194 protein-coding genes, 11 tRNA genes, 1 other RNA gene and 2 pseudogenes (2 of these 208 only partly in view) are annotated in these 230,686 nt (G+C 69.7%); 148 read left to right on the top strand and 60 right to left on the bottom strand.

Annotated features, from left to right (window positions below; all coding sequences use genetic code 11):
- The 10 genes in view from OXI49_01770 to OXI49_01725 are tightly spaced (at most 32 nt apart) and all read left to right on the top strand, a layout consistent with a single transcriptional unit that may run on beyond the window.
- Positions 1 to 634: the 3' portion of a rod shape-determining protein gene (locus OXI49_01770; GenBank protein ID MDE2689211.1), read on the top strand. Its footprint begins 383 nt before the window's first position; the window shows 634 of its 1,017 coding nt (coding positions 384-1,017); its start codon lies beyond the left edge, outside the window; its stop codon occupies positions 632 to 634.
- 15 nt (positions 635 to 649) lie between these two features.
- A complete protein-coding gene (gene mreC, locus OXI49_01765) occupies positions 650 to 1,489 on the top strand; it encodes a rod shape-determining protein MreC (protein ID MDE2689210.1) in 840 nt (279 codons plus the stop codon).
- Positions 1,473 to 1,985 (top strand): rod shape-determining protein MreD, encoded by a 513-nt coding sequence (gene mreD / locus OXI49_01760; GenBank protein ID MDE2689209.1) that lies wholly within the window; start codon positions 1,473 to 1,475, stop codon positions 1,983 to 1,985. The genes mreC and mreD overlap by 17 nt, the downstream gene beginning before the upstream one ends.
- 16 nt (positions 1,986 to 2,001) lie before the next feature.
- Positions 2,002 to 3,798 (top strand): penicillin-binding protein 2, encoded by a 1,797-nt coding sequence (mrdA, locus tag OXI49_01755; GenBank protein MDE2689208.1) that lies wholly within the window; start codon positions 2,002 to 2,004, stop codon positions 3,796 to 3,798.
- Entirely contained in the window at positions 3,779 to 4,894 is a 1,116-nt protein-coding gene (rodA, locus tag OXI49_01750; GenBank protein ID MDE2689207.1) for a rod shape-determining protein RodA, read from the top strand. The genes mrdA and rodA overlap by 20 nt, the downstream gene beginning before the upstream one ends.
- Before the next feature lie 32 nt (positions 4,895 to 4,926).
- Entirely contained in the window at positions 4,927 to 6,393 is a 1,467-nt protein-coding gene (locus OXI49_01745) for an Rne/Rng family ribonuclease (protein ID MDE2689206.1), read from the top strand.
- Positions 6,390 to 8,621 carry a hypothetical protein gene (locus tag OXI49_01740; protein MDE2689205.1) on the top strand — a complete coding sequence of 744 codons (2,232 nt, stop codon included), beginning with the start codon at positions 6,390 to 6,392 and terminating at the stop codon, positions 8,619 to 8,621. Before OXI49_01745 ends, OXI49_01740 begins: the two co-directional genes overlap by 4 nt.
- 13 nt (positions 8,622 to 8,634) lie before the next feature.
- Positions 8,635 to 9,435: an ABC transporter permease gene (locus OXI49_01735; GenBank protein MDE2689204.1), complete on the top strand. Its 801-nt coding sequence runs from the start codon at positions 8,635 to 8,637 to the stop codon at positions 9,433 to 9,435.
- A 1-nt stretch (position 9,436) separates the two neighbouring features.
- Complete coding sequence (locus OXI49_01730) at positions 9,437 to 10,777, top strand: ABC transporter ATP-binding protein (GenBank protein MDE2689203.1); 1,341 nt, start codon at positions 9,437 to 9,439, stop codon at positions 10,775 to 10,777.
- Complete coding sequence (locus OXI49_01725) at positions 10,774 to 11,088, top strand: DUF3467 domain-containing protein (protein MDE2689202.1); 315 nt, start codon at positions 10,774 to 10,776, stop codon at positions 11,086 to 11,088. Before OXI49_01730 ends, OXI49_01725 begins: the two co-directional genes overlap by 4 nt.
- A gap of 166 nt (positions 11,089 to 11,254) precedes the next feature.
- On the opposite strand, the gene OXI49_01720 is transcribed toward OXI49_01725, so the two are convergent.
- The 4 genes from OXI49_01720 to OXI49_01705 all read right to left on the bottom strand — a co-directional run bounded on the left by OXI49_01720 (position 11,255) and on the right by OXI49_01705 (position 14,643).
- Positions 11,255 to 13,036 carry a long-chain fatty acid--CoA ligase gene (locus OXI49_01720; protein ID MDE2689201.1) on the bottom strand — a complete coding sequence of 594 codons (1,782 nt, stop codon included), beginning with the start codon at positions 13,034 to 13,036 and terminating at the stop codon, positions 11,255 to 11,257.
- A gap of 16 nt (positions 13,037 to 13,052) precedes the next feature.
- Complete coding sequence (locus tag OXI49_01715) at positions 13,053 to 13,730, bottom strand: YggS family pyridoxal phosphate-dependent enzyme (GenBank protein ID MDE2689200.1); 678 nt, start codon at positions 13,728 to 13,730, stop codon at positions 13,053 to 13,055.
- 41 nt (positions 13,731 to 13,771) lie between these two features.
- Entirely contained in the window at positions 13,772 to 14,512 is a 741-nt protein-coding gene (locus OXI49_01710) for a hypothetical protein (protein ID MDE2689199.1), read from the bottom strand.
- A gap of 58 nt (positions 14,513 to 14,570) precedes the next feature.
- A tRNA-Ile gene (locus OXI49_01705) sits at positions 14,571 to 14,643 on the bottom strand.
- A 122-nt stretch (positions 14,644 to 14,765) separates the two neighbouring features.
- On the opposite strand from OXI49_01705, the gene OXI49_01700 reads away from it, so the two are divergent.
- From OXI49_01700 to OXI49_01660, 9 genes are all read left to right on the top strand, one after another.
- Positions 14,766 to 15,557 carry a hypothetical protein gene (locus tag OXI49_01700; protein MDE2689198.1) on the top strand — a complete coding sequence of 264 codons (792 nt, stop codon included), beginning with the start codon at positions 14,766 to 14,768 and terminating at the stop codon, positions 15,555 to 15,557.
- Positions 15,558 to 15,689: 132 nt separating this feature from the next.
- Entirely contained in the window at positions 15,690 to 15,899 is a 210-nt protein-coding gene (gene rpsU, locus OXI49_01695) for a 30S ribosomal protein S21 (GenBank protein ID MDE2689197.1), read from the top strand.
- Positions 15,900 to 15,957: 58 nt separating this feature from the next.
- A complete protein-coding gene (locus OXI49_01690; protein MDE2689196.1) occupies positions 15,958 to 18,519 on the top strand; it encodes a Smr/MutS family protein in 2,562 nt (853 codons plus the stop codon).
- 246 nt (positions 18,520 to 18,765) lie between these two features.
- A complete protein-coding gene (gene dnaG, locus OXI49_01685) occupies positions 18,766 to 20,562 on the top strand; it encodes a DNA primase (protein MDE2689195.1) in 1,797 nt (598 codons plus the stop codon).
- A gap of 9 nt (positions 20,563 to 20,571) precedes the next feature.
- A complete protein-coding gene (gene rpoD, locus OXI49_01680) occupies positions 20,572 to 22,296 on the top strand; it encodes an RNA polymerase sigma factor RpoD (protein MDE2689194.1) in 1,725 nt (574 codons plus the stop codon).
- Between the two features lie 102 nt (positions 22,297 to 22,398).
- Positions 22,399 to 22,473: transfer RNA gene (locus OXI49_01675), tRNA-Asn, on the top strand.
- A gap of 65 nt (positions 22,474 to 22,538) precedes the next feature.
- Positions 22,539 to 24,128 (top strand): phosphoenolpyruvate carboxykinase (ATP), encoded by a 1,590-nt coding sequence (pckA, locus tag OXI49_01670; GenBank protein MDE2689193.1) that lies wholly within the window; start codon positions 22,539 to 22,541, stop codon positions 24,126 to 24,128.
- Between the two features lie 18 nt (positions 24,129 to 24,146).
- Positions 24,147 to 26,090 (top strand): acetate--CoA ligase, encoded by a 1,944-nt coding sequence (acs, locus tag OXI49_01665; protein MDE2689192.1) that lies wholly within the window; start codon positions 24,147 to 24,149, stop codon positions 26,088 to 26,090.
- 51 nt (positions 26,091 to 26,141) lie between these two features.
- Positions 26,142 to 27,245 carry an AI-2E family transporter gene (locus OXI49_01660; GenBank protein MDE2689191.1) on the top strand — a complete coding sequence of 368 codons (1,104 nt, stop codon included), beginning with the start codon at positions 26,142 to 26,144 and terminating at the stop codon, positions 27,243 to 27,245.
- Positions 27,246 to 27,254: 9 nt separating this feature from the next.
- On the opposite strand, the gene OXI49_01655 is transcribed toward OXI49_01660, so the two are convergent.
- Complete coding sequence (locus OXI49_01655) at positions 27,255 to 28,001, bottom strand: 3-oxo-5-alpha-steroid 4-dehydrogenase (protein MDE2689190.1); 747 nt, start codon at positions 27,999 to 28,001, stop codon at positions 27,255 to 27,257.
- A gap of 236 nt (positions 28,002 to 28,237) precedes the next feature.
- On the opposite strand from OXI49_01655, the gene OXI49_01650 reads away from it, so the two are divergent.
- The 11 genes from OXI49_01650 to OXI49_01600 all read left to right on the top strand — a co-directional run bounded on the left by OXI49_01650 (position 28,238) and on the right by OXI49_01600 (position 39,137).
- Positions 28,238 to 28,714 (top strand): SUF system Fe-S cluster assembly regulator, encoded by a 477-nt coding sequence (locus OXI49_01650; protein ID MDE2689189.1) that lies wholly within the window; start codon positions 28,238 to 28,240, stop codon positions 28,712 to 28,714.
- Positions 28,714 to 30,162: a Fe-S cluster assembly protein SufB gene (gene sufB / locus OXI49_01645; GenBank protein ID MDE2689188.1), complete on the top strand. Its 1,449-nt coding sequence runs from the start codon at positions 28,714 to 28,716 to the stop codon at positions 30,160 to 30,162. The genes OXI49_01650 and sufB overlap by 1 nt, the downstream gene beginning before the upstream one ends.
- Positions 30,163 to 30,232: 70 nt before the next feature.
- The gene (sufC, locus tag OXI49_01640) at positions 30,233 to 30,988 is read left to right on the top strand and encodes a Fe-S cluster assembly ATPase SufC (protein MDE2689187.1); all 756 of its coding nucleotides are present in this window, start codon (positions 30,233 to 30,235) and stop codon (positions 30,986 to 30,988) included.
- A gap of 12 nt (positions 30,989 to 31,000) precedes the next feature.
- Entirely contained in the window at positions 31,001 to 32,371 is a 1,371-nt protein-coding gene (gene sufD / locus OXI49_01635; GenBank protein MDE2689186.1) for a Fe-S cluster assembly protein SufD, read from the top strand.
- Between the two features lie 4 nt (positions 32,372 to 32,375).
- Positions 32,376 to 33,656: a cysteine desulfurase gene (locus OXI49_01630; protein ID MDE2689185.1), complete on the top strand. Its 1,281-nt coding sequence runs from the start codon at positions 32,376 to 32,378 to the stop codon at positions 33,654 to 33,656.
- Positions 33,657 to 33,682: 26 nt separating this feature from the next.
- Positions 33,683 to 34,135 carry an SUF system NifU family Fe-S cluster assembly protein gene (locus OXI49_01625; GenBank protein MDE2689184.1) on the top strand — a complete coding sequence of 151 codons (453 nt, stop codon included), beginning with the start codon at positions 33,683 to 33,685 and terminating at the stop codon, positions 34,133 to 34,135.
- Between the two features lie 29 nt (positions 34,136 to 34,164).
- A complete protein-coding gene (locus OXI49_01620; GenBank protein MDE2689183.1) occupies positions 34,165 to 34,506 on the top strand; it encodes an SUF system Fe-S cluster assembly protein in 342 nt (113 codons plus the stop codon).
- A complete protein-coding gene (locus tag OXI49_01615) occupies positions 34,506 to 35,027 on the top strand; it encodes a sulfur transferase domain-containing protein (GenBank protein MDE2689182.1) in 522 nt (173 codons plus the stop codon). Before OXI49_01620 ends, OXI49_01615 begins: the two co-directional genes overlap by 1 nt.
- A gap of 77 nt (positions 35,028 to 35,104) precedes the next feature.
- Positions 35,105 to 35,887, top strand: a complete 783-nt coding sequence (locus OXI49_01610) for a hypothetical protein (protein ID MDE2689181.1) — start codon at positions 35,105 to 35,107, stop codon at positions 35,885 to 35,887.
- Positions 35,888 to 35,975: 88 nt separating this feature from the next.
- On the top strand, positions 35,976 to 38,018 hold the full coding sequence (tkt, locus tag OXI49_01605; GenBank protein MDE2689180.1) for a transketolase: 2,043 nt from the start codon (positions 35,976 to 35,978) through the stop codon (positions 38,016 to 38,018).
- A gap of 51 nt (positions 38,019 to 38,069) precedes the next feature.
- Positions 38,070 to 39,137: an alpha/beta hydrolase gene (locus tag OXI49_01600; protein MDE2689179.1), complete on the top strand. Its 1,068-nt coding sequence runs from the start codon at positions 38,070 to 38,072 to the stop codon at positions 39,135 to 39,137.
- A 9-nt stretch (positions 39,138 to 39,146) separates the two neighbouring features.
- Here the strand turns inward: OXI49_01600 and OXI49_01595 are convergent, their stop codons facing one another.
- Together OXI49_01595 and OXI49_01590 are read right to left on the bottom strand one after the other, a co-directional pair.
- The gene (locus tag OXI49_01595) at positions 39,147 to 40,304 is read right to left on the bottom strand and encodes an ATP-binding protein (GenBank protein ID MDE2689178.1); all 1,158 of its coding nucleotides are present in this window, start codon (positions 40,302 to 40,304) and stop codon (positions 39,147 to 39,149) included.
- 89 nt (positions 40,305 to 40,393) lie between these two features.
- The gene (locus OXI49_01590; protein ID MDE2689177.1) at positions 40,394 to 42,427 is read right to left on the bottom strand and encodes a PQQ-binding-like beta-propeller repeat protein; all 2,034 of its coding nucleotides are present in this window, start codon (positions 42,425 to 42,427) and stop codon (positions 40,394 to 40,396) included.
- Positions 42,428 to 42,526: 99 nt separating this feature from the next.
- Here OXI49_01590 and OXI49_01585 point away from each other — a divergent pair, with 99 nt between their 5' ends.
- Positions 42,527 to 43,924, top strand: a complete 1,398-nt coding sequence (locus OXI49_01585) for a sulfatase-like hydrolase/transferase (GenBank protein MDE2689176.1) — start codon at positions 42,527 to 42,529, stop codon at positions 43,922 to 43,924.
- A 71-nt stretch (positions 43,925 to 43,995) separates the two neighbouring features.
- Here OXI49_01585 and OXI49_01580 read toward each other — a convergent pair whose 3' ends face one another.
- Positions 43,996 to 45,372, bottom strand: coding sequence for a serine hydrolase (locus OXI49_01580; GenBank protein MDE2689175.1), 1,377 nt, complete (start codon positions 45,370 to 45,372; stop codon positions 43,996 to 43,998).
- 39 nt (positions 45,373 to 45,411) lie between these two features.
- Between OXI49_01580 and OXI49_01575 the strand changes: the two genes are divergently transcribed.
- The gene (locus tag OXI49_01575) at positions 45,412 to 47,451 is read left to right on the top strand and encodes a DUF3604 domain-containing protein (GenBank protein ID MDE2689174.1); all 2,040 of its coding nucleotides are present in this window, start codon (positions 45,412 to 45,414) and stop codon (positions 47,449 to 47,451) included.
- Positions 47,452 to 47,522: 71 nt separating this feature from the next.
- Entirely contained in the window at positions 47,523 to 48,815 is a 1,293-nt protein-coding gene (locus tag OXI49_01570; GenBank protein ID MDE2689173.1) for a PepSY-associated TM helix domain-containing protein, read from the top strand.
- Here the strand turns inward: OXI49_01570 and OXI49_01565 are convergent.
- Positions 48,803 to 48,878 (bottom strand) — tRNA-Lys (locus OXI49_01565). The two genes, OXI49_01570 and OXI49_01565, sit on opposite strands and share 13 nt — an antisense overlap.
- A 16-nt stretch (positions 48,879 to 48,894) precedes the next feature.
- Positions 48,895 to 50,241 (bottom strand): adenylosuccinate synthase, encoded by a 1,347-nt coding sequence (locus tag OXI49_01560; GenBank protein ID MDE2689172.1) that lies wholly within the window; start codon positions 50,239 to 50,241, stop codon positions 48,895 to 48,897.
- Positions 50,242 to 50,333: 92 nt separating this feature from the next.
- Between OXI49_01560 and OXI49_01555 the strand changes: the two genes are divergently transcribed.
- Both OXI49_01555 and OXI49_01550 read left to right on the top strand, forming a co-directional pair.
- A complete protein-coding gene (locus tag OXI49_01555) occupies positions 50,334 to 52,157 on the top strand; it encodes an alkaline phosphatase family protein (protein ID MDE2689171.1) in 1,824 nt (607 codons plus the stop codon).
- Positions 52,158 to 52,237: 80 nt separating this feature from the next.
- A complete protein-coding gene (locus OXI49_01550) occupies positions 52,238 to 53,557 on the top strand; it encodes a DUF4910 domain-containing protein (GenBank protein ID MDE2689170.1) in 1,320 nt (439 codons plus the stop codon).
- A gap of 7 nt (positions 53,558 to 53,564) precedes the next feature.
- Here OXI49_01550 and OXI49_01545 read toward each other — a convergent pair whose 3' ends face one another.
- Together OXI49_01545 and OXI49_01540 are read right to left on the bottom strand one after the other, a co-directional pair.
- Entirely contained in the window at positions 53,565 to 55,892 is a 2,328-nt protein-coding gene (locus OXI49_01545; protein MDE2689169.1) for a glycosyltransferase 87 family protein, read from the bottom strand.
- Entirely contained in the window at positions 55,889 to 56,944 is a 1,056-nt protein-coding gene (locus OXI49_01540) for a hypothetical protein (GenBank protein ID MDE2689168.1), read from the bottom strand. The genes OXI49_01545 and OXI49_01540 overlap by 4 nt, the downstream gene beginning before the upstream one ends.
- Positions 56,945 to 57,007: 63 nt before the next feature.
- Between OXI49_01540 and OXI49_01535 the strand changes: the two genes are divergently transcribed.
- A complete protein-coding gene (locus OXI49_01535) occupies positions 57,008 to 57,709 on the top strand; it encodes an SDR family NAD(P)-dependent oxidoreductase (protein MDE2689167.1) in 702 nt (233 codons plus the stop codon).
- A gap of 14 nt (positions 57,710 to 57,723) precedes the next feature.
- On the opposite strand, the gene OXI49_01530 is transcribed toward OXI49_01535, so the two are convergent.
- Positions 57,724 to 59,193 (bottom strand): sulfatase, encoded by a 1,470-nt coding sequence (locus OXI49_01530; protein ID MDE2689166.1) that lies wholly within the window; start codon positions 59,191 to 59,193, stop codon positions 57,724 to 57,726.
- A 75-nt stretch (positions 59,194 to 59,268) separates the two neighbouring features.
- The gene (locus OXI49_01525) at positions 59,269 to 60,621 is read right to left on the bottom strand and encodes a hypothetical protein (protein ID MDE2689165.1); all 1,353 of its coding nucleotides are present in this window, start codon (positions 60,619 to 60,621) and stop codon (positions 59,269 to 59,271) included.
- 145 nt (positions 60,622 to 60,766) lie between these two features.
- Here OXI49_01525 and OXI49_01520 point away from each other — a divergent pair, with 145 nt between their 5' ends.
- From OXI49_01520 to aat, 3 genes are read left to right on the top strand one after another with little or no spacing between them, the layout of a single operon-like run.
- A complete protein-coding gene (locus OXI49_01520) occupies positions 60,767 to 61,945 on the top strand; it encodes a GDSL-type esterase/lipase family protein (GenBank protein MDE2689164.1) in 1,179 nt (392 codons plus the stop codon).
- A gap of 12 nt (positions 61,946 to 61,957) precedes the next feature.
- Positions 61,958 to 63,022 carry a redox-regulated ATPase YchF gene (gene ychF, locus OXI49_01515; GenBank protein MDE2689163.1) on the top strand — a complete coding sequence of 355 codons (1,065 nt, stop codon included), beginning with the start codon at positions 61,958 to 61,960 and terminating at the stop codon, positions 63,020 to 63,022.
- A 10-nt stretch (positions 63,023 to 63,032) separates the two neighbouring features.
- Entirely contained in the window at positions 63,033 to 63,728 is a 696-nt protein-coding gene (gene aat, locus OXI49_01510) for a leucyl/phenylalanyl-tRNA--protein transferase (GenBank protein MDE2689162.1), read from the top strand.
- On the opposite strand, the gene OXI49_01505 is transcribed toward aat, so the two are convergent.
- Complete coding sequence (locus OXI49_01505; protein ID MDE2689161.1) at positions 63,696 to 64,709, bottom strand: winged helix-turn-helix domain-containing protein; 1,014 nt, start codon at positions 64,707 to 64,709, stop codon at positions 63,696 to 63,698. The genes aat and OXI49_01505 overlap by 33 nt on opposite strands.
- Positions 64,710 to 65,824: 1,115 nt before the next feature.
- Positions 65,825 to 65,900, bottom strand: a tRNA-Phe gene (locus tag OXI49_01500).
- Between the two features lie 104 nt (positions 65,901 to 66,004).
- Here OXI49_01500 and purH point away from each other — a divergent pair.
- Complete coding sequence (gene purH, locus OXI49_01495; GenBank protein ID MDE2689160.1) at positions 66,005 to 67,618, top strand: bifunctional phosphoribosylaminoimidazolecarboxamide formyltransferase/IMP cyclohydrolase; 1,614 nt, start codon at positions 66,005 to 66,007, stop codon at positions 67,616 to 67,618.
- Positions 67,619 to 67,694: 76 nt separating this feature from the next.
- The gene (locus tag OXI49_01490; GenBank protein MDE2689159.1) at positions 67,695 to 68,345 is read left to right on the top strand and encodes an outer membrane lipoprotein carrier protein LolA; all 651 of its coding nucleotides are present in this window, start codon (positions 67,695 to 67,697) and stop codon (positions 68,343 to 68,345) included.
- An 18-nt stretch (positions 68,346 to 68,363) separates the two neighbouring features.
- Here the strand turns inward: OXI49_01490 and OXI49_01485 are convergent, their stop codons facing one another.
- Positions 68,364 to 69,266: a hypothetical protein gene (locus OXI49_01485; protein MDE2689158.1), complete on the bottom strand. Its 903-nt coding sequence runs from the start codon at positions 69,264 to 69,266 to the stop codon at positions 68,364 to 68,366.
- An 88-nt stretch (positions 69,267 to 69,354) separates the two neighbouring features.
- Between OXI49_01485 and kdsB the strand changes: the two genes are divergently transcribed.
- The 5 genes from kdsB (at position 69,355) to OXI49_01460 (ending at position 74,279) form a co-directional block, all read left to right on the top strand.
- Positions 69,355 to 70,131 carry a 3-deoxy-manno-octulosonate cytidylyltransferase gene (gene kdsB, locus OXI49_01480; GenBank protein ID MDE2689157.1) on the top strand — a complete coding sequence of 259 codons (777 nt, stop codon included), beginning with the start codon at positions 69,355 to 69,357 and terminating at the stop codon, positions 70,129 to 70,131.
- A 23-nt stretch (positions 70,132 to 70,154) separates the two neighbouring features.
- Positions 70,155 to 71,837: a CTP synthase gene (locus OXI49_01475; protein ID MDE2689156.1), complete on the top strand. Its 1,683-nt coding sequence runs from the start codon at positions 70,155 to 70,157 to the stop codon at positions 71,835 to 71,837.
- A 7-nt stretch (positions 71,838 to 71,844) separates the two neighbouring features.
- Positions 71,845 to 72,681: a 3-deoxy-8-phosphooctulonate synthase gene (kdsA, locus tag OXI49_01470; protein ID MDE2689155.1), complete on the top strand. Its 837-nt coding sequence runs from the start codon at positions 71,845 to 71,847 to the stop codon at positions 72,679 to 72,681.
- A complete protein-coding gene (locus tag OXI49_01465; GenBank protein MDE2689154.1) occupies positions 72,678 to 73,709 on the top strand; it encodes a KpsF/GutQ family sugar-phosphate isomerase in 1,032 nt (343 codons plus the stop codon). The genes kdsA and OXI49_01465 overlap by 4 nt, the downstream gene beginning before the upstream one ends.
- A gap of 75 nt (positions 73,710 to 73,784) precedes the next feature.
- Complete coding sequence (locus tag OXI49_01460) at positions 73,785 to 74,279, top strand: HAD family hydrolase (GenBank protein ID MDE2689153.1); 495 nt, start codon at positions 73,785 to 73,787, stop codon at positions 74,277 to 74,279.
- Positions 74,280 to 74,516: 237 nt separating this feature from the next.
- On the opposite strand, the gene tatC is transcribed toward OXI49_01460, so the two are convergent.
- A complete protein-coding gene (gene tatC / locus OXI49_01455; GenBank protein ID MDE2689152.1) occupies positions 74,517 to 75,368 on the bottom strand; it encodes a twin-arginine translocase subunit TatC in 852 nt (283 codons plus the stop codon).
- On the bottom strand, positions 75,352 to 75,648 hold the full coding sequence (locus tag OXI49_01450) for a twin-arginine translocase TatA/TatE family subunit (protein ID MDE2689151.1): 297 nt from the start codon (positions 75,646 to 75,648) through the stop codon (positions 75,352 to 75,354). Before OXI49_01450 ends, tatC begins: the two co-directional genes overlap by 17 nt.
- Positions 75,649 to 75,707: 59 nt before the next feature.
- On the opposite strand from OXI49_01450, the gene OXI49_01445 reads away from it, so the two are divergent.
- The gene (locus OXI49_01445; protein ID MDE2689150.1) at positions 75,708 to 77,357 is read left to right on the top strand and encodes a S41 family peptidase; all 1,650 of its coding nucleotides are present in this window, start codon (positions 75,708 to 75,710) and stop codon (positions 77,355 to 77,357) included.
- A gap of 42 nt (positions 77,358 to 77,399) precedes the next feature.
- On the opposite strand, the gene OXI49_01440 is transcribed toward OXI49_01445, so the two are convergent.
- Complete coding sequence (locus OXI49_01440) at positions 77,400 to 77,999, bottom strand: superoxide dismutase (GenBank protein MDE2689149.1); 600 nt, start codon at positions 77,997 to 77,999, stop codon at positions 77,400 to 77,402.
- 147 nt (positions 78,000 to 78,146) lie between these two features.
- On the opposite strand from OXI49_01440, the gene OXI49_01435 reads away from it, so the two are divergent.
- From OXI49_01435 to OXI49_01380, 12 genes are all read left to right on the top strand, one after another.
- Positions 78,147 to 78,221: transfer RNA gene (locus OXI49_01435), tRNA-Val, on the top strand.
- Between the two features lie 105 nt (positions 78,222 to 78,326).
- Positions 78,327 to 78,403: transfer RNA gene (locus OXI49_01430), tRNA-Asp, on the top strand.
- A gap of 49 nt (positions 78,404 to 78,452) precedes the next feature.
- Positions 78,453 to 78,608 (top strand): 50S ribosomal protein L33, encoded by a 156-nt coding sequence (rpmG, locus tag OXI49_01425; protein MDE2689148.1) that lies wholly within the window; start codon positions 78,453 to 78,455, stop codon positions 78,606 to 78,608.
- Between the two features lie 187 nt (positions 78,609 to 78,795).
- On the top strand, positions 78,796 to 79,485 hold the full coding sequence (locus OXI49_01420) for a hypothetical protein (GenBank protein MDE2689147.1): 690 nt from the start codon (positions 78,796 to 78,798) through the stop codon (positions 79,483 to 79,485).
- A gap of 67 nt (positions 79,486 to 79,552) precedes the next feature.
- Positions 79,553 to 79,924, top strand: coding sequence for a metalloregulator ArsR/SmtB family transcription factor (locus OXI49_01415; protein MDE2689146.1), 372 nt, complete (start codon positions 79,553 to 79,555; stop codon positions 79,922 to 79,924).
- A 56-nt stretch (positions 79,925 to 79,980) separates the two neighbouring features.
- Positions 79,981 to 80,057, top strand: a tRNA-Met gene (locus OXI49_01410).
- A 21-nt stretch (positions 80,058 to 80,078) separates the two neighbouring features.
- Entirely contained in the window at positions 80,079 to 81,125 is a 1,047-nt protein-coding gene (gene tilS, locus OXI49_01405) for a tRNA lysidine(34) synthetase TilS (GenBank protein MDE2689145.1), read from the top strand.
- 91 nt (positions 81,126 to 81,216) lie between these two features.
- Positions 81,217 to 83,220, top strand: a complete 2,004-nt coding sequence (gene ftsH, locus OXI49_01400; protein ID MDE2689144.1) for an ATP-dependent zinc metalloprotease FtsH — start codon at positions 81,217 to 81,219, stop codon at positions 83,218 to 83,220.
- Between the two features lie 52 nt (positions 83,221 to 83,272).
- On the top strand, positions 83,273 to 84,055 hold the full coding sequence (gene cdaA / locus OXI49_01395; protein ID MDE2689143.1) for a diadenylate cyclase CdaA: 783 nt from the start codon (positions 83,273 to 83,275) through the stop codon (positions 84,053 to 84,055).
- Positions 84,052 to 84,777, top strand: a complete 726-nt coding sequence (locus OXI49_01390) for a CdaR family protein (GenBank protein ID MDE2689142.1) — start codon at positions 84,052 to 84,054, stop codon at positions 84,775 to 84,777. Before cdaA ends, OXI49_01390 begins: the two co-directional genes overlap by 4 nt.
- Positions 84,774 to 86,222: a phosphoglucosamine mutase gene (locus OXI49_01385; GenBank protein MDE2689141.1), complete on the top strand. Its 1,449-nt coding sequence runs from the start codon at positions 84,774 to 84,776 to the stop codon at positions 86,220 to 86,222. The genes OXI49_01390 and OXI49_01385 overlap by 4 nt, the downstream gene beginning before the upstream one ends.
- A gap of 39 nt (positions 86,223 to 86,261) precedes the next feature.
- The gene (locus tag OXI49_01380; protein ID MDE2689140.1) at positions 86,262 to 86,981 is read left to right on the top strand and encodes a pyridoxine 5'-phosphate synthase; all 720 of its coding nucleotides are present in this window, start codon (positions 86,262 to 86,264) and stop codon (positions 86,979 to 86,981) included.
- Positions 86,982 to 86,983: 2 nt separating this feature from the next.
- Here the strand turns inward: OXI49_01380 and OXI49_01375 are convergent, their stop codons facing one another.
- Positions 86,984 to 88,369 (bottom strand): sigma-54 dependent transcriptional regulator, encoded by a 1,386-nt coding sequence (locus OXI49_01375; protein ID MDE2689139.1) that lies wholly within the window; start codon positions 88,367 to 88,369, stop codon positions 86,984 to 86,986.
- Positions 88,370 to 88,378: 9 nt separating this feature from the next.
- Positions 88,379 to 90,412 carry an NAD-dependent DNA ligase LigA gene (gene ligA, locus OXI49_01370; protein MDE2689138.1) on the bottom strand — a complete coding sequence of 678 codons (2,034 nt, stop codon included), beginning with the start codon at positions 90,410 to 90,412 and terminating at the stop codon, positions 88,379 to 88,381.
- Positions 90,413 to 90,462: 50 nt separating this feature from the next.
- Between ligA and OXI49_01365 the strand changes: the two genes are divergently transcribed.
- The 11 genes from OXI49_01365 to ilvD all read left to right on the top strand — a co-directional run bounded on the left by OXI49_01365 (position 90,463) and on the right by ilvD (position 109,997).
- Positions 90,463 to 92,361, top strand: coding sequence for an ABC transporter ATP-binding protein (locus tag OXI49_01365; GenBank protein MDE2689137.1), 1,899 nt, complete (start codon positions 90,463 to 90,465; stop codon positions 92,359 to 92,361).
- A gap of 36 nt (positions 92,362 to 92,397) precedes the next feature.
- Entirely contained in the window at positions 92,398 to 93,066 is a 669-nt protein-coding gene (locus tag OXI49_01360) for a DUF374 domain-containing protein (protein MDE2689136.1), read from the top strand.
- Positions 93,067 to 93,378: 312 nt separating this feature from the next.
- Complete coding sequence (locus tag OXI49_01355) at positions 93,379 to 95,739, top strand: fibronectin type III domain-containing protein (GenBank protein ID MDE2689135.1); 2,361 nt, start codon at positions 93,379 to 93,381, stop codon at positions 95,737 to 95,739.
- A 92-nt stretch (positions 95,740 to 95,831) separates the two neighbouring features.
- On the top strand, positions 95,832 to 98,264 hold the full coding sequence (locus tag OXI49_01350) for a fibronectin type III domain-containing protein (GenBank protein ID MDE2689134.1): 2,433 nt from the start codon (positions 95,832 to 95,834) through the stop codon (positions 98,262 to 98,264).
- 167 nt (positions 98,265 to 98,431) lie between these two features.
- Positions 98,432 to 99,727, top strand: coding sequence for a hypothetical protein (locus tag OXI49_01345; protein ID MDE2689133.1), 1,296 nt, complete (start codon positions 98,432 to 98,434; stop codon positions 99,725 to 99,727).
- Positions 99,728 to 99,912: 185 nt separating this feature from the next.
- On the top strand, positions 99,913 to 101,118 hold the full coding sequence (locus OXI49_01340; GenBank protein MDE2689132.1) for a hypothetical protein: 1,206 nt from the start codon (positions 99,913 to 99,915) through the stop codon (positions 101,116 to 101,118).
- The gene (locus OXI49_01335; GenBank protein ID MDE2689131.1) at positions 101,106 to 102,875 is read left to right on the top strand and encodes a hypothetical protein; all 1,770 of its coding nucleotides are present in this window, start codon (positions 101,106 to 101,108) and stop codon (positions 102,873 to 102,875) included. Before OXI49_01340 ends, OXI49_01335 begins: the two co-directional genes overlap by 13 nt.
- A 93-nt stretch (positions 102,876 to 102,968) precedes the next feature.
- On the top strand, positions 102,969 to 104,138 hold the full coding sequence (locus OXI49_01330) for a glycosyltransferase (protein MDE2689130.1): 1,170 nt from the start codon (positions 102,969 to 102,971) through the stop codon (positions 104,136 to 104,138).
- Entirely contained in the window at positions 104,135 to 106,123 is a 1,989-nt protein-coding gene (locus tag OXI49_01325) for a radical SAM protein (protein ID MDE2689129.1), read from the top strand. The genes OXI49_01330 and OXI49_01325 overlap by 4 nt, the downstream gene beginning before the upstream one ends.
- Before the next feature lie 3 nt (positions 106,124 to 106,126).
- Positions 106,127 to 108,250, top strand: a complete 2,124-nt coding sequence (locus tag OXI49_01320; protein MDE2689128.1) for an aldo/keto reductase — start codon at positions 106,127 to 106,129, stop codon at positions 108,248 to 108,250.
- Positions 108,251 to 108,320: 70 nt separating this feature from the next.
- Complete coding sequence (gene ilvD, locus OXI49_01315) at positions 108,321 to 109,997, top strand: dihydroxy-acid dehydratase (protein MDE2689127.1); 1,677 nt, start codon at positions 108,321 to 108,323, stop codon at positions 109,995 to 109,997.
- A 154-nt stretch (positions 109,998 to 110,151) separates the two neighbouring features.
- Here ilvD and OXI49_01310 read toward each other — a convergent pair whose 3' ends face one another.
- Complete coding sequence (locus OXI49_01310) at positions 110,152 to 110,757, bottom strand: transposase (GenBank protein MDE2689126.1); 606 nt, start codon at positions 110,755 to 110,757, stop codon at positions 110,152 to 110,154.
- 211 nt (positions 110,758 to 110,968) lie between these two features.
- Positions 110,969 to 112,081, bottom strand: a complete 1,113-nt coding sequence (locus OXI49_01305) for a protein kinase (protein MDE2689125.1) — start codon at positions 112,079 to 112,081, stop codon at positions 110,969 to 110,971.
- A gap of 115 nt (positions 112,082 to 112,196) precedes the next feature.
- On the opposite strand from OXI49_01305, the gene OXI49_01300 reads away from it, so the two are divergent.
- Positions 112,197 to 112,541 carry a hypothetical protein gene (locus tag OXI49_01300; protein MDE2689124.1) on the top strand — a complete coding sequence of 115 codons (345 nt, stop codon included), beginning with the start codon at positions 112,197 to 112,199 and terminating at the stop codon, positions 112,539 to 112,541.
- A gap of 80 nt (positions 112,542 to 112,621) precedes the next feature.
- On the opposite strand, the gene OXI49_01295 is transcribed toward OXI49_01300, so the two are convergent.
- On the bottom strand, positions 112,622 to 114,355 hold the full coding sequence (locus OXI49_01295) for a VWA domain-containing protein (GenBank protein MDE2689123.1): 1,734 nt from the start codon (positions 114,353 to 114,355) through the stop codon (positions 112,622 to 112,624).
- Positions 114,356 to 114,429: 74 nt separating this feature from the next.
- Here OXI49_01295 and OXI49_01290 point away from each other — a divergent pair, with 74 nt between their 5' ends.
- Positions 114,430 to 116,424 carry a prolyl oligopeptidase family serine peptidase gene (locus tag OXI49_01290; protein MDE2689122.1) on the top strand — a complete coding sequence of 665 codons (1,995 nt, stop codon included), beginning with the start codon at positions 114,430 to 114,432 and terminating at the stop codon, positions 116,422 to 116,424.
- Positions 116,425 to 116,433: 9 nt separating this feature from the next.
- Here the strand turns inward: OXI49_01290 and OXI49_01285 are convergent, their stop codons facing one another.
- Entirely contained in the window at positions 116,434 to 116,769 is a 336-nt protein-coding gene (locus OXI49_01285) for an SCP2 sterol-binding domain-containing protein (GenBank protein MDE2689121.1), read from the bottom strand.
- A 133-nt stretch (positions 116,770 to 116,902) separates the two neighbouring features.
- On the opposite strand from OXI49_01285, the gene OXI49_01280 reads away from it, so the two are divergent.
- The 11 genes from OXI49_01280 (at position 116,903) to OXI49_01230 (ending at position 129,676) form a co-directional block, all read left to right on the top strand.
- Positions 116,903 to 118,084 carry a DUF2235 domain-containing protein gene (locus OXI49_01280; protein ID MDE2689120.1) on the top strand — a complete coding sequence of 394 codons (1,182 nt, stop codon included), beginning with the start codon at positions 116,903 to 116,905 and terminating at the stop codon, positions 118,082 to 118,084.
- Between the two features lie 447 nt (positions 118,085 to 118,531).
- On the top strand, positions 118,532 to 119,710 hold the full coding sequence (locus OXI49_01275) for a hypothetical protein (GenBank protein MDE2689119.1): 1,179 nt from the start codon (positions 118,532 to 118,534) through the stop codon (positions 119,708 to 119,710).
- A 197-nt stretch (positions 119,711 to 119,907) separates the two neighbouring features.
- Positions 119,908 to 121,047, top strand: a complete 1,140-nt coding sequence (locus OXI49_01270) for a hypothetical protein (protein MDE2689118.1) — start codon at positions 119,908 to 119,910, stop codon at positions 121,045 to 121,047.
- A 29-nt stretch (positions 121,048 to 121,076) separates the two neighbouring features.
- Entirely contained in the window at positions 121,077 to 122,120 is a 1,044-nt protein-coding gene (locus tag OXI49_01265; GenBank protein MDE2689117.1) for a hypothetical protein, read from the top strand.
- Between the two features lie 226 nt (positions 122,121 to 122,346).
- A complete protein-coding gene (locus tag OXI49_01260; GenBank protein MDE2689116.1) occupies positions 122,347 to 122,955 on the top strand; it encodes a hypothetical protein in 609 nt (202 codons plus the stop codon).
- A gap of 19 nt (positions 122,956 to 122,974) precedes the next feature.
- Entirely contained in the window at positions 122,975 to 123,370 is a 396-nt protein-coding gene (locus tag OXI49_01255; GenBank protein MDE2689115.1) for a hypothetical protein, read from the top strand.
- Positions 123,371 to 123,468: 98 nt separating this feature from the next.
- Positions 123,469 to 124,641 (top strand): ATP-binding protein, encoded by a 1,173-nt coding sequence (locus tag OXI49_01250; GenBank protein MDE2689114.1) that lies wholly within the window; start codon positions 123,469 to 123,471, stop codon positions 124,639 to 124,641.
- Positions 124,641 to 125,699: a hypothetical protein gene (locus tag OXI49_01245; protein ID MDE2689113.1), complete on the top strand. Its 1,059-nt coding sequence runs from the start codon at positions 124,641 to 124,643 to the stop codon at positions 125,697 to 125,699. The genes OXI49_01250 and OXI49_01245 overlap by 1 nt, the downstream gene beginning before the upstream one ends.
- A gap of 49 nt (positions 125,700 to 125,748) precedes the next feature.
- Entirely contained in the window at positions 125,749 to 127,833 is a 2,085-nt protein-coding gene (locus OXI49_01240; protein ID MDE2689112.1) for a PKD domain-containing protein, read from the top strand.
- A gap of 7 nt (positions 127,834 to 127,840) precedes the next feature.
- Positions 127,841 to 128,632, top strand: coding sequence for an ABC transporter permease (locus OXI49_01235; protein ID MDE2689111.1), 792 nt, complete (start codon positions 127,841 to 127,843; stop codon positions 128,630 to 128,632).
- Positions 128,633 to 129,676: a glycosyltransferase family 2 protein gene (locus OXI49_01230; GenBank protein ID MDE2689110.1), complete on the top strand. Its 1,044-nt coding sequence runs from the start codon at positions 128,633 to 128,635 to the stop codon at positions 129,674 to 129,676.
- Here the strand turns inward: OXI49_01230 and OXI49_01225 are convergent.
- Complete coding sequence (locus OXI49_01225; GenBank protein MDE2689109.1) at positions 129,673 to 131,016, bottom strand: GNAT family N-acetyltransferase; 1,344 nt, start codon at positions 131,014 to 131,016, stop codon at positions 129,673 to 129,675. The two genes, OXI49_01230 and OXI49_01225, sit on opposite strands and share 4 nt — an antisense overlap.
- A gap of 92 nt (positions 131,017 to 131,108) precedes the next feature.
- Here OXI49_01225 and OXI49_01220 point away from each other — a divergent pair, with 92 nt between their 5' ends.
- The 3 genes from OXI49_01220 to OXI49_01210 are packed head-to-tail and all read left to right on the top strand — an operon-like array spanning position 131,109 to position 133,306.
- Positions 131,109 to 131,624, top strand: a complete 516-nt coding sequence (locus OXI49_01220; protein ID MDE2689108.1) for a macro domain-containing protein — start codon at positions 131,109 to 131,111, stop codon at positions 131,622 to 131,624.
- The gene (locus tag OXI49_01215; GenBank protein MDE2689107.1) at positions 131,625 to 132,041 is read left to right on the top strand and encodes a hypothetical protein; all 417 of its coding nucleotides are present in this window, start codon (positions 131,625 to 131,627) and stop codon (positions 132,039 to 132,041) included.
- An 11-nt stretch (positions 132,042 to 132,052) separates the two neighbouring features.
- Positions 132,053 to 133,306, top strand: coding sequence for a 2,3-bisphosphoglycerate-independent phosphoglycerate mutase (locus OXI49_01210; GenBank protein MDE2689106.1), 1,254 nt, complete (start codon positions 132,053 to 132,055; stop codon positions 133,304 to 133,306).
- 155 nt (positions 133,307 to 133,461) lie between these two features.
- Here the strand turns inward: OXI49_01210 and OXI49_01205 are convergent, their stop codons facing one another.
- The 4 genes from OXI49_01205 to OXI49_01190 form a co-directional block, all read right to left on the bottom strand.
- Positions 133,462 to 133,986, bottom strand: coding sequence for a hypothetical protein (locus OXI49_01205; protein ID MDE2689105.1), 525 nt, complete (start codon positions 133,984 to 133,986; stop codon positions 133,462 to 133,464).
- A 136-nt stretch (positions 133,987 to 134,122) separates the two neighbouring features.
- A complete protein-coding gene (locus OXI49_01200) occupies positions 134,123 to 134,731 on the bottom strand; it encodes a Maf family protein (GenBank protein MDE2689104.1) in 609 nt (202 codons plus the stop codon).
- Positions 134,728 to 137,364 carry a VWA domain-containing protein gene (locus tag OXI49_01195; GenBank protein ID MDE2689103.1) on the bottom strand — a complete coding sequence of 879 codons (2,637 nt, stop codon included), beginning with the start codon at positions 137,362 to 137,364 and terminating at the stop codon, positions 134,728 to 134,730. The genes OXI49_01200 and OXI49_01195 overlap by 4 nt, the downstream gene beginning before the upstream one ends.
- Positions 137,361 to 139,931: a VWA domain-containing protein gene (locus OXI49_01190; protein ID MDE2689102.1), complete on the bottom strand. Its 2,571-nt coding sequence runs from the start codon at positions 139,929 to 139,931 to the stop codon at positions 137,361 to 137,363. The genes OXI49_01195 and OXI49_01190 overlap by 4 nt, the downstream gene beginning before the upstream one ends.
- Before the next feature lie 66 nt (positions 139,932 to 139,997).
- Between OXI49_01190 and OXI49_01185 the strand changes: the two genes are divergently transcribed.
- On the top strand, positions 139,998 to 141,161 hold the full coding sequence (locus OXI49_01185) for a cysteine desulfurase family protein (protein MDE2689101.1): 1,164 nt from the start codon (positions 139,998 to 140,000) through the stop codon (positions 141,159 to 141,161).
- Positions 141,158 to 142,249: a tRNA 2-thiouridine(34) synthase MnmA gene (gene mnmA, locus OXI49_01180; protein MDE2689100.1), complete on the top strand. Its 1,092-nt coding sequence runs from the start codon at positions 141,158 to 141,160 to the stop codon at positions 142,247 to 142,249. The genes OXI49_01185 and mnmA overlap by 4 nt, the downstream gene beginning before the upstream one ends.
- On the opposite strand, the gene rsmI is transcribed toward mnmA, so the two are convergent.
- Positions 142,246 to 142,977, bottom strand: a complete 732-nt coding sequence (rsmI, locus tag OXI49_01175; protein ID MDE2689099.1) for a 16S rRNA (cytidine(1402)-2'-O)-methyltransferase — start codon at positions 142,975 to 142,977, stop codon at positions 142,246 to 142,248. The two genes, mnmA and rsmI, sit on opposite strands and share 4 nt — an antisense overlap.
- Positions 142,974 to 145,232 (bottom strand): lytic transglycosylase domain-containing protein, encoded by a 2,259-nt coding sequence (locus OXI49_01170; protein ID MDE2689098.1) that lies wholly within the window; start codon positions 145,230 to 145,232, stop codon positions 142,974 to 142,976. The genes rsmI and OXI49_01170 overlap by 4 nt, the downstream gene beginning before the upstream one ends.
- Positions 145,233 to 145,310: 78 nt before the next feature.
- On the opposite strand from OXI49_01170, the gene prfA reads away from it, so the two are divergent.
- Entirely contained in the window at positions 145,311 to 146,396 is a 1,086-nt protein-coding gene (gene prfA / locus OXI49_01165; GenBank protein MDE2689097.1) for a peptide chain release factor 1, read from the top strand.
- A 30-nt stretch (positions 146,397 to 146,426) separates the two neighbouring features.
- Positions 146,427 to 147,293: a peptide chain release factor N(5)-glutamine methyltransferase gene (prmC, locus tag OXI49_01160; protein MDE2689096.1), complete on the top strand. Its 867-nt coding sequence runs from the start codon at positions 146,427 to 146,429 to the stop codon at positions 147,291 to 147,293.
- On the opposite strand, the gene OXI49_01155 is transcribed toward prmC, so the two are convergent.
- Positions 147,294 to 149,636 (bottom strand): response regulator, encoded by a 2,343-nt coding sequence (locus OXI49_01155; protein MDE2689095.1) that lies wholly within the window; start codon positions 149,634 to 149,636, stop codon positions 147,294 to 147,296.
- Between the two features lie 100 nt (positions 149,637 to 149,736).
- Between OXI49_01155 and OXI49_01150 the strand changes: the two genes are divergently transcribed.
- The 7 genes and pseudogenes from OXI49_01150 (at position 149,737) to OXI49_01120 (ending at position 157,167) form a co-directional block, all read left to right on the top strand.
- Positions 149,737 to 150,981 carry a thiol-disulfide isomerase gene (locus OXI49_01150; GenBank protein MDE2689094.1) on the top strand — a complete coding sequence of 415 codons (1,245 nt, stop codon included), beginning with the start codon at positions 149,737 to 149,739 and terminating at the stop codon, positions 150,979 to 150,981.
- Between the two features lie 221 nt (positions 150,982 to 151,202).
- Positions 151,203 to 151,343: pseudogene (locus OXI49_01145) on the top strand (amidohydrolase family protein).
- Positions 151,344 to 151,367: 24 nt separating this feature from the next.
- On the top strand, positions 151,368 to 153,425 hold the full coding sequence (locus OXI49_01140; GenBank protein ID MDE2689093.1) for a S9 family peptidase: 2,058 nt from the start codon (positions 151,368 to 151,370) through the stop codon (positions 153,423 to 153,425).
- 59 nt (positions 153,426 to 153,484) lie between these two features.
- Positions 153,485 to 154,906, top strand: a complete 1,422-nt coding sequence (gene hydA / locus OXI49_01135) for a dihydropyrimidinase (GenBank protein MDE2689092.1) — start codon at positions 153,485 to 153,487, stop codon at positions 154,904 to 154,906.
- A gap of 8 nt (positions 154,907 to 154,914) precedes the next feature.
- A complete protein-coding gene (locus OXI49_01130; protein MDE2689091.1) occupies positions 154,915 to 155,796 on the top strand; it encodes an acyltransferase in 882 nt (293 codons plus the stop codon).
- A 101-nt stretch (positions 155,797 to 155,897) separates the two neighbouring features.
- Positions 155,898 to 156,335, top strand: coding sequence for a hypothetical protein (locus OXI49_01125; GenBank protein MDE2689090.1), 438 nt, complete (start codon positions 155,898 to 155,900; stop codon positions 156,333 to 156,335).
- Positions 156,336 to 156,522: 187 nt separating this feature from the next.
- Positions 156,523 to 157,167: a hypothetical protein gene (locus OXI49_01120; protein MDE2689089.1), complete on the top strand. Its 645-nt coding sequence runs from the start codon at positions 156,523 to 156,525 to the stop codon at positions 157,165 to 157,167.
- Here the strand turns inward: OXI49_01120 and OXI49_01115 are convergent.
- A complete protein-coding gene (locus OXI49_01115) occupies positions 157,164 to 158,543 on the bottom strand; it encodes a sigma-54 dependent transcriptional regulator (protein ID MDE2689088.1) in 1,380 nt (459 codons plus the stop codon). The genes OXI49_01120 and OXI49_01115 overlap by 4 nt on opposite strands.
- The gene (locus OXI49_01110) at positions 158,540 to 161,359 is read right to left on the bottom strand and encodes an ATP-binding protein (protein ID MDE2689087.1); all 2,820 of its coding nucleotides are present in this window, start codon (positions 161,357 to 161,359) and stop codon (positions 158,540 to 158,542) included. The genes OXI49_01115 and OXI49_01110 overlap by 4 nt, the downstream gene beginning before the upstream one ends.
- A 306-nt stretch (positions 161,360 to 161,665) precedes the next feature.
- Here OXI49_01110 and OXI49_01105 point away from each other — a divergent pair, with 306 nt between their 5' ends.
- On the top strand, positions 161,666 to 161,881 hold the full coding sequence (locus OXI49_01105; protein ID MDE2689086.1) for a hypothetical protein: 216 nt from the start codon (positions 161,666 to 161,668) through the stop codon (positions 161,879 to 161,881).
- A 44-nt stretch (positions 161,882 to 161,925) separates the two neighbouring features.
- On the opposite strand, the gene OXI49_01100 is transcribed toward OXI49_01105, so the two are convergent.
- Together OXI49_01100 and OXI49_01095 are read right to left on the bottom strand one after the other, a co-directional pair.
- A complete protein-coding gene (locus tag OXI49_01100; protein ID MDE2689085.1) occupies positions 161,926 to 164,001 on the bottom strand; it encodes a carboxypeptidase-like regulatory domain-containing protein in 2,076 nt (691 codons plus the stop codon).
- Positions 164,002 to 164,028: 27 nt separating this feature from the next.
- Positions 164,029 to 164,763 (bottom strand): phosphoribosyltransferase family protein, encoded by a 735-nt coding sequence (locus OXI49_01095; GenBank protein ID MDE2689084.1) that lies wholly within the window; start codon positions 164,761 to 164,763, stop codon positions 164,029 to 164,031.
- A gap of 66 nt (positions 164,764 to 164,829) precedes the next feature.
- Here OXI49_01095 and OXI49_01090 point away from each other — a divergent pair, with 66 nt between their 5' ends.
- On the top strand, positions 164,830 to 165,381 hold the full coding sequence (locus OXI49_01090) for a hypothetical protein (GenBank protein ID MDE2689083.1): 552 nt from the start codon (positions 164,830 to 164,832) through the stop codon (positions 165,379 to 165,381).
- A 32-nt stretch (positions 165,382 to 165,413) separates the two neighbouring features.
- Positions 165,414 to 165,489 (top strand) — tRNA-Ala (locus OXI49_01085).
- A gap of 26 nt (positions 165,490 to 165,515) precedes the next feature.
- Here the strand turns inward: OXI49_01085 and OXI49_01080 are convergent.
- Positions 165,516 to 166,115, bottom strand: coding sequence for a hypothetical protein (locus tag OXI49_01080; GenBank protein ID MDE2689082.1), 600 nt, complete (start codon positions 166,113 to 166,115; stop codon positions 165,516 to 165,518).
- Between the two features lie 53 nt (positions 166,116 to 166,168).
- Here OXI49_01080 and OXI49_01075 point away from each other — a divergent pair.
- The 3 genes from OXI49_01075 to OXI49_01065 all read left to right on the top strand — a co-directional run bounded on the left by OXI49_01075 (position 166,169) and on the right by OXI49_01065 (position 168,721).
- A tRNA-Sec gene (locus OXI49_01075) sits at positions 166,169 to 166,268 on the top strand.
- A gap of 102 nt (positions 166,269 to 166,370) precedes the next feature.
- Complete coding sequence (locus OXI49_01070) at positions 166,371 to 167,951, top strand: cytochrome c (protein ID MDE2689081.1); 1,581 nt, start codon at positions 166,371 to 166,373, stop codon at positions 167,949 to 167,951.
- Between the two features lie 83 nt (positions 167,952 to 168,034).
- Complete coding sequence (locus OXI49_01065; protein MDE2689080.1) at positions 168,035 to 168,721, top strand: YIP1 family protein; 687 nt, start codon at positions 168,035 to 168,037, stop codon at positions 168,719 to 168,721.
- Between the two features lie 51 nt (positions 168,722 to 168,772).
- On the opposite strand, the gene OXI49_01060 is transcribed toward OXI49_01065, so the two are convergent.
- Genes OXI49_01060 through OXI49_01045 form a run of 4 tightly spaced genes read right to left on the bottom strand, consistent with a single transcriptional unit; the run spans position 168,773 to position 172,269 of the window.
- Positions 168,773 to 169,099 carry a zinc ribbon domain-containing protein gene (locus OXI49_01060; GenBank protein ID MDE2689079.1) on the bottom strand — a complete coding sequence of 109 codons (327 nt, stop codon included), beginning with the start codon at positions 169,097 to 169,099 and terminating at the stop codon, positions 168,773 to 168,775.
- 57 nt (positions 169,100 to 169,156) lie between these two features.
- The gene (locus tag OXI49_01055; protein MDE2689078.1) at positions 169,157 to 170,365 is read right to left on the bottom strand and encodes a molybdopterin molybdotransferase MoeA; all 1,209 of its coding nucleotides are present in this window, start codon (positions 170,363 to 170,365) and stop codon (positions 169,157 to 169,159) included.
- A 47-nt stretch (positions 170,366 to 170,412) separates the two neighbouring features.
- The gene (locus OXI49_01050) at positions 170,413 to 171,555 is read right to left on the bottom strand and encodes a type II secretion system F family protein (GenBank protein ID MDE2689077.1); all 1,143 of its coding nucleotides are present in this window, start codon (positions 171,553 to 171,555) and stop codon (positions 170,413 to 170,415) included.
- 45 nt (positions 171,556 to 171,600) lie between these two features.
- A complete protein-coding gene (locus OXI49_01045; protein ID MDE2689076.1) occupies positions 171,601 to 172,269 on the bottom strand; it encodes a hypothetical protein in 669 nt (222 codons plus the stop codon).
- Positions 172,270 to 172,283: 14 nt separating this feature from the next.
- Here OXI49_01045 and OXI49_01040 point away from each other — a divergent pair, with 14 nt between their 5' ends.
- The 3 genes from OXI49_01040 to OXI49_01030 are packed head-to-tail and all read left to right on the top strand — an operon-like array spanning position 172,284 to position 176,188.
- Complete coding sequence (locus OXI49_01040; GenBank protein MDE2689075.1) at positions 172,284 to 173,696, top strand: asparagine synthase-related protein; 1,413 nt, start codon at positions 172,284 to 172,286, stop codon at positions 173,694 to 173,696.
- Between the two features lie 4 nt (positions 173,697 to 173,700).
- Positions 173,701 to 174,651 (top strand): radical SAM protein, encoded by a 951-nt coding sequence (locus OXI49_01035; protein MDE2689074.1) that lies wholly within the window; start codon positions 173,701 to 173,703, stop codon positions 174,649 to 174,651.
- Positions 174,638 to 176,188, top strand: coding sequence for an FAD-dependent oxidoreductase (locus OXI49_01030; protein ID MDE2689073.1), 1,551 nt, complete (start codon positions 174,638 to 174,640; stop codon positions 176,186 to 176,188). Before OXI49_01035 ends, OXI49_01030 begins: the two co-directional genes overlap by 14 nt.
- Before the next feature lie 39 nt (positions 176,189 to 176,227).
- On the opposite strand, the gene OXI49_01025 is transcribed toward OXI49_01030, so the two are convergent.
- Both OXI49_01025 and tmk read right to left on the bottom strand, forming a co-directional pair.
- On the bottom strand, positions 176,228 to 177,196 hold the full coding sequence (locus OXI49_01025) for a hypothetical protein (GenBank protein ID MDE2689072.1): 969 nt from the start codon (positions 177,194 to 177,196) through the stop codon (positions 176,228 to 176,230).
- On the bottom strand, positions 177,193 to 177,858 hold the full coding sequence (tmk, locus tag OXI49_01020; GenBank protein MDE2689071.1) for a dTMP kinase: 666 nt from the start codon (positions 177,856 to 177,858) through the stop codon (positions 177,193 to 177,195). Before tmk ends, OXI49_01025 begins: the two co-directional genes overlap by 4 nt.
- A gap of 76 nt (positions 177,859 to 177,934) precedes the next feature.
- Here tmk and OXI49_01015 point away from each other — a divergent pair, with 76 nt between their 5' ends.
- From OXI49_01015 to OXI49_01000, 4 genes are all read left to right on the top strand, one after another.
- On the top strand, positions 177,935 to 179,023 hold the full coding sequence (locus OXI49_01015; protein ID MDE2689070.1) for a thioredoxin domain-containing protein: 1,089 nt from the start codon (positions 177,935 to 177,937) through the stop codon (positions 179,021 to 179,023).
- Between the two features lie 49 nt (positions 179,024 to 179,072).
- The gene (locus tag OXI49_01010) at positions 179,073 to 179,723 is read left to right on the top strand and encodes a nitroreductase family protein (GenBank protein MDE2689069.1); all 651 of its coding nucleotides are present in this window, start codon (positions 179,073 to 179,075) and stop codon (positions 179,721 to 179,723) included.
- Positions 179,724 to 179,730: 7 nt separating this feature from the next.
- A complete protein-coding gene (locus OXI49_01005) occupies positions 179,731 to 180,786 on the top strand; it encodes a sugar phosphate nucleotidyltransferase (protein ID MDE2689068.1) in 1,056 nt (351 codons plus the stop codon).
- Positions 180,787 to 180,881: 95 nt separating this feature from the next.
- Positions 180,882 to 181,523, top strand: a complete 642-nt coding sequence (locus OXI49_01000; GenBank protein ID MDE2689067.1) for a tRNA (guanosine(46)-N7)-methyltransferase TrmB — start codon at positions 180,882 to 180,884, stop codon at positions 181,521 to 181,523.
- On the opposite strand, the gene OXI49_00995 is transcribed toward OXI49_01000, so the two are convergent.
- A complete protein-coding gene (locus tag OXI49_00995) occupies positions 181,490 to 182,674 on the bottom strand; it encodes an HD domain-containing protein (GenBank protein ID MDE2689066.1) in 1,185 nt (394 codons plus the stop codon). The genes OXI49_01000 and OXI49_00995 overlap by 34 nt on opposite strands.
- 39 nt (positions 182,675 to 182,713) lie before the next feature.
- On the opposite strand from OXI49_00995, the gene OXI49_00990 reads away from it, so the two are divergent.
- From OXI49_00990 to OXI49_00930, 13 genes and pseudogenes are all read left to right on the top strand, one after another.
- Entirely contained in the window at positions 182,714 to 183,451 is a 738-nt protein-coding gene (locus OXI49_00990; protein MDE2689065.1) for an outer membrane lipoprotein carrier protein LolA, read from the top strand.
- The gene (gene tgt, locus OXI49_00985) at positions 183,448 to 184,596 is read left to right on the top strand and encodes a tRNA guanosine(34) transglycosylase Tgt (GenBank protein ID MDE2689064.1); all 1,149 of its coding nucleotides are present in this window, start codon (positions 183,448 to 183,450) and stop codon (positions 184,594 to 184,596) included. Before OXI49_00990 ends, tgt begins: the two co-directional genes overlap by 4 nt.
- 73 nt (positions 184,597 to 184,669) lie before the next feature.
- The gene (yajC, locus tag OXI49_00980; GenBank protein MDE2689063.1) at positions 184,670 to 184,981 is read left to right on the top strand and encodes a preprotein translocase subunit YajC; all 312 of its coding nucleotides are present in this window, start codon (positions 184,670 to 184,672) and stop codon (positions 184,979 to 184,981) included.
- Positions 184,978 to 186,555 carry a protein translocase subunit SecD gene (secD, locus tag OXI49_00975; protein MDE2689062.1) on the top strand — a complete coding sequence of 526 codons (1,578 nt, stop codon included), beginning with the start codon at positions 184,978 to 184,980 and terminating at the stop codon, positions 186,553 to 186,555. The genes yajC and secD overlap by 4 nt, the downstream gene beginning before the upstream one ends.
- Positions 186,556 to 186,565: 10 nt before the next feature.
- Entirely contained in the window at positions 186,566 to 187,744 is a 1,179-nt protein-coding gene (gene secF, locus OXI49_00970) for a protein translocase subunit SecF (GenBank protein ID MDE2689061.1), read from the top strand.
- Positions 187,745 to 187,757: 13 nt separating this feature from the next.
- Positions 187,758 to 189,992 carry a bifunctional (p)ppGpp synthetase/guanosine-3',5'-bis(diphosphate) 3'-pyrophosphohydrolase gene (locus OXI49_00965; protein ID MDE2689060.1) on the top strand — a complete coding sequence of 745 codons (2,235 nt, stop codon included), beginning with the start codon at positions 187,758 to 187,760 and terminating at the stop codon, positions 189,990 to 189,992.
- Positions 189,993 to 190,375: 383 nt separating this feature from the next.
- A complete protein-coding gene (locus OXI49_00960; protein ID MDE2689059.1) occupies positions 190,376 to 191,065 on the top strand; it encodes a PKD domain-containing protein in 690 nt (229 codons plus the stop codon).
- Between the two features lie 777 nt (positions 191,066 to 191,842).
- Positions 191,843 to 192,046: pseudogene (locus tag OXI49_00955) on the top strand (PKD domain-containing protein).
- Positions 192,047 to 192,057: 11 nt separating this feature from the next.
- Positions 192,058 to 192,279 (top strand): tetratricopeptide repeat protein, encoded by a 222-nt coding sequence (locus OXI49_00950; protein MDE2689058.1) that lies wholly within the window; start codon positions 192,058 to 192,060, stop codon positions 192,277 to 192,279.
- Positions 192,269 to 192,742: an acetyl-CoA carboxylase biotin carboxyl carrier protein gene (accB, locus tag OXI49_00945; GenBank protein MDE2689057.1), complete on the top strand. Its 474-nt coding sequence runs from the start codon at positions 192,269 to 192,271 to the stop codon at positions 192,740 to 192,742. The genes OXI49_00950 and accB overlap by 11 nt, the downstream gene beginning before the upstream one ends.
- Positions 192,739 to 194,103 (top strand): acetyl-CoA carboxylase biotin carboxylase subunit, encoded by a 1,365-nt coding sequence (locus OXI49_00940; GenBank protein ID MDE2689056.1) that lies wholly within the window; start codon positions 192,739 to 192,741, stop codon positions 194,101 to 194,103. The genes accB and OXI49_00940 overlap by 4 nt, the downstream gene beginning before the upstream one ends.
- Positions 194,100 to 194,786, top strand: coding sequence for a thiamine phosphate synthase (locus OXI49_00935; protein ID MDE2689055.1), 687 nt, complete (start codon positions 194,100 to 194,102; stop codon positions 194,784 to 194,786). The genes OXI49_00940 and OXI49_00935 overlap by 4 nt, the downstream gene beginning before the upstream one ends.
- 172 nt (positions 194,787 to 194,958) lie before the next feature.
- Complete coding sequence (locus OXI49_00930) at positions 194,959 to 195,471, top strand: shikimate kinase (protein MDE2689054.1); 513 nt, start codon at positions 194,959 to 194,961, stop codon at positions 195,469 to 195,471.
- Here the strand turns inward: OXI49_00930 and OXI49_00925 are convergent.
- The 8 genes from OXI49_00925 to ccmA form a co-directional block, all read right to left on the bottom strand.
- Positions 195,468 to 196,280 (bottom strand): hypothetical protein, encoded by an 813-nt coding sequence (locus OXI49_00925; GenBank protein ID MDE2689053.1) that lies wholly within the window; start codon positions 196,278 to 196,280, stop codon positions 195,468 to 195,470. The two genes, OXI49_00930 and OXI49_00925, sit on opposite strands and share 4 nt — an antisense overlap.
- Positions 196,281 to 196,402: 122 nt before the next feature.
- Positions 196,403 to 196,951 (bottom strand): cytochrome c-type biogenesis protein CcmH, encoded by a 549-nt coding sequence (locus tag OXI49_00920; protein ID MDE2689052.1) that lies wholly within the window; start codon positions 196,949 to 196,951, stop codon positions 196,403 to 196,405.
- 1 nt (position 196,952) lies between these two features.
- Positions 196,953 to 197,489 (bottom strand): redoxin family protein, encoded by a 537-nt coding sequence (locus OXI49_00915; GenBank protein MDE2689051.1) that lies wholly within the window; start codon positions 197,487 to 197,489, stop codon positions 196,953 to 196,955.
- A complete protein-coding gene (locus OXI49_00910) occupies positions 197,486 to 199,486 on the bottom strand; it encodes a heme lyase CcmF/NrfE family subunit (protein MDE2689050.1) in 2,001 nt (666 codons plus the stop codon). The genes OXI49_00915 and OXI49_00910 overlap by 4 nt, the downstream gene beginning before the upstream one ends.
- The gene (locus OXI49_00905; GenBank protein MDE2689049.1) at positions 199,483 to 199,974 is read right to left on the bottom strand and encodes a cytochrome c maturation protein CcmE; all 492 of its coding nucleotides are present in this window, start codon (positions 199,972 to 199,974) and stop codon (positions 199,483 to 199,485) included. The genes OXI49_00910 and OXI49_00905 overlap by 4 nt, the downstream gene beginning before the upstream one ends.
- Positions 199,943 to 200,131 (bottom strand): hypothetical protein, encoded by a 189-nt coding sequence (locus OXI49_00900; GenBank protein MDE2689048.1) that lies wholly within the window; start codon positions 200,129 to 200,131, stop codon positions 199,943 to 199,945. Before OXI49_00900 ends, OXI49_00905 begins: the two co-directional genes overlap by 32 nt.
- A 39-nt stretch (positions 200,132 to 200,170) precedes the next feature.
- Complete coding sequence (locus OXI49_00895) at positions 200,171 to 200,851, bottom strand: heme exporter protein CcmB (protein ID MDE2689047.1); 681 nt, start codon at positions 200,849 to 200,851, stop codon at positions 200,171 to 200,173.
- Positions 200,848 to 201,540 carry a heme ABC exporter ATP-binding protein CcmA gene (gene ccmA, locus OXI49_00890; GenBank protein ID MDE2689046.1) on the bottom strand — a complete coding sequence of 231 codons (693 nt, stop codon included), beginning with the start codon at positions 201,538 to 201,540 and terminating at the stop codon, positions 200,848 to 200,850. Before ccmA ends, OXI49_00895 begins: the two co-directional genes overlap by 4 nt.
- Positions 201,541 to 201,756: 216 nt before the next feature.
- On the opposite strand from ccmA, the gene OXI49_00885 reads away from it, so the two are divergent.
- From OXI49_00885 to OXI49_00875, 3 genes are read left to right on the top strand one after another with little or no spacing between them, the layout of a single operon-like run.
- Positions 201,757 to 202,335 (top strand): sigma-70 family RNA polymerase sigma factor, encoded by a 579-nt coding sequence (locus OXI49_00885; protein ID MDE2689045.1) that lies wholly within the window; start codon positions 201,757 to 201,759, stop codon positions 202,333 to 202,335.
- 21 nt (positions 202,336 to 202,356) lie between these two features.
- Positions 202,357 to 202,998 carry a zf-HC2 domain-containing protein gene (locus OXI49_00880; protein MDE2689044.1) on the top strand — a complete coding sequence of 214 codons (642 nt, stop codon included), beginning with the start codon at positions 202,357 to 202,359 and terminating at the stop codon, positions 202,996 to 202,998.
- 52 nt (positions 202,999 to 203,050) lie between these two features.
- The gene (locus tag OXI49_00875; protein MDE2689043.1) at positions 203,051 to 203,971 is read left to right on the top strand and encodes a hypothetical protein; all 921 of its coding nucleotides are present in this window, start codon (positions 203,051 to 203,053) and stop codon (positions 203,969 to 203,971) included.
- Positions 203,972 to 203,976: 5 nt separating this feature from the next.
- On the opposite strand, the gene OXI49_00870 is transcribed toward OXI49_00875, so the two are convergent.
- Positions 203,977 to 205,806 (bottom strand): tetratricopeptide repeat protein, encoded by a 1,830-nt coding sequence (locus OXI49_00870; protein MDE2689042.1) that lies wholly within the window; start codon positions 205,804 to 205,806, stop codon positions 203,977 to 203,979.
- 107 nt (positions 205,807 to 205,913) lie between these two features.
- Here OXI49_00870 and OXI49_00865 point away from each other — a divergent pair, with 107 nt between their 5' ends.
- Positions 205,914 to 207,662: a proline--tRNA ligase gene (locus tag OXI49_00865; protein ID MDE2689041.1), complete on the top strand. Its 1,749-nt coding sequence runs from the start codon at positions 205,914 to 205,916 to the stop codon at positions 207,660 to 207,662.
- Between the two features lie 49 nt (positions 207,663 to 207,711).
- Here OXI49_00865 and OXI49_00860 read toward each other — a convergent pair whose 3' ends face one another.
- Together OXI49_00860 and OXI49_00855 are read right to left on the bottom strand one after the other, a co-directional pair.
- The gene (locus OXI49_00860; GenBank protein ID MDE2689040.1) at positions 207,712 to 209,061 is read right to left on the bottom strand and encodes a hemolysin family protein; all 1,350 of its coding nucleotides are present in this window, start codon (positions 209,059 to 209,061) and stop codon (positions 207,712 to 207,714) included.
- Between the two features lie 162 nt (positions 209,062 to 209,223).
- Positions 209,224 to 210,453 (bottom strand): threonine ammonia-lyase, encoded by a 1,230-nt coding sequence (locus OXI49_00855; GenBank protein MDE2689039.1) that lies wholly within the window; start codon positions 210,451 to 210,453, stop codon positions 209,224 to 209,226.
- A gap of 180 nt (positions 210,454 to 210,633) precedes the next feature.
- On the opposite strand from OXI49_00855, the gene OXI49_00850 reads away from it, so the two are divergent.
- The 10 genes from OXI49_00850 (at position 210,634) to OXI49_00805 (ending at position 216,700) form a co-directional block, all read left to right on the top strand.
- A tRNA-Val gene (locus OXI49_00850) sits at positions 210,634 to 210,710 on the top strand.
- A gap of 25 nt (positions 210,711 to 210,735) precedes the next feature.
- Positions 210,736 to 210,812: transfer RNA gene (locus OXI49_00845), tRNA-Val, on the top strand.
- A 29-nt stretch (positions 210,813 to 210,841) separates the two neighbouring features.
- Positions 210,842 to 212,818 carry a threonine--tRNA ligase gene (gene thrS / locus OXI49_00840; GenBank protein ID MDE2689038.1) on the top strand — a complete coding sequence of 659 codons (1,977 nt, stop codon included), beginning with the start codon at positions 210,842 to 210,844 and terminating at the stop codon, positions 212,816 to 212,818.
- A gap of 100 nt (positions 212,819 to 212,918) precedes the next feature.
- Positions 212,919 to 213,110: a 50S ribosomal protein L35 gene (gene rpmI, locus OXI49_00835; protein MDE2689037.1), complete on the top strand. Its 192-nt coding sequence runs from the start codon at positions 212,919 to 212,921 to the stop codon at positions 213,108 to 213,110.
- 27 nt (positions 213,111 to 213,137) lie between these two features.
- Positions 213,138 to 213,521, top strand: a complete 384-nt coding sequence (gene rplT / locus OXI49_00830; GenBank protein MDE2689036.1) for a 50S ribosomal protein L20 — start codon at positions 213,138 to 213,140, stop codon at positions 213,519 to 213,521.
- A complete protein-coding gene (locus OXI49_00825) occupies positions 213,521 to 213,736 on the top strand; it encodes a hypothetical protein (protein MDE2689035.1) in 216 nt (71 codons plus the stop codon). The genes rplT and OXI49_00825 overlap by 1 nt, the downstream gene beginning before the upstream one ends.
- 44 nt (positions 213,737 to 213,780) lie before the next feature.
- A complete protein-coding gene (locus OXI49_00820) occupies positions 213,781 to 214,098 on the top strand; it encodes a cell division protein ZapA (protein MDE2689034.1) in 318 nt (105 codons plus the stop codon).
- Positions 214,099 to 214,125: 27 nt separating this feature from the next.
- Positions 214,126 to 214,312: non-coding RNA, 6S RNA (ssrS, locus tag OXI49_00815), on the top strand.
- Between the two features lie 23 nt (positions 214,313 to 214,335).
- Complete coding sequence (gene rny, locus OXI49_00810) at positions 214,336 to 215,904, top strand: ribonuclease Y (protein MDE2689033.1); 1,569 nt, start codon at positions 214,336 to 214,338, stop codon at positions 215,902 to 215,904.
- A 10-nt stretch (positions 215,905 to 215,914) separates the two neighbouring features.
- Positions 215,915 to 216,700 carry a TIGR00282 family metallophosphoesterase gene (locus tag OXI49_00805; protein MDE2689032.1) on the top strand — a complete coding sequence of 262 codons (786 nt, stop codon included), beginning with the start codon at positions 215,915 to 215,917 and terminating at the stop codon, positions 216,698 to 216,700.
- 15 nt (positions 216,701 to 216,715) lie between these two features.
- On the opposite strand, the gene OXI49_00800 is transcribed toward OXI49_00805, so the two are convergent.
- Positions 216,716 to 217,588 carry a glycosyltransferase family 2 protein gene (locus tag OXI49_00800; GenBank protein ID MDE2689031.1) on the bottom strand — a complete coding sequence of 291 codons (873 nt, stop codon included), beginning with the start codon at positions 217,586 to 217,588 and terminating at the stop codon, positions 216,716 to 216,718.
- A gap of 11 nt (positions 217,589 to 217,599) precedes the next feature.
- On the opposite strand from OXI49_00800, the gene OXI49_00795 reads away from it, so the two are divergent.
- From OXI49_00795 to OXI49_00760, 8 genes are all read left to right on the top strand, one after another.
- Positions 217,600 to 218,202: an acyloxyacyl hydrolase gene (locus tag OXI49_00795; protein MDE2689030.1), complete on the top strand. Its 603-nt coding sequence runs from the start codon at positions 217,600 to 217,602 to the stop codon at positions 218,200 to 218,202.
- Positions 218,203 to 218,210: 8 nt separating this feature from the next.
- A complete protein-coding gene (locus OXI49_00790; protein MDE2689029.1) occupies positions 218,211 to 218,498 on the top strand; it encodes a hypothetical protein in 288 nt (95 codons plus the stop codon).
- A complete protein-coding gene (locus OXI49_00785) occupies positions 218,495 to 219,409 on the top strand; it encodes a polyprenyl synthetase family protein (GenBank protein MDE2689028.1) in 915 nt (304 codons plus the stop codon). The genes OXI49_00790 and OXI49_00785 overlap by 4 nt, the downstream gene beginning before the upstream one ends.
- Positions 219,406 to 220,134, top strand: coding sequence for a TlyA family RNA methyltransferase (locus OXI49_00780; GenBank protein MDE2689027.1), 729 nt, complete (start codon positions 219,406 to 219,408; stop codon positions 220,132 to 220,134). The genes OXI49_00785 and OXI49_00780 overlap by 4 nt, the downstream gene beginning before the upstream one ends.
- A gap of 4 nt (positions 220,135 to 220,138) precedes the next feature.
- On the top strand, positions 220,139 to 220,942 hold the full coding sequence (locus tag OXI49_00775; GenBank protein ID MDE2689026.1) for an NAD(+)/NADH kinase: 804 nt from the start codon (positions 220,139 to 220,141) through the stop codon (positions 220,940 to 220,942).
- 38 nt (positions 220,943 to 220,980) lie between these two features.
- Complete coding sequence (locus OXI49_00770; protein MDE2689025.1) at positions 220,981 to 222,213, top strand: bifunctional 3,4-dihydroxy-2-butanone-4-phosphate synthase/GTP cyclohydrolase II; 1,233 nt, start codon at positions 220,981 to 220,983, stop codon at positions 222,211 to 222,213.
- Positions 222,210 to 223,262, top strand: coding sequence for a GDP-mannose 4,6-dehydratase (gmd, locus tag OXI49_00765; protein ID MDE2689024.1), 1,053 nt, complete (start codon positions 222,210 to 222,212; stop codon positions 223,260 to 223,262). Before OXI49_00770 ends, gmd begins: the two co-directional genes overlap by 4 nt.
- Before the next feature lie 107 nt (positions 223,263 to 223,369).
- On the top strand, positions 223,370 to 224,803 hold the full coding sequence (locus OXI49_00760) for an amidase (GenBank protein ID MDE2689023.1): 1,434 nt from the start codon (positions 223,370 to 223,372) through the stop codon (positions 224,801 to 224,803).
- A 3-nt stretch (positions 224,804 to 224,806) separates the two neighbouring features.
- Here the strand turns inward: OXI49_00760 and OXI49_00755 are convergent, their stop codons facing one another.
- Positions 224,807 to 225,577: an SDR family NAD(P)-dependent oxidoreductase gene (locus OXI49_00755; GenBank protein MDE2689022.1), complete on the bottom strand. Its 771-nt coding sequence runs from the start codon at positions 225,575 to 225,577 to the stop codon at positions 224,807 to 224,809.
- 29 nt (positions 225,578 to 225,606) lie between these two features.
- Positions 225,607 to 227,157, bottom strand: coding sequence for a hypothetical protein (locus OXI49_00750; protein ID MDE2689021.1), 1,551 nt, complete (start codon positions 227,155 to 227,157; stop codon positions 225,607 to 225,609).
- A gap of 118 nt (positions 227,158 to 227,275) precedes the next feature.
- Here OXI49_00750 and OXI49_00745 point away from each other — a divergent pair, with 118 nt between their 5' ends.
- The 3 genes from OXI49_00745 to metH form a co-directional block, all read left to right on the top strand.
- Entirely contained in the window at positions 227,276 to 228,997 is a 1,722-nt protein-coding gene (locus tag OXI49_00745; GenBank protein MDE2689020.1) for a bifunctional sulfate adenylyltransferase/adenylylsulfate kinase, read from the top strand.
- A 67-nt stretch (positions 228,998 to 229,064) separates the two neighbouring features.
- The gene (locus OXI49_00740) at positions 229,065 to 229,430 is read left to right on the top strand and encodes a VanZ family protein (GenBank protein ID MDE2689019.1); all 366 of its coding nucleotides are present in this window, start codon (positions 229,065 to 229,067) and stop codon (positions 229,428 to 229,430) included.
- An 87-nt stretch (positions 229,431 to 229,517) separates the two neighbouring features.
- Positions 229,518 to 230,686, top strand: the beginning of a protein-coding gene (gene metH, locus OXI49_00735) for a methionine synthase (protein ID MDE2689018.1). It continues 2,302 nt past the right edge of the window; 1,169 of the gene's 3,471 nt are visible here — the first part of the coding sequence; it begins with the start codon at positions 229,518 to 229,520; its stop codon lies beyond the right edge, outside the window.

The following is a 230,686-nucleotide window of genomic DNA, read 5'->3' as shown; positions in this document are numbered from 1 at the left end:
CTCGGAGGTTTTTCTGGTCGAGCAGGCGATGATGGCGGCGATCGGCGCCGGCCTGCCGATCACGGAACCGACGGGCAACATGATCGTCGACATCGGCGGCGGCACCAGCGACGTCGCCGTCATTTCGCTCTCCGGGACGGTCTACAGCCGCTCGCTGCGCGTGGCGGGCAACGCGATGGACGAGGCGATTGCCCAGCATCTGAAGAGCAAGCACAACATGCTGGTCGGCGAGCGGACCGCCGAGAGGATCAAGGTCGAGATCGGCTCCGCCTTTCCGCTCGAGCAAGCGCTGTACATGGACATCAAGGGGCGTGATCTCGTGCGCGGCGTGCCCCGAAGCCTCCGGATCTCCGACGGCGAGATCCGGGAAGCGCTGGATGAACCGGTTGCGCAGATCGTGAAGTCCGTCCTGCAGGCCCTCGAACGGATGCCGCCGGAACTCTCGGCCGACGTGATGGACAAGGGCATCGTGCTGTCGGGCGGCGGCGCGCTGCTTCACGCGCTCGACCAGCGGCTGCGCGAGGAGACCGGACTGCCGGTCTTCGCCGCGGAGGACCCCCTTGCCTCCGTCGTGCTTGGCGCCGGCCGGGTGCTGCGGGACATCGATCTGCTGCGCAGGGTCTCGGTTCGCTAGGGAGCGTTCACCGAGATGAGCGAGCGTCGGGTCGCCATCCTGTTCGCCGTCACGGTGACCTTTCTGCTCGCGTCGTTGACCGCTCAGTCGCCGGAGCGTGCGGGCGACGTGGCGTTGTGGGTGGAGGCCCCCGCGAAGCGACTGGTCTCCGCGGCCGCCGATGTCGCGGGCGGCGTGCGAGAGGGGTGGCGGACGAGGGCTCGGCTGGAACGCGAGAACGAGGAACTTCGAAGCCGGCTGCGGCAGCTTGAGGCGGCCCATGCGACCGCTCTTGGCGCGGAACTGGAGGTCGACCTGCTTTCGGCGCCGTTCGGATACGCGCGGCCGCCGGACGCGGAGCTTTTGCTGGCGGACGTCGTCTACGTCGACTACCACTCGTGGCGGCGCACGGCCATTCTGCGGTTGCCTCGCGGCAACGCGAGGGCGGAGTGGGCGCGGCGGCCCGTGACCACGGTCGACGGGTTGCTGGGCCGCGTCGTTTCGGCCGGGGGCGACTATGCGCGGGTGCTGCTCCTTACGGATCGAGACTCTTCGGTGGGCGCGATGATCCAGCGAACGCGCCGTCAGGGCATCGTCCGGGGCACGGAGGCGGCAGGCGTACTCTCGCTCGCGTACGTGCCGGTGCAGGTCGATGTCCAGCCTGGAGACCGCGTGGTCACGGCCGGTATCGACGGCGTCTTCCCGCGAGGAATCCCGATCGGCACGGTCACCTCCGTCGAGTCCGGCGGCGATCACTTCCACGAAATCAAGGTCGCCCCGCGCGTGGATCTCGGTTCGCTCAGCCATGCTTTCGTGTGGCGCCGCGACCCGGTGCCCGAGGCGGTCATGGACGGCGCGGATGCCGTGGGCCGCTAGGTTCGCGGCCAGTCTGGCCCTGGTGTCGCTGGTCGAATTGCTGCTGGCCGAAGTGCTGCCGGCGGCCGGGCGGACGATCGACCTGTTCGTGCTCCTGGTCGTGCTCGGCAGCCTGGCCGGCAACTCGCTCCAGGGCGTCGCGGGCGGCCTGGTCGCGGGCCTGGTTCAGGACACGCTGAGCACTTCGCCATTCGGCCTTCACGGCCTCGCCTGCTGCGTCGTAGGCTACGGAGTCGCCCGCCTGTCGCAGCGCGTGGACACCGGCCAGAGGACGGTGGCGTTGCTCCTGGTTGCGGTGGGTACGCTGGTGCATCAGGCGATCGTTCTCGGCCTCCTCAGGTTTCTGGAAGTCGCCGAGTTCGGCGCCGCCGTCGTTCCGCTACGCGTGGCGGCGACGACCGCCGTCGGCCTGCCGAGCCTGTGGTTGTTCAACCGGGCCCAGGCCTGGGTCGATGAACGGCGTACCCTGAAGGAGGGGAGGGCGCGTCCGCGGTGACCGCGACGGCCACATGATGAGTCTGCAGAACCCGGTGCAGGAGTACAGCTCGGATTGGGTCCTGCTGAACATGGCCGCCCGGCTCAAATGGCTGTGCGGCGTGCTGGGCATGGCCCTGGCGGTCGTGATCGGCGCCTACTGGTATCACCAGATCATTCGGGCGGAGCACTACGAACGTCTGGCCGAGAACAACCGGCTGCGGGTGCTGCGACTGGACGCGCCGAGGGGACTGATCTACGACCGTTCGGGGCGGATCCTGGTGGAGAACACGCCCACTTTCCGCTTGATGATCGACCGCAGCGTGAGTTCGGACCTTGGCGCCAGTCTGGCTTTCGCGGCCGGGATCCTGGGCCGGGAGGAGCGGGAACTCAGGGCCGCGCTGGAGCGTCATCGGGGCGTGGCCCGGGAGGTGCCGGTGCTGCTGGCCGAGGACCTGGAGCTGACCCAGGTCGCCCGGTTTGAGGTTTCGGAGCCCGAGCATCCGGAGTTCGAGATCTCCACTTCGAGGCGACGCCTGTACCGGCACAGCTTTCAGACCGCTCATGTGGTGGGCTATCTGGGTGAACCCACTCCCGCCGAACACGACCGCGACGATTCTCTGGCGGCCGGGGATCTGGTAGGCCGCAGCGGCGTGGAACTGCTGCGGGATCGTCGGCTGCGAGGAAACCACGGCGAACGGATCGTGGTCGTCGACAGTCGGGGCCGCCTGATGGGCGAGGACGTGCGGCGGGCGGACGCCGAGCCCGGCGAGTCCGTGACCCTGACGATCGACCTTAGGCTGCAGCAGTTGGCCGAGAGCCTGCTGGCGGACAAGGCCGGCGCGATCGTCGCGCTCGACCCCCGCGACGGCGCGATCCGGGCGATGATCTCCTCGCCGTCGTTCGACCCGAACCGCTTCGCCGGCCGGCTGAGCCAGGAGGACTGGGACGGGATCGTCGACGCACCGGGAAAGCCCCTGCAGAACCGCGCGATCCAGAACACCTACCCGCCGGGCTCGGTGTTCAAGATCGTGATGGCGGTGGCGGGTCTGGCGGAGGGACTGCTTCGCCCCGAGGAACGGGTCTACTGCAGTGGCGCGACCCGGCTCTACGACCGCCGCTGGCGTTGCTGGCAGCCGCGTGGGCACGGCTTCGTCGATCTGCGCGGGGCCCTGCAGCACTCCTGCGACACCTACTTCTACCGGCAGGGCGTCAAGATCGGAATCGAGGTGATCGCCGCCTACGCCCGCCGGCTCGGGCTGGGTGGCCGAACGGGGGTCGAACTCCCCGGCGAGAGTGAGGGTCTCGTACCCGACCCCGAGTGGAGCAGGGATCGGCGGGGCTATCCGTGGTATCCGGGCGAAACGGTCTCGGTCGCGATAGGCCAGGGGCCGCTGCTGACTTCGCCGCTGCAGGTGGCGGTGATGACCGCCGCGGTGGCGAACGGGGGGTTCCGGGTGCGCCCGTACATGGTCGCGGGCGGCGGTGAGCCTCCCGAGCCGCTCGGCCTGGATGCCGAAGTGCTCTCCTTCGTCGCCGAAGCGCTAGCCAACGTCGTCGAGAACGGAACCGGACGCAGTGCCAGGACGCCGGTGGTGGCCGTCGCGGGCAAGACGGGAACCGCCCAGGTCGTCGCGCAGGAGACCTGGATCCGCTCGGAGGATCTCCCGCCCGATCAGGCCGACCATGCCTGGTTCACCTCCTACGCTCCGGTGGACGCGCCGGAGCTGGTGGTCGTCGTCTTCGTCGAGAACGGGGGCAGGGGCTCGGAAGCGGCGGCGCCACTGGCGAGAGAGTTGCTCGAGGGTCACTTCGGTGCTGCCGCAGGAACCTGATCGCTGGCATCTGCTGCGCCGGGTCCGGTCCGTCAGCTGGCTGCTCGGCGGGTCGGCGCTGGCGTTGTCGGTGATCGGCCTGGTCGTCATTTCCAGTGCTTCGGCGGACATGACGACCGACTACGAGATACGCCAGTCGGCGTGGATCGTTCTCGGTCTGCTGGTCATGGCGGCAGCGGCGGCGGTGGACTATTCGTTCCTGCTCCGCTACGCCTTCTGGATCTACCTGGCCGCGGTCGCGGTGCTCGCGGCGGTGACCTTCTTCGGCCACGAAGCGGGCGGGGCCCGGAGCTGGATCGGGATCGGCGGTTTCGGCGGTCAGCCGTCGGACTTCTGCAAGATCGCGACGGTCCTCCTGCTGGCCCGTCACATGGCGGAAGCGCAGGCGCCGGTAGCGCCTCGCGGCTGGCTCTGGTCGGCTTCGGCGTTCGTCGTGGCGCCGGTGCTGCTGATCGCCCTGCAGCCGGACATGGGCGGCGCCCTGATGTTCGTGCCGATGCTCGCAGCGATGGCCATCGTCGCGGGCCTCAGACTCCGGTCCGCCCTGATCGCCCTGGGGGTGGCCGCGGTGGTCGCGGGCGCCATCTGGGTCTTCGCCCTGCAGGACTACCAGAAGGACCGGGTGTCGAGCTTCTTCAGGCCCGAGGCGGACCCGCTCGGGTCGGGCTACCAGGTGCGCCAGAGCCGCATCGCCATCGGGTCAGGCCAGATGCTGGGCAAAGGCTACGGCGAGGGCACGCAGTCGAATCTGCAGTTCCTGCCGACGCCTCACACCGATTTCGTGTTCGCCGTGCTGGGCGAGGAGTACGGGTTCATGGGCGTCACCGTCGTCCTGGGGCTGCTCCTCCTCTACCTGGGAAACGGCGTGCGCGCGGCGCTTGCCGCGCGAGACCCGGCCGGCATGCTGCTCGTCGTCGGCCTGCTCGGCTTCATCGCGGGCCACGTTCTCTACAATACGGCGATGGTGGTCGGTCTGCTTCCGATCACCGGCATCCCGCTGCCCTTCCTCAGCTACGGCGGCTCCTTCATGCTCTTCTGTTGTGCGGCCACCGGGTTGATGATCCGCGTCGACGTTCAGCGCTTCGTCAACATCTGAGCGGGCCGTCAGGGGCGGCCGCCGGCAACGACATGCACAGGGAGCTTCTGGTCGAAGGCGACCCGCACCAGACCCGCCTCGCCGTCCTGGAGGCCGGCCGGCTGGTGGAGTTCTTCGTCGAGCGCCATCGTGGCCGCGGCCTCGTCGGCAACATCTACAAGGGGAGGGTACGGCGGGTTCTTCCCGGCATGAGGGCTGCCTTCATCGACCTGGGACTGGAACGGGACGGCTACCTGTACCTCGAGGAGATGGCGGTTTACGAGTCGGGAGCGCCAGGCGGAGACGGCCGGCGGATGAGCTCCGGCATCCCGCGGCGTGGCCAGGAAATCGTCGTTCAGATCGCCAGGGAAAGACTGGCGGACAAGGGACCCCGGGTCACGACCGAGATCACGCTTCCCGGCCGGTACCTGGTGCTGACGCCCCTGGCCGGTCGGTTGGGGATCTCCAGGCGGATCGAGGAACCGGACGAACGGGCGCGTCTGCAGACGGTGGCCCTGGAACGGTGGGGCGATGCGCTCGAAGCGACGGGATGCATCGTGCGCACGGCGGCGGCGGGGGCGCCGGCGGAGGACCTCGGGAGGGAGTACGAGGTTCTGGCGGAGGTCTGGCGGGAGATCGAGGGGCGGGCGGCCGCAACCGCGGCCCCGGCACTGCTCCACCAGGAGGAAGAACTCGCGGTACGCGTGATTCGCGACCACTTCGGGGAGGACTTCAGCGCCCTGCTGGTCGATGGCGCCGATGCGCACAGGGTCATCCGCGAGTACCTCGGGCGGGTCCAGCCGGAACTCCTGACGAGGCTGGAGAAGAGCCGCCGCGGTCTGTTCGATCGCTACCGGATCGACGCTGGCGTCGACGCCGCGCTGGAGCCGCGGGCGCCGCTGCCCTCCGGCGGCTACCTGATCATCAATCAGACCGAGGCGCTGGTGGCCATCGACGTGAACTCCGGCCGCGATGTCGGCCGTGGCGGTTTCCGCGACACGGTCCTCCGGACCAATCTCGAAGCGGTGGCGGAAGCCGTCCGCCAGATACGGCTGCGGGACCTGTCCGGCATCCTCGTCATCGACCTGATCGACATGGAGCACGAAGAAGATCGTCGCACGGTGTTCACGCGGCTCGAGGCGGAACTGCGGAAGGACCGGGCCCGGAAGCGGGTGCTCGAGATCTCGGAGTTCGGCCTGGTCCAACTAACCCGGCAGAGGCGGCGCGAGAACCTGGAGCGGGCGCTCATGGGGCCCTGCCCGACCTGCCGGGGCCGGGGCCGTATCAAGTCCGTCGCGACGATCTGCCTGGAGTTGCGGCGAACCTGTCTGGCGCACGCCGGCCGCGGTTGCCGCCAGTTGGCGGTGCGGGTCCACCCGGAGGTGCTGGACGGCCTGAACGGTTCCGAATCGGACGTGCTGGACGGGATGCAGGGAGCGTTCGACGTCCCCATCCTGCTGCGGGCGGATCCGGACCTCGATCGGGAGCACTTCGTCGTAACCGAGATCGAAGGGCCTTGACGGCCAGGGCCGAAGGACCGGAACGCCGGTTCGAGTTCGACGACCTCACGGGCGCCGTCACGCCGACCGCCGTGGACGGTGACCTGGGTGCCGGCTTCGAGGAGACCCTGCGCCGGCTGCTGGACCCGGGGAGCGGCCGGCGCAGCCTGCACTGGGGACGGAGCTACCTCTACGAAGCCGGCTGGCGAGGGCCCGCGGAGGCGACCGAGACGGCCGTGGTCGTCAAGCAGTTCCGCCACGACGATCTGCACGCGCGGCTCCGCCGCCGGCGCCGGGGCAGCCGGGCTCGCCTGAGCTTCCGGGCCGCGCTCCGCTTCCGGCGTCTCGGGATCCCGACGCCGGAACCCCTCCTCTATGCGGAATCCAACACCATCGACGGTCCCGCCTGGTACGTCTGCCGCCTGGTGCCGGACGCGCTGGAGTTGCGCTACGTCCTGCGGGCCCTGAACGGCGGCGACGGACCCGACCAGTTTCCCGGAATCCACGGCCCGACCCTGTTGCGGAGGGTCGGGGCGCTGGCCGCGGAGCTGCACCGCCACGGCGTCTGGTTCAGGGATCTGACCTCCGGCAACGTCCTCCTGTCGGAAGCGACGACCGAGGCGAAGCTCTTCCTGGTCGACCTGAACCGCGCCCGTTTCCGCCGACGGCTGTCGACCAGTCAGCGACTGAGGGACCTCAGCCGGATGCCGGTGCTGCGGCCGGAGGATCGCGCCGAGTACCTGGCCGGCTACCGGCCGGGCGGCCTGCCGCGGCTTCAGCAAATCTGGTTCGAGACCTGCCACCGCGCGTTCCGTTTCAAGTTGGGATCGAAGCAGGGCGCGCGCCGGGGCCTGCGGCGTCTGTCCGATCTCCTCCTGCCGCGCCGCCGCGCCCACCCCCACGTTCCCGACGCGGAACGCGGGGCCATGGCCACCGAGCGCACGGTCTGGGATCCACTGACCGATCAGCCGCATCAGCAGGCCACCCGCGGCCAGCGCCTCGGCGTGCGCCTGCGCGACGCCGGCCACCACGCTCGGCCGCTGCTTCGATCCGCCGGACCGCTGCTCCTGTCGGTCGCGGAGGCGCGTCGCGTCAGGCGTGCCCTGGACCGCGCGCCGGCGCCGGTCCGCTTCGGCGGCCTGGGCGTCGCGATCGGACCCGGCTCGGCCCCGGTCTCTTCCCTGGCCGGGGCGGTCGAGGAGCTCGGAGTCGACACCGTCCTCCTGCGCTTCCACCTCTGGCAGGGCGTCGACGGCGGCCTGCTGGAACTGGCGCGGACTCTCCGCCGTGGCGAGCGGCCGGTCGACCTGGTGTTCCAGTTCAGCCAGGACCGGTCGCTGGTTCGGGACGCCAAGCTCTGGCGACGGCGGGTCGAGGAAGCCGCGGCCGCGCTCGCTCCCTGCGGGCGCCGGTTCCTGATCGGCCAGGCGCCCAATCGCAGCAAGTGGGGCGTCTGGCGGCCCGGTGACTACTGGAACCTGCTGGCGGCCGGCGCCGAGGCCGTACGGGCCCAGTGCCGCGACGCATGCGTTCTCGCACCCGCGGTGATCGACTTCGAGCCTCACGCGACAGCGGCTCTGATCCACTCGGGACAGCGGGAGCGCCGGTTCGACGTTCTGGCGAGCCAGCTCTACGTCGACCGGCGGGGCGCGCCGGAGAACCGCCAGCTCGGCTTCGACCTCGCCGGCAAGCTGGCGGTTCTGCGCTCCCTGGCTCGCAGGGCCCCGGACTGCGCGTCGGACAGGAGCTGGGTCACCGAGTTCAACTGGCCGCTCGCCGAGGGTCCGCACGCTCCCGCCGGCCGCGATGTCGCCGTGGACGAGGACGCTCAGGCCAGCTACCTCGTCCGCTATGCCCTGGAGGCGCTGGGCAGCGGTCTGGCGGAGCGCGTGTACTGGTGGCAGTTGGCGGCCGCGGGTTACGGATTGCTCGACCCGCGGGGCGACGGCCTGCGGCGGCGTCCGGCCTGGCTCGCCCTGCGTCAACTCCAGCGCGAGCTGGCCGGCGCGGAAGTCGTACGCCTGCGGATGCCGTCAGGGCTGCGCGGCTACCGGGCGCTTCGGGAGGGGCGCGAAGTCCTGGTCGTCTGGGCGCTGGACGGCCGCGGTCGCTCCTACCGGCCGCGGAGGGAGGTACGCGCGGTGCGAGACCGCGATGGACGGGAACTCGACCGGGTTCCCGCCGTGCTTGCCGGGGCGCCGGTGTACCTCGAGTGCGAGACCGGCGGTCCGGCCCGCGCACCCGCGTAAGATGCTCGCGGCAATGGTCGACTTGGCCCGAACGCTGGTCCGCTACCGCAGCCTGCTCTGGACTCTGGTCATGCGCGAGCTGCGCGCCCGCTACCGGGGAAGCGTCCTGGGGTTCCTGTGGTCCCTGCTCAATCCGCTCCTCCTGCTCGCCGTCTACTCGTTCGTGTTCGGCATGATTCTGAAGCGCTCGGACCTGGTGGCGGTCGAGCCCTACGGCGTGTTTCTCGTGACCGGCCTGTTCCCCTGGATCTGGGTCTCCACCTCCCTGCTGGAAGGCTGCACGTCCCTCACCGCCAACGGCGGCCTGATCCGGAAGGCGGTGTTTCCGGTCGAGGTGCTGCCGGCGGTCGCCGTGGCGGCGAACCTGGTGCACTTCCTCCTGGCGCTGCCGATCGTCGGGGTCGCTCTGGTCGCCGGCCGGCTGCTCGGCTATCCGATCTCCGGCTGGACGGCCGTCCTGCTGCCGGCCGTCCTGGCGATCGAGCTGGTCATGGTCGCCGGCCTCGCCTTCGCGCTGGCGGCACTCTGCGTTCACTTCAAGGACGTGCGGGATCTCCTCGGCAATCTGCTCGTGCTGGCGTTCTTCCTCGCGCCGATCATCTACACCCTGAACGATCTTCCGCCCCAGTTCGCGCGGGTGGTGCAACTGAACCCGATGACTTCGTTCACCACCGCGACCCAGGACCTTCTGTTCTTCGGCCGCCTGCCCGAACCCCACTTGTGGGTGATCATGGCCGCGATCGCCGCCGTGTCGTGGGTGGCGGGCGCGGGCCTCTTCTCCCGCCTCTCCGACACCCTGGCCGAGGCGGTCTGAGTTGAGCCCGCCGGCGGTTGCGGCGAGCGGCCTGTGCAAGCGGTACCGGCGCGCCGCCGGCGGATACCGGCTGCGGACGCTGAAGAGCGCGCTGCTCGAAGGCAGCCTGACCGGGGGCCTGGCCTCGGGTGAAGTCGTCGAGGCCCTGACCGACGTCAGCTTCGAGGTCGGGGCCGGGGAGGCGGTGGGGATCATCGGCGGCAACGGTTCGGGCAAGTCGACGCTGATCAAGCTCGTGGCCGGTCTGCTGCCGCCGACTTCCGGCGAACTCTCGGTGAACGGACGGGTCGCGGCCCTGATCGAGCTCGGCGCGGGCTTTCATCCCGAGATCTCCGGCCGGGAGAACATCTTCATCAACGGGGCGCTGCTCGGGCTGAGCCGCCGGCGGATCGAGCAGCGCTACGACGACATCGTGGAGTTCGCGGGTCTCGGCGACTTCATCGAGGAGCCGATCAAGTACTACTCCTCCGGCATGTACGTGCGGCTCGGCTTCTCGGTCGCCATTCATACCGACCCGGAAGTGCTCCTGGTCGACGAGGTCCTGGCCGTCGGCGACGAGGAGTTCGTTCACCGCTGCCTGGCGCGGATCGAGGAGCACCTGGCCGGGGGCGGAACGCTGCTCGTGGTCAGCCACACGATGACCCTGATCGACGAGATCTGCGACCGGGCGATGTGGCTGGATGGCGGGCGGGTCCGGGGTCTGGGGTCGACGCGACGGGTCATCGACGCCTACCTGGAGTCGGTGGCGGCGCGCGAGGGCGAGGCCCACGACCGGCGCCGCCAGTCGGCTGAAGGCGAACACGCCACGACCGCGACCGCGGACACTGCCGAAGAGGTCGCGCGCTGGGGTTCGGGCCAGGCCCGGATCCTGGCGGCGCGCCTGCTGGCCGGCGAGGAGCGGCAGGAGCGCTACCACGTCCACTGCGGGGAAGCGGTGGCCTTCGAGCTCGACGTCGAACCAAGAGAGGAACTGTCCGACTTCGTCTTCGGCGTCGGCGTCAAGACGCCGCGGGGCGTCGACTGCTGGGGCACCAACACCGATCTGGCCGGCTACGAACCGCGCTCTCTGGCCGGGCCCGTGCGAGTGCGGCTCGTCTGTCCGGAGCTGCGGCTGGCGCCGGGCGAGTACACCGTGGACATCGCTGTTCACGCCCGCGACGGCAGGGCGTACGATTACCGCCGCCGGGCGCTCCGGTTCACGGTGACGGAGAGCACGTCGCTGAGGAGCATCGGTCTCTACCTGCCCGACCACGAGTGGCAGGTGGAGACGCTGGGCTCGCGGAGCGACATCGACTGGCTCTCGCCCGGCGACCAGGCCGGCGACCAACGGAGGATCGAATGAGCGACCAACCCAAGGAAGGACCGGGCGAGCAGGATGCGTCCTCGTCGATCAACGTCAAGATCGGCGACGCCGAGCTCAAGGGGGCCTACTCCAACCTGCTGCGCATCACGCACACCCGCGAGGAGTTCATCCTCGACTTCATCAACGTGGTTCCGCCTCAGGGCATCGTCAGCGCCCGGATCGTGACGAGCCCCGGGCATCTCAAGCGGATCATCCGGGCCCTGGGCACGAACCTGCGGCGCTACGAGGAGGTCCACGGCGTGATCGAAGAGGCGCCCGACCCGACGGAAGCGCCCAGCCGCGTCAACTGACGCGCTGGCTCTTGATGCAATCGAAGCGAAGGAGTGTCGATTGCAGCTGTTCAGCCTAAGCGCTGGCTCTTGATGCAATCGAAGTGAACGGGTGTCGATTTCACCTGTTCAGCCTACGCGCTGGCTCTTGATGCAATCGAAGCGAAGGAGTGTCGATTGCAGCTGTTCAGCCTACGCGTTGGCTCTTGAGGTACATCGAGGCGATCACGTCGCGGTAGCGCTCGTTGACGATCTTCCTGCGCACCTTCAGCGTGGGAGTGATCTCGCCCTCCTCTAGCGTCAGTTCGCGCTCGAGCAGCCGGAAGCGGCGCAGGCGCTCGTGGGCCGGCAGCCGCTCGTTCGCGCGGTCGAGCACGCCCTGGACGAGCTCCTGGAGGCGCGGGTCCTGGCGGAGTTCCGAGGGGTCCATGTCGGTGAACGGCGCCGGCGGCTCCGCGTAGTTCGGAACGATCAGGGCGTTGAGGTACGGGTAGCCGTCGCCGACCACGACCACCTGAGCGATGGCGGGGTGCGTGATCAGCATCTGCTCGATCGGCTGGGGCGCGACGTTCTTGCCGCCGCTCGTCACCAGGAGGTCCTTCTTGCGGTCCGTGATGTAGAGGTAGCCGTCGTCGTCGAGGCGGCCGATGTCGCCGGTGTGGAACCAGCCGTCCCGGTCGATCGCCTCGGCGGTGGCCTCGGGTTTCTTCCAGTAGCCCTGCATCAGGCCCTCGGTGCGGGCGAGGATCTCGCCGTCGTCCGCGATGCGAAGCGAGACTCCCGGCGCGGCCGTGCCGACCGAGCCGCGGCGGGAGGCGCCGGGGTACTCCACGGCCAGAACCGGTGCGGTCTCGGTCAGTCCATAGCCCTGGTAGAGGCGGATGCCGATCGCGTCGAAGAACTCGGCGACTTCATTGGCGATCGCGGCGCCGCCTGAAATGGCGAACCGCAGGCGGCCCCCGAACCGCTGCTTGATCTTGCGGAACACGAGGCGGTCGGCGATCAGGCCCTGGAGCACCGCGCCCCCACGTTCCGCCCGCCGCTTGCCGACCTTGAGCGCCCAGGCGATCAGCCGGCGGCGGGCCGGCGGCTGGCTCGCGAACAGGTTCTGAATACGCAGGTAGGCGCTCTCGTAGAGCCTGGGCACCGAACACAGGACGGTGGGCCGAACGTCCGGCATCAGGCCAGCGACGCGCTCGATCGCGGGGGAGTAGTGGATCGACACTCCGCGGTAGAAGAAGAGGTAGTCGACCGTGCGCTCGAAGACGTGGGAGAGCGGCAGGAAGGAGAGCGCCTGATCGTCCTCCCCCAGCGGATAGAGCTCCTGGCAGGCCAGGATGTTCGAGACGAAGTTCCGGTGCGACAGGACCACGCCCTTGGGGTCGCCGGTGGTGCCGGAGGTGTAGATGATGCTCGCCGTGTCGTCCTGGCCGACCCGCCCGCTGAACGTCGCGAGGTCGGCATCCGTGGCCGGCGGCGCTCCGGCGATCAGGGCTTCGAGGTGGGTGCCGCCGGGGGCGGTGGCCTCGGCATCCAGCGCCACCATGCGCAGACCGCGCTGCTCATCGCCGTCCTGGACGTCGTCGCCGCCGTCGTTGGGAACGATGCCTGACAGCAGGTCCCGTTTCGCCTTGTCGTCGTAGAAGATCCAGCCGGCGCCGCTGTCGAGCAGGATGTAGGCGACCTGGGGCGCGTTGAGAGTCGGATAGATCGGCACGGACACGGCGCCCAGCAGGTGGCAGGCGAAGTCGACGATGTGCCACTCCGGCCGGTTGGTCGCGAACAGCGCCACACGGTCGCCCTTCGCTACGCCGTGCGACTCGAGCGCCTTCGCGGTCCGGCAGACGGCGTCGAGGAACTCCCGCGCGGAAAGCGAGTCCGTCCGGCGATGGCGCCGGATGGAAAGCAGGGCCTCGCGTCCGCCGTAGCGTTCCGCTACGACTCGAAGCAGGTCGGACAGAGTCTCCAAGCAGTAAACGCTAGCACTATGGCGGCCGCTCTCCGAACAACGCGGAACCGATCCGCACGTGGCTGGCGCCCTCGAGGACCGCGGCCTCGAAGTCGGCGCTCATGCCCATCGACAGCCATCCCTCCCGGTCGCCGAACAGGCCGCGCTGGGCCATCCGGTCGCGCAGGCGCCTGAGAGCGGCGAAGTCGGCGCGGGATTCGCGCGCGTCGGAGCGCTGCGGCGGAATCGCCATCAGGCCGCGCACCCGCAGATGATCGAGTTCGCCGATGCGCAGCATCGCTTCCGTGTCCTCGGGCAGGAAGCCGTGCTTGCTCGGCTCGCGGCCGATGTTCACTTCGAGCAGACAGCCGCGGACGCCGAGTCCCCGGCTGCCGAGAACACGGTCGAGCCGCTCCGCGATCCTCGGCCGGTCTACCGCTTCGAACACGTCGAAGGCGTCGCAGGCGCGGGCCGCCTTGTTCGTCTGCAGCGGTCCGATCAGGTGCCAGGCGACCTGGTCGCCGTAACCGGCGTTGACCAGCGCAGCGCGGTGCGCCTCGCCCTCCTGGACCTGGTTCTCGCCGAGGACGCGGAGGCCGGCGTCCAGCGCCGCGGCGATGCGCTCGAGCGGCTGCCGCTTGCAGGCGCCGACCAGGGCGACATCTTCCGGCTCCCTGCCTGCCTGCCGGCAGGCCTCCGCCAGCCGCTCCACTATCTCCGCGTAGCGTTCGGCCGCCGTCTTCCCCGGCGTCTCGCTCAGCCGGTCACTCCGCCGTCCAGGTACAGGATTCGCTGGCAGGAGTCGCAGGGTACGAGCGCGCCCTGGGTCTGAATCTGCACGACGACCTGAGGTCTGATCCGGTAGTTGCAGAACGAACAGTGCCGGATGGGAGCACCGGTACTCTCCACGACTCCGATGGCGGCCAGCGGCGCGCCGCCGTGGCGGTCGAACAGGCGCTCGTACTGGAGGAGGGCGGCCGGCGGGAGGCGTTCACGGAACACCTCGATCTGCCCCTCGAGCGCTTCGACCCGCTTGCGCATCTCGGGCTTCTGCTCTTCCCACACGGCGAGCTGCTCCTGGTACTGCTCGTCGAGCGTCTCGAACGCGCCGCGGATTTCGTCGAGCTGCGCCGACGCCTCGTCCTGGCGCTCGATGGCCAGCAGCGCCTGCTCGTCCGCTTCCCGCATGCCGGCGCGCACCGTGTCGATCTCACTCAGAAGGGCGCCGTATTCGCGCTGCGTCGTGACGCGGGCGATCTGCTCCTGGTAGCGCTCGATGCTCTCCTTCCCCGCCGCCGCTTCCGCTTCCGCGGCGCGGCGCTCGAGTTCGGCCTGCTGGCACTCCTGCTCGAGCCGTTCGATCTCGCTCCGTTGGTGCTCGTACTGGTCGTGGAGCTCCTGCATCGACTCGGGAACCCCGTCCAGCAGGGTGCGGCTGTGGGCGAGTTCCATGCTCGCCTGCTGCAGATCTACGATCGTGTCGAGGACTCGTTCCATGCGCCGATTGTCAGAGGTTCCAGTGAGTTAGCGATCGCAGGCTCCGCAGTTCGCGGTGTGGGTCCACCTGGATTCGAACCAGGGACCTGCCGGTTATGAGCCGGATGCTCTAACCGCTGAGCTATGGACCCTCAGGGCACCCGAGCGCAGTGCCGCAGTATAGCCCCACGTTGAGCCTCCGTGCGCGCCCTGTCGCGGCCCGCCTTGGGGTATAGTCCGCGGCACGCAACAAGCGGTCCAAGGAGGCGCCAGAATGTCGAGATCCACTCCAATCGGGCGGCCGGGCCGGGCGGCGTTCGCCGCTTGCGCCTCGGTCATCGTCCTGTTCGCCGCCTTGGTCGCATGCGGTCCTTCGGAGGAGGAACGGGTGTCCGCCGCGCGCGCCGATGCGTGGGCCGAGTTGCAGGAAGAGCAGGCGGCGCTGAACGCCAAGCGCGACGAACTGGCAGGGCTTCGCGCGCGGGTTCTCGCGGCGGGCGAGGACGACGACGTCGAGGCCCTCACCGCGCAGGTCGATTCCCTCGACAACGAGATCGGAAACGACGGCGAGGCCTTTGCGACCAAGCTGGTCAACTACATCAACGAGGCGGAATGGGAACTCGGCGGTGAGATGACCGAAGAGCAGCGGGCCGCCTTCGCGATGAAGAGCGCCGAGGACATGTACCTGGCCGAGGAGTACGTGGTCAAGGGCGGCGACTACCGCCGCGCGGTCGAGATCCTGCAGCGGGCCCTCGGCGTCGACCCCGACAACGCCGACCTCCAGGCGCGGCTGGCCGAGTACCAGGACGCGCGCTACATCACCGCCGAACGGCTGGCGCAGGTGGAGCGGGGCATGACCGAGGCCGAGGTCGAAGCGCTGCTCGGCAAGGTGTTTCACCGCAACGTCCGGGAGTTCGATGAGGAGAACGTGTTTGCCTGGTTCTACCCGAAGAACCCCGAGGAGCATGGTGCCGGCGCGGCTGCCGGGGTGTTCTTCCGCGAGGGCGACGGGAAGGTCTACCGCACCGACGCCAACGCTGTCGAGGGTCAGGCCGAGGAGGAGTAGGCGTGCCCGGCCCTTGACGGGGCGGGCCGGCTCGTGCAGAATCCGCGTTCGCCCGTGGGCTGACGTGCGTCGGCAGCGATCGGGCTATCCGGGCGGGAGCCCGCGGGTCAACCAACGGAACGAGATCACTTCATGCCGGTTGTGCAGGTACGCGAAGACGAGAGCTTCGAGAATGCGCTTCGCCGCTTCAAGCGGAAGTGCGAGAAGGAAGGCATCCTGACGGAGCTCAAGAAGCGCCAGCACTTCGAGAAGCCGTCCGTCAAGCGGAAGCGCAAGGTCATGCAGGCCCGCAAGAAGATGTTGCGGCGGCTGGCTGAGGAGCGCCGCGCCGGTCTCGCCTAGGGCGTCCCCGCAGCGAATGCGCTGCGCCGAGCTTGGTGATCCGTTACCGGGCTGACAGATGAGTTGCTGTAGCGCCGCTACCTCCGAGGCGCTCGAGTTTCCGTCGCTGCTCGCCGTCCTCGCGGGTTTCGCCTCGACCGACATCGGGGGCCGGGCGGTACGCGCCATCGCGCCGGAAACCGACCGCGACGAGATCGACCGGCGCCGGGTTCGCTACGCGGAGATTGCCCGGGAGGTCGAACGGGACGGTGTCCTGGTGCCGTCGCTCGATGGGCTTCTCGACCTGCGCGATCATCTCGAAGGGGATGGTCGAGGGTTGGGCGGTCCGGAGCTGCTCGACCTGTCCGCGGCGATCGAGGCCAGCGAGGAGGTGCTGGGACGGCTGGAGAGTCCCGACGCGACGCCGCAATGCGCCGCCGAGGTGGAGACGCTGCGACGGATGGAGGCCGACGCCGCGGAAGCCGTCCCTCCAGGCCAGCACGGCGGAGGCTGCGCCGGGTTGGCGAACCGCCTGCGCCGCATGCTGAACCGGCGCGGCGAGGTGCGGGCCGACGCGACGCCGCGGCTGCGGACGCTCGGCCGGGACGCCCGGCGCGCTCAGGCGTCGGTCGAGGCCTCGGTTCAGGCCTACGTGCGGGAGCACGGCAACGCTCTGGCGGACGACTCGACGCCCATGCGGGGCGGCCGGCTGTCGGTCCTCCTGCCCTCGGGTAGCCGCGGCCGGCTCGCCGGAATCGTCAGGGGCCGCTCCGCCTCGGGCAGGAGCTTCTACTTCGAACCCTCGGAGGTGGTCGAGGGCAACGACGAGTTGGAGCGGATCGCTTCCGAACGGGACGTCGAGCGCACCCGCATCCTGGCCGAGCTGGTGGCTCAGGTACAGGTTCTCACCCCGGCGATCGTCGCCCGTATCGACTTCCTGGCCGCCGTCGATGCGATGCAGGCGGCGGCGCGCTTCGCCGTCGACCTCGACGCTGCGCTGGTCACGGTCGCATCCGACGGTCCGGCCGGCAGGGCGCCGCTGCTGGAACTCCGCGGCGCTCGCCATCCGCTGCTTGATCCGCGGCTGGCCGACCGCAGGGAGCTGGCGCTGGGCGCGGCCGGCAACCGGGGCGTCGTCGTGCCGCTCGACCTGAAGCTGGACGATCAAGCAGGGAGCTCCGTGAGAAGGCTCGATAGCGGTGAGGGCCGTTCCTGGCCGGGGAGTAGAAGCCTGGTGCTGACCGGTCCGAACGCCGGCGGCAAGACGGTCGCCCTGAAGACGGTGGGACTGCTGTGCCTGATGAACCAGGCCGGTCTGCCGGTTCCCGCCGGACGGGACAGTCGCCTGCCGATCCTCGACCACGTCGTGGCGGTGGTGGGCGACGAGCAGAGCGTCCTCGACGAGCAGTCGACGTTCAGCGCCCGGTTGCTGCGCCTCCGCGAGGTCTGGCGCCGCGCCGGGCCGCGCACTCTGGTCCTGCTCGACGAGGTTGGCGCCGGGACGAACCCGGAGGAGGGCGCCGCGCTCGGCATCGCCCTGCTCGAGGGACTGGTCGAGCGCGGTTCGCTCGGCATCCTGACGACGCACCTCACCCAGCTTGCCGCGGCCGCCCTCGAGTCGCAGTCGGCCTCCTGCGCCGCGATGGGTTTCGATCCGCAGAACGGCCTGCCCACCTACCGGCTGGTCGTCGGCCCGCCCGGAGGCAGCCAGGCGCTGGCGCTGGCGCGCCGGCTCGGCCTCCCGCCGGCCTGGCTGGAGCGGGCCGAGCACTTTCTGGGTTCCGAGCACCAGAAGCTCCGGCGCGTGCTGGAGCGCAACGAACGCCTCCGCGAGCGGCTCCTGGAGCGGGAGGCGGAGCTCACCCGGCTGAGCGCCGAGACGGAGACGGCCCGCGCCCGCTTCGAGACCCGGCAGGAGTCGCTGCGGGCGGCCAGACAGCGGCTGGAGCAGACCCTCGGACGCGAAGTCGACGCACTGCGCCGGGCGAATCGCCGCCGGCTGGACGAGGCTTTGGCCGAGTTGTCGTCGATGCCCCGGGGACCGGGCAAGCGAGCCTTCGCCCGGGCGGCTTCGTCCCTGCACGGCGAACTCGACCGGGATCTGTCGGCGGCGGCCGATCGCGCTTCACGGGCGGCCGGCGAGATCGACCCGGCGCCGGAACGGGAACCGGAGGAACCGTCGCAGCCGGAGGAGCAGCGTCCCCTGACCCTCGGTGCCCGCGTCCGCCACCGCTCATTGGGCTGGCTGGGTGAGCTGGTGGACCTTCGCGGCGACCAGGCGACCGTGCTGGTCCGCGGCAAGCGCGTCCGGACGCCGAGCGCCGACCTCGTGGCGGTAGCCGGCGGAGAACGCCCGGCGTCCGGCCGGGTCCGGGTCCAGAGGTCGCAGGCCGACCCGGTGGAGGCGGAACTGCTCCTCATCGGCCAGCAGGTCGAACCGGCTCTGGAATCCCTTGACGCCTACCTGGACCGCGCCCTGGCGGCCGGCCACGAGCGGGTCCGGGTAGTCCACGGCCACGGCAGCGGCCGGCTGCGCCGGGCCGTTCGCACGCATCTCCGGGACCACCCGGCGGTCGCCGGTTTCGACCCCGCGCCCCCCGCCTCCGGTGGCGACGGCGCCACCGAAGTCCTGCTGCGCTGACGCCGCCACCCGCCCGTCTCGGGCTCAGAAGGGGTTCGCTCCCAGGTGACGCTCCCGCTCAAGAGGAGATGGGAGGGGTTGCGCTCGCTCCGCTTCACTCGCTCCGGTTCGGCGTCGGCTTTCGGGAAGGCATCGGCCGTCGCTCGTTCAGAGGCACCTGGGAGCGAACCCCTTCTGAGCCCGAGACGGGCTGGACGTCAGTTCCCGGGGCCAAACCCGGCCTCCGCCGCTGTAGCATGATTGGTCGTGCAACGGCGATCCGGGTTCACCGACGGAGCGGTGGACGCGGTGCGCGAGGCGGTCGACATCATCGACCTCGTCAGCGAGCACACGAGGGTGGAGCGCCGGGGCGAGCGCTTCGTGGCGCTCTGTCCGTTCCACAAGGAAAAGACGCCCTCGCTGTCTCTCGATCGCCAGAACAACCTGTACTACTGCTTCGGCTGCGGCGCCGGCGGCGATGCCTTCAGGTTCCACATGGAGCTCACCGGGGACAACTTCACGACCGCGCTCGAGCACCTCGCCCGGCGCTACGGGGTTCCTCTGGAGCGGGCGTCCGGGCCGGACGCCGATGCCCGGGCTGAGCGCAACGAGCGCATCCAGGCCGCGCTCGACGCCGCCCACGACTTCTTCCGGTCGAAGCTCAGGACGGAGGCCGTGCCGCAGCAGTACCTCCAGCGACGCAAGGTGCCGTCGGAGCTGATCGCCCGTTTCGGCGTCGGCTACGCACCTGACGACTGGCGGACGATGATCGAGGATCTCGGCCGGCGCATCCCGGTCCCCGACCTGGAAGCCGCCGGGCTGATCGCCCGTAGCCAGAAAGCGCCGGACCGTCCCTACGATCGGTTCCGCAACCGGCTGATGTTCCCTATCCGGGACGTCTCCGGCCGGGTCGTGGCCTTCGGTGGCCGCACCCTCGGCGACGACCAGGCCAAGTACGTCAACACGAACGAGACGAGTCGTTTCAGCAAGGGCAGGCTGCTCTACGGGCTCGACGCCGCGCGCCGCGCCATCCGCGAACAGGGCAGGGCGCTCCTCGTCGAGGGCTACTTCGACGTGCTGGGAGCCGCCGCCTCCGGCATCGACTGGGCGGTCGCGAGCATGGGGACGGCGCTCACCGGGCAGCAGGTGCGGCTGCTGTCCCGCTACACCGACGAGGTGGTCCTCGGCTACGACGGCGACCGCGCCGGCATCGAGGCGGCCCGCAAGGCGGCGGGAACCATGCTCGAGGCCGGGCTCAACGTCCGCCGCGCGCTCTTTCCGGCGGGCCAGGATCCGGACTCGCTGCGGCTCGACGAGGGACCCGAGGCGGTGAGGGCCACGGTTGCCGAGGCCCGGGATGCGGTGGCGATCGAGCTCGACGACCTGCCCAGCCGCGGCGAGCTCGACCCCAGGTTGCGTGCCCGCGAGGCTGCGCGAGTGCGGACGCTGATCGACCGGATCGGCGACCCGATCGTGAGAACGGGCTACTACGAGACGGCGGCCGAGCGTCTCGGTGTCAAGGTCGACGTTCTCCTGCGTGAGTCCGCCTCCGCAAGCGAGAAGCCGGCTGCGACGGATTCGCCCGGACCGGCCGCAGGACCGCGTCCTCCGCTGACCGCCTCGATCGAGGAGCAGGTGCTGCGTCTGACGGCCGCCGCCCCGGACCTGGGTGGCATCGAGTGGCCGGCGCCGGATGCCTTCTTCGATCCCGCCCTGCGCGCCATTTACGAGGCCATGCGCGAGCAGGCCCAAGCCGGAGCGAAGCGGATCGATTCCGGCGCTCTCGTGGAGGTCTTGGGACGCCGTCGCGGGACGGACAACGAGACCGATCGACCTGTTGACCGGATCGCGGGGCTTTTGCTACAACGGTCGTCTGCCTTCTCTGAATCGGAGCTTCGGATCAGTCTCGTGGAGTTGGGTCGGCGTTTCACCAGACAGCGGCTCAACCTGCTCGCCCGGGAGATCAATCGCGCCCAGCGTGAAGGTGACATGGAGACCCTGCACCGGATGATCGAGGAAAAACAGCAGCTCAGCCGCGAGTTCTACGGGCAGTCGGGGCGCTGAGGAGATGTCGTGGCGCTGAACACCGCGGCCGTCCGGACCGAGGAGATCGAGCCGATCGAGCAGCGCCACAGCTCGGTCCGCAGCGTGTTCAACCTGGGCCGCGAGAAGGGTTATCTGCTTCAGGACGAGATCGAGACCCGGTTGCCCGAGGAACTGCTCGCTGAACCGCGGGACATGGACGCGATCTGGATGCGTCTCGGGTCGATGGGAACGGGTGTGATCCGGCGCCCTGAGGCGTTCGTCAACGTCGTCGACGTCGATCCGCTGCCGCCGATCGGCGGCGTCGAACGGAGCGAGCCCGAACCGGCCCTCCTGACGCAGCAGGACCGGACGACGGATCCGGTCCGGGTCTACCTGCGGGAGATGGGACGCGTCGATCTGCTCGATCGGGAAGGCGAAGTGGAGATCGCCAAACGGATCGAGCGCGGCGAGTGGATCGTCTTCGAGGCGCTCTGCGACAACCCGGTCGTGCTCCGGGAGTTGCTGCGGATCAACGAGCTGGCGCGGCGCGACCGGCGCCTGATGCGGGAACTCCTCGCCGATGGCGGCGCCCACCTCGACCAGAGCGCGAGGGACCGCATCGCGAAGAACCTCCGGATCTTCCGGGCGATCGAGACTCTCGACCGGCAGGTGCGCCGTCTGCGCCGGCAGAGCGATCGCTGCCGGCCGGGCAGTGATCGGTTCTCGGAGATCGAACGCGAGATCGATCGCACGGCGGGCAAGATCACCGAGCAGATCCGTTCGATCGAGTTGACGGCGCAAACGCGCAGCCGGCTGGTCGAGATCCTCAAGCAGCTCTACGCGGAGATCTCGCGTCACGACCGGGACATCCGCCGGGCGCAGATCGCGCTCGACCGGGAGCGCGACACGGAGCTCGGCGCGCTGCAGCGGCGCCGGATCGAGAAGTACCGCGCGCGTCTCCGCGCGTCGGAAGAGCGCTATGGCACGACCCTCGCGCAGGTGACCGCGACGCTGAACAAGGTGCGGCGGGGCGAGGCGATCTGCGAACAGGCGCGGTCCGAGATGATCCTGGCGAACCTTCGTCTGGTCGTTTCGATCGCCAAGAAGTACACGAACCGGGGGTTGCAGCTTCTGGACCTGATTCAGGACGGCAACATCGGACTGATCCGCGCGGTCGAGAAGTTCGAGTACCGCCGCGGCTACAAGTTCTCGACCTACGCGACCTGGTGGATCCGCCAGGCGATCACGCGGGCGATCGCCGATCAGGCAAGAACGATCCGCATCCCGGTCCACATGATCGACACGATCAACAAGCTCACCCGGACCAGCCGGGCGATGGTCCAGGAGCTGGGCCGCGAGCCCACTGTCGCCGAGATCGCCGAGCAGATGGACATGGAGGTTTCCCACGTTCGGGAGATCATGAAGATCGCGCTGGAACCGATCTCGCTTGAGACACCGATTGGCGAGGAGGCGGACTCTTCCCTGGGCGACTTCATCGAGGACGCGAGCGTGGTTTCGCCGCTCGACTCGCTGTTGACGAAGGGCCTGGGCGAGCAGACCGCCGCGGTGCTCCAGACCCTGAGTCCCCGGGAGGAACTCGTGCTCCGGATGCGCTTCGGCGTAGGCGATGGCGCCGAGTCGACGCTGGAGGACGTGGGGCGTTCGTTCAACGTGACGCGTGAGAGGATCCGGCAGATCGAATCGAAGGCGCTCCGCAAGCTGCGTCATCCGAGCCGCGCCAGGCAGTTGGAGCCCTATCGCAACCGTCTCTAGATCTGCCGGGAGGCGTTCTGGCGGGGGGTTTGACAGTCGGCTTGAAGGCTCCCTAAGATGAACTCCGTGTCGCCCGCCGCTGTTCGCCTTGGGGCGGATTCTTCCTCGGTAGCTCAACGGTAGAGCGTTCGGCTGTTAACCGAAATGTTGGGGGTTCGAATCCCTCCCGAGGAGCCACTGTTCACGGCCTGGACGGTGAGGCGGGACCACTTCTCGCTCTCGACCGTGGCGAGGTAGTTGAGATGGTCGAGGTTTCCGAGGAGTTCCTGTCAGCCAACCGGCGCGTCGTTCACCGGCGTCTCAGCGTGGCCAGGCTCTACGAAGAAGCGGTTCGCCGCGGCGAGGCCGCGATTGCCGCCGGGGGGCCGCTCGTCGCGTCGACCGGCGAGCACACGGGGCGGTCTCCGAACGACCGCTTCGTCGTGCGCCGCGCGCCTTCGGCCGACCTGGTGGACTGGGGTCCGGTGAACAAGCCCATCGCTCCGGAACACTTCGACCGCCTCCACCGGAAGATGCTGGCCGCCGCCGCGGACCGGGACCTGTTCGTCTTCGACGGCTTCGCGGGCGCCGATCCGGCCTGCCGCCTGAACGTGCGGGTGATCAGCGAGCGGGCCTGGCACAGCCTGTTCGTCCGCAACATGTTCCTGCGCGCGGCGAACGAAGCGGAGCTTGCGGACTTCGTGCCCGACTACACCGTCGTCGACATCCCGAGTGTTCTGGCCGATCCGGAAACCGACGGCACGAACAGCACGACCTTCATCGCTCTCGACCTGGAGCGGCATCTGACCCTGATCGGGGGCAGCGAGTACGCCGGCGAGATGAAGAAGTCCATGTTCAGCGTGATGAACTTCCTGATGCCGCAGCGCGGCGTGCTGAGCATGCACTGCAGCGCGAACTACGGCGCGGATCCTTCGGACTGCGCCCTGTTCTTCGGCCTCTCCGGCACCGGCAAGACGACCCTCTCGGCGGACCCCGCGCGCACCCTGATCGGCGACGACGAGCACGGCTGGTCCGACCGCGGCATCTTCAACATCGAGGGCGGCTGCTACGCCAAGGTCATCCGCCTCGATCCTCTGGGCGAACCCGAGATCTACGCCACCACGCGGCGCTTCGGCACCGTGCTCGAGAACGTCGTCTTCGATCCCGAGACGCGGAAGCTCGATCTCGACGACGACTCCCGCACCGAGAACACCCGGGCCAGCTATCCGCTCAGCCACCTCGAACACGTCGACGTCGGCGGCTACGCGGGACACCCGACGTCGGTCGTCTTCCTGACCTGCGACGCCTTCGGCGTGCTGCCGCCGATCAGCCGCCTCGACGAATCGCAGGCGATGTACCACTTCCTGTCGGGCTACACCGCGAAGGTCGCCGGCACCGAACGGGGCGTCACGGAGCCGTCGGCGACCTTCAGCGCCTGTTTCGGCGCCCCCTTCATGCCGCTGCCGGCGTCGGCCTACGCCAAGCTCCTGGGCGAGAAGGTGCGGCGCCACCGCGTCGACGTCTGGCTCGTCAACACGGGCTGGGCCAGGGGGCCGTACGGCCAGGGCAGCCGGATCAAGCTGGCCTACACCCGGCGCATGATCCACGCGGCGCTCGACGGCAGCCTGACGGGGGTGCCCACGCGCATGCATCCCGTCTTTGGTCTGGCCTATCCCACGGCCATCGAAGGCGTGCCGGGCGACGTGCTCGACCCGCGGGAGGGCTGGAGCGATCCCCAGGCGTACGACCAGTACGCGCGGCGTCTGGCCCGGATGTTCACGGACAACTTCGAGAGTCTGGGCGGCAGCGCGTCGGAGGCCGTGCAGGCCGCGGCGCCCCGTGTTGCCGTGTGAAGCGGCAGGGAGACCCGGATGATTCCCGTCAAGAGCGCCATCTCGGACAGCGGCCGCGCCCACGTCGACGGTCTGGACGCCTACCGGAAGCTCTACCGGAAGTCGATCGAGGATCCGGACGGCTTCTGGCTCGAACAGACCCGCTCGCTGGACTGGTTCACCGAGCCGAGTTCCGGGGGCCGCTGGGATTTCGAGGCCGTCGACTTCGCCTGGTTCGAGGACGGCGTGCTGAACGCCTGCACGAACTGCGTCGACCGCCACGCCGCCGCCCGGCCCGACAAGACGGCCCTGATCTGGGTCGAGGACGAGCCGGGCCGCTACCAGCGGATCAGCTACCGGGAACTGAAGCGGAACGTCTGCCGGGTCGCCAACGTGCTGACCTCGCTCGGAATCGGGCAGGGCGACCGTGTCTGCATCTACCTGCCGATGATCCCGGAGCTGGCCTACACGATGCTCGCCTGCGCCCGGATCGGCGCGGTACATTCCGTGGTCTTCGCCGGCTTCTCGGCCGACAGCCTGCGCGAGCGGATCGTCGACGCCGGTTGCCGGCTGCTGGTGACCGCCAACGAGGGTCTGCGCGGCGGCCGGACGATCCCGCTCAAGGCGACCTGCGACCGGGCGGTCGAAGGGCTGGACCTGGTCGAGCACATGCTGGTCGCGCGGCGAACCGACACCGAGGTGCCGATGACGCCGGGACGCGATCTCTGGCTCCACGAGGAGACGGCGAAGCAGCGCGCCACGGCGCCGGTGGCGCGGCTCGATGCTGAGGCGCCGCTCTTCGTGCTCTACACCAGTGGCTCGACGGGAAGGCCCAAGGGCCTGCTCCACACCACCGGCGGCTACCTCCTCTACGCGTCGATGACGCACCGCCTGATCTTCGACCACCACGACGACGACATCCACTTCTGCGCCGCCGACATCGGCTGGGTCACGGGGCACAGCTACATCGTCTACGGCCCGCTCGCGAACGGCGCGACCAGCGTCATGTTCGAGTCGGTGCCGACCTACCCCGACCCGGGCCGCTACTGGCGGGTCGTCGACGACCTGGGCGTGACGCTCTTCTACACCGCCCCGACCGCGCTGCGGGCGATCGCTCGCGAGGGCGACCGGTGGGTCGAGGCCTACGACCGCGGTTCGCTGCGGGTGCTCGGCTCGGTCGGCGAGCCGATCAACCCCGAGGTCTGGAACTGGTACCACGACGTGGTCGGAAACGGCCAGTGTCCGGTCGTCGACACCTGGTGGCAGACGGAGACGGGCGGCATCCTGATCACTCCGCTGCCGGGCGCCACGCCGCTCGTGCCCGGCTCGGCGACCCTTCCCTTCTTCGGCGTCGAGCCGGTGCTCGTGGACGCGGACGGCAACGAACTCGAAGGCAACGACCGGAGCGGCAACCTCTGCCTGAAGCGCTCCTGGCCAGGGCAGGCGCGGACGATCTACGGCGACCACCAGCGCTTCGTGGAGACCTACTTCAGCACCTACACCGGCATGTACTTCACCGGCGACGGCTGCCGGCGCGACGAGCACGGCTACTACTGGATCACCGGCCGCGTCGACGACGTGCTCAACGTCTCGGGGCACCGGCTGGGCACCGCCGAGATCGAGAGCGCCCTGGTGGCGCACGACGCCGTGGCCGAGGCGGCGGTCGTCGGCTGCCCGCACGAGATCAAGGGCGTCGGCATCTACGCCTACGTGCTGATCACGCCGGAGGCCGAGAACCGGGATCGGACGGAACTCGTGGCCGAACTGCGCCAGCAGGTCCGCACCGTGATCGGACCGATCGCGACGCCGGACCACATCCACGTCGCGGGCGGCCTGCCGAAGACCCGTTCCGGCAAGATCATGCGCCGCGTGCTGCGGAAGATCGCCGCGGGCGAGTACGAAGACCTCGGTGACGTGACGACCCTGGCGGAACCCGCGGTGGTCGACGGCCTGGTCGAGGACCACCGCGCCGCCGCCGGCTGAACCTCCCCGGGACCCGAGGGCTCAGGGCCAGGCAGGGTTACACTGCGGCCAGTGGCCAGGGACGATCAGGCACGGGATCTCGGTACGCCGATGCGACTGCTCCTGGTCGCGGCCTGCGTCGTCGTCCTGGTCGCCGGTCTGCGGGCCGCGTCCTCGATCCTGATCCCGTTCCTGATCGCGGTCTTCATCGCCGCGATCAGCCTGCCCCTTCTGACCTGGCTGCAGCGACGCCTGCCGATGATCGTCGCCGTCCTCGGCACGATCCTGATGGACCTGCTGGTGCTCGCCCTGGTCGGCTACCTGGTCGGTTCCACCGCGAACCAGGTCGCGGGCGAGATGGGCGAGATCCAGTCCACACTGACGATGTGGATCGAAGACGGCGGCGAGTGGCTGGAGGAGCGGGGAGTGCCCGTCGCCAGTGGGCTGGCGGGCGACGACTCCCTGCCGCTTGCGTTGTTCTCGCGTTTCGAGCCGGGCTTCCTGGTCGACTTCGTGAACACGACCCTGCGAACGACGACGGCCGCCCTGTCATCGTTCCTCGTCATCTCGCTGATCGTCATCTTCACCCTCTTCGAGGCGGCGACCTTCGGCCCCAAGGTGCGCGCGGCCTTCGGCAGCGCCGGCGCCGAGGCGCGTTTCGCCCGCGCCATGCACGAGATCCAGCACTACATGGGGATCAAGACGGTGATCAGCCTGGCCACCGGCCTGCTGATCGGCATCTGGGTCGGCGTGCTGGGCGTCGAGTTCGCGATCTTCTGGGGACTGGTGGCCTTCGTCCTCAACTTCATCCCGAACCTCGGTTCGATCATCGCGGCGGTGCCGACGACGCTCCTGGCCATGGTCCAGATCGGCGTCGGCAGGGGGTTGCTCGTCGCCCTGGGCTACCTGGTCGTCAACATGGTGATCGGCAACTTCATCGAACCGCCGCTCCTGGGACGGCGGCTCGGCCTCTCCACCCTGGTGGTCGTCCTGTCCCTCGTCTTCTGGGGTTGGGTGTGGGGACCGGTAGGCATGCTGCTGTCGGTGCCGCTGACGATGGTCGTCAAGATCCTGCTCGAGAACACGGAGGAGTTCCGCTGGGTGGCGGTGCTCCTCGGCGACAGCCGGGAAGCGGAACGTCTGGCGCCGGCGTCCGGCGCGGAGGGGAAGGACTGAGGCCGGGCCTCAGAGCAGGCCGGGGAAGAGCGCTCGACGGTTCCCCGGGTAGTCCGGGAATCTCTCCCGATACCAGCGGTGACGCCACAGCGCTCGCGGAATCAGGTTGGCCGCGGTCCAGAGCGCGAACGCCAGTCCCGGCAGCGACCAGCTCATCAACGCAAAGCCGGTCCACTCGACGATCTCGCCCGTCAGGTTCGGGCAGGAGACGAGGTTGAAGGCGCCGCCGCGCGGCAGGACGGCGCCGCCGGAGGCTTTCGCCCGCAGCGATGACAGGCGGTAGTCGGACGACACGTTGAGGGCGGCGCCGATCAGGAAGAGCGCGGCGCCGGCCAGGAAGCGCGGATCGGTGAACCAGCTCGCCGGGTAGTCGGCGACCCGGGCCATGAACCAGCCCAGGACCACGCCGTTGACGAGGTTGAAGAAGAAACCCGAGGCGGCCGTGACACCGGGGAACGGCCGCGCCTGACGCTGGACGAGCCACGGCCACACCAGAGTGCGGTGGACGTAGTGGGCCAGCCACAGGCCGACCAGGACGTCGCCGACCGCGTGGCGCTCACCGGCCGCCAGATAGACGGCCGGGAAGACGGCCAAGGCGGAAACTTCCATGAGGAGCCAGCCCCAGCGCGGGTCCACGTTCGGACCCCAGGGCCGGCCGCCCACGCGCCCGGTGACGTCCTTGCCCACCAGGCCGTAGACCAGCACCGGCACGGTCAGGCCGCACCAGGCGACAACGAGTACCTGGAACCAGTCCACGTTCCAGCGGTGCCGCCGGTCAGGAGCCCTCGGTCATGGTGACGCACAGGGTAGCGCATTCGCCGACGTACCGGCCCGCAACCGGGCCGCGCAACCCATTGACACTCGACCTTCCCGTGCTAGTCTCCGAATCGGGACTAGAGGGGTCCCGGTTCCACAGGTGGCGCGCCGGGACCCGATCAGCGGGCATCGGAGTCCTGTTTCTCAGCCACGTCCCGCCTCCGACGACACGCGTCATGATCCGACTGACCAAGCAAGCCGACTACGGCATCGTCCTGCTGAGCCAACTGGCCGTGACGGGGCAGGCCGCGGCCGCCGAGCTGGCGCTGCAGACGCATCTGCCGCCACCGATGGTCAGCAAGATCCTCAAATTGCTCGCCAGGAACGGGCTGCTGGTGTCCCACCGCGGCGTCCACGGCGGCTACGAGCTGGCGCGTCCGGCGTCCGAGATCAGCGTCGCCGAGGCGATCTTCGCGCTCGAGGGGCCGATTGCCCTGACCCAGTGCAGCGAGCACTCCCACGATGACTGCTCTTACGAGGCGTTCTGCCGCGTGAGCGAGAACTGGCAGCGGATCGACCGGGCTGTCCGCGGCGCGCTCGAAGGGGTCACGATCGAGGACATGACGCGCCCGGACTTCCTCTCCTCCGGCGCCGCCGGCAGCCGGCCGCGCTCCGCCGCCGCCACCCTCATTCCGCTCGGGAGCAGCACCTGATGCCGACGGCCACCGACACGATCGAAGCACTCGCCGAACGCGACTACGAGTACGGCTTCGTCACCGACGTCGAGCAGGACACGGCGCCGCCGGGTCTGAGCGAGGAGATCATCGCCTTCATCTCGGCGAAGAAGAACGAGCCCCAGTGGCTGCTCGACTGGCGGCTCCAGGCCTACCGGGGCTGGCTGAAGATGGTCGAGCCGACCTGGGCGAACGTGCGCTACGAGCCGATCGACTATCAGTCCATCTGCTACTACGCGGCGCCGAAGAGCGACGACGACCGGCCCAAGAGCCTCGACGAGATCGATCCCGAGATCCTCGCCACCTACGAGAAGCTCGGCATCCCGCTCAAGGAGCAGGAGATGCTGGCCGGCGTGGCGGTGGACGCGGTGTTCGACAGCGTCTCGGTCGCGACGACGTTCCGCGAGAAGCTGGCGGAACTCGGGGTCATCTTCTGCTCGTTCTCCGAGGCCGTGCAGGACCATCCGGAGCTGGTGCGCAAGTACCTGGGCACGGTCGTGCCGCGCCGGGACAACTTCTTCGCCGCCCTGAACTCCGCGGTGTTCTCGGACGGTTCCTTCGTCTACATCCCGAAGGGCGTGCGCTGCCCGATGGAGCTCTCCACGTACTTCCGGATCAACGCGATGAACACCGGCCAGTTCGAGCGCACCCTGATCATCGCGGACGAAGGCAGCTACGTCAGCTACCTGGAAGGCTGCACCGCGCCGATGCGCGACGAGAACCAGTTGCACGCGGCCGTGGTCGAACTGGTCGCCCACGAGGACGCGCAGATCAAGTACTCGACGGTCCAGAACTGGTACCCGGGCGACAAGGAAGGCGTGGGCGGCATCTACAACTTCGTGACCAAGCGCGGCCTGTGCGAGGGCCAGCGCAGCAAGATCTCCTGGACCCAGGTGGAGACCGGCTCGGCGGTGACCTGGAAGTACCCGAGTTGCATTCTCAGGGGCGACGATTCGGTGGGCGAGTTCTACTCCGTGGCGGTGTCGAACAACCGCCAGCAGGCCGACACGGGGACCAAGATGATCCACGTCGGCAAACGCACGTCGAGCACGATCATCTCCAAGGGGATCTCAGCCGGAGAGGGCCAGAACACGTACCGCGGATCGGTACGGATTCTGCGTTCGGCCGAGGACGCCAGGAACTTCTCGCAGTGCGACTCGATGCTGATCGGGGACCGCTGCGGAGCTCATACGTTCCCCTACATCGACGTCGCGAATCCCACCGCCCAGATGGAGCACGAGGCGTCGACGTCGAAGATCGGCGAAGACCAGATCTTCTACTGCAACCAGCGCGGCATCGACACCGAGGATGCCGTTTCCATGATCGTCAACGGGTTCTGCAAGGAAGTGTTCCGCGAACTCCCGATGGAGTTCGCCGTGGAGGCACAGAAGCTGCTCGAGGTGAGCCTCGAGGGCAGCGTCGGCTGACCCCTCCGGGGGGCCGCATGTTGCCGGAACCGCAGGGGGCTGCAAAGCCGCCGCACGGAGAGACACAGCAATGCTGAGGGTGAAGGACCTTCACGCGAAGGTCGAAGAACAGGAAATCCTGAAGGGCGTTGACCTGGAGGTGAGCGCCGGCGAGGTCCACGCGGTGATGGGGCCGAACGGCTCGGGCAAGAGCACGCTGGCCCAGGTTCTCGCGGGCAAGGAGGACTACGAGATCACCGCGGGCTCGCTGGAGCTCGATGGCGAGGACCTCCAGGAGATGGCGCCCGAAGAGCGGGCCCACGCGGGCCTGTTTCTGGCCTTCCAGTATCCGGTGGAGATTCCCGGCGTCGGCAACAGCTACTTCCTGAAGGCGGCCGTCAACGCGAACCGCAAGGCACGGGGCGAGTCCGAGCTCGATGCGATGGACTTCCTGAAGTTGCTGCGCGAGCGAGCCACGCTGGTCGATGTCGACGAGGCGCTGCTGCGGCGTCCGGTCAACGACGGTTTCTCGGGCGGCGAGAAGAAGCGGAACGAGATCCTCCAGATGGCGGTGCTCGAGCCCCGGCTCGCGGTGCTGGACGAGACGGACTCCGGGCTCGACATCGACGCGCTGAAGACGGTGGCGGCCGGGGTCAACGCGCTAAGGAGCGAGGACCGGGCATTCGTCGTCATCACCCACTACCAGCGACTGCTGAACTACATCGTGCCCGACCACGTCCACGTGCTCCTGGATGGGCGGATCGTCCGCTCCGGCGGCAGCGAGCTCGCGCACGAACTGGAAGAGAAGGGCTACGGCGGGTTCGACGGTGCGCGGGCAGAGGCCTGAACGGGAGGGATCGTGACCACCGGCGCCGACACCCGCATCGGTCCCTACCTGGAGCTCTTCGCCGGCCGCGGTGCCGGGGGGCCCGTGGGAGCGAGGCGGCAGCAGGCGATCGAGCGCTTCGAAGGGGCCGGCTTTCCGGGTTCGCGCGACGAGGAGTGGCGGCAGACGAACCTCGGCCCGATCCTGCGCGCCCGGCCCGTGCCGGCGGCCGGAGGGGCGCTGGGAGAAGGCGAGGCCCGGCCCTTCCTCTACCCCGGCTGCGACTCGATGGTGTTCGTCAACGGCCGCTATGCGCCGGCCGCTTCATCGCCGCCTGAGGGGATGACCGCATTCTCCCTCGCCGATCCGGCGGACGACGGCTCCGAGCTCCTCGCCGAGCACCTGGGGGCGAGCGTCGACGGTCGCGCTTCCTGCAGCGCCGACGCCGACGTCCATCCGTTCGCGGCGCTGAACACGGCGCTGTTCGAGGACGGCGTAGCGCTCGGGATCCCGGCGGGGACGGCGCTCGAGCGGCCCATCCAGGTGCTCTGGCTCAGCGCGCCGTCCGCGGACGCCGCGGCTGGAGACAACGGCGCCCCGGCCTCGATCGAGGTCAGCTTCCCGCGCCTGCTCGTCGTCGCCGGCGAGAACAGCCAGGCTTCCGTCATCGAGACCTTCGCCGCCGCCGACCCGGCGGCCGGCGGCTACTTCGTCTGCCCCGCGGCGGAGTTCGTTTGCGGCGCGGGTTCGGTGGTCCGCCACACCCGGCTGCAGGCCGACGCGGCCGGAGCGTTCCACCTCGGCTTCCAGCACGCCCGGCTCGACCGGGCCGCGGCTTTCGACTCCTCGTCCCTGGCCTTCGGCGGCGCCCTGGTACGGAACGACACGGTCGCCCTGCTGGACGGGGAGGGCGCGGACTGTACCCTCGACGGCCTCTACGTCCTCGCCGGCTCCCAGTTCACGGGCAACCACATGCGGGTCGAGCACCGTCAGCCGCACACGACCAGCCACCAGCTCTACAAGGGCGTGCTCGACGGGCAGGCCCGCTCCGTGTTCAACGGCCGCATCTACGTTCACCAGGCCGCCCAGAAGACGGACGCCAAGCAGACAAACCGCAACCTGCTGTTGTCCAAGGCCGCGCTGGCCAACAGCAACCCGCAGCTCGAGATCTTCGCCGACGACGTTCGCTGCACCCACGGCTCGACGATCGGCCGTCTCGACGAGGAGGCTCTCTTCTACCTGCGCGCCCGCGGCATCGGTTTCGAGGAAGCGCACGGCATGCTCGTCCACGCCTTCGCGCGGGAGGTCACGGACAAGGCGACGTTCGAGCCGCTGCGGCGGGACCTGGAAGCTCGCCTGTTCGCCAGCCTGAACGCCGTCCGGAGCAACGGGCAGGGCGGGTAGAAGGATGACGGCGCCGGCAGTCGCGGTCGAGAACGAACCGCGGGACTCCGCCGCGTTCGACGTCGAGCGCCTGCGGGCCTGCTTCCCCATCCTCGAGCGGGACGTTCGCGGCCACCGGCTGGTCTACCTCGACAACGCCGCCAGCGCGCAGCGGCCGGAAGTCGTGATCGACGCGGTCAGCGACTGCTACCGCACCTACTACGCCAACGCCCACCGCGGCGTCCACGCCCTGTCCGAGCAGTCGACCGACGCCTACGAGGCGGCGCGGGCCAAGGTGGCGCGGTTCATCGGCGCTCCGGACAGCCACGAGGTCGTCTTCACCCGCGGTACTACCGAGAGCCTGAACCTGGTAGCCCAGAGCTACGGCCGGCCGCACCTCAAGGCGGGCGACGAGGTGTTGCTGACCGAGATGGAGCACCACTCGAACATCGTCCCCTGGCAACTCGTCTGCGAGCAGACCGGCGCCCGCGTGCTCGCGGCGCCGATCACCGACGACGGCGAGCTCGATCTGGACCGGTTTGCCGGCATGCTCAACGAGCGCACGCGGGTCGTCGCGCTCGCCCACGTCTCGAACGCGCTCGGCACGGTCAACGACATCCCGGCCGTCGTCGAACTGACTCGTGCCCACTCGGACGCGGCCGTGGTCGTCGACGGTGCGCAGGCCGTGCCGCACATGGCGGTCGACGTGGCCGCGCTCGGCTGCGACTTCTACGCCTTCTCGGGCCACAAGATGTACGGCCCGGGCGGCATCGGCGTGCTCTGGGGCCGTCGCGAGTTGCTCGCGGCGATGCCCCCGTACCACGGCGGCGGCTCGATGATCACGCGGGTCACCTTCGAGCGCAGCGAGTACATGGTGCCGCCGCAGCGCTTCGAGGCGGGAACGCCGAGCATCGCACCGGCGATCGGCCTGGGCGTCGCGGTCGAATTCCTGGAATCGACCGGCCTGGATCGGATCGAACGGCACGAGCAGGAACTGCTCTCCCACACTATGGAAGTCCTGAATGATCTCCCCTGGGTTCGCGTGCCGGGCCACGCCTCGAAGGCCGGATCGGCCCGCGCTGCCGTCGTTTCGCTTGTGATCGACGGCGCCCACCCCCACGATGTGGCAACGATCCTCGATGAACAGGGGATCGCTATCAGAGCGGGCCACCACTGCGCGCAGCCGCTGATGGACCGGCTCGGCGTCCCGGCCACGGTGCGGGCCTCGTTCGGGCTCTACAACACCCACGAGGAAGTCGACCTGCTCGTCTCCGGCCTGCACGAAGTGCGGCGGATCTTCGGCTGAGCCGGCCTGGAGCTGCGCCGAACGCCATGTCCGATCTCCGCGATCTCTACCAGCAGGTCATCCTCGACCACTACCGCTCGCCCCGGAATTTCGGGGTTCTCGATCCGGCGACGGCCTGCGCCGAGGGCCACAACCCGCTGTGCGGCGACAAGATCAAGATCTACCTGCGGATGGACGGCGACCGTGTCGACGGCGCGACCTTCGAGGGCGTCGGCTGTGCGATCTCGACCGCCTCGGCCTCCCTGATGACGGAGGCCGTGCGCGGGCTGGAACGACCGCAGGCGGAGGCGCTGATCGCTTCCTTCCTGGCCCTGATGACCGGTGACGGCAACGGTGCCGCCGCTGTCGACCTGGGCAAGCTGGAGGTGCTGAGCGGCGTCAAGGACTACCCGGTGCGGATCAAGTGCGCGACGCTGGCCTGGCACGCGCTCCGGGCCGCGCTCGAGGGCGGGGACTCGGAAGCCGTAACGACCGAGTAGGCTGTACGGTCGACGGGAGGAAACGGACAATGGACGACATCGCCGCGAGCGGAGTCCAGGTGGACACGGCGGCCCTCGAGGCCCGCATCGTTGAGGCGCTCAAGACGGTCTACGACCCGGAGATCCCGGTCGACATCTACGAGCTCGGCCTGATCTACGACGTGCGGATCGATGAGAAAGCACACGTCAAGCTGCAGATGACCCTGACCTCGCCGCACTGCCCGGTCGCCGAGTCGCTGCCCGGCGACGTGGAGCGGACGGTTCGCGACGTCGAGGGCGTCGAAGACGCCGAAGTCGAGGTGGTCTGGGATCCGACCTGGAACCCGGCGATGATGAGCGAAGCCGCGAAACTGGAATTGGGGTTCTTCTGATGCGTAGCCTGTCCCTTGCCGCCGCACTGTCCACCGTGGCCCTGGTTCTTGCCCCTCCTGCCGCAGCAGCCGAACAGAAGGACCACGGCCTGCGGGGCGCGAAGCACCCGGAACCGGGCGTCCTCTTCGGCGGCCAGCCGAGCGAGGACCAGCTCAAGGCGATGGCCGCCGACGGCCTGTCCTTCGTCCTGGACCTGCGCGCCGAAGGCGAGAACCGGGGCTTCGACGAACAGGCTGCGCTCCAGAGCCTCGACGTTCCCTACCTGAACGTGCCGGTAGACGCGGAACGCCTCGAGCAACCCGAGACCTTCGAGCGCTTCATCGAAGCGATGGACAAGGCGGATGGCCCGGTGCTCGTCCACTGCGCCTCGGGCAACCGGGTCGGCGCCCTGTACTACGCCTACCTGGTCGCGGGGAAGGGTGTGGACCGGGAAGAGGCCCGCACCCGTGCGAAGGAGAACGGACTGCGAAGCGCCGCGCTCGAGAAGGCCGTCGACGGCTATCTTGATTCAAGGCCCTGAGAATCCTCGGCTCCTGACGGGCCGACGGCACCTCCGTCATGTTCTGGAACCGGTTGCGGCGCGCGGAGGAAGACGAGATGGCTGAGACCCCGGCGGCTCTTTCGGGGTTCGGCGCCAGGTTGCGGAGGAACCTGCCGTTCTTCGCGATCGAACTCCTGGTCGTTTTCGTCGGCGTCTACCTGGCCTTCCTCCTCGGCAACCGGCAGGAGGCCGAGCGCGAACAGGAGGTCGCGCTGAAGTACCGCGAAGCTCTGACCTGCGACTTCGAGATGCTCGTGGCGTCCCTGCACGGCGAACTGGAGAAGCTGCGGCAGCACGTCGCCGTCGTCCAGCAGATCGAGGAGGGGCTTCAGCCGAACATTCCGCTGAACGAGTTCTACTACCTGCACGACAATCAGGTCCTCCAGGCCGCTTTCGACAGCCAGAACTTCGAGTCGTTGGACAGCGGTCTGGTGCAGGCCATCGTGAGGGGCAGAGTCATGCTCATGTCGCTGGAACAACAGGTCGACCGGCTGAACGAGTTCACGACCGCGACTCTGGCGCCGATGCAGCGGGACGGCGACCCTCGCTATTACGACGACGAAGGCAATCTGCTCCCGCACCTGGAGGCGTATCCGCGGCTTGTCCGGGGGGCCGCGCGCGTGAACGCCGGGCTGCAGAACGTCCTGCGCGGGGACGCCCTTGTGAGCCTGCACCTCGAGACGATGGGGATCGATTTGAGTGACCTCGTGGGCTTCGATGCCGACGACCCTGACACCCCCGATGCAGTGAAGGATGCCGTGGCGCGCGCGGTCGAACTCGCCCAATTCGACGTGGAGAACCCGTGCTCCCGTAGCTTTGCCAGCTTGCGGGAGCCCTAAGCCGCGACGTGTATGCTTGGCGCCGCTTGACCGGCCCCTCGCCACGCCTTCGTCCGCCGCGCCCACGACCCACGAGAACCACGCGTCGATGAGTCAGGTCGAGGCCGCCGGAACGCCCGAGACCGGCGGGCCGCCGCAGCGTCAGCCACTGGATGTCGCGACGGACACGCTGCGCTTCCTCGCCGTCGACATGGTCGAGCGGGCGAACAGCGGCCATCCGGGCGCGCCGATGGGCCAGGCGGCGATGGCGGCGCTGCTGTGGACGAAGTACCTGCGCTTCGCGCCCGGGGATCCCCAGTGGCCGAACCGGGACCGCTTTGTCCTTTCCTGCGGCCACGCGTCGGCGCTGATCTACGGCCTGCTGCACCTGGCCGGCTACGACCTGAGTCTCGACGAGATCCGGAACTTCCGCCAGTACGGCTCCTTGACTCCGGGACACCCGGAGCACGGCCTGACGCCCGGCGTCGAGGTGACGACCGGCCCGCTCGGCCAGGGCATCTCGGCCGCCGTCGGCATGGCGATCGCCGAGCAGCTCCTCGCGGTGCGTTTCAACCGTCCGGGCCACGTTCTGTTCAACCACCGGACCTGGGTCCTGGCCAGCGACGGCGACCTGATGGAGGGCGTCGCCTCCGAGGCCTGCTCGATGGCCGGTCACCTGGGCCTCGGCAAGCTGAATGTGCTCTACGACGCGAACCGGATCACGATCGACGGCCCGACCGACCTCAGCTTCAGCGAGGACGTGCTCGGCCGCTACAAGGCGTACGGCTGGCACACGCTGTCGGTTGAGGACGGCAACGACATCGATGCTCTCGACGCGGCGTTCGAGGCGGCGCTCGCGGAGACCGACCGCCCTAGCTTGATCCAGGTTCGCACCCACATCGGCTACGGCAGCCCGAGCAAGCAGGACAGCGCCGCCTCCCACGGCGCGCCGCTGGGCGCGGATGAAGTGGTGGCGACCAAGGAAGCCCTGGGCTGGCCGCTCGAGCCCGAGTTCCTGGTTCCCGAGGCGGCCCGCGCGGCCTTCGCGCCGGCTGCCGACTTCGGGTCCGAGGCTGCGGCCGAGTGGCAGGGACTGCTCGGGTCCTACCGCGACGAGTACCCGGAGGCGGCCGCCGAGCTGGACCGCCGTCTGGCCGTCGGCCTGCCGGACGGCTGGCGCGATGCCCTCCCGCGTTTCGATCCCGACGCCGGACCGATCGCCACGCGTTCCGCCTCCGGGGTCACGCTCAACGCGCTCAAGGACCTTGTGCCCGAGCTCGCTGGCGGCTCGGCCGACCTGACCGGCTCGAACAACACCCTGCTCGAAGGCGAGGGCGACTACGCGGCCGGTTCGCCGACGCGGCACTTCCGCTTCGGCGTGCGCGAGCACGCGATGGCCGCGGCGATGAACGGTCTGGCCCTGTCGGGCCTGTTCCGTCCCTACGGCGGCACCTTCCTCTGCTTCCTCGACTACCTGAAGCCGAGCCTGCGGCTGGCGGCGCTGATGGAACTCCGGGCGATCTACGTCTTCACCCACGACTCCGTGTTCCTCGGCGAGGACGGCCCGACCCACCAGCCGATCGAGCACCTGGCGCACCTGCGCGCCGTGCCGGGCCTGGTCGTCGTCCGCCCGGCCGACGCGAACGAGACCGCCGCCGCCTGGGCCCTGGCCCTCGAGACGCCGGGCCCCTGCGCTCTGGTCCTGACCCGCCAGAAGCTCCCCGTGCTCGAAGCGACCGCCGACGGCGCGCTGGAGGGAGTAAGCCGCGGCGCCTATGTCGTCAGCGACTGCGCCGGCGAACCCGACCTGATCCTGATCGCCACCGGCTCCGAGGTGGCGCCAACGCTGGAGGCCGCGGTCGAACTCACCGCCGAAGGCCACGCCGCCCGCGTCGTCAGCATGCCGTCCTGGGAGGCCTTCGCCGCCCAGTCACAGGAGTACCGGGACGAGGTGCTGCCACCGGGCGTCCGCCGCCGGCTGGCCGTCGAAGCCGCGGCGACCCTGGGCTGGGAACGCTGGACGGGCTCCGACGGCGACGTCCTCGGCCTCGACCGCTTCGGCGCCTCCGCGCCCTACGGCGCTCTGGTCGAGAACCTCGGCATCAACGCCGCCGCCATCGCGGATCGCGCGCGGCAACTCCTCGCCGGCTGATCGTCGCCCACTGTCGGCCGGCTCTCTGGGCGGCGCTACGATGAGGGCAGGATGATCCGCTCGCTCGCCTCCGCTTTCGCCGTCGCGCTGCTTCCGGCGCCGATATCCGCTCAGACCGACACCCCGTCACCGCTAGTCGCCGCCCTGGACGCCGACGGCGATGGCACTCTCCTCGCGTCCGAACTGCCCGCCCAGGCCAGGCGCGTCCTGCTCTGGGCGCTCGACGCCGACGACGACGGCGTCCTCTCAGCCGAGGAACTCGACGCGATCGGCCGTGGCGGCGCCGGCCGCGGCCGCAAGACCCGGCGCGGCCCCGACAACTGGGACTTCTCCGAGGAGACCACGAACCGAGTCCGCATCGTCCGCAACCTGGAGTACGCCACCGGCGACGCCTACGCCGGCGGCCGCGGCAAGCTCGACCTTTACATCCCGGCCGGCGACGGCCCGCATCCCGTCCTGGTCTTCTTCCACGGCGGCGGGCTCTACAACGGAGACAAGTACAGCCTCGTCGACCTGGGACCGCGGTTCGGGTCGCTCGGCTATCTCGTCGTGGCGCCCAACTACCGGCTGTCGCCCGAGTACGCCTACCCCGCCTACATCGAGGACGCGGCTGCGGCGTTCCGCTGGGTCTGGGACCACATCCGGGACTACGGCGGCGACCCGGAACGGATCGCCGTCTCCGGCGGCTCCGCCGGCGGCCACATCGCGGCGCTGCTCTCCGTCGACGAGCGCTACCTCCGCGCCCACGATCTGGATCTCGGCAACATCCGTGCGTCGCTGCCCATCACCGGCCTGATGAACGCCGAACGCGCCGGCCGCGAACGCCACCTGTTGACCTGGCGTGCCGACCCGGAAGTCGTCCGCGAAGCCTCGCCGATCCGCTACGTGGCGCCCGACCTGCCACCGATGCTGATCACCGTCGCGGACGGGGACACCGAGACTCGCCGTACGCAGAACGTGGAGATGTTTGAGGCGATGGAGGCCGCGGGCGCCGAAGTCGAGTTCGAGTGGCTGGTCGACCGCACCCACAACTCGATCCGGCCGAACATGGCGAAGGAAGGCGATGCGACAGTCGAGCTGCTGCTCGACTTTCTGCGCCGCCAGGGACTGGCGCCATAGTCGGCTCGCTTAGGGCGGCAACAGCGCCGCGAACTCCTCGAACGGCAGCACCTCCACATCCTCGATCCGCTGCGGCCGATCTCCCAGATAGACGACGATCCGGCGCTTCAGACGGTCGGTCCTCTGCGCCAGAGAGCGGAAGCCGCGAAGCACGGACCGATCCGCGCGCCGGCCTGCCTTGACTTCGATCCCCCAGACTTCCCGGCCCACTTCCAGGACGAAGTCGACCTCGGCACCGTGGCGGGTGCGGTAGTGGTAGAGAGCCGCCTCCGGCCAGAGCGTTCCCAGTCGGCGTTGGAGCTCGTAGGCCACGAGGTGTTCGAGCAGCAGGCCGCGCTCGTCGTCGAGCGGACGGTCGAGCGGCCGGCGGAGCAGGGCATTCCGCACGCCGAGGTCGAACAGGAAGAGCTTGCCGTGGCGCACCAGCGACGATCGGTCCGAGCCGCTCCAGGCCGGGACGCGGAAGGCGACCAGAGTGTCCTCGAGGACATCCAGATATCGCCTCGCGGTCTCGTAGGAGATGCCGGCGTCCTTGCAGAGCGAGTTCAGGTTGAGGATGCGGCCTGAAGCGGCCGCCGCCAGGTCAAGCAGGCGGGCAAAACCGCCGACATCGCGCACCAGGGCCTCAGCCTGGATCTCGGCGCACAGGTAGGTGTCGACATAGCTCCGGAGATCGAGCGCGCGGGTCGCGTCGTCCGTCTCCGAGTAGATGCCCGGCAGACTGCCGTGGGCCAGCACGCGGTCCAGGTCGAAGTCTGAACCGAGTTCCGCGACAAGCAACGGATGCATGTAGTGAACGTGGATCCGGCCGGGCAGCAGGTTGGCCTGTCCACGCCGCAGCTTGCGGGCGCTCGAACCGGACAGCAGGAAGCGGAAGCGGGGCGGCCTCTGGTCGAGGAGCACTTGCACGGCATCGAGCAGAGCCGGAACTCGCTGCACTTCGTCCAGGAAGACGGTCGTTGATTCCTTCGGCGCGACGGCCAGCTCCCGGGACAGCCGTTCCGGCTCTGCTACGTAGTCCCGGAACGCCCCCGGTTCGGCCAGGTTGACGATCAGGTCCGGCTCAAGGGTCGCCAGCAAGGTCGACTTGCCGACCTGGCGGGGGCCGAGAACAAGGGCGCTACGCTGCGATGAGCGCAGAACCGGAGCCAGCACTCGCTCGTACATGCGGGTAAACTAGCCGTATTTTTACCCGGATGCAATAGATTTATGCCGAAACGGGCGGCCAGGGAAGTGCCGGCGCACCGTGGTCGCGGCTACTCCGGCAGGCTGAAGGCGATGTAGTCGCCCCCCGAGGGGCCGCCCGTACGCCCGCCGCCGGCGGCGATCACGACGTACTGCTTGCCGTCCACGCTGTAGACGGCCGGCGTCGCGTAGCCGGCTGCCGACAGCTTCGCTTCCCAGAGGATCTCGCCGTTCCTCGTGTCGTAGGCGCGGAACATCTCGTCCGGCGTCGCTCCGATGAAGATGAGACCCGACGCCGTGACCACCGGGCCGCCGTAGTTGACCGCGCCGAAGCCGAGGCCGGGATGCGAGGGATAGTCGCCGAACGGCACCTTCCAGGCGATCTCGCCGGTGGCGAGGTCAATCGAGTTGAGCGTTCCCCAGGGCGGTGAGTTGCCGGGCAGGTTCTCGTGGTCGCGAAGATAGACGTAGCCGCCGAGCGCGTAGGCGAGTTCGCCCCGGGGCTCGTCCTCCTCGGGCTCCGGCGACAGGATGTACGCCTCGATCGCGCCCAGCTCGATCCGGTTGAGGTGCGCGAAACCCTCCATCCGGCCGCTGCCTTCGCGAATGATCCGGCGCATCTCGCCGCGCGACAGGCGGTCGCCGACGCCGAGCAGGGGGCCGCCCATGTCGGTGCCCTCGAGCTTCAACCCGTGGCAGCGTCCGCAGTGAAGCGCGTAGGTGCCGTAGCGGCTGAAGCCGACGGGAACTTCGGTGAGGTTGAGAATGCCGGCGACGTCGTTCGCGTTGACGATCAGGTGGTTGTTGCCCGGGTCGAACGCCGAGCCGCCCCACTCGCCGCCGCCGTCATACCAGGGCATGAAGAGCACGGTGCCGACCTTCGGCGGCGCCCAGGGGCGCAGATCCCAGTCCTTGATCCGCTCCTTGACGAACGCCCGCGCTTCCGGGGTGCGGTTCGTGATCTCGAAGTCCTGGCGGCTGATGACCACCGCCGACATCGGCTGGGTCGGCGCCGTCACTTCGCCCGGCAGGGTGCTCGGAATCGGCGTCTCGATCTCGTGGATCGGGTACATCGACTCGCCGGTCTCCCGGTCGAAGACGTAGAGCTGCCCCGTCTTCGTCGTGATCGCGACCGCGTCGATCGTGCGGCCGTCGCGCTCGAGCTGGACCAGGGTCGGCGGCGACGGATTGTCCTTGTCCCAGAGGTCGTGGCGGACGACCTGGAAGTGCCACTTGAGTTCGCCGGTCCGCGCGTCCACCGCCACCAGGGCGTCGGAGAACAGGTTGTCGCCGAGACGGCTCGCGCCGTAGAAGTCGGGGGTCGCCGACCCGGTCGGCGCGAACACGATGCCGCGCTCTTCGTCCAGCGCCATGCCGGTCCAGACGTTGGCGCCGCCCGCGCGCTCGAGCGAGCCGTCGGCCCAGGTCTCGGAGCCGGCGTCGCCCGGCTTCGGAATCGTGTCGAACTGCCAGACCAGGCTGCCGTCGACCGCGCTGAAGGCCCGGATCGAACCCGGGTACGCGTTCGCGTCCTCGTTCGTCGAGAAGCCGAGGATCAGCTTGTCTTCGAAGACGAGTCCCGGCACGGTGACGAAGATGACGCCGGCCCGGTCGACGTCCGGCGTCACGTCGAGGACACCGCCGTCGCCGAAGCCCTCGACCAGACTGCCGTCGGCGGCGTCGAGCGCGATCAGGTCCTTGCCGTGGGTGTAGAAGAGCCGCCGGTCGGAGCCGTTCTCCCACCACATGAGACCGCGCTGGGCGTTGCCGGGAAGCTCCAGTTCGCTGCGCCAGATCTCCTCGCCGGTGGCGGCGTCGAGCGCGAAGGCGTCGAGATGGGGCGAGAGGGCGTAGAGCACGCCGTCGATGACCAGGGGGCTCGTGTACATCGTGGCGCCCGCCCCCCGGGGTTCGCCCGCGTCGTAGACCCAGGCGACCTCGAGCCGGCTCACGTTGTCCCGGTCGATCTCGGTCAGCGGGCTGTAGTGCCGGCGTCCGGAGTCGCCGAGGTAGACCGGCCAGTCTTCGTCGGTCGGGCCGCAGGCAGTGAGGAGGAGCACCGCCGCGACGGCGGCGGTCGGGTTCGTGGCGCTGGCGGATCGCATGGCGAGCAATCGTACTTGCTCGCGGAAGGCCGATCCCCGCCCGGGGCGCGTGTATCCTGAACGGAAGAAACCCGAACGATGTTCGAAGGGGGGTACCCGATGAAGAGACTCGTAATCTCCTGCTTTCTGCTGGCGACGGCTGCGACCGCCGCCGAGGATCCGCCCAACATCGTCCTCCTCTTCGCCGACGACCTCGGCTACGGTGCGATCTCGGCCTACGGCGGCGCCGGCATCCCGACTCCGCACATCGACTCGCTCGGCGAGGACGGCGTGCGCTTCGTCTCCGGCTACATGACCGCGCCGGTGTGCAACCCGTCGCGCAACGGGCTGATCACGGGCCGCTACCAGCAGCGCTGGGGCAAGGAACTGAACTCCCAGACCGTGCCGCCGATCGGCGCCGCCCGGGGGACGCTCGGCATCCACCACCGCACGATCGCCGAGGCGCTGAAGACCGCCGGCTACACCAACGCCGCGATCGGCAAGTGGCAGCTCGGCATGCGGCGGCTGCTGCATCCGCTCGACCGCGGCTTCGACTATTTCTACGGCATGCCGTCCGGCATGAACTACGTCGACCCGAGCTGGCCGGGCGCGCACGCGCTGGAGATGAAGCCGGTGACCCGCGGGAACCCGGACCGCATCGTGGCCATGTTCAAGGGCCGCGAGGAGGACGAGCTGAAGGAGTACCAGACCACCCAGCTCGCCCGCGAAGGGATCGGTTTCATCGACCGCAACAGGGACGAACCCTTCTTCCTCTACCTCGCCTTCTACGCTCCGCACGGCCCGATGCAGGTGATGGACGAGCACTACCAGCGTTTTCCGGACTTCGACGATCCGTACCGGCGGGTCTACGCCGGCATGGTCAGCGCCCTGGACGACGCGGTCGGCATGGTCCTCGCCAAGCTCGAGGAGCACGGCCTCACAGACGACACGCTCGTCATCTTCACCGCCGACAACGGCGCGATGAGCACCGCGGACACCGAACGAGTCCACAACAGCCCCCTGATCGGCCACAAGCGGAACCTGTACGAAGGCGGCATCCGGGTGCCCTTCCTGATGCGCTTCCCCGGCCGCATCCCGGCCGGCACGGTCTACGAGCACCCGATCAGCTCGCTCGACCTCTTCGCCACCTTCGCGAGTGTGGCGGACGTCCCGAACGTGGAGAGCTACCGGCTCGACGGGGTCGACCTCATCCCCTACCTGTCAGGGGAGACGGAGGGCGCGCCGCACGAGTATCTGTTCTGGCGCTCCGGGCCCAACGCGGCCGTCCGTCACGGCTCCTGGAAGCTGCTGATGGCCGGGGATCGGGTCCGCCTCTATGACGTCGACCAGGATCCCTCCGAGTCCGAGGACCTGTCCGCCGCCAACCCGGAGGTCGTCGCGAAGCTGAAGGAGGCGTTCGCCAGGTGGAGCGAGGAGATGCAGGACGGCCGCGAGGCACCGCCGGGTCGGCGGGTGACCACCGATTACAACGGCGACACGATCGAGTGGCACATCTGAAGCTGCTGCGCAGATTGGAAGTCCGTTTCTGTTTTGCACAGGCGAGCCGTTCCCACATGATGAGACGCCCTCTAGGGATCGGTGCCGGCGCGTTTGCCGCGCTGCACCTGGCCCCAGCGCTCGAGGCGCAGGTGGGTGGCTACGCCCGTCTCTGAATCGACCTCGAAGATCGCGATCTGCTCCTTGTCGCGGGTGCCGGCGAAGCGGTGGTCACCAATCGGCAGGGTCTCTCGCCCGGCGATGAGCAGAACGCCGTCCTTCACCGCGACGGGTAGCGGGCTCCGCCCGAAGTCGTAGATGCCGGCATAACGCGTCAACTCGTCCTCGTCCAGGTCCACGGCGGAATGGTCCGGCTCGGCCACGCCGAGCACGGCCCTCGCGATGCGGGCCTCCAGAGGGCCGGGTTCGCCGCAGTTGCAGTTGGCGAGAACCGTGACGATCAGGTCGTCGTCCGGATACCAGGAGAGCTGGCTGAGGAAGCCGTTGATGCCGCCGCCGTGCTCGATCTTGGGGCGGCCGGCCATCTCGCCGACGAACAGGCCGAGGCCGTAGCCGATCTCGTCGCCGCCGGGCAGGCGTCGCCGGGTCGTCATCGCCTCGAGCCCGTCCGGCCCGACGACCTCGCCGGTGCCGAGCGCCACGATCCAGCGCACCAGGTCGAGGACGCTGGAGCCCAGTGCTCCGGCGGCGAACGGCAGGTGCATGGACAGCGGCTCGTCGTTCAGCAGGACACCGTCCTCGACCCGGTAGCCCTCGGCGCGATTGGGCACGATCGGGTCGTTGTAGAGGTAGTGCGACTCCCGCATCCCGAGCGGCCGGAAGAACGTCTCCTCGAGGTACTCCGCGTACGACTTGCCGCTCGCCTTCTCGACCAGCAGACCCGCCAGGTAGTAGCCGGAGTTGTTGTACTGGTAGCGGTCCCCCGGCTCGAACTCGTAGGGCTCGGCCGAGAACAGCTCGATCATCTGTTCGTGGGAGAGGTCGAGCCGGCCCTGCTCCCAGAACGCCGGCATTTCGGTGTAGCCCTTGATGCCGCTCGTGTGATCGAGCAACTGGCCTGCCGTGATGTGGAACTCGCCGACCGGGTAGTCGGGGAAGTACTTCGTCATCGGGTCGTCCAGGGCGACCTTCCCGTCCTCGACCAGTTTCATCACCGCCGCCGCCGTGAACTGCTTGGTGACGGAACCGATCCGGTAGACGGTGTGTTCGGTTGCGGGCACCCCGTTCTCTACATCGGCCAGGCCGTAGCCGCGGGCCAGGATCAGCTCGCCGCGGTGCTGGACCGCGACCGAGATGCCGGGCGTCTGCGTGGCCTCCATCGACTCCGTGACCAATCCGTCGATCCGGTCGAGCAGGGCGCCGCGGTCGTCGCCGTCGGCCGCCGCCGGCACTGACAGCGATGTGAGAGCGGCGAGAAAGACGAGCCACGCAGTCGATCGGTTTCGCATGGTGTCGATCCTATGGCGCGCTACTCTGGGGAGATGCCCATGTCAAAGCCTCGAACGATCTTCCCGAAGCTCTCGGCCGCGACCGTCATCCTGAGCCTCACCGTCCTCGGCTGTACCGACACGTCGTTGTCGGTCAACGACTACGCCGAGGCCCCCGCGCCGGCGTCGCGCACGGAGGGCTACAACGAGCAGCGCAACGTCTACTTCGGCGATGTCCACGTTCACACCCGGTACTCCTTCGACGCCTACCTGCTCGGCGCCGAGGTCTCGCCCGATGGGAGCTACCGCTTCGCCAAAGGCGAGGCGATCGAGAACACCTTCGGCGACGAGATGAAGCTCCGCGAGCCGCTGGACTTCCTCGCCGTCTCGGACCACGGGTTCTTCCTGGGAGTGGTGCCGCTGTGGGCCGACCCGTCGACTCGCGTGGGCCAGGTTCCCGGCGCGGAGGCCTTCCACGGCGTGAACGAGGGGGACAACCGGCATCCGTACTCAGTGCAGATGCGCTCGGTCCTGTTCCGGCAGCGCTTCGGAAGCCAGATGCGTACCGACGGCGGCTTCCTGAGGGGGCAGCGGGCGCGGATGGCCAACCACCCGCAGGTGCAGTACGCCTCCTTCGACGACGAGGGCCACCGCACGGCCTGGGAGGATTCGATCCTCGCCGCGGAACGCCACAACGACCCGGGCAACTTCACGACGTTCATCGCCTACGAGTGGACCTCGTCGACGCCGGCGCCCGAGTCGGCGGCATACCACCGCAACGTCATCTTCGAGGGGTCGGAGGCGCCGGCCCGGCCGTTCACGCGGATCGACTCGCACGAGCCCGAGCAGCTCTGGAACTGGATGGACCGGCTGCGCGAACAGGGCGTCGACAGCCTGGCGATCCCGCACAACTCGAACCAGTCCCACGGCCAGGTGTTCCGGCTCAAGTACTCGGACGGCCGCGCGGTCGACAACGCTTTCGCCGAGCAGCGGATGCGCAACGAGCCGCTGGTCGAACTGACCCAGGTCAAGGGCACGTCCGAGACCCACCCCCGGCTCTCGCCGGACGACGAGTGGGCCGACTTCGAGATCCTGAACACCCGCAAGGGCAAGATCAGCGCCCACAGCGATCCGAGCGGGAGCTATGCGCGGCAAGCCCTGGTCAGCGGCCTCGCGCTGGAGCAGGAGGGTCGCGGCAACCCGTTCAAGATCGGTTTCATCGGTTCGAGCGACACCCACAACGGCGCGCCCTCCTTCGACGAGTCGAACACCTTCGGGTCGTCGCCGGTCTCGGGAACGGCGGAGAACCGGGGCTCGGTCCCGGTCTCCCGGGAGCGGCTGGACTACATCGCCCGCCTGTCGCCCGCCGAGCAGGCGTTCGGCGACGTGGTCGACGACACGCTGGGACCGTACTTCGGCATGCGGCGCGCGCAGTTCTCGGCCTCCGGCCTCGCCGCCGTCTGGGCCGAGGAGAACACCCGGGACGCTATCTTCCAGTCGCTGCGCCGAAAGGAGGCCTACGCCACGTCCGGTACCCGCATCCGACTCCGCTTCTTCGGTGGCTTCGACTACGGCGGTCTCGATCCGGCGAGTCCGGACCTGATCGACCAGGCCTACGCCGGCGGCGTGCCGATGGGCGGCGACCTGGTCGCCGACAGCGCCGCGGCCCCCCGCTTCCTGGTCTGGGCCCAGCGGGACCGGCTCAGCGCGCCGCTCCAGCGCCTCCAGGTCGTCAAGGGCTGGTACGACAGCGGCTACCGCAAGGAGATCCGCGAGCAGGTCTACGACGTGGCCTGTGCCGATGGCGGAGCGGTCGATCCGGAGACCCGTCGCTGTCCGGACAACGGGGCGACGGTCGATCTCTCGGACTGCTCCTTCAGCGACGACCTGGGCGCCGGCGAACTGGCCACGGTCTGGGAGGACCCGGACTTCGACCCGGGTGCCGACGCCGTCTATTACGTGCGGGTGCTCGAGAACCCGACCTGCCGCTGGACCACCTGGGACGCGCTGCGGGCGGGCGTGGAACCCAGGGGCGGGGTCCCGCCGACGATCCAGGAACGCGCCTGGTCGTCGCCGATCTGGTACTACGCACCGCGCTAGCGCCGACATCAGAGGTGGGCCGAGTCGGCATTGACAAAAGAGTACCGATTCGATCCACTATCCCCCTTCCGATGCGCCGATTCGCCCGCAAGTTGCATCGCTACGCCGGACTCACGCTGGCGGTCTTTCTCGTGATCGTCGGTCTGACCGGGAGCGCGCTCGCGTTCTACGAGGAGATCGACGCCTGGCTGAATCCCGATCTGATGCACGTGCCGCCGGGGCGTACGGCGCTGCCGGCGTCCGAGCTCGTCTCGCGCATCGAGGCCTGGGACGACCGGATCCGGGTGACGAACGTGACGCTGCCCGGCGACAGCGGACACGCCGCGCGTGCCTATGTGCAGCCGAAGGCCCCGGCACTCGCCGCCGACCTGGACTACGCCGCCGAACTCGGCTTCGACCAGGTTTGGGCGGATCCGGCGTCGGGCGAGGTCCTCGGGACCCGTGACCGGGGAGCCTGCTGTTTCGGGCGCGCGGAGCTCATGCCCTTCATCTACCGCCTTCACTACACGCTCCACGCGCCGGGGCGCATCGGGGTCTGGTTTCTCGGCGGCATCTCGCTGCTGTGGGCCTTCGACTGCCTGATCGGCTTCTACCTGACGCTGCCGCGGCGCCGCCCGTTCTGGTCGCGCTGGAAGAAGTCGTGGGTTGTCAAGACGGATGCCGGCGGCGAGCGCGCGAACTACGACACGCACCGCGCGAGCGGCCTGTGGCTTTGGGGCGTCCTGTTCCTCCTCGCGGTCAGCGGCGTGTACTTCAACCTGAGTCGCGAGGTCTTCCGGCCGGTGGTCGAGGTGTTCTCGAAGCCGAAGCCGTACCCCTTCGAGACGCGCGAGGTCCTGGCGCGGGAAGACTGGGGCAGGGATCTGATCGGCTTCGACCGGGCGATCGACCTGGCCTCCGTCGAGGCCTCGCGCCGCGGCTGGCCGGCCGGGTTGAGCCGGGTAGGCGTCGTGCCTTCGCAGGCCTACTACATCGTCTACTTTGAGCCCTTCGAGGGCATCCGGTCCGGCCTGGGGTCGCCGATTCTCTACGTCGACGGCCACGACGGCGCCCTGATCGGCGACAGCGTGCCGCTGGAGGGCAGCGCCGCGGACGTGATCTACCGCCTGCAGTTCCCCATCCACAGCGGCCAGATTCTCGGCCTCCCCGGGCGCATCATCGTCTTCCTGGCCGGCATCGTCACGGCGGTGCTGTCCGTCACCGGCGTCGTCATCTGGGCGCTGGGCGTGCGGCGCCGGGCCCGGCAGCGCGAACGGAACGGGCAGCGCGGCGAACCGGCGGGCGGTTCGCTTCCGGGGCGGCGCCTGGTCGCGTCGGGAACGAGCCTGCTGGCTCCACCCGGCGAACCGTCTGGTGGGCCGTGAGGGGATCGAACCCCCGACCCTTGGATTAAAAGTCCACTGCTCTACCAACTGAGCTAACGGCCCGGCGCAGTATACGGCTCTACTCGTTGACGGCCGCTCGCACCGCCGGCAACCGTTCCCCCAGCCACTCCTCGAGGCTTGAGCCACCGCTGACGACCGTCTCCTCACGCCGCGGGCCGGAAGAGATCAGATCCGCGCTGGCGTCGAGCTCCTGCTCCAGGAAGTCGACGTAGTCGAGGGCAGCCTGAGGCAGGTCGCGCCGGTCGAGCACGCCGCGCGTGTCCTGCTTCCAGCCGGGGAAGGCGCGGTAGATCGGCTCGGCGGCTTCCAGGCGGTCGGTGACCGCCGGCAGGTTGCGCACCACTTCGCCGCCGATGCGGTAGGCGACGCAGACCTGGAGCTCGTCGAGTTCGTCCAGCACGTCGATCTTCGTGAGCGCCAGACTACGGGCGCCGTTGACCCGGGAGGCGTGCCGCAGGACGACCAGGTCGAGCCAGCCGCAGCGGCGCGGCCGGCCGGTCGTCGTGCCGAACTCGTGGCCGCGGTCCCGCAGGTGGAGGCCGACGCCGTCGACCAGCTCGGTGGGCATCGGCCCCTCGCCAACCCGGGTCGTGTACGCCTTGACCACTCCGATCGCGCCATCGATCGCGGTCGGCGGCACGCCGCTGCCGGTCGCGGCGCCGCCGGTCGTCGAGTTCGAGCTCGTGACGTAGGGGTAGGTGCCATGGTCGACATCGAGCAGCGCGCCCTGCGCGCCCTCGAACAGCACGGTGCCGCCACTCCGGATCAGACCGTCCAGTTCGACCGGGAGGTCGCAGAGGTAGGGAGACAGGCGTTCCGCCCAGCGGGTGAAGTCGGCCGCGGCGGCTCCGGGGTCCAGCTCGGCGCCCTCCGCTGCCGGGCGCTCGAAGTCCGCCACGCGCACGATCTGCCGGTTCATCATCGCCTCGCGGCCGGCGACGAGCTCGGCCAAACGGATGCCGGTGCGGCCGATCTTGCTCTCGTACGCGGGGCCGATGCCCTTGGCGGTCGTGCCGATCCGGTCCGCGCCGCGCGCCTCTTCGCGCACTCGGTCGAGGGCGACGTGGACGGGCGTCAGGGCGTGGGCGCGGTCGGAGATCCTGAGCCGCCCGGCGGTACGAATCCCGCGCTGCTCCAGTTGGTCGACCTCGCCCAGGAAGGCGTCCGGGTCGATCACCATGCCGTTGCCGAGGTAGCAGGCCACTCCCTCGTGCAGGATGCCGGAGGGGATCAGGTGCAGCGCGAAGTGCTCGTCGCCCTCGCCGCTGCCGAACTTCACCGTGTGGCCGGCGTTGTTGCCGCCCTGGAAGCGCACCACGGCATCGAAGGCGGGACAGAGGAGATCGATGATCTTCCCCTTGCCCTCGTCGCCCCACTGCATGCCGACGACGACTACGTTCGCCACGTCCGGTTCCCTAAAGCAAACTCGCGGTTCGGCCCGCATCGCGGTGACGCGGGGAGCGCGACCCTACCAGCGCTGCCGTATCATCCTGGCCCGTGGCCGAACCTGCTGGCGCCGCTCCTTACGTTCGCGCGTTGCTGGCCGCCTGCGGCCGCGACCTGAAGGCCGGACTGTTGTTCGGCGCGCTGCTGTTCGGCGGCCCGATCTCGCTGGCGCACCTGGTGCACAACCGGACGGACAGCGCGGTTGTGGGAATCGCCGCGCTGCTGCTCTTCGCGCTGCTTTACGGGGCCTGGGCTGGCGCCGCCTTCGGCGGCCTCGGGCTGCTGCTTCGCCTGCTGGCCCGCCTGCGCCGCGGGCCCGCCGGGAACCCGGCCACGGTCGCGGCCTGCCTCTTCAATGTCGTCTTCTTCGAGCTCGTCCTCTTCTACGGTCTGACCTATGGGCAGGTCCCCTGGTTCACGCCGGCCGGCGTCCGGGGCATGGCGCTGTTTCTTGCCGTGGCCTGCACCCTGTCAGGCGCCGCCATCTGGATCGTCACCTGGGCGCTGGCGGCTCGGCTCGTCGGTCTTTCCGCCTCCGGTCGACTGCCGCGACTCGTGGTCGGGCTCGCGATCGCCCTGGTCGCGGCCCACGTGGCGCTGCCGGTCGCGTTCCGGCTCGTTCCGGAGGAAAGGGCGGCGTCCTTCGACCCGACGGCGCTGGTCGCCGGCGAAGGACCGCCGGTGGCCCTGCTCGGCTTCGACGGTGTGGACCCCGACATGCTCGACAAGCTGATCGACGCCGGCGAGTTGCCGCACATGGCGGAGTTCGTCCGCGAAGGTACGTCGAGCCGGCTCGGGACGATCAGCGACGCGAACTCCGCCGTGATCTGGGCGTCGATCTACACCGGCGAGTCGCCACGGCGCCACGGCGTCCACGACTTCTACCGGATCCGCTTTCCCGGTTCGGGCGCCGGCCTGTTTCCTGTCCACCGGACGAGTTTCAAGGAGCTGGTCGACCTGGTGGCCCGGGTGCCGGTGGTTTCGCGGCGTTTCGTCAACCGGCTCGACCTGCCGTCGCCGCCGATCTGGGAGATCACGGACCGGGCCGGCCTGCCGACGGTCGTCGTCGACGGCTACTTCTACTCGTTCCCGGCTCAGCGGATGCTCGAGCCGTCGAGCCGGATGCTCGGCTACGGCCTGAACGACGCACTGGCGGCTTCCGGCGGCGCGGACGCGACGCTCGAGTGGTTCGCCCAGCCGCCCGACGTGCCTCAGGAGGTTCTGGATGCGGCCGCCGGCCGGCCGGACCTCGACTGGCAGCACCGGGCCGTGCTCACCCTGCTGGAGCACCGCGCCGGGCAGGGCCTGCCGCCGCCGCGCTTCCTCAACCTCAACACCCATGAACCGGACACCGTCTCCCACCAGCGCTGGCGTTGGGCCGAGCCGGAGCTGTTCCCGTTCGTCTCCCGGGCCGGTATCGAGGAGCACGGAGAGGCCGTGGCCGATGTCTACCGGCAGATCGACGGCCTGGTCGGCGAACTGCGCCAGGCCCTGGGGCCGGAGACGATCTTCGTCGTCGCCTCGGACCACGGCCAATCACCGACCTTCGTCCACCGGCTGTACACCCAGCATCGGCACGGTCCGGACGGCGTCCTGTTGCTGTACGGCCCCGGCATCCGCCGCGGCCATCGGCTGGAAAGCAGCCACGTATTCGACATCTTCCCGACCGTGCTGGCCCTGCTCGGGTTGCCTGTCCCGGAGGACGCCGAGGGCAGGGTGCTGGAGGGGGCGTTCGAGACGCCGCCGGATCCGGGCCCGGCTCGCCGGGTTGCGACCTACCGCAACGCTTGGGAGCCCGTCGACACAGTCGGCGGCACGGACGTCGAGCGGACGCGCCAGGAGATCGAGCGCCTGAAGGCGATGGGGTACCTGTAGCGCGTCTCGCGCAGAATGGGCCCATGTCCACCGTCCGGCAGGCGCTCGCCGCCCTCGACCGTGCCGCCGCCGGCCAGTCGATGATGGATCTGGCCACGGAGCTCTACGCCATCCCCCGCAGCCTCACCGGCGATGGCGTCCGCGCGACGCTGGACCGGATAGGGAGCCGGATTCCCCTCGAACTCCACGAGCTTCCCACCGGCACATCGGTCCTCGACTGGACCGTGCCGCGGGAGTGGAACCCGCGCGAGGCGTGGATCCGCGATCCCTCGGGCCGAAAGGTCGTCGACTTCGCCGACCACAACCTCCACCTGGTCGGCTACAGCGCGCCGGTTCACCGCAAGGTGACGCTCGACGAGTTGCGGCCGCATCTCCACAGCCTGCCGGAACAGCCGGACCTGATCCCGTACCGCACCTCCTACTACGAGGAAACCTGGGGCTTCTGCCTGCCCCATCGCCTGTTCGAGTCGCTGCCCGACAGCGAGTACGAGGTCTTCATCGATGCCTCGCTCGAGGACGGCTCGATGACCTGGGGCGAGTGCCTGCTGCCCGGCGCGACCGCCGAAGAGGTCCTCGTCTCGAGCCACGTCTGCCATCCCCAGCTCGCCAACGACAACCTCTCCGGGATCGCCGTCGCCGTCCACCTGGCCGAGGTCCTCGCCCGGGTTCCGGAACGCCGCTACAGCTACCGCTTCCTGTTCGCCCCGGGAGGCATCGGTGCGATCGCCTGGCTGGCCCGGAACCGTGAGCGGCTGGAGACCTTCCGGCACGGCCTGATCGCCGCCAACCTGGGCGATACCGGCGCCTTCCACTACAAGAAGAGCCGCCATGGCGACCGCGAGGTCGACCGCGCCGTGGCCGCCGCCCTGGCCGACCTCGGCGAGGAGCTTGTCACCGAGGACTTCTTCCCCTTCGGCTACGACGAGCGCCAGTACTGCTCACCGGGCTTCGACCTGCCAGTCGGCGTGCTGACCCGCACCCCCTGGGGACGCTACCCCGAGTACCACACCTCCGCGGACGACCTGGACTTCATCGGCCCGGAAGCCCTCACCGGCTCGCTCGCTGCGTACCTGGCGACCGCCGCCGTACTGGAGGAAGGACCGGATGCGCCGCCGTCGCCGCCGGCCGCCGCCGAAGGCGGCCAGAAAAGCGCCGGCGGCCGCCGCTACCGCAACCTCGAGCCTTTCGGCGAACCCCAGCTCGGCCGCCGCGGCCTCTACGGCGGCCTCGGCGGCGGCGGCCGCAGGGAGTTCGAGATCGCGATGCTGTGGGTGCTCAACCAGAGCGACGGCGAGCACTCCCTGGACGACATCGCGGAACGTTCGGGGTTGCCGCCGGGCGTCGTCGGCGAGGCGGCCGACGCGCTGTGCGAAGCGGGTTTGCTGGAAGAGCTGGCCTGAGCGCGCCTCACTCCGGCGCGCCGGCCGCCTCCACCCGGATCGGCAGCCGCAGCGGTACGCCGCCGCGCTGCTCGAACCAGGCGACCTGCTCGTAGACGAGGTCGATCTCCAGCGTGTAGTCGCCCGGCTCGTCCGGTGCCCGCACCCGCAGCATCACCGTCTCGAAGCCGCCGGGCGCCAGCTCCGGCAGCAGGCTGCGCCGGCCTTCCGGGGCGATCCGGGGACCGGCCTCTTCGCCTTCACCCGTCGCAATCCCCTGCCGCCAGCGGGACGCGAGGTTCACCCCCACGTAGCCCTGGCGGCGCCAGGTCACCTGGGACTCGTTCGTCACGCCGACCGGGAGTTCGACCTCCGCCCCGGCGGGCAGCGTGGCCGGCATCAGGCCGACCGTGCCGATCCGGGCCGCGAAGACGTCAGCGTTCATGTGCTCTTCGCTGGCGAGGAGCCGCAGTTCGGCGCCGAGGTAGAAGGTCTCTTCGGTCTCGCGGTTCCAGGCGTAGACGGCGCAGGGGGCCGGCGGCCGCACCCTGGTCCAGGTGGTCGGCGCGCCGCGGGTGGTCTCGACGCGCAGGCGGTGGACGTAGCTGCGTTGGCCGTCGCGCCTCCTCGCCCTGTGCGGCTTTCGGGAGTGCAGGGTCACGCGCTGGCGCCGGCCGGCCTCGGCGAACTCCACGTCGACCGCCGGACCGCCGTCGAGGCGCAGGCGCACACGGTTCGGCGCCACGGGCGAGGTGACGAAGAGCGTCAGGCTGTCGAACCGGTGCCGGGACTCGAGGAACAGCTCGCTCGGACCGCGGGCGGCGACCCACCAGGCACCGCCGCGCTCCAGCACCCGGTCGGCACGGCCCAGGATCCGCATGCCCGCGATGCTCCTCCGCTCGTAGCCGGGCACGTTGCGCAACGAGAACTCGAACGGCAGATAGCGCAGCGGCGCGTTGCGGGTGTGCGCCTGCAGCGTCGGCGCGGGCACGGTGACGCCGAAGGGCGCGAGCACCATCGCGCCGGTGAACAGGCCGGCGGCGAGCCCGCCGGCCGGCAGCGTCCAGGGCGGGATCCGGCCGGGCACGAGGAACAGGAAGGCCGGCATCACGCTGACGAAGTAGCGGTTTCCGATGAAGCCGCCGCCGCCCTGCCAGTTCCAGCCGATGAACAGCAGGAAGTAGCCGGCGATCACGGCCAGCCCGAGGACCAGCAGCCAGCGGTCCCGGTCCCGGCGGCCGCTGAACAGGAACAAACCGAAGGCGAGGGCCGCGAACGGGTGGTAGGGCAGCAGGCCGGCATGGCGGCCGACCAGGAAGTAGCCGGCGTTCTCGACGATCTCGCCGAACGACTGGCGGGGAACGCGGAAGAGCCAGGAGAACGTGTTGCCGGTCGGCGACTCGGGGATCGTGACCGTGGCCGCCGCTTCGCCGGTGGTCGGGGCCTGGCCTTCGGCGACCCGGCGCGCCTCGACGATCTCCGCCGGCCAGCCGCCCGGCTCGCAGACGCGGACCGCCGCCCGCACGTCGGAGCCCAGGTAGGGCAGGAGCTGGCCGGTCCAGCCGAGCGACATCGCGGACAGCAGCGCCAGCGTGCCCGCGAAGCCGGCGATCCAGAGGGCGGCCGTCCGCCACTGCCGCCGCAGCAGGAAGGCGCCGGCCAGCGGCAGCGCGATCGCGGCGAACATCGGCTTGTTGTAGGCCGGCAACGCCAGCAACACGCCGGAGAGAGCGGTCAGCCACCACGCGCGCCGGCGGTTCTCGAAGCCCCAGTAGAGGGCGCCGAAGACGCCGAACATGTTGAGCACCTCCGGCTGGAGCCAGAACACGTAGCGCGAGCAGGCCGAGAGCAGCAGCAGGCCGCAGGCGAAGGCGGCGGCGACCGCGGGCGAGGCCCGCCGCGCCAGGAACATCGCGGCCATCCACAGCATGGCGACGAAGAGCGCCATGTTGAAGAACAGCAGCCCGTTCGCGCCCCACAGGGCGGCGAAGGGCGCGCCGAACAGCGGGTAGGCCAGCGGCTTGCCGTAGTGGACGGTCTGCCATCCGTCCGAGGTCATCAGGATCAGGTTGCCGGTCGACGTGAACGGAAACTCCTCGAGCAGCCGGTCGCCGTCCGCCGGCTCGTAGCTCAGGTCGAGGTCGCGAGCGAGGCTGAGCGCCATCAGGTAGTAGGCGGGCTCGTCCGCCTTGAGCGTCGCCGGTTGACCGGGTTTGCCGATCGTCAGCGGCACAGCCAGCAGGAAGAGACTCAGGGCCGCCAGCGTCACAGTCGCGGTGCGGCTCGCGAAGAGTCCCTCGCGGTCCCGGAGCCGGGCCTGGAAGCGCGCGGACAGTGCCCGGATCGTGCTCCTCACGGTCGTACTCCGGCAGGCCGTCCGGGTTCGGCGCGCCAGTCGGACGTGCCCGGCCAGAGCGCGCGCAGGAGACCCGAGGTGGAGTCGCGGTCGAGAACGGGCGCCGCCGAGGTCGCCGTCGCCCCCTCGAAGCGCAGCGTCGACACCGGCCCGGCCGCGGTCCAGGTTCGGCTCGCCCCTTCGAGGTAGAGCAGCGTGTCGTCGTCGCCGGCCCACTCGGCGTAGAGCGAATCAGGGGGAGCCGCCCAGTCTTCGCCGCTCCAGCGTCCGTCCTCGAAGCGCGCCGTTCGCACCCGGTAGACGCGGCCGTCGTAGCGGCTCCAGGCGACCGCGGCACCCTCCCGGGTGGCGAGGAGCCGCGGCGTGATGTCGGGTACGCGATTGTCGGCCGAAACGCGGCCGCCGACCCAGTTTCCGCCCGGCTGCCGTTGCCGCCAGACGAGCTCGTCGTCCTCGCCGTCGTAGGCGCACCAGACGAGCAGCCAGGAACCGTCGGCGAGCACAGCCGCGTCCAGAGCGGTCTGGGAACCTGGGCCATCCGCGACCAGGCGGACGGCGGGTTCGAAGGCGCCGTCGCTCCAGGGCGCCAGCCAGACCTCCTGGGCGCGCGGACGGCTCGCTTCCAGCCAGGCGAGGCCGTGCAGGGGCTCGGGGCCGTCCGACGCGAGCCACCGGGCCGAGGCGAGCCGGTTTCCCGGTCTCGCCCGTTCCGGCGCCGGCAGAGCGGTCACTTCCGTCCCGCGGCCGGCGTACAGCAGGAAGCGCGGCCCGTCCGCGCCGCGGGCGAAACCGGCGACCGCCCACTCGACGCCGCCGTCGGGTTGCGGGCCGAGCAGAACCAGGTCCGCGTAGCGGGTGGCGCCCACCGCTCCGGCCTCGGGCAACACCACGGAATGCTCGGTCCCCAGCCACAGGACGGGCGGTTCGGCGGTCGCCTGCAAGTGCGCCCAGTCCGATCCGCGGTAGGCGGTGAGCCCGTCTGCGGCCATTCCCGGGGGGAACGCGCCGGCCAAGGCGAGGATCGTCAGCGTCAGGCGAAGCGACCTCGGCATCAACCGCAGCTTACCGGCCGGTAAGCTCCGCTTGTGTCGAGGTTTGCCGATCGGGTCGCGGTCGTGGCCGGGGCCACCGGCGCGATCGGCGGAGCGGTCGCCCGGTCGCTCGCCGGGGAAGGGGCGTCCCTGGTGCTCCTGGGCCAGGACGAGGCGCGGCTCCGGGAGATCGAGGCCGAGCTCGAAGCAGGCGCCGCCGCCGTTCGGACCGTCGCGGGGGACCTCACTGGCGAGTCGGCGGTCGAGGCGGCGGGCGCCGCCGCGGCGCAACTCGGCGACGGCGTCGACCTCCTCGTCCACGCCGCCGGCGCCTTCCGGGCGGGCTCCGTCGAATCGGCGCCGGCCGGGGACCTCGACCTCCAGTTCGCCGTCAACGTCCGCGCTCCGTACCTTCTGACCCAACGTCTGTTGCCGGCGCTTCGTGCCCGCCGTGGCCTGGTCGTCTTCGTCAACTCGACGGCGGGTCTCGGGGCGGGCGCCGGCAGCGCCGCCTACGCCGCGAGCAAGCACGCCCTGCGGGCGGTCGCCGACGGCCTGCGCGCCGAAGTGAACGCCGACGGCGTCCGGGTGCTGAGCGTCTACCCCGGCAGGACCCGCGGCCGGATGCAGCGGGAGGTCTGCCGGAGTCTCGGCCAGCGCTACGACGCCGAGCGCTTCCTCGACCCCGCGGACGTGGCGACGGCGATCGTCGACGCCGCCGCGCTGCCGCCGTCGGCCGAGCTCTACGACCTGCGGCTCAGGCCAGCGAGCAAGCCGCGGCTGTAGCGCCAGTCTTCCGACTACTCGCCGTCCGCCGCCGGCTTGCGCGACGTCACGACGTAACCCAGCGCGCGAAGCCGTTCCATCTCTTCCGGGCTGATCTCGGGCTCGCCGCGTTCGGCGAGCCGGGCGGCCAGGTCGGAACCGTTCTCCGCCTGCCAGCGCTCCTGCAGTCGGCGCGCGAAGTCGTCTTCCGCGGCGCCCGGCTCGACTGTGCCGTCGGCGCCCCAGTCGAAGGCCTGGAGCCCGGGCCGCGTGCCGGGCGCCCCCATCAGCGGCGGCGCGTTCTCGAACTCACGTTCGAGGCGAGCCGTCAGTTCCTCCGGCGCTTCCGGCAGCGGCGATGGCGGCTCAGCGCCCGCGAGCGCCAGCATCGCGTCGTAGTAGCGCTCCTCGGCGGGTGCGAAACGGCTGGTCCACATGAGCTGGCGATCGCCCTCGACCAGGGACATCCGGTTCACGCCGTTGCCCAGGTAGAGCTCGGACAACGCTCCGTCCGTGCTGGGTTCGAACAGGCTGGGCGGACTGCCGCGCGGCGGCGTCCCGCCGGCGGCTTCGATCAGCGTGGAGAACAGGCGGTGGTTGGCGACGGTCGCGCCGGGGTCGATGGCACGGGGCCAGCCCACCGGCAGCTTGACGATCAGGGGAACCTCGATCAACACGCGATGCAGATTGTTGCCGTGCAGAACCTGGCCGTTCTCGCCGAACTCCTCCCCGTGGTCGGAGGTCACGGCGATCAGGGCTTCGTCGAAGTGTCCGCTGTCACGCAGCGCGTCCAGCATCTCGCCGACCTGGCTGTCCGCGTGGGCGGCGGTCAATTGATAGAGCTGCCAGGCCCTTTCCCGTTGATCCGCGTCGAGTGGTCTTTCCGGGTCCGCGAACGGCCGCATGTCGAGCGGGGTGATTCGCTCCGGCAGATCGTCGCGCGGCGCGTCCAGGCGGTCGAGATAGCGGGCGTGGCGGCGGTAGGGCGCGTGCGGCGGCAGCAGGTGCATCCACACGAACTGGGGACCGCCGTCGAGCCCCGCCAGGATCTCCGTGACCCGTTCCATCCGGCTCACGGGGCCGAAGCGGTCGAAGCCGCGGACATAGCCGAAGGTCTGGGTGAGCCAACTGTTCGAACGGAAGGCCGCGTTCTCGTAGCCGAGCTCACGGAGGACCTCGGGCAGCGTCGGCACGTCGTCGCGCAGGTGGGCACGGGCGCTGTGCCAACTGCCGTGACGCCAGGGTTGCTGGCCGGTGAACAGCGACGCCATGGACGGCACCGTCCAGCTCGACGTCGTGATCGCCGTACCGGACCAGTCCGCCTCGGCTGCGAGGCGATCCAGGTTCGGCAGCAGCCCGGTGCCGACCAGGTCGGCGCGCAACGCGTCGATGGTGATCAGCACGATAGGCCCGCGGTGAACCGGCGGCGCCTCGGCGCAGCCCGTCCACAGGGCCGCGGCGCCGAGCGCTAGCGACAGGTGGACTCCGGCTAGGCGCGGCCTCATGCGGCTACTTTATGGCCGTATTCGGGAGGCGGGGATCCCGCGCCGGACAAAGCGGGAGGCGGTGTTCGGGTTGCCTCAGTTCTTTCGAGCGCGCAGTCGGATGTCGCTGTACGTCCAGCCCCACTGCGGCGGCTCGATCTCCTCGGTGCCATCGCTGCCCATGACCAGGACGAGTCGATCGGAGGCGGTGAACGAGAGCGAGTCGACGTTTGCCGTGCCCCGGGAGCAGAACCGCGTCTCCTGACTGTCCGTCACGCAGAGGGAAACCTCCCCGCCGGCGTTGTAGCTGTAGCTCAGCCTGTACGTCTGATTCGGCGTCAACGCCCGCGGCAGGACGAGGCGGGCCTTGTCGGTGTGGGTGACACCAAGGCCGTGGCGGACGAACAGGTCGCTTCGACGCTGAAGCGTGAATCCGAGCAGGTCTCTGTGGCGGTTGATGCCGAGCCAGAAGATCTGGGCCCCTGCCGGGTCGATGCTGGTCGTGCGCAGGTTGAACTGCAGCTCGACGGAGCGATAGCTGCCGGCCTCCAGGGCGGCGCGGAAGATGTACTGGAGGTCCTGCCTTCTCACCGTGTGGCCCGTTCGGTCCGGATTCAGACAGGTCCAGCCGCTGGGGCAACCGGCAGGCGGCGGCGGGTCCGGCGTTTCCGGGTCCGGTGTGGCCGGTGGCTCGTCGTATCCGGGCGGCCTCAGGCTCGACACGCCGCTCTGCGACGGCTCCAGCACGGTCAGCCTGTCATTCCTGTCGTCCGAAACGAGCGCCGCCACGTAGAAGCTGTCGCCGCAGTTGGTCGAGATGGTGTAGCGATCGCCAAGCTCCACGCCAACCACCTTGAGCACGTCGGCCACGTAGGTCAGGGACAGGGGCGGGTGCCTCAGGACGCTCGACTCCCGGGCCCAGTAGCCTTCGCGGCTGCGGACCCGGTGCTCGCAGGTGTTGGTCGAATGGGAGAGGTTCAGGATCGCGTAGTCGGAACGATCGTAGGTGTCGCGGCGCAGTCCGGTCACATAGGCCCAGTTACCGCCGCGGATGAGGCTCTCCGAGTCGACGATCGGGACCTGCTGGCGCAGACCGACCCGGCTGCCGCTCGAGCTCAGGGGCATCAGGTACGCCTGGAAGGTGAGCTCGCCGTGGGCCGTCAGCTCGACCATTGCGGGACCGCCGCCGGCGAGGTCCGAGTAGACCATCGTGTTTCCGGCCGGAACGTCGATGCGGGTCGGCGAGGTCGAGCGATGGACGCCGTTGGTTCCCGCGGCGATCGGGAGAACGTCGAAGCTCTGACCGTGGCCGGTCGGGTTGTGAACGCTGAGCAGAACTTCCCTGGCGTCGTCGCTGTCGCCGATCAGGATGTAAGACGTCCCCTGTGCCGAAAGAGCGGCGGGAACTCCGAGCAGGACTGCCAGAACCAGACCGCAGGTTTGCCTCATCATTCCGTTCTTCTCCTCAAGGGCGCGATGGGCCCGAGTCCAAGGAAGACTGACAGGATGTGCAAACATGCACAATAGCACATAAATGGGAGAGAAGGAACCCGTCTGACGGTCCGAACCCGGCGCTTTGTAGGATGGCCGCCCATTGGCCGGTAGCTACCTCATCGGGTCCCCTGGCAGCGCCCCGCGGGCCCTCCGGCTCGCCGTCGCGACCCTCATCGGCGCCATCGCGTTCGGTGCCTCCGCCACTGCCCAGACGCCCAGTCGCTGCAAGGCATTCGGCGACAGCATCACGGCCGGCGTGGGCGACGAACCGGGGCGGGAGGCGCCCGGCTACCCGCCGCGCCTGGAGGAACTGGTTCCCGGGCTCGTCGTCGACAACCGCGGCGTGGGCGCCGAGCGGACCCCGGAGGGGCTGGCGCGAATCGACGGCGTGCTCGCGGAGCCCGGCGACTGTCTGCTGCTGATGGAAGGCACGAACGACATCAGCCGCGGAATCTCGCCGGAGACGACCCTGTTCAACCTGGACCGGATGGCCTCGCGGGCGGCCGAAGCCGGACGAGCGCCATACCACGCGACGTTGATTCCACGCCTGCTGAACGCCCGTTTCGACCCGAACAACGTGGAGAACCAGGATCTCGTTCAGGCGATCCGGCGGCTGGCCGCGGAGCGCGGCCGCGGCCTGGTCGATCCGTTCGAGGTGTTCGGTACCAGGCCGCGGCTGTTCCGGGAGTACTACTACGCGGGCGAGGAGGACCCGGTGGGGCACCCGAACGGACCGGGTTACGACCTGCTGGCGGCGGTCTTCGCCGACGTCCTCCTCGGGACGGATACCGTGCCGCCCGTGCCGACCCGGCTCGAACCGGCGCACGGCGCGATTCAGGTTCCGGCCGAAGCCACGGTGGAAGTGGAGGTGACGGATTTCGGCAGCGACATCGTGGGAGGGTCGGCAACGCTCGTGGTCGGCGGCACGCTCGCGCCGGCACCTGTCGTGGACGACGATGGACGCCGTCTGCACTGGAGCTACAAGCCGCCCGTCCCCTTGAGCGGCGTGGTCACGATGACCCTTCGCGCATGGGATCTGAACGGAAACGTCTACAGCCGGTTGCTCGGCCGCTTCCAGGTCCACGGTGCGGTCATTCCGCCGGGCGACGTGGACCGGGACGGACGGGTCACCGGCTCGGATCTGGTCCGCCTCGGCCTGGCGTTCGGCGCCGGCGCGAGTTCGCGGCGCTACGACGCCGACGCCGACCTCGACGGCAGCGGTCAGGTCGACGGCGAGGACCTGGCCGTCCTCGCCGCCAACTTCGGCGCCGGCGTCTGAAAGGCGCTCCGGATGCAGCTCGGCATCCTCGGCCTGCCGAAGGCGGGCAAGACGGCGCTCTTCAACGCGCTGACGGCCTCGCGTCAGGAGACCGCGAAGTTCAAGGCGTCCAGGACGACGAACGTCGGCGTCGCGCACGTCGACGATCCGCGCCTGGAGAGGCTCCGCGAGCTCTACAGCCCGCGGCGCTACGTGCCGGCGCAGGTGCGGTTCGTGGACGTCCCGGGCATCGACCGCGGCCGGGGCGAGACCCTCGACCTGGCCGAGTTGCGGATGATGGACGCCCTCGTTCACGTCGTGCGCGCGTTCGAGGATCCGGAACTCGTCCACCCGGCCGGCGGCGTCGACCCGGCGCGCGACGTCGCCGCGGTCGACCTGGAGCTGATCCTCGCGGACTACGAGCTGGTCGAGCGCCGGCTCGAGCGCCTGGTCCAGGCCGAGAAGCGGGGCCTCACCGACCGGGAGAAGCGCGAGCGCGCACTATTGTCCGAGCGTGTTCTTCCCGCGCTCGAAGCAGAGACGTCGCTGCGGTCGATGGAGTTCGGCGACGATGAAGAGAAGCAGTTGCGGGGCTACGGACTGCTGTCCCTGAAGCCGATGCTGGTCGTCCTGAATGTCGACGAGGAGGTCGCGGGCGACCGGGACGCAATCACCGGTCTCGAGCTTCCGCCCGGAGCCGACGGGTTGAGCGTCAGCGCTGCCCTCGAAGAGGAGATCTCGCGCCTCGAGCCGGAGGACCGCGGCGCCTTTCTGGCCGAAGCGGGCCTGGACGAGCCCAGCGCGGTGCGCGTGGTGAGGGCGGGCTACCGCCTCCTGGGGCTGATTTCCTTCTTCACCGTCGGCGAGGACGAGGTGCGTGCCTGGACCATTCGCCGCGGCGACACGGCCGGAACCGCGGCGGGGGCCGTTCACTCGGACATCGAACGCGGCTTCATCCGCGCCGAGGTCGTCGACTGGCGGGAGCTGATCGACGCTGGCTCGATGGCCGCCTGCCGGGACCGCGGAACATTGCGTCTGGAGGGCCGGGGCTACCCGGTGCGGGACGGCGAGGTCGTTCACTTCCGGTTCAACGTATGAGCTGCCGGCGATGAACCGGCCGGGCCCCTTCCTGCTCGACGAGCAGAGCCTGGATTTCCCGCCTCCGGAGCTGGCGGATCCGGGCGGCCTGCTGGCGGTGGGCGGCGACCTCGAACCGGAGCGCCTGCTGGCGGCGTACACGGCGGGCATCTTCTCCTGGCCGCTCCTGGGCGTCGACGGACCCATGCTCTGGTTCTCGCCCGACCCGCGGCTGGTGCTCTATCCGGAGCGGTTCCGGGTTTCGCGGAGCCTCCGCAAGGAACTGCGGCACGGTCGCTTCGAGGTCACGGTCGACACGCGCTTTCGTGAGGTCATGACCGCCTGCGCGGAGGATCGTTCGGGCAGGCCGGGCACCTGGATCACGGAGCCTCTGATCGATGCGTTCGATCGCCTGCACCGCAGGGGGTTCGCGCACTCGGTCGAGTGTGTCGCGGACGGCGAGCTGGCCGGCGGCCTGTACGGGGTCGCCGTCGGCGGCGCGTTCTTCGGCGAGTCGATGTTCACGCGGCGTTCGAACGCGTCCAAGGTCGCCCTGGTTCACCTTGTCGACCGTTTGCGGAGCTGGGATTTCGCCTTCATCGATTGCCAGCAGGTCACCGAGCATCTCCTGCGCTTCGGAGCCGAGGAGGTCGCGCGAACGCGCTTCCTGGATGAACTGGCGGCCGCCGTCGCGTTACCCGGCCGCCCCGGCTCCTGGCGGAGCTAGCTGCGGCGCCGGGGATTCCTCGACGAGCTGCGCCAACCGCCCGAGCACGGCGTCGCCGATCCGGGCGCTCACTTCGGTCTGGAAGACGAGGATCTCGTCCTCCGCGCCGTCGTAGGCCTCGGTCCACAGCACGGTGCCGTCCTTCGCGAGCAGCAGGCGCGCCCACACCCGGAGCGTGCCCTGCTCGCGCTGAACGCGGCCGTCGAGGACGAAGTCGGCATGGACACCGGGCACCGCCGCGCCGGTATCCACGTCGGGCCCGGCGTCCTGGGCCACGACCGCGAGGTTCTGCGAGCGGTGGCGGGCGAGTGAGGTGATGAGTTCCTGGGCCAGGGCCTGGCGGAAGGGCTCGGCCCCGGTCCAGTTCTCGAGGGCGGCGAAGGGCAGGACCGCAAGTACCTGGCGCGGCGGCCCGTCGGCGGTGCCGGGCCGGGAGTCCAGGGCATGCCAGATCAGGACCGTGAGGACGATTCCGAGGGCCGCGCCCACCGCTGCGAGCACTGCAGCCGCGATCCGTCGAGACCGCGGGCGGGGTTTCGGGGCGGTCGGCGCGTCCCGCCGAGCCGGCAGCCGCGGATCACCTTCCCGAACCTCCATCACGGGCTGCAGGAATCGATAACCGATCCGCGGAAGCGTCTCGATATAGCGGGGAGCCTCCGCGCTATCCCCGAGCGCTACCCGAATGCGTTTGACGCAGGAATTCATGCTCTGGTCGAACTCGACGTGGATCTCGTCGGGCCAGAGGTGCCGCCGAACCGCCGCGCGCGACACGACGGCGCCGCGGCTGGCGATCAGCAGGCGAAGCAGCTTGGCCGGCTGCGGCTGGAGCCGAATCGACTCCCTGGCGCTGTGCAGTTCGAGCGTCTCGGGATCGAACTCGAAGTTGCCGAAACGCAGCCGGCGCGGCTGGCCTCTGGCGCTGCGTCGGCGCCTGCCGCGCCTGGACGCTGCCTCTTGCGACGTGCCGTTACCGCGCTGCATGGGCTGGCTTCTCGACTGCTACGTGGGGCGGATGTTCCCTGCGCCGGGAGGCCGGCCGCCGCGAGCGCGGGACCGGACCCCGAGTTTTCGATAACTCTAAAGGACACTACGTTCGGAGCATTCCGTCCGACGCGTGACGCTTGGCTGACCGGTGTCTGACCGCCGGGACCCTCCCATTTTGGGGGTGCGTTCGCACCCCGGGTCCGGCGCAATGACCTGTAAGTTACTGGCGGGGTTGCACTTACGGGCGTACCGTGCTAGGTTTCCGCCGGGCAAAAAAAGAGGATAGGGACCGCTTCAGGAATCTCACCCGAATCGACCTCAGCCTCTCACCCCACCGTTCGCATCTCTCAGACCTCTACAGCTTGGCGGGCATGGGTCTTGGAGCGCGAGCGCACCACCAGCCGGGGACTCGCCGAAGCCTGGCCTCTGCCGACCTGACGCCTGCGGGGCACTCCGTCGCTCGACTGGTCGGGTCTCACGACGAAGCCCCCGTAGGGCCTGCCGACGAGGCGCTTCAGTTGCCGGTCGGCCGTTCCGTTGCTGCCGGGCAACTTTCCGGCCGTCCGCTTCCCTGAAGCCGCCTTCCCAGTAACGTCTCCGGCGGGCTTTCGCCCTTCGGTGCCGCTCCCGGAAAGACTGTCGGCCACGGGAGCCACTCGATGGCTGGAGCTTTTCGGAATCCGGTTTCCCGTTGGCTTGCGCCTCCGAGTCTCCCAACTCCCAGCGGCTCCTGCCGCCGAGCCCGGCGTCCGAGCCTTGACCCTCCTACCTTCGCCTTCGATGGAGCGCCCACCACGCGAACGTGACTTTCGCCCTTCTCAGGCTCCGATCCGAAGGTCGCGTCTCAGGACCGGTGGATCAGGATGCGATTCTTGGTCACAGTCCCTATCCGCGAAACAACGTACAGGCCGTGTGAAGGGTGTGTCAAGACGGTGTTTCTCTCCGGCAGCGGGCCAGGCGGCTCGGTCCGGCCGTAAGTGTTTGCATTGCTGTTACTTGCCGCTCCCGGAGCCCGGTTCCAGCGCTCCGGAAGCCACTGCGGAATACCTGCGGATTCTCCGAATCCTCCGCACCGGCAGTCCGAAATGGGGGCCTTGACCGGGTCGCGGACGTGGTGCCCAGGGGCGGATTCGAACCACCGACACCCTGATTTTCAGTCAGGTGCTCTACCAACTGAGCTACCTGGGCAGCGTCGCGCGGGCCGCACGATGGAGACGGTTTCTAGCAGCTTGCGCCGTGGAAGCGCAATGGGCAAGGCAGCGGATCCTGCGTGCTACGCTGCGCCGACGCCGATGCTCCCCGTTCGCCGCGCACTGGTTTCGGTCTTCGACAAGACGGGCCTCGAGGATCTTGGATCGGGTCTGGCGAAGCTGGGCGTCGAGATCATCTCGACCGGCGGTACGGCGCGGCAGCTCGCGGAAGGCGGCGTGCCGGTGACCGCGGTGTCCGAGATCACCGGCCACCCGGAGATTCTCCACGGCCGGGTCAAGAGCCTGCACCCCCGCATCTTCGGCGGCATCCTCGCCGACCGCCGGCGTTCGGAGCACCGCGACGAACTCGAGCAGCACGAGATCCCCCCGATCGACCTGGTGGCGGTCAACCTCTATCCGTTCGAGGACGCCGCCGCGGCCCCGGACGCGACGGTGGACGGCACGGTGGAGATGATCGACATCGGCGGACCCAGCATGGTCCGGGCGGCGGCCAAGAACTTCGCCAACGTCGCCGTCGTCGTGGACCCGTCCGACTACCCGGTCGTGCTCGCGGCACTGGAGAGCGAAGGCGGCCTCTCGGAAGACGTCCGCCGCGGACTGGCGCTCAAGGCCTTCCGCCACACACGGAGCTACGACACGGCGATCGCCAACTGGCTGGCCAACGGCCGGGTGGTGCGCGGGTCTGACCCGCCGCCGCCGAAGGCGGCTTCGACTCGCCGGCCGAAGGCCGATCTTGCGTCCCTGCCCGCGACGGTTCACCTCGAGCTCGAGCAGGTCCTTGCGCCGCGCTATGGCGAGAACCCGCATCAGGCGGCCGCGGTCTACCGGCAGGTGGGCGGCGGCGGTGTCTTCGGCGGCTTCCGCCAGCTCCAGGGCAAGGAACTCTCGTGGAACAACCTCCTGGACGCCGACGCGGCGCGCAAGCTGTCGGCGCTCTTCGACGGTCCGGAGGAAGACCCCGTCGTGGTCATCGTCAAGCACAACAATCCCTGCGGCGTCGGTCGCGGCGGCACGCTGGTCGAGGCCTACGAACGCGCGCTGGCCTGCGATCCGGTGTCGGCGTTCGGTTCGATCATCGCCGTCAACCGGCCGTTCGACGGCGCTCTCGCGGAAGCGATGGCGAAGCTCTTCGTCGAGGTGGTGACGGCGCCTTCCTACGAGCCGGCCGCGCTGGAGCGGCTGGGCAGGAAGAAGAACCTGCGCCTGCTCGAATGTCCCGCCTTCTCGCCCGTCCCCGGCCAGTGGGAGCTGCGAGCGATCGAGGGCGGCTTTCTCGGCCAGCAGATCGACGCCGCGCCGGAAGATCCGGCCGGCTGGAACTGTCCGACCCGCGCTCAGCCGGACGCGGCCCAGCGTCGCGCTCTCGACTTCGCGTGGAAGGTCTGCCGGGCAACCAAGTCGAACGCGATCGTCGTCACCAACGAGCACCAGACGGTGGGCATCGGCGCCGGCCAGATGAGCCGCGTCGACTCCTGCCGGATCGCGCTGGACAAGGCGCAACTGGACCTCGCCGGAACGGTGGCCGCGTCCGACGCCTTCTTTCCCTTCCGCGACGGCGTCGACACCCTGGCTGCCGCCGGCGTGACCGCGATCGCCCAGCCGGGCGGATCGGTGCGCGACGACGAGATCGTCGCCGCCGCCGACGAGCACGGCATCGCGATGGTGCTCACCGGCCGGCGTCACTTCAAGCACTGATGAGATTGGGCAGTCGCTGATGTCGTCCGGCGACCAATGATGCGGCCGGGCGAGCGGTGATGTGGCCCGGCGAGCAGTGAAGTTACCGGTCCGGGCTGCTGCGCTGGCGACCGTCGTCGCCACCGCGGTCGGCTTCGGCGCGGCCGCGGCGCCCGCCGCCGCTGACCCGTGGCAGGTCCTCGACGACTTCCGCGGGGCGCTTCAGAGTTCGGGCCCCCTGTCGGCGGGCTTCGTGCAGACCTTCGTCCCCTTCGGCTTCGCGCCCGAGGACGGGGAAACCGAGCGCGGCAGCCTCGCCATCGACCTCCCCGGCTGCTTGCGCTGGGACTACTTCCCGCCGTTCGAGAAGGCGTTTCTGCTCTGCGGACGCACGGTCCACCACTGGAATCCCGGCGAGACGGTCGGCCAGCGCTACGACCTCTCGGAACAGCCCGCGCCCGGTCTCGACTTCTTCCTGCTGACGACCAGCGACCTCAGGGAACGTTACGAGGCGGAGCTGGACACGGCGGAAGGGAACCGCCTGCGCCTCTTCCTGCGGCCGCTCGAGCCGAGCGAGGACGTGGTGGAAGTGCAGGTGGTGATCGACGCCGGGGACCAGCGGTTGCGCGAACTGACCTACTACGACGCCCAGCGCAACGAGAACCGCTTCCAGGTCGGCGACTACCGCTCCGGCGCGCCGTCCGGCCGCTTCGAACCGCCGGCGGGCATCGATTGGGAAGAACCGTAGAAGGTCGCCGGCTGCCGCCTACCGTCGCGCCCGGACCGCCCGCAACCCGGGCACGCCGGTGACGATCACCGTGTCGAAGCTGCGCGGGGCTGAATCGCGCCACGCCGGCCTGCCCGGAGTCAACACGAGGGGTAGCCGCTCGCAATCGCCGGCCAGGCAGATGCGCAGTTCGTGGGGGTCGTCGGCAGCGGCCGGTCGAAAGTCGAGTTCCAGTACCCCGGCGACCTCCCGGCCGAAGTCGACCCGATGAGACGACCGCCATCCGGGCTCGGTCTCGAGGCCCGGCGAGGCGGTCACGCGGACGATGCGCCGGGCTCCGGCCGCGCGCCAGATCTGATCGGGCTTCTGCATGTCACCGCGGCTCACGCGGCCCCAGCGGCCCACCGGCGGCCGGCCCCAGACCCGGACGGGCCGAAGCGTGGGGCGGGCGTCCGCGAGGAGGATCTCTCCCTTGACCAGGCGGGGATCCCAGTCGTCGGTGAACTGCCAGTCGCCGTCCGTGACCACCGGCATCGAGGCGTCCGCGAGCTCGATGCCGGCGAGCACGCCGCCGTCGCCATGGGGCGTCCGCGCTTCGATCGTCAGGCGATTCGGTCCCTCGCGCAGCAGGTGGGCGACCTGGTACTCGTCGATCGGTTCGCCCCGCCGGTACGCGCCTCGGGCGATCTGGTGTCCGTTCAGGTGCACCGCGTACTCGCGGTCTGCCGCGACGAACAGACGCGCCGCCGCTTCGGGCGCGGCGTCGAGCTCGAAGTCGCGCAGCAACACGTAGGCCGCCGGCCGTCCCGGCGCGGCGGAGGCGTCGTCGGCCCAGATCCACTCGGCCGCGCCGGTCGGCGCCGGCGCGCTGACGCAGCCCGGCTGCGCAAGCCCGATGGCGAGCAGCGTGACGGCGAGTGCGCCTGAGAGCGTTCTCCTCACGCGGCGAGACTAACGTCGCCGCCTTGCGGCGTAGTCCTCACCCAGCCTGCGGTTTGACCCTCGGCGCGGCGCGCGGTTAGTGTGGGCCGTGTCGAGTGCTGGACTCGTAGCAGACGCGGTCGGCGTCGTCTGTGCCATTCCTGCTCGCTATGACTCGATCCGACTGCCCAGGAAGGCTCTGCTACCGATCTGCGGCCGACCAATGATCGAGCACGTCTACCGGCGGGCGAGCGCGGCCTCCGGGCTCGACGCCGTCGTCGTGCTGACGGACCACGAGGAGATCCGCCGCACGGTGGAGGGCTTCGGCGGCCACTGCGAGATGACGCCGGAGGACTGCAGGAGCGGCACCGACCGGATCGCCTGGGCGGCTCGCCGGTGGCGGGCGGATGCCGTGATCAACGTGCAGGGCGACGAGCCGCTGCTCGATCCGGGGGCGATCACCGGGCTGGCTTCGCACCTTCGCGCTCATCCCGCGGAGGACATGGCGACGCTGGCCGCCGAGGTCGACGAGGATGCGCTCGAGGATCCGAACCAGGTCAAGGTCGTCTGCGGCGGCGACGGCTATGCCCTGTACTTCAGCCGCGCGGGGATTCCCTTCCGGCGGCAAGTCACAGACGAAGGAGAATCGGCCGCGCCGGTCCGGTTGCACGTGGGCGTCTACGGCTACCGGCGCAGGGTTCTCCTTCAGCTCGCCGCCCTGGAGCAGACGCCGCTCGAGCGCCGTGAAGGCCTGGAGCAGCTTCGCGCCCTGGAGAACGGCATCCGCATCCGGGTGCTGCCGATCAACGAGGCGCCGCTGGGGGTCGATACGCCGGGGGACCTGGCGGTAGCCGAGCGCCGGATGCTCGCCGAAGTGAGTCACTGACAGACGAGACGAGGTTCATCGCCATGGCCAAGTACATCTTCATCACCGGCGGCGTCGTGTCTTCACTGGGCAAGGGTGTCGCCGCGTCGTCGGTCGGTGCGATCCTCGAGGCGCGCGGCTTCTCGGTCGAGATGATGAAGCTCGACCCGTACGTCAACGTGGATCCGGGAACGATGTCGCCCTACCAGCACGGCGAGGTCTTCGTGACCGACGACGGCGCCGAGGCGGATCTCGACCTCGGGCACTACGAGCGCTTCACCACGTGCAAGACGAGCAAGAAGCACAACTACACGACGGGCAAGATCTACGAGGCCGTGATCAACAAGGAGCGGCGCGGGGACTATCTGGGCAACACCGTCCAGGTGATTCCCCACGTGACGGACGAGATCAAGGCGGGGATGCGGAGGGTGGCCGGCGACGCCGACGTCGTCCTGGTCGAGATCGGCGGCACGGTGGGCGACATCGAGTCCCTGCCCTTCCTCGAGGCGATCCGGCAGTTCCGCCAGGAACTCGGACGCAACAACGCGGTCAACCTCCATCTCACCCTGGTGCCCTACATCGCCGCCTCCGACGAGCAGAAGACGAAACCCACCCAGCACTCGGTGCGGGAACTGCGGGCGATCGGCATCTCGCCGGACATCCTGCTCTGCCGGGTGGACCGCGACCTGCCGGCGGAGACGAAGGCGAAAATCGCCCTGTTCTGCAACGTAGACGCGCGCAACGTCGTCGCCGCCCGCGACGTCGACACGATTTACGAAGTGCCGCTGATGTTCTGCCGCGAGGGCCTGGACGAGTCGCTTCTCGACCTGCTGAACCTCCCGGGTTCGCCGCGCAACCTGGCCGGTTGGGAACGGATGGTCGACCGAATCCGCAACCCGCGGGGCCGGGTGCGGATCGGCATCGTGGGCAAGTACGTCGAACTGCCCGACGCCTACAAGAGTCTGAACGAGGCGTTGATGCACGGCGGCATCGCCAACGACGTCGAGGTCCAGTTGGTCTACATCAACGCGGAGGACCTGGAGGCGGAGTCCTGGCCGCAGGAACTGTTCGAGGTCGACGGCCTGCTGGTTCCCATCGGCTTCGGCCCCCGCGGCGTGGAGGGCAAGATCCGGGCGATCCGCTACGCCCGCGAGAAGCGCGTGCCGATGTTCGGCATCTGCCTGGGAATGCAATGCATGGTGATCGAGATGTCCCGCAACGCCTGCGGTCTGGTGGGCGCCCACTCGACGGAGTTCGACGAAGCAGCAGCCGATCCGGTGATCTACAAGCTCCGCGATCTTCTCGGTGTCGAGGAGATGGGCGGCACGATGCGCCTCGGCGCCTATCCCTGCCTGGTCGAGGAGGGCACCCTGGCGGCCGAGGTCTTCACCGAGTCGGCCGACGAAGCGGAAGGACGGATGTTGATCCAGGAGCGCCACCGCCACCGCTACGAGGTCAACCAGAAGTACCTCGCCGCGCTCCAGAGCTCCGGCCTTGTCGTTTCCGGTCGCAGTCCGGACGGCAAGTTCGTCGAGATCGTCGAGCTGCCGGACCATCCCTGGTTCCTCGGCTGCCAGTTCCACCCCGAGTACCGCTCGCGGCCGACCGACCCGCACCCGCTCTTCGTCTCCTACATCCGCGCCGCGGTGGAGCAGAAGGAGCGGAGCGCGGCCGCCTCGGCGAGCGCCGGCGACGAGTTGCCGGCGGGCAGCGCCGAGGCGAACTGAGGACGTCTTGGCAGACGGCTTCGAGCTCGCGCCGGGGGTCGCGCTCGGCGGCGGCGCGCTGCCGGTGATCGCCGGCCCCTGCGTGATCGAGGGCCGCGACTGGCTGGTCGGCTTCGGCCAGGAACTCCAGGCGATGAGCCATCGTCTGGGTCTGCCGCTGATCTTCAAGTCCTCCTTCGACAAGGCGAACCGCAGCTCCGGCGACAGCTTCCGGGGTCCCGGACTGGAGGATGGACTCAAGGCGCTCGAGGAGGTCAAGGCGGCCACCGGCCTCCCGGTGCTGACCGACGTCCACGAGCCGGGCCAGTGCGGCGCCGCCGCCGAGGTCTGCGACGTGCTCCAGATCCCGGCGTTCCTCTGCCGGCAGACCGACCTGGTGATCGAGGCCGCGGCCACCGGCAGAGCCCTCCTGATCAAGAAGGGACAGTTCATGGCGCCCGCCGACATGGCGAGGACGGTCGACAAGGCGCGGGCGACCGGCAACGCCCGCGTCGCCGTTACCGAGCGCGGCAGCTCGTTCGGCTACCACAACCTGGTCGTCGACATGCGGAGCTTCCGGATCCTGGCCGAGCACGGGATCGCCGTGCTCTACGACGTGACCCACTCGCTGCAGCTTCCCGGGGCGCGGGAGAAGGAGAGCGGCGGCGACCGCCGTTTCGCCGAACCCCTGACGCGGGCCGCCATCGCCGCCGGCGCCGCCGGCCTCTACCTGGAGGTGCACCCCGACCCGGACAGCGCGCGCTGCGACCGGGAAACGCAGTTGCCGCTCCAGCGGGCCGAGCCCCTGCTGCTGTCCGCGCTCGAGATCCACCGTTCGCGGGCGGCCGAGGGCCCCTGGGTTTGACCGCGTCGAAGATCGCCGAAGGGGTCGCGGACCAGGCGGCCGGCACGGACCGCAGCCTGGAGATCGCCCGCAAGGTGCTGGAGATCGAGGCTGCCGCCATTCAGGGGTTGATCGGCCAGCTCGGCGAGGACTTCGCGGAGGCGGTGCGGCGGATGCGCGACTGCCGGGGCCGCGTCGTCTGCACCGGCATGGGCAAGAGCGGCCACGTGATGAAGAAGGTGGCGGCGACCCTGTCCTCGACCGGGACCCCGGCCCTCTTCATCCACCCGGCCGAGGCGATCCACGGCGATCTCGGCATGATCGTGCCGGGCGACGTCGTCCTGGCCGCGTCGTCGTCCGGCGGCACGGAAGAACTCCTCAAGATGATCGACGTGCTGCATCGCCGCGGCGTTCCCCTGATCGCGATCACCGGCGCCGCCCGGAGCACGATCGCCGAGCGCGCCGACCTGCACCTCTCGGCCGCGATCGACCAGGAAGCCTGCCCCCTGAACCTGGCCCCAACCGCCTCGACGACCGCGACCCTGGCCCTGGGCGACGCGCTGGCGATGGCGCTGCTCGAAGCCCGCGGCTTCACGCTGGAAGACTTCGCGACGCTCCATCCCGGCGGCGCACTCGGCCGCCGCCTGATGACCGTGGAGCAGGTCATGCACCGCGGCGACGGCCTGCCCTGCGTGAGGCTCGAAGCGTCCCTGCGCGAGGCGCTGTTCGAGATGACCGAGAAGTCGTTCGGCATCACGGCGGTTCTCGACGGCGAGGGCAGGCTCTGCGGCGTGATCTCCGACGGCGACCTGCGGCGGTTGCTGAACACGGAGCCGGCGCCGGACGCGGGCGGCGGCGCCTTTCTCGACCGCTCGGTTCGCCACTACATGACGCCCGAGCCGAAGACGATCCCCGCGGACGCCCTGGTCACCGTCGCCCTGGAGGCGATGGAGCGGCACCGCATCACGTCCCTGTTCACCTGCCACGCCGACGGCCGGCTTGAGGGCCTGGTGCACATTCACGACCTCTGGGGTCTGCGCCGCAAGTAGCTCCCGCGGAACGCTCCCATGCTCTCCTCCGTTGTCCTGCGCCTCCGCTAACTGCTCTAGGCACCCCTGTCGTCCATGCTCTCCTCTGTCGTCCTGCGGTTGCGTTTCCTGCTCTTCGACGTCGACGGCGTCCTGACCGACGGCCGGCTCTACTACGTCGGCGACGAGGTGGCCGTGGCGTTCGACACCCGGGACGGCCTGGCCGTGCGGCGCGCGCGCGAGGCGGGCCTCGGGATGGGCCTGCTGAGCGCCAGAAGGGACTCTCCTGCGGTCGAGCGCCGCGCCGCCCACCTGGGCTTCGACGAGGTCCTCCTGGGCTGCCGCGACAAGGCCGCGGCCTTCGCCGACCTGCTGGAGCGCCGCGGACTCGATGCGTCCGAAGTCGCCTACGTCGGCGACGACCTGGTCGACCTGCCGGTGCTTCGCGCCGCGGGCCTGTCCGCGGCCCCGGCCGACGCCGTGCAGGAAGTGCGCGACAACGTCGACCTCGTGCTCGACGCCCGCGGCGGCCGCGGCGCCGCCCGCGAACTCGTCGACCGCATCATCGAAGCCCTCGGCCCCGTCTCGTAGCTGGAGCGGCGGCGGCGTGGCGGTGGCGGTGCACGCACCCGCCCGTCTTGGGGCAGGAGGGGTCGGCGCCCAGGTGACGCGCGCGCTTGAGAGGAGATGGCAGGGTTGCGCTTGCTCCGCTTCACTCGCTCCGGTTGGGCGTCGGTAGGTGCGAGGTCGCCGGCAGTCGCTCGTTCAGAGGCACCTGGGCGCCGACCCCTCCTGCCCCGACCGGGCTGGACGTCGTTGCCGACCGGCTCAGTCTTCCTCCTCCTCCTCGATCCGCTTGCGGCGCCGCTGCACCAGCGCCGAGGCGCCGACGCCGACGAGGTAGAGCAGCACAGTGGGCCCCGCCACGATCGTCATGTTCACCGCGTCCGGTGTCGGCGTGATCACCGCGGAGACGACGATGATGATGAGCACCGCCCAGCGGAAATGCCGCATCAGGAATCGCGGCGTCACCACCCCGAGCTGCGACAGCATGAAGATGACGATGGGAAGCTGGAACATGACCGCCAGTCCGAGCAGCACGTTGACCGCGAAGCTGAAGTAGCGCTCGATCCGGATGTCGGCGTCCCAGTTGGCGTTGAGGCCCATGTTGACCAGGAACTCGGTCGCGAAAGGCAGGGCAACGAAGTAACCGAAGGCACCGCCGCCGATGAAGAAGAGGGACCCGAAGAAGATGAAGGGGATCGCGTAGCGCTTCTCGCGCCGGTAGAGCCCGGGCGCCACAAACCCCCAGAGCTGGGCAACGAGATAGGGCGAGGTGACGAAGACGGCGGCCAGCAGGGCCACCTTCACCTGCACGATGAAGGGATCCGCGACGCCGTCGAAGACGAGCTGATCGACGTGGGGCTCGATCGGTTTCGCGAGCAGGTTGTAGATCTGTTCGGCGAACGCGAAGCAGCCGAAGAACGCGACCACGACGACGATCAGCGTGCGCAGGATGCGGCGGCGCAGCTCGTCGAGGTGCTCGAGCAGCGTCATCCGCGGGAGTTCTTCTTCCTCCTCGTCGGACCTCCGCTTGCCCAGCCTCGTCTCGGGCAACCGCTCCGGTTCCGGCGCTTCGGGCGTCTGGACCGGAGCGTCGTCGTCAGACTGCGGGGTCACTCGGGGCCCCGGCGCCCGATTCGCGCGGTTTCTTCGAACTGCCCGGGTCCGACACGCTCGCGCTTCTCTTGGGAGTTTCGATCCGGCGCGCCGGCGCCGGCCGCTTCTCCTCATCGAGTTCGACGTCGATCGACCGCTTCAGGTCGCTCGTTGCGCGCCGGAACTCCGCCATGCCGCGGCCGAGCGTGCGGCCGAGCTCGGGCAGCTTCCTGGGACCGAAGATGAGCAGAGCCGCCGCCATGATCAACAACATCTCCTGCATGCCGATCGGGCCGAACATGGCCCGGCATGATACGCCAACCGGTTTGTGGCTGGTACAATCCCGGCCTTGGTGAAACCGTGAAGCAACCTTGGCGCAATCTCGTACTCCTTCTGTTTGCCGCGGCTGTGGCCGTCGGCTTGCTGGCGGGCGCCAACCTGGGAGCGGTCGATGCGGAGCAGATCGCCCAGGTCCGCCTCTACACGGAACTGATCGAGACGGCCCACGCCAACTACGCGGTCGACGACGTCACCTACCGGGATCTCGTCTACGCCTCGATCGGCGGCATGCTGCGCAACCTCGATCCGCACACGAGCTTCCTGCCGCCCGTGGCCTACGACTCGATGCGCGAACGCCAGCAGAGTTCCTTCTACGGCCTGGGCATCTACGTCGGCACGCGCAACAACCGCCTGACCGTCATCTCGCCGATCGAGGGCACGCCCGGTTACGAGAAGGGCATCCGCGCCGGCGACATCATCCACCTGATCAACGGCGAGCCGACGGAGGAGATGAACCCGAACGAGGCGATCCGGAAGCTCAAGGGACCGAAGGGAACGGACGTCACGGTGACGCTGCTTCGTCCCGGCCTCGACGAGCCTCTCGAAGTCACGGTGACGCGGGCCGAGATCCCCCAGGAGACGGTTCGCCACGCCCACATGCTGACGCCGGAAACCGGCTTCCTCTGGATCACGGACTTCTCCCGTTCGACCGGCGGAGAGGTCGCCCGCGCCCTGGCCGAGCTCAAGGACCAGGGCATGCAGCGGCTGATTCTCGACCTCCGGTTCAACGGCGGCGGCCTGCTCGACCAGGCGATCGCCGTCTCCGACCAGTTCGTGCCTCCGGGCACGACGATCGTCGAGACCCGGGGCCGGATCGACAGTTCACACCAGTCGTACGGTTCCACGGGCCGCCACGAGCCGCTCGGCCTGCCGGTCGTCGTGCTCGTGAACGGCGGCTCCGCTTCCGCCTCCGAGATCGTTTCGGGGGCCATCCAGGATCACGACGTGGGCCTCGTCGTCGGCGAGTCGACCTGGGGCAAGGGCCTGGTGCAGACGGTCTACGAGCTGTCCTACGGCGCCGGGCTGGCCCTGACGACGGCGCGCTACTACACGCCGGCGGGGCGGCTGATCCAGCGCGACTACTCCTCGTACTGGGACTACTACACCGGGTACGACGCGAACGGCGACAACGGCGACGAGGACGAGCTGCCGCCGGTCGATCAGCCGGAGGGCGAGGACAGGCCGGTCTTCCACACCGATCTCGGCCGCGAGGTCTACGGCGGCGGCGGCGTGACCCCTGACTACGTGGTCGAACTGGACGAGGATCCGCCCATCATCTTCCGCCTGCGGACCCGCAGCGGCTTCCACCGCTTCCCCTTCGAGGAGGGCGTGCCCGAGGGGGTCGACTCCACCGACTGGCAGGTGCCGGACGACTACCTGGAACGGTTCTGGGACTGGATCGTCGGGGAGGACCTCGTCTCCGCCGAAGAGCTGGACGAGGCTCTGGAGAATCCCGCCGTCGAGCGCCACGCCCGCGTGCGGCTCCGCTACGAGATCTTCAACACGGCGTTCGGCCTGACCGAGGGCTTCAAGGCCGAGCGGCAACTCGACAACCAGCTTGAAAGGGCGCTCGAACTCCTCGACGAAGCGGAGGAGTTGCTGGAGCGCCGCATGGAGCAGGACCGCCAGACCCGCGGCCGCAGCCACAGCACCGGCCTCGTCGCCCCATAGCCACTGGCGGCGGCGGGTCAGGAGACCCGCGCACCCAGCGTTCTACCCTCTGAACCGCGCCGCGACCGCGTCCCAGTCGACGACGTTCCAGAAGGCGTTCAGGTAGTCCAGACGCCGGTTCTGGTAGTTCAGGTAGTAGGCGTGTTCCCACACGTCGACTCCGAGCAGGGGCGTCAGGCCCTCCATCAGCGGTGAGTCCTGGTTCGGACGCGCGATCACGGCCAGGCCGTCGTCGCCGCTCACCAGCCAGCCCCAGCCGCTGCCGAACTGGCCCATGGCGGCGCTGACGAAGCGCTCCTTCAACTGGTCGAAGCTGCCGAACCGGATGTCGATGGCGGTGGCCAGGTCGCCGCTCGGCGCGCCGCCGCCGTTCGGGCTCATGACCGACCAGAACAGCGAGTGGTTGGCGTGGCCTCCTCCATGGTTGCGTACGGCGCCCTTGATCGGGTCCGGCACCTCGTCGAAGCTGCGGAGCAGATTCTCGACGCTCATCGCCGCGAGTTCGTCGCGGCCTTCGAGCGCTCCGTTCAGGTTGGCGACGTAGGCAGCGTGGTGCTTGTCGTGGTGTATCTCCATGGTCCGCGCGTCGATGTGGGGCTCGAGTGCGTCGAACGGGTAGGCCAGATCGGGAACTTCGTGCATGAGTGAGTACTCCTCAGGGAAGGTGGTTCTGCCGCCGCGATTGTGCCACGGAGTGAGGCAGCCCGGTGCTCCGTTGACGATGCCCCCCGCCTGCCCTAAGATTTCGCGGCCTGCGATGTCCGCCGGACGGCCGTACGGTCGCCGCCGGGGAGGTTAGCTCAGGGGTAGAGCACCTGCTTTACACGCAGGGGGTCGCGGGTTCGAATCCCCCACCTCCCACCACGGAGGTTCCGGAGTACGCGCGATCAGGAAACCGTCAGTGAATGCCGCATGGCGGCGGGAGTAGGACGAAGAAAGAAGAGGGCGATACGCCGAGGACGGACGCACGGGGTCGTAGTTCAGCTGGTTAGAATGCCGGCCTGTCACGCCGGAGGTCGCGGGTTCGAGTCCCGTCGGCCCCGCCATTCCGCTCCTCAGCCCTCGAGGCCCGCCGGTCACATCGGAGGTGACGACGTGAGAGAAAAGATCAAACTCGTATCGAGTGCCGGTACCGGGTACTTCTACACGACGACGAAGAACAAGAAGCTCAGCCAGGAGAAGCTGAAGCTGAAGAAGTACGACCCGAAGATCCGCCGCCACGTCGAGTTCGTCGAAGAGAAGATGCGGTAGAAACGCTGGGTGCGCGGGTCCTCTGACCCGCATCAGGCGCGATGCCGCGAAGCGGCGAGCCCGAGACGCTGCGATCGCGCCTCGCGAATCTGCAATTCGTCCTCCGAGAGTGCTACTCTCTCCCGCCCTTGCCCAACCCTGAGTAGGCTGGCCCGGGCGCCTCCGCTCCACTTGCATGGAGCGGAAGATGAACCGACAGATTCACCACCAGCAGGGCGAGGAGTCGCACGACTTCCCGGCGCTCTGGCGCCAGTGCGTCGCCCGGGATGCGGATTGGGCATCCCTCGTGCGGCGCGTCGACCCGATGTTGCGGAGCACCCTCTCCGGCCTGGGCCGGAGCTACGGCGTGTACCTGAACCGGGATCTCCTCGACGAGGTGATCCAGGAGACCTATGTCCGCCTGCTACAGAACGATCGCAGAGTGTTGCGCGGCTGCCGCGGGCAATCCGAGACGACCATCCTGTCCTACCTGCGCCGGGTCGCCCGGAGCACTCTGATCGACTGGTTGCGCTCCCGCCGGGCACTCAAGCGGGGTCGCGCCGTCGAACTCAGCATCGACGCCCTGGACGGGCTCGCCGGGTACGTCGACGGCTTCGACGTGCCGAGCGGCTCCTCCAGCCCGCTCGACGCCATCTACCTGCAGGAACTCCGTCGCCGCTTCCGCCGCGAGTGCTGGTGCGTCGCCAGGCCGGGCGGCACCGCCCCGCGCGACATCTGGATCACCGAGCGCATGGTGGTCGACGGGTGGAACTCCCGCGAGGCGGCGGGTGTGGTCCAACTGGCGCCGGCCACCGTGGCGACCGTGCTCAGCCGCATGCGCCGGGAGCTGCGGCGCCGGGGTCTCGTCGTGCCCGGGCGGCTCGGTTCGAGCGCGTGAAGTCCCACTTCAGTCTGAAGTTATGGCATAATGGCCAACTCTCTTCATTCCCTGGAGACCCCTGATCGTGGACCAGAAGACAGAACATCGGCCTGTACGCCTCGGCGGCTCCCTGAGCGGCCTCGAGCCTCGCGACCGGCGCTCCCGTCACATGACGAAGGTCTTCAAGGCGCTGTCCGACTCGACCCGGCAGAACATACTCCGGCTATTGGAAGACGAGCAGCGTTGCGTCGGCGACATCGTTGGCGAGTTCGATCTCTCCCAGCCGACCATCTCGCGCCATCTGTCCGTGCTCAAGGAAGCCGATCTGGTGATCGACCAGAGGCGCGGACAGAACGTGATCTACCGTTTGAACGACGAGGCGCTGTCCGAGTCGATGCGCAGCTTCTTCGGGCAGTTCCGAAGCTGTCAGGACTCGCTGCGCAAGCCCGGCCCCTGAGCGAACTTCGCTCGTACAGGCCGGGTGTCGATTCCGGTAGGGTTCCGCGTCGATCTGGCGGTGTAGCTCAGCCGGTTAGAGCAAGCGGCTCATATCCGCTGTGTCGGGGGTTCGAGTCCCTCCACCGCCACCACTTCACGCGCGGGGTTCGACGATGACCATGCAGCCGGTCGAGGCCGCGGTGGCGGGCTTCTTCTCCCGGCACCCGGAACTCGCCCGAACGGTTCGCGATGCTCCGCTGGCCGTCGCGTTCTCGGGCGGTCCCGACTCGACGGCGCTGTTGCGCGCCATGCGGCTCGGCGCGCCCCGGTTCGCCTGGAGACCCGTGGCCATCCACGTCGACCACCGGCTGGACGACGGTTCCGCTCGGCGGGCCCGGACGGCGGCCCGGATCGCCGCGCGCCTCGGGGTTCCCTTCCAGGTCCACGTCGCCCGCTCCCTGCCGCCGGGCCGGAGCCTGGAGGAATGGGCCCGCGCCGAGCGCTACCGGCTGCTCGTCGCGGCCGCCAGCTCGCTTCAGGCGGCGGCGGTCCTGACCGCTCACCATCGCCTCGACCAGGCAGAGACGGTGCTTCTCCGCATCCTCTTCGGCAGCGGCACCGCCGGTCTCGGAGCGATGCGGCCGGTGTCGAACCGGCTCGGACTGCCGCTGCTCCGGCCGCTGCTGGACCTGGAGCCCGGCGATCTGCGGGACTACGCGGCCCACGGCGGCATCGAGCCCGTCGACGATCCGACCAACCGCGCCTCCGGGCCGCGGCGCAACTTCGTCCGCCGCCGCCTCTTGCCCTTTCTCGCGGCGGAGGCCCCCGACATCGACGAGCGGCTCGTCCGTCTGGCCCGGGCCGCGCGCAGGGCCGAGCCCACGGTGCGCCGCCTGCTCGACCAGGCGTTGGCGCCGCACTCCGGAGAGCAGTCCTGTGAGGTCGAGGCCGAGGCTCTGGCGCGGCTGCCGGCGTCGCTGTGGCCGGCGGCGCTGGCCCGCTTGCACCGGCTTGCGGGCGCGACCTACCCGCCCACCCGGAACGCCCGGCGGGAGCTGGCGCGGCAGTTCGACCGGCGGAGGATGAGCGGTCGGTCGGTCGGCTGCGACTGTGGCGGCGGCTGGCGCTGGGAACAGAGTCGCGACCGGCTCAGGGTGCTCCGCCCGCGTCCCCGAGAGAATCAAGCGATTGGATCCCTTGAAGTCGGGGGGCTGGAGTGACAACCTTCCGGGCACCCGCTCGTACAGTGGTTACGGAATCCCGCGGGCTTCGGGACCGTTGTCCCCCGCGGGTTGGGTCCTGCTCAGCAAGATGAACGCAACGCTCAAGAACCTCCTCCTGTGGGCCGCCATCTTCGTGATGGTGATCCTCATCTTCAACCTGTTCAACCAGGGCGCGGCGAGGCGTGGAGCGGTCATCTACAGCGACTTCTTCGACGACGTCGGGAAGGGCCGCGTGGAAGAGGTCAAGATCGACACGGACGGCAGGGTGAGCGGCACCTACAAGACCCGGCCGCGTGACGGCGTGGGCGACGGCAGTTTCACGACCCAGGTGCTGCCGGAGGATTCCGCGATTCTCATGGCCCTGCTCCGCGAACAGGGTGTGCGGATCGAGGTCGAGGAGGTCAAGGAAAACACGCTGACGATGGTGCTGATGACCTGGGGTCCGCTGCTCCTGATCGTCGGCCTCTGGATCTTCTTCATGCGCCAGATGCAGAGCGGCGGCAACCGCGCCCTCTCCTTCGGCAAGAGCAAGGCCAAGCTGCTGAACGCCAGCGGCAAGAAGGTCACCTTCAAGGACGTGGCCGGAGTCGAGGAGGCGAAGGAGGAACTCTCCGAGATCGTCGAGTTCCTGAAGGAGCCGCAGAAGTTCCAGAAGCTCGGCGGCAGGATTCCGAAGGGCGTGCTGCTGATGGGCCCGCCCGGAACCGGCAAGACCCTGCTGGCGCGGGCGATCGCCGGCGAGGCCAGCGTGCCCTTCTTCTCCATCTCCGGCTCGGACTTCGTCGAGATGTTCGTCGGCGTCGGCGCCAGCCGGGTCCGCGACCTGTTCGAGCAGGGCAAGAAGAACGCCCCCTGCATCATCTTCATCGACGAGATCGACGCCGTCGGCCGCCACCGCGGCGCCGGTCTGGGCGGCGGTCACGACGAGCGCGAGCAGACGCTGAACCAGTTGCTGGTCGAGATGGACGGCTTCGAGACGAACGAGGGCGTGATCCTGATCGCCGCGACCAACCGGCCGGACGTGCTCGACCCGGCGCTGCTGCGGCCGGGCCGCTTCGACCGCCGCGTGGTCGTCGACCGGCCCGACATCGCGGGCCGCCTCGGCATCCTGCAGGTCCACAGCCGCAACATCCCGCTCGACCCGGACGTCGATCTCCAGGTGCTGGCGCGCGGCACGCCCGGCTTCTCCGGCGCCGACCTCGCCAACCTCGTCAACGAGGCGGCGCTGATCGCGGCGCGGCGGAACCACAAGAAGGTCGACATGGCCTCCTTCGAGTTCGCCAAGGACAAGGTGATCATGGGCGCCGAGCGCAAGACCATGATGCTCACCGAGCAGGAGAAGGAGGTCACCGCCTACCACGAGGCCGGTCACGCCCTGGTCGCCGCCTTCATGCCCGAGGCCGACCCCCTGCACAAGATCACGATCATCCCCCGGGGCCGCGCCCTGGGGTTGACGATGCAGCTGCCGACCGAGGACAAGCACACCTACCGCCGCAAGTACGTCGATGCCCAGATCGCGATCCTCATGGGCGGGCGGGTTGCCGAGGAACTGACGCAGGACGACATCACCACCGGCGCCGGTAACGACATCGAGCGTGCCACGGACATGGCACGGCAGATGGTCTGCGAGTGGGGCATGTCGGACCTGGGGCCGCTCAACTTCGGCGAGAAGAGCGAGCCGGTGTTCCTCGGCCGCGATTTCAGCCAGCGGTCCGACTACTCGGACAGCACCGCCCAGTCGATCGACACCGAGATCCAGGCCATCGTCCAGCGCGGCTACGACAGGGCCCGCGACATCCTCTCCGAGTACCGCGAGTTGCTGGAGTCGCTGGCCAGGGAACTGCTCGAGCTCGAGTCGCTCGAGGGCGACCGGGTCTACCAGTTGATCCTCGAGGCCACGGGTCAGGACCTGACGCCGGCGCGTCCGACGACCCGCATCCCCGACCTGGAACCGCCGGACGAGGGCCAGCAGGCCCCCGCCACGGACGACACCCCGGCGCCCGACGTGGCCGGCACGCCCGAACCCGCAACGATCTCCGAGCGGCAGGAACCCGACCCGGTTCCCCTGCCGTTGCCGAAGCCGGAGCGTTAGGGGACGGCTGGTTCGGCAGTAGCGTCGTGCCGGAGGTCGTGATCGGAACGCGATGGACTTGGCGCAGCCGCTCGGACTCCTAGGCTGGAGGGATCTGGTCGACCTGGTGGTCGTCGGCCTCGTCGTCTACAACCTTCTGCTCCTCATCCGCGGCACGGGGGGCGTCCGCATCCTGGTCGGCATCCTGGTGCTGGCCGCGGCGGCGTGGATCGCGGCGCTGCTTCGCCTGGACACGCTGCAGGCCTCGCTGAACTACCTGTTGCCGGCACTGCCGATCGTCATCGTCGTTCTGTTCCAGAACCAGATCCGGCGAGCGCTGGCCCGCGTGGGCCGCAACCCCCTGCTGCGCCTGACGGCCGACCAGACGGGCGAGTCCTGGATCGAGGAGATCGTGGTCGCGGCGCAGGCCCTGTCCGTCCGGAAGCTGGGCGCGCTGATCGTGGTCGAGCGGATCGACGGCCTGCGGGACTACGCGGAGAACGGCATCGTCCTTGACGCGGCGGTTTCCCACGACCTGCTGCTGACGATCTTTGCCCGTGATACGCCGCTTCACGACGGTGCCGTGATCGTCCAGAAGGACCGCATCGCGGCCGCTGCCTGCTTTCTGCCGCTGACCACCAGCGCTGGCGTTTCCATCGAACACGGCACCCGGCACCGCGCCGCGATCGGCATCACCGAGGAGACGGACGCCGTGGTGGTCGTCGTCTCGGAGGAGACAGGCAGGATCTCGATCGCGCAGGAAGGTCGCCTGACCGGCGACCTCACCCTGCGCGAGTTGCGCAACCAGCTCTTCGAGCTGTTGCTGGCGCCCGGCACGAGCAGGCCTTCGGGATGAGCGCGAACGGCAATCGCTGGACGTTCCGCGCGCTCGCGGTCGTGATCGCGATCGGCATCTGGCTGCCCGCGTCGTTCTGTCCGCGCCTGCGCGAGATAACGACGCCGCCGATCGAGGCGAACGTGGCGGGGCGGTTGACGATCCCCGATCACGAGCGCCTGACGGTGCTGAGCATCGAACCCGAAGGTGTTCAGGTCCGTATTCGCGGCAACGACGAGCTGATCGACTCCCTGGAACTCGATCAGGTCCGCGTCCAGGTGCCGTTGCCCGACGACGTGTTCGCCGCCGGTCCCTACAGCGGTCCGCGGGAAGTCGAGGTCGTACTCGCCGCCGAAGACGTCGTGTTGCCCGACGACCAGGTCCAGGTCGTGTCCGTGGCGCCGGATCGCCTCGTCCTGAGCGTCGACGAGGAGATCTCGGTCGCGGTGCCGGTGGCGGTCGAGTGGATCGGCGAGCCGATCGGCGGCATCAGCGTGGACGATGAGAACGTGCGGATCGAGCCGGAGACGGTCACCGTGCAAGGGGCGCGCTCCGAGATCAACAAGCTGGAGTTCGCGCTGGCCGGGCCCATCGACCTCACCGGCCGTGGCCTCGACTTCACGGCCAGGCAAGTACGCGTGCGGTTTGGCAGCGAACACGTCCGGGTCGAGTTTCCGACCATCGTCGACGTGTCCGTGCCGATGATCTCGAGGCAGCCCCAGAGCTCCGGCGCGGGCAATTGACCTCGAAGCTGTTCGGCACGGACGGCATGCGCGCCGTCTTCGGCACGCCGCCGCTCGACCAACCGACCGTCCAGGCAGTCGGCTACTGGTTCGCCAGACTGAGCGCGGACGGCGCGCTCCGCTGGGTGCGCGGGTCCTCTGACCCGCCTCCGCCGGAGGCGGCTTCGAAGCGCGCCGGCCGAGGGCCGACTCCGCTGTTGCTCCTCGGCGGCGACACCCGCGCCAGCCGCGCCGAGATCACCAACTGGCTCGCCGCCGCCGTCCGCGCCGCCGGCTGCGAGGTCCGCTCGGCCGGCGTCGTCCCCACGCCGGCGGTGGCCTACCTCGTCACCGAACTGGGCGCCGCCGGCGGCATCGTCGTCTCGGCCAGCCACAACCCGTCCACCGACAACGGCGTCAAGCTGATCGGCGCGGACGGCTTCAAGGTCGATCCCGAAGTCGAGCAGGCGATCGAAGACCGGATCGGCTGGGTGCGCGGGTCATCTGACCCGCTGCCGCCGGAGGCGGCCGACAGAGTCGCCGCCGGCGAAGCCGGCGACCAACTCGAGGACGAATCCGAACTCGCGGACCGCTACCTGGAACACCTGACGGCGTCGCTGCCGGCGGACCGGCCCCTGGCCGGCCTGCGGATCGCCGTCGACGCCGCAAACGGCGCCGGCGCTCCGTACGCCGGGCGGCTGTTCACCGGCCTGGGCGCCGACTGCTCCGTGACCTGCGACGAGCCGGACGGCCGGAACATCAACCTCGATTGCGGCTCGACCAGCAGTGGGCGCATCGCGGCCTTCACGCGCGCCACGGGCAGCGACCTCGGCGTCGCCCTCGACGGCGACGCCGACCGGGCCCTGCTCTGCGACCACCGGGGCCGCATCTGCGACGGCGACATCCTGCTCTACGTCTGGGCCACGCACCTCGCGGCCCGCGGCGAACTCCCCGGCAGCCGCATCGTTGCCACGACGATGTCGAACATGGGCCTGGAGAAGGCGCTCGAAGGCGACAACGTCGACGTGGTTCGCTGCGGCGTCGGCGACCGCGAAGTGGTCGAGGCCATGCGGCGAGAAGGCGTCCGCCTCGGCGGCGAACAGTCCGGTCACCTGGTCGACCTGGAGCTCGGCACGACCGGCGACGGCCTGCTCACCGCGGCCGCCGTCGCGAGCATCGTCGCCGCGTCCAGCCACCCGCTCGCCGACCTGGCCGCCGGTTTCCGGCGCTTCCCGCAGACCCTGCGCAACGTCAGGGTGCGCGAGAAGCAGCCGCTCGAGAGCATCCCCGGCCTTGGCGAGGCCGTCGCGTCCGTCGAACGCGAACTCGGAACCTCAGGCCGTGTCCTGCTCCGCTACAGCGGCACCGAAGCCCTCGCCCGCGTGATGATCGAAGGCCCCGACCAGAGCCGCATCGAAGAACTCTGCGGCCGCATCGCCACCGTCCTGGAAGCCGAACTCGGCTGACCCTCGCGCATCCAGCAGAGGCGGATCTAGGATCAGGCCATGACCCATCTCTCCGTCAACGTCGACCACGTCGCCACGCTGCGGCAGGCTCGACTCGCCGGCTACCCGAGCCCCCTGGAAGCGGCGAGGCTCGCCGAGGAAGCCGGCGCCTTCGGCATCACCGTGCATTTGCGCCAGGACCGCCGCCACATTCAGGACCAGGACGTCGTCGACCTCCGGGAGACGGTCACGGGCCGGCTCAACCTCGAGATCGCGGCCGAAGAGCCGATGCTCCGGTTCGCGGAGCGGGTGAAGCCCGACCAGGTGACGCTGGTTCCGGAGCGGCCAGACGAGGTGACCACCGAAGGCGGCCTCGACCTGGTCGCTCGGGGCGACCAGGTGCGCCGCGCCGCCGGCCGCCTGGTCGAGGCCGGCATCCGCGTCGCCGTGTTCGTCGACCCCGACCTGGAACAGGTCGCGGCGCTAGCCGACCAGGACGACATCACCGGCTTCGAACTGAACACCGACGCGTACACCCGCGTCTCTGGGGCCGAAGCCGACGCCGAGTTCACGAAGATCGAGGCGGCTGCCGAGCGCGGCCTCGCCGCTGGCCGTGAGGCGTACGCCGGGCACGGCCTGACCGTCGCCAACGTCGGCCGCGTGGCCGCCCTTCCCGGCGTCAGCGAACTGAACATCGGCCACTCCATCGTGTCCCGGGCAGTGCTGATCGGCATGCCCGCCGCCGTCGCCGAGATGCTCGAAGCAATGCAGGCTGGCTGACCTCAGCCCCCGACCAGCCCCCGCTCGCGGTAGTCCTTCAGCTTCCGCTGCAGCGTCCGCACGCCGATGCCCAGCAGCCGTGCCGCCTCGGCCCGCTTGCCGCCGGTGCGTTCCAGGGTCTGCAGGATGGCCTGGCGCTCGATTTCGGCCATCGTCCGCGGTTCGCCGAAGGTGGTCTGGACGGCGGCTTCGGCGGGCGCCTCGGCGGCCTGGCGAATCTCCTCGGGCAGATCGCCGACCTCGATCCGGCCGCCGCCGTGGAAGACCGCGACCGTCTCGAGCACGTTGCGCAGCTCCCGCACGTTCCCCTGCCAGCGGTTCTGGGCCAGGCACGACAGCGCCCTGCCCGAGAGCTGCATCTCCGGCTTGCCCTCGCGGGCCGCGAACTCCCTCAGGAAGTGGTCCGCGAGCAGCGGCAGGTCGTCGAGGCGGTCCCGCAGCGGCGGAATGCGCAGCGTCACGACCTTGAGCCGGTAGTAGAGATCCTCCCGGAAAACGCCCTTCTCGACCGCCTCTTCCAGATTGCGGTTGGTGGCCGCCAGCAGCCGGAAGTCGACGTCGAGCATCCTGCTGCCTCCGACGCGCATGATCTGCCGCTCTTCGAGCACCCGCAGCAGCTTGACCTGGAGTTCCGGGATCAGCTCGCTGATCTCGTCCAGGAGCAGGGTCCCGCGCGCCGCGAGCTCGAACTTGCCGATCTTGCGACCGACCGCGCCGGTGAAGGAGCCCTTCTCGTGCCCGAACAGCTCGCTCTCCAGGATCTCGTTCGGGATGGCGCCGCAGTTGAGCGCCAGGAACCTCTCCTGTCGCCGGTCGCTCGCCTGGTGCAGGGCTTTCGCCACGAGTTCCTTGCCGGTGCCGCTCTCGCCCAGGATCAGCACCGAGGCCCGGCTCGGCGCGACCTGGCGCATCTGCTGGAACAACTGCTCCATCGCCGCCGACTGGCCCACGATGGCGTCGAAGCCGAAACGCTCGTCGAGCATCTCGCGCAGGTTCGTCACCTCGTCCCGCAACTGCCAGTTCTCGATCAGCTTGAGGACGCGGCTCCGCAACTCGTAGAGGTCGACCGGCTTGGTCAGGTAGTCGTCGGCGCCGACCCGCATCGCCTCGACCGCCGACTCGATCGTGCCGAAGCCGGTCACCAGAATGACCGCCAGGTCGAGTTCCTGGGCCCGCACCCGGTTCAGGAAGGCCAAGCCGTCCATCCCCGGCATGCGCAGGTCGCAGACCGCCAGGCGCACCTTGGGTTCCCGTTCCACGAAGGCGAGCGCGGGTTCGGCGTCGTCGAAGACGCGCACGCGAAGTCCGGCCCGCTCCAGGGCGATCGCCATGGACTGGCGGGAACCGGCCTCGTCGTCGATGACGATGACCCAGGGGGCTGCGGCCATGGCGCGATCCTAGCCCGCCAGCAGTTCCTCCAGGCCCGCCTCGTTCAACACTTCGACGCCCAACTGCTCCGCCTTCCGGAGCTTCGAACCCGCCTTCTCGCCGGCGACCAGAAAGTCCGTCCGGCTGCTGACGGAACCGGTGACCTTGCCGCCTTGCGCCGTGATGCGGGCTGCCGCCTCGTTGCGGGTCAACCCGCTCAGCGTTCCGGTGAGGACGAACGTCTTGCCCTCGAGCGGGCCGTCCGCCGCCTCCTCTTCGGTCTGTTCCTCCTCGAACTGGAGGCCCGCGTCCTCCAGGCGGCGGAGCAGGTCCTGGTTCCGCTCGGAGTCGAAGAAGGCGCGCACGGACTCGGCGATGCGGCTGCCGATGTCTTCGACTTCCTCCAGCTCTTCGGCGGACGCCGCGGCGAGCGCCTCGATGCTGCCGAAACGGCGGGCGAGCAGTGACGCCGTGCTGTCGCCGACGAAGCGGATGCCGAGCGCGTAGATCAGGCGGCTGAGAGAACGCTCCTTCGATTCCTGCAGGCTGGCGATGGTTCGCGCCGCCGCCTTCTCGCCCAGCCGGGCGTCGTTCGTCTTCTTGAGATCGGCGAGCTTCTCCACGGTCAGACCGTAGAGGTCGGCCGGGTCGCGCACCAGGCCGCCCCGGACGAGTTCGCCGACCAGCCAGTCGCCCATGCCCTCGATGTCCATCGCGTTGCGCGAGGCGAAGTGGCGGATCGCCTCGCGGACGACCGCCGGGCAGGCGGCGTTGACGCAGCGGAGCAGCGCCTCCTCCTCCGGCTGGTACAGCTTCTCGCCGCAGACCGGGCACTCCGTGGGCGGCTCGAAGCGTTGAGACTCGGGGCCCCGCCGCTCCTCGAACACCGACACCACCTTGGGGATGATGTCGCCGCCCTTCTCGATCACGACCGCGTCGCCGACCCGGACGTCCTTGCGCGCCAGGTCCTCGTAGTTGTGCAGCGTCGCGCGCTTGACCGTGGTGCCGGCGACGAGCACCGGCTCGAGTTCGGCCACCGGCGTCACGGCGCCCGTGCGGCCGACCTGGGCGTTGATCGCCCGCACCACCGTCTCCGCCTGCTCGGCTTCGAACTTGAACGCCACGGCCCAGCGCGGTGCCTTGGCGGTGGCGCCGAGCCGGTCCCGAAGCTCCGGGTCGTCCACCTTGACGACCACGCCGTCGGTCTCGAAGTCGAGCTCGCCGCGCTTCTCCTGCCACTCGTCGCAGAAGGCGACGACCTCCTCGAGACTCGCGCAGCGCCGCCACGAGCCGTCGACCGGCAGACCCAGATCCGCCAGAGCGGCGAGACAGTCGCCGTGCGATCGGCGCTCCTCGTTGCCGTCGCCGCCGCCGCCGGGCTGCACCCACTCGTAGCAGGCGAGGTCCAGCCGCCTCCGCGCGACGTCCCGGCTGTCGAGCAGGCGCACCGTCCCGGCGGTCGTGTTGCGGGGATTCGCGTAGAGCTCCTGGCCGGACGCTTCGCGCTCCTCGTTCAGGGCGGCGAACACGCTGCGGCGCATGTACGTCTCCGCCCGCACCAGCAACCGCGCCGGCGCGCCCGCCGGCAGCCGCAGCGGCAGCGAGCGGATCGTCCGCGCGTTGACCGTCACGAGATCCCCGACCCTGCCGTTGCCGCGGGTCGCCGCCTCGGTCAGCACACCGTCCTCGTAGAGCAGCGAGAGCGACACGCCGTCGACCTTCAGTTCGCAGACGAAGTCGATCCCGGTGTCCGGGACCAGCCGCTCGAGCCGCTCGACCCACTCCTTGAGTTCGTCGTGGTCATAGGTGTTGTCGAGCGAGAGCATCGGCGGCTGGTGCTCGACCTGCTCGAAGCCCTCCGTGGGCTCGCCTCCGACCCGCTGCGTGGGACTGTCGGCGGTCCGGAGCCCCGGATGCTCCTCCTCCATTGCCAGCAGCTCCGCCATCAGGCGATCGAACTCGCGGTCGCTGATCTCGGGCTTCGCGTCCTGGTAGTAGAGGCGCTCGTGGCGCTGCAACTCCTCGCGCAGGAACGCGGCCCGGTCTGCGGGTGACTCCGTCATCGGTGACATTCTGGCGTGTTTTGAACCCCGCCGCAGTATGCTGCCCCTCCATGGAGTTGGTCGGCTTCTACCTCCGCTACGCCCGCCGATACCTTCATTGGGGGCTGCTGGCCCTGGCGGGGATCGTGGTCTTCGGTGTCGCCACGCTGGCCTTCATCGGATTGATGCACCCGATGTTCGAGGAGGTGCTGCTCGCCACCGAGGACGAGATCCGGGACGTCTCGATCGGCGGTCTGGCCGGTAACGGCGGCGAAGAGGACGACGGTGCGCTGGCGCGCCTGTTTCGGCCGGTCGAGGACTTCGCCGCGAGCCTGAAAGCGGCAGCGGGCGGTCTCTACGACGATCTGAAGGGGTGGGCGGGCATCGAGGGCCGCAGCGAGGTGTTCTTCGCCCCGGTCCTGATCGTGCTCGTCATCCTGCTGCGCAGCCTGATGGCGTTCGTGTCGGGCTACTCGTTCCAGCGCGCCGGGCTGGGCATCACCACCGACATCCGCAATGACCTCTACCGCCACGTCATCCACCAGTCGAGCCGGTTCCATCAGCGCTACACCTCGGGCGAGCTCTACAGCCGGGTGGTCAGCGACGTCTCGAAGCTCCAGAACGCCGTCGCGGCGCGGCTCTTCGACATCTTCATGTCGGTCGCGATGCTCCTGTTCTACGGCGCGACGCTGCTCACGCTCCACTTCACTCTGGCGGTCGTGTCGCTCTTCGCGGTGCCTCTGTTCGCCTTCCTGCTGGCGCGCTTCGGCAAGGGGATGCGGAAGGTCACCTACCGCAGCCAGGAGCGCATGGCCGACCTCTCCGGGCTTCTGACCGAAGGCATCAGGGGCAACCGGGTGGTCAAGGCGTTCGGCATGGAGGAGTTCGAGTGCGGACGGTTCGAGCGAGCCACCCGCGGCCACCTGCTCGCCAACCTGCGTGCGCAGTTCCTGTCGACCCTCTCGAGTCCGGTGATCGAGTCGACGGCGGCGGTCGGCGGCGCGGTTCTGGTCGTCTCCGCCGGCCTGATGATCCGCGACGGGCAACTGACCTTCAGTCAGTTCATTCAGTTCCTGCTCGTGCTCATGATGATGTACGACCCGATCCGCAAGCTGAACAAGGTCAACCTGGTGCTGCAGGAGGCGGTGGCGTGCAGCCACCGCATTCACGGACTGATGCAGGTCGAGAGCGAGATCGTCGACCGCCCGACCGCGCCGCCCGTCTCCGGGCTCAAGGAGGGCGTCCGGTTCGAGGAGGTCTCCTTCGACTACGAGGACACGGGACACGGCAAGGGGGTGCTCTCCGGCATCCGTCTTGAACTCCATCGCGGCGAGGTCGTGGCCCTGGTCGGCGCCTCGGGCGCCGGCAAGTCGACTCTCGTCAACCTCCTGCCGCGCTTCTTCGACCCGGTCTCCGGCCAGGTCCAGATCGACGGCACGGACATCCGCGCCCTGCCGCTCCAGAACCTGCGCTCCCTGATCGGCATCGTCACCCAGGAGACGGTGCTGTTCAACGACTCGGTGCGGAACAACATCGCCTACGGCCGCGACGACCTGCCGATCGAGGAGGTGCGGATGGCGGCGGCCGCCGCCTACGCCGACGACTTCATCATGGCGATGCCCGAGGGCTACAACACGGTGATCGGCGAGGGCGGCCAGAACCTCTCCGGCGGCCAGCGCCAGCGGCTCGCGATCGCCCGGGCGCTGCTCAAGAACGCTCCCATCCTGATCCTCGACGAGGCGACCTCCCATCTCGACACGGAGTCCGAGGTCGTCGTGCAGCGGGCGATCTACAACCTGATGGAGGGCCGCACCGCCCTGGTCATCGCCCACCGCCTGTCGACGGTCGTGCGCGCCGACCGGATCGTCGTCCTGGACGGCGGCTCGATCGTCGAGGAAGGAACCCACGAGCAACTGCTGGAACTGGGCGGCGCCTACAAGCGCCTCTACGATCTCCAGTTCCATGGCTAAGGGTGCCGGCCGCTGGCCGCGCACCCAGGGTGTCCCATGAAGGTCCGCGGCGCCGCCCTGGCGCCCGCTGCCGTGGCGGTGCGGTTTCTCTCCCAGGCGCTCACCGCGACCTGGCGCCTCGACCGCCTCGAGGGCCGCGAGCACCTGGAGCGGGCGCTCAAGCCGCCGGCCCTGCTCGCCTGCTGGCACGAGCAGACGGCGCTTTCCCTGCTGCTGGTGCGCAGGTGCCTGCTGCCCGCCGGCGGGCCGGTGTCCATCCTCGCCAGCCACTCCGCCGACGGCGAGATCTCGGCGCGGGTCGGCCGCGCCTGGGGCATCCGCGTCACTCGCGGTTCGACCTCGCGGGGCGGCCGCGAGGCGGCCCTCCACCTCTACGGCGAACTCCGCCGGTACCGGTCGACCCTGCTCCTCATGCCCGACGGTCCCCGCGGTCCGGCCCGCGAGGCGAAACCCGGCGGCATCGTGCTGGCGGCGACGTCCGGCGCGCCGATCGTTCCCGCCGGTCTGGCCGCCGCCCGCGGCTTCAGATTGCGAAGCTGGGACCGCATGGCCGTCGGCGCTCCGTTCACCCGCGTGGCGGTCGCCGTCGGCGAGCCGATGGCGCTCGAGCGCCGGGCGACGCCCGTGGAGCGCGAGGCGGCGCGGCTCGAACTCGGCGCCAGGCTCGACGAACTGACGGCCAGGGCCCGCCAACTGCTCTCCTGAGCGGGAATCCACCGGTGCCGGAACGGGTTGAAGCCTGTGTTCCTCCCCGTGTTCCTGTCCGATGGAAACCCCGCGAAACCCGCGAGAATGCTAGAATCCTGGCGCTTTTCCCTCGCCCGTGCATCACGGGCGGAGGCCAGGCCTATGCCTTTCCATCGTTTCATCGACATTTTTCTCCGCATCCCCACTGGGTGCGCGGGTCCTCTGACCCGCTGCCGCCGAAGGCGGCGTCGAAACGCCGGGCGAAGCCCGTCAATTCTGACCGCCATCGCGCTCCTCGTTGCCCCCGCCGCACACGCCCTCGTCTACGTCATGCCGACCGACGAGGCGATGGTCGACCGTTCGCCCGTCATTGTCTTCGGCGAAGTCGTCGCCGCCGAGCCAGCGCCGGTGGAAGGCATCCCCTCGACCGACTTCATGTTCCAGGTCGAGGACGTGCTGAAGGGCTTCGTCCCCGGCGGCACGATCGTCGTGCGCCAGCCGGGGGGCATCGGCGCCGGCGGCATGGCGGCCCGGATCATGGGGCTACCCGATCTCGTCGAGGGAGACCGGATGCTGCTCTTCCTCGACCCGGTCGAGGGCGCCTACCGCACCGTCGAGCTCGCGCTCGGCATGTTCTTCGAGGTGCGGGCCGGCGGCCGGACGCTGCTCGTGCGCGAGTCGTCGCTGGGTTGGGGGGCGCCAGTACCGGACGACGCCCTGTCGAACGAGCGTGTTCGGGCGCGCCTGCCGCGTCACGCGGAGCCGTTCCGGCGCTGGATCGCCGACGTCGCGGCCGGTCGCGAGCAGCCGGCGGACTACTTCGCGGCCGACCTGGCCGAGGGGCCCGTCGCGGTCGCGTCTCCCTACAACCTGACCCGCGCCCCGTCGGGTTGCGAGCGGCCCGGAACCCGGCTGCGCTGGCGCAGTTTCGACCGGGGCGAGAGCGTTGGCATGGTGGTTCAGGCCAGCGGTCAGCCGGGCGCTCCGGGCGGTGGCCGTTCCTCGGTGCTGGCCGGCATGCGCGCCTGGAACGGGGATCCCAGGAGCCGCGTGCACCTGGTGCAGAGCGGCTTCACGAACGAGGAGTTCACGCTGGCGCCGAACGGCGAGAACTCGATCGGCTTCGAGGACCCGCAGGACCAGATTCTGGGCTCGTTCACTCCAGAGACCGGCGGCATCCTCGCGATCGCCGCCGTGTACTTCTACTGCGGCGCGTCGACCCCGCCGCACCCGGTGCCGCGAGGCGGTGGCGTGCAGGCCTATGAGATCGTCGAGGCCAACATCGCCACCCAGGACGGCTATCGCGAGTGGCTGGCCCGCAACCCGAACCCGCGGCGGGCCCACGACGAGATCATGACCCACGAGCTGGGTCACGCCCTCGGCATCAGCCACTCCTGCGCCGACGAGGCGAGCGGACCCTGCAACGAGTTGACCGACGAGGCGATCATGCGCGCGACCGCTCACGGCGACGGCCGGGGCGGGGCGCTCAACCGCGACGACCGGAACGCGGTGCGCTTCCTCTATCCGGTGACCGGCCCGGTCGGTCCGGTGGGGCCGGCGGCGCCCTCCGACCTGACCGTCACCGCGATCAGCCAGACGGAACTCGAGCTGCGCTGGCAGGACCGCTCCGGCAACGAGACGGGCTTCGAGATCCACGAGCGGATGGTCGACAGCGAGTTCATGCGCATCGACACGCTGCCGGCGAACACGACATCCGTCGTTATCGAGCACATTCCTCCCGCGTCCTTCCGCGCGTACCAGGTCGTCGCCACGAACAACCGCGGCAGGTCGAGCCCCACGCTCGAAGTGGGCGCGACGACGCTCGCCGAGGTCGGGGAGTGTGTCGAGGACGGGGACACGGTGTGCCTGAACGAGGGACGTTTCCGGGTCGAGCTCCAGTGGGAATCGGCCGACGATGCCGGCGCGGGCGCCGCCGTGCCGCTGACCAACGACACGGGCTACTCGTGGTTCTTCAACGAGGACAACGTCGAGGTGGTGGTCAAGGTGCTCGACGGCTGCGCCTTCAACCAGCGCTACTGGGTGTTCGCGGGCGGACTGACCGATGTCGAGGTCATCATGAAGGTGATCGACTCGGAGACCGGGGTGGCCGCCACCTACTACAACCGGCCGGGCACCGCCTTCGAGCCCGTGCAGGACCAGGAAACCTTCGCCGTCTGTTCCCAGGGCGCCAACCTCTACGGCGAGAGCCGCTACCTGCTCGCGGCCGACGAGATGGAAGCGCTGCGCGGCGGCATGGACCTCACGGCCGCTTCGACCGAGGCCGCGTTCGAGTGGCCGGCGCCCTTCCAGGTAGGGCTCGCTCAGGACGGCGGCGGCAGTTGCGTGCCCGACGAACGGACCCTCTGCCTCGAGAAGGGCCGCTTCTCGGTCCGCGCCACCTGGGAGAAGCCGGACGGCGAGACCGGCGACGCCGTCGCCTGGCCGCTGACGGGAGACACGGGCCTCTACTGGTTCTTCGCTCCGAGCAACGTCGAGATGGTGCTCAAGGTGCTCGACGGCTGCGGCATCAACCAGCACCGCTGGGTGTTTGCGGGCGGCCTGACGGACGTCGGCGTGGCGATGACCGTCACCGACACCGAGACCGGCCAGGTGCAGAGGTACGGGAACCCGGTCGGCACGGCGTTCCAGCCGGTGCAGGATCTGAACGCGTTCGCCTGCTCAGCGCCCTAGCCAACCCGCCGGCGCGCCGGCTCTGGGACCGCAGGGATAGGGTCGTGAGGCTCTTCGCTCGCCTGTGCGCGCCGGGCGAAGGCTGACTTCTCATGTCTGTCCATCGTCCCTTCGACATTCCTTTCTGCCGGTGCATCGCCGGAGTGGTGCTGCTGGCGGCGCCGGCTGCCGGCCTCGTCTACGTCATGCCGACCGACGAGGCGATGGTCCAGCGGTCGCCCGTCATCGTGTTCGGCGAGGTCGTCGCCACCGAGCCCGGGCCGGCCGGTGGCCCGCTCTCCACCGACGTCATGTTCCAGGTCGAGGAGGTGCTCAAGGGCTTCGTGCCGGGCGGCACGATCGTCATTCGCCAGCCCGGCGGGGTCGGCCCGGACGGTCTGGTGGGCCGGGTGGTCGGCCTGCCGGCTCTGGCCGAAGGCGACCGGGTGCTGCTCTTCCTGAATCCGGTCGAGGGCGTCTACCGTACGGTCGAGCTTGCCCTCGGCATGTTCTTCGAGACGCCGGCGGGCGGCAGCACGCTGCTGCAGCGCGAACCGTCGCTTCGCGTCGGGGCCGTTGCCGGTGGCTCCACCGCCGTCGCACCGGCCGATGAGTGGCGCCCGCGCGACGCGGTCCGGTTTCGGCGCTGGATCGCCGATCACGTAGCCGGCGCCGACGGACCGGCCGACTACTTCACGAGCGATCCGGGAGACGATCCCGAGGTAGTCGTCTCCGCCTTCAACCTGTCGTCTTCGGACGGCTGCCCTCGGCCGGAGCTTCCCACTCGCTGGCTGGAGTTCGACCGGGGTGAGAGCGTGGGGATGGTGGTCCACGAGGACGGCCAGCGGGGCGTCGTGGGCGGCGGGATGTCACAGGTGCTTGCCGCGATGCGGGCATGGAACCAGGATCCCAGGAGTCGGGCCAACCTGGTGCAGGGTGGCCTGACGAAGGAGAAACCGTCCCTGGAGTCCGACGGCGTGAACTCGATCACCTTCGAGGATCCTCACGACGAGATCGAAGGTACTTATGACCCGGCAACGGGCGGCACGCTCGCCCTCGCGTGGTGGTACTACTGGTGCCGCGAGCACGACATTCCAGGCCGGCCGCGGGCGGAGGCGTACGAACTGGCGGAGGCCAACATCACGACCCAGGACGGTTACTACCGCTGGGTGGCGTCGACGGAGAATCCCCGGCTGGCCCATGCGCAGGTCATGGCGCATGAGCTGGGTCACGTGCTGGGCCTCGGCCACAGTTGCGGCGATGAGAAGAGCGGCCCCTGCGTTTCGGACCAGGAGAAGGGCACGATCATGCGGTCGCACATCGGCGACGACCTGATCGAGGGCGCCGCGCTCAAGCGCGACGACCGGAACGGGGTGCGCGCCCTCTACCCGCTGACCGGCCCGGTCGGTCCGGTGGTTCCGGCGGCGCCCTCCGGCGTGACGATCACTGACATCAAGCAGACGGAACTGACGCTGCGCTGGCAGGACCGTTCCGGCAACGAGACGGGCTTCGAGATCCACGAGCGGATGGTCGACAGCGAGTTCATGCGCATCGACACGCTGCCGGCGAACACGACATCCGTCGTTATCGAGCACATTCCTCCCGCGTCCTTCCGCGCGTACCAGGTCGTCGCCACGAACAACCGCGGCAGGTCGAGCCCCACGCTCGAAGTGGGCGCGACGACGCTCGCCGAGGTCGGGGAGTGTGTCGAGGACGGGGACACGGTGTGCCTGAACGAGGGACGTTTCCGGGTCGAGCTCCAGTGGGAATCGGCCGACGATGCCGGCGCGGGCGCCGCCGTGCCGCTGACCAACGACACGGGCTACTCGTGGTTCTTCAACGAGGACAACGTCGAGGTGGTGGTCAAGGTGCTCGACGGCTGCGCCTTCAACCAGCGCTACTGGGTGTTCGCGGGCGGACTGACCGATGTCGAGGTCATCATGAAGGTGATCGACTCGGAGACCGGGGTGGCCGCCACCTACTACAACCGGCCGGGCGCCGCCTTCCAGCCGGTCCGGGACCAGGAAACCTTCGCCGTCTGTCCGCAGGGCGCCAACCTCTACGGCGAGAGCCGCTACCTGCTTGGGGCGGACGAGATGGAGGCGCTGCGCGGCGGCAGTGCCGGTGCGCCTCCGGACGTCGGTGCGCCGGCCTTCTGGCCGGCATCCGAACTCGCGCAGGACGCAGGCGGCAGTTGCGTGCCCGACAAGCGGACACTCTGCCTGGAGAAGGGCCGCTTCGCGGTCCGCGCCACCTGGGAGAAGCCGGACGGCGAGACCGGCGAGGCCACCGCCTGGCCGTTGACCGGAGACACCGGCCTCTACTGGTTCTTCGATTCCAGCAACGTCGAGATGGTGCTGAAGGTGCTCGACGGCTGCGGCGTGAACGGCCACCGCTGGGTGTTCGCGGCCGGCCTGACGGATGTCGGCGTGAAGTTCACGGTCACCGACACCGAGACCGGCGAGGCGCAGGCGTTCTCGAAACTCCCGGGCCCGCTGTTCAAGCCGCTGCAGGAACTGAAGGCCTTCTCCTGCGAGGCCCCGTAGTCGACCCGCCGGTGCGCCACTGTCGGGTTCTGGCCGGCTTCTGCTTGCCGGATGCGTCGCCTCTGGCAACACGCCGATTTGCATTCTTCTATAAGTTGGGCGTAATCTACTGGGACGTATAGATTTCCCACTCAACACCGGGGGTGCTCCGCCGGAAAGGGAAGACCATGAGACTGAGCCGCCGTACCACACGACATCTCATCTGCCTGACGAGCCTGCTGGCGTTCGTTTCGACGCCGCTTCTGGCCCAGACGGGAATCGACCTCCTGGACCCGGAGCAGGTGCTGCGCGCCGGGGAGTCGCCCGGACAGCCGGACGGCACCACGACAGTCCGGGCCGTGCTGGACGACGACCCGACGGGCCTTCTTCAGGCGACCCATGTCAGAGACACGCTTCGGTATGACGACGGGGAGTTTGAGAACTTCGAAGCGGGCGGTTCTTTTCTGGAGCCGGTTTCGTCCGGCGGCACGATTGAATGGGCGCAGCGCTTCGAGGTGCCCGCAGACAGCGCGGTCGTAAGCGCCAGGGTTTGCTTCCTCCGGCCAGAGGGCGACCCGAACAGGTCGCTGGACTTCAAGCTGCGCTTCTACAGCAATGTGGTCGAGAGCCGGGTCATTAGCAATCCGGGCCGTCGGGGTGGGCTGAGCTACACGATCGAGTCAGACATCAGGGTCGCTGGAGATAGCCGGTGCCTGGTCTTGAGAGGTCACCTCGTCGGCAAGGTGCTCCGGCGGGGCAGGCACTGGGTCGGTGTCGAATGGAACACCGCGACGCAGAAGCGTCTCGGCGGAGACCACTACACGCCCGACGACAAGGCAGATGAGGATCGCAGCGGCGATCCCGTCCATGATACGGAGTTACGGTACCGGAGCCTGCCGGTTCAAACGGGCACGGCCTACGATGGCTGGCTGGATCCCCGTTTTGGTGGTCCCCAGCTCACCTCCGGCCTCAAGGCGATCGGCATCAGCTTGATTGTGGAGAGGACGCACGCAGCCGAGCCCGAGCCTGACCCCACACCGATGCCCGATCCCACACCCGATCCCACGCCCGATCCCACGCCCGAGCCGGATCCGGATCCGGGCGTGATCACTCCGCCGCCCACCGGGGCCGGCTACTCCGCCTGCCGTCCCACGGTGGCGCCGCTCACCTTCGAGGGCGGGATCAAGGTCAGCCTTTGCTACGACACGATGAAGGGGGACATGGGGGACGCCGAGAGCGTGTACGGGTCGGACAACTCCGGTCTGCTCTACTTCTTCGAGCCCGACAACGCGGAGGTCTTCGTCAAGGTGCTCGACGGCTGCAGCCACAACGGCCACCGCTGGGTCTACATGGCGGCGTTGACGGACGTGGCGTTCAACATGTACGTCAACGACGGTCGAAACCCGACGAAGGCGTACCACAACCCGTCGGGTAAGAACCACGCGCTCGTGCAGGACCAGATGGGGTTTCCCTGCTCCCGGTAAGGGCGTAGGCAGCGGGTCTTCTGACCCGCCGCCGCTGTAGGCGGCTTCGAATCGCCGGCCGCAGGCCGACCTTTCTTTTCCTCCCCGTCTGCCCGTTACGCTACGCGGGCCCGTCTGGCACGTCTCTTGCGGTGAACTCCTGCCGCAGGGGCGCTCGTTCACAGACGACCAAGGAGGAATCGCCCATGACGTGTCGCACTCTAGTTGCCGGTTGCCTCGCTTCCCTGGCCTCTACCTTCGTCCTCGGGTCGCCGTCAGCCGCCCAGTCCGGCCGTGACCTGTTGCGGCCCGAGCCGAGAGCGGAGATCGAGGCCGAACGACTGAGCCTCGTCGAGTACGTGGACGCCGTACGCGTCACGGCCCGCGGCCGCAGCGTAGTGTCCGTCAACCGGACCGCCGCGAGTGTGCGCCAGCCGGCCACGGAGGTCTACCAGTACGACGACAACGTCTTCGAGGGCTTCTATCGGCTCGTCGGCAACGCCTCGAATGACTTCCTCTACGAGATGGAGTTCGCCCAGCGGTTCCGGTTGCCCGAAGCAGGGACCGTCGAGTACGCGGTGGCGTGCATGGCGAGGACGCAGGACGACACGAGCGGCGACGCGGCGTTCTCCTTGAACTTCTACTCGGGTGCCGGAAACACGCCCGTGACCCTTCTCGCCGCTTTCGACGTCCCGGCGCGACTCCCGGAGGCCGGGACCTTCATCTGCTTCGAGATCGGTGGCGCCGTGGCGGGCCTGGAGCTGAACGCCGGCCAGATCTGGGTCGCCGCTTCCTGGTCGCGCGGCAACCCGCCCGCGAACACGAAGCTCCTCGCGGTCGACGAGGACGGCTCGGATGGGCGGCGGGCGTTCCGTGGTCGTGAAAGCGAAGACGACGAGTGGGAGCGCTGGCAGGTCGACACGGACCCGGGCGTCTACGGCATTCGCCTCGCCGTCAACCACCCGGATCCCGAACCCGACCCGCAACCCGACCCGGATCCCACACCCGATCCAGGCCCCGACCCGGATCCCGATGCCGGCCCACCGACCGGAGAGGGCTACACCGACTGCGTTCCCCAGACGACGCCGCTCGTCTTCGAGGGCGGCTACAACGTCCGCATGTGCTACGAGACGAGCGAGGGCACCATCGGCGAGGGCAAGGCCGGCATCTGGGCCTCCGGCCAGTCGGGTCTGCTCTGGTTCTTCACCCGGGACAACGCCGAAGTGCTGATCAAGGTGCTGGACGGCTGCGGCTTCAACAACCACCGCTGGGTGTACGTGGCGCCGGTGACCGACCTCGCCTTCAACCTCTACGTCGTCGACAGCCAGCGAAACACCTGGTCCCACCACAACCGCCAGGGAGACACCGCGTCCACCAGGAGTGACAACGAGGCCTTTCGTTGCAGCAACTAGGCGGCCGCCAGGCCGGCTCCCTGTTGGCCGCCGCCCTCCTGACCGCCCCGGCCGCAGCGATCGTCTACGTCCTCCCCACCGACGACTCCATGGTCGAGCGCTCCGGGGCGATCGTCTTCGGCGAAGTCCTCGCCGCGTCCCCTGGCCTCCGTGAAGGCTCGGCGTTCACGGACTACACCTTCGAAGTCGAAGAAGTCCTCAAGGGCTTCGTCCCCGGCGGCACCATCGTCGTGCGCCAGCCCGGCGGCCTCCTGCCCGGCGGCATCGCGATGCGGGTCCAGGGCCTCCCGATGCTGGCGGCAGGGGACCGCGTCCTGCTCTTCCTCGACCCGCTGGCCGACGCCTACCGCCCGGTCGAGCTCGCCCTCGGCGTCTTCTTCGAGGTCCGGACCGCCCGGGGCCCGTTGCTGATCCGGGAACCGTCGCTTGACGGTGAGGTGACCCTGCCCGGCGACCCCGCGGCCGCGGACCGTGCCCGGGCCCGGCTGCCGCGCGATTCCTCTGGCTTCCGACGCTGGATCGCGGACCGGGCGACGGGCGTCGAGCGCTCCGCGGACTACTTCCTGGTGGAGCCGCCGGAGGGCCCCATCGCGGTCAGGTCGCCGTTCACGGCGACGCGAAGCCCTGACGAGTGCTTTCACGACGGCCTGCCGCTGCGCTGGCGCGAGTTCGACAGCGGCGGGAGCGCGGGCTTCACCGTCCAATCCGGAGGTCAACCCGGGGTCTCGGGAGGCGGCCTGTCGCAAGTACGCACCGCAATGCGGGCCTGGAACAACGTTTCCGGCAGCCGCGCCAACCTGGTCCTCCACGGCACCTCGAACGCGGACTACTACGTCGACACTGTGGACGGCGTGAACTCGATCTCCTACGAGGATCCGTTCGATGAGATCGAGGGGACGTTTCGGCCGAGCGCGGGTGGCGTCCTCGCGATCACCCACAGCTTCTTCTACTGCGGCGCCTCGGAGGTCCCCCACCCGATTCCGGGCAACAGCTCGGTCGAGGCGCTGGAGCTGATCGAGTCGAACATCGCCACCCAGGACGGGTTCGGGGACTGGCTGGCGCTGTCTCCGCATCCTCGCGAGAACCATGAGGAGATCATGGCTCACGAACTGGGCCACGCGATTGGCATCGGCCACTCCTGCGGCGACGCCAGGAGCGGTTCCTGCGACGGGGTGACGGGCGAGGCGATCATGCGGGCGACGGCCCACGGCGACGGCCGCGGGGCGCGGCTGAACAGCGACGACCGGGCCGCGGCGCGTTTCCTGTACCCCGTTCCCGGCGCCGACCCAGAGCCGGACCCGACCCCCGATCCCGATCCGACGCCAGATCCCGACCCACCTCCCGACCCGCCGACCGAGCCCGACCGGACTCTCGGTCCCCTGCCGGATCCTCCTCAGGGGCCCGGCTACACGGACTGCCGTCCGGAGATGGCGTCCCTCGTGTTCGACGGAGGCTTCAAGGTCGCCGTGTGCTACGAGACGGCGAGTGGGGGAGTCGGCGAAGGCAAGGCCGGCATCTGGGCTTCGGGCGAATCGGGCCTGCTCTGGTTCTTCAATCGCGACAACGCGGAAGTCCTGGTCAAGGTCCTGAACGGCTGCCATCTGACCGGCCACCGCTGGGTGTACGCCGCTCCGGTCACCGACCTCGCCTTCAACCTCTACGTTCAGGGCGCCGACGGGAGCAACTGGAGCCACCACAACCGGCTCGGCGAGACCGCAGCGAGCAGGAGCGACAACTTCGCTTTCCCCTGCGACTGATGCCGCCGCGCCGGGTCTGACCGTCGCCGGTCGGCAACTCGTTAGATCCCGGGCAGACAACGGTCAGCCGTCCGTCCGGTAGCGTCGTGGATCATGCGGGTCGCAGTTGTCTGGAACTACGGTACGCCGCTCCGGCAGTGCAGCTTCCGGTTCGAGGAGTACGTTCGCGGGCTCGAGGCGCTCGGCCACGAGGCGTTCGTTGCCTGTCCCGAATCCTCGAACGACGGCTTTCCCGTGCCGATCGTTTCGCCGCCGGGCGGCGGCGGCCTGGAGGACGACGAGTTCTGGCGCGGCCTCGAGGCCGACGTGGCGATCGTGCCGTCCTTCCACCAGATGTCGGATCTCCTGGAGCTGATCCGCGGCGCTGGCGTGCGCACGATCGCCATGGGCGACTCGGACGGCCAGATGGGTCTTCGCGCGTTTCCCCTGGCCACGCTGCGCCGGAAGGTCTTCTCCGGCTCGCCGGACCGCGACCACCAGCTTCGGCAACTCCGCTTCCTGGCCCGGCGCTACCTGCTGTCCTTCCGCCGGACCGACCCGCAGGACGCCGAGTTCGTCCGCAGCGCGGGGGAGTCCGACGTGCTCATCCTCGGTTGCGAGGAAGCGAAGGTCCATTTCCGCCGCTTCCTCCGCACGGCCGGCGCGGCGGATCTCCAAGGCCGGGTTCACGTCTCGCCGCTCGCCATCCACCGGGTCTACGTCGATTCGCCCGACCTCGGCCGGGAACGGCGAGGCATGGTGGCGATCGGCCGCTGGGACGATCCCCAGAAGAACGCACCGCTGCTGGCGGGGGCGCTTGCGCGCTACTTCGGTCGTGGCGGCCGCGAGGCGCGCGGCGAGCCGGTCAGCATCTTCGGTCCGGGCGCCGAGAGTCTCTTCGGCGAGCTCAACCGGCGCTTCCCGAACGTCGAGCACCATGGGCCGCAGTACCCGGAAGTCCTCGCCGACGCGCTGGCCGGCAGCCGCTTCATCGTCTTCTCGTCGCGGTGGGAAGGCGCGCCGCACGCCGGTTGCGAGGCGCTGTCGATGGGAGCGACCGTCGTGGGTACGCCGATCCCGAGCCTTCGGAGCTGGTCCGAGGGCGGCGCCTACGGTCGCGTCGCCTCCGCGCACCGCGCCGGGCCGCTGGCCGCGGCGATCGCGGAGGAACAGGCGGCGTGGCGGCGCGGCGAACGCCACCCGGCTAGCATCGCCGCGGTATGGCGCCAGCGGAGTTCGGGCCGCGGCGTCTGCCAGACGATGCTCGAGGCCCTGGCCCAATGAAGTCGTTCCAACGCCGGCCGCTGGAGGTCATCCTCGACACCACCGAGCGCTGCAACCTGAAGTGCAAGATGTGCTACTTCTCGGCGGTCGACCGGCTGCAGTTCCTGCCCTTCGACCGGCAGTTGTCCCGGAACGGGATGATGCCGCTGGAGACCTTCTCCCGGGTCGCGGCCGACCTCTTCCCCCGTGCCCGACGGGTCGCCCTGGGCTGCGCGGCCGAGCCTCTGGTGCACCCGAAGTTCATCGACATCGTTCGCGAAGCCGGCAGCTACGGCGTTCCCGACCTGTGGTTCCCGACCAACCTGCTGCCGCTGACGCCGGCCAAGGCCGAGGCGATCTGCGAGGCCGGCGTGAGCACGGTCGGCGTGTCGATGGACGGCACGAACGCGGAGACCTACGAGGCGATCCGGGTCGGCGGCAAGTTCGACCGGCTGATGCGTTCGCTCGACCTGCTGAACGAGGTCCGGCGCGGCGCCGCCACGAGGCTGCGGCTGATCTTCGTGTGGATGCGGACGAACCGCGGCGATCTCGCCGACCTGCCGCGCTTCGCCGAGGAAGTCGGCGCCAGTGAGCTCGACGTCCGCTTCGTGGCGCCGACCGCTCACGTGAGCGCCGAGGACGAGCTGCTCGACGACGAGGACCCCGGCGCGCTGCGCGCCGAGCTCGCCGCCGCGGCGGAGGAGGCCGCCGCCCGCGGGCTCCGTCTCGTCTCCTACCCGGACTTCGACGACGGTCAGCCGGTTGGCCTGCGTGGCCACATGATGCGCTGGCGAGCGGGCCTCTACGACCGCCAGCGGCTGCGCGGCCGCTTCCGCACCGCGGTCGCCGGCTGCGCCTGGCCCGGTCACACGGTGGTGGTCCGGCCCAACGGCGCGGTCTCGCCGTGCATCTTCTGGGATGAGCAGCCGATCGGTCTGTATCCGGAGACCTCGCTTGGGGAAGTCGAGCGGGCGCCGTTGCTGGCGGAGATCGTCGATGGGCTGAAGAGCGGCAACCCCTGCGGCACGTGCCGGTCGTGCTCGGAGCGGAAGCATGCGCTGTACTTCCGGTTGCAATGGCGGCAGCAGGCCGGGGAGCGGCTGGAGCAGTTGGGGGCGGGGCCGGGGAGTGGTGGTGTGGCTGAGGTGGGGGAGAAGAGCGGTCGGCCTTCGGCCGGCGATTCTCCGCCGCTTTCGGCGGCAGCGGGTCTTCCCAGTCCCGCCGCGTGGATCGCGGAGCACACTCCCGCCGAACCCTTCGACCGCGTCCTCTTCGTCGGCGACGAAGCCTGGGCCCCCCAACTCCTCCGCGCAGGCTTCGCAAAGCAAGTCGACATCGTCACCTCAAGTGCCAGTGCCAGTGCCGGTGCCGGTGCGCCAGCCGGCGTCCGCCACGTCCCCATCCACCCCCGCCGCCCCGAGCTCCCCGCCGCCGCCTACCAGGCGGCCTGCTGCATCGGCGGCCTGTCCTCCCATCTCCGCCTCGAACGGCTACTCGACGCCGTGCTCGACGCCCTGGAACCGGGCGGCCGGCTGTTCGTGGACGATTACGTGGGCCCGGCCCGCCACCAGTGGAACCACCGCACCGGCGCCGCGGCGGCCGCCGCCTACCGCCGGCTGCCGGCCGCGGCGCGGCGCTTCGAGCGGCTGCCCATGCCGCCGGTGGAAGGCGACTGCGCCCGGGCCACCCGCTCCGGCGATGTCGCTCGCCTGATCCGCACCGGATTCCGGGTCGAGTCCGTGCGCCCCTACGGCGGCGACCTGGTCGCGCCGCTCGCCACCTCTGTCGACTGGAGCCGGCTGCCGGAGGCCGACCTACAGCGCCTCGTGGAGGGCTCCGGCGCCGGTGGCCACTACGCGCTGACGGTGGCCCGTCCCCGCACCGGCTGGCTGCGGCGGCTGGCCGGGATTCGCTACCGCGTCGGTCCCAAGGTCCGTCGTGTTTTCATTTACGAGCCCCGGCGCGCTCGCGACCTGGCGTTCCAGGCGCTGCGCGGAAAGGTCTAGATCATGGTCGCAAACCTTCGTTGGGGAATCATCGGTCCGGGCGCCATCGCCCGCGTCTTCGCCACCGCAATCGATGGGCTGGACGGTCACGAGATCGTCGCAGTCGGCAGCCGCGACCCGCAGCGGGCGGTCAACTTCAACGCCGAGCGCGGCTACGTGGATGCCGAGGCCGGCACCTACAGGGACCTCGTGCGCAGCGAGTCGGTCGACGCCGTCTACGTCGCCAGTCCCCATCCCGGTCACCTGGAGCACGCGGCGCTGGCGCTCCGGCACGGCAAGGCGGTGCTCTGCGAGAAGCCGCTCTGCGTCAACGCCTCGGAGGCCCGCCGGCTGTGCGCCATCGCCCGCGAGCTGGGCCGGCCGCTGCTCGAGGCGATGTGGACCCGATTCCTGCCGGCGACGCAGCGGGCCGCGGACTGGATCGCCAACGGCACGATCGGAGAGCCGAGCCGGGTGGTCTGTTCCTTTGGCTTCCGCGCGGCGTTCGATCCGGAGAGCCGGCTCTACGATCCCGAACTGGGCGGCGGCAGCCTGCTCGATATCGGCTGCTACACGCTGTCGCTGGCGTCGCTCGTCTTCGGGGAGCGGGTGACCGGGGGCAACATCCCGCAGATCGAGGTCCGCGCCGATCTCGCTCCGTCCGGCGTCGACGAGCACTGCAAGATTGTTCTGCGCTTCGGGGACGGCGCCGAGGCGTACCTGGAATGCTCGATCAGCCAGGCCGTTTCCGCCACCGGCGTCGTCCAGGGCGACGGCGGGAGGATCGTGATTCCGGACTTCTGGCGCGCCCAGACGCTCAAGCTGGAGTGCGAGACGAAGGACGTCGCCACACTGGAGTGCCCCTTCCTCTGCAACGGCTACGAGTACCAGGCGCTCGAACTCGCACGAATGCTCCGCGACGGCGACATCGAGAGCCCTCTCCTGCCGCACGCGGAGTCCATCGGCCTGATCGAACTGATGGACGACCTGCGCCGCCGCATGGGCGTCCAGTACCCCTTCGAGCCAAGCATCGGCGTCACCGCCGGAACCCACAGGGCCATGACCTACCGCCCTGTCGACGACGTCCACCTCCCCCGTCTCGTCCTCGGCACCATGTCCCTCAACGACGAAACCCCCGCTGCCCAGGACGACGCCGACGCCCTCCTCGACGCTGCCTTCGAGAACGGCCTCTCCGCCGTCGACACCGGCCACGTCTACGGCGGCGGTGCCTCCGAACGCGCCATCGGCTCCTGGCTGGAGCGCAGCGGCCTTGCCGACGACGTCTTCGTCCTGTCCAAGGGCTGCCACCCCGATGCGGCGGGGCCGCGCGTCAACCCCGAAGCCCTGGCCCGGGATCTCGCCGAGTCGCTCGACCGGCTCCGGCTGCCGGCCGTCGACCTCTACATGCTGCACCGGGACGATCCGGCGGTGCCGGTCGGCGAGATGGTCGACGCCTTCGCCGAACACCTCGCGGCCGGCCGGTTGCACGCCTACGGACTCTCCAACTGGACCCGCGCGCGGATCGAGGAGGCCTGCGACTACGCGGAAGCCAACGACCGTCCGCTGCCCGCCGGGTCGAGCCCCAACTTCTCGCTCGCCGACCAGGTCAAGGATCCGTGGGGCGGGGGCTGCGCCACCCTGACCGGCGCGGCGGCCGCCGACGACCGCGAGTGGCACCGCGACACCGGCATGGCCATCTTCGCCTGGTCGTCCCTTGCGCGCGGCCTGTTCTCGGGCCGCGTCACGCGCCGCAGCCTCGCCGCCGATCCCGGGCTCGTCGACCAAGCCTGCCGCACCGCCTACGTCCACAACGTGAACCTCGCGCGCCTGGACAGGGTGATCGAGTTCGCGGAGGCCGGCGGTGCCTCCGTGCCCCAGATTGCGCTCGCCTGGGTGCTCGCCCAGGACCTTCCCCTTCACGCGATCGTCGGCGCGGCCACCGGGGAGGAAGTCGAGGATCTCGCCGCCGCGGCGGCTCTGACGCTGACCGAAGAAGAGCAGAAGTGGCTGAGCAACGGCGGCCGCCGACCGCTCTCGATGGCCCGCGAGAGCCTGGCCAAGCGCCTGGAACGCCAGGCCATCCGCATCGGCCGCCGCCTGCCGGGTCCGATCAAACGCCCGATCAAACGGCTGGTAGGCCGCGCGTAGGTGTAGGTGCTCCCAGAGCACGACCGTCGTCGTGCCGGGACGCTCTCCGCCTATGCCATAGTCCCCCGCCATGATCCGCCTCAACCGCTACTCCGCCCGCATCACCCAGGACAAGTCGCAGGGCGCCTCGCAGGCCATGCTCTACGGCGCCGGCCTCACCCCCGACGACATGGGCAAGCCCCAGGTGGGGATCGCCAGCGTCTGGTACGAGGGCAACACGTGCAACATGCACCTGCTCGACCTCGCCGCCTCGGCCAAGGAGGGCGTGGACGGAGTCGACTGCATCGGCCTGCGCTTCAACACCGTCGGCGTCTCGGACGGCATCTCGATGGGGACGGACGGGATGAGCTACTCGCTCCAGTCCCGGGACCTCATCGCGGACTCGATCGAAACGGTGATGGCGGCGCAGTGGTACGACGCGAACGTGTCGATCCCCGGTTGCGACAAGAACATGCCGGGCTGCCTGATGGCGATCGCCCGCGTGGACCGGCCGGCGATCGTGATCTACGGCGGCACGATCCGCTCGGGCGAGTGGCGGGGCGGCAAGATCGACATCATCTCCGCCTTTCAGAGCTACGGCGAGGCGATCAGCGGGGCCCTGACCGACGACGAACGGGAGACGATCGTCCGCCGCGCCTGCCCGGGCGCCGGCGCCTGCGGCGGCATGTACACGGCGAACACGATGGCGGCCGCGATCGAGGCCCTTGGCATGTCCCTGCCCTACAGCTCGTCGACTCCCGCGACGGCGCCGGAAAAGCTGGAGGAGTGCCGGCGCGCGGGCGCCGCCGTCAAGTCCCTGCTCGAACAGGACCTCCGGCCGAGCGCGATCATGACGCGGGCCGCCTTCGAGAACGCGATGGTGCTGATCACGGTGCTCGGCGGCTCGACGAACGCGGTCCTCCATCTGCTCGCAATCGCGCAGTCGGCCGGCGTCGACCTCTCGATCGACGACTTCCAGAAGGTCAGCGACAGGGTGCCCTTCCTGGCCGATCTCAAGCCCTCGGGCCAGTACCTGATGGAGGACCTGCACGACGTCGGCGGCACGCCCGCCGTGCTGCGGATGCTGCTCGAACGCGGACTGATCGACGGCGACTGCCTGACGGTCACCGGCAGGACGCTGGCCGAGAACCTGGCGCCGCTGGCGGACCTCGCGCCGGGCCAGGACGTCGTGCTGCCTTTCGACTCCCCGATCAAGGCCACCGGCCACCTTCAGATCCTCCGCGGCAACCTGGCGACCGAGGGTTCGGTGGCGAAGATCACCGGAAAGGAAGGCGAGCGTTTCGCTGGCCCGGCGCAGGTGTACGACTCGGAGGAAGCGATGGTCGAGGCGCTCGAGCGCGGCGAGATCCGGGGCGGCTCGGTGATCGTCATTCGCTACGAGGGGCCCAAGGGCGGTCCGGGCATGCCCGAGATGCTGAAGCCGACCTCGGCGCTCATGGGCGTCGGCCTTGGCGACAGCGTGGCGCTGGTCACGGACGGCCGCTTCTCCGGCGGCTCGCACGGCTTCCTCATCGGCCACGTAGCGCCCGAAGCCCAGGAAGGCGGCGCCCTGGCCCTGGTCCGCGACGGCGACCGGATCGAGATCGACGCGGTGCGCAACACGATCGACGTGGCGCTCAGCGACGCCGAGCTGGAGGCGCGCAGAAACGCCTGGGAACCGCCGCCCCTCAAGGCGACACGAGGGACCCTGTACCGGTACGTCAAGACCGTCAGCTCCGCGTCGACGGGGTGTGTGACCGACGGCTGAGGTTCCCCTGGGTGCGCGGGTCTTCTGACCCGCTGCCGCCGCAGGCGGCGTTGAAATCGTCGCCGGCCGTTGGCCGGCGGCTACTTTCTCCGGGCTCCGCCGCTCGGCGGCTCCGCCCGGGGCGGGTCAGAAGACCCGCGCACCCAGAGGAGTTCTACCCGAAGTGACGATACCGCGCCGAGGACCAGGGCCACTGATGCGGTTCCCGGCAGAGCCCGGCCGCCACGGGGTTCTGCCGGATGTAGCGCTGCACGGCTTCGAGGTGGCGATAGTCGCGGATGAAGCGGTCGTAGTAGTCGGCCATCCAGAAGCTGCCGCTACGGCGGAGAATCCGGTTGGCGCGCCGCGCGGTGACGGCCTTCCATGCTCGCACGATGCCGGGCAGCGGCCGCCACGGCTGCAACAAGACATGGACGTGGTTCGGCATGACGCACCAGTCGATGAGTCGATAGGCGTCGTCGTCGCCGAAGAGGAGCACTTCCTGAACCATCGAGGCGACAGCCGGCTGGCGTAGGTGGCAGGCGCCGTAGCCGGTGTCCTCGAAGCGGCTGACCAGGCGGTGGAGCTTTGCGGCGCGAACTTCGTCGCTGGCGCGCTCGACTTCCGCGCGCCAGCGCTTCAAGAGGTGCTGCGGGACGCTGTCCGCCAGTCGGAATCCGACGTTCTGGAGCCGGCCCGGATCGTCCAGGTGAGGGTGGTAGCCCCTCCAATGCCAGCCGAGCGGCTTGCGTTCCTCACGCAGGTGATTCGGATCGCTCATTCGTTCCCCCGGACCGTGAAGAAAGGTACGGACCCCGATGCTGAAGCGTCCACGCCTTCTCTCTGGGCGCGCGGGTCCTCTGACCCGCTGCCGCCGAAGGCGGCCAGGAACATCGTCGCCGGCCGTTGGCCGGCGGCTACTTTCTCCGGGCTCCGCCGCTCCGCGGCTCCGCCCGGGGCGGGTCAGAGGACCCGCGCACCCAGTGGGCCGCCTACAGCAACAACAACACCGCCACCGTGCCCGCCAGCAGCACCGCGGCAAGCGGCAGCAGCAACACGCGCCACATCGGCGGCGGCGGCCGCTCGCGTGCGAGGCGACGCCTGCGGTCGTTCAGTGACTCGATCGCCGACTGCCACTCCCCCTGCCGGGGGCTCGCGGCCGAACGATCACGGGCAACGGCCGCCTTGCGGGCTCGGGACCGGGAGACGCTGTCCTCGGCCGGCCGCGCCCGGGGCTTCAGCACCTCGGCTGTCTTGCGCAGCCGGCCGATCACGTCGTCGAGGGCGGCGCGGCGGCGGTCGGCGTCGCGGTCGAGCGCGGCCGCGAACACCGCCTCGAACGCTTCGGGCGCGCTGCCGGGGAGGGTGCCGGCCAGGTCGATCGGCTGGACGGCGACGGCCCGTTGCATCGCCTCGCAGGTGTTGGCGATGAAGGGCAACTCCCCGGTCACGAGTTCGTAGAGCACGACGCCGAGGGTCCAGATGTCGTCCGCCGTCGTGAACGGCACCGGATCGCCGGTGATCGCGGCGGCCGCCCCCTCGATCTGCTCCGGCGACAGATAGGCCGCGGTCCACAGGCTCGGCGATTCGACGGCCTCGTTGGCCACCGCCAGGGTCACTGGGCCGAGACTCGCCGGCGCCAGCAGCTTCACCTCTCCGCCTTCCAGCAGTTGGACGCTGGCCGGCCGCAGGCTGCCGTGGACGACGCCGGCCCGGTGCAGCGCGCGAACGGCCCGCGCGATCGCGAGGCCCAGCCCGGCGGCCTGCTCGGGGCCGAGCGGCGAGCGCTGGAGCCGCTGACGCAGGGTCTCGCCGCCGCCGAGCGGCCAGGCCAGGTGCGCCGGCGCTTCGAACGCCCAGTCCACCAACGGCGCGGGACCCTTCTCACCGTCCGGCCCCTCCCTGACGAGCATCTCGTTGTGGTCGACGGCTGCCTCGACCTCGGCCCGCGGCGCGTCCTCGGGGTAACGCTGCAGCAACACCCAGAAGCGGGCGGCGATGTCCTGTGCGCGATAAAGCGGCAGCGGCAACTCCCCCGGGAGGCAGTGGACGGGGTTCTGCACCCGGAACCGCGAGATGATGTCGCCGGCCTTCACGCGGACCATGTTGGCATGAGTGGTCGGCGCGCACCCGGTGTGAAACGCCGCCGTTTCTTGTGTTAGCCTGCCGGCTGTTCCGTCTCTTTATCCCCGAACCGCTCCCGAAGATGGAGGACTCAGCATGAAGAAGGCACTGTTTGCGGCACTTGCCGTTGCGTTGATGCTCGGCGCCCCGGCGCTCGCCGGCGACACCTGGACCGGTGAGGTCCTCGACATGGTTTGCTTCGGCAACGGCCAGAAGGGCGCCGGTCATGCCAGTTGCGCCGCCAAGTGTCTCGGCGACGGCAACGAGATGGGCCTGCTCGTGGGCGACGACGTCGTCAAGATCGACCGCGCCGCCTCCGATGCCGGCGCGATCAAGACCCTCGAGGGTCTCGGCGGCAAGAACGCCAAGGTCACCGGCCAGGCGATGAAGGCCGACGACGGCACCGTCACCGTGACGGTCACCGCAGCCGAAGCCGCCTGAACCGGCGTACAGCGGCAGATTCGCGAAAGCGGGCTGAAAGGCCCGCTTTCTTCGTTTGGGGCCGGTTGCAGCCCAGTGGGCTACCGGACGCCGATCTCGCCGCTGGACGACAGGATCGCGCCGGTCAGCGGGTCGTAGACGGCGATGACGAACGTGTGCTCCCGCCGCCGCAGTTCCAGCCCGGTCGAGTAGGTGAAGTACTGCCCGGGCTGCGGCTCCCGGGGGCCGGCGATGCGGACCTTCTCGACCGGCGTCTCCGAGCGGTTGCCGTGCTTGTCCATCACCGTGACGCGGAACTCCAGCTCGTTCTGCCACATGCCCGCGACGGGTAGGAGCTGGACTTCGTCGAGCGGGATCGCCACCTCGAGCGGGACGATCATCTTGCCGAAGCCGCGCCTCTGCGGCTTGCCGAAGCGCACGCCGAGCGGCTTGGCGGAAGGCGGGTTCCCGAACAGCAGCGAGCCCTCGACCATCATCGTGACTTCGGTCGCCCGCGACATGTCGACGTAGCCCTCCCGCGAGCGCACGCGGAAACCGCGCCGGTCTGGATGGTCCACCAGCCGCACCTCGACGTCGTGGACTTCGTCGTCCTCGCGCCGCTGCGGCTGGAACCCGAGCCAGTAGTACGAGCGGGTGTCGGCGATCGCGTCGCCCAGCGCCGTGTCCCGCTCGGCGTTGATCATCGCCAGGCCGCCGGTCGAGCTGGCCAGCACCTGGAGCGTGGTGTGCTGCAGCAGCTCCCGTTCCTGGAACGCCCCCGCGCCCGCGGACGGGTCGGACGCCGCGTTGCTGTCGAAGCCGACGGACGCATCCAGGGCGAAGGCCGGGCGGAATCCCGGCACGTCGACCGGATAGAGCGTGTAGCCGATCAGGTTGGCGGCCGAGACGAGGGGGCCGTAGAGGTCGTCCTGGCTCATCAGCCGGGTGTCGGACGCGGCGCCGAGACTGTCGGCGCTCAGGCCGCCGGTGGCGACGGTGTAGAGCGCCGGCGACTGGGGCCAGCCGCCCGCGAGCAGGAGCATCACCTTGCGGCCCGGCCGGTTGGCGAAGCTCCGCAGCGTCGCCACGGCCGCCAGCACGGACCGCTCCAACTGGGTCTCGAGGTTCGTCGCGTAGCGCAGCTCGGCGCCGCGCAACTGGTTGCGCATGACTTCCTCGGGCGGTTCGATGCCGCCTTCCTCGATGAAGCGGTTAGCGAGGGCGCGCAGTTCCGACTGCTCGCTTCGTTCCTGGTCGTTCGTGCGCAGCTCGCCGATCCGCATCAGGCCGTGCGCCTTGCGCCGCCGCGCCTCGCGCAGCGCGTCCGACAACTGGGACGGCGAGTTGGTCCAGGTCGTCAGCATGTCGACCGACTTGCCGTCGAAGGAGACGGCGGCCACCCGGTCGGCCGGCCCAAGCTGCGTGAGGTCCTTCTCGAGCCGGTCGATCACCCGGTCCCGGTCCCGCTTGATCGAGAAGAAGTCGTCGATGAAGAGCAGGAAGCTGGTGCCCACCGGCGCGTCCGGCTCGAGGTTCGGAACCCCAGCCACCGCCTCGCCGTCCGCCGCCGCCAGGGCCCGGCCCTCCTCGATCTCGGTGAAGTAGTCGATCGGAACCGGCTCGCCGTCCACGAGCAGCTCGAAGTCGGACGCCGTCAGGCCGTGGACCCGGTTGCCGTCCCGGTCGGTGACGACGACCTCGATGTTCACGACCCGGACGTCGATCACCTCCGAGAACACCGCCGGCAGGTCCTGGCCCTGTTGCTGGGCGAGGCCGGCCGCCGCGAACAGCAGAAGGCAGGCGAGGACGATCAGGTTTCGCGCGAGTTTCTTCATTGGTTGGCCTCGTCTGATCCTGTGAACAGCCGTGACAGGGAAGACTATTGCACCTGCCGCGCTACGCTCCGTCGATGCCTGACGACCATCCGCGCACAGCCCTGTACGGCGCCTGGCCGTCGCCGATCTCGGCCCGGTCCGTCGCGGAAGGCGCCCGCCGCATCGACGACATTGCCGCACTGGGCGACAACGTCTGCTGGCTCGAGCGCCGCCCCGAGGAGGGCGGTCGCAACGTCCTCGTCTGCCTCGATCCCGACGGCAGCACCCGCACCCTCACCCCCGACGGCTTCGACGTCCGCAGCCGTGTCCACGAGTACGGCGGCGCCGCCTTCCTCCTCCTCGGCCCGAACGTTCACGTCTTCGTCAACTTCTCCGACCAGCGCGTCTACCTCGCCACCGCCGCCACCACGATCCCCCTGACCCCCGCCGACAACTCCCGCTACGCCGACCTCGTCTTCGACTCCAACCGGCGCCGACTCCTCGCCGTCCAGGAACGCCCGACCGCCTCCGGCGGCGACGAAACCACGGCCCTGGTGGCGATCCCGCTACCGGCCGACCCGCCTGCCGCCGACCCACCCGCCGCCACCGAGACGCCGCCACCCACCGAACTCGTCTCCGGCGCCGACTTCTTCAGTTCGCCACGCCTCTCCCCGGACGGCAGCCGCCTCGCCTGGCTGAGCTGGAACCACCCCGACATGCCTTGGGACGCCACGACCCTCTGGCTCGCCGACCTCGACGACGCCGGCCTGCCGCGGGCGCCACGCGCCGTTGCCGGCGGCGACCCGGACCACCCCGAAGCCGTCCAGCAACCGAGCTTCGAAGCGCAGGGCCGCCTCACCTTCATCTCCGACCGCGGCGGCTGGTGGAACCTGTACCGCGGCTCCGCCCGAGGCGGGTCGGAAGACCCGCGAACCCAGAGCCTCTGCCCTCGCGATGCCGAGTTCGGCGTGCCGCCGTGGCTCTTCGGCATGTCCACCTACGCGCAGGTGCCGGGAGGCATCGTCGCGGCCTGCTGCGAGCAGGGAGTGTGGGGACTCGTGTTCCTTCCCGACGGTGACGACGGCGACGGAGCGCCCGAGCCGGTACCCATACCGACGCCCTACACCTCGATCACCTGGCTACGCTCCGCCGGCTCTACCGTCATCTTCCTCGGCGCCGCCCCGGACCGGCCCACCGAAGTCGTCCGCCTCCGCCTCTCCGACTCCGACGCCTCCGCCCACGCCACCGAACCCCAACTCGACGTCCTCACGACCACCGGCCCGACCCCGGACCCCCGCTACCTCTCCACCGGCCGGCCCATCGACTTCCCCTCCACCGCCGGCCGCCGGGCCTACGCCTTCTTCTACCCGCCGAAGAACGACGACGCGCAGGCGCCGGCCGGAAGCAGGCCGCCGCTCATCGTCAAGAGCCACGGCGGCCCCACCTCCGCCGCCGAGCACGTCTACGACCCGGGCGTCCAGTTCTGGACCTCGCGCGGCTTCGCCGTGGTCGACGTGAACTACGGCGGCAGCACCGGCTACGGCCGCGCCTACCGCGAGTCGCTGCGCGGCCGCTGGGGCATCGTCGACGTCGAGGACTGCGCCGCCGCCGCCGAGGCGCTCGCCGCCCGCGGCGAGGCCGACCCGGGCAAGCTGCTCATCCGCGGCGGCAGCGCCGGCGGCTACACGACTCTCGCCGCGCTCGCCTTCAGGGACACTTTCGCCGCCGGCGCCAGCCACTACGGCGTCGCCGATCTCGCCGCCCTCGCCCGCGACACCCACAAGTTCGAGTCGCGCTACCTCGACCGCCTGGTCGGCCCCTACCCGGAGCGCGCCGACCTCTACCGCGAGCGCTCGCCGCTCGAAGCCCGCGACCGCTTCTCCTGCCCGGTCATCTTCTTCCAGGGCGACGAAGACCGCATCGTGCCGCCCAACCAGGCCGAAGCGATGGTCGAGGCGCTACGCGCCAAGGGCCTTCGCGTCGACTACCACCTGTTCGAAGGCGAGCAGCACGGCTTCCGCCGCGCCGGGAACATCGTCCGCGCCCTGGAAGCCGAACTCGCCTTCTACGGTGAAGTTCTGGGCTTCTGACCCGCCTCGTCACCCCACCCGAAACAGGCTCCCCATCCGCATCGCCAGCCCCATGTCCCCGTCGATGCGGAGCTTCCCGCTCATGAACGCGACGGTGCCGTCCAGTTCGCCCGACGTGAGCTGGACGTAGTCGGCGGCCTCCATCGACAACGTCATCGTCGGCGCGTCGTGGGCGCCTTCGCCGACGGTGCAGGCGCCGTCCCTGATCGCGCAGTGCCAGACGCCGCCGCCCTCGCCCGAGAGGTTGAACTGGATCACCGCGTCGAGGCCGGCCGCGGCCTGCGCGTCCAGGCGACCGGGCATCCGGCTGAAGATGTCGTTGATGGCGGCGGCGGTATCGGTCATGGGCTGTCTCCTTGGGCCTCGAAGTGAGGCGTCGAGCCTATCCGGCCCGGCCGGCGCCCGCCCCGCAACGTCAAGCGAACTTGGCGTTTCCTCCGCCGCTTCCCCGCGCTAGCCTCCACGCGCCCAACTCCCCATGGCCATACGCATCCCCCGCAACATCGCTCTCTGCTTCGACGGCACCTGGAACAGCGACGATGCCTCGTCGCCGACGAACGTCGTCAAGACCTGGCAGGCCATCCGCCCGGTCACGTCGGAGGGCGTGGAGCAGCTCACCTACTACGACCGCGGTGTGGGCACCGGGCGTTTCGACCGCTTCCGGGGAGGCGTGCTCGGCCTCGGGCTGGCCCGGAACGTCGAGCTCGCCTACCGGTGGCTGGCCGCCAACTACCTCCCGCGCGACCGGCTGTTCCTGTTCGGCTACAGCCGCGGCGCCTACACCGCGCGCAGTCTGGCGGGGCTGATCGGCCTCTGCGGCATTCCCGACGAGGGGCGCTGCTCTCTCGCCGGCCGCCCGCCGGCGGACGCGGTGAGCGAGGGCATGGCGATCTACCGCATGCGCGCAGGGGAAGCCCGCGGCGAACGCGCCGCCCGCCACCGGGAGACGTTCTGCCGGGCGCCGACCGCCCCCGAGTTTCGCGGCGCAGACCTCCTCCGGCCCTCGAGCGTGGTCCACTTCGTCGGCGTCTGGGACACCGTGGGCGCCCTCGGCGTGCCGGTCACCTGGCTGAACTGGATCGGTGCCCGCCGCCACCGCTTCCACGACGTGCGGCTCGACCGCCACATCCGCCACGCCTGTCACGCGGTGTCGGTCGATGAGGGCCGCCGTCCCTTCGCGCCCACCCTGTGGCTGAACTCGCCGGCCCCGGGCCAGCACGTGGAGCAGCTCTGGTTCCCGGGGGTGCACGGCGACGTCGGCGGCGGCCGGCCGCACGCCGGCCTCTCGGACGGCGCCCTGCTCTGGATGTGGGCGAAGGCCTACGGCGCCGGCCTCGCCTTCGGACCCCGGGCGGTCCCCCGGGAGATCGCTCCGGACCCGTTCGGCCCCCAGGGGAAGATGTCCGCCGTCTACCGGGTATGGGGCCGCCACGACCGGCCGGTCGGCGAAGCGGACGAGGACGGCCGCCCCGCGGTGACCGGCGAGGCCGTCCACTTCTCGGCGATCCGCCGGCTGGAGAACCCGGATTCCGCCGCCTATCGCCAGGGCGTCGCCCGCCGCACCCTCCTGCCGGCTCTGGAGGAGAAGCGCGTCCGCCCGGCCCTCCCTTCCCCCGGCGAGCAGGACCCGGACTCCCTGGACTGGGCCAACCCCCCCTAGACCCGCGCACCCAGCGGAAGGCCTTTTTCGCGCAACTCCAACAGATTCAATGACTTACTCGCACACACTTCCACACGCCAACCCCTTGACGAATCCCCTTAAACCCCCTATAGTGCCCAGCCGTAGAGGAACCTCACCACAGGAACGGGCCGTCATCCGGACCACACTGGATCTGCTCGGCTGTTTCCGCTAAGGTTCCCTCACGTCTTTGGACAGACGGCCTTGAAGTCTTTTAGCGGGAGGTGATGCGCAGCATCAGCTTGAGTGACGGTCGGTGGCTCGTTGAGCCGGAAAGCGACCGTCCAAGTGAGAAAACGTCAGCGGCTGTGGCAACGCGGGTAGTCCGCACCGCCACGGCCTGATCTTCGGATCGAAGACCTTGGTCCGGCTTTGGATAGCCGGGCCGAAACGAACGGCGGCAGAAAGCCGCCAGGGAGAAAACAAACTGTGAAGCTGATGAAGCACATCACGATCGCGCTGGTTCTCTGCGCGATCCCCGCAGTGGCGGCCGCTCAGGACGTCCACTGCGACGACTGCACCCACCGGGTGTCGGTCTACCACGGTGAGGGCGGGTTCATCGCGACGGCCGCCGATGACGCCGAGATGGTGACTTTCGTCGCCACCTGCGACGGTGTCACCAGGTCCGACGAGTTGATGCCCAACGACGACGGCATGGTCTCCATGCTGCTCACCGGCGACTACGCCTGCATGTCGGAAGGCGGTTCCTTCCGGCTCGGCCCCATCATGGATGGTGGCTGGTACTGGCTGACGATGGAGGACAACTCGGCCGTCGGCGGTTTGGTCAACGACATGATCCTCGACAACGAGCCGACCATGATCACCGGCGCCGGTGACGGCGTGAAGATGATGGCGGGCAGCGGTGCGGTTCTCCTCTCGGAGACCGCTACCGGTCGCGTCGGCATCCTGCCGACCATCCTGCCGGAGCCGCCGGCGCCGGATACGGTTCTCTGCGGTCCCCGGATTCCTGCCGGTAGCAAGACCTACACGTCCCAGATGTCCTCGAGTTGCATGCTCGGAAACGGTGGCGCCAAGGTACGGATCATCGGTACCGACCACCTTGGACGAGAGGTAATGATCACCAGTCAGACGATCAGCCGGCCTGTTGGGAGCGCTTCGGTCACTCTGATGGCCGATCTCTGGCACAACGAGAGCGGAAGCTACTCGACTGACACGAGTGGCACGGGCGGTGCGCCGTCGACTGCCTCCATCCAGGCTGGCTGGCCTGGCAAGGGGGAGGACAACTGGCTCGCCGCCACGTGGGCTGGTACCGTTGGGGGCAACCCCGGGACCGCCCCGGCGGCCGCCGCGACCACCCATGGTGTCGTGGTGACAGATGGCTCAGGCAGCACCCCTGCCGGGCAGGCCACGATCACGATCACGAACAACACCGACTACTGCCCGGCGTCGGCGACGGCGCCGAAGCACTCGCTCACGTTGAACGTGACCGCCACTCCGGGGACCAATGCAGTGCATCCGGCCGTTACGACGACTGGTCCGCTTGCAGCCGGGCTCAGCGCGAAGCTCACGATCGTGTGCGCCTCGGCGTCGTCCGCCAACATGGGCCAGGAGCTCGTGCCGGAGAACCCGTTCCCGACCGACAAGTAAGGGAACAGCCGATCTTCCCGGGCTGAGGCGCTTGCACGAGTCCTGAAGCCCACAGGGAGAACGACTTCAAGGCGGCGCCTCCGCGTCGGGCTCACGCCCGGCGCGGAGGTTGCCGCCTTTTTTCTCTGGACCGCTACCGCCGTTTCCCGTAGGGTTGACCGACTGCGGCATCCGGCCGCCTTGGGGAGCATCGACCGATGAAGCACATCCTGGTCGCCGTGGCGTTCTTTGCGCTACCGGCCACGGCTTTGGCCCAAAGCGTCGTCTGTCAGGCGTGCGACCACGTCGCTCCCTACTTCAGGGGTGAGGGCGGCTTCATCGCGACCGTTGCGGAAGGCGTCGGCGAAGTCGTCTTCGTTGCTTCCTGCGGCAACGTCTCGATCACCGGAGAGATCGGCACTGGAGGCGGCACGGTTGCCCAGTTGTTCACCTACCGGAACGGCCTCGCCTGCGACCGGGATGACGGCAGTCTCGAGATTGCCGGCGTGGAGGACGGCGGCTGGTACTGGATCACGGACGCCGCGAACTCGGCCGTGGGTTCCCTGATCGGCAAGGAGGTCCTCGACAACGCCACAACTGCGATCACGAGCGCCGGCGAGGGCGTCTCGATGAGGGTGGGCAGAGGCGCCGTCTACCTCAAGGAGGCCGCCACGGGCCGCGTCGGTATCCTGCCGAACATTCTGCCGGAACCTCCGGCGCCCGATGCCGCTCTCTGCGGGCCGAGGTACAACGCCCGCACCGAGGCGTTTACGGACCAGCAGGCCCGCAGTTGCATGCTCGGTGACGGCGGCACGAAGATCCGCCTGACCGGCCCGGCTGCTGATGGCCGCCGGGAGATGATCACGAGCGGCATAGTCACTCGGCCCTTCAGCGGCGATCTCGTTGTCAACGCCGATCTCTGGGTCAACGAGACCGGCAGCTTCTCGACAGCCGACCCGGCCGCGCCGACTCTCGGCTGGGCCGGCAAGGACGACGCCGGCACGAACTGGCTGAACACCGTGTTCACGGTGACGCTGGACGACGGCCCGCCGGGAGTCGCGGACGCGGAGGCTCTCGCCGGCGCGAACGTGGTGCTGACGAACAGCGGCGACAGCGCGATCGGCACGAACCCGGCAGGCCAGGCCGTCATCACGATCTCGGCGTCTCCGGACGACTACTGCCCAGCAACGGGCACGCGATACACGGCGGCGCTGAACATCCGCGCCGCGCACACGGCGAACGGCAACCGCAACCCGAACAGCCTTGCGCCCCAGCCGTCGGCATTGGCCAGTTCCGGTGCGCTCGCTCCCTTTGCGGCTGCCACGCAGCTAGAAGTCGTCTGCCCGCCCCGGCAGTAGCCAGGCAGTCGCTGGAAGGAAGGAAAGCCGTGAAGCAGATCATCCCCCTTGTACTCGTCGCCGGCTCAGTGCCCGCACTGCTCTCAGGCCAGACGGTGATCGTCGACTGTCCCGAGGAACGGTGCCAGGTGGCGCCCTACTTCGCGGGCGAGGGTGGGTTCGTCGGTGAGTCGGCCGGCATCGATGGCGACCGCGAGGTCAGGTTCATCGTCGTCTGCGGCAACGCCACGCTGACTTCCACGGTGCAACCGGACAGCAACGGCATTGTGCGCCAGGCCCTGAACAGCGCCAACGGCCTGAACTGCCGGGCGGGAACGAGCGGCACCCTTGAGATCGACAACCTTCGGCCCGGCGGCTGGTACTGGATCAACGACGACCAGAACTCCGCGGTCTCCGCGCTCATCCCCAAGGATGCAGTCGGTAACGAGAAGATCGCGGTCACCGATCCCGGTGGCGTGACCATCGACGCGCCGACCGACGGGGCCGCCGCCTGGGTGAAGCACGCTCCGACCGGCCGGGTCGGCATCATCCCGCGCATCGTGCCGACGAGGCGGATACCGGGCTGCAGCGGCAAGGTGGATTCGGAGACGGCGGTGGACTGCCACCTAGGATCGCCCGATGGCTGGCGCCTGACCGCGAGCCCCTCGTCCGTGGTCCGACCCCCGGCTGGCCAGCAGACCAGGGTGGTTACGGTGACTCTTCACGGCGAGAACTTCCTCACGTCGGCCGACAGCGTGTTCGGAAGGGCGGAGAAAGACCATCACGCGAGCGTCCTGGGAATCCTGTTCAACCAGGCCACGGGTGCGCCGCCACCGCAAGGCCAGGCGGGGGTACTGCAATGGACCGTCGAGGTCGCGGGGGACGACGCCCGCTGTCTGCCCGCCAATAACGACCCGGACCGCGGAAATCCGCAGACGATCACCTTCACGGTGGCGGAACTCGACGGCGTCATCCCGGATGCTCCGAACGACACGGTCGAGACGACGTTCACGGTCAACTGCCCGGACGACTCGGCGACGGCCGCGGCGGGCACGGAGCTCGTGCCGGAGAATCCGTTCCCGGTCGACGAGTAGCGTCGCCGCGCCGGCCCTCTGGCCGGCAGGCAGTGTCGCTGCGCCGGCCTGGCATCTGTGCGCCCGGGCGCACAGACTGCGACGCTGGTGGCGCGGAACGCGCCACCAGGGTGCTGGCCGGCAGCGGTCGCCACAACAAAGAACCGGCGCCCCTTTCCGTCTCTGTCTATAGGGACGGCTGCGGTCGGGTTGACCCGTCGCCCCTTTCGGTACGATGAAGGAACCGATGAGCATGGCCGACAACGTCGCGGGAGCGAACAGCCTCGCCACCAACGAGGGGATTCAGGAGAGCTTGCGCCAGACCGCGGCCCTGCTGGCGGAGTTGAGGGAGCAGTCGAAGGAGACGGACCGCCGGATGAAGGAGACGGACCGCCGGATGCAGGAGACGGACCGCCGCCTGAAGAAGGCGGAGGGCCTGTTCACGACGCAGTGGGGCAAGCTGATGGAGAGCCTGGTAGACGGCGACCTGGTGCCCCTGTTGAACGAACGCGGCATCGAGGTGGAGACGACCCACCAGCGGCGCAGGGGCCGTCGCAACGGTGAGCACTTCGAGATCGACATCGTGGCGGTGAACGGCCGGGAAGTCGTTGTGGTGGAAGTGAAGACGACGCTGCGTTCGGAGGACGTGACGGAGTTTCTCGCCAAGCTGCCGGTGTTTCCGGACTTCTGCAAGGAGTACCGGGGAAGGCGGATTCTCGGCGCCATGGCCTACCTCGACAGCGACGCTTCGGTGACCGCGTACGCGGAGAGGCAGGGACTCTTCGTCATCCGCGCGACCGGGAGCAGCGCCAGCATCGTCAACGGCCCGGACTTCGAGCCCCGCGTGTTCGGCTGACCGCGGCGAACACTGGCAGATGAGCGTCGCCACGTTCGACACCCTCGCGGCCGTCCGCAACCTGGAGAAGGCCGGCATGGGGACTTCCCAGGCCGAGGCCGTTACGGAGACGATCCGGGTCGCGGTCTTCCAGGGAGTGGCCTCCAAGGAGGACATCGGCGAGTTGCGTGCCGCTACCCAGGCCGACATCGCGGAGCTGCGTGTCGAGGTCGGCGAGTTGCGTGCTGCCACGCAGGCCGACATCGCGGAGCTGCGGTCCGAGATGAAGGCGGAGACTTCCGATCTGCGTACCGGGCTTGAAGCTGTCCGCGCCGAGGTAGAGAAGGCCCGCGCCGACTTGACGTGGCGCATGGTGATGGCCCTGAGTGTGCTGCTTGGGATCCTCACCGCACTCGACCTGTTCTTCCTGAACTGACGGCGAGAGGCTCCCGAGAGGGCCGAACACGGCGGCGAACTTGGGGCGGATTGGCTAGTTGAGTCGCCAAACAGCCCGATGCTGGTACGCTCGGCCGGATGATCGGCCGAGCGTCCCAGTCAGTTCTTCAGTCGCTGGCGCGGGAGTACCCGGTCGTTGTCGTCACCGGTCCCCGGCAGTCGGGCAAGACGACGCTGTGCCGGGCCAGCTTCCCCGAGCACGCGTACCTGTCGCTCGAGGATCCGGACGTCAGAGACCTGGCGCTCGACGACCCGCGGAGCCTGCTTGGCCAGTACGCGGAAGGCGCTCTGCTCGACGAGGTCCAGCGGGCGCCTGACCTCCTTTCCTACCTGCAGGGCATCGTGGACGCGGATCCCCGGCCCGGGAGGTTCATCCTGACCGGTTCACACCAGTTTGGGCTGCGGGCCGGCGTGACCCAGTCGCTGGCGGGCCGCGCCGCGCAGGTGGTGTTGCTGCCGTTTTCCCTGGGGGAACTGCAGGCCGGCGGCTGCGCGCCGGAGTCGATAGAGGACCTGCTCCTGCAGGGCCTCTATCCGCCTATTCACGATCGGGGCCTCGACGCGAGCGTCTGGTACGGAAACTACGTCACGACCTACGTGGAGCGGGACGTCAGGGAACTGATCGACATCCGCAACCTGAGCACCTTCCGGCTGTTCATCCGGCTCTGCGCCGGGCGGTCGGGGCAGTTGCTCAACGTCTCCGGGCTGGCGAGCGACTGCGGAATCAGCCGCGTCACGGCACGGGAGTGGCTCTCCGTGCTGGAGACGAGCTTTCTCGTCACGCAGCTTCGACCGCACTTCAGCAACTTCGGCAAGCGGCTCGTCAAGACGCCGAAGCTCTACTTTCTCGATCCCGGTCTGGCGGCGTGGCTGGTCGGAGTTCGGCAGGCGGACGAACTCGTGCATCACGCGCAGCGCGGCCCGTTGTTCGAGACCTGGGTTGTCGGAGAGCTGCTCAAGGGGCGCGCCAATCGTGGCTTGACCCCGAACCTCTACTTCTGGCGCGACCGTCGCGGGATGGAAGTCGACTGCGTCCTGGAGCGCGGAACGAAGCTCGTGCCGGTAGAGATCAAGTCGGGGCGGACGGTTGCGAGCGACTTCTTCCGCGGCCTGACCCGGTTCGGCGCACTGGCGGGCGACGGGAGCGACCCCGGCTATGTGATCTACGGCGGCGACCGCGTTCAGCAGCGCCGAGCGGGTCGTGCGGTGCCTTGGCGGGAGGTCGAGTCGCTGGTCGCGGCGAACTCCTGATGGCTGGTCTCGAAGCGAGGGCGACGGGCGACCTGGGGATGTTCTTCAGGGCCGTTGGAGACGAGGAGGCGGCCGGCTACTGGTCCCGCCAGTGCACCCGGGCGGACTATGCGCTGCCCGAGCCCGGCGTCGACTGTTCCTGGAACTACGGGCCCTGCCTGCGCGCCGCCCGCGGGGACTGGCCGGGGCTGCGCGAGACGCTGGATCACTACTGGGCGCACGGCGCCGGCAACGAGTTCAACTCGCCGCTCTACACGGGCCGCGTCTACGTCGCCGCCGTTCTGGGAGCGCTCCTCGGCGGCGGCCACGAGGCGTGGGCCTTTCTGCACCGCTGGACCGGGTTCCTGGCGCTCCAGGCGACGGTGGTCGGGCCGCCCCGGAAGCGGGAGACGTTTCGCTGGGCCGGGGAAGGGACGCCGCTGCGCCACCTGCGGACGGGGCGCGGCATCGCGATGCCTTCCACCGGGATGCGGGCGAACGGCAACGCCATCTGCAATCCGATGGTCGAGCCGGTCCTGGCTCACGTCCTCGGACTGGAGCACGAGACGCGGCAGCCGCGCCGCTGGCGTGACTGGCAGCCGCCGCGCGACAAGAAGGAGTGGGCGCGGAGCGGCTCGCCGCCCAACCCGTTCGCCTACCTGGAGACGGTTCGGCAGGCGGAGGCGCGATCGGGAACGCCGCTGCGGGAGCAGCCGTTCAACGAGTTCTGCGCGAAGGCGGTTCAGAGCGACATGGAGGCGTGGCGGGTGCTCGCGGCCGCGGTCGAAAACGCCGGCGTGCCGCTGCCACGGGGCATCGTTCGGTTCGTGATCGAGCGCCGGCCGGGGGCCGTGGCCGCCTTCTGGGAGGGCCGGTCACCGACCCGCCAGAAACCCTCCGTGCCGGCCGCGGCAGTCATCGGCGACCGCCGCCACGTTCTGATGCCGGCGAAGTGGCAGATTCCGAGCACTCAGACGAGATCGCGGATCAGCGAGGCGGAGGTGCGTGCGGAGGCGGACGTGTCGGACGTGCTGCCTCGCCTGGCGGAGCCGGTGGAAACGCTGGCACTCGCTCGTTAGCGCCACGCACCTTCGCTGCCCGCGGACGCGTGTCGGGGATAATCGCGTGATGAGGCTGGACCGCAACCTGTGTCGAGCCGGAACCGGCTGGACGATCGGCCTGCTCTGGGCCGCTCAGGTCGCGGCGACGTTGTATGTCGTGCCGCCGGACGAGCCCCTGCTCGGCAAGTCGGACCTCGTCGTCTACGGTGAGGTGCTTTCGTCGGAACTGGCGCCGTCGCCGGACCGGATCGAGACGGATCACGTGATTCACGTCGAGGAGGTGATGAAGGGGTCGGTTCCCGGTGGCAGGTTAGTCGTTCGTCAGTACGGCGGTCTGACTCCGGACGGCGTGCGGGCAGGAATCCACGGAGTGCGGATGCTGGCGCCGGGCGACCGGGTGCTCCTGTTCCTGACCCCCGGCCAGGCGGGCGCCTGGGAGGTGGTGGACCTCGGTCTCGGCGTGTTCTTCGAGACCGGTACCGGTGTCCGACGGCTCTTCGTGCGCGAGATCAAAGAGGAGGGTGTGATCGAACTGCCGGGCGATCCGCTGGCGGAGGAGCGCCGGCGTGCCGGGTTGCCGAGGGCGGCGGCGGGCTTTCGGGGCTGGCTGAGGGAACGGGCACAGGGTCTCGAGCCGGCCGCGGAGTACTTCGTGGAACCGGGCGCGGAGGAGGCGCCCGGCGTCGTCTCGGTGGCGCAGCCGTTCGAGCTCTACGAAGTGGGCTGCAGCACGAATCCCTTGCCGCGAATCCGCTGGCGCGAGTTCGACCGGGGCGAGTCGGTGGACTTCGAGCTCCACGCCGCGGGTTCGGCCGGCATCCCGGGCGGCGGTTTCACCGAGGTGGCAAACGCCATGGCGGCATGGAACGCCCTCTCTGGCACCGGCATCAACTTCGCGAGCGCGGGAAAGACCTCGAGCATCGTGTCGGCGCGCACCGACGACGGCAAGAACCAGATGCTCTTCGAGGATCCGTTCGACGACATCTCGGGGTCCTTCGACAGCACAGGCGGCACCGCCGCGATCATCACCTGGTCCTTCGACTGCAACGCAACCCACTTCATTCCGGACGGCGGCACGACGGTTTCCGTGGTGTGGCTGGAGACCGACTTCGTCACCCAGGACGGGTTCGGGCCGACGCTGGCCAGCAAGCTGGCGAGCCCGGGCGAGATGTTCGAGAAGGTCGTCGGACACGAGCTGGGCCACTCCCTCGGCATCGGGCACTCCTGCACGACGACGGAAGTGCAGGACAACACCTGCCCGAGTCCGCAGGACCAGTCGCTCATGCGCGCGTACCTCGTGGCGGACGGGCAGGGCGCGGTCCTGAACAGCGACGACATTGCGGCGGCGCGAGCGCTCTACCCGGCGGGCGGGACGATCAAGCCGCCACCGCCACCTCCTCCGCCACCTCCGCCGCCGCCAGGAGGCGGAGGCGGGGGGCCACCTCCTCAACCGGAACCCGAACCGGAGCCCGAGCCACCGCCGCGGCCACGACCGCCGCCACCGCCGCCGCCGCCGACGCCGCCCACGGCGATCCTCGAACTGGACGCGGAGTGCGCGGACGACCTTTGCATCGTGTACACCGGTGAGCCGGTGACTCTCCGGGACGCGAGCACGGGCACCGTGTCCAGGCGAACCTGGGACTTCGGCGACGGCCGGACTTCGCCGGTGCGGAACCCGCGCCACACCTGGGCTTCGCCCGGCTTCTACCGGCTGGTGCTCACGGTGACCGGCGCCGGCGCCACCTCGACCGCGAGCCGGGACCTGCTGGTCCGCGCTTCCGACCCTGCCGGCGACTGCGAGCCCGGCGCCGTGACCCTGTGCCTGCTGGACTCCCGCTTTCGGGTGCGAACGGAGTACTGGAGCGCCGGTGGGGAACCGGTCCTGGCGGCAGTGGTGCGCGCGGGCACGAACGAGTCCGGCATGTTCCGGTTCTTTGACGACGACAACTGGGAGATGCTGATCAAGGTGCTCGACGGCTGCGAGGCCAACGGCCACGTCTGGGTCTTCGCCGGCGCGACGACGGACCTGGGCTACCGGATCACGGTGACGGACACCGACGACGGCACGGTCCGGGCGTACACGAACGAGCCCGGCAACCCGGCGTCCGCGATCACGGATGCGAAGGCCTTCCCGGACGCCTGTCGGGGATAATCGGCCGGTGACGATCGCGTCCAGTGTCAGCCGCCGCAGGCAGCACCTGTTTCTGCTCCGCGAGTTGGTCGTCCGCAACCTCCGGTCGCGCTACGCGGGTTCGGCGCTGGGGCTGGTCTGGTCGCTGCTGAACCCGCTGTGGCAGCTCCTGCTGTTCACCTACGTGTTCTCGTTCCTGCTGCGGTTCTCGCTCGACGGCGAGCGGACGCAGAACTTCGCGGTCTTCCTGTTCTGCGGCCTGCTGCCGTGGATTGCGCTTCACGAAGGGGTCAGCCGTTCGGCTTCGGCAATCACGGACAACGCGGACCTGGTCAAGAAGATGCGGTTGCCGGCCGAGTTGCTGGTGGCGTCGCTCGTGATCGGCGCGTTGCTGCACGCCTCGGTCGGCGTGGTGGCGTTCATCGTGATCCTGGCCGTGATCGGCGAGCTCTCCGTGCAAAGTCTGCCGCTGCTGCTCGTCGCGGTGCCGCTGCAGGCGTCGCTGGCGTTCGGACTTGGCCTGGGCCTGGCGGCGGCGAACGCCTACTTCCGCGACACCGCGCAGGCCGCCGGCCTCGTGCTGAACGCCTGGTTCTTCTTGACGCCGATCATCTACTCGGTGCATCTCGTTCCGGCTGACTACAGGTGGTTCGTGGAGTGGAACCCCCTGACCGGCCTGGTCTACCTCTACCGGGCCGCGTTCCTGGGCGGCGGAGTTCCGCTGAGCCTGGCGCCGCTGCTCGCGGTCACGATCGCCGCGGTGGTCTTCGGCGGCGCGTTGTTCGCCCGCCTGAAGCATGGCCTCGCCGACGAGATCTGAGTGATCTCCGCGGTCGTCGTCCACTATCGAACACCCTGGCTGCTCGAAGCCGCGGTGGCGGCGCTCCACGAGGACGCGCGGATGTCGGCGATTTCGCTCGAGGTGATCGTCGTCGACAACGGCGCCGCGGGCGCGTCGGCGACCGGGGAGGGGGCGCCGGACGGTCTGGAAGCTCAGGTGCTCCGCCCGGGCGAGAACCTGGGCTACGCAGCCGGCATCAACCTCGGCGTGGAGCACGCGACGGGAGACGTGCTGCTGCTGATGAACGCCGACGTGGCGGTCGAGGCCGGTTGCCTGCGCGCCCTGCTCGACGCGCTGGGCGGCGCCGACGTCGCTGGGCCGCGCCTGTTCTGGGACGAAGGCTGCAGGCTGATGCTGCCCCCGCAGGCGCTCCGGACGCGGCTGGCGGAACTGGACGCGGCGTGGGCGGAGCGCTCGCCGGCCTGGGGCCGTTCATTCCGCCGCCGCTGGCGCCGCCGCGCCCGGGCCTTCTGGGGGGCCGAGGCGCCCGTCACCTGCTACGAGCTGACCGGTGCCTGCCTGGCGGTGACGCGGGACGGCTGGCGGCGGGTGGGGAGGTTCGACGAGGGCTTTCGGCTCTACTTCGAGGAGACGGAGTGGCTGTTGCGGGCGCGGAGCGCCGGCGTTCGGGCGGTGCTGGCGCCCGCGGCGCGCTGCGTCCACGCCTACGACCAGAGCGCGAAGCGGGAACCGCGCGCCCAGTCGTGGTTCGAGGAGTCGGCGGCGCGTTTCCGGCGACGCCGCTACGGGGCGTGGTTCGCGGCGCTGCTGCGCCGGCTGGAGCGGGTGCCGCGGCGGTTCGAGGAGGTGGCCCCGCTCGCCGGCGGGGCCACCGGCGACGAGGTCTGGGTCGAGGTGACCCCGCTGCCGCTGGGCGCGCCGGCGACGGGATGCCGCGTCGCGGCCGGTGAGGCGGCGGGATTCGAGATCCCGGAGGACGTGGTCGGCGGCGCCAGGTCGGACCTCTGGGTGCGCGTGACGGATGGGAACTGCCGCGACCTGGGGGGGTGGCTGGTGAGCTAGAACAGGTCCCCGTCGGCCTTCGTGTAGTAGCCCGTCGCCCGCAGCCGTTCGACCGCGTCCCCACAAACGAAGGGCACCATGATGGTCACCAGGCCCTGGGGTTCGGGCCGCCGGACAAAGCCGAGCCTGTCGATCTCTCTCGACCACCACGACGGTCTCTCGCTGAACCAGCCGGCGAGCGGCAGGCCGGCCTCCCGGACCTCGGCCACGAGGGATCGCAACGCCGGGCGCTCCCGGGGGTCTATCAGAGCATCGCCCAACTCCACCCCGTCCGGCAGGCGCCTGGCCGCCGCCCAGCCCGCCAGGCGGCCGCGGCGGTAGGCGGCGACCAGCTCCAGGCCGTCATCGGGGCAGTCCAGGTAGCGCCAGCGCAGGTACTCGACGGATCGCTCCACCAGCAGGCCGTAGCGGTCGGCGACCCGGTCGAACAGGGCGTCGAACTCCGTACCGACCTCGGAGTGCCTGGCGATTCGGCGCAACTCGTAGCCGCGCCCGAACCGCTGGCGGCCGCCGAGCCGCGCTTCCTTCGGCAGTACGCGGTAGGGAGCGTCCTCCACGACGTGGGCGCCCACGTAGCGGGTGGAGAACTTCGTGATGTTGCCCGTGTTGAAGCCGTAGTTGAACGCGACCCGGCCGTTGCAGTGGACCAGGTAGAAGTGCCGCGAAGTGCGCGCGAGGATGCTGGTCGGCCCGCGGCCCACGCCGCGGGCGCTGCGGTGGGTCATCGTGTCGCCGACCTGGTGACCCTCGACAGGGGCCGATGGGGGAAGGCCGCGCCAGCGTACGGGGTACGCGCAGTACTGGCAGACGAGCTGGCCGTCGGGCGCGAACGCGAGCGAGATGCGTGGGCCGCCGCGCGGGTTGTCGAGGTACCTCCACCGCCAGCGGTCCAGGCGCAGGTTTTCGCCGAAACTGTCCCGGAACAGCTCGAGGATCGCGAGTTCATCGCCCGGCCGGTAGCTGCGAATGCGATAACCGTCCCGCCGGGCGCGCAGGACGCGAAACGGGGGCGACTCGCCGCCCGCCCGCTCCTGGACGATCCGGAACCCCGCCTCGAGCAGGTCGAGGACCAGCCGGTCGTAGCTGTGGACGCCGCCGGGCGCGTCGACATCGCCATCGCCGCCGTCCGCCCAGCCGATGAGCGCCTCGTCCGGCAGGGCCTCCGCGTCGTCGATCGATTGCGAACCGAGGACGAGGCGCGCGGCGTCCTCCGGCACGGCGGAGATGTCGCCCCGCGGCAGGACGCCGGCGACGGCTCGCTCGAGATCGTCCTCGGGCGCCCCGCCGGCGCGCAAGCGGTCCAGGGAACGATGCCAGGCCGTCTCCGCTGTTGCTCCCACGCCCCGACGCTACACGCGCTCCTCACGACTGCGATAGAATCCCGCGACTTGTCCGAGCTTTGGCTGTTGGGGAGTAGGTAGTGGCCGTCAGAATGAACGACACGCTGCTCGAGCTGATCGAGGGCGACATCACGGAACTGAAGGTCGACGCGATCGTCAATCCGGCGAACGAGGAGTTGCAGCTCGGCGGTGGCGTCGCCGGCGCCGTCCGCGAGAAGGGCGGCACCTCGATCCAGGACGAGTGCAACCGGATCGGCGGCACGCCGGTCGGCACCGCGGTGATGACCGGCGCGGGCACGCTGAAGGCCAGGCAGGTGATCCACGCCGTCGGCCCGCGGATGGGCGAGGGCGACGAGGACCGCAAGCTCGCCGCCGCGGTGCGCGCGTCGCTGGCCCTGGCCGACCGCAACGGCCAGCGGACGATCGCGATCCCCGCGATCTCCACGGGCATCTTCGGCTATCCGGTCGACCGCTGCGCCCGCATCCTGCTGACCGAGGTGCACCGGTACCTCCAGGGCGGCACGAAGCTGGAGCGCGTCGTCGTCTGCCTCCACGGCGAGAAGAACTTCCAGACGTTCCGCAACGAGCTGCGCCGCGGCTTCCGCTGATTGAGCCAGAACACCCAGCCGCTCCACGTGACCTTCGAGGCCACGCCGGAGATCTTCGCCACGGACAGCAAGGGCGCGTTCGTCTACGCGCTCAAGCACCTGGACGGCGAGCGCGTGGACACCCAGCGCTACGACGAGATGCGCTTCGTCGTCTCGGTGTGGCACCCGCGGGAAGGCAAGAACATCGATCTCGACAAGGCCTACCTGGAGTTGCGGGCGAACTTCATGGAGAACGGCCACTGGACGCGGCTGGCTGAACTGGAGCCCGTCGTTTCGCCCTACAACCGGGGCGAGAGCTTCGACGGCTGGATCGTCCTGCCGGTGCTGTCCGGGGATTCGGCGTTCCGGCTGCACGGCGGCGGCTTCCAGCCGCGGGCGCGGCTGCAGGTCCGCGCGTCGGCGTACTTCGTCGCGTGACGGGGGCTGCCATGGGGCGGCAGAAACTCCTGAGCCGGCTGGCGCAGCGCAACGGGCGCCGGATCGTGCTGCTGGTGCTCGACGGCGTCGGCGACCTGCGGACGGACGCTCAGCCGCGGACCGCCCTGGACGAGGCGCGAACGCCCAACCTCGACCGGCTGGCGGCCCGGTCGGCGCTGGGCCGGCTCGTTCCGGCCGGCACTGGCATCACGCCGGGCAGCGGGCCGGGCCACCTCGCCCTGTTCGGCTACGAACCGACCTCGCCGGAGGTGGACATCGGCCGCGGCGTGCTCGAGGCGCTGGGCCTCGGGCTCGACATAGCGCCCGACGCGGTCGTGGCGAGAGGCAACTTCGCCACGGTCGACGGGGAGGGTCTGCTGACGGACCGGCGTGCCGGGCGGATTCCGACGGCGGAGGGAGAGCGGCTCTGCGCCCGGCTCGCCGGCAGGATCGAAGCGGCGGGTGACGCGCTCGGCGACGGTATCGAGGTCGAGGTCCATCCCGGCGAGGCCTACCGGTTCGTCCTCCTGTTCCGAGCCGCCGCCGGGACGCCGCCGCTCGATCCGGGTCTGGTTGACACGGACCCGCAGCGGCTCGGCGTGGCCGCGCTGCCAGTCCAGGCGGCCGACGGCGCCGGCGAGTCGGCCCGGCGGACGGCGGATCGCATCGCCCCGACGGTCGCGGCGCTCCAGGCGGAACTCCAGGACGAGGAGCAGGCCAACACCTTCCTGCTCCGGGGCTTCTCGAAGCTGCCGGTGCTGCCCGGCGTCGGCGAGCTCTACCGGCTGCGGGCGGCGGCCCTGGCCGGCTACCCGCTCTACCGCGGCGTGGCGAAGGTCTGTGGCATGGAGATCGTCGACTGCGGCGGGAGCTTCGGCGACGTGCTGGACCGGCTGGAAGAGCGCTGGTCCGACTTCGACTACTTCTTCCTCCACGTCAAGGGCACGGACATGGCAGGCGAGGACGGTGATCTCGCGGCGAAGGTCGGCGCGATCGAAGCGGTCGACGCCTTGTTGCCCCGGCTACTCGACCTGGGCCCCGACGTGCTGGCGATCACCGGCGACCACTCGACGCCCGCTCCGATGAAGGCCCACAGTTGGCACCCCGTGCCGCTGCTCCTGCGGTCGGAGAACTGCTTCGTCGACGAGTGCTCGCGGTTCACCGAGGCCGAAGCGAGCCGCGGCGCGATCGGCACAATCCCGGCGAGCGACCTGATGGGCCTGCTGCTGGCGAACGCGGGCAAACTGGCCAAGTTCGGTGCGTAGCCAGCCGCCGACGTTAGCCGGCGACTATCTCCGAAGAGGGAAGCTACTTCTTCTTCGCCGCCGGCGGCGGAGGCTTCACAGGCTTGATCTTCGGCGGTCGCGGTGGCTTTCCGGAGGAAGCGGTTCGGATCTCGCTGGGGTGCTCGCGACCGTCACTATGCTCCCTGGACGACATAGCGGCTCTCGAGGAGCTGGTTGGCTTCCACGGTGGACCGCTCGTTCAGCCGCTCGTTGGTTCGCAGATCGACGTCGCCGGCTCGGCCGGTCGTCCTCCGAACGCTCTCGGCCAGTTCCTCGAGTCTGGAGACGACCTGCAGTTCGTCGATCTCCCGTTCATTGATCTGTTGCCACAGACGGCTGTAGTCGTTGCAGAGCGTCGCGCAAGCCTGGCTGATGGCGAAGGAACTGGCGGCCTTTCGGGCATGGTCCCCCAGGAAGTCGACGGCCAGCAGGATCGCGGCAACCGTGCTCACGCTCCAGATGATCCAGGAGGGCGCCCCTTGCAAGGCACCGACGACGTTGCCCGAGACAGACAGAAAGATGAGGAATCGGATTGCCTGCCTCCACATCTGGTAGCGGTCGTAGAGCTTGTAGTAGTAGCGCTCCAGCCGAACCGCCTCAAGGTAGTCGAACCACGCCTCGTTCCGCCGCGAGTCACTGACCTGTTCTCCGGTTGTCATGGTGCTCTCCGTGGGGCCGTGGAATCCGTTGAGGCAAGCCTGTCGTCACTAATGATGCTAACAGCGGGGATGTCGACAGGGACGGTCGCCGATGCTCGGCGCAGTCACTCACGGGAGTCTTGACCCTCATAGGGATCTAGACGCAATCTGGCCGCCGAAACGCTCTCACATCACTCCCCGCCCCCTCGAACAACTGCCGCACGGTCGGCAGGGGCAGTCCCACGACGTTGCTGTAGTTGCCGTCGATCTCGAGGATGAACAGGCTGCCGAGGCCCTGGATGGCGTAGGCGCCGGCCTTGTCGTCGGGCTCGCCGGTGGCGGCGTACCAGTCGACCTGCTCGGGGGTCAGTTCGGCGAACAGGACGCGGGTGCTCTCGACCGCGTGGAGGGTGTCGCCCGCGGGCGGGCGGAGGGCCGTGCCGGTCAGCACGAGGTGCCAGCGGCCCTGGAGGCGCTCGAGCATTCTCCGGGCCTCGTCGCGGTCGGCCGGCTTGCCGAGGATGGCGCCGTCTTCGACGACGATCGTGTCGGCGGCCAGCACCCACTCGCCGTCGCGGGCGCCGGCTTCGGCCTTCTCCCGGGCGAGCCGGCGAACGAGGTCGCGGGGCCGCTCACCGGCGTAGGGCGTTTCGTCGACCGTCGCCGGGCGCACGGTGAAGTCGAGGTCGAGGGACTCGAGAAGCTCCCGCCGCCGCGGCGAGGCCGAGGCCAGCACGAGACGGCCGGGCCGCGGCTCTCCGCTCACTGGAAGTACCCGGGGATCGTCTGGACCTTCAGGCCGCGCCGGCCGCGGGCGCGCGGATCCCTCAGCTTCACCTCGACCTTGCGGAAGGCGTCGCGGTCGCCTTCCGGCGACTCGAACACGAGCAGATACTGGGAACGGACCTCGGTCTCGATCCTCTCGTAGACCCGCGGCAGCTCGGACGCCCCGGTGATGAAGAAGCAGCGGCCGCCGGTTTCCTTGCAGAGCTGCTGCAGCCGGCCGCGGAACATGAGCTCGCGCTGGTCGATGTCGATGCCGATGCTGTAGATCGCCACCTGGGAGCGGCGGGCGAACTCCAGCACGTCGTCGAAGCGGTACTCGCTGCTGGAATCTCCGCCGTCGGTGAGCAGGATGAGCGCCCGCTTCCCGCGCAGTCCGCCGAAGTAGTAGAGGGAGTAGAGGATGCTGTCGTAGAGCGCGGTCTCGCCTTCCGCCACGAGGTCGGCGAGGCCGCCGGCCAGCGTCTCCCTGGAACCGGTGAAGCCGACAGCCAGTTCGGGCCGGTCGTTGAAGGTGATGAGGGCGGCGCGGTCGTGCGGGCCGAGGACGAGTTCGAAGAAGTGGAGCGCCGCTTCCTCGGCCGCGTCCAGCCGGTGATCCATCGATAGCGAGGTGTCGAACAGGATGCCGGCGTGGATGGGCTGGTTGGCGGCGTTGTCGAACCGCTGGAGCTGCTGGGGCTCGCCGTCGACGAAGACCTCGAAGTCCTCGTTGCCGAAACCGCGCACCGGCTCGCCGGAACGGTCGGTGACGGAGACGTAGAGCTCGATCAGGGCGACTTCGACTTCCTCGACCAGGTTGCGGGAGTTGACGAAGACCAGGTCCTCGGCCCAGGCGCCCGTCTCGAGGTAGGCGACCGCGCGCACGTAGGAGAGCGGTTCGGCCGGATCGATGCCGATCGGCTGCTCGAACGGCGGCTGGTAGAGGGTGGCCGTGCGGGTGTCGTTCAGGAAGAACTCGACCCGGTCGAGCCGCTCGTGGCGGGGCGCTTCCACCTCGGCCACCGCGCGCACGCTGCTGGTGTGGGTGGCGCCGCGCTGGGGCGAGGTGAGGCGGACCGCGAAGCGGTGCGGCCCCGAGTTGATCATCACCTCGTCCGTCGCCAGGACGCCGCCCTGGCCGTCGTAGGCGTCGACGCGCAGGGCGTGGGCCCGGGGCGCGGTGCCGACGTCGATCTCGACCTGGTAGGGCGGCCGCCGCTTGCTGATCAGTTCACGTCCGTCGAGCGAGAAGGCCAGGTGGTGGATGTCCGGCCCGTCGGCGGCGGCGCCGATCCGGACCCGGCCCGTGATCAGGCGCTCCGGCAGGGGGTGGATCCGGACGGTGTGGTCGTCCTGCGAGTCGATGAAGCGGGGGCTGACGGCGTTGGCTTCGGCGAGCCAGTCGGGGATGGGGGTATGGGACCCACTGGGTGCGCGGGTCTTCTGACCCGCTGCCGCCGCAGGCGGCGGAGAGCTGTCGCCGGCTTCGCCGGCGGCTGCGTTCTCCGGCCTGCGCCGCTCCGCGGCTCCGGCCGTGGGCGGGTCAGAAGACCCGCGCACCCAGTGGAGGTCTTCGGCGGTACTTCTCGCCACCAGCGGCACCTCGATCTCGGCGCTACCGCCGAAGAACCGGTCAGCCCCCAGCTCCCGCACCTTGACGACCAGCCGGTAAGGCCCCGGCCGCAGGTAACGCTGCGTGACGAGCGGGATCGACGCCTCCCCGCCGCCCGCTCGCACCGGCGGCTCGAAGCGGTAGCGGAAGCTCTCGAACAGTTCGCCCTGGCGCAGCACCTCGCCGTCGAGCACGAAGCGCCGCGCTTCGTCGCCCGGCTTCGGCAGATCGTCCGGGTCGATCCCGACGATCGCCTGCACCACGGTGCGGTTGCCGCGGCGGCCAGGGTAGCGGAGGGTGATCTCGGCCGGCAGTGCTTCCGCGCCGTCGGGCGTTTCCGTGCTGCGGTCCAGGAAGGCGAGCGCCCACTCGTCGTTCGCCCGGCCGGGGTCCGGCGCCTCGGCGCCCATCGCCTGCCAGTCGAGCGCCAGGCCGAACGCGCTCAGCAGGTCGCCGCCGCGCGAGCAGCGGACGTTGATCTCGCGGATCAGGGCGTCGCGGTTGGTCGACGTCGAGGCGAAGGCGAGCAGGGAGGAGAGTCCGTCGGCGGCGGTCCACAGGCGGAAGCCGCCGCCCTGGCGAAGGAAGATGAGGTAGAACTCGCCGCGCACGGCCGGGCTGTGCGGGTAGTGCCAGACCTCGAGAGTGCGCAGCAGCTCGCAGGTCGTGCGGAAGGTGCGCAGCGGCTCGCCGTGCAGCAGGAGCGACTCGAAACGGTCGTCCCGGGCATCGCCGAAGCGTTCCCCGGCCGTCTCGACGGCCTGTTCGAAACGCTCGCGGAACTCGTTTTGCGGCGTCTCGGGGTAGGGGTCGCGGACGGCCCAGAAGCGCTGGACGAAGGCGTCGCGCTGGTAGGCGTGCCGGAGCTCGCCGAACACCCGGCGCTCCGTGTCGGAGAGGATCGGGTCGACGGAGTCGAGGAAATCGGCGTGGCGGCGGTCGAGGGTGGTGTCCTGGGCTGCGGCTGCCGTGGTGACGGTGAGGAGGCAGAAGAGAGCAGGCCGGCACCTTTCCCACCTCACGGGTAGTAGCCCTTCAGCGTACGGATCGACACGCCGGGCGCGGTGGCGTCGGCTTCGATCTCCCGGAAGCGGCGGTTGCCGCTGGTGTTGGTCGACTGGTAGGTGATCAGGTAGCGGGAGCGCAGCTCGCCGAGGATCTGGTCGTAGACGCCGGCGAGTTCGGCGACTTGGCCGATGAAGAAGGCGCTGCCGCCGGTCTGGGCGGCGAGCCGGGAGAGGGCGCGTCTGGCTGGCCCGGGCTGCTTGCCTAGGCCGATCGCGTAGACGGCGACGCCGGAGCGCTGGGCGTACTCGAGCGCCTGGTCGAAGCTGAAGCGGCTGCTCTCGTCCTTGCCGTCGGAGAGCAGCAGCAGGGCGCGCTGGCCCTTGATGCCGTTCAGGTAGTAGAGGCCGAAGACGATGGCGTCGTAGAGGGCGGTGCCGCGCTCGGCCTTGAGCCCCGCCAGCGAGCCGGCCAGCTTGCCGATGTCGTTCGTGAAGTCCGAGGCGAGATACGGGTGGTCGTTGAAGGTGACGAGCGCCGCCCGGTCGCGGGGCGTGATCCCGGTCTGGAACAGGTCGAGCGCGGCCTCGCGGGCGACGCCGAGACGGTTGACCATGGAGGCGGAGACGTCGAGCATGACCTGGAGGTGAACGGGCAGGTCGGTCACCCGTTGGAAGCGGAGGATCTCCTGCGGCGCGCCGTCCTCGAGAATCCGCACCTGCTCGGCGCGCAGCTCCTCGTACGGCCGTCCCGAGCGGTGGAGCGCGGTGGCGTAGAGCTCGACGTACTGGATGTCGACGATCTCCAGGTAGTCGGGCGCGTTCACGTAGACGACGGCGTCGGTCGTGTTGCCGTCGACGAGGTAGGCGGCGGCCCGCAGGTAGGTGATCGCGTCGCCCGGCGGCAGTTCGACGAGTTGACTCCAGGGCTCCTGGTAGAGGGTGGCGACCGGTTCGTCGTTCAGGTGGAGTTCGAGGCGCTCGACCAGGCTGCCGTCCGGCACCTGGACGTCGATCTCGACGTGGACCTCGTCTTCGTAGCGGACGCCCTCGCGGGGTTCGGCGAAGCGGAGCGCGAAACGGTTGCGGCCGGCGTTGAGCGAGATTTCGTCGGAAGCGACCTCCGTGCCTCCGGCGTCGTGAGCGGTGGCGCGGAGGACGTGGACCCGGGGCGTCGAGCCGAGGTCGAGTTCGACGGAGAAGGGCGGCCGGCGCTTGCGGGCGACTTCGCCGCCGTCGAGCCAGAAGCGCATCTCGGCGATGTCGCCGGTGGCCAGGGTGTCGAAGCGGACGAGGCCGGTCTGGAGCTCCCCCGGGGGTTCGAGGAGCTGCACCGTCGGCACGTCGCTGGTGAGCACCGCTTCCGCCTGGTCGATGATCTTCTGCACCGCCGGGTCGAGCTGGCGGGTGGCGGGCGCTTCGAGGGACGGCACTTCGAGCGGCCGCTCCAGGCGGGCGAAGCGGCCGCCGTTCAGGTCCTCGATCTTCAGCACGAGCCGGTAGTCGCCCGGCCGCAGCCGGCGCTCGAAGGACAGCAGGATGGGCGGTTCGCCGCCATCGTCGGGGGGCGCGGCGTCGGCGGCGGCGCCCAGGGGCAGGTCGAACTTGTAGCGGAAGTTCTCGAAGAGGTCCTCGCCGCGCAGCACCTCGCCGGTCAGGAAGAAGTTGTAGCTGGACTGGCCGCCGACCGTGTCGCGGTGTGCCGAGGCCGGGTCGATCTCGACCAGCGACTCGACCACCGTCCGCGCCTGGTAGCGGGCCGGGAAGCGCACGTCGAGCGTCGCCTCGAGCGGCTCGGCGTCCTCCGGAACGTCGGTGGTGTAGGCCTCGAAGGTCAGCGTCCACTCCGCCGACGGCGCCTCGGGCCGCTCGTCGAGGCGCGCCATCAGGGTGGCGAACTCGAGGCCGTTGCTGCGCAGGAGCCAGTTGATGGCGGAGGCGGCCACGTCGCCGTTCGCGCAGCTCTGGATCTCGGCGGCCGCTGCCTGCACGTTGACGCCGAAGTCGAGCAACCGCTCGATGCCGTCCGAGGGATGCCAGAGTTCGTAGCGCTGCTGGTTGCCGCGCCGGTGGAAGAGCAGGAAGAACTCGTGGCCCACGCGGTCGCTGTGGCTGTAGAACCAGATCTCGATCGGCCAGGTGACCATCGTGCACTGGAACTGGATGCGCCCGGACGGTTCGCCGTTGAACAGGAACATCCGCGCGCGGTCGGAGCGCGGACCCTCGAACTCTTGGTCGACGTAGAGCAGCCGTTCCTCCCAGCGCGTCCGGAACTCGTTGCGCACGCTGTCTGGATACGGGTCGCGGATCCGCCAGAAGCGCTCGATCCACGCCCGCCGCTGGTAGTCCTGCGTGACTTCGAGGAAGGCCTCGCGCTCGGCGTCGGAGATCAGGAAGTGGACGTTGGAGAGGAACTCCTTGAACTCGAGCGGCAGCGCCTCTTCGGCCGCGGCGAGCGCGGCCTGGCGCTCGCGGCGCTCCTTGCGGGTTTCCCTGCGTTCCTCCTGGGCTGCCGCGATGGCCGGGAGAAGCAGTCCCGCCGCCAGGGCAAGGGCCAGGGCTTGGCGTACAGGTCGGTTTGGCAACGGGCGTTCCTTGCTGCGGGCGTGGTGCCTGGATCGTCAAGCGTACCGCTTTAGAATCACCCCCCCATGCCCGCCACCCCCGTCTACCTCGACCACAACGCGACGACCCCGCTCGATCCGCGGGTCGCCGAGGCGATGCTGCCCTGGCTGGGCGGCCTGCACGGCAACCCGTCCTCGGTCCACTCCTTCGGGCGGGCGGCGCGGGCGGCGGTGGAGCAGGCGCGGCAGCAGGTCGCCGAGCTGATCGGCGGCAGCCCGCCCGAGGTCGCCTTCATGGCCTCGGGGACAGAGGCGAACAACGCGGTGCTCATGTCCATCTTCGACGACAGCGCCGGCGGTCACCTGGTCATCTCGGAGCTGGAGCACCCGTCGATCCAACGCGCGGCGGACCGGCTCGAGAAGTCGGGCGTCGAGGTGACCCGGCTCCGCCCGGGAGCGGATGGCGTGGTCGGCGCCGCGGCCGTGGCGGCCGCCCTGCGACCGGACACGCGCCTCGCCTGCCTGATGCTGGCGAACAACGAACTCGGCACGCTGCAGCCGGTTGCGGAGGCCGCGGAGGCCTGCCGGGAGCGGGGTGTGCCGCTGCTCTGCGACGCGGTCCAGGCGGCCGGCAAGCGCGCGGTCAACGTGGGTTCGCTCGGCGCCGACTACCTGGTCGTGGCGGCGCACAAGTTCAACGGCCCGGTCGGGGCGGCGGCGCTCTGGGTCCGTGAGGGCGCCGGCTTCGAACCGCTGATCCTCGGCGGCGGCCAGGAGCGGCAGCGGCGGGCCGGCACGGAGAACGTGGCGGCCCTGGTCGGCTTCGGCGCGTGTGCCGCCGTGGCGTCAAGCGAACTTGACCACCGGATCGAGCGCCTGGGCAGCCTGCGCGACGACCTGGAGGCCGGCCTGACCCGGATCCCGGACACCCGTCTTCACTGCGCGTCCTCGCCGCGGCTGCCGCACACGACCCACGTCGCGTTCCCGGGGTTGGTCGGCGAGGACCTGGTCGTCCGCCTCGATCTGGCGGGCTTCGCGGTCTCGACCGGGGCCGCGTGCGCCTCCGGCGTGGTCGAACCCAGCCGGACCCTGCTGGCGATGGGAGTGTCGCCCGAGGAGGCGATCGCGTCCATCCGCATCAGCCTGGGCACGTCGAACGACGAGGCCGAGATCGACCGCTTCCTGCCGGTGCTGGTGCGCGAGGTCGAGGCGCTGCGGGCGCTCTCGGCCGAACCGGCGGCAGCACGATGACTCTCACCGCCGTCGCGATGAGCGGCGGCCTCGACTCGTCGGTCGCGGCGCTCCTTCTCCAGCGGCAGGGCGTGCCGGCCGTCGGACTCTCCATGCTGCTCTGGGACCGCTCGCAGCAGGTCCGCCACGGCCGCTGCTGCGGCTCGCTCGACCTCGGCGACGCCCGCGGGGTCGCCCAGCAGATCGGCCTGCCGCACTACACCCTGCGCATGGACGGCGAGTTCCGGCAGCACGTGGTCGACCCCTTCGTGGACAGCTACGTCGCCGGCCGCACGCCCAGCCCCTGCATCTCCTGCAACACGGAGATCAAGTTCGAGGCCTTCTGGGAGCGGGCGCGGCGGCTCGGCGCCGGTCGCATCGCCACCGGCCACTACGCTCGTATCCGCCGCGGCGACGACGGGCTGTACGAGCTGCATACGGCCGTCGACGAGTCGAAGGACCAGAGCTACTTCCTGTTCGAGCTGACCCAGGAGCAGCTCTCGCGGGCGGTGTTTCCCCTCGGTGACCTGAGCAAGGTCGAGGTGCGCGAGCTGGCCCGAGAGGCCGGTCTGGCAGTCGCCGAGAAGGGCGAGAGCATGGAGATCTGCTTCGTCGACAGGGGCGTGCAGGAGTTCGTCGAGGACGAGCGACCAGAGTTGCCGCGAGTGCCCGCCCGGGTGACGACGAGCGCCGGCGAGGAGTTGGGCGAAGGCGCGCCGACGTACCGGTACACCGTCGGCCAGCGCCGCGGCCTGGGCGTCGCCGCCGGCCGCCGGCTCTACGTGCTCGATGTGCAGCCGGAGGCGAACCGCGTCGTCGTCGGCGACCGCGACGAACTGCTGGCGCCGGGACTGATCGGCCGCGGCCTGCACTGGATCGCCGGCGAGCCGCCCGGCGACGGCGTCGGGATCCAGGTCCGAATCCGTTCACGCCATCCCGGCGTCGCGGCTACGGTCGAGAGCGACAGCACGAACGGCAGCACCGACACCTGTCGCGTCCGCTTCGGCGAGCCCCAGCCCAGCGTCGCACCCGGCCAGGCGGCGGTGTTCTACCGAGGCACCCAGGTGCTAGGCGGCTGCTGGATCGAACGGCCGCTGATCGTCGGTTAGCGGCTGCGACAGCCGCGGACCACGACGGTCACCTCGCCGCGCAGCTTGCCGCGCTCCGCGACCTGGGCGGCAATCTCCTCGAGCGAGCCGCGCAGCACCTCTTCGTGCAGCTTCGTCAGTTCGCGACCCACGGCCGCCTCGCGTGCCTCACCGAAGACGGCGGCCGCGTCGGCGAGCGAGGCGGCGGCGCGCCGCGGCGACTCGAAGAAGACGACCGTGTGCGGGAGTTCGGCGTGTGCCTCGAAGAAACGCCGGCGCTTCCCCTGCTTCGGCGGCGGAAAGCCGAGGAAGGTGAACGGATAGGGCGGCAGGCCGGAGACGACGAGGGCGGCCAGGATCGCCGACGGTCCCGGCAGCGCCTCGACCGGGAGGTTTCGCTCCAGCGCGGCCCGCACTAGCCGGTAGCCCGGGTCGGAGACAAGCGGGGTGCCGGCGTCGGAGACGAGGGCCACGGCGTCGCCCTGCTCCAGCCGCTCGAGCACCCGACCGATCTGCCGGTCCTCGTTGTGGTCGTGGAGGGGCAGCAGCGGCGGACGCTGGGCCGAGCCGCCGCGGCCGGCGGCGAGGCTCTGGAACAGCCGGCCGGTGCGGCGCGTGTCCTCGCAGGCGATGAGGTCGGCGGAGAGCAGCGCCTCGCGGGCGCGCGGCGAGAGATCCGCCAGGTTGCCGATCGGCGTGGCGACGATGCGCAGTTGGCCGGCGGCCGTCGCCGGCTCCTCCCCGCTCACGGGCGGCCGGGGCCCTGCCCGTAGAGGTCGTGGTACTGCGCCACGTTGTACAGGACGCGCTCGATGTAGTTCCGGGTTTCGCGGAAGCCGACCTTGGTGAAGTACTCGTCGGCGCCGGTGGTGTAGCAATGGCGCTGCCAGAGCGCGGCCTGGGCCTCGCCGGCGTTGTAGGCGGCCAGGATGACGTGCTGCTCGCTGCCGAACAGCGCGCGGAGCTCGGCCAGGTAGGAGGCGCCGAGTTCGACCGCGAGCGCCGGGTTCTCGAGTTCGCGCGGCGTCGAGAGGGACCGGCCGGCGCTTGCCGCGAGCCGCGCCGCGGTGGGATAGACGAACTGCATCAGGCCCCGCGCCGAGGCGGCCGACACCGCCTGGTGGTCGAACCGGCTTTCCTGGCGCATGATCCCGGAGATCAGGAACGGGTCCAGGTTGCGGCGCGCGGCGGCGGCGGCGATCAGGTCGCCGTAGGCGTCGGGGTAGAGCGCCCGGCGCATGGTCAGCGGGTAGAGGGGCTCCGGCACGCGGCGAGGCGCCCTCTGGGCCAGGATCTCCGCGATCAGCAGGGCTCGCCGGGGCCGGGTCTTCGCCAGTCCCTCGGCCGCGGTCAGTGCCAACCGCGGGTTCGCCACCGGGAAGTGCCGGTCCACGACCTCGGCCGCGTCGCCCCACAGGCCGAGGGCGAGCAGCAGTTCCTGCGGGGCCGAGGCGGCCCGGTCCCAGAGCGGCCACTCAGCGGGCGGTACGGTCCGGAGACCGAAGAAGGAACGTACCGCCGGATCGGCGACCAGCCGGCCCTGGAGGATCTGCCTCGCGGCCTCGGCTTCGTCGCCCTGGCGGCCGTAGAGCAGCCAGGCGCGATAGAGCCGTGCCGGGTCCTCCGACCCTGCGAACTCGGCGGCGATGGGCTGGACGTAGGCTCTCAGAGGCTCGGCGGCCAGGCGCTTCTCGGCTTCGCGAGCCAGCGGGTGGAAGAGGTCCGCGGCGAGCAGGTCGGCGTAGCCGGTGATGGCGCGGTCGAGCGCCCCGCGGGCTTCGTCGAGCCGGCCTCGCCAGTAGCGGACCTCGAAGTCGACGCTACGGCTGGCGCGGATGGCGTCGCTGAGCCAGTCGCCGGCGCGGTCCGTGCGGCCCTGGACGATGTCGGAGGCGGCGAGGAAGAGGCTGGCGCGCGCCGAGACCGCGCGGTCGTGGCGGAGCTGGAGCAGCACCGAGTAGAGATCGAGCGCTTCGTCCTCCAGCCCGCGGCGCCACTCCAGGCGCATTGCGCCAAGCAGCGCCGCGACGGAGAAGTTGCCCTGGGGGTCGGCCAGGTAGGCGCGGCGGTAGTCGGCGGCCGCGGCAATCCAGTCGCCCGAGAGTTCCTCCGACCGCGCCTTCTGGTAGAGCGCCTGTCCGGATTGGCGTGGCGAGGACACGTTCGTAGCCAGCAGCTCGTAGTGCCGGGCGGCGTCTTCCAGGCGACCCTGCCGGAAGTGGCTGCGCGCCCACCGGTAATGGATCTCGAAGTCGGAGGTCGATTGCACCTCCAGGTCGACCACGATCTGTCCGAGGAGTTCGTTCGAGCGGTCGAAGACGCCGTGTTCGTGGAAGGTGTTGCCGAGCAGCAGCACCTCCTGGCGGTCCTCGAGGGCCGGCCTCAGGCGGTGAAGGCGGTCGGCGGCCTCGAAGGCCACCAGGTCGTTGGCCCGTTCCTGGATCAGGCCGGTCAGGACGGCGGCCGCTTCGTCCGGGTCGTCGTCCGCGAGGCGGCATTTGGCCCGGCTGAGAGTCAGCAGGCGGCGTTCCGGCGCCGGCAGGCGCGACATCGGGATGCCGCGCAGGAGCCGGCAGTCGCCGCCGCGGTCGAGGCTGGTGGCGAGCAGCTCGGCTGCGGGCTGCACCAGTACGCGTGGCGGCTGTTCGCCGAGCAGGGTGGCGGTGACGCCGGCGGCGATCTCCGGGTAGCCGAGCCGCGTCTGACCCAGGGCCAGCCGGTAGCGCGCCCAGGGCTCCAGCGCGGGCGTTTCGGTCAGGCAGGTGGCGAAGGCTTCCGACGCCGTCTCGAGCTGCTCGAGCTCTTCCAGCAGGTGTCCTTCCAGGTAGCAGAGGCCGTGCCTGGCCGCGAGGTCCGGTTCTTCGGCGCGAAGCCGTTTCGTCTCCTCTAGCGCGGCTTCGGCCTGACCGGCCGCCTGGAACTCGACGAGCTGGATGCGCGGATCCTGGGCGACCGCCAGGGCCAGGAGCGGCAGCGTCCAGGCGGTCACGATTGACGCGGCCATACGAAACGATAACCCGGCGAGCCGAATCCGGCATTCCGGCAGGTCCGTGGCAGGATACGGCTTGGAGGATCTCGGGCCATGCTCGGAAAACTCGAACAGATTGAGCAGACGTACGACGAGCTGGCAGCCAGACTCGCCGATCCGGACGTGCTCGCCAATCCCGGTCTCTTTCGCGACACGAGCCGGGCGCTGGCGGAGCTGAACCCGGTGGTCGAGCTCTACCAGCGGTACAAGAAGACGAGGGACGAACTCGACCAGACCGCGGAACTGCTGGGTGAGCTCGAGCGCGGGGACGACATGTACGAGATGGCGGCCGAGGAGAAGGGCCTGCTGGAGGAGACTCTGGCGTCCATCGAAGCGACGATGAAGGAGGAGCTGGCGCCCAAGGATCCGAACGAGAAGCGCAACGCGGTGCTCGAGATCCGCGCCGGCACCGGCGGTGACGAGGCGTCGTTGTTCGCGGCCGAGCTGTTCCGGATGTACAGCCGCTACGCCGACGACCACGGCTGGAAGGTCGACATCCTCGACATCTCCGAGTCCGGCATCCGCGGCGTCAAGGAAGTGTCGGCGATCGTCGAGGGCCGCGGCGCCTTCGCCACTCTGCGCTACGAGGCCGGCGTGCACCGCGTGCAGCGGGTGCCCGAGACGGAGGCTTCCGGCCGCATCCACACGTCGGCGGTGACGGTCGCGGTGCTGCCGGAGGCCGAGGACATCGAGATCGAGATCGAGCCCTCCGACCTGCGCGTGGACACCTACTGCGCGTCCGGCCCCGGCGGCCAGGGCGTCAACACGACGTACTCGGCCGTCCGGCTGACCCACCAGCCGACCGGCCTCGTCGTCACCTGCCAGGACGAGCGCAGCCAGATCAAGAACAAGGCGAAGGCGATGCGGGTGCTGAAGAGCCGCCTGCTCGAGATCGAGGAGGCGAAGGCGAGCGCCGAGATGGGCGAGGAGCGCCGGCGAATGGTCGGCAGCGGCGACCGCTCGGAGAAGATCCGCACCTACAACTTCCCCCAGAACCGGGTCACGGACCACCGGGTCGGCTTGTCCGTCCACAAGCTGCCGTCGATTCTCGAAGGCGACCTCGAGCCGTTGATCGTGCCGCTGCAGCAGCACTTCGAGGCTGAGCGGCTGCGGCAGACGGGCGAAGTGGACCCGGTCTGAGTGTCGCTTCGGCTAGTCCACAGCGCCACGATGCCGGACGGCCCGAAAAAGCCCCCGCCGGGGGCGGCCCGCATCGTCGATCTGCTCGACCTGGGGCAGGAGTACCTGGCCGGCTCGGTCGAACAGCCGCGCAGGGAGGCGGCGCTGCTCCTGGGCGAGGTGCTGGGGCTTGGCGAGGCGCAGCTCTACGCCCGCGCCGACGACGACGTGCCCGAGCCGGCGGCGCTCAGCTACGGGCAGTTGATCCGCCGGCGGGCGGACCGGATCCCGGTCGCCTACCTGCTGGGCCGGCGCGAGTTCCACGGCCGGACGTTCGCCGTCGATCCGCGGGTGCTGATCCCGCGGCCGGAGACGGAGCATCTGGTGGAGGCGGCGCTGGACTGCGTCGACGACGGCGCCCGCGTGCTCGATGTGGGCACCGGCTCCGGTTGCATCGCGGTCACCCTGGCGCTGGAGCGGCCAGGCAGCCGGATCGTCGCGACCGACCTCTCGCCCGGCGCCCTGGCGGTGGCTGCGGCGAACTGCCGCAGCCACGGCGTCGGCGACCGGGTGCGCCTTGTCCGCGCCGACCTCCTGTCGGCGCTTCGCCCGGGGGCCTTCGACGTCGTCGTCTCCAACCCGCCCTACATCGACGTCGGCGAGTGGCCGTCCCTGATGCCGGAAGTCCGCGACCACGAGCCGCCGGAGGCCCTGTTCGCCGGCGACGGTCTGGACTTCTACCGGCGCCTGTTCGCGGCGGGCGGCTTTCTCCATGCCGGGCAGCGGCTGCTGCTCGAGATCGGCAAGGGCCAGCTCGACGCGGTCCGCGAGCTGGCGAAAGGGGGCGGCTTCGATGTCGAGTGGATGGTCGCCGATCTGGCGGGGATCCCGCGTGTGCTGACGTTGCGGCGCCTGTAGTCAGACCTCACCCGGTTTGGGCATCCGGTAGCCGACGCCGCGCTCGTTGAAGATGTAGGTCGGGTCGCTCGAGTCGTCGCCGAGCTTGGTCCGCAGCTTCTTGACGAAGGCCCGGACGAGCTGCGGCTGCGCGTAGCCCCGGCCGCCCCAAACCCGGCGCAGGAGGGCTTCGTAGGTCGTGACGTGCCCGGCGTTCACGGAGAGGACGCGCAGCAGTTCGTACTCGGTGGCGGTCAGCCGCACCGGAACTCCGTCGACCGTCACCCGGCGCCGCTCGCGGTCGATGGACAGGTTGCCGAGCACGAAGGGCCCGGGCGCGAGCCGCTTGCGGAGCGCGACCCCCACCCTCGCGGTGAGCTCCGTCGGGGAGAACGGCTTGACGATGTAGTCCTCTGCGCCGGCCTCCAGGGCTCTCGCGACCGTCTCGTCGCGGCCGTAGGCGGAGATGAAGATGACGGGCACATCCGCCAGTTCCGGCAGCCGCTGCAGCAGTTCGATGCCGTCCGTTCCGGGCAGCACCAGGTCGAGCAGGACGAGGTCCGGCCGGTCCTTCCGGAGCAGACGGGGCAGTTCGCGGGCATCGCCGGTGACCACCGGCGCGTAGCCCCGGGAGGCGAGCGCGTCGCGGGCGAAGCGGAGCGCCTGAGGGTCGTCGTCCAGCACGAGGACGCGCGGCCGGCCGCCGCCGCGCCGCGCCCCTTCCGAGGTCGCCGCGGCGAGGGCTTCGGACGCCTCGCCGTCGCCCGGCTCTTCCACCGCCGGGATGGTGAAGGTGATCCGGGTCCCCTGACCCTGTCCGCCGCTCCGGGCGGAGATGCGGCCGCCATGGGCTTCCACGAGTCCCTTGCAGATTGCGAGGCCCAGGCCGACGCCGACGCTCTCTTCCCCGCCGACCACGCCGGCGTGCTTGCTGAACAGGTGCGGCAGCAGGTGCGGCGGAACGCCGCTCCCCTCGTCCGCGACCGTGACGGCGACGTGGTGTCCGTCCAGAGTCGCCTCGACCCGGATGGGCGACGACTCCGGGGAGTGCCTGGCCGCGTTCGACAGCAGGTTGTTCAGCACCTGGACGACGCGCCGCGCGTCGGCCATGACGCGCGGCAGGTCCGGCGGCAGGTCGATGCCGACCGCGTGGCGGGCGCCGCCGCTCGCGAACGCGCTCCTGGCCCGTTCGACCAGGACGGTCAAGTCGACGGGCTGCGGCGCGACCGACAGCGTGCCGGCTTCGATGCGGCCCACGTCGAGCAGGTCGCCGATCAGGCCCCGCATGTGGTCCGCCTGATCCTCGACGATCCGGAAGAACTGCAGCATCTCCGACCGGTCGAGCTCCTCGGACGCTCCCAGGACCGTGGCGGCCGAACCCTTGATCGAGGTCAGGGGCGTGCGCAGTTCGTGACTCACCATGCTCAGGAACTCGGTCCTCAGCCGCTCGATCTCGTCGAGGTGCGCGAGGTCCTGCATCGTGACGACCATCGACTCGGGCTCGCCTTCGGCGGACCGGATCGTCGTGGCGTTGACCAGCGCCCGGGCGCCGCGACCGTCGGCGACCGAAACCACGACCTCCTCGGCACGCAGCGCGGGCGCTTCGTGGATCAGGCGGGACATCGGGATCTCGCGGCCGTCGGCGAACCGGCAGACGAGGATCTCGATCAGTTCCTCCGGGGGCCTCCCGGGTGGGGCCAGGTGCTCCACCAGCCGCCTCGCCTCCCGGTTGAACGTGGTGGGAGCGCCGGTCAGGACATCGAAGACGACGACGCCCACCGGCGACGTCTCGACCAGCGCCTCCACGCTGGCGCGCGACCGCTGCTCGTTGCGATGGGTGCGGGCGTTGGCGATGGCCGTCGCCGCCTGCGACGCGAACAGCACGAGCACGTCCTCGTCCTCGTCCGAGAACTCGAGTCCGCCCCGCTTGTCGCCGAGGAAGAAGCTGCCAAGGTACGCGCCCCGGTGGCGCATCGGCGTCCCTTGAAAGGTCTTCGCCGGCATGAGGTCGGCGGAGAAGCCGAGCGAACGGATGTAGCTGGGCAGGTCCGCCAGCCTGAGCGGGGTGGAGAGATCGCGCAGGTGGTCGAAGAGCTGCGGTCCCTCCGGTAGCCAACCCTCCATCTCGCCGTGCTGCTCTGGGGTGAACCCGGAGGAGACGAAATCGCGGGGCGTTCCGGCGTCGTCGGTCGTCGTGATGACGCCGTAGCGGGCGTTCGTCAGCTCGCAGGCGCTGTCGACGATCTCCTGAAGGACGGTGGCTTCGTCGAGGCTGGCCGTGACCCGCAGCGCGGCGGCGCTGAGCCTCGATGTCCGGTCGCGGAGCGCCGCGATCTCGCGTTCGTGCGCGTCCGGTGGAGCCATGGTTCACGAAGGTTAACGCAAGGGTCTCTGAAATGAACGGGAAGTTCACTCTCCTTGTCTAGGCTGCCAGTGGTTCTTGACTTTCCTGGGAGGAGTGCCGATGCGGACACTCTCCGTCGTGAGATTCCCGTTGCTCGTATCGCTGCTTGCGGCCGCGCCGGCGGCCGCGGGCGACATCACGTTCAGTCGCGACGTGGCGCCGATCCTCAACCGGCACTGCGTGACTTGTCATCGACCCGGCGAGATCGCGCCGATGTCGCTGGCCACGTACCGGGAGGCGCGACCCTGGGCGCGGTCGATCCAGCGCGCCGTGACGAGCCGGGCGATGCCTCCGTGGTTCGCTGCGCCTGCCGTGGGCGAATGGGCGAACGACCCGACGCTGTCCGAGGAGGAGATCGGCACGATCGTCGCCTGGGTCGAACGGGGCGCGCCGCCCGGGGATCCGAAGCTCATGCCCGAGCCGCCCGAGTTCACGGAAGGCTGGCAGCTCGGCGAACCGGACTACGTGATCGAGTTGCCGGCCGTCACCGTGCCGGCCGATGGTCCGGACCTGTTCCTGAACCAGTTCGTGACCGTCGATCTCCCGGAGCGCCGCTGGATCCGCGCGGTCGAGTTCCGGCCGGGAGCGCCCCAGGTGAACCACCACCAGCTTGCCTTCAAGGCCGACTTCACCGGCATGGTGGAGGACGGCGTGCCCCTCACGCCCAGGGAAGCGCTGCGGGCCAGCGGCTCCGTCGACGGCCGCGGCTACTTCAACGTCCTGGCGATGTGGGGCGCCGGGACCGCGCCGACCGAGTTCCCGGAGGGCGCGGGCCGCTGGATCGAGCCGGGCGCCGTCGTCGTCATGAACCAGCACTACCACCCGAACGGCGAAGAACAGACCGACCGGACGCTCATCGGCCTCCACTTCGGCGAAGGCGAGCTGCGCTCCGAGATCCAGGCCGTCATCGCCGGCGAGATGGACTTCCTGATTCCGGCCGGCGCGCCCGACCACCGGGTGGAGTACCGGCACGAGATCGCGCGCGACTCGATGATCGTCTCCTACCTGCCGCACATGCACCTGCGCGGGAAGCGGATGTCGTACACGGCGCACTACACGGACGGCGACTCCGAGCTGCTCCTGGAGGTGCCCGGGTACGACTTCAACTGGCAGCTCTTCTACTACCCGGAGAAGCCGAAGCTCGTGCCGGCAGGGACCGTCGTCGAGATCGTCGCCGTCTACGACAACTCGGCGGGGAACCCCGACAACCCCGATCCGACCCGCGACGTCGGCTTCGGGCTTCAGTCGACGGACGAGATGATGTTCGGCTTCTTCGAGCTGGTCGAGGTGGACGGCGGGCCGTAGAGGGATAACGCGCGCTGCCGGTTGCCGCACGACCGACGCGCTCTATGGCCCGCCGATCCACCGTGACGCGCCCTACAGGTAGCGTTCTTGGGCGCAAGGCCTTTAGGATCGGGGACGGGATGGCTGCGCCAGGAGACGGCCTCGCTGACGCCCGGCGCCGCCGGTTCATCGTGGCGGTGTCGCGCGCCGCGATGGCGGCAGGGCTGCTGGGCGGCTACGGCGTGTTCGGCTCGAACTACCCGATGATCACGCCCGCCCGGGCGTTGAAGGGTCTGGGCGACCTGGGGCTCGACGACGAAACGGTGGCGCTGTTCCTGGGCGGCAACGCGGTGCGCGTGTACGGCCTGGCACCGACCGGCTAGTACGCTCCACGACAGGGGACTGGAATGACGAGGAAACACGCATCGCTGTTCGCTCTCGCGCTCGCGACCGGGCCGCTGGTCGGCCAGGTCAACGAAGAGGCTGCCGACCCCGACCGGCTCCAGTACCTGGATGTCTTCGAAATGGAGGTTGCCGACGACCCCCGGATATCGCCCGACGGCGACCGGATCGTGTACGTCCGGCGCGGCTTCGACGTCATGACGGACAGGGCGCGCTCCGCGCTGTGGGTGGTCGATGCGGACGGCTCGAATCACCGTGCGATCACGGACGGAAGCGGCTCGGTGAGCTCGCCGCGCTGGTCTCCTGACGGAGACCGCCTGCTGTACGTGGGCTTGAGTGGAGGCACGAACCAACTGTTCGTGCGCTGGATGGACACCGGCCAGACGGCGGAACTCACGAACGTGACCGAGTCCCCCGGGAACATCGCCTGGTCGCCTGACGGGAACTGGGTCGCCATGACGATGTTCGTGCCCGAACCGGCCCCGGCCTTCGCGAAGATGCCGTCCAGGCCCGAGGGCGCCGAGTGGACGACGCCGGCACGTGTGATCTCGAAGCTCCGCTACCGGGCGGACGGCCGCGGATACGTCCCGGACGGGAACACGCACGTCTTTGTCCTGCCCGCGGACGGCGGCACGCCGCGCCAGTTGACGAGCGGTGCGTACGATCACGGCGGCGGACTGTCCTGGTCGCCCGACTCCCGCTCGATCGTCTTCAGCGCCAACCGCGGCAACCCTGATTTCGATGTCCGCAACAGCGAGGTCTTCGAGATAGCGGTCGAGACGCGGGAGCTTCGTCAGCTAACAGACCGCTTCGGCCCCGATGGCGGCCCCGCGGTATCGCCCGACGGTTCCCGGATCGCGTACACGGGCTTCGACGATCGCCATCAGGGCTACCAGGTCTCTCGCCTGTACGTCATGGATCGGGACGGCGGCGGCGCCCGCCGCGTCGGCGACCTGGACCGTGACGTGGGCAACCTCAACTGGGCCGCGGATGGTCGCTCCCTCTTCATTCAGTACGACGACCAGGGCACGACCAGGGTCGCGAACATCACCCTCGGCGGCGATGTCACCGACCTTGCCGCCGACCTTGGCGGCGTCGCTCTTGGTCGACCCTATGGCGGCGGTTCCTACACGGTGGCTCGCGACGGGAGCTTTGCCTTCACCGTCAATTCGCCGGCGCGCCCAGCCGATGTCGCCGTCGGCCGGGCGGGGACCGAGCCCCGCCGGATCACCGGCCTCAACGAGGACCTTCTTGCCCACAAGGAGCTTGCCGCGGTCGAGGAGATCTGGTGGGAATCCTCGCACGACGGCCGTCCCGTGCACGGCTGGATCGCCAAGCCCCCGGACTTCGACCCCTCTCGCAAGTACCCGCTCGTTCTCGAGATTCACGGCGGCCCGTTCGCCAACTACGGCCCGCGCTTCGCGGCCGAGGTCCAGTTCTATGCGGCGGCTGGCTACGTCGTCTTCTACACCAACCCGCGCGGCAGCACGAGCTATGGCGAAGAGTTCGGCAACCTGATCCACCACGCCTATCCCGGCCGCGACTACGACGACCTGATGTCGGGCGTCGATGCCCTGATCGAGCTGGGCTACATCGACGAGGACAATCTGATGGTCACCGGCGGCAGTGGCGGCGGCGTGCTGACGGCGTGGATCGTCGGGAAGACCGACCGCTTTGGCGCGGCCGTGTCACAGAAGCCGGTCATCGACTGGATCAGCTTCTCGCTCACGTCGGACGGGTACGCGTCCTACTACCAGTACTGGTTCCCCGGTCCGGTGTGGGAGGACGGCATGCTGGAGCACTACTGGGCTCGCTCGCCCCTGTCCCTCGTCGGCAACGTCACGACGCCGACGATGCTGATCACGGGGGAACAGGACCTGCGCACGCCGATGGGACAGACCGAGCAGTACTACCAGGCCCTGAAGATCCGAAAGGTGCCGACGCAGATGGTGCGGATTCAGAACGCCTGGCACGGCATCGCGAGCAGCAGTCCGTCCAACCTGATTGCCAAGGTCGCGAACGTCCTGGAGTGGTTCGAGCGCTACCGGGTTCGGAGCCCGTGAGCGACTGACGGTTAGAGTCCTGGGAACCCGACCGGCCACTGCCGGAGAGGAGGAACACCATGTCCCTGTTGATTCGCAACGGTCGCATCGTGACGGCGGTGGACGACTACCACGCCGACATCTTCGTCGAGGACGAGACGGTTTCGCTCATTGGCCGTGACCTGGAGGTCGAGGCCGACCGCACGATCGATGCGGCCGGCCGGCTGGTCATGCCGGGCGGCATCGACCCGCACACCCACATGGACATGCCGTTCGGCGGCACGACGAGTGCCGACGACTTCGAGACCGGCACCAGGGCGGCCGCCTTCGGCGGCACGACGACGATCATCGACTTCGCGATTCAGACCAAGGGCCACTCGACCCTTGAGGGGCTCGAGACCTGGCACGAGAAGGCGGGCGGCAAGGCGAGCATCGACTACGGCTTCCACATGATCGTCACCGACATGGAGGACGACCGGCTGTGGGAGATGCGGCGGCTGGCCGACGAGGGCGTGACCTCGTACAAGATGTTCATGGCCTATCCCGGCGTGCTCTACGTGGACGACGCCACGCTGTTCCGGGCGATGCGCCAGGCCGGCGAGGAGGGCGGCCTGGTGTGCATGCACGCCGAGAACGGGATCGCCATCGACGAGATCGTCAAGCTGGCGCTCGCCGCGGGGAACACGGCGCCGAAGTACCACGCGCTGACCCGGCCCACGCGGATGGAGGCGGAGGGGGTCCATCGGTCGATCGCGATCGCCGAGGTGGCCGGAGTGCCCGTCTACATCGTCCACGTGAGCTGCGCGGACGCGCTCGAAGAGGTCAGGCTGGCCCGCGCCCGGGAGGCCCAGGTCTTCGCCGAGACCTGCACGCAGTACCTGTTCCTGGACCTCAGTCACTACGACCGGCCTTCCGGGCGGTCTCCGGGCGACCACGAGGACTTCGAGGGCGCGAAGTACGTGATGACGCCGCCGCTGCGCGAGAAGTGGAACCAGGAACAGCTCTGGCGGGGCCTCGGCCTGGGCGATCTGCGGAGCGTCTCGACCGACCACTGCCCCTTCAGTTTCAAGGACCAGAAGACCTTAGGGGTAGATGACTTCAGCAAGATCCCGAACGGCGGTCCGGGAGTCGAGAACCGGATGAGCCTGGTCTACAACGGCGGCGTCGTGGGTGGCCGGCTGTCGGTCAACAAGTTCGTCGACCTGACCTCGACGGCGGCGGCCAAGCTGTTCGGGATGTTCCCGAAGAAGGGGACGATCGCCGTGGGCAGCGACGCCGACATCGTCATCTTCAACCCGGACCGCCGGGAGACGATCAGCGTCGACAACCCCCACACGCACCACATGAACGTGGATTACAACGCCTTCGAGGGCATCGAGGTACAGGGGATCTCGGAGATCGTGATCAGCCGGGGCCGCGTGGTGGTCGAGGACAACGTCTGGCACGGCCGGGCCGGCGGGGGTAACTTCCTGAAGCGAGGGCTGTTCGGCGGGCCGTACTAGGAGATGACATGAGCAGAATGTTGAAGTCCGGTCTGATCCAGATGTCGCTGCCGGACGGCACCTGCGGCGACGGCGCGTCGGCCGAGGAGGTCGCCGCCACGGTGGAGGCGATGACGGCCAAGCACATTCCCTACATCGAGGAGGCGGGCCGCCAGGGCGTCCAGGTCCTCTGCCTGCAGGAGGTGTTCAACACGCCGTACTTCTGCCCCGGCCAGGACTCGAGCTGGTTCGCGGCGGCTGAGTCGGTCCCCGGCCCGGCCACGGAGCGGATGGCGGAGTACGCGCGACGATTCGGCATGGTGATCGTCGTGCCGGTGTACGAGCGGGAGACCGCGGGCATCCTCTACAACACGGCCGCCGTCATCGACGCCGACGGCAGCTACCTCGGCAAGTACCGCAAGACCCACATCCCGCAGGTGGCCGGCTTTTGGGAGAAGTACTTCTTCCGCCCGGGCAACCTCGGCTACCCGGTCTTCGACACCGCCTTCGGGCGGATCGGCGTCTACATCTGCTACGACCGCCACTTCCCCGAGGGCGCGCGGGCCCTGGGCCTCGCCGGCGCCGAGATCGTCTACAACCCGTCGGCCACCGTCGCCGGCCTCTCCGACCACCTGTGGACGATCGAGCAGCCGGCGCACGCGGTGGCGAACGGCTACTTCATGGGCTGCGTCAACCGGGTCGGCACGGAGAAGCCGTGGGACCTGGGCTCCTTCTACGGCAGCAGCTACTTCGTGAGCCCGAGGGGTGAGATCGTCGCCCAGGCGTCAAAGGACCAGGACGAACTCCTGGTGGCGGACCTCGACCTCGGGATGATCGACGAGGTGCGCTCGGTGTGGCAGTTCTACCGCGACCGCCGGCCCGAGGCGTACGACGGGCTTGTTGAACCGTAGCTTGAACGTGAAGCCGCCCGAGGGAATGGGTGGAGCTTGCGCGGCAGTTGCACAGGATGGCCACGGCGGTTGTGGGTCCGAACGACGAGAGGAGACGGACGATGAGGAAAGCGCGGCTCTGCGATGTCGTCGTGTCGTGGAGCGTGCTGACTCTCGTTTTGGTCTTGCTGCAGAGCCCGGTTTCGGCGCAGGCCGACCTGCAGTCGGCCCTTGGCAAGTACGTGTCCGGGGCCGATGCCCAGGACATCGACCGCCTTTCCTACCTCGTGTTCGAGTGGCCCTGGCAGGACCCGGGGATTCGCGGCTTTCTGGGCCTGCTCGGCGCGACCGAGGAGCCGGAGTCACCTGACGACCCGCGAGCGGCGCTGCTGGAGCTAGTCGAAGACGGCGAGCCCGACGACCTGGAGTTCCTGGCGTACCTGCGCCGCGGCCTCGAGGACGGCCAGGACCTTGCGGCGTGCTTCGATCAAGTCGAACTGGCTCCGTGCGTGAGCCGGGTGATAGATGAAGCGGATCGAGCGCAGGCGCGCGACGAATGATCTGCGATCACTGGGGCGCTGGACGGCGAGGTCCGGTTTCGAAGCTCTGCGACTTGGGTTCGGCCGGCTGGTACTCTCCGACTCCCTTGCCGGCTTTGCGCGGCGTTGCCCCCCGGCCTGCTTGCAACCAGGTCCCACCGCTTCACGGCGCCCTGGCGCCACAACCGAAGAGAGGCGACGACCGAACATGACCATTCCCCACGAAGAAAGCGGCGAAGCTCCAACCCTCGAGCGGTTGCGGGAACTCACCCGGAACATCGAGGCGATCACCGAGAGCATCAGGGAGGACAGGAAGTCCCAGCAAGAGGACAGGAAGACCCAGAAAGAAAGAAGCGAGGAACTGGACCGCCGGATGAAGGAGACGGACCGGCAGATGAAGGAGACGGACCGCCGTCTCAAGAAGGCGGAGAACCTGTTCACGACGCAGTGGGGCAAGCTGATGGAGAGCCTGGTCAGCGGCGATCTGGTCAGGTTGCTGGACGGCCGGGGCATCGGCGTTCGGAGTCTCGCGCAGCGCACTCTGACGCGGCGAGGCGGCGAGAGCTACGAGGTGGACATCATGGCGGTGAACGGCGAAGAGATCGTCGTGGTCGAGGTCAAGACGACGCTCCGCCCGGAGGACGTCGGGCGGTTCCGGTCGAAGCTGGTCCGCTTCAAGGAGTGGTGGCCCGAGTACCGTGATCGCAAGGTCTACGGCGCGATGGCCTATCTTCAGGCGTCGGACGAGGTGGCCCTCCACGCCGAACGGCAGGGCTTCTTCGTCATCCGGGCCACCGGCGACAGCGCCTCGATCGTGAACGCCGAGGACTTCGAGACGCGCGTCTTCGCCTAGCTAGCGCGGCTCTCGATCGTCACCTGCAGGCGCTTCATCATCTCGTGTAGCGTCGTGGGCTTGACCTTGAGCCGCTCGGCGGCGCGCTTCTGGACGCCGCCGCAGGCCTGCAGCGCCCGGACGATCAGCTCCCGCTCGTAGGCGCTGACCGCCTCCTTGAACGAGACGCCCGTCTTCGGGAGCGTCGCCGGCGTCGGCACCGTCGCGCCGCCTTCACGGAGGGCGGCGGGCAGCAGGTCGAGGCCGATCTCCTCGCCGGTGGAGAGGACGACGGCCCGCTCGATCACGTTCTCCAGCTCGCGGACGTTGCCGGGCCAACTGTGGGCCATCAGCACGTCCATCGCCTCGGGCGTGAGCCGGCGGGGCGACTTCTCGTTCTCGTTCGAGTACATGCGGAGGAAGTGCTGGGAGATCAGGGGGATGTCCTCGACCCGCCTGGACAGGGGCGGAAGCTGGATCGTGATCACGTTCAGCCGGTAGTAGAGGTCCTCGCGAAACTCGCCCTTCGTCACGCGGTCCTCCAGGTCGGCGTTCGTCGCCGCGACGAGGCGGACGTCGGCGCGCAGGGTCTCGAGCCCGCCGAGCCGCATGAATTCCTTCTCCTGGATCACGCGCAGCAGCTTGGACTGCGTGTCGGGCGGGATGTTCCCGATCTCGTCGAAGAAGATCGTGCCCCCATGCGCGACCTCGAACAGGCCCTTCTTGTGCGACACGGCGCCCGTGAAGGCCCCCTTGACGTGGCCGAAGAGGGTGCTCTCCAGGAGTTCACTGGGCATCGATCCGGAGTTCACGGTGACGAACGGTCCGTCCTTGCGCTTCGAGTTGTTGTGGATCGACTTGGCGACGAGTTCCTTGCCGGTGCCGCTCTCGCCGCGGATCAGGATGTTGCTCTTGGACGGTGCGGCCCGGCGGATCAGGTCGAAGACCTGGCGGATCGGCCGGCTCTTGCCGATGATGCTGTCGAAGCCCTGGCGCTCACGGAGTTGCTCCTTGAGATCCCGGTTCTCGGCGGTCAGGCGGCGGCGCTCCAGGCCCTGGCGGATGGTGAGCCGGACCTCTTCGTTCTTGAACGGCTTGGGCAGGTAGTGGAAAGCTCCTTCGCGCATCGCTTCGATCGCGCCCTCGATCGAGGAGTAGGCGGTGATCACGACAACGACCTGGTCCGGGTCGCTCTGGCGGATGCGGCGCATCACCTCCCTGCCGTTCATGTCCGGCAACATCAGGTCGAGCAGCACCAGGTCGATCTCCTCCTGGGCGAGCACGGTCAAGGCCTCCTGGCCGGTGGCGCAGCAGATCGGATGGTGCCCCTCCTGCCGGATCAGGGCGGTGAGGACGTCCTGCAGGACCTCTTCGTCGTCGACGATGAGGATGTTCATTCGTCGTTCTCCTTCGACTGGGGCTGCGGTCGGGGCATCACGGGTTGCGGTCGGCGCATCGTGGGCAGACGAAGCGTGAGGCGGCAGCCACCGGACGGAAGGTTCGAGGCGACCAGGTCACCGCCGTGCCGGCGGACGATCTCCTGGCTGATCGAGAGCCCGAGGCCGGTGCCTCCAACGGCCTTGCGGGTGGAGAAGAAGGGTTCGAATACGCGTTCAAGGTGCTGCTCGGGAATGCCGGGCCCGGTGTCGTCAATGAATACGTCGAGCGAGTCGCCCGAGTTCTTGTCGACCGCCAGCGAGAGGCGCCTTTCCTTGCTGCCGGCTTCCGTCATCGCGTCGACAGCGTTGATCATCAGGTTGGCGAGCACCTGGCCCAGTTCTGTCTCGTTGCCGGGCACCCGGTCCCTGCCGCACGGGCCGAGGTCCACCTGGAGCTCGACGCCGGCGTCGGCGAACCGTTCCGCCAGTGCCTCGCAGCTTTCGCGGACCACGAAGGCCAGATCGACGGGCGCCGGTTCGTGCCGGCCGCGGCGCGCGAAGTCGAGGAGCGTGTTGACGATGCGGGCGGCCCGGAAGGTCTGGCGCTCGACCTTGCGCAACAGGCGCCGCCGCGGATCCTGCTCGGAGGTCTCCGCCAGCAGCATCTGGGCGTAGCTCGAGATTCCCGTCAGGGGCGTGTTCACCTCGTGGGCGACGCCGGCGGCCATCGCGCCGAGAGCCGCGAGGCGTTCCTTCTCGGCCAGCTCCCGCTTCATCGCCACTCGCTCGGTGACGTCGTGGGCCACGACGACCCGGTCGCCGGGCGCGGCGCCCTGGAACGCCGCGACGGACAACTGGAGGTACTTCTCGGTCCCGGTCCGGTCCTCGAACCGGACCTCGACCGGCGGGTCGTCCTGCCGCGGAAACAGGTCGAGCGGAATCAGGTCGCCGAGGCCTCGGCCGGCAGCCTCGTTCCGGGACAGGCCGACGAGAGCCCCGAAGGCGCCGTTCGCGGTCACGATCCGGTCCCTGCCGTCAATGACGGCGATGCCGGCCGGAGAGGACTCGATGATCTCCTCGCTGAATTGCTTGAGTTCGGAGACCCGGGTCAACTGCCGCTGTCTCTGCTCGAGGAGTTGCGCGTTCTCGATCGCCAGCACCGCCTGGTTCAGGAGCTGGCGGATGAGCGTCAGGTCGTCGGTGGAGAGCGGCGCGCCGCCGACGCGGCGGCCAACGTAGAGGAGACCGACCGTCCGGTCCCGCACCTGGAGCGGGAAGACGTAGTGGTAGCCGAGCACCGCCAGGCGCAGGTACCCGCTGTCCGCGGCGTCGGCCAGCGGCGCCCGGGCGAGGGCCCGGTGGGCCTCGGTCCAGATGGAGACGTCGACTTCGGCGAGCCTGAGCTCCGGCGCTTCGGGTTCTTCCCGCACGGGCGTCAGATGCTCGCCTTCGACCAGGAACAGGTTGCTCTGCTCCAGGCTCAGGCCTTCTTCCAGCTCTCGCAGCAGGCTCGACGCCAGCCGCCCGAGGTCCCGTTCGTGGAGCAGTTCCTCGCCGAGCCTCTGCAGCGCGCGGCGGCTGCGCTGGGCGCGATACTGGAGTCGCTGGAGACTCGAGCCGATGCCCTGCTTGACCGGTATGGAGAGGGTTCCTATGACGAGCAGCGCGCTGGCGTTCAGGAAGCCCCTGGCGACGACCATGTCCTGGGGCACGCCGCGGCGGATGAGCAGGCTGAGCAGCGAGAAGCCCAGCACGGCAAGCAGCACCGTGAGCGCGTAGGTCGCGACATCGCGGGCGATGACCGCCACGTCCCAGAGACGGTAGCGGAGCAGGGCGTAGGCGAAGCTCAGCGGAACCAGGGCCAGCGGCGCCACCGCGACGGCGTCGAGCCAGCCGGGCGCGGGCACTTCCAGGGCGAATGGCACGACGTACAGCACCAGGAACGGCAGGTAGCCGCCGGCAACGCCGAAGGCGATCCACTGTGTCTGCCGTCCCTGCTCCCAGTCGCGCCTGGACAGCAGGCGGCGGCCCAGCACCGCGGCCGCGGCCAGCGCGTAGGCGACCAGCAGGAGCAGCTCGACACGGTCCTGCCGCTCGAGGGCGGTGGCCGAGAGCTCGCCGGCGAGACGGCCGGCCCCGAAGATCTGGTCGAGCTGCAGCGCGAGCAGCGCGGCGGACGGCAGGTAGAGCCAGGGCACCGCGCGGCGCGCCCAGATGGAGTTCGGGCGCACCGGGAACACGAGGAAGAAGTGCAGGGTGAGGGGCGGCAGGAGGAGCCGGCAGGCGCCGTCGACGAGGTAGAAGAGGCGGTCGATCGCGTCGAAGGGCGCGATTGGCGTCACCAGGTAGAGGGCCGCGGAGGTCAGGGCCCAGAGGTGAAACAGGAGCGTCTGCCGGCTGCGCTGGCGGCTCAGCGTGTAGAGCCCGATCAAAAGGTAGGCGATCCCGGTCAGCGCGAGGGCGATGTAGGCCCAGTCCAGGCTCAGCCGGGGCAGGGGGTGCAGTGCCGTGACCAGCTCTTCGCCTTCGTCGGTGTCCCGGAGCACCTGCAGGTCGCTCTCCGAACGCCGGCGCAGCAGGCGCTCCAGCTCGTCGGCCGTCAGTGGCGGTTCGCCGTTGGCCAGGACGACGACGTCGTCGGGCAGCAGCTCCGACCCATCGGCGGCTGCGATCACGCGCAGCTCCCCGGCGGCCGTTTCGACCACGAGCCCGACATCCTGGAACGAACTCACCTTGCGGCCCATGGAGAAGCCGCCGAGGCCGACCACCAGGATCGTCGCAAGCAGGAGTGCAGCGGTCAGGCCGAGCCGGGTGGGTCGGGACTCGATGCGCATCGCTGGGTCGCTCGTCCGGTCGCTTCGTCGTGGGTGTGTCTTCTGTGCCTCAGGTGCGGCCGGAAGGCCGTGCTCGGGCCAATTCGGCTTTCTGTACGCACGTCCTGTGCCGGACGGATTCCCCGGCTATCCGCCTGATTCTAGGGCATGTAGGCGGCGCTTTGGGCGGTCGGAGTTCAACCTGTTGGTTTGGAACCGGTTTCTTGAATCGAGGTTCAACGCCCCGATCCCGTCCAGGTCGGCAGGGAAGGCCTCCGTGGACAGGCCGAGCTACGTTACGATCAACCAAGCGGGAGCGGGATCACGATGGAAGAAGCCGACGTCACGATCGACAACATGGGACGCATCGTCGCCGACCTGAACACCGAGATCCTTGAACTGCGGGAATGGCACATCCGCGTCGACGAGCGGATGAAGCACGTCGCCATGAAGGAGGACCTGGCCAATCTCCGCGTCTGGATGATGGCCACGACCCTCACGGTTGGCGCCCTGATCGTCGCCGCGATCAAGCTCATCCCCTGACTGGGACAACAACGCCGCCGGCCAAGGCCGCGCACCCAGCGGAGCTAGAAGCGGACCGCTAAACCCGCGACGACCCGGCGGCGCAACTGATCCGGGTCCTGGCTGGAGTCGACCGGGAGATGCCCGCGGCTGAGCTGCATCTCGAGTTGCAGGGCCCAGTTCTGGATGCCGGTGCCGGTGACCCACGGCAGTCCCTGCGTCAGCAGGAGCTGCAGGCGCTCGACGGAGAGCACCGAGTTCGGGCCGGCGGCCGGGAACCGGGCGTCCCGAGCGACGGGCGACAGTTCCTGGTCCACCCGGCGGAAGGCGAGCAGGACGCCAGTTGAACTGCGTTCGAACTGGGTGTCGACACTGGCGATCACGTAGCGGACCTGGTTCTCAAGGTTGTTGCCGCTACCGTCGACGGCGCGGAGCAGACCGCCGCCGCCCGAGGCGGCCGAGGTGCTGATCCGGGTCAGGATCTTCTCGCCCAGGCGCTGCTGCAGCCCGAAGTGGAGTTCGGCGACCTGGTCGCCGTCGAGCAGGAGCAGGCTCTCCAGCCGTTCGAAGATGTCGCGGCTGAAGTAGAGCCGGACGCTGTCCGCGAACTGGCGCTCCGTTATGCCGAACTCGACGCGGCGGCTGTCGTCGGTGGCGCCGAGCCGCCGGCTGAGCTCGATCCGGTAGCAGTGCTCGAACGTGGCGGTGCAGGCGTCGTCGTCGTGGTACTGGACCTGCAGGAAATCGCGGAAGAGGAGGTGTTCCGAGTCGACCCTCTCGCTGGCCGAGACCGCGGCCAGCCAGTTGGAGCCCAGTTCGACGACGAAGCCGGCGCGGGGCGTGAAGGAGACATTGCCGTCGCTCAGCGTGCTGAACATGCCGTACTCGAGAACGACCGTGGGCTGGACTTCCCAGTTGCCCTGGCTGAAGACGTCGAAGCGCTGGTGGGGATCCTCGCCCCAGGTCGAGAACCGGCCGCTACCGTAGGCCTGCCGCTCGCGGTAGGTGAGTCCGGCTTCGAGCGAGGCGTTGGCGGTGATCTGCCGCTCGTAGCCGCCCCGGAACTCCAGGGTCGTCGAGGACATCGGTGAGTCGATGGACGCCAGCGCCAGGCTGTGCAGACCGCTCTGGCCGGCGTAGAGGTCGCCGAAACCGTGATGGAAGTTCTGGTCGGCGGTGTACCGGGCCTCGAAGTGGGCGTCGCCGGCGCCGGCCGCCTGTTCGACCCGCAGGCCGTAGCTTTCGAGGCCGGCGAACGGGGCCGGTCCCCAGTCGTCCCAGGCCGCGGCCTCGCCGCCATTGAACCCGCCGCCGTGGAAGCGGTGTCGCTGCGACGTGATCTGGACGTTCGAGCCCCGGTGGTTCACGTCGAGGGCGAAGGCCTGGCTGTCGCCGAGCTGCTGGTGGTCTTCGTTGAACACCTGGCGTTCGAACTCGCGCAGGTCGGATCGCAGGGCGAGCTGGGTCTTGCCGAACCGGCTGCGGAGATCGAACTGACTGCCGAGCACCCTGGCGCCGGCGTCACCGCCTGCGTCCTCGATGCCCGAAAGCGTCCGCAGTTCGGCCTCGAAGCGCTCGCGCTGGACCGCCGACTCGAGCGCCCAGTCCTGATCGTCCGCGATCGCTTCCGCGATCTGGATCTGGCGCAGGATGTCGTTCGGTATGCGCTCCCGGACGGACCAGAAGTCCTCCTCGCCTGCGCCTGTCTCCTCGCCTGCGGGCCGGCGCTCGCGGGCGCCCAGCTCGAAGTCGAGCGCCTGCACCGACTCGCCCGTCGTGCGCACAAGCTCCGCCACCGCGGGCACGAAGCCCGGCCGGTGAGCGATCACGCGGTAGACGCCGGCCGGCAGGGGCTGGAAGGCGTATCGGCCGAAACGGTCAGTCGTCGTCCTGCGCTTGCTGCGATCGGCGACGTCGTAGACGTACACGCGGGCGGCGGGAAGGGCCGCCTCGCCGACGTGGACCCGGCCGACCAGCCGCCCGGCCAGTGGATCGCCAAGGCTCGGCAGGTCGAGGCCGGCCTGGAGCGGCGCGGCGCCCAGGAAGGCGATGGCGGCGACGGGCGCCAGGACTCCGGCGGAGAGCATGCGCACTCGCACAGCGGTCGACCGAAAGTCGCCGGGATGCATCCGGCAGGTCATGTTGGGAATCACTATAGCGGACGGCGGTCAGGTGAGTGTGCGGGCCGCGGCGAAGACGATGACCCTCCTCGCGCCCGCCGCCTTGAGAGTACGGGCGGCCCTGCCGGAGGTTGCGCCGGTGGTCACTACGTCGTCGACCAGGAGCACGACGCGGTCCCGGACCGCGGCGGGCCTGTGGCAGGTGAAGGCGATTCCCGGGTTCAGGAGGCGTTGACGGCGGCCGCGGCCGACCTGCGGCCTGCCCAGGGTCCGCCGTCTCAGCGCGGGCGACAGCGGCCGCCCGAGACGCCGGGCGAGCGGCCGGGCGATCGAGTCCGCGTGGTTGCGGCCACGAGCGAGCCGCCGGCGCCAGTGCATGGGCATGGGTACGACAACGTCGGCGCGGCGCAGCTCGATTCCCAGTCGAGTGTTCGCCTCGTCGGCGATGTGGAGGCCCAGGTAGTCGAGGCGGCGGTACTTCAGGCCCAGGATGATCTGGTCGAACGGCGGGTGGTACGCCCAGAGCCAGAAGAAACGGTCGCAACCTTCCAGCCGGTCTCCGCGGGCCGCGCCCCGGGGCCGAGCTTCGAGCAGCCGCCGACACGGCCTGCACAGCCCTAGTTCACGTTCGGCCGGGGCCGAGCAGGCGAGGCAGGGCCGGGGCAGGAGCAGCCCGACGGCGAAGGCGGGGAAACGCCGCGCCAGTCGACAGACGCTTTGCGCCGCTGATCCGTAGAAACAGATGGGCAGTCTTCTTCGGGTGGGTGGGCCGTCTGCGGTCATTCCTGCCGACCAGGACGGATTCAGCCCGCGTCTATACTGCCCGGCGCGCGGACCAAGGAGACTCTCTTGACCTCACGGAAACGAAAGCTGCGCGCCGCCGTCGTGCCGGCACTGGCTACAGTCCTCCTGCTGCTCGCGGGCACGGCGAGCGCCGGCGCCCAGGAGCGATACAGCTACACCGTCTCACTCGGACCGACCTTCGGCGGCAGCCTGGACGGCAAGCCCGACGGCGGCCTCGACCACGCGGGCTTCCTGGCGAGCATCTCGTGGCGGACCCAGCCGCGCACCGCGGTCGGCCTCCGGCTGGGCAGCACGGATCTGAGCGGCGACCAGATCGGCACTCTGGCGAGCCCCACCTTCCGCTACGTGACGATCGCGGGCGAGTACCGTTTCAACGACCTCTACTACGAATCGGGCGTGTTCATGGGCCTCGGCGTGTACCAGCTCGGGGACGGAGTCGAGAGCGATGAGGGAGTCGGCCTGACCCTGGGCGTGACGGGTGACTTCCCGATCAACGAGCGGTTCTCGATCCTCGTCGAGCTGGTGGGCCACTACGCGGACCTCGACGCCTCCAGCACCCACGCCACCGTTCACGCCGGAGTGGCGTACCACTTCTAGCAGGCTGCTACACTCGCGCGCCGCCGACCCGTGGGGCCGTAGCTCAGTTGGGAGAGCGCTTGAATGGCATTCAAGAGGTCGTGGGTTCGACTCCCATCGGCTCCACCACGTTTCGGCCGCGCCTGGCTTCCGGGCTAGTTCTGCGGGCGGGCGCTGTCCAGCATCGCCAGGAACGCCTGGCGCTGCTCGCGCATCGTCGCGCCGGGTCCCACGGCGCGTAGATACCAGGGGCCGCCCGGGGCTTCGATGATCGCGCCGAAGAGCGCCCCGTCGTGCAGGTCGGTCGTCGGGAAGCTGCCGATCGTGCTCGCCTTGACCGTCCCTTCGAGCTCGACCCACGTCCGGCGGACGCCGCCGCTCTCGCGACTCTGCGTCGTCGGCTCCGGTGCCCCGGGCTGGAGGACGACCTGGCTCTTCCAGCGCTCGATGTTCGCTGCCAGCCCGCCGCCCCCGCCGGGCCCGAAGTAGTACGCGGAAACTTCACCCGGGCCGCCGGAACCCGGGATCTGGGCTTCGAGCATGCGCATCGCCGATCTCGGTTCGAGGCGGTTCCACGCCGCCGGAAGGGCGATCGACAGGCCGCTGGCGCTGATCGGCTCGGAGAGCTCAACCTCCGCCGTGGCCTCCTGGGCGCCTCCTCCTTCAGCGGGCGCGTCCGCGCCGCACGCCAGCAGCAGGAGCGTGAGACAGAGAGCTGGTGCCCGGCCCCGCGGGCCGGCGGTAGGGATCGTCATGACGGTGTTCCTCGTCTGGTTCCAGGTCGGAAGGCCGAGGATATGCTGACTGCGGAAGCGCTCGGGGGCTGGTGCCTCCTGCGGTCTTCAAAACCGTTGTCCGGGGCGTGATGCGTCACCGGGGGTGGGTTCGATTCCCATGCGCTTCCGCCAATTGCAGCCCGGGGTACGGCCGGCACCACGCCGCCCTGGTCGCGGCGCTCACCGACGTTTGCGGTAGGGAAACCCAAGTGGTGAGGCACCGTATACAGGCGCATGTTGATGAATCTCGTCTCGTCTCGCGGCTTGGCTGCAACGATCACCGCTCTCGGATTGCTCCTCCTGTCTGCGTCGGGCTTCGCCCTGAACCTGGATCAGCCCACCTTCGTCGACGACATCGCTCCGATCCTCCATGAGCACTGCGCCTCCTGCCACCAGCCGGAGGAAATCGCGCCGATGTCGCTGCGTACCTATCGCGAAGTACGCCCCTGGGCGCGTTCGATCGCCCGGGCCGTTGAGAACCGCGACATGCCTCCGTGGGATGCCGACCCGGGCTACGGCCCGTGGGCGAACGACATCAGCCTGAGCGACGACGAGATCACCGCGATCACGCGGTGGGTCGCTTCAGGCGCACCACGGGGCGACGGCGAGGCACCAGTCTACGAACACCCCGCCGAGCAGGCCGAGTGGGCCTTTGGCGAACCCGACTGGGTCTACGAGTTCGACTCGTTTGACGTCGCCGCCGACGGTCCGGATCAGTTCGCGATGATCCCGATTGCGCCAGGCTTCGAGGAGGACCGTTGGATCCGCGCCGTCGAAGTTCAGCCCGGCGACCGCGAGGTTCTCCACCACTTCATTCTGTGGCGAGCATCCGAGGCCAGCGCCGAGGTCCAGGACGCTTGGATCGACGCTTGGGCGGCCGGCGTTGGAGCGACCGAGCTCCCCGCCGGCACCGCGCGCTTCCTGCCCAAGGGGCGCGGACTTCTCGGCGACTTCCACTACCACCCGAACGGTACGGCCTCGACCGACAGAACCCGGATCGGGGTTTGGTTCGCCGAGCCCGAAGAGGTCGAGAAGGAACTCGTCAACCTCTGGGTGATGAACGCCGCCTTCAGGATCCCGGCAGGCGACCCGAACCACGAGGCCCGTGCCAGCCACGTCTTTAGCCAGGATGTCGTCGTGCGCTCCCTGGCCCCGCACATGCACTACCGCGGCAAGGACATGAAGTACACCGCCTACCTCCCCGACGGCGCGGAGCGGGAACTGCTCAGCGTCAGCCGCTACGACTTCAATTGGCAGACGTCCTACGAGTTCGAGGAGCCGGTCGAGTTGCCGGCCGGCACCCGGATCGAGGTGACCGCCCATTGGGACAATTCGGCGGAGAACCCGCACAACCCAGACCCGACAGTCGACGTCACCTGGGGCGGCGAATCGACCGACGAGATGCTGATCGGCTTCGTGGACTACGTGGCCGCCGAAGGCCTCAGGCCGAAGCCGGTCGGCGCCGTGCTCACCAAGCTGGCCGAGTTGGCCAGGACTCATCCGGGGCAAGCGTGGCGGTTCGACGTCACTCCGATGCCGGGAAGGGGAATCGAGCCCACCGCCATTCTGCTGCCGCGCGATGGCAGCTCGGGCGGCTGGTACGTGCAGCTCGGCACCCTTGCCTTGCCGGCCCCGATCGTCGACATCGTTTGGGACGGCAACCACGTCACGGCCACGGCCGAAATCCCCGGGCAGCCCAGGAAGATCGAGGGAACGGTCCAGGAGGGCGGCTCCCTGTTGATGGACCTGGGATTCGGCGAGATCAGCGGCACGCCGGCGGAGAACGAGACGCCGGCTACCCTGCCGACCGGTTGACCTCCGGCAACCACAACGCCGATACGGGTCCGGCCGGTACTGCGGTCAGCAACCCGTGGGAGGAGCGGAAGGACCGCGGCAGGGTGTCTGCGTTCTTCGCCTCTCTGGCTCTCTTGGCTACCTCTCCCCGGAGGTTCTTCGAGGGAGCCCGCGAGGAGGCCGGCATGTGGGGCCCACTCCTGTTCGTGGTTCTCGTCACCATCGTCGGCCTCTTCCTCAACGGCGTGATTCTCACGACCCTCACCTTGACGCTTCCGGAAAACGCAAGCGAACTCCTGTACCGGACGGAGTTCTCGATGGACCCGTCTCAGCTCGCCAACTGGAGGGACTGGAGCGAACAATCGGTTGCCCCCAGGCTGGCTGCGCTCATCGCCATCCAGGCTCTCCTGCTCTTCCTGCCGGTCGTCTTTGCCTTGACGTTGTTCGTCATGCTGTTGTTCGGCGGCCTCGTGCACCTTCTCTTGGTCGTAACCCGCACACCGAGGCCACGGGGATTCCGTGGGACCTGGGTCGTGCTGTGCTATGCGAACGGCGCTAGCCTGCTGTCCATCGTTCCGTTCGCGGGCGACATCGTGAGCACCGTCTACACCGCCGTATTGTTCGGGTTCGGTCTCCGTGTCGTCCAGGGAGTCGGAGTCGTCAGAGCGGTGATTGTGTCCTCGATCCTGCCCCTGTTAGCGCTCCTGAGTCTGCTCCTCCGGAGCCGCACCGATGTCGGGACCCTGATTCCGTTCGCGGTCGACATCGTCAGTATCGTCTTCGCCGCTTGACGATCGTCGTCGACTCGATCTTGGGTGAAGGGGGAGGGGGATCCGCTGGCGTTACGGGGTGGCGGCGGGGCTTGAGGTCTCGCTCTTCGAGGACGTCGAGCCGCTCGACTTCTTGCCCTGGTCCGACGACGCTTCGGAAGTAGCCGGCTTGCCGTTGGTGGCGTCGCCGTTGGACTTCTCGCCGTTGCCGTTGTCCTTGCGGGCGTAGTCGTTGACGTACCAGCCGCTGCCCTTGAACTGGAAGGCGGGCGCCGAGAGCAGCTTCTTCAGGCTGGACCGGCCGCACTCGGGGCACTCCTCGAGGGGCGGCGCCGAGAAAGCCTGGATGGCCTCCAGGGTCGCCTCGCATTCGGTGCACTGGTACTCGTAAAGGGGCATCGCGGCGCGGGATTGTAGCAGCTTGTTGGCAGTCTCCAGCGGGGACTGCTAATCGACTCACAGGGGCAGCGCCTCGCACGACTCTCCCGCAGCGGCCGCGGCGCTGAACTTCGGCACGCGCACCAGACCGGCGCCGGCTCCGTAGGCGACAAGATCATGAGAACCCAGGGGCGGCCGCGGGTCGACGTGCACTTCGCCGGACGAGAACTCGAGCCGGCAGGGCAGGAACCGGTCGCGGCCCTTGGCGAACGGCAGGCCTCCCTTGAGCCTCCCGCGGAGCGCTCCCTGCCAGAAGCCGTCGGCAATGCCTGTCATCTGCCGGAGCAGCGGCCGAACCAGGAGCCAGTAGGTGACCATCGCCGAGGCCGGGTTGCCCGGAAGGCCGAACACCCATCCCCGGTCGTGGCGAGCCGCTACCAGCGGCTTGCCCGGCTGGATCGCGACCGCGTCGAACAGGATGCGGCAACCGAGGCCGGTGTCGCCCAGAACCTGCTCGACGAAGTCGAACTCGCCCATGGAAACGCCGCCGGAGATCAGGAGCACGTCGGAGTCCAGCCCGCGCTCGACCCTGGCGCGCAGTTCGGCCGGATCGTCGCGGGCGATGCCGAGGGAACGGGCCTCGATGCCAAGCTGCGACAGGGCGGCACGGAGGAAGTCGCGGTGGGAGTCGCGGAGCTGACCCGGGCCGGGTTCGGCCTCGGCGGGGACGACCTCGTCGCCGGTGGAGAGCGTTGCAACGGTCGGTCGGCGGTAGACCGGCGCTTCGTGGATGCCGTGGGTCGCCAGCACGCCGGTGCCGCCGGGGGTCAGCAGTTCGCCCACCGCGAGCAGCGGCCCGCCGGCCGCCGTGACTTCGGCCTGGCGGCGGATGTGGCTCCCCGCCGGCACCGTCTCCACGATGCGGACGGTGCCCGTGCCTGCGTCGCCGGCCTCGAACTCGGTCTGCTCTATGGGAATCACCCGGTCGGCCCCGGCTGGTGCTGGTGCCCCGGTCATGATTCGCAGAGCCGCGCCGGGACGGAGTTCCGCTCCGGGCGGGTCGCCGGCGGCGACGATGCCGTCGACCGGTAGAACGGCGCCCGCCTTGACATCGCCGCCAAGGGAGAAACCGTCCATCGCCGAGACGTCGTGGGCGGGCACGTCGACGGTCGCGGTCAGGCCCGCGGCGAGCACCCGGCCGACCGCGTCGGCGCGGCTGACCTGTTCGACCGGCAGCGTCTCCGCCTCCGCGGCGATCGCGGTCCAGGCGTCCTCGGGAGAGAGCATGCGCGCGTTGTTATCGGAGCCGGCGCATTGCCGTCAACGTGTGCTGTTTAGCCGATCCGGGTGAGCGCGGAGTACATCGGCAGGTACATCGAGATGACGATGCCGCCGATGACGACACCGAGGACGGTGATGAGCGCCGGCTCGAGCAGCTTCATCAGGCTCTCCACGTCCGTGTCGACTTCCTCCTCGTAGAAGTCGGCGATGCGGTTGAGCATCGGACTGAGCTTGCCGGTCTGTTCGCCGACGTAGACGATCTGGCACAGCATCGTCGGGAAGACGTTCGTCCGGCGCAGCGCGGCGTGGATCGAGCCGCCCTGTTCGACCTCGTTGCGCACGGTCTCGAGGGCCTCGGAGACGACCGTGTTGCCGGCGGCGCCGGCGGCGGTCCTCAGCGCGTCGAGGATCGGTATGCCCGAGGCCAGCAGGACGGAGAGGGTGCGGCAGGCCCGTCCCACGATGATCCGCTGCATCAGCTTGCCGACCACCGGCAGCCGCAGCACCAGCCGGTCGGCCCATTGGCGGCCCTGCCGGGTGCGGAGAAGCCGGCTCGCCGCGAACACCGCCGCGGCGGCGCCCCCGAGCAGAACGAGCACGTAGGCGCCGATGAACTCGCTGACGCCGACCACCAGCCGGGTCAGGAAGGGAAGATCGCCTCCCAGGTCGGCGAACAGGTGCCGGAACACGGGGATCACCTTCCACAGGATGAGGAACACGACCGCGGAGGCGACGGCGAGGATGGCGGCCGGATAGGTGAGGGCGGACCGGACCTGGTTGCGGAGCTTCGCCACCTTCTCGATGTGGGTGGCGAGACGGTCCATCACGGGATGGAGAGCGCCGCTGGCTTCGCCTGCGGCGACCAGGTTCACGTAGAGGTCGTTGAAGGCCCGCGGCCGGCGCTTCATCGCCTCGGCGAGGCCAGCACCCGCTTCGACCTCGGAGCGGATCTCCAGCAGGATGGCGCGGAGCCCGGCGTGCTGGCCCTGGATGCTCAGGATGTCCAGGCCCTGGAGCAGCGGCAGGCCCGCGTCCAGCAGGACGGCCAACTGGCGGCTGAACACGGCGAGCGTCTTCGGCCCGACCCGGCGCCCGGGGCGGAACCAGCGCGGCTGCCAAGGCCGCGGCGGTTCGGGCTCGTCAGGCTCCGGTGCGAGCAGCTCGTCCTCATCGGCGAGCCAGGGCGCGCGGAACACGATCAGCGGCCTCCCATGAGGCCGAAACTGTCGGAGCGCCGGCCGTCAGTACGTCGCGGGAGCCTCGGCCGCTTCGCCGTCTCCGTCCGCGGAGGCCATGTCTTCCCAGCTCCTGAGGTGCTCCAGGAGAACGAGAAGGTGGTTGTTGACCCGCGCGGCCGTATCCGCGTTGTCCCCGGGCGGATGGTCGTAGACGAGGTTGACGAGCCGGTTCTCCATCGGATGAACCATGAACAGCCGGATCCGCTGGAGCGTGGCGCCGTCTTCGGCCTGGAATCTCCCGCGTGCATAGCGCGCGGCGCCGAAGGGGCCGTAGAAGAGCGTGCCGCCGACGCCCAGGAACTCGCCTCCGGGCAGCGCCTCGAACAGCGGCCGCTGCTCCTCCCTGATGACGTCGATCGCGGAGACCTCCGCGAGTTCGATGTGGCTCTCGGTGGGCTCGCCGAGCTCGAGATAGATCGAGCCCACCGGCCCCGCCGGCGTCTCCGTCGTCTCGAGGAGTTCGCAGGCAAGCTCCAGCGCATGGCTGCTGGGCTCCACCCGCGCGCAACCGTCCGGCAGGTCGACGAGTCCGAGCCCCTGCACTTCGAGGGCGATGCGGGTGGGGCCGGCTTCCTCCGGCGCGGCCTGACAGCCGATGTGGGCGATCGAGACACCTGTACCGACCAAGACGAAGAACGCCGTCCGGAACCTGTCTCGACTGGGCCTGAGCATCGCCGGACAGTACCATGCAGGTCACCGCCGATCGTGGTCGGATCGTGTCGGCGCGGACCATGCCGCGGACCGTGCTTCTGGCCTGGGAGGGAATGACCGTGGACAAGCCCATCGCCCGTGTACTCAACCTGATCGACGACCGTGAACAGCGCCTCTGGACGCTGACGCCGGACCAGGCGCGACGGCGCCTGCTCGACGGCCCCGAGGCGGTGCTCGGGATCGACGGTTCGTTCGCCCTGGCCGCCCGCCGCGGCGTCGATGTCGTGATGGCCCGCAGCCTGGACCGGCCGATGCGCTACTTCCTGGCCAAGGAGTCGTCGGGGCCGATGCTGGTCATCGCCCAGCGCATCGACGAGATCAGGGACTGCCTCGCCGCCGAGGGCTATCTCGACCAGTTCCACCCGACCTATACGCGGATGGTCCCCGCGCACCACGCGACGACGCTGCGCCTGGTCGGCTGCCCGGACCCGAACCCGACGCACGAGCGTTTCTTCGACCCACCCCGGGGCACGCTGCCGCCGGACCTCGACCTGATCGGCGAGCGCTACGTCGAGGCGCTGATGTTCGAACTCCGCGGCTGGCTCGACGCCCTGCCGGCCGGAGCCGCCCGGGAACCGCTCGGGGTCTGCTTCTCCGGCGGCATCGACAGCGGCGCGGTGCTCCTGGCCCTCAACCGCGCGCTGCTCGAGTCGGGCCGGAGCGCCGCCCGGCTCAAGGCGTTTACCCTCCGGGTCGGCGCGGGCGCCGGCGACGCCGAGCAGGCGCGGGAGTTTCTGCGCCGCATGGACCTCGAGATACTGGGCGAGGAGATCGAGGCCGACGCCGCTGCCGTCGATCCCCTGGCCGCGATCGAGGTGATCGAGGACTACAAGCCGCTCGACGTCGAGTGCGCCGCGGTCGGTCTCGCCCTGCTGCGAGGGATCCGGGCCCGCTACCCCGACTGGCGGCTGCTGGTCGACGGCGACGGCGGTGACGAGAACCTGAAGGACTATCCGCTGGAGGAGAACCACGAGCTGACCATCACCAGCGTGGTCAACAACTCGATGCTCTACCAGGAGGGCTGGGGGGTCGACGCGGTCAAGCACTCCCAGACCTACTCGGGCGGCCTCGGCCGGGCCACCGTTCGCACCCACGCGCCGGCGCGTCTGCTCGGCTTCGAAGGCTTCAGCCCGTTCGCCCGGCCGGCGGTCGTCGCGGTGGCCGAGGCGATCCCCTTCGCGACCCTGGTCGGCGGCTCCCACGAGGCGCTCTACGAGTTGAAGGGCGAGGTCGTGCGCCGCGGCATGAAGCGGGTTCTCGGCGTCGACTTCCCGGTCTTCCCGAAGCGCCGCTTCCAGGAGGGCGCGGCTTCGGAGGACGTGTTCGAGGCCGCCTTCGACCGGCCGCCCGAGCAGTACCGCCGGCACTTCCAGTCTCTCTACGCCTGAGGGGATGCCGACCGTTCGGGCGCTCCGTCCGCCCAGGCCGACCCACGACCCGTGGCTGCCCCAGGGAGTGACGGTCGAACTGGAGCGCGGCCCCGGGGGTGAGTCCACTCCCTCGGCGACCGTGTTCCTGACCGGCGCGGAGTGCCCCTTCACCTGCGTGTTCTGCGACCTCTGGCGGTACACGATCGACGGACCTACGCCGGCCGGGGCGCTGCCGGCGCAGTTGCGCGCGGCGCTGGAGCAGCTTCCCGGCCTGCTCCGGGAAGCGGGGCTCGATCGCTGCGACCAGCTCAAGCTGTACAACGCGAGCAACTTCTTCGACCGGCTGGCGGTGCCGGAGGAGGACCTGGAACCGATCGCCGGCCTGGCCGCCGGGTTCCAAAGGGTGGTGGTCGAGTGCCACCCGCGCCTGGTCGACGAACGGGTACGCCGTTTCGCGGACCGGCTGCCGGGCCGGCTGGAGGTGGCAATGGGCCTGGAGACGGCGCACCCGGAGGCGTTGTCGCGGCTGGGCAAGCAGATGACCCTGGAGCAGTTCGACCGGGCCGCGGAGCGCCTGCGCGCCGACGGCGTCGACCTGCGGGTGTTCGTGCTGGTCGGCGTGCCCTTTGTGCCGGCGGAGGAGCAGGCGAAGTGGGTAGCGGAGAGCGTGCGCCACGCCGTGGGGGCGGGCGCCCGGTCGGTGGCCCTGATTCCGGTGCGGGGCGGCAACGGGGAGCTGGAGCGGCTGCGGGGGCTCGGGCTGTTTGAACCGCCGGATCTGGCGTTGCTGGAGGAGTGTCTGGCGGAGGGGCTGCGGGCGGCCGAGGCGTCCCTCGCCGTGCAGGTGGACCCTTGGGACCTCGAACAGGTCGCCGCCGGTTGCGACGCCTGCCGGGACGCCCGCGTCGCGGCGATCCGGGAAATGAACCGGACAGGTGCGCCGCCACGGACGGTGGGCGGTGATCGCGGCTGAGCGGCGCGAGATCGTCATCGCGGGCGGCGGCTTCGCGGGTTCGATCCTGGCGCGGGCGCTTCATGCCCAAGGCCGGGACGTGCTGCTGCTGGAACGGGGCCGCCATCCGCGGTTCGCGCTCGGCGAGTCGTCGACGCCGCTCGCCAACCTCGCCCTCGAGCGGCTGGCGGTGCGCTACGGCTTTGAGGACCTCTGGGATCTGGCCGCCCATGGACGCTGGCGCCGCCGGCTGCCGGAGGTGGGACGGGGTCTCAAGCGAGGCTTCTGCTTCTACGAGAACGAACCGGGAGAGGCCTTCTCGCCCGGGCCGGCGAGCGGCCGGCGGCTGGTCGTCGCCGCTTCGCCGGACGACGAGGCGGCGGACAGCCAGTGGCTGCGGGCCGACGTCGACCGCTTCCTGTTCGAGCGCGCCCGGGCCGAGGGCGTCGACTGCCGCGAAGAGGCAGCGGTCGAGGTGGTTTCGGTGCCCCGCGAGCCGGGCGGCGGTCCGGTCCGGCTCAGGGCCGGCGGCCAGGCCGTCGAGGCCGGGCTCCTGATCGACGCGACGGGCGGCTCGCCGCTGGCCGCCGGTCTTGGCGCGGGGGAGGCGTCGCCGCGGCTGCGGACGAGCCTGGTCTACTCGCACTTCGCCGGCGTGGCGCCCTTCGAGCGTGCCGAGGGCTGGCCGGACTCGCCCTTTCCCGAGCGCTGGAGCGCTTCGCACCATCTGCTGGAGGAGGGCTGGATGTACCAGCTTCGCTTCGACGACGGGTCGGTGAGCGCGGGCTTCCTGCTGACCGGGGATCCCGTCGGCGAGCCGGAGGCCGTCTTCGCTTCCCTGCTCGATCGGTACCCGTCGCTGGCGGTGCAGTTCGCGGACAGCGCGCCGCTGCGGCCGGTGGCGTCGCGGTCGGCTGTCGCCTGGCGCCGCGACCGCGCCGCCGGCCGGGGCTGGCTGCTGCTGCCGCACAGCTACGCCTTCGTCGATCCGATGTTCTCGACCGGCATCGCCTGGAGCCTGCTCGCGGTGGAGCGGGTGGCCGATTTCTGCCGGAACGGACTGCCGGCAGCGGCGGATCTGGAGCGCTACGGTGGTCTGGTCGCGGCCGAGGCGGACCACATCGACCGGCTGCTCGTCGCGGCCTACCGGCTGATGCCCGCGATGGATCGTTTCACCGCCGCCGCGATGGTCTACTTCGCGGCCGCCTCCTTCGACGAACTGCGGCAGCGCCTGCTCGACGCTCCGCGCGAGGGCTGGTGCCGGCAGGGCTTTCTCGGCGCCGGCGACGGGCGCCGCCGGCTGTTCGAGGAACTCGAGGAGCGGTCGGCGGCCGGAGCAGAAAGCGGGTCGCCGGCCGACTGGGTCGGGCCCGCGATCGAGCGCTGGAACCTGATCGGGCTGCTGGACCCGCGCCGTTGCAACGCGTACCCGGTCGACCTGGAGGACATGGAACGGCGGGCGGTCCGGATCGCTGCTGGTCTCGGTCTCGATGCAGCGGAGCTGCGCCGCCGGTGGCCGCGGCTGCGGAGTCCGGATCGGATGATGGAGCCAGTGTAGGCGCGGCGATGATCGTCGGGCTTCGCCCGGCTCCCGCTCTCAGGGAGGCCCCATCAGCACATTGACCGAACTCTCGAACCCGGTCTCGGGTCCGTCCCGCCGCAGGCGGCGAGCCGCCAGACCCTCGATGATGCGGCGGGGCTGAATGTACCGCTCGCGCAGGCGGTGGGCGTCCAGCAGATCGGACGCCAGAGCCAGCGCGGCGGCCCGGTCGTCGCGGTCGTCGAGTGCTCCGGCCGCCTCGGTCACGGCGCGGGCTGCCCGGTTCCAGCCCCGGCGGGCCCGGACGTCGTCCAGGTCCTTGCCGCCGATGGCGACCAGCCGGTCGGTCAGCCCAGCGGTCCACAGAGCGGACGATGCGTCACGCTGGCGCCGTCGCCAGTGCTCCACAAGGTCGGTCGTCTGTTCATCGTTCGGCGTGACGTCCGCGTCTCCAGCGCCGAGGTAGACCGTCAGCGAACGACTGCGCAGCGTCGGCAGGAGTTCCTGTGCGGACGCCGCCAGGAGCAGGAAGTGCCTGGGCGTCGTGCCGATCGGCTCTTCGAGCGTCTTCAGGAGCGTGTTCGCTCCGTGCGGGTTCAGGGTGTTCGCGTCAGCAATGACGAACACCTGGCCGCGAGCCTCGAACGGCGACATCTGCGCCGCTCGCACCAGGGGCCTGACCATCCCGATGCGGATGTCGCGCCGGGCGGGCGGGCGCTCGAGCAGAAGAAAGTCCGGGTGGCCCTGGCGCACTCCCTCGTCGTTCTCCTCGTCGGCCTTCCCGCCCTTCTTCTCCGAGCTTGCCTTCGCGCGCGCTTCGCTGGCGTAGCGATCCTTGTCGACCCTGCGGCAATGCCGGCACCCGCCGCACGGCCGCTCCTGCGGCGCGCGCTCGCAGAGCAGCGCCCTGCCGATCTCGAAGGCGAGGTCGAGGCGGTCGTCCGCCGTTCCGCCGGAGACGATCACGGACGGGTAGAGACGGCCCTCCGCCGCGAGGCGCGGCAACTCGTCCGCGATGCGGTTCATGCACCGGCCGCCTTGCGGCCTGACTCGACGGCGACGGGCGTCTCCGCCGGCACCAGGTCGCTCAACGCGGACTCGACCGCCCGCGCCACGGCGTCGATGGGCGCCGCCGCGTCGATGACCCGGAAGCGCTCCGGCTCGGCCGCCATGCGCCGCTCGTATGCCTCGTGGACGCGGCGGTAGAAGGCCAGGTTCTCCCGGTCGATCCGGTCGGCAGTTTCTCGGTGCCGCCGGCGCTGCGCCTCCTTCGGGGACAACTCGAAGAACAGAGTGCGATCAGGCGCCCGGCAGCCCGTAGCCAGCCGGTCCGCTTCGTCGATCACCTCCGGCGGTACCCCGCGGCCACCGCCCTGGTAGGCGTAGGTCGAGTCCGTGAATCGGTCGCAGAGCACGACGGCGCCATTCGCCATCGCAGGCTCGATCAACTCGATCAGGTGCTGCCTCCGGCTGGCGAAGACGAGCATCAACTCGACGAGGCCGTCGACCTGCGCCGCCTCCCGGCGCAGGAAGAGCTCGCGCAGCAGGTCGGCGAAGGGCGTACCGCCGGGCTCCCGGGTGACGATGTGGGCGATGCCTCGGCGATCGAGGCTCGCCGCGACCCGTTCGAGCTGGGTCGACTTGCCGCTGCCGTCGAGGCCCTCGAAGGTGATGAAGAGGCCGCCCATTCCGGGATCATGCTAGCGCCGTGGCTCGAGCGCTGCCGTACCCGCTCCGGTAGAGTCCCCGCAACAGGAGGCGACCTTGAGCACAGACATTTCCGAGCACGGGAACCGGCCCACCTGGGCTCTCCATCTGGCCCTTTACGCGGTCCTGCTGGCGGTGATCGGCTTCCTGGTTCTGCGGCCGGGCTCCGGGGCTGCGGCCCAGGAAGACGATTCGGGCGGGCAGCAGGTTGCGGCGCGGCTCGACGGCGTGGACATCGGCTACGACGAGGCGCTCGAGCGCGCCGCCACGCAGTTGGATCAACTCGAGCAGCAACGCATTCAGTGCGACCTGCAGGTCGCCTCGGAGCGTCACGGACTGATCGAGCGGACCCTCGAGGGAATCGTGCGCGACCGCTTGGTCGAGGCCAGCGCGGAGAGCGCGGGCCTGGAGATCGCGGACTGGCGTTCGGGCGAGATGGAGCGGCTCGAAGCCGGGGTGACGGACGAGGACGTCGACGCCTTCTTCGTGGAGAACGAAGGGCGCATCCGGGGCGAGCGGGAGGAGCTCGAGCCCCAGGTGCGGACCTACCTGGCGCAGCAGCGCTTCGCCGATGCTCTCGAAGACGGCCACGAGATCGAGTACCTGCTGGAGCCCTACCGGCTGGAGGTCGAGCCGGCGGACGGGCCGGTGCGCGGCGAGGCGGCGGCGCCGGTCACGATCGTCGAGTGGTCCGACTTCGAGTGCCCCTACTGCAAGAGCGTCCTGCCGACGCTGGAGCGGGTCCTGGAGGAGTACCCGGAACAGGTGCGGCTCGTGTTCCGCCACTTCCCGCTGCACGCGATCCATCCGAACGCCCAGGCCGCCGCCGAGGCCGGCGTCTGCGCCCAGGACCTCGGTGCCTTCTGGGAACTGCACGACCTGATGTTCGAAGAGCAGGACACCCTGACCCTGGACGACCTGAAGGACAAGGCGGAACGGGCCGGTCTCGACGCGGAGGCGTTCGCCGCCTGCCTGGAGCAGGATGGCATCGCCGACCGGGTCCACGCCGACCGCCGCGCGGGGGTCGAGGTCGGAGTGAACGGAACGCCGGCGCTGTACGTCAACGGTCGGCCGCTTGCCGGCGCGGTCGCGTACGAGCAGTTGGCGGAGGTGGTCGAGGACGAGCTCGAGCGCGCGGGTGGGTAGAAGACCCGTCTTCGTTCCCTACCGGCCGGAGCGCCTGGAGCCGGCCGAGATGGAGCGCCGGGCCGACGCGGTCTTCGAGGAGTTCGACGGCCGGCGGAGCGTCCGGTTCTTCACCGACGAGCCGGTGCCGCGGCGGTTGATCGAACGGGCGATCGAGGCGGCGTCGACCGCGCCTTCGGGGGCGCATCGCCAGCCGTGGCGGTTCGTCGCCGTGAGCGACCCGGAGGTCAAGGCGCGGATCCGCGAAGCGGCGGAGGCGGAGGAGAAGCACAGCTACCTCGGCGGGCGGATGCCGGACGAGTGGCTCGAAGCGCTCAAGCCGCTGGGCACGGACTGGCGGAAGCCCTTCCTGACGACCGTGCCGTGGATCGTCGTCGTGTTCGCCGAGCTCTTCGGCGTGGACGAGGACGGGGCAAAGAGGAAGAACTATTACGTGAAGGAGAGCGTCGGCATCGCCTGCGGCCTGTTCATCGCGGCCCTTCACCGGATGGGCCTCGCTACGCTGACCCACACCCCGAGCCCGATGGGTTTCCTGAGCGAGATTCTCGAGCGCCCGCGGAACGAGAAGCCGTACATCCTGTTCCCGGTGGGCTTCCCCGCGCCGGACTGCGAGGTGCCCGACCTGCGGCGCAAGTCGCTGGCCGAGGTCGCCCTCTGGCACTCCGGCCGGACGGGGCGGACGGACGCCGACGCTGACTGAGCGACGGATGATCGGTCTGATCCTGGCCGGCGGCATCGGCTCCCGCTTCTGGCCCCTGAGCAGGCGCCGCCGCCCCAAGCAGCTCCTCGACCTGCTGGGCGGCGGCTCCCTGGTGGCCGCGACCGCTCGCCGGGTCGAGCCGCTGTGCGGGGCGGAACGGACCTGGGTCTGCACGACCGAGGAGCTCGCGGCCGCGGTCGCCGCGGAGCTGCCCGATCTGGACGCCTCGCGCATCCTGGGCGAGCCGAGCGGACGGAACACGGCGCCGGCGATCGGCTGGGCGGTGCGGACGATGCCGGAGACGGCGCGGCGGGAGGTGATCGCGGTCATGCCTTCGGACCACTGGGTGGCCGACGAGGAGGCGTTCCGCGAAGCGCTCAGCCGGGGCGTGGCGGCAGTCGAGCGCGGCGACCACGACGTGGTCACCGTCGGCATCGCGCCGGACTGGCCGGAGACCGGCTACGGCTACCTTGAACTGGACGCTCCGGCGGAAGTCCTGAGCGTGCAACCCGTGGTGCGATTCACCGAGAAGCCGGACGCGGAGACCGCGGCGCGCTTCAAGGCCTCCGGCCGCCACTTCTGGAACGCCGGCATCTTCCTCTTCCGGGGCACGGTGCTGCTCGACCTCTACCGCGAGCACCTGCCGGAACTCGCCGCCGGCATCGAGCGTCTGGCGGCGGACGACCTGGACGCGGACCGGCGCCGGGAGATCTACGCCGGCCTGGAGTCGGTCTCGATCGACTACGGGTTGATGGAGCGGCTCGACTCGATCGGCTGCGTCGTGGCCGACTGCGGCTGGAACGACATCGGGTCCTGGGGACTGCTGGCGGAGGCTCTGCCCGCCGACGGAGACGGCAACCGGACGGTGGGCGACACGCTCGCCGTCGATGCCCGCGACAACCTCCTGTTCGCGGACGAGGGCACGGTGGCGGTGATCGGCGTCGAGGGCCTCGCCGTCGTGCGGACCGGCGATTCCGTGCTGGTCGTGCCGCGCGAGCGGGCCCAGGACGTCCGCGAGGTCGTGGAGCGTCTCGCGGCTCTGGGCCGGCTGGATCTGCTCTGAGCGCGCCGCCCGTTCTCGTCTGGCCTGGCGGGGCGAGCGGTCCGCAGGCCGCCCGGGACGCGGACTTCCGCGAGCTCGCCTCCTGCCGGGCTGAACTGCGGGCGGCGTTCGGGGAACGCTCGGACTGGGAAGTCGAACTCGGCTTCGGCAAGGGTCGTTTTCTCGTCGGGTCCGCGGCCGCCGATGCGTCCCGTCCCTTCCTGGGGGTCGAGATGGTGTCGAAGTACTTCCGGCTGGCGGTCCGGCGGGCGGCCTCGCGCCGCCTCTCCAACGTCGTCCTGCTCCGCGGCGAGGCGCTCTACCTGATCGCAACCCTGCTGCCCGCGGGCATGGCGCGGACGGTCCACGTCTACTTCCCCGACCCCTGGCCCAAGAGCCGGCACCACCGCCGGCGGCTGCTCGATCCGCGCACCGTCGACCTGGTGCTGGCGCTACTCGATCCGCCGGAGGGACGGCTGTTCTTCGCCACCGACCACCTGGAGTACGGCGAGGCGGTGGCGGAAACCCTTGCCCTGCACCCGGCGGTGGCAGTGGAGCGTGTCGACGGGGCCTGGCCGGAAGGTCCGCGGACGAACTACGAAGCGAAGTTCGAGCGGGAGGGACGGCCGATCATCCGGCTCGCGGCGCGCCTTCGGGGCGGCGGCCCGGCGAGTCTTCTTCACCCCGCCGGCCGGGACGATCTGCTGGTGGGACCCGCTCTGGATCAGGAGTCCAGCGCGAGCCGGACATCTTCGTAGACGTCGTCGCTGCAGTACACGCGGTAGCGGTCGATGCGCCGGAGGTGACCGACGAAGTGGCTCGCCTCCTCGAGCTGCACGAGTTTCCCTCCGTTCTGGCGGACCGGCACCCGGCCGCGGCCGAGGCGGTGGGGGTCCTTGGCCGAGTTCGAGACGAGGACGCACTTGCCGTAGCGCTCGCGCAGGGGTTCGAGCCGCTGCTCGAACGCGCGCTTCTCGTCGGCGTCCAGGTGCTCGCCGGTCTCGTGGGCGAGCCGGAAGTGGCTGCGGTCGGTGATCGCCCGCGCGTGCAGGCTGTCCGAACGCCGCATTCTCGTCATCATCTCGCCGTCGTCGTTGGCCAGGAAGCGCTCCGGGTCGCTGCTCCAGGCGATTCCCTGTTCGTGCAGCCACTCGTTCAGGTGGAGTTCCAGCGCCTTGCCGGTGACGTGGAAGTAGACCTGCGTGAACATGTAGTAGCGCGCCAGGATCAGGCCCTCGACGGCGTGGAGGCCCTCGGCGTCGATCCCCAGCCGGTGGTCGCCGCCGGTGCCACCGGAAAGCGGCCGCACGGTGGCGATCACCTGGTCGAGGTCGAAGTTGCCGTAGCGGACGCCGCAGAACAGGGAGTCCCGCAGGAGGTAGTCCATCTTGTCGACGTCGAGTTCGCCGGAGACGATCGGCGGCAGCAGCCGCTCCGGCCCGTCGAGATCGTCGCCGAGCAGCCGGATCACGTCGCGGGCCTCGATCCCCTGGCCGTACCGCTCGAACGCGGCGGCGATCTCGCGGCCGCCGAGCAGGCGACGGCTCATCTCCTCGTGGTCGATCCCGCCCTCGAAGAGATCCTCGGCCCAGTGGCTGAAGGGGGCGTGCCCGAGGTCGTGGAGCAGGGCGGCCGCCCGCACCAGGCGCCGGGCGCGGGCTCGCGGGCCGGCTTCGAGCGGCGTCCCCTTGGCCCCGGCCAGCGTGTCGTAGACGCGGCCGGCAAGGTGCATCGTGCCCAGGGCGTGACCGAAACGGCTGTGCTCGGCGCCGGGGAATACGAGATGGGTCAGGCCGAGTTGGCGGATCGAACGCAGGCGCTGCATCGGCCGGGTGCCGATGAGCGCGGCTTCGAGTTCGTCGGCCTCGATGAAGCCGTGGATCGGGTCGCGAAACGCCAGTGTCGCCACGATTGGTACTCTACGGCCGCCCCACGCTGGTTCACAGCGATGAAACACCGCCTACCCATCGCGCCGTGGTTGGGAGGACTGCTGCTGGCTCTGACGGCGGCCGTCATCCTCCCCGCCCAGTCGCCGAACCCTGCCGCCGCGCCGCCCGATCCGGCGGCCGAGGGCCTCGGTCTGCGCGAACGTCTCGACCGGCTGGTCGAGCGGGTGAAGTACGAGCAGAACCTGATCGTGACCCTGCAGGCGCGGCTGTTTCAGCGCCGTCAGGGCGATCTCCTGCTGGAGCCGGTGGAAGAGCGGGGCTGGCTCCGCTACCGGCCGCCGGACGCTCTCCGCTGGGAGATCGTGGAGCCCAAGCCGTCGATCACCGCCGTTCACGGCGACACGGCGACCCTGTGGTATGTCGATCTCGGCACGGCCAAGGTCACGGAAGTGGGCCGCCTTTCGGAGCAGATCCTGGAGTACATGGGGCCCGCGGGCAACCTCGAGACGCTGTTGAAGTACTTCGCCGTGCAGGCGGAGTTTCCCGAGAACGAGGGGGATCCCTACTACCTGCACCTGACGCCGGACTACCGGAGCGTCGAGAAACGGATCAGGGAGATCGACCTCTGGATCGACCCGGCGAGCTTCCTGCCGCGGGAGTTCCGGGTCGTCCTCGCCAGCGGCGACGAGCGGCTCGTCACCCTCGAGGACGTGGTCCTGAACGAAGCGATCGATGACTCGGAGTTCATCCTGGCGCTGCCCGACGACGTCGAAGTCACCGAGATCGATCTCAACTGAGCGGCCGACTCGGGTTCCGCGTCGTCTCGCGTGACGGGCTCGCCCGTCTCGGCCGCCTGACCACGCCCCACGGCCAGGTGGACACGCCGGCCTTCATGCCGGTCGGCACGCTGGGCGCGGTGAAGGGCCTGAGCCAGGACGTGCTGGAGGCGGCCGGCGCGAGGCTCCTGATGACGAACCTGTTCCACCTGCTGGAGCGGGTGGGCGCCGAGCGGATCACCGGTCTGGGCGGCCTGCACGAGTTCATCGGCTGGGACGGCCCGCTGGCGATGGACAGCGGCGGCTACCAGGTGTTCAGTCTGGCCGGGCTGAGGCGGGTCGACGACCTGGGCGTCACCTTCCGGAGCCCCCACGACGGCGGCACGGTCGAGCTGACGCCCGAGCGGGTGGTTGAGTTCCAGGAACAGGTCGGCGTGGATGCGGCCATGGTGCTCGACGAGTGCCCGCCGTGGCCGGTGGACCGGGAGGCGGCGGTCGAGGCGCTGCGGCGGACGAACCTCTGGGCGAGGCGTTCGCTGGACCGCTGGGGAGCAGCCGGAGGCTCGGGCGCGGCGGGCCTGTTCGGCATCGTGCAGGGGAGCTTCTTCGAAGATCTGCGGTCGAGGGCCGCGGAGGACCTCGCCGCCCTGCCCTTCGACGGCTACGCGATCGGCGGCGTCAGTGTCGGCGAAGCGCGCGAACTGGGCCGGCAGGCCCTGTCCTGGGTCGCACCGGCGTTGCCCGACGACCGGCCCCGCTACCTGATGGGCCTCGGCCTTCCTTCGGACATCCTCCACGCCGTGGGCCTCGGCGTCGATCTCTTCGACTGCGTGCTGCCTTCGCGCAACGCCCGCCACGGCACGCTGTTCTCGTCCACCGGCATCGTCCGGATCAAGAAGGCGCGCTACCGGGAGGATTCGCGTCCCGTGGACCCGGCCTGCGGCTGCCCGGTCTGCAGCCGGTACAGCCGGGCCTTCCTGCACCATCTGTTCCGCTGCGGCGAGATCACCGGCAAGGTGCTGGCGACCGAGCACAACGTGCGCTTCTACCTCGACTTCATGGCCGATCTTCGGCGGGCGATCGCAGGCGGCGAACTGGCCGCCTTCGCGGCGGCGCGGGCAACGGGAGTCAGCCCGGAGGGGCAACCGGAGGCCGAACGGCGATAGGGTACGCCTTTGCGGTGCGGGCCGCGACCGGTCGGTCCGCCGTTAGCCAAGCACTCCGCTGGGGGCACCAGAGATGATTCCTGATTTCGCACTGTTTGTGGCCACGGGGGGCGGGCCCTCGGGTCTCATTCAGTTTCTGCCGCTCATCCTGATCGGCGCCATCTTCTACTTCCTTCTGATCGCTCCGGAGCGCCGGCGGCGCAAGCAACTGCAGGCGACGGTGGAGGCGCTGAAGAAGGGCGACCGCGTTGTCACGCAGGGCGGCGTCTTTGGAGACGTGGTGTCGACCGAGCCGACCACCGTCATCCTGCAGATCGCGGACGGGGTCAGGGTGAAGGTGACGAAGTCGTCGATCACCGGCCTGGCCGAGGAGACGCAGTCATGAACCGGAACCTGCTCTGGCGGGGTCTGCTCGTCGTCGGGGTCGTCTCGGCCTGCGCGTTCTCGGCCTTCCCGCTCGCCGACTCGATCAACCTGGGCCTCGATCTCCGCGGCGGCATCCACCTGCTGCTCGAGGTGCTGACCGACGACGCGTTGCGGGCCGAGGCGCAGAAGGACATCGACAGCCTGGTCCAGGAACTCGCCGAGAAGGGGGTCGAGGGAACGAGCGCGGTCACCGAAACCCCGATCCGGTTCCGGCTCTCGGGCCTGCCGCCCGACCAGGACGGCCTGCTGCCCACAATCATCGAGGAGAACGTGCCGTACTGGACCTGGCGGCGCAGCGGCGAAGAGGTGATCTTCGAGCGCCGGCCGGACGAAGTGAACACGATCCGCGAGCAGGCGATCGACCAGGCCCTGCAGACGATCCGCAACCGGGTCGACGAGTTCGGCGTCGCCGAGCCGGTGATCCAGCGCCAGGGCCTGGGCAGCAACCGGCTCGTCGTCCAGCTTCCGGGCGTCGACGATCCGGAACGGGTGAAGAACCTGATCAAGAACACCGCCTTCCTCGAGTTCCGGCTCGCCGTCTATCCGGAGAGCGGGGGCGCGGCCTTCGACCGCCAGGAGATCCTCGACCGCTACGGCGGCACCCTGCCCGAGGATCTGGAGATCGCCGCCCAGGACCAGCGGGACGAAGACGGCAACATGCTCGGGCAGGTCTACTACGCGCTGGAGCGGCGTCCCGTGATCACCGGCCGCGACCTGAAGACGGCGCGCGCCGGCATCGGACAGTTCCAGGAGCCGGTGGTCAACTTCTCGCTCACTCACGAGGGCGCCCAGATCTTCGAGACCTGGACCGGGGCGAACATCGGCCGGCCGCTGGCGATCGTGCTGGATGGCAAGGTGCAGTCGGCGCCGATCATCGAGGGCCGGATCGGGGAGTCCGGCGGAGTCATCCGCGGCTCGTTCACCCAGCAGGAGGTCGAGGACCTGGCGACCGTGCTGCGCTCGGGCGCCCTGCCCGCGGGGATCAACTACCTGCAGCAGCAGGCGGTGGGCCCGTCGCTCGGGCAGGACTCGATCGACCAGGGCACCCGCGCCTTCCTCTTCGGCATCGTGCTGGTGATCGTGGCGATGCTGGTCGTCTACAAGGCTTCGGGCATCAACGCGATGGTGGCGCTGGCGCTCAACTTCGTGCTGGTGTTCGGCGTCCTCGCCTACTTCGGCGCCGCCCTCACCCTGCCGGGCATCGCCGGGCTCATCCTGACGATCGGCATGGCGGTGGACGCGAACGTCCTGGTGTTCGAGCGGATCCGCGAGGAGCTGCACAACGGCCGGACGGTCAAGGCTGCGGTCGTTTCGGGCTTCGGCAAGGCGTGGTCGTCGATCCTCGACGCGAACCTCACGACCCTGATCGCGGCCATCTTCCTGATCAACTTCGGCACCGGCGCGATCCGCGGCTTCGCGGTGACGCTGACGGTGGGCATCCTGGCCTCCGTGTTCACGGCCGTCTTCAACAGCCGGCTGCTGTTCGACCTGCTCCTGTCACGCTCGGGCCGCGTCGAGCGCCTGTCGATCTAGGGCTGCGTCAATGGAGTTCTTCCGCAACACGAGTTTCGACTTCATGCGCGCGCGGCGCGTGTGCCTGACCCTGTCCGCGGTGGCCGTCATCGCGGCGCTCGGCTACATCTTCAGCCGGCAGTTGAACCTGGGCATCGACTTCGCCGGCGGCACCCAGATGATCGTGCAGTTCGACGAGCCGCCCGACGTCCAGGAACTCCGCGGGCTGCTGCAGGAGGCGGGGATCGAGAACGCCTCGATTCAGGCGTTCGGCGAGGAGGGGGACAACTCGATCATCCTGAAGACCCCGGTCGCCGACGACGAGGAACAGCGAAGCAGCGCTTCGCGGGTCGAGGAGGTGCTGGAACGGCGCTACAACAGCGACGTCAGCGGCTTCGACCTGAACCGGCAGGGCACCGAGGGGCTCGCCTCGATGCTGCTCGGCGCCGATCCGGACGGCATGCGGGCGACCGGTGACGACATCGGCGCCCGGGAGCACTACCGGGAAGCGGCGGCCGAGGTCATGGCCCTGCGCCGGACCGGTGGGCTGATCCGCGACTGGTCCGAGATACAGCCGGGTGAAGCGCTCAGCCCCGAGGCCCTGGCGGTGATCACGGACGGCGCCACCTTCGGGCACTTCGCGGTCCAGTCGAGCGACAGCGTGCTGCCGCAGATCGGCGGCGAACTGCGGCGCAAGGGCCTGCTGGCGATCGCCTTCTCCCTGGCCGGCATCCTCACCTACATCTGGTTCCGGTTCGAGTTGCGCTTCGGCATCGGCGCCCTGGTCGCCCTCGCCCACGACGTCGCCGTCTGCCTGGGCCTGTTCGCCTTCGCGGGCTACGAGTTCAACCTGACGACGATCGCCGCCTTCCTGACTGTCATCGGCTACTCGGTCAACGACTCCGTCGTCGTCTTCGACCGCGTGCGCGAGAACCTGCGCCGCAACCGTCGCGAGTCCCTGGTCGCCGTGCTGAACCGGAGCCTGAACCAGACCCTCTCGCGCACCGCCCTGACCTCCGGCACGACGCTGCTCGCCGTCGGTTGCCTCTTCGTCCTCGGCGGCGACGTGATCCGGGGCTTCTCCTTCCTGCTCCTCGTCGGCGTGCTCGTCGGCACCTACTCGTCGATCTACGTCGCGAGCCCGATCGTCCTGATCTGGGAAACCACCTTCGGCCGCGCCCGACGGGAGAAGAGGGCAGCGGCCGCGTAGGTAGAGGGAGGCTATGGCTCAGGCTGCTGAACGACCCCGGGATCCGGCGCCGCTGCGCGAGCCTGGGGACGTGGGGATCGGCGATGTCCTGAGCCGCCTCCAGGAGAACGAGCGCGCCTGCGACGAAAGCTGGCTGCGCAGCGTGGTCGACTTCGCCGAACTGGCCCACCGAGGCCAGGTGCGGCGGTCGGGAAAGCCCTACATCAGCCATCCGCTGGGCGTCGCCCACATGCTGGCCGAACTCAAGTTCGACCAGACGAGTGTCGCGGTCGGCCTCCTGCACGACGTGCTGGAGGACACCGGGGCGACGAAGAAGGATCTGGCTTCCCGGTTCGGATCCGAGATCGCGGACCTGGTGGACGGCGTGTCGAAGATCGGCCGTCACGAGTACGTCCACAGCGACGAAGTGCAGGCCGAGAGCTTCCGCAAGCTGATCCTCGCGTCGGCGCGCGATCTGCGGGTCATCGTCGTCAAGCTGGTCGACCGGCTCCACAACATGCTGACCCTGGGGCACCTGCAGGCGGAGAAGCGGAAGCGCATCTCGCGGGAGACGCTCGAGATCTACGCGCCGCTGGCGCACCGCCTGGGCATGTCGCGGATCCAGTGGCTGCTTGAGGATCTGGCCTTCCAGCACATGCACCCGCACCAGTACGGGGACCTCCGCAAGCAGCTCGACGAGCGGATCAAGGGGGCGCGGCGAACGACGGAGCGGATCGCCGAGCGCCTGCGGGAGGCGTTGCGGAAGACGGAAATCGAGGGCGAGATCAGCTACCGGGTCAAGGGCTACTACTCGATCTACCGGAAGCTGCAGCAACGCCAGATCGACCTTCCGGAGCTGTACGACTTCCTGGCGTTCCGGATCATCACCGTCGACGTGAAGGACACGTACGCCGCGCTCGGCGTCGTCCACCAGCTCTGGCATCCGATCCCGGGCCGGTTCAAGGACTACATCGCGATGCCGAAACCGAACCTCTACCAGTCGCTGCACACGACGGTGGTGGGGCGCGGGGGGCAGCCCTTCGAGGTCCAGATCCGGACCCGGAAGATGGACCTGCTGGCCGAGGAGGGCGTCGCCGCCCACTGGCGCTACAAGGAAGGCCAGCTCGACGCGGACGAGAAGGACGCCAGCATCGTCTGGCTGCGGCAACTGCTGGAGTGGCAGCAGGAAACGCCCGATCCGCGCACTTTCATGAGCGCGCTGAAGATCGACCTGTATCCGGACGAGGTGTACGTGTTCACGCCGAAGGGCGATGTGCTCTCCTTTCCGCGGGGCGCGACGACGCTCGACTTCGCCTACCGGATTCACACCGAGCTCGGCCACCACTGCAGCGGCGCCCGGGTCAACGGCCGGCTCGTGCCGTTGCGGACCGGACTGAAGAACGGCGACATCGTCGAGATCACGACGAACCCGAACCGGGAACCCAGCCGGGACTGGCTGAACATCGTCGCCACGCCGAAGGCGCGCAGCAAGATCCGCCACTGGATCAACGCGGAGCAGAAGAAGCGGGCGATCGAGATCGGCCGCACGCTGCTGGCGAGCGAGCTGCGTCGCTACCGGGTCAGCCCGCGCCGGATCTTCGAGTCGAAGGAGATGGCGGACTTCATCGCCGCCGAGGGCTACTCCGGCGTCGACGAGCTGTTCAGCCGGCTCGGCTTCGGCCGCGGGTCGGTCAAGCCGGTGCTGCGCGCGGTGCTGCCGCCAGAGCGGCTGCGACACCGGGACCAGGAGCCCGGCCGCCTGCGCCGCGCGGTGAGCAAGGTGATGCCGCGCGACCAGGTGAAGCTGATCGTCAAGGGCGAGGACGACATGCTCGCCTTCTTCGCCGGTTGCTGCAGCCCGCTGCCTGGCGAGGAGATCATCGGCTTCGTGACCCGCGGCCGCGGCGTGTCGGTCCACTCGGTCGACTGCCCCAACGTGCAGAACCTGCTGTACCACCCGGAGCGCGAGATTCGGGTCGAGTGGGCGCGTCGCAACGACTCGATGTTCGCGGTCACTCTGGTCATCGAGACCCGGGACCGCCCCGGGGTGCTGGCCCGGGTGACCGAGGCGATCGCCAAGCAGGGCAGCAACATCCGCCACATCGAGAGCCGCAGCCGCGGCGCCGGCGAGGCGGCGATCGACGTCGTCGTCGACGTGCGCAACCGAAAGCACCTCAACCGTCTCCAGGAGTCCCTCGAGAATCTGTCCGCCGTGCGCGCCGTGAAGCGCCGCCAGGGACCGTCTTCGTCGGCTTCTGCGACGGCGTAGGTGCTGGCCCGCCTGGAGAGGTCCGGGGAGGGGTCCCCAGCGGCCGCTTGCGCTTTCTTGGTGGATGGGACTGAGCGCTCGCTTCGGTCGGCTGCCCTTCACATCGGCGGTGGTGGGCGTAGCGGCGTCGGGAGTCGGTTGCCTCCAGCCCGCTGGGGACCCTCCCCGGACCTCTCCAGGCTGGACGATCTCGCCGGGCGGGCGACGTGCGGCGGGTGTCGGTACAGGCTGGGTGCGCGGGTCTTCTGACCCGCCGCCGCCGAAGGCGGCTAGAGAGACGTGCCGGCCGCTAGGCCGGCTCCAGTAGACGGGAATCGGTGCGGCTCCGTAGAGATCCTTGACGGTCGGAGATGAGGTCAGAACTAAGTCAAGGAGGGGACGGAATGATCGCAACACGTCGAATTCATATGGTGCTGACGGCGACGGTTTGGGTGGCATTGATGGGCGTCTGCTTCGGGCCGGCGGCTTTCGCTGCGAACCCGGAGGTGGAGGGACCTCCGGCTGCGGCGGGATCCGTGACACTCCAGGTCACTCCCAGCAGCGTGCCCGAGAGCGGTGGAGAGGTCGAGCTGCTGGCGATCGTGCGCGACAATCGGGGACGGCCACTGGAGAACGCGAAGGTGAACTTCCTGACGGAAACGGGCACGCTGGAGTCGGGTGGGCGGTTGGTCGTCGCCGGGGATGGCGGAGCCGCCACCGACCGGCTGACGTTGACTGAGTCGGAGCTGGCGGCGGTAGAGGAAAACAGCTTTCGGCTCGCGGTGGCCGTCGGCTCCCGTGGCGGTTCTCTGGTCACGTCGAACGTCGGCGTCGGCATTCAGCGTCGGCCGCAGGCAGCCTTCAGGCTCGCCCCGGGTGATTTGATCGTTGCGTTCGACGATGAGTCCGCGGGCCTTGTCACGAGCTGGTCCTGGGACTTTGGCGACGGCACGACGAGTGCCCGCCAGAGTCCGTCGCACACGTTCCCGGAGCCCGGTCACTACGCGGTCACGCTGCGAGTCGGGAACCCGGTGGGGTCGGACGAAGTGACGAGGCTGGTCCGTGTCTTCAGCTCCCAGCCCTCTGGCGAGTAGCAGCTTCCTAGACGCTCTTCCGGCAGCGTTCGTATACTGATTCGAGAGATGGAGAACCGGCGCCGAAACCTGCTTGCCGTGCTTGCCGCCAGTCTGTCGCTGGCGATCTTCGCGGCGTGCGACAAGACGAGTCCGGTTGCCCCGTCGGGGACGCTGATCACGATCAGTGCGAATCCGGACCGCATTCCCTCGGACGGGAGCGCGGAGATTCGGGTCGTCGCGCTGAGGCCGAACGGAACGCCGGTCAGCCGCGGCACCCTGATTCGTCTCACGACGACGCTCGGCACGATTCCGCCCAGTGTCGGCGTCGACGACAGGGGAGAGGCGCTGGCGATGCTCCAGGCCGACGGTCAGTTCGGGGTCGCGACGGTGTCGGCCAACACAGGCGGTTCCGAGACCGCGACGATCGACGTGCAGCTCGGCCTGTCGCCGGCTTCGGTGACCGTGCAGGTGACGCCGAACAGCGTGCCCGAAACCGGGGGCGAGGCCGATCTGCTGGCGATCGTGCGCGACGACCGCGGCCAGCCGCTCGACAAGGCGGAGATCAACTTCCGGACGGAGATCGGCACGCTCGATTCGGGCGGCGGGCTGATCTCGACGGCTGCGGACGGCACGGCGTCGGACCGGCTCGTCGTCACCTCGGGCGATCTCGACACGGTGTCGGGGGACAGCTTCGAGGTCGGCGTGGATGTCGGCAGCGGCGGCGGCCAGCTCGTCACGACGAACGTCAGCGTGGCGATTCAGCGGCTGCCGCGAGCGGATTTCACCTTCAACACCCGCAACCTGCTGGTCGCCTTCGAGGACACGACGGACGGCCGCACGACGAGCTGGCTTTGGAACTTCGGCGACGGCAACACGAGCACGCGCCAGAACCCGACGCACACCTACGACGAGCCGGGCACCTACGCGGTCACCTTCCGGGCCACCAACTCGCTCGGGTCCGACGAGGTGACGAAGTTCGTCCAGGTCACGGGCCAGTAGGCCGCCGGGCCGTGGCCGCCGGGGAGCGCCCGACCTCGCCGCAGCCGACGGTGACGATCGGCGAGCTGTACCTGGCTCAGGGCCACCGGAGGGAGGCAATCGCCATCTTCCAGCGTGTTCTTTCGGCAGACCCGACCAACCGGCGGGCCCGCGAAGCGCTGGAGCGTCTGAAAGTGCTCCCGCCGCGGGCTACAATCCGCGCCCGGGAGGTGCCGGACCGTGCTGAGCAATGAGGAAATCCAGGCTCTGATTCGCTTCGTGGCCGAGGAGCGCCGGGGCGGCTCGGATCTCTCGGTCGAGTACCAGGTGGATGGTCTCTACCTGCGGGTGGGGGGCGATCGGGGCGGCGCCGCGGGGGCGCCGCGTGCGGCATCGGCGCCGGCCCCGGCGTCGGTAGCAGAGGAGGCGCCGTCGCCGGCCCTGGAGGATGTGCCCGCGGCCGAGGAGCCTGCGCTCGACGGACACGTGCTGACGTCGCCGATCGTGGGGACCTTCTACGCGGCGCCGAGCCCCGACTCCCCGCCGTACGTCGAGATCGGCGCCCGGGTCGAGAAGGGCCAGGTCGTGTGCATCGTCGAGGCGATGAAGCTGATGAACGAGATCGAGGCCGATGTCTCGGGAACGGTTTCTTCCGTGGTGCCGGACAACGGCGACCCGGTCGAGTTCGGCGCGCCTCTGTTCGTGATCCAGACTTGAACGCCGGGCTGCCGGCGCGCGCCGCGCGGCCGTTCCGGAAGGTCCTGGTCGCGAACCGCGGCGAGATCGCGGTCCGGGTCATTCGCGCCTGCCGCGATCTCGGCATCGAAACGGTCGCGGTCTTCAGCACCGTCGACCGGGAATCGCTGCATGTGAGCCTGGCGGACGCGGCCGTCTGTGTCGGTCCGCCGGCGCCGGCGGCCAGCTACCTGCACCAGCAGAACCTGCTCGCCGCGGCGAGCATCACCGGCGCCGAGGCGGTGCATCCGGGGTACGGCTTCCTGGCCGAGAACGCGGACTTCGCCGACGCCGTCGGCCGCTGCGGCCTGACCTGGATCGGACCGTCGCCCTCCGCGATCCGTACCCTGGGCGACAAGAGTAAGGCGCGCGATGCCGCGATCGCGGCCGAGGTGCCGGTGTTGCCGGGCGGCCCGGTGCCGGCATCGCTCGAGGAGACGGCGGCGCTGGCCGAAGAAACGGGCTTCCCGCTGATGCTGAAGGCCGCGGCGGGAGGCGGCGGCCGCGGCATGAGGGCGATTCGCGACCGCGCCGGTCTCGAAGGGGTCCTGGACGCTGCCGCGAGCGAGGCCCAGGCTGCCTTCGGCAGCGGCGAGCTCCTGCTGGAGCGCCTGGTCGAGCGACCGCGCCACATCGAAGTGCAGGTCTTCGGCGATTCCTTCGGCCGCGCGTTGCAGTTCGGAGAACGCGACTGCTCGATTCAACGCCGGCACCAGAAGCTGTTGGAGGAAGCGCCGGCGCCCTCGATCGGTTCCGAGCTCCGCGGGTCGCTGGGCGAGGCCGCGCTGCGGCTTGCCAGGCAGGTCGGCTACTCGAACGCGGGAACGGTCGAGTTCCTGGTCGATGGCGACCGCTTCTACTTCCTGGAGATGAACACCCGCATTCAGGTCGAGCATCCGGTCACCGAGGCGGTGACCGGCGTCGACCTGGTCAAGCTCCAGATCGTCGCCGCGGCCGGCGAGCCCCTGGGGCTTCCGGACGGCATCGAGACCTCGGGCCACGCGATCGAGTGCCGGATCAACGCGGAGGACCCGGACACCTTCGCGCCATCGCCCGGCACGCTGCGCCGCTTCCGGCCGCCGGCAGGCCCGGGCGTCCGGGTCGACAGTCACGGTTTCGAAGGAGGCGGAATGCCGCCGCACTACGACTCGCTGCTCGCCAAGGTGGTGGCCTTCGGCGAGGACCGCGCCGAGGCGACATCGAGGATGGCCCGGGCGCTTCGCGAGTTCGAGGTCGACGGCATCCGCACCACGCTGCCGCTCATGCGCAGGATCGTCGAGTCGCCGCCGTTCGCGGAGGCCGAGCTGGATACCGGATTCCTCGATCGGCTGGACCAGGGATGAGCGAGAGTCGAGTGCGCCCGCCTTCGAACCGCCTCTACGCGATCGCCGATACGGGCTTCTTCGGCGCCGAACCGACGGCTGTGACCGGCACGGTTAGCACCCTGCTGGACTGTGGCGTTCGCTGGATCCAGCTTCGCGCCAAGGGAGTGCCGGACCTCGCCGCGTGGCGCCTGGCCGAGGCCGCGGGGCGAGTATTGGAGGAGAGGTCAGACGGCGAAGGCGACGCGCCGCTGCTGTGGATCAACGACAACGCGGCGATCGCGGCTGCGCTGACGGCGAGCGGCCCGCGGGCCGGTCTCGGCGTAGGTCTCCATCTCGGCCAGGACGACCTGCCGCCCGCGGCGGCCCGGCTGTCGCTCCCTCCCGACTGTCCGATCGGCTACTCCACCCACGGCCGCGGGCAGGCCGCGGAGGCCGAAGCCGACCCGGCGGTCGACGCGGTCGCGATCGGCCCCGTGTTCGGGACGACGACGAAGGAACGGCCCGACCCGGTCGTCGGGCTCTCCGGCGTCGCCCAGGCTCGCGAGGTCACATCGAAGCCCCTGATCGGCATCGGCGGCATCGACGCGGACCGCGCACCGCAGGTCATCGATGCCGGCGCCGACGCGGTGGCGGTCGTTTCCGCTCTCGATCCGACGGATCTCGCCGCTTCCTGCCGCCGCCTCCTGCGGGCGCTGGCCTGAAGGCCCCGATTCGCTTCACGTATAGTTCTAGTTCGGCCGATGTCCGCGCTCGCCATCCTCGTCCTGATCCTGATCGGCGGCTTCGTGTGGGGCGGCTTCACGATCTTCCTGGTGCGGGCGCTCAGGAGCGAGCGGGCGCACAAGCACGGCGACTGACCGTTTCGGCATCGCCATGCGCGTTTTCCTCGTCGGCTTCATGGCGGCCGGCAAGAGCCGGATCGGCCGGCGGCTGGCCCGGTCGCTGGGCTGGACGTTTCTGGACCTCGACTCGGACATCGCCGAGCGCGAGGGGCGGCCGGTAGCCGACCTGATCGTCGAACACGGCGAGAGCTGGTTCCGCGAACGCGAAACGGCCGCGCTCGAACGCTGCGCCGCGGTCGACGAGGCAGTGATCGCCACCGGCGGCGGGGCGTTCACCCTGAAACGGAACCGCCGCCTGATCGCTGAGCTGGGTACCAGCGTCTGGCTCGACCCGCCGTGGGAGGCCCTCAGCCGGCGGGCGCAGCAGTCCCACAAACGCCGGCCTTTGTTCGAGTCTCCGGACCAGGCCCGGGCGCTGTACGTAAGCCGCCTGGAGTCCTACCGCCAGGCCGATGTACGGATACGAACCCGGGGGACGGAGCGCAAACGTGACGTCGCGGCCGGGATCATCCGGCGTCTGGGGTTGCGTCGCGAGGACGCCTAGAGCGGCGTGTTGACGATCTCGTCGACCGTTCTGCCCTCGCGGGCCATGGCGGCGACCTGCTCGAGGCGGGGGCTGGCGCGGGCGGCGTTGGCGCCTTCCCAGGTCGCGATGGCGCCGTCGCGGTCGCCGAGCTGGAGCAGCAGAAGACCTCGCATGAGAGCTGCCTGCTCGTGACCCGGGTCGCTTCGCAGCGACCGGTCCAGGGAGTCGAGGGCGATCTGGGTCTGGCCCATCTGGAGGCGCACGATGCCGGAGACGAAGTGGGCGTCCGGGTCCTCGGGGGCGATCTCCAGTAGTTGCTGGGCGATCTGGAAGGCGTCGAAGGCGCGGCCGTTGGCGAGCATCAGTTGCATCAGGGCGCGCATCGCGTCGAGGTCCGAGGGGTCGGCGTCGATCTGTCGCTGCAGTTCCTCGGCCCGGGGCGCCAGTTCGGGCGGGAGCGGCCGCTGGCCGCGGAAGTCCGTCTCGCTGCCGCCTTGCGCCATCTGCTGCTCGGCCTGCGGATCGGGCTGCGCGTCGGACTGCGCCCAGATGACCAGCGCTGCGACCAGGCCGACCACGCCGCCGCCGAGCAGAGCGCCCGAGAGCAGGGGGTGCGCCTGGACGAAGGCGCGGCCGGCCGGCGCGCCGGCACCTGTCCTGCCGCCCCTTTCCGGAGCGATGTCGTCCGGGGCGATCCCGGCGATCGCCTCCTCGACTTCGTCGAGTTCCTTCAGCACCCGTGCCGTCGAGACCTGGAGCCGCTGGCGGTCGGCCGCTTCGAGGCCGGCCTGCTTCAGCCGGGCGACCAGGTCCTCGCGGCGGTTCACGAGGTCGGCGCGCTGGAGTTCGAGCGCGGCCGCGCGCGCTGCGGCTTCCCGGGGCAGGAACGCGAAACCGACTCCCAGGCCGGCGAGAACGGCGGCGACGAGGGCGATCGTCGCGACGACAGTCAGGTCGCCGTCTCCTGCTCCACCTGCCGCAGGTAGGTGTCGAGGCCCTCGTCGGCGCTTCGCCGGCGTTGCCGGAGTCGCAGGGCAACGAGCAGGCCGCCGAGCAGGACGATCGCGGCGGGGGCGGCCCAGACGATCAGGTTGAGCCCGCGCGCCCGCGGTTCGAGCAGAACGAACTCGCCGTAGCGCTGCTCGAAGTAGCCGACGACCTGCTCGGGGGTGTAGCCCTGGGAGAGCAGGGACCGCGTCTCCGCCCGCATCGCCTGGGCCGACGCGGCGCCGGAATCGGCGATCGAGAGGGCCTGGCACTTGGGGCAGCGGATGTCGGCCGCGACTTCGGCGACGGCGCGGTCGAGTTCCTCGCCCGAGAGGGGACGGCCGAGGGGGTCGCCCAACTCGTGGGACGTCTCGACGCCCAGCCCGGGCCGGTACTCGCCCTCGGCCGGGGGCATGGCGACCTTCGGCGGCGTGTCGGTCTCCTGGGCCGAAGCGGGCGCGGCGAAGGGCAACGCGGCCAGTAGCCCCAGGAGGGCGGTCGCGTGCCGCATGTCAGCCGGTCGCCGCGGCGGGCTGCGCCAGCATTCCCTCGGCGACGTCCAGGAGCTGATCCGGCGACAACAAGCCGATCGCCTTGTCGACGATCACGCCGTCGCGGTCGAGGAAGAAGGTCTCAGGCGGTCCGTAGACACCGTAGGCGATCGCGACCCGGCCGCCCTCGTCGATCAGCGAGGGCCCCCAGCGTCCGTAGTCGGCGTTGAACTGCGCGATCAGGTCGGGGTCGTCCTGGAAGATGACGCCGAGGAAGTGGATCTCGCCCTGCCAGCGCCGCGCGCCTTCCATGAGCAGCGGGTGCTCGTACAGGCAGGGCACGCAGTAGGTCGCCCAGAAGTTGATGACCACCGGCCGGCCGCGCAGCTCCGCCAGGTCGACGATGTTGCCGTCGAGGTCGGCGAGGCGGAAGCTGGGCGCCGGCTTCCCGACGAGCGGCGACTCGACGATCTGCGGGTCGTGCCGGAAGGCGAAGCCGAGGAACGCGAGCAGCGGCAGCGAGATGCCGAGGCCCACGAGCAGGACCCTGCGGTTCATCGACCTCCCCCTGCCGGGGAGGCGGCCAGATCGGGAACGGCCCGCGGCGTCGTCGCCCTCCGTTCGGCGGCGGTCGGGATCAGGCACAGGGCGGTGCCCAGGACCATGACGACGACGCCGATCCAGATCCACGCGACGAGCGGCGTCGTGATCGCCCGCAAGCCGATCGACCCGTCGCCGCCGACGTTCATCAGGGTCAGGTAGAGGTCGTGGCCCGCGCTGGTGCGGACCGCGGGAGTGCCGATCGGTTCCCGCTGGTTCGGGTAGATGTTGAGCGACGGATAGAGCACGCCGCGGCTCCGGCCGTTGCTCGTGACCTCGACCTCGGCCTGGTGGCGGATCAGGTGCGGCTCCTGCACCCGCTCGGCGCCGCGGAAAGTCATCTCGTACCCGCCCAGCCGCAGGGTGTCGCCGGCGCGGAGGGTCGACTCCGCCTCTCGCTGGAAAGTCGACGACACGGCGACCGCGACGAAGGTGATCAGGACGCCCAGGTGGACCACGTAGGCGCCGAGCCTGTCCGGCGCCACCAGCACGGCGGTCAGCGGTCCCCTGCCGCCCTGGCGCCGGGGGCGGGAGCGCACCGGCCGCAGGCCCTGGTCGGCGGTCACCCAGAGCGCGAAGCCGGCGAAGGCGGAGACGATGAGTACCGGCGCGGAGCGGGCGCCGAGCAGGAGCGCCACGACGAGGCCGACGGCGGCCGCGGGCAGCGGACGCACCAGGGCGCGGCGGACCAGCTTGGGGTCGCTGCCGCCCCAGGGAAGAGCTGGGCCCACTCCCATCAGCAGGAGCAGCCCGGCGAACAGCGGCACCGCCATGCGGTTGAAGTAGGGCTCGCCGACGCTGACTTTCACGCCCCGTAGCGACTCGGCGACGATCGGGTAGAGGGTGCCGACGAGCACCGTGAACATCAGGCTGACGAAGAGCAGGTTGTTCAGCAGGAAGGCGCCTTCGCGGCTGACCAGGCGCTCGTTCGAGGGCTCGGAGACCAGGGTGTCGATCCGGAGCGCGAGCAGGACGACGACCGCGGCGGCGCAGAGGCCGAGGAAGCCCAGGAACACCGGGCCGATCGGGCTCTGGGTGAACGAGTGGACCGAGTTCACGACACCCGAGCGGGTGAGGAAGGTGCCCAGGATGGTCAGCAGGAAGGTGATCATGATGAGGATCACGGTCCAGGCCTTGAGCGTTCCCCGGCGTTGCTGGACGATCCCCGAGTGGAGCGCCGCGATGCCGGTCAGCCAGGGCAGGAAGGAGGCGTTCTCGACTGGGTCCCAGGCCCAGTAACCGCCCCAGCCGAGGACCTCGTACGACCACCAGCCGCCGAGCATGATGCCGGCGGTGAGAAAGGAGGTCGGCACCAGCAGCCAGCGACGCATCGGCCGCAGCCAGGTGGCGCCCAACTGGCCGCGGAGCAGCGCCGCCACCGCCATGGCGAACGGCACCGACATGCCGACGTAGCCGAGGTAGAGCATCGGCGGGTGGACCGCCATCAGCAGGTGGTTCTGGAGCAGCGGGTTGGGCCCGGGGCCGTCGACCGGCACGGGCGGCGGGGTCGGCGCGAACGGATCGGCGACGCTGGCGATGAGGAACGTGAAGAAGGCGCCGATGCCGAGCAGGGTGGCCAGGGTGTAGGCGAGGTAGTCCTCGTGCCCGCGGCGCTGGAAGATGGCCGCGGCGGCGATGTAGAGGCCCAGGATCAGTCCCCAGAAGAGGATCGATCCCTCGAGCGACGACCACAGGGAGAAGATCGTGATGTGAAGCGGCGTCGCCGTGGACCCGACCTGGGCGACGTAGGAGACGGAGAAGTCGTGGCTGAGCAGCGCGTACCACATGACCGCGCTGGCCCCGACCATGGCGACGGCGAACAGCAGCGCCAGGCGCCTCGTAAGGCGGAGGCCGGCGGCCGATCGCCTGACGCCGGCGATGTAGCCGAAGGCCGTGCCGAAGCCGGCCGCGATCAGGCCCAGGAGGACGAACCCCTGGCCCAGGGCCGAGGTCACGTGTCGAACTGCATGGACTCGATCAACTCCTCCATGCTGCGCTGGTCTTCGACGTCGGGCGCCTGGTACTCGTTGTCGTGCTTGACCATGAGCCGCGCGGTCGTGAACTGGCCGTCGGCCTTCATCGTCCCCTCGAGCACGACGCCGATGCCCTCCCGGAACATGGCCGGAGGCACGGCGGTGGTGCTGACGTCGACCTGGGCCGCGCCGTCCGTGACGGTGAACTCGAGGGTCAGGCCGTCGTCGCTGCGGCTGACGGAGCCCTCCTTGACCAGCCCGCCGAGGCGGATGCTGGCGCCGACGGCTTCCGTGCCCGCCTCTTGGAGTTCCGACGGACTCCAGTAGTAGACGAGGTTCTCGCCGACGTCGCCGAAGGCCAGCACCGAGAGCGCCACGGCCACGGCCCCGCCCGCGGCCAGCAGGAGAAGCCGCCGGGTCCGGGGAGCGGGTCCGGCGTCAGGGGTCGGCGTCGTGGGTTCCGTGCTCATTGTTCTGGTCCTGTGGGCTCTGGTCCTGTGAGGGAGCGTTCGCTTCGAGCCGCCGCCGGCGGACGAACAGGCTGTAGACGTAGAAGAGAAGAGCAACGCCCGCCGATCCATAGGCGGCGATCACCCATCCCCAACCACCGACTATAACGCCGTCCACGTTTCCCTTGGCTCCCTCTCCGGTCCCTGTGCGAAGGTCCTACTCCTCCATCGCGACCTTCGCCAGCACGCCTCCCAGCGCCCAGTAGATTACATCGAAGGCGGCCAGCAACAGGAGCCAGCTCGGCGCCTGGTCCATCGGATCCCCGTGGAGCAGCAGCTCCGCGCTCTTGACCGACGCGATCAGCACCGGGATGACCAGGGGAAAGAGCAGCAGAGGCAGCAGGACGTCCTGGCTCGCGGCCCGGCTGGTCATCGCCGCGTACAGCGTGCCCGGAGCGGCGAGGGCCGCGGCGGCGAGCAGCCAGACGGCGGTCACGCCGAGGAATCCGGCCGGACCGGTGTCGACGCTGTAGAGGATGATCGCCGAGGGCACGAGCACCGGGGCCAGCATCGCGAGGAAGACGAAGTTGCCCAACGCCTTGGCGTAGAACAGCACCGCGGGCTCCACCGGCAGCAGGAGCAGGCCCTCGAGGGAACGGTTCTCGCGCTCCACTCGGAAGGACTCGGACAGGCCCAGCGTCGAGCTGAGCAGCAGGGCCAGGGTGAGGAAGCCGGGCGCCATCCCCGCCGCCATGCCGCCCTCGGTGTCGATCGCGAAGGAGAACAGCACCAGGGTGATGCCGCCGAACAGGACGATCGACAGGAAGCGGACCCGTCCCCGCCACTCGACCCGGAGGTCCTTCAGCAGCAGAACGAGCACGGGGCGCAGGAGCTTCACCGTTCGAGCCTCCGGCGCCAGGCGGCGTCGAGGCCGGCGGCTTCGCCGTGCCAGGCGACCTGGCCCTGTTCGAGCAGGAGCGCCTGCCGGCACAACCGGGAGGCCCGCTCGATCGCGTGGGAGGCGACGATCAGGGAGCCGCCGCCCTTCGCGAAGCGCTCGATCCAGCGCTCGACCAGGGTCTGGCCCTCCGGATCGAGCGCCGCGAACGGTTCGTCGAGAAGCAGCAGACGCGGGTTCTCGAGGCGGCAGCGGGCGAGGATCAGCCGCTTTCTCATGCCGGCGGAGAAGCCGCCCACCTGCCGGTCGGCCGCGGCTTCGAGCCCGACCTCGTCGAGCAGGTCGGCGAGCCGCCCGCGGTCCGGGTCGGCGTCGCAGAGCTCGCTCCAGAGCCGCAGCGTCTCCATCGCGGTCAGCCGATCGTAGAGATAGTCGTGATGGGAGACCAGGGACAGTTCGCGGCGGGCGCCGGCGCGGTTCTCGTAGGGCCGGCTGCCGCCGACGGTCAGTTCACCCTCCGTCGGCCGGCGGAGCCCCGCGATCAGTCTCAGCAGGGTCGTCTTGCCGGAACCGTTGGCGCCGGCGAGCAGCAGGCGCCCCCCCGCTTCGAAATCGAGGTCGACGTGAGCCAGCGCCCAGTGAAGTCCGAACCGGATGCCCAGCCCGCGTGCGTGGATCAGGTGTGCCAAGGGTGACCCGGTTGCTCTCTGCGGCGGTTCTGGGCGGCGGCGGTCCGTGCCGCGGGCGGAAAGGCTACAGCAGCCGTGGTCGGCGGCGCGTTCGGCCGGTTCGCCTTGCGCTTGCGCCGTCGCGCAACAAACGGACGCTGGCGACGTAGGCTCGGTGGTTCGCGGCCGCCGCGGTCAAGCCGCAACAATCGGAGACGGGCGACGTAGGTGAAGGCTGTGGAAGCAACTCGGGCGACCGACGAAGAGTTGGTGGCTGCGATTCTGGCGGGCGAGGCCGTCCTGTACACCGATCTCGTGGAGAGGTACCGGGGGCGGCTCATCAACTACCTGAATCGCTTCCTCGGCAACCCGCAGGAGTCCGAAGAGCTTTCGCAGGAAGTGTTTCTGAGGGTCTACCGGGCCCTCGACCGTTACAACCCCAAGTACCGGTTCTCGACATGGCTGTTTCGGGTGGCGAGGAACGCCGCGATCGACCTGATCCGGAAGCGGCGTCTGAAGCTGGTCCCGATGCAGCGGGTCGGTACGGACGGGCAGGCTCGGGAGCGGGAGTTTGAGAGCGAGGAAAGGGACCCCTACCGGACGCTGCGGAACCTGGAACGGCGCCACGCCATCGGCGCCGCGATCGACGGGCTCAGAGAGGAGTACCGCGAGTTGATCCAGTTGAGACACTTCGCCGAGATGACCTACGAAGAGATCGCGGAGTTCAAGGGCATGCCCCTGGGCACCGTCAAGAACAAGTTGTTTCGCGGCCGCCGGATGCTGAAGGCCCGGCTGGCCGACTACCTCACCGACTGACGGACGGCGGGAGTTACGGCGATGACGAGTTCAGACAGGTCGGACGGGATGGCTTTCTGTGCCCACGCCGAGTTGATCGACGCCCACGTCGACGGCAACGGCGGTTCGCTGTCGCGCGCATGCGGTCACGCCGAGTTGATCGACGCCTACGTCGACGGCGCCGTCAGCGAAGCGGAGCGGCGGTCGGCGGAGCAGCACATGGCCGAGTGCGCGGCGTGCCGGGACGAGGCGCGGGAGCTCTCGGCGCTTCACGAGCTCCTGACGGCGGAACGGCTCTCGCCCGAGCCGCTGGCGGTCGACATCCATGCGCCACTCCGAGCGCGACTCCGCGCCGGCCGCCGTCGCGCCGCGGTGGCCGCCGCCGCCCTGGTCGCGTTGTTCGGCGGCGCGCTGGCGCTGCTCGCGACCCTCGCGCCGGCGGCCGGGTCAGCGGCTTCCGCGGCGGCGACCCTGTTCGACTTCGGCGCTACTCTCGGCATGCTCGGCGCCGGCCTGCTCGATGCTTCCTGGCGCGGCCTCAACGTGGCCTTGTCGTCGGCCCTGGAGCCGGCAGCGCCGGCCCTGCTGTTCGGCGGCGCGGCGGTCGTCGGCCTGACCGGCCTCCTGTTCTCGCTGCTCCGGCGGGGTTCGGGAGCGTCGGCGCGGCAACGATCCCGGCGCTGACCAGGTGCGCCGGTGTTCGCCGGCGCGTCGCGGCTACGATGGTCCGCCCGTGGTGAGACTCCGCCTTCATCAAGCCGTTCGTGGCCTCGTCCTGTGCGGGGCCGCCGCGGCGGCGCTGAGTTGCGTCGCGCCGGAGTCCACGCCGGGAACCTCCGACCCGGCCGTTGTGGTTGATGCGGACGCCGTCGCCCGGGACCAGGTCGTCGCCATCGGAAGAGACCTGGAGCTTCGCGGCGAGGCGCGTTCGGACGCGGTCGTCCTGAACGGCGACGCTCGCATCGACGGCGTCGTTCAGGGCGATGTGATCGTGCTCGGCGGCGACGTCGAACTGGGCCCGCTGGCGCGGCTTCTTGGCGACGTCTTCGTGCTCGGCGGCCGGGTGGACGCCGCGTCCGGGGCTGCCGTCGAGGGCCGTACGGTGGCCTACCCGGGGGCGCCGTCGTCTCTGCTCGTCCTCGCTGAAGGGCCGGTTCTCGGCCAGGCCGCGCTGTCGCCCGCGGTGGCCCTGCTGAACCTCGCCCTGCTGCTGGCCTGGCTGCTGGTGACCCTGGTGCTGGTGCCGGGCTTCGACCCGGCGTTGACGTCGACGGCGCAGAGCGTGCTCGAGCGGCCGTTCCGGAACTTCTTCGCCGGCCTGGTGGCGGTTCTGGCCGTTGCCGTGACCTTTGCCGTGCTGACCGCGGCGGCGCCGGTGCTGGTCGGCGCGCCCCTGCTGGCCGTGTGTGGAGTCGCGATCCTCGTCTGCAAGCTGTGGGGCACTGTGGCGGTCTTCCTGGCGGTGGGCGCCCGCCTGCTGCCCGCCCGCCTGGCTGGCCGGCCGCTGGCCGCCGCCCTGTGCGGGCTTCTTGCCCTGGGTCTCGTCAAGATGGTGCCGTACGCCGGCGGCTGGGCGTGGACCGTCGTCACCTGCGTCGGCATCGGCGCGGCGCTGGACAGCAGGCTCGGCCGCCGAGATCGGTGGTTCGCCGGCTAGCGGCGCTAGCCGCGCACGCGCTCGATGATGCGCGCGGAGTCCTTCATGAACTCCATCATCTTCTCCTCGATCGCGCCGCCGCGCTCGTCGAGTCGACGGGCCTGGGCCAGAGCGCCGCGCGCCCCGTCCTCGTCGCCCGATGCAAGGAGCGCCATGCCCAGGCGGGTGAGCGCCGCGGTCGACGGTCCGAGTTCAGTCGACTGGGACAGGAAGTCGATCGCCTCGTCCAGCTCCCGGCGCTTGTAGTGAACCCAGCCCAGGGCCGCCAGGGGGAACTGGCGCAGTTCCTCCGGGGCGTGCTCCAGGGAACGGCGCGCGAAGTCGAGCGCCTGGTCGAGTTCCTCGTCCATCTCCGCCAGGTTGTACGCCATCTCGTAGTAGGCGATGCTCTTCGAGAAACTGGAGCCGGCCTCGTCGAGCAGCCGTCGTCCCGCGTCGTTCGCATCCCGGTACTTGCCCTCGCTGCGCAGCGCCTCGATCAGGGTCGCGTAGGCCGTCGCCCGCAGCATCTCGCCCGGGTTCGATGCAAGGACCCGCTCGGTCAGCGGGCGGATTTCCTGGATGCGGTCAAGGCGGAGGCAGGCCAGGGCGTAGGACATCAGCAGAGCCGGGTTCTCCGCGTCGAGCGCGAGCGCCTCGCGGTAGCAGCGGAGCGCTTCCGGCGCGTCGCCGGATCGGATCGCCTGCTCGCCGCGGCTGACCCAGTCCGCCGCGGCGGGGCTGGTGCGGGGCAGGTCGGCGCCGGAGCGCCCGGACAGGTAGGCCACCATGTCGCGGTAGCGCATACGCCTGGGGTTCAGTTGCTGGGCCGTGCGGAACGCGGCGAGAGCCTTGCGATTCCAGCCCCGGTCCAGGTAGCAGAGACCGAGGAGGTGATGGCACTCCTCGAAGGCGGGATCGGCCTGAACCGCCCGGCTCAGTGACTCGATCGCCCCCTTTAGCCGGCCCATCTCGTAGTGGCAGCGGCCGAGCAGGTAGAGCGCCTGCGGCACGACGTCGATCTCGACCGCGCGCTCCAGGAACGCGGCGGCGGACTTTAGCTGCCCCCGGCCGGCGAGCGACGCTCCCAGGCAGAAGTGCGGCAGGAAGGCGTCCGGATGCTGGATCACGGCCCGCTCCAGCAGCTCCTGGCCGCGGTGCCCGTCGCCCTGCTGGAGTTGGATGACGCCGGTGTAGACCAGACCCTGGACGTGATCCGGCCTGGTCTCCAGCAGACGGTCGAAGTGTTCCAGCGCGCGTTCCAGTTGGCCTTCCTGGAAGTGCGATTCACCCAGGAACCTGGCCAGTTCGTGGTTGCGGCGGTCGAGGCCGGCCGCCGCCTCCAGTGCTTTCATCGCGCGGGCCAGGTCCAGCCCGTTCAGCGCGTGCTCCGCTTCCTCCAGGAGCTGCGTGAAGGCGGGGCGCCGGCCGCCCTCGTAGAGCCCCAGTACGCTGTCCTTGACCGCCGCGAAACGCTCGCGCTTCTCCAGCACCAGGAACTGGTAGTCCATCTTGGACTCCCAGAGGTCGCTCCATTCGGCGGCGTTGATCACGTCCTGCCGTTCCAGGATGTCGCGAAGGGCCAGCATGCCGGCGTGATGGACGAGGATGCTCTCCTCCTGCCGCTCCATGGCGCTCAGTACCTTCTGCACCGTCTCGCCGGTGCGTTTGAGAACCTCCTCGAGGATCGAGATCCGTTCCAGCAGGTGCTCATCGAGGGAGAAATCCTCGTCGCCGGCGTCGAGCGTCTCCTCGCCCGAGACGGCGGAGCCGGAGAGCACCATCAGCTTCTGCCGGCAGCGCTGGCAGTACTCCGCGTCGTCCTCGTTCCGCGCGCCGCAGACCTGGCAGTACATCGCGGCGGTGAGCCTACTTGTTAGTAGTCTCCGCGCCCGGAGAGCAACGATGCGCCGGAGCGACTGACGATGCGCCGGAGAGCAACGATGCGCTTGAGCAACTGGCGATGCGCTGGAGCAACTACTACCTGATGACCGCCCGCGAGGCGCCCCGGGACGCCGAGGTGATCAGTCACCAGTTGATGGCGCGCGCCGGACTGGTGCGGCGGCTCGCTGCGGGGATCTACACGATGCAGCCGGCCGGCTGGAGGACCGCGCGCAAGCTGATGGCGATCGTCCGCCGCGAGATGGAGCGGGCGGGAGCGGTCGAGCTCTCGATGCCGGCGATCCAGCCCGCCGAGCTCTGGGAGGAGTCGGAGCGCTGGTTCAAGTACGGCCCCGAGCTGCTGCGGATGGAGGACCGTCACGGCCGGCGGTTCTGTTTCGGTCCGACCCACGAGGAGGTCATCACCGACCTCGTCCGGCGCGACGTGAAGAGCTACCGGCAGATGCCACTCAACCTGTTCCAGATCCAGACCAAGTTCCGGGACGAGATCCGCCCCCGGTTCGGGCTCATGCGCGGCCGGGAGTTCATCATGAAGGACGCCTACTCCTTCGACGCCACGGAGGAGGGGCTCGACCGGAGCTACCAGGCCATGTACGCGGCCTACTCGCGCATCTTCGAGGCCTGCGGGCTCGAGTACTCCGTGGTGGAGGCGGACCAGGGCACGATCGGCGGTTCTTCGTCGCACGAGTTCATGGTGCTCGCCGACACCGGCGAGAGCGCGGTGGCGAGCTGCGCGGCCTGCGGCTACGGCGCGAACGTCGAGCGGGCGGAGATCGGCGCGCTGCCGCCCCCGGAGCAGGGCGCTCGCAGCGGCAACGGCGAGGCCCGCCGGGTTTCGACCCCTGGAGCGACGACGGTGGCCGAGGTCGCCGGGATGCTCGAGGTCGACAGGGCCCTCGTGGTCAAGACGCTGATCTACGAGACGGACGATGGGCTGGCGGCGGTCGCGATCCGCGGGGACCGCGACGTGAACGAGGTCAAGCTGTTGAACGTGCTGGGCGGCCTCGGGCTGCGGCTCGCTTCGGCCGAGCGGGTGGCGGAGGCGACGGGCGGTCCGCTGGGCTTCTCGGGTCCGGTCGGCCTTTCGCCCGAGGTGCGCCTGGTGGTCGACGAGTCGGCGCGTCCGCTCGCCGGTTTCGTCTGCGGCGCCAACGCCGGCGACGAGCACCTCGTTTCCGTGCGCTGGGACCGGGACGTGGCGAGCGCGCGTCCGCTCGAGTGGGTCGACGTGATGACCGCCGAGGCCGCCGACCCCTGCCCGCGCTGCGGCGCCGGCGTACTCCGCATCTCGCGGGGCATCGAGGTCGGCCACATCTTCAAGCTGGGCACCGCCTACTCCGAGAAGATGAACTGCACCTTCAGCGACGAGCGGGGGAAACTCCGTCCGGCGGAGATGGGCTGCTACGGCCTCGGTGTCGGCCGCACGGCGGCGGCGGCGATCGAGCAGGGGCACGACGACGACGGCATCGTCTGGTCCGCGCCGCTTGCGCCCTTCACGGTCGTCCTCAGCTCGCTCGACCCGGGCGACGAGGCCGTGAGCTCCGCGGCGGACGGTCTCTACGAGGAACTCGAGGCGGCGCTCGCCCCGGGCGGCTTCGATGTCCTCTACGACGACCGCCCTGAGCGGCCGGGCGTCAAGTTCAAGGACGCGGACCTGGTCGGTTTCCCGGTGCGGGTGGTGGTCGGTGCCCGCTCGCTTCGGGCCGGCGGCGCGGAGGTATCGAACCGGCTGGACGGCGAGCGCGAGGTGGTGCCGCTCGTTGAGGTGTCGAAGGCCGTTCTCGGCCGGCTGATGGGTGCGCGGGTCTGACATCCGACCGCCCGAAGGCGGCCGGGAAGCGCGCCGCGAAGCGGCGACCTTAGTCCTCCTCCTCCTCCGGCTCGGGCAGCACCCACAGCCGCAGAGACACGATCCGGTTCCCCTCGACCTCCACCACCTCCAGCCGCAGCCGGCCGACCTCGACGGTGTCCCCGCTCTCGGCGGTCCGGCCGAGTTCGGACAGGGCGATGCCGGCGACCGTGTCTTCCTCCCGCTCATCGGAGATGTCCATGCCGAGTTCGTCCTCGAGGTCGTCGAGCAGCATGCCGCCGAGGACCTTGTAGCCGCCGTCGTCGAGGCGGACGAACTCCGGCGCCTCGGCATCGAACTCGTCCTGGATCTCGCCGACGATCTCCTCCAGCACGTTCTCGAGGGTCACGATGCCGGCCACGCCGCCGAACTCGTCGACCACCGCGGCCATGTGGATCTGCTCGCGGCGCATGCGGGCCATCAACTGATCGAGCGGCAGGGTCTCGGGTACCGCGAACGTCTCGCGGGCGATGTCGCGGAGCGACTCCGGCGGTTCCTCGGCGATGAAGAGGTCCTTGATGTGGACCAGGCCGACGAGCTGGTCCAGATCGCCCTCGCAGAGCGGGAAGCGGGTGTGGCCGCTCCGGCGTGCGCGGTCGAGGTTGGCGTCCAGCGGGGCCGCGGCGTCGAGGTAGACGACCTCGGTGCGGGGAACCATCACCTGGCGGGCGTTGCGGTCGGAGAGCTCGAACACGTTGTCGAGCAGCTCCCGCTTGGGCTCGGAGAGTTCCGTCTCCTGCTCGGAGGCGAGGAGACTCCGGATCTCCTCCTCGCTGTGGGCGAGTTCGCCGTGCCGGAGCGGCTCGATGCCGAACAGGCGCAGGAAGGCGTTCGCCATCTGGTTCAGGACCCAGATGCCGGGGTAGGTCACCTGGTAGAAGAACCACAGCGGCGCCGCCACCCACAGGCTGGTCGGTTCGGGCCGGCGGATGGCGAGCGACTTGGGCGCCAGTTCGCCGAGCACGATGTGGAACATGCTGATGATCGCGAAGGAGACCATCAGGCTGATCGAGTGGGCGGCCTCGGCCGGCAGGCTGGGCACCAGGTCGAAGAGCGGCTGCAGCAGGCGGTTGACCGCGGGTTCGCCGACGATGCCAAGGCCGATGCTGGCGAGGGTGATGCCGAGCTGAGTCGCCGACAGGTAGGCGTCGAGCTGATCGATCATGCGCTGCGCCAGACGGCCCCGCAGCGTGTCCTGGTGGGGCGCCACCTGGGTCGGCCGGACCTTGACCAGGGCGAACTCCGCGGCGACAAAGAAGCCGTTCAGGCCGACCAGGAACAGGGCCAGGGCCAGGCTCCAGCCCAGCGGCAGGTCGAGATTCACGGGCGGCCCGGTGGCCGCGACGACCGGCGGGATCACTTGCGGGCCGGGAGAGGCGTCGTCGTCAGCGGGAGACGGGACCCGCGGTCACAGGCGCGCTGGTCGGGGTCCGGGTCGGGGTCGTCCAGACTGGAGTCGGATGGCGAAGGATCCGGAGCTTCGTCGTTCACGCCGGCTTAGCGTAGCAGGGAAGGGCGGGTTCTAGTGTTCGTGCCAGGGCTCGGGCTCGGTCTGGCGCCGGACGTGGACGCCGGCGCCGATAATCGTCTCGATCAGCTCCTCCACGTGCTCGAGGCCGCGGGTTTCGAGCCGCAACTCGATGTGCACCTCGTTCAGCCCGAGGGCGGTGAAGGCGCGCTCGTGATGGGTCTCCAGGACGTTGGCGCCCGCTTCGCCGACCAGGTTGAGCAGCGCGGCGAGGGCGCCCGGACGGTCCTTGACGCAGACGTCGAGCCTGACCAGGCGGCCGTCCTTCGTCAGGCCGCGGTCGATGATGCGGCTGAGCAGGGTGACGTCGATGTTGCCGCCGGTCAGGACCATCGCGGTCCGGCGGCCCTTCGCTTGGGGTACGTGGCCGTTGACGACCGCGGCCAGCACCGAGGCTCCGGCGCCCTCGACAACCGCCTTCTCCCGTTCGAGCAGGAGGAGGACGGCGTTCGCGATCTCCTCCTCGTCCACGGTCACGATGTCGTCGACCAGTTCCCTCACCAGCCCCATCGTCAACTCGCCGGGTCGCTTGACCGCGATGCCTTCGGCGATCGTGTGGCGGCGCTCCACCGTCACGGGGTGGCCGGCGGCGAGGCTCGCCCGCATGGACGGGACGGCCTCCGTCTGCACGCCGACGATCCGGGTCTGCGGCCGGTGCGCCTTGTAGGCGGCGGCGATCCCCGCGATCACCCCGCCGCCGCCGATCGGCACGACCACGACTTCGAGGTCGGGCTCCTGGGTCATCAGCTCGAAACCGATCGTGCCCTGGCCGGCAACGATCTGGGGGTCGTCGAACGGATGGACGTAGGTCTTGCCGTGCTCGGCTTCGAGCTCCCGGGCGTGGGCGGTCGCGTCGTCGAAGGTCTCGCCGGCGAGCCGGACATCGGCGCCGAAGTTCCGCGTGTTGGCGACCTTGATGAGCGGCGTGGGCAGCGGCATGACGACGGTCGCCTCGAGCCCGAGGCGGTGCGCGTGGTAGGCCACGGCCTGGCCGTGGTTGCCGGCGGAGGCGGTGATCAGGCCGCGGTTCCGCTCCTCCTCCGAGAGGGTGAGGATGCGGTTGAGCGCCCCGCGCTCCTTGAAGGAGCCGGTCATCTGAAGGTTCTCGAGCTTGAAGTAGGCGCCGATGCCGCAGAGGCGGGAGAAGTACTCCGAGCGGGCGCAGGGACTCTCGTAGACTGCGCCGGCGATGCGCCGCCGCGCCTGCTCGATCAGCTCGGCCATGTGCACTGCGTCGGTCACGACACGATTCTGCAACAGCATCCGGTTGCGCCGTCTTCCCGCAGTTGCGCCGTGCCGGCGCGGTTCACGCTCGCGCGCCTCGCGTTGACAGGGCGAGTCTCCCCTTTGTACCGTTGCGCCTTCTCGCGGCTGGCCTTGCCGGCATTCTCGGTCTCGAGAGACAGGCCCGTAGCTCAGTTGGTTAGAGCGCTACGTTGACATCGTAGAGGTCAGCGGTTCGAGTCCGCTCGGGCCTACCAGGGTCCGCAGTTCGGTCTGTGACTCAGGCGCTTAGCTCAGTTGGTTAGAGCGCTACCTTCACACGGTAGAGGTCAGCGGTTCGAGTCCGCTAGCGCCTACCATCGCGGTGTCGGGCCGCGCGGGCCCGGCCATGTCCCAGACGAAACCGCTCTTCCAGTACCGTTCTCGACCGATGCTCGACCTGACGTTGCCTGACGGATCGGTGCGCAGCGTCCCGCCCGGGACGACGGCGCTGGACGTGGCGCGCTCGATCGGGCCCGGTCTGGCGAAGGCGGCGTTGGGCGCCGAACTCGACGGCCGCCTCGTCGACCTGCGCACGCCGATTGAAGCGTCCGGCCCCTTCCGCCTGTTCACGTCGAGGGACGAGGAGGCCGGGATCTTCCTGCGCCACACGGCGGAGCATGTGCTGGCGGATGCGGTGCAGAGGCTCTGGCCCGGGACGCAGATCGACGTCGGCCGGCGGGATCACTCCGAGAAGTACCAGTACGACTTCCGCTTCCCGCGGGCCTTCGTGCCTGAGGATCTCGAGACGATCGAGGCGAAGATGCGGGAGATCCTCGCCGAGAAGCACGACGTGGAGCGGGTCGAGATCGACCGCGAAGAGGCGCGGGAGCTGTTCGCCGGCATGGGCGAGGAGCTGAAGCTGGAGCGCCTGAACGACATCCCGGAGGGCGAGCCGATCACCCTGTTCCGGCATGGCGACTTCGTCGACCTCTGCCGCGGTCCGCACGCGCAGCGCGTGGACCAGGTCGGCGCGGTCAAGCTGCTCGAGAGTTCGGGCGTGTTCCACCGCGGCGACGAGAGCGGCGAGCAGTTGCAGCGCATCTACGGAACCGCGTTCACGAGCCGGGAAGCGCTCGACGGCTACCTCGCCGACCTGGAACTCCGCCGGGCCCGCGACCACCGCCGCCTGGGCCCGGAACTCGACCTGTTCAGCTTCAGCCAGAGCGCGCCTGGCAGTCCCTTCTTCCACCCCCGCGGGACGGTGATCTACAACCTGCTGGTCGACTACGTGCAGGGACTCAACCGGCGCGACGGCTTCCAGGAGGTGCGCACGCCGCAGATTCTCGACGTCGACCTCTGGCATCGCTCCGGGCACTGGGACAACTACCGGGAGAACATGTTCCTCACCGAGGTCGACGAGCGGCAGTACGCGGTAAAGCCGATGAACTGCCCCAGCCACTGCCTGATCTACCGGACGGACCTCCGCTCCTACCGGGACTTGCCGATCCGCTACGCCGACTTCGGCCGGCTCCATCGCTATGAACGGTCCGGCGTGATCACCGGCCTCACCAGGGTGCGTACGTTCTGCCAGGACGACGCCCACACCTTCTGCACCGACGACCAGGTCGAAGCGGAGGTGCTGCTACCGGTGTCGACGATCCTGGAGATCTACAGCACCTTCGGCTTCGAGGGCATCCAGATCGAGGTCTCCACTCGGCCGGAGAAGGCGATCGGCAGCGAAGAACTCTGGGAACGGGCCGAGAACGCCCTGATGGGGGCGCTCAGGAGCCGCGGCCTCGAGTTTCAGATCAACGAGGGCGACGGCGCCTTCTACGGCCCGAAGATCGACTTCCAGATCCTCGACGCGCTCGGCCGGAGCTGGCAACTGGGGACCGTGCAACTGGACTACCAGATGCCCGAGCGGCTGGACCTCGAGTACACCGCCAGCGACGGGGGAACACGGCGGCCGGTCATGCTGCATCGGGCGATGCTGGGCTCGGTCGAGCGCTTCCTCGGCATCCTGATCGAACACACCGGCGGCGCCTTCCCGGTCTGGCTCGCCCCGGTGCAGGCGCTCGTCCTGCCGGTCTCCGATCGCTTCATGGACTACGGCCGCGAGGTCACCCGCCGGCTGTCCGACGCCGGCGTCCGCGTCGAACTCGACGAACGCAGCGAGAAGCTCGGCTACAAGATCCGCGACGCCCAGACCCAGAAGATCCCCTACATGCTCGTCATCGGCGGCCGCGAGCAGGAAGCCGGGACCGTCTCGCTGCGGCTGCGCGAAGCCCCCGAGGGCGGCTCAGCGGATCAGGGCGCGGTCACGATCGACGACCTCGCGGCCCGGGTCGCCGACCGTGTCGCGTCGAAGTCGCTCGATCTGTAATCCTCCGCGAAGGGAAGTCGCGCCGGCGCTGCGTTTCAGGGCTCAAACTGCTACCATGCGCCGTTCGGCGGCTCCTCCGAGCCCCACAGGAGGCTCTGGAATGCCCAAGCAGAAAACGCACCGTGGAGCGGCCAAGCGCTTCAAGCTCACCGCCAAGGGCAAGGTGAAGCGCAGGCACTCGATGATGAACCATATGCAGACCAAGAAGGCGCAGGGCCGGAAGCGGAAGCTGCGGAAACAGACCGACGTCGTCGGCGGCTTCGCCAAGGCGATCAGGGGGATGATCCGCTAGTTCGCCGGGGCTGCGGGAGCACAGACGATGGCACGAGTGAAACGGGGCAGCCGGCGCGCCCGCCGGCGGAAGAAGATACTCAAGCAGGCGAAGGGCTACTACGGCGTCAAGTCGAAGGGCCACCGGATAGCCAAGCAGGCGGTCGACCGGTCGCTCGCCTACTCCTATCGCGACCGGCGGCAGCGGAAGCGCCAGTTCCGGAGCCTCTGGATCGTCCGGATCAACGCCGCCGCGCGTCTGAACGGACTGTCCTACAGCCGGTTGATGTCGGGGCTCAAGCTTGCCGGTATCGAGCTGAACCGGAAGATGCTCGCGGACCTGGCGGTGCGGGATGCCGAAGGGTTCGCCGCCGTCGCCACGGCCGCGCGGGGAGCGCTTGACGCCGGCGCCGGTTCGACCTCGTCGTCCTGATGCCTGACGGGGCGATCGACGCGGTCGCGCGGCTCGAGGCGGCGATTCGGCGTGCCACGGAGGCGCTCGCCGCCGAGCGCGAGCGGACGCGGGAGTTGACTGCCGAACTCGAAGCGGTTGAGAAGCGTGCCGCAGCGGAGCGTGCCGCGGTCGGCCAGCGGGTGGAGGCACTGGCCGAGGGGCTCGAGGAGCTGCTGGCGGACGGCGATTCCTGACGCTCCGGGCTGCTATAGTGCTTGCCCACGAGAGGTGTCGAGAAATGGCCGAAGGTGAACGCCAGGAAGAGGTTGCGGCTACTGTCGCGGTCGAGATTTTCGGCGTTCCCTACTCCCTCCGCGAGGATGGAGCGGTGGATGCGGCCCGCCTTCGCGAACTCGCGAAGAAGGTCGATCGCAAGATGCGGGAGGTTGCTGACCAGGCGCCGAATCTGGAGCCGGGTCAGATCGCCGTCCTCGCCGCGTTGAATCTCGCCAACGAGGTCAACGGTGGAGCAGAAGGAGAAGGCGGGCGCTACCAGGAACTGGTGGAGCGCGTCTCGATCCTGACCTCCGACCTGGAGGCCGCCCTCGACGCCTGACTGTTGCTGAAAGGAACTTTGACCTTGCATCCCCTGCGCGGTTCGTGATGAAAGCCGTGGTTGGAACCATCGCTCTTGTTAAGGGAGTCCTTCAACTGCTCGCCCGTGCCAGCCCCGCTCGAACGGGGACGCTAACGGCGGGTGGCGCGGACACCCACCTGGTCCCGCTCTGGTTCTGTGTCGGGGCGCGTTCACACGGCCCCGCGGGGGATGCCTTTCTGCCCGGATCGAGGGCCGATGACGGAAACCACACTGATCGCCGCAGGCGCCGCACTGGCGACGCTGGCGGCTGCCTGGCTGTTTTGGAGCCTTGCCGGACGGCGTAGCGCGGCGAAGTTGATCGAAGAGGCGAGGCGCCAGGCCAGGGGCCTCGTCGAAGAGACCGAGCGCGACTGCGCGGCCAAACGTCGCGAACAGGAGCTGGCGGCGAAGGAGGAGTTGCTGACGCTTCGTTCGGAGTTCGAGCGATCGACGGTCGAGCAGCGCCGGGCGATGGAGGAGCAGGAGCGGAAGCTCGGCGAACGCAGCGTGCGCTCGCGTCAGAAGGCGGCCGCGCTCGAGACGCTCGAGCAGGAACTGAACGGACGGCAGCGGACGCTGGGGGAGGCGGAGAGCCGGCTCGAGGTCGAGCGCGGCGAGGTCGGAGAACGGCTGACGAAGGTTCGCCGGCAACTGGAACGCGTGTCCGGCCTGACCGTGCAGCAGGCGCGCGAGGAGTTGAGCCACAGCCTCGAACACGAGGTGCGCATGGAGTCGGCGCACATGGCCAAGCGGATCGAGGACGAGGCGCGGGAGTCGGCCCAGCGCGAGGCCCAGCGGATCATCAGCCTCGCCGTCGAACGTTCGGCGTCCGACTACGTCTCGGAGACGACGGTCTCGGTCGTCATGCTGCCGAACGACGAGATGAAGGGGCGGATCATCGGCCGCGAGGGGAGGAACATCCGGGCCCTGGAACTGACCACCGGCGTCGACCTGATCGTGGACGACACGCCGGAGGCGGTCATTCTCTCCGGCTTCGACCCGTTCCGGCGGGAGATCGCGCGCGTCACCCTGGAACGGCTGATCGCCGACGGCCGCATCCACCCGGCCCGCATCGAGGAGGTGGCGGCGAAGGTCAAGTCGGAGTTCGAGGATCGGGTGCAGCGCGAGGGCAGCGAGGCCCTGCTGGAGTTGAACCTGTCCGGTCTTCACCCCGAGCTGATCACTCTGCTGGGTCGGCTCCGTTTCCGCACGTCCTACGGCCAGAACGTCCTGCAGCACAGCAAGGAGGTCGCCTTCCTGGCCGGCGCCATGGCGGGCGAACTGAAGGCCGACGTTCACGTCGCCAAGCGCGCCGGCCTGGTCCACGACATCGGCAAGGCGGTGGACCGCGAGATCGACGGCACGCACCTGGAAATCGGCATCGACCTGCTGCGTCGCTACGGCGAGAGCGAGGAGGTGGTGCACGCCATGGCCTGTCACCACGGCGACTACGACCCGGAGACGGTCGAGGCGGTTCTCGTTACTGCCGCCGACGCGGTTTCCGCGGCTCGTCCCGGCGCCCGGCGGGAGATCCTCGAGAACTACATGAAGCGCCTCAAGAAGCTCGAGGACCTGGCATCGAAATTCAAGGGCGTGCAGAAGAGCTACGCGATCCAGGCAGGCCGCGAAGTGCGGGTCATCGTCGACTGCAAGGAGATCAGCGACGAGCAGGCGGTGTGGCTGAGCCGGGACGTGGCGCGGAAGATCGAGAGCGAACTCACGTATCCGGGCCAGATCAAGGTCACCGTGATCCGTGAGTCGCGGTCGATCGAATACGCGCGCTGAGGGAGACCGGATGGCCCGTTTCCTCTTCGTCGGTGACGTGGTCGGAAAGCCGGGGCGCCGGGCGCTGTCGCGGCTGCTGACGGAGTTGATCGATCGCCACAGGGTCGACGCGACCGTCGTCAACGTCGAAAATGCGGCCGGCGGCAGCGGCGTAACGCCCGGGGTGCTGAAGGAACTCTCGGCACTTCCGATCGACTGCATGACGACGGGCAACCACGCCTGGGCGAAGAGGGAAGGCGTGCCGTTCTACGACCGGATGCCGAACCTGCTGAGGCCCGCGAACTACCCTGAGGGGAATCCCGGGGGCGGCGTCTTCGTCGGCGAGCTGCCGATCGGGACTCCGTACGCGGTGGTCAACCTGGAAGGCCAGACCTTCATGAAGCCGCTGCCCTCGCCGTTCACCGCCGCCGACTCCATCCTGGCCGGTCTGGACCCGGCGATCCGGATCGTCCTGGTCGACTTCCACGCCGAGGCGACGAGCGAGAAGCAGGCGTTCGCCTACCACCTGGACGGCAGGGTGACCGCGGTGCTCGGCACCCACACCCATGTGCCGACCGCCGACGCCCGCGTCCTGCCGCAGGGCACGGCGCTGGTGACGGACGTCGGCATGACCGGCCCCTACGACTCGGTGATCGGCGTGCGCGCCGACCGGGCTCTCAAGCGCTTTCTCCTGAACACGCCGTCAGGCTTCGAGGTCGCCAAACGGGATGTCCGGCTGGCGGCCGCCCTGGTCGACGCGGACGAGGCGACGGGCCGGGCCACCAGGATCGAGTCCCTCCTGCTCCCGGTCGACTGAGGCGGCGGCGACCCGCTACTTGGCGGTCCCGGGCTCGAGTTCGGTCAGACCCCGCCAGGTGCTCTTGCTGTCGTCGAAGGACGGCAGCGGCGGCTCGATGCCGCGCTTCTGGTTCACCTGCCAGGACCAGACGTAGGACCACTTGAGGTAGGTGCCGTAGGCCTGGAGCAGGCAGAACACGAGGCCGCGCATGCCGTCGAGCACGCCGAACTGCAGGCCGTAGGTGCGCAGGAAGCGCCAAAGGGAGCGCCCCAGGACCTCGGCGGCGCCGGACCGGCGGCCGTCGCGCCAGAGCTGGGCGGCTCCCCACCAGCTGTAGCGCTGAATCCTCCGGGAGTAGGAGAGCAGGTCGTCGACCATGAAGTGGTCCATGGGGCGCCGGAGCACCGGCGCTGGCGTCCGGGTCAGCATGTCCGCGTGGACGCGGCGGTTCGGGTACCGGCCCGCGTCGCGGCGCAGCAGGCGGACAACGCGATCGTGCTGCCAGCCCGAGAAACGGATCACCTTGCCCAGGAAGAACACGCGGCGCTTGATCGTGTAGGCGTCGTGGGCCGGCTCTCCGTCTCGGAACAGCGCCGTGATCTCGGCCCGGAGTTCGGCGGTGCAGCGTTCGTCGGCGTCGAGAATCAGCACCCACTCGTTCTGGGTCTGGTCCATTGCCCAGTTCTTCTGTGACGCGGAACCGTAGTAGGTCCGCTGGACGAAGCGGGCGCGCTCGCAGCCGCGCACGATCTCGGGAGTGCGGTCGGTGGAAAACGAGTCGACGACCAGCACTTCGTCGCACCAGTTGAGGGACGCCAGGCAGTCGGCGATGTGCCGTTCCTCGTTGTAGGTGGTCACCAGGGCCGAAATCGGCGGCCGCCCCCCGTCTGCCGGCGTTCCGTCCACGCGCGCATTGTATGCGGAGGGTAGGCTACGCGGCCGTGCGCTACCCCGGTCCCCGCAACGTAGCGCCGCTTCTGCCGTCTTTCCTGGGGCTGCCGTTTGCCCGGTTGCCGTTGTTGGGGCTGCTGGCGTTGCTGGGGAGCCTGGCGGCCCCGCCCGCCTTCGCCTGCAACGCGGACTCGGAGCATGCCGGGCCCAGCCGCGCGGACGAGGCCGGTCTGAGAGTCAGCACCGGCGTGACCGACTTCGGCAGGGGCCATGAGACCGTCGAGGTCGGCATCGAGCACCGTTTCGCCACCGACTGGTGCCTGGGGCTGGGTCCCCATGTGGGCGTTTTCGTGACTCTCGACGAGTCGTTCTTCCTCTACGCGGGCACCGACCAGCGGATCAACCTCGGGCGTTTCTGGTTCATCGACACCGGTACCTCCGTGGGTTTCTACGAGAAGGGGGACGGCAAGGACATCGGCGGCGAGTTCGAGTTTCGCACCGGGATCGCGATCGGACGGCGGTTGCGGGACGGGTCGCGCCTGAGCTTCGGCTTCTTCCATATGTCCAACTCGTCCTACTATCGTCGCAACCCGGGAATGAACTCCCTCCTTCTTCGCTGGTCGAGGTAGCGCGCAAAGTGGCTGTGGATCCGGAACTGCTCGAACTTCTGGTGTGCCCCAGGTCGAAGGGGGCGCTTCAGGTCGTCCCGCTGCCGGCCGCTGTGTGCGGGCGGCTCGTCGCCCGCTACCGGGAGCACTTCGGCGAGGAAGAACCCGAGGTCTCCGAGGGGCTCTGGTGCCGGGAATCCGGTCTCGTCTATCCGATCGTGAGCGACGTGCCCGTGATGCTGGTGGCCGAGGCTCTGCCGGCGCCCGAGGTTCTGCCGGAAGCGGCCGAAGAGGGCGGGCAGGCGCCCGGCGCGTGAACGACTTCCCCTCCTTCCTCTCCGCCCTCAGACCGGAGGTCGACGAGGCGCTGGACCGGCTGTTGCCTGACGCGGGCACCGAGCCGGCGGAAGTCCACGAGGCGATGCGGTACAGCGTGTTCGCGGGCGGGAAGCGGGTCCGGCCGGCCTTGGTCGTCCTGGCCGGCGAAGCCTGCGGAGGCTCCCGCGAGGACCTGCTGACGGGCGGAGCGGCCCTTGAGATGGTTCACACGTTCAGCCTGATCCATGACGATCTGCCGGCCCTGGACGACGACGACCTGCGGCGGGGGAGGCCGACCCTGCACCGGGCGCGGGGAGAGGCGATGGCGGTGCTCGCCGGCGACGCGCTGCTGAACCGGGCCTACGAGGTCCTTGGCCGCGAACCGGCCTCAGCGCCGCCCGAACGGCGGTTGGAGGCGGTCCGGGTGGTCGCGGACGCGGTCGGCACGGCGGGGATGATTGGCGGCCAGGTCTTCGATCTCCGGCACGAGGGTGACCTGGACGGCCGCGCGGAGGAAGGACGCCAGGGGGCCGTCGCCTCGCTGGAACGGATTCACCGTCTGAAGACGGGGGCCCTGATCGAGGCGAGTACGCGGCTCGGCGGCGTCTACGCGGGCGCGGGACCTGAGGGGATCGAGCAGCTCGGGCGGATCGGCGCCGAGCTGGGCCTCCTGTTTCAGATCGGCGACGACATCCTGGACGAGGTCGGCAGCTCGGAAGAACTCGGCAAGACGCCCGGCAAGGACCGGCAGGCCGGGAAGCTGACGTACCCAGGGCTGTTCGGCGTCGAGGGCAGCCGGAAGAAGGCTCTGCAGGCGGCGGAGCGCTGCCTGGCGCTGATCGAGCGTCTACCCTCCGGTCGCGAGTTGTTCAGGGCCCTGGTCGCCTTCCTGGTCCACCGCGGTTCGTGAAGCGGCGGCTCGATCAACTGCTGGTCGAGCGCGGGCTGTTCGCCAGCCGGGAGCAGGCGAAGCGAGCGGTGATGGCTGGCTGGGTCTGGGTCGACGGGGAGCGCCGGGACAAGCCGGGGACGGCGGTGTCTGGCGCCGCCGCCGTCGAGGTGCGAGGCCGCGCTGAACCCTACGTGTCACGGGGCGGCCGCAAGCTCGAGCAGGCGCTGGACGCGTTCGACGTGGACCCGGCAGGCGCTGTCTGTCTCGATGTCGGCGCCTCGACCGGAGGCTTCACGGACTGCCTGCTGGCGCATGGAGCGGCACGGGTCTACGCCGTTGACGTCGGCTACGGCCAGCTCGACGCGGGTCTGCGAGACGACCCTCGGGTGGTCGTCATGGAGCGGATCAATGCCCGCCACCTGCCATCGGACGCCCTGCCCGAGACCTGCCGGATCGCCACCGTCGACGTCTCCTTCATCTCGGTCGTCAAGGTGGCGCCGGCGTTGCTTCCGCACCTCGCCGCAGGGGCCGACGTGCTGGTCCTGATCAAGCCCCAGTTCGAGGTGGGCAGGGATCAGGTCGGCAAGGGCGGCGTCGTGCGGGACGACGAACTGCGGCGGGACGTCGCCGCCCGGCGGATCGCCGAACTGGGCGCACTGGGGCTCGAGTTCAGAGCCTCGGTAGACTGCGACCTCCGGGGACCGGCAGGCAACCGCGAGATCTTCGCCCACTTCAGGACATGAGATCGTGACCAGGATCCAGGAAGTCGCGGTCGTTGCCAAGCCGGACAGCGGGCGGGCGGCCGCCACCGCCACCGATGTGGAGAGCTGGCTTCGCGAGCGCGGCACGGCCATAGGCGACGTCGACGCGCCGGGCCTGGGGCTGATCGTCGTCCTCGGCGGCGACGGCACGCTGCTCTCGGTCGCGCGCAGCCGGCCGGGCGTGCCGATCGTGGGCGTCAACCTCGGCAGCCTCGGCTACCTGGCCGAGATCGGTCTCGACCGGCTGTACAAGAACCTGGGGGCGATCCTCGAAGGACGGTTCGAGGTCGAAGAGAGACTGCTCCTGGACGTCGAGTTGCGGCACGCGGCGGGCGGCATGGAGCGCTACCGCGCGCTCAACGACGCGGTTGTGCACAAGAGTGCCCTGGCGCGGATGATCGACCTGGCGGTCGAGATCGACGGCGAGCCGGTGGCCCGCTACCGGGCGGACGGCCTGATCGTGTCGACGCCGACGGGATCGACGGCGTACAGCCTGTCCGCCGGCGGGCCGATTCTCTACCCGACGCTGCCGGTCGCGCTGCTGACACCGATCTCGCCCCACACCCTGTCGATGCGGCCGATCGTGGTGCCGGAGCGGAGTACGATCGCGATGACCCTGGGCAGCCTGGACGAGGAGGTTTATCTCACGCTGGACGGCCAGGAGGGGGCCCGGCTGCATGGCGGCGACCGGGTGGTCGTGACCGCCTCAGAGTCGAAGGCGCTGCTCGCCAGAGTCGACGGCCAGACCCACTACGACGCCTTGCGCAGCAAGCTCCGCTGGGGCGAGTGACGCCCACAGTTGCGGCTCCCGCTGGTACGATCGCTGTCATGAAGGAGCGGGACAACGCGCGGGAACCATCTCTCTTCGCGCCGATCGAGGAAGCGATCGAGGTCTTCCGCGACGGCGGACAGGTGATCATCGTCGACGACGAGGATCGGGAGAACGAGGGCGATCTGGCGATCGCGGCCGAGAAAGTGACTCCCGACGCGATCAACTTCATGGCCACCCACGGCCGTGGGCTGATCTGCCTGGCGATGACCGAGGACCGCTGCGACGAGCTCGACCTGCCGCTGATGGTCCGGGACAACACGGCGCCCTTCGAGACCGCCTTCACGGTGTCGATCGAGGCCCGCGGCAAGGTCACGACCGGCATCTCCGCGGCCGATCGGGCGGCGACGATCGCCACCGCGATCGACCCCGCCACGCAGCCGCGGGACCTGCTGCGGCCGGGCCATGTCTTCCCGCTTCGCGCCAAGCGCGGCGGCGTGCTGAAGCGCGCCGGCCAGACGGAGGCCTCGGTCGATCTGGCGACGCTGGCCGGGCTGGTGCCCGCCGGCGTGATCTGCGAGATCATGAACGAGGACGGGACGATGGCCCGGGTGCCGGACCTCGTCGAGTACAGCCGCCTGCACAACCTGCCGATGATCACGGTGTCGGACCTGATCCGTTACCGGCTGAAGCACGAGAGCCTGGTGGAACTCATCGCCTCTCCGACCATGCCGACGCTCTACGGTCCGATGCGGGCTTTCGCCTATCGCGCGGAGCTCACCGGCGAGGAACACGTTGCCTTGGTGCTGGGCGAGCCGAAGCCGGACAAGGACATCCTGGTGCGCGTCCACAGCCAGTGCCTGACGGGCGACGTCTTCCAGTCCGAGCGCTGCGATTGCGGCGTCCAGTTGCACCGTGCCCTCGAGACGATCGCCGAGGAGGGAGAGGGCGTCGTGCTCTACCTGCTGCAGGAGGGGCGGGGCATCGGCCTGTTCAACAAGCTGCGCGCCTACGATCTGCAGGACGAGGGGCACGACACCGTCGAGGCCAACCACAGGCTCGGGTTCAAGGCCGACCTCCGCAACTACGGCATCGGGGCGCAGATTCTTCGCGATATCGGCGTTCGCCGGATGCGGCTGATGACGAACAACCCGACCAAGTACATCGCCCTCTCCGGCTACGGCCTGGAGATCGTCGAACGGGTGCCGATCGAGATCGAGCCGACCGAGGCGAACCGCGAGTACCTCCGGGTCAAGCGGGACAAGATGGGCCACCTGCTGAAGCTGGTTTGAGCGGGGACGCCGCCGCGGGGCGGGCTCTGATCACCGGCGTGACCGGTCAGGACGGTTCCTATCTCGCAGAGCAGTTGCTCGAGGAGGGTTGGGACGTCTGGGGGCTGGTGCGGCCGGTGGCCCGGACCGGCGGCACCCGGCGCATCGACCACCTGCTGGAAGGCCGCGGCGGCTTGGGTCGGCGGCTCCGCCTGATTTCCGGCGATCTAACGGACGCGTCGTCCCTGCACCGCGCCGTCGGCGAAGTGCGGCCCCACGAGATCTACAACCTCGCAGCGCAGTCCCACGTCCAGGTCTCCTTCGAGTTGCCGGGGGCTACCAGCGAGGTCACTGGCCTGGGTGTCCTGCGCCTGCTCGAGGCGGCCCGGCGGCACGCGCCGGAGGCGCGCTTCTACCAGGCGTCCTCATCCGAGATCTACGGCCTGGTGGAGGAATCGCCGCAGCGCGAGACGACGCGCTTCTACCCGCGCAGTCCCTACGCGGCGGCAAAGGCCTACGGCTTCCACATCACCAGGAACTACCGCGAGGCCCATGGCCTGTTCGCCGTGAACGGCATCCTGTTCAATCATGAGTCGCCGCGGCGGGGGGAGAGCTTCGTCACGCGGAAGATCACCCTGGCGGCGGCCCGGATTCGGGCGGGTCTGCAGGAAGGCGTGGCGCTCGGCAACCTGGAGTCGCGCCGTGACTGGGGCTTCGCCGGCGACTACGTGGAGGCGATGCGCCTGATGCTGCGGGCCGAGGCGCCCGAGGACTACGTCATCGCCACCGGCGAGACCCACAGCGTCCGCGAGTTCTGCGAGATCGCCTTCGCACGCGCCGGGATGCCGCTCGCCTGGCGTGGCGAGGGCGTGGAGGAGCAGGGCGTAGCGGAGGATGGCCGGGTGCTGGTCACGGTCGATTCCCGGCACTTCCGGAAGGCCGAGGTCCCGACGCTGCGCGGCGACGCGGGTCTGGCCCGGGAGCGTCTCGGCTGGCGCCCGCGCGTCGCTTTTCGCCAACTGGTCGAGATGATGGTCGACGCGGATCTCGAAGCCGTCGGATGCGGCTGACGCGCCGCAGGGCCCTTGGGCTGATCGGAACCGGCGCTGCCGTGCCGTTGCTCGGGTCCTGCGCCGCGGACGAGCGGTCCGCCGGAACGCCGCTGGAAGGAAGTTCGATGAGTGACGTACCGATCCACTACATGAGCCTGCGCGACGTCGCGCGCCTGATCGAGGCCCGCGAACTCTCGCCGGTCGCCCTGACCGAGACGATGCTGGACCGGATCGCCGCCGTCGACGGACGGCTCAGGAGCTACGCGACCGTGATGGCCGACGAGGCGCTGGCCGCGGCCCGGGCGGCCGAGTCCGAGATCGGGGCCGGTCGCTACCGGGGGCCGCTGCACGGCGTCCCCATCGCCGTGAAGGACCTCTGCTACACGGAGGGCGTGCGCACGATGGGCGCCCTCTCGGTCCTGTCCGACTTCGTCCCCGGGTACGACGCGACCGTGGTCGAGCGGCTGGCCGATGCCGGCGCCGTTCTGCTCGGCAAGCTGAACCTGACCGAAGGCGCGATGGGCGCCTACCACCCGGACTTCGACATCCCCGTCAACCCCTGGGACGAAGGTCTGTGGACAGGCGTGTCGTCGAGCGGCTCGGGCGTAGCGACGGCGGCGGGCCTCTGTTTCGGCTCGCTCGGCTCGGACACCGGCGGATCGATCCGCTTTCCGTCCGCCCAGTGCGGCATCGTCGGCCTCAAGCCGACCTGGGGGCGGGTCAGCCGCTACGGCGTGCTCGAACTCGCGGGCTCGCTCGATCACGTCGGGCCGATGACGCGGACCGTCGCCGATGCGGCGATCATGCTGGAAGCGATCGCCGGCTTCGACGCGAACGATCCGACCTCTCTCGAGGCGCCGATGCCTCCCATCCTGCCGATGCTGGACGGCGATGTCGCCGGGATGCGGCTCGGGTTCGACCGGCGGTACGCCTCGGAGGGCGTCGACCCCGCGGTCGCCGCTGCGGTGGAGGAGGCGCTGCAGGTTCTCGCCGGCCTGGGCGCCGAGGTCACCGAGGTCGAGATGCCGGTGGCGCCCTTCGACGACTGGTGGCCGCTCTGTTCATACGAGGCGGTCCGGGCGCATGCCGCGACCTACCCCAAACGTGCCGCGGACTACGGGCCGTACTTCGGCGAGTTCCTGGCCTTCGGCTCGCAGGTGAGCGACGAGGCGTACGCGGAGGCGACCGCACGGCGCTCGGCGTTCAGCGAGCGGTTCGAAGCGATGCTGTCGACCGTCGACGCGCTGGTCTGCCCTTCCAACGTCGCCGCGCTGCCGATGACGGACGCGATGGGGTACGACACGGTCGGGGCGTTCAGGGAGGCCCTGGAGTCGTTCGCGGGGAGCTTCGATCCGCCGCTTGGCAGCATCCAGCTCTTCACCGTGCCCGCCGACTTCGCCGGCACGCCGACGATCTCCGTGCCGTGCGGCTTCTCGGCCGCGGGTGCGCCCCACAGCCTGCAGTTCGTCGGCCGCGACCTCAGCGAACCGACGCTCTGCCGCCTCGCCTACGCCTACGAGCAGGCCACCGACTGGCACCTGCGCCATCCGGAGGTCTGAAGCTCAGCCGAGCGGTCCCGCGCTCAGTTCGCCGCCGTCCAGGACGTAGGTCGTGGAGGTCGCGAACCGGCCTGCCTGCGTCGCCAGGGTCAACACCAGGGCCGCGATGTCCTCGGGCTCGCCGATGCGGCGCATCGGGTTGATCGCGATGTCGTTCTTCTCGACCATCTCGACCAGGCCGGCAGCGAGTTCCGTCCGGCACAGGCCGGGAGCGACGGCGACGGCGCGGATGCCGTCCTTCGCCCACTCCTTGCCGATCAGCTCCGTGAAGTTGATCAGCGCGGCCTTGGACGGCGGGTAGATGCCCAGACCCGGCGACGCCCGCAGGCCCTCGTTCGAGGCGATGTTGATGATCATCCCGCCGCCGCGGTCCTGCATTGTCGTCCTGCATAGCTGCGACAGCCGGATCGGTCCCCAGAGGTTGACCGCCATCACCCGCTGGAAGACGTCCTCCTTCAGCTTGGAGATCGCCCTGCCGCCACCCCTGGCCGCGTTGTTGACCAGGACGTCGATGCCGCCGAGTTCGGCGACCACCCGCTCGTAGAGCGCCTCGACCGCTTCGGTGTTGCCGACGTCGGCCGGAATCGCCAGGACGCGGTTGCCGAGCTCCCGCAACTCGCTGGCGGTGGCGTCGAGGGCTTCAAGACCTCGAGCGGTGATCGCGACATCGGCGCCGTTCTCGGCGAAGGCGAGGGCGATGGCCCGACCGATGCCCTTGGAGCCACCGGTGATGAGGGCCACCTGTCCGTTCATGGAGTGGTCGACGATCGGCATGGATGGGGCCTCCTTCGCCTCGCGGTGCGCTACGGCATGTACGGCGTCGGACTGGGTCCGAGCTGGGTTTCGAGAACCGCCTGCGCGGTGTCGATGAAGTCGCAGACCATCGGCCGGCTCTCGCGGGGATCGATGATCTCCTCGATGTTGAACGCCTCGGCGGTGCGAAACGGCGACGCCAGGGCCTCCAGGCGGTCCTCGATCTCCTTCTGCTTGGCGGCGGGGTCGTCGGACTCCCGGATGATGCGCCGGTAGGCGGCGGTCACGCCGCCCGAGATGTGCATGGACCCCCAGTGGCCGGACGGCCACGCCACGCGCCGGAACATGCCGCTCGGCCGGTCATGGCACTGCCCGGCGACGCCGTAGAGCTGCCGGATGACGATCGTGAGCCACGGCATGCGGGTTCGAAGCGTCGCGCAGAGCATCTTGGCGCCGGCGCGGACGATCCCCTGGCGCTGCTGCTCGGGGCCGACCATGAAGCCGGGCTCGTCGGCGAAGTAGACCATCGGCAGGTGGAAGGTGTCGCAGAGTTGCAGGAAGCGGATCACCTTCGTGCCGGCGGCGACGTTCATCGAGCCGCCGAGATAGCTCGGGTTGTTGATCATCGTGCCGACCGGATAGCCGTTGACGCGGGCGAGGCCGACGATGCGCGAGCGCCCGTAGTGCGGGGTGATCTCGAAGAAGGAGTCGCGGTCGAGCACCGCGTCGAGGATCGCTCTCGGGTCGTAGGCCTTGTTCTTCTCGCGCGGAATGGCGGACAGCAGCGCCGGCTCGCGCCGTTCCGACTCGTCGTGGGTGTCGCCACGCGGCGGCATCTGCCAGACGCTGTCCGGCAGGTAGCTCAGGAACTGCTTGAGCATCGCGAAGGCCTCTTCCTCGGAGTCGGCGAGATTGTCGATCACGCCGCTGCCGAACACCTGGGTGCGCTCGTCGCCGAGATCCTCCTTCGTGATGTCGATGCCGAGCGCGGCCTTGACCACCGGAGGGCCGCCCGGGAACACCTGGCTCGTGCCCCTGACCATCACGTTGAAGTGGGCGAGGCAGGCCTCGACCGCGGGCAGCCCGGCCACCGAGCCAAGCACGGCGGCGACGACCGGCACCCTGCAGAGCAGGTCCTCGATGCCCGGGGTGGCGGGGTTGGTCGGGATGTAGGTGCGTCCGATCTTCTCGAAGGTCTTGACGCTGCCGCCGGTCGAGTCCAGGAGCCGCACGTACGGCAGGCGCCAGCCCAGCGCCAGCTTCTGGGCGTGGCCGCTCTTGTCGCCGATCGAGGCGTCGGAGGCGCCTCCGCGCACGGTGAAGTCTCCGCCGTTCAGAACCGCCCGGCGGCCGTTCAGGCGGGCGAGGCCGATGACCCGGTTCGAGGGCCGGACGTCCTGGAGGTCGTTGCCGTCGTAGCTGGCCACCCCGGCGAGTTCGCCGATCTCCTGGAACGAACCCTCGTCCGTGAACGCGTCGAGACGTTCCCGGATCGTCAGCTTGCCGCGGCGGTGCTGCTCCGCGATGCCGGCTTCGCCGCCCATCTGCCGGGCGAACTCGCGGCGCCGCCTCAGTTCCTCGATCTCTCGCTCCCAGACCATGGTTGCTCCCCGGGGCCGATCCGTTCGGCTGGTAAGGACGGAACCTTAGCGGGCTGCTAGAGTCCCAGCCCGGCCGGCGCTGCTGGGCCGCACTACGACGACGTCGACGGAGCAGATGATGACCGAGCCGCAACTGGCGCGGCGCGGCGGCACGCCGCGGCCGCTGATCGCCGGACCGGAACGCCTGAACGAACTGCGGGAGGGTTCGCGCGAGTGGCCCTCCTGGACCTTGACGCCGCGCCAGATCTGCGATCTGGAGTTGCTGATGTGCGGCGGATTCGCGCCGCTCGACGGGTTCATGAATCGGGCCGCGTTCGACAGCGTGTGCGAGACGATGCGCCTTCCATCCGGGGAGCTGTGGCCGATTCCGATCACCCTCGACGTCACGCCGGAGGCCGCCGGCGGGCTGGAAGCGGGATCGAAGCTGGTTCTGCGCGACCTGGAGGGTCTGGCGCTGGCGGTGCTCACGGTGGACGACGTCTGGGAGCACGACCGGCGCAAGGAGGCGGAGCTCGTCTACGGGACTCTCGACCAGGCCCATCCCGGCGTTGCCCATCTCTACCAGCGGACGAACACGGTGTCCGTGGGCGGCAGGATCGAGGGGGTCCAGCCGCCGCGGCACTACGACTTCCCCGGACTGCGCAAGACGCCCCAGCAGTTGCGGCAACGGTTCGCGCAACTCGGATGGAAGACGGCGGTCGCCTTCCAGACCCGCAACCCGATGCACCGGGCGCACTTCGAACTGACCCTGCGGGCGGCCCGGGACCTGGAGGCGAACCTGCTGATCCACCCGGTCGTCGGCATGACGAAGCCGGGCGACCTCGATCACTACACGCGCGTTCGTTGCTACCGCAGGGTTCTGAGCCACTATCCGCGCCACACCGCCGAGCTGGCCTTGCTGCCTCTCGCGATGCGGATGGCCGGTCCGCGCGAGGCGCTCTGGCACGCGCTGATCCGCAGGAACTACGGCTGCACCCACCTGATCGTCGGCCGCGACCACGCGGGCCCCGGAGTCGACTCCTCCGGCGAACCCTTCTACGGTCCGTACGACGCGCAGGAACTGATGGTCGAGCACGAGGCGGAGCTCGGCGTGAAGATGGTCCCCTTCCGGATGATGGTCTATGTGGAGGACCGGGATTCGTACGAACCGGTCGACAACGTGAAGGAGGGGGAACGGACGCTGTCGATCTCGGGCAGCGACCTCCGACGCCGGCTGCGCCGGGGCCTTCCGATCCCGGAGTGGTTCACGTTTCCGGAGGTGGCCCGGGAGCTGCGGCGCAGCCACCCGGCGCGCAGCAGTCAGGGCTTCACCGTCTTCTTCACCGGGCTTTCCGGCGCCGGCAAGTCGACGATCGCCAACGTTCTGCTGGTCAAGTTCCTCGAGGCCGGCGGCCGGCCCGTGACCCTGCTCGACGGCGACATCGTGCGGACGAACCTGTCGTCCGAACTGGGGTTCTCCAGGGAGCACCGGGACATCAACATCCGCCGCATCGGCTTCGTCGCTTCGGAGATCACGAAGAACGGCGGCATCGCCATCTGCGCTCCGATCGCGCCGTACGAGAACGTGCGTCAGGATGTGCGGGAGATGATCGAAGCCGGAGGCGGGTTCATCCTGGTTCACGTGGCGACGCCGCTCGACGTCTGCGAGGAGCGCGACGTGAAGGGCCTCTACGCGAAGGCCCGGGCGGGACTGATCGACGCGTTCACCGGCATCTCGGACCCCTACGAGGTGCCGGAGAATCCGGACATGGTCATCGACACGACGGATATCTCAGCCGAGGAGGCCGCGCAGCAGGTCATCCTTCACCTGGAGAAGGAGGGGTTCGTCGGACCGCGCTGATTCTCCCCGACGGCGCCTCGCGCCCACCTGGCGGCTGCTCTCGGTCGGCGTCGCCGGCGCGATCGCCTTGTTTCTGCTCCTGCCCGCGCCGCTGTTCGCGGATCCCCTGGAGAGGGGTCTGGTGCGACTGCTTGCCCTGTTCCTGGGCGACGCGCCCCGGGTGGCGGCGGAGGCGCCCTGGGACTGGGTCGCTCACGGCGTGCTGTTCGCCCTTCTCGCCTGGGTCTGGTGCGGACAGGCGGCCCGCGCGGGCCGGGCCCGCCGCGTGTTCCTGGCGGCGGCCGGCGCTGTCGCCTATGGTGGGGCCATCGAGGTCGCCCAGATGCTGCTCGGCTATCGATCGGGAGAGTGGATGGACCTGGTCGCCGACGCCGTCGGCGTCGCCGCCGGCGTCGTGCTCGCCACCAGGCTTTGGCCCCGACTCCAGCGGTAGGGATTGTCGGTGCGCCGGTCTTCCGGCCGGCACCTCCGCTGCTAGCGTCCCCTGTCGGCTGAACGACCAGCCGCGGAAACGAACGAAGTGAACACCCTGCCCCAGGACCGCGCCGCCCGCGAGAGCGCACTCGTCGCCGCCCTCGAGCAGCGGATCCTCGTGCTGGACGGCGCCACGGGCACGGCCTTTCAGGCGGCCAACCTCGGACCCGGCGACTTCGGCGGCGAGGAACTCGAGGGCTGCAACGAGATTCTGGTCGAAACCCGGCCGGACGTCGTGCTCGACGTTCACCGTCGCTATCTCCAGGCCGGGGCCGACATCGTGGAAACGAACACGTTCGGGGGAACGCCCCTGGTACTCGCCGAGTACGGTCTCGGGGAGCGGGCGTTCGAACTGAACCGCCGTGCTGCCGCGCTGGCCCGGCAGGCTTGCGCCGAGTCGGACCGCGAGGGCTTCGTCTGCGGTTCGATGGGGCCGACGACGAAGGCGATCTCGGTGACCGGCGGCGTTACCTTCGAGCAGTTGCGAGACGATTTCCAGGTCCAGGCACTGGGTCTCGCCGCGGGTGGCGCCGACTACCTCCTGCTCGAGACCTGCCAGGACACGCGCAACGTCAAGGCGGGGCTTCTGGGCATCGAGCTGGCGTTCGCGGAGCTGGGCTTCCGGTTGCCGGTGGCGGTGTCGGTGACGATCGAGACGACCGGCACCATGCTCGGCGGCCAGGAGGTCGAGGCGCTCATGGCCTCGCTTCTGCACCGGGACCGCCGCGACCTGCTCTACGTGGGGCTCAACTGCGCCACGGGCCCCGACCAGATGTTCGATCACCTGCGCGCGCTGTCCGAGATCTGCCGCACGCGGGTCGGCTGCGTGCCGAACGCCGGCCTGCCGGACGAGGACGGCTGCTACACCCAGACGCCGGATGACTTCCGGGCCGTCTTCTCCCGCTTCCTGGACCATGGCTGGGTGAACCTGGTCGGCGGCTGCTGCGGCACGACGCCGGACTACATCGAGGAGTTCGCCGACCTCGTGCGCGGCCGCGCGCCCCGGCGCCCCGCCGACCACGGCCGTTGCCTCGTCTCGGGGCTCGACGCGGTCGAACTCACCGAGGACAACCGGCCGCTGCTGGTCGGCGAGCGCACGAACGTCCTCGGCAGTCGCAAGTTCAAGCGGCTGATCCGCGAGGGCGAGTACGAGGCGGCGGCCGAGGTCGGGCGGGCCCAGGTGCAAGGCGGCGCCCAGGTCGTCGACGTCTGCCT

The sequence above is a fragment of the Acidobacteriota bacterium genome, assembly GCA_028875725.1.
In the GTDB taxonomy this organism is placed as follows: domain Bacteria; phylum Acidobacteriota; class Thermoanaerobaculia; order Multivoradales; family Multivoraceae; genus Multivorans.
Note: the sequence above shows the minus strand (reverse complement) of the source record. Positions and strands in the feature narration are given on the sequence as shown.

Excerpts from the sequence above, each read along its gene's own strand:
- mreC (MDE2689210.1), top strand. The coding sequence starts at position 650 with ATGAGCGAGCGTCGGGTCGCCATCCTGTTCGCCGTCACGGTGACCTTT.
- mreD (MDE2689209.1), top strand. The coding sequence starts at position 1,473 with ATGCCGTGGGCCGCTAGGTTCGCGGCCAGTCTGGCCCTGGTGTCGCTG.
- mrdA (MDE2689208.1), top strand. The coding sequence starts at position 2,002 with ATGAGTCTGCAGAACCCGGTGCAGGAGTACAGCTCGGATTGGGTCCTG.
- OXI49_01745 (MDE2689206.1), top strand. The coding sequence starts at position 4,927 with ATGCACAGGGAGCTTCTGGTCGAAGGCGACCCGCACCAGACCCGCCTC.
- OXI49_01735 (MDE2689204.1), top strand. The coding sequence starts at position 8,635 with ATGGTCGACTTGGCCCGAACGCTGGTCCGCTACCGCAGCCTGCTCTGG.
- OXI49_01725 (MDE2689202.1), top strand. The coding sequence starts at position 10,774 with ATGAGCGACCAACCCAAGGAAGGACCGGGCGAGCAGGATGCGTCCTCG.
- OXI49_01710 (MDE2689199.1), bottom strand. The coding sequence starts at position 14,512 with ATGGAACGAGTCCTCGACACGATCGTAGATCTGCAGCAGGCGAGCATG.
- OXI49_01700 (MDE2689198.1), top strand. The coding sequence starts at position 14,766 with ATGTCGAGATCCACTCCAATCGGGCGGCCGGGCCGGGCGGCGTTCGCC.
- rpsU (MDE2689197.1), top strand. The coding sequence starts at position 15,690 with ATGCCGGTTGTGCAGGTACGCGAAGACGAGAGCTTCGAGAATGCGCTT.
- OXI49_01690 (MDE2689196.1), top strand. The coding sequence starts at position 15,958 with ATGAGTTGCTGTAGCGCCGCTACCTCCGAGGCGCTCGAGTTTCCGTCG.
- pckA (MDE2689193.1), top strand. The coding sequence starts at position 22,539 with ATGGTCGAGGTTTCCGAGGAGTTCCTGTCAGCCAACCGGCGCGTCGTT.
- acs (MDE2689192.1), top strand. The coding sequence starts at position 24,147 with ATGATTCCCGTCAAGAGCGCCATCTCGGACAGCGGCCGCGCCCACGTC.
- OXI49_01650 (MDE2689189.1), top strand. The coding sequence starts at position 28,238 with ATGATCCGACTGACCAAGCAAGCCGACTACGGCATCGTCCTGCTGAGC.
- sufB (MDE2689188.1), top strand. The coding sequence starts at position 28,714 with ATGCCGACGGCCACCGACACGATCGAAGCACTCGCCGAACGCGACTAC.
- sufC (MDE2689187.1), top strand. The coding sequence starts at position 30,233 with ATGCTGAGGGTGAAGGACCTTCACGCGAAGGTCGAAGAACAGGAAATC.
- OXI49_01630 (MDE2689185.1), top strand. The coding sequence starts at position 32,376 with ATGACGGCGCCGGCAGTCGCGGTCGAGAACGAACCGCGGGACTCCGCC.
- OXI49_01625 (MDE2689184.1), top strand. The coding sequence starts at position 33,683 with ATGTCCGATCTCCGCGATCTCTACCAGCAGGTCATCCTCGACCACTAC.
- OXI49_01620 (MDE2689183.1), top strand. The coding sequence starts at position 34,165 with ATGGACGACATCGCCGCGAGCGGAGTCCAGGTGGACACGGCGGCCCTC.
- OXI49_01615 (MDE2689182.1), top strand. The coding sequence starts at position 34,506 with ATGCGTAGCCTGTCCCTTGCCGCCGCACTGTCCACCGTGGCCCTGGTT.
- OXI49_01610 (MDE2689181.1), top strand. The coding sequence starts at position 35,105 with ATGGCTGAGACCCCGGCGGCTCTTTCGGGGTTCGGCGCCAGGTTGCGG.
- tkt (MDE2689180.1), top strand. The coding sequence starts at position 35,976 with ATGAGTCAGGTCGAGGCCGCCGGAACGCCCGAGACCGGCGGGCCGCCG.
- OXI49_01600 (MDE2689179.1), top strand. The coding sequence starts at position 38,070 with ATGATCCGCTCGCTCGCCTCCGCTTTCGCCGTCGCGCTGCTTCCGGCG.
- OXI49_01595 (MDE2689178.1), bottom strand. The coding sequence starts at position 40,304 with ATGTACGAGCGAGTGCTGGCTCCGGTTCTGCGCTCATCGCAGCGTAGC.
- OXI49_01590 (MDE2689177.1), bottom strand. The coding sequence starts at position 42,427 with ATGCGATCCGCCAGCGCCACGAACCCGACCGCCGCCGTCGCGGCGGTG.
- OXI49_01585 (MDE2689176.1), top strand. The coding sequence starts at position 42,527 with ATGAAGAGACTCGTAATCTCCTGCTTTCTGCTGGCGACGGCTGCGACC.
- OXI49_01580 (MDE2689175.1), bottom strand. The coding sequence starts at position 45,372 with ATGCGAAACCGATCGACTGCGTGGCTCGTCTTTCTCGCCGCTCTCACA.
- OXI49_01575 (MDE2689174.1), top strand. The coding sequence starts at position 45,412 with ATGTCAAAGCCTCGAACGATCTTCCCGAAGCTCTCGGCCGCGACCGTC.
- OXI49_01570 (MDE2689173.1), top strand. The coding sequence starts at position 47,523 with ATGCGCCGATTCGCCCGCAAGTTGCATCGCTACGCCGGACTCACGCTG.
- OXI49_01550 (MDE2689170.1), top strand. The coding sequence starts at position 52,238 with ATGATGGATCTGGCCACGGAGCTCTACGCCATCCCCCGCAGCCTCACC.
- OXI49_01540 (MDE2689168.1), bottom strand. The coding sequence starts at position 56,944 with ATGCCGAGGTCGCTTCGCCTGACGCTGACGATCCTCGCCTTGGCCGGC.
- OXI49_01530 (MDE2689166.1), bottom strand. The coding sequence starts at position 59,193 with ATGAGGCCGCGCCTAGCCGGAGTCCACCTGTCGCTAGCGCTCGGCGCC.
- OXI49_01525 (MDE2689165.1), bottom strand. The coding sequence starts at position 60,621 with ATGAGGCAAACCTGCGGTCTGGTTCTGGCAGTCCTGCTCGGAGTTCCC.
- ychF (MDE2689163.1), top strand. The coding sequence starts at position 61,958 with ATGCAGCTCGGCATCCTCGGCCTGCCGAAGGCGGGCAAGACGGCGCTC.
- aat (MDE2689162.1), top strand. The coding sequence starts at position 63,033 with ATGAACCGGCCGGGCCCCTTCCTGCTCGACGAGCAGAGCCTGGATTTC.
- OXI49_01505 (MDE2689161.1), bottom strand. The coding sequence starts at position 64,709 with ATGCAGCGCGGTAACGGCACGTCGCAAGAGGCAGCGTCCAGGCGCGGC.
- purH (MDE2689160.1), top strand. The coding sequence starts at position 66,005 with ATGCTCCCCGTTCGCCGCGCACTGGTTTCGGTCTTCGACAAGACGGGC.
- OXI49_01475 (MDE2689156.1), top strand. The coding sequence starts at position 70,155 with ATGGCCAAGTACATCTTCATCACCGGCGGCGTCGTGTCTTCACTGGGC.
- OXI49_01460 (MDE2689153.1), top strand. The coding sequence starts at position 73,785 with ATGCTCTCCTCTGTCGTCCTGCGGTTGCGTTTCCTGCTCTTCGACGTC.
- OXI49_01450 (MDE2689151.1), bottom strand. The coding sequence starts at position 75,648 with ATGTTCGGCCCGATCGGCATGCAGGAGATGTTGTTGATCATGGCGGCG.
- OXI49_01440 (MDE2689149.1), bottom strand. The coding sequence starts at position 77,999 with ATGCACGAAGTTCCCGATCTGGCCTACCCGTTCGACGCACTCGAGCCC.
- OXI49_01420 (MDE2689147.1), top strand. The coding sequence starts at position 78,796 with ATGAACCGACAGATTCACCACCAGCAGGGCGAGGAGTCGCACGACTTC.
- tilS (MDE2689145.1), top strand. The coding sequence starts at position 80,079 with ATGACCATGCAGCCGGTCGAGGCCGCGGTGGCGGGCTTCTTCTCCCGG.
- ftsH (MDE2689144.1), top strand. The coding sequence starts at position 81,217 with ATGAACGCAACGCTCAAGAACCTCCTCCTGTGGGCCGCCATCTTCGTG.
- cdaA (MDE2689143.1), top strand. The coding sequence starts at position 83,273 with ATGGACTTGGCGCAGCCGCTCGGACTCCTAGGCTGGAGGGATCTGGTC.
- OXI49_01390 (MDE2689142.1), top strand. The coding sequence starts at position 84,052 with ATGAGCGCGAACGGCAATCGCTGGACGTTCCGCGCGCTCGCGGTCGTG.
- OXI49_01380 (MDE2689140.1), top strand. The coding sequence starts at position 86,262 with ATGACCCATCTCTCCGTCAACGTCGACCACGTCGCCACGCTGCGGCAG.
- OXI49_01375 (MDE2689139.1), bottom strand. The coding sequence starts at position 88,369 with ATGGCCGCAGCCCCCTGGGTCATCGTCATCGACGACGAGGCCGGTTCC.
- ligA (MDE2689138.1), bottom strand. The coding sequence starts at position 90,412 with ATGACGGAGTCACCCGCAGACCGGGCCGCGTTCCTGCGCGAGGAGTTG.
- OXI49_01365 (MDE2689137.1), top strand. The coding sequence starts at position 90,463 with ATGGAGTTGGTCGGCTTCTACCTCCGCTACGCCCGCCGATACCTTCAT.
- OXI49_01360 (MDE2689136.1), top strand. The coding sequence starts at position 92,398 with ATGAAGGTCCGCGGCGCCGCCCTGGCGCCCGCTGCCGTGGCGGTGCGG.
- OXI49_01355 (MDE2689135.1), top strand. The coding sequence starts at position 93,379 with ATGCCGACCGACGAGGCGATGGTCGACCGTTCGCCCGTCATTGTCTTC.
- OXI49_01350 (MDE2689134.1), top strand. The coding sequence starts at position 95,832 with ATGTCTGTCCATCGTCCCTTCGACATTCCTTTCTGCCGGTGCATCGCC.
- OXI49_01345 (MDE2689133.1), top strand. The coding sequence starts at position 98,432 with ATGAGACTGAGCCGCCGTACCACACGACATCTCATCTGCCTGACGAGC.
- OXI49_01340 (MDE2689132.1), top strand. The coding sequence starts at position 99,913 with ATGACGTGTCGCACTCTAGTTGCCGGTTGCCTCGCTTCCCTGGCCTCT.
- OXI49_01330 (MDE2689130.1), top strand. The coding sequence starts at position 102,969 with ATGCGGGTCGCAGTTGTCTGGAACTACGGTACGCCGCTCCGGCAGTGC.
- OXI49_01325 (MDE2689129.1), top strand. The coding sequence starts at position 104,135 with ATGAAGTCGTTCCAACGCCGGCCGCTGGAGGTCATCCTCGACACCACC.
- OXI49_01320 (MDE2689128.1), top strand. The coding sequence starts at position 106,127 with ATGGTCGCAAACCTTCGTTGGGGAATCATCGGTCCGGGCGCCATCGCC.
- ilvD (MDE2689127.1), top strand. The coding sequence starts at position 108,321 with ATGATCCGCCTCAACCGCTACTCCGCCCGCATCACCCAGGACAAGTCG.
- OXI49_01310 (MDE2689126.1), bottom strand. The coding sequence starts at position 110,757 with ATGAGCGATCCGAATCACCTGCGTGAGGAACGCAAGCCGCTCGGCTGG.
- OXI49_01305 (MDE2689125.1), bottom strand. The coding sequence starts at position 112,081 with ATGGTCCGCGTGAAGGCCGGCGACATCATCTCGCGGTTCCGGGTGCAG.
- OXI49_01300 (MDE2689124.1), top strand. The coding sequence starts at position 112,197 with ATGAAGAAGGCACTGTTTGCGGCACTTGCCGTTGCGTTGATGCTCGGC.
- OXI49_01295 (MDE2689123.1), bottom strand. The coding sequence starts at position 114,355 with ATGAAGAAACTCGCGCGAAACCTGATCGTCCTCGCCTGCCTTCTGCTG.
- OXI49_01290 (MDE2689122.1), top strand. The coding sequence starts at position 114,430 with ATGCCTGACGACCATCCGCGCACAGCCCTGTACGGCGCCTGGCCGTCG.
- OXI49_01285 (MDE2689121.1), bottom strand. The coding sequence starts at position 116,769 with ATGACCGATACCGCCGCCGCCATCAACGACATCTTCAGCCGGATGCCC.
- OXI49_01280 (MDE2689120.1), top strand. The coding sequence starts at position 116,903 with ATGGCCATACGCATCCCCCGCAACATCGCTCTCTGCTTCGACGGCACC.
- OXI49_01270 (MDE2689118.1), top strand. The coding sequence starts at position 119,908 with ATGAAGCACATCCTGGTCGCCGTGGCGTTCTTTGCGCTACCGGCCACG.
- OXI49_01260 (MDE2689116.1), top strand. The coding sequence starts at position 122,347 with ATGAGCATGGCCGACAACGTCGCGGGAGCGAACAGCCTCGCCACCAAC.
- OXI49_01255 (MDE2689115.1), top strand. The coding sequence starts at position 122,975 with ATGAGCGTCGCCACGTTCGACACCCTCGCGGCCGTCCGCAACCTGGAG.
- OXI49_01250 (MDE2689114.1), top strand. The coding sequence starts at position 123,469 with ATGATCGGCCGAGCGTCCCAGTCAGTTCTTCAGTCGCTGGCGCGGGAG.
- OXI49_01245 (MDE2689113.1), top strand. The coding sequence starts at position 124,641 with ATGGCTGGTCTCGAAGCGAGGGCGACGGGCGACCTGGGGATGTTCTTC.
- OXI49_01240 (MDE2689112.1), top strand. The coding sequence starts at position 125,749 with ATGAGGCTGGACCGCAACCTGTGTCGAGCCGGAACCGGCTGGACGATC.
- OXI49_01220 (MDE2689108.1), top strand. The coding sequence starts at position 131,109 with ATGAACGACACGCTGCTCGAGCTGATCGAGGGCGACATCACGGAACTG.
- OXI49_01210 (MDE2689106.1), top strand. The coding sequence starts at position 132,053 with ATGGGGCGGCAGAAACTCCTGAGCCGGCTGGCGCAGCGCAACGGGCGC.
- OXI49_01205 (MDE2689105.1), bottom strand. The coding sequence starts at position 133,986 with ATGACAACCGGAGAACAGGTCAGTGACTCGCGGCGGAACGAGGCGTGG.
- OXI49_01185 (MDE2689101.1), top strand. The coding sequence starts at position 139,998 with ATGCCCGCCACCCCCGTCTACCTCGACCACAACGCGACGACCCCGCTC.
- mnmA (MDE2689100.1), top strand. The coding sequence starts at position 141,158 with ATGACTCTCACCGCCGTCGCGATGAGCGGCGGCCTCGACTCGTCGGTC.
- OXI49_01170 (MDE2689098.1), bottom strand. The coding sequence starts at position 145,232 with ATGGCCGCGTCAATCGTGACCGCCTGGACGCTGCCGCTCCTGGCCCTG.
- prfA (MDE2689097.1), top strand. The coding sequence starts at position 145,311 with ATGCTCGGAAAACTCGAACAGATTGAGCAGACGTACGACGAGCTGGCA.
- prmC (MDE2689096.1), top strand. The coding sequence starts at position 146,427 with ATGCCGGACGGCCCGAAAAAGCCCCCGCCGGGGGCGGCCCGCATCGTC.
- OXI49_01155 (MDE2689095.1), bottom strand. The coding sequence starts at position 149,636 with ATGGCTCCACCGGACGCGCACGAACGCGAGATCGCGGCGCTCCGCGAC.
- OXI49_01150 (MDE2689094.1), top strand. The coding sequence starts at position 149,737 with ATGCGGACACTCTCCGTCGTGAGATTCCCGTTGCTCGTATCGCTGCTT.
- OXI49_01140 (MDE2689093.1), top strand. The coding sequence starts at position 151,368 with ATGACGAGGAAACACGCATCGCTGTTCGCTCTCGCGCTCGCGACCGGG.
- hydA (MDE2689092.1), top strand. The coding sequence starts at position 153,485 with ATGTCCCTGTTGATTCGCAACGGTCGCATCGTGACGGCGGTGGACGAC.
- OXI49_01130 (MDE2689091.1), top strand. The coding sequence starts at position 154,915 with ATGAGCAGAATGTTGAAGTCCGGTCTGATCCAGATGTCGCTGCCGGAC.
- OXI49_01125 (MDE2689090.1), top strand. The coding sequence starts at position 155,898 with ATGAGGAAAGCGCGGCTCTGCGATGTCGTCGTGTCGTGGAGCGTGCTG.
- OXI49_01120 (MDE2689089.1), top strand. The coding sequence starts at position 156,523 with ATGACCATTCCCCACGAAGAAAGCGGCGAAGCTCCAACCCTCGAGCGG.
- OXI49_01115 (MDE2689088.1), bottom strand. The coding sequence starts at position 158,543 with ATGAACATCCTCATCGTCGACGACGAAGAGGTCCTGCAGGACGTCCTC.
- OXI49_01110 (MDE2689087.1), bottom strand. The coding sequence starts at position 161,359 with ATGCGCATCGAGTCCCGACCCACCCGGCTCGGCCTGACCGCTGCACTC.
- OXI49_01105 (MDE2689086.1), top strand. The coding sequence starts at position 161,666 with ATGGAAGAAGCCGACGTCACGATCGACAACATGGGACGCATCGTCGCC.
- OXI49_01100 (MDE2689085.1), bottom strand. The coding sequence starts at position 164,001 with ATGACCTGCCGGATGCATCCCGGCGACTTTCGGTCGACCGCTGTGCGA.
- OXI49_01095 (MDE2689084.1), bottom strand. The coding sequence starts at position 164,763 with ATGACCGCAGACGGCCCACCCACCCGAAGAAGACTGCCCATCTGTTTC.
- OXI49_01080 (MDE2689082.1), bottom strand. The coding sequence starts at position 166,115 with ATGACGATCCCTACCGCCGGCCCGCGGGGCCGGGCACCAGCTCTCTGT.
- OXI49_01070 (MDE2689081.1), top strand. The coding sequence starts at position 166,371 with ATGTTGATGAATCTCGTCTCGTCTCGCGGCTTGGCTGCAACGATCACC.
- OXI49_01060 (MDE2689079.1), bottom strand. The coding sequence starts at position 169,099 with ATGCCCCTTTACGAGTACCAGTGCACCGAATGCGAGGCGACCCTGGAG.
- OXI49_01055 (MDE2689078.1), bottom strand. The coding sequence starts at position 170,365 with ATGCTCTCTCCCGAGGACGCCTGGACCGCGATCGCCGCGGAGGCGGAG.
- OXI49_01045 (MDE2689076.1), bottom strand. The coding sequence starts at position 172,269 with ATGCTCAGGCCCAGTCGAGACAGGTTCCGGACGGCGTTCTTCGTCTTG.
- OXI49_01040 (MDE2689075.1), top strand. The coding sequence starts at position 172,284 with ATGCAGGTCACCGCCGATCGTGGTCGGATCGTGTCGGCGCGGACCATG.
- OXI49_01035 (MDE2689074.1), top strand. The coding sequence starts at position 173,701 with ATGCCGACCGTTCGGGCGCTCCGTCCGCCCAGGCCGACCCACGACCCG.
- OXI49_01025 (MDE2689072.1), bottom strand. The coding sequence starts at position 177,196 with ATGAACCGCATCGCGGACGAGTTGCCGCGCCTCGCGGCGGAGGGCCGT.
- tmk (MDE2689071.1), bottom strand. The coding sequence starts at position 177,858 with ATGGGCGGCCTCTTCATCACCTTCGAGGGCCTCGACGGCAGCGGCAAG.
- OXI49_01010 (MDE2689069.1), top strand. The coding sequence starts at position 179,073 with ATGGAGCGCCGGGCCGACGCGGTCTTCGAGGAGTTCGACGGCCGGCGG.
- OXI49_01005 (MDE2689068.1), top strand. The coding sequence starts at position 179,731 with ATGATCGGTCTGATCCTGGCCGGCGGCATCGGCTCCCGCTTCTGGCCC.
- OXI49_00990 (MDE2689065.1), top strand. The coding sequence starts at position 182,714 with ATGAAACACCGCCTACCCATCGCGCCGTGGTTGGGAGGACTGCTGCTG.
- yajC (MDE2689063.1), top strand. The coding sequence starts at position 184,670 with ATGATTCCTGATTTCGCACTGTTTGTGGCCACGGGGGGCGGGCCCTCG.
- secD (MDE2689062.1), top strand. The coding sequence starts at position 184,978 with ATGAACCGGAACCTGCTCTGGCGGGGTCTGCTCGTCGTCGGGGTCGTC.
- secF (MDE2689061.1), top strand. The coding sequence starts at position 186,566 with ATGGAGTTCTTCCGCAACACGAGTTTCGACTTCATGCGCGCGCGGCGC.
- OXI49_00965 (MDE2689060.1), top strand. The coding sequence starts at position 187,758 with ATGGCTCAGGCTGCTGAACGACCCCGGGATCCGGCGCCGCTGCGCGAG.
- OXI49_00960 (MDE2689059.1), top strand. The coding sequence starts at position 190,376 with ATGATCGCAACACGTCGAATTCATATGGTGCTGACGGCGACGGTTTGG.
- OXI49_00935 (MDE2689055.1), top strand. The coding sequence starts at position 194,100 with ATGAGCGAGAGTCGAGTGCGCCCGCCTTCGAACCGCCTCTACGCGATC.
- OXI49_00930 (MDE2689054.1), top strand. The coding sequence starts at position 194,959 with ATGCGCGTTTTCCTCGTCGGCTTCATGGCGGCCGGCAAGAGCCGGATC.
- OXI49_00920 (MDE2689052.1), bottom strand. The coding sequence starts at position 196,951 with ATGCGGCACGCGACCGCCCTCCTGGGGCTACTGGCCGCGTTGCCCTTC.
- OXI49_00915 (MDE2689051.1), bottom strand. The coding sequence starts at position 197,489 with ATGAACCGCAGGGTCCTGCTCGTGGGCCTCGGCATCTCGCTGCCGCTG.
- OXI49_00905 (MDE2689049.1), bottom strand. The coding sequence starts at position 199,974 with ATGAGCACGGAACCCACGACGCCGACCCCTGACGCCGGACCCGCTCCC.
- OXI49_00880 (MDE2689044.1), top strand. The coding sequence starts at position 202,357 with ATGACGAGTTCAGACAGGTCGGACGGGATGGCTTTCTGTGCCCACGCC.
- OXI49_00870 (MDE2689042.1), bottom strand. The coding sequence starts at position 205,806 with ATGTACTGCCAGGTCTGCGGCGCGCGGAACGAGGACGACGCGGAGTAC.
- OXI49_00865 (MDE2689041.1), top strand. The coding sequence starts at position 205,914 with ATGCGCTGGAGCAACTACTACCTGATGACCGCCCGCGAGGCGCCCCGG.
- OXI49_00855 (MDE2689039.1), bottom strand. The coding sequence starts at position 210,453 with ATGGCCGAGCTGATCGAGCAGGCGCGGCGGCGCATCGCCGGCGCAGTC.
- thrS (MDE2689038.1), top strand. The coding sequence starts at position 210,842 with ATGTCCCAGACGAAACCGCTCTTCCAGTACCGTTCTCGACCGATGCTC.
- rpmI (MDE2689037.1), top strand. The coding sequence starts at position 212,919 with ATGCCCAAGCAGAAAACGCACCGTGGAGCGGCCAAGCGCTTCAAGCTC.
- rplT (MDE2689036.1), top strand. The coding sequence starts at position 213,138 with ATGGCACGAGTGAAACGGGGCAGCCGGCGCGCCCGCCGGCGGAAGAAG.
- OXI49_00825 (MDE2689035.1), top strand. The coding sequence starts at position 213,521 with ATGCCTGACGGGGCGATCGACGCGGTCGCGCGGCTCGAGGCGGCGATT.
- OXI49_00820 (MDE2689034.1), top strand. The coding sequence starts at position 213,781 with ATGGCCGAAGGTGAACGCCAGGAAGAGGTTGCGGCTACTGTCGCGGTC.
- rny (MDE2689033.1), top strand. The coding sequence starts at position 214,336 with ATGACGGAAACCACACTGATCGCCGCAGGCGCCGCACTGGCGACGCTG.
- OXI49_00805 (MDE2689032.1), top strand. The coding sequence starts at position 215,915 with ATGGCCCGTTTCCTCTTCGTCGGTGACGTGGTCGGAAAGCCGGGGCGC.
- OXI49_00795 (MDE2689030.1), top strand. The coding sequence starts at position 217,600 with ATGCGGAGGGTAGGCTACGCGGCCGTGCGCTACCCCGGTCCCCGCAAC.
- OXI49_00770 (MDE2689025.1), top strand. The coding sequence starts at position 220,981 with ATGAAGGAGCGGGACAACGCGCGGGAACCATCTCTCTTCGCGCCGATC.
- OXI49_00760 (MDE2689023.1), top strand. The coding sequence starts at position 223,370 with ATGAGTGACGTACCGATCCACTACATGAGCCTGCGCGACGTCGCGCGC.
- OXI49_00755 (MDE2689022.1), bottom strand. The coding sequence starts at position 225,577 with ATGCCGATCGTCGACCACTCCATGAACGGACAGGTGGCCCTCATCACC.
- OXI49_00750 (MDE2689021.1), bottom strand. The coding sequence starts at position 227,157 with ATGGTCTGGGAGCGAGAGATCGAGGAACTGAGGCGGCGCCGCGAGTTC.
- OXI49_00745 (MDE2689020.1), top strand. The coding sequence starts at position 227,276 with ATGACCGAGCCGCAACTGGCGCGGCGCGGCGGCACGCCGCGGCCGCTG.